This window comes from Shinella sp. (assembly GCF_035998705.1).
GTDB lineage: Bacteria > Pseudomonadota > Alphaproteobacteria > Rhizobiales > Rhizobiaceae > Shinella.
Map to the genome: position 1 here is coordinate 1 of NZ_DASYHH010000014.1, position 172814 is coordinate 172814.

Sequence of the window (172814 nt, forward strand, 5' to 3'; positions counted from 1 at the left end):
TTGTGATGCCGCACGGGGTTGCTCCTCTATCGTGTCCGAGATCGTCGCCAAACGCTCGAATACGAGTAGAATCAACACCGTGCACCTTGTCCATTGAATTTAAACCGGACACCAGTGGCTCAAGCCCGAGCATGACGGAGGGGAGGAGGAGCGCGGGACCTTATTGAACGGTGCGGTATACGGACCGGCCGGCTTGGTCCGCCATCCAATCTTCTTTCGTCATCCTCGGGCTCGACCCGAGGATCCACCCGCAAGCAGCTGCGTCAGCCGCGATACCTGGCAAGCACCAGATGGCCGGGGATGGGCTCGCCTTCCTCCATGCGCACCGTGATGTCGGTCATCTCGACGACGTCGAAGCCGGTGTCGTCGAGGCGCTGGCGGACATAGCCGGCGGCGTGCGCGAAACGCTGGTGCGGGCCGACCATGAAGGGGCGGCCGGCGAAGGTCTCTTCCGGCAGCGTTTCCGAGGAGAAGATGAAATGGCCGCCGGCAACGAGATTTTCGCCGGCGCCGAAGAACAGCGGCTCGAGCGCGCCGAGATAGGGCAGCACGTCGGTCGCGGTGATGAGATCGAAGGGCTCGTCGTCGTTGTCGTCGAGGAAATCGACGGCCTCTCCCACGTAGAGCGTCTCGTAGAGATCCTTTTCGTGCGCGACCTCCACCATGTTCTCCGAAAGGTCGACGCCGGTGATGTCTTCCGCCATGTCGCGCAGCGCCCCGCCGGTGAGCCCCGTGCCGCAGCCGAGGTCGAGCACGCGCTTGAACGGGCCGAGACCGAGCGCCTGGAAACGCTGGCGCACGGTGAGCGGCACGCAATAGCCGAGCTGCTCGACCAGCACATTGTCGAAGACGTCGGCATGCTGGTCGAAGAGGGTGGTGACATAGGCGTCCGGCGCCTTTTCCGGCGTCTCGCCGCGGCCCATCGAGGCAAGCCGCACGGCGGCGCCGCCATGGTCCTCGGGGTCGAGCGCCAGCACGTCGGCATAGGCCTTGGCGGCGGCATCGAAATCGCCGGATTTTTCCAGCGAAAGGGCGCGGTTGTAGGCGTCCGCGAGCGCGTCTTCGTCGATCTTGGTCATGCGCGGTCTCTTACGGTCCGCACAGGACTTTTGCAATGGCGATCGCCCGGCCGCGCGGCTGCGTCAGTGAATGATGAACTCGCCCTTCAGCGCGCGATATTCCGAGGCCGAGATCAGCCGGCGGTGGACGTAGCGCACCGAATGCAGCGGTCCGTCCAGTTTCTCCTGCCAGAATTTGAGAAAACGCTTCATCTCCGGGAAATCCGGGGCGAGATCGTAGTGCTGCCAGATATAGGTCTGCAGGAACTGCTGGTGATCCGGCATGCGGTAGAGGATCTGGGCCGTGGTCATGCCATAGCCCTCGAGCTGCATTGCCATGTCGTTCGTCATAGGGACCTCATTGCGTGGTGAATGATGGTCCCTATGATTGAGCGCTTACAGGGTTAATGAAATATTGATTTTTGATGGATAGGGAGAATTTTTCTTTGAAAACAGGGTCTTGGCAGCTCTCGCCTGTGAGTGCTGCCAAGGGTGTCACCGTTTCAGGTGGCGCGTCAGGCGCAGTTCCAGCCAGGCCCAGAGGTTGCGCAGCAGCTCCACGATCAGAAGATACATAAGTGCCGCCCAGAGATAGGCCTGGTAGTCGAAGGTGCGCGAGAAGGCGCGGCGGGTCTCGCCCATCAGATCGAAGACCGTGACGATGGCGACGATGGCCGAGCCCTTGATCATCAGGATGATCTCGTTGCCATAGGGACGCAGTGCCACGATCAGCGCCTGCGGCAGGATCACCTTGAAGAAGGCGACCTTCTTGGGCAGGCCGAGGGCGGCGGCGCCCTCATGCTGGCCGCGCGCCACGCTCTCGATGGCGCCGCGCAGGATTTCGGCCTGGTAGGCGGCGGTGTTGAGCGTGAAGGTCAGCAGCGCGCAGTTCCAGGCATCGCGGAAGAACCACCAGAGGCCGAGCGACTTCAGTTCGGCCGAGAAGCTGCCGAGGCCGTAATAGACGAGGAAGAGCTGGGTGAGCAGCGGCGTGCCGCGGAAGAAATAGACGTAGCCGTAGGCGATCCACGAGAAGACCGGGTTCTTCGACATGCGCGCGAAGGCGAGCGGTAGCGAGATGAGGCCGCCGAGCACCACCGACAGCGCCACGAGCAGCAGCGTGACGCCGAGGCCGGAGAGGTAGCTCGGGCCGTATTTGGTGAACTTTTCCGGATCCCAGCCGCCGACGATCATCAGGAAGATGCCGACGGTCAGCGCCAGCCAGACGCCCATGAAGATGTTGCCGAAGAAGCGGCCGGCGGTGAAGGTTTTCGGTGGGGCCGGCGGTGGCGCCTGCGGCGGGATGAGGGTGGTGACGTAGCTCATCGTGCGGCCTCCGACCGTTTGGCCCAGCTCTCGATACTGGAGAAGACCAGCGAGGATAGGAAGGCGAGCACCAGGAAGAGCAGGCAGGCGATGGCGTAGAACTGGAAGGCTTCCTTGGTGACGCGCGCCGCGACACTCGTCTGGCGCAGGATATCCGGCAGGCCGATGACGGAGACCAGCGCCGTATCCTTGAGAAGCGCCATCCAGAGATTGCCGAGGCCGGGAAGGGCCACGCGGATCAGCTGCGGCAGGACGATGAGCCGCATGGTGCGGCCCTGGTGCAGGCCGAGCGCATACCCCGCCTCGTACTGGCCGCGCGGGATCGCCTTGAAGGCCGACAGCAGCACTTCCGAACAATAGGCGGAAAAGACCACGCCGAGCGCGATCATGCCGGCGAAGAAGGCGTTGATCTCCACCGCGCCGTCATAGCCGATGGCGGCCATGAGGTTCTGCACGAGGATCTGCAGGCCGTAATAGACGATGAAGAGCGTCAGCAGCTCCGGCAGGCCGCGGAAGAGCGTGGTGTAGATGTTTGCCGAAAGCCGCAGCGAGCGTTCTTCCGACTGTTTGGCCAGCGCGATGAAGAAGCCGAAGAACAGGCCGACGGGCAGGGTCGCGATGGCGAGGCTGGCCGTGACCAGGAAGCCGAGCGCGATCTCGTCGCCCCAGCCGGCGTCGCCGCAGGCGAGCAGCGTATTGCCCGCAAAAAGATTGAAGATGCCGACCGGTCCGCAGAGGGGATCGATGATCCCGAGAAATGCGGATACCGCCTCGACGATGGCGGCGAAAAACCCGCTCATGCCAGAAGAACCCCCGATGCGCGCTTCGCGCTTCTTGTTAAGGCGCCTTTTGCGCCCGTCTTTTCTTTATTTGTAAACTCTCAAACAAAAGGAGCGGGAGAGCAAGCCCTCCCGCCCGTGCATTCTGCTGATGGGGTCAGAAAAAAACCGCATGAAGCAGTGTCTGCCGCGATCAGTCGCCGTAGACGTCGAAGGGGAAGTACTTGGCGTTGATTTCCTGATACTTGCCGTTGGCGCGGATCGCCGCGACCGCAGCCGTGAACTTGTCGGCAAGCGCGGTATCGCCCTTGCGAACGGCAACGCCTGCGCCTTCGCCGTTGATGACCGGGTCGATCGGCAGGGTGCCGAGCAGCTTGCAGCAGGCGCCGTCGTCGGTCTTCAGCCATTCGGACAGCACCACCACGTCGTCGATCACGGCGTCGATGCGGCCGTTGGCGATGTCGAGCTTGTACTCGTCTGCCGTCGGGTAGAGCTTGACCTCGGAATCCTTCATATGCGCTTCGGCATAGTTGGAATGGGTCGTCGAGCCCTGGGCGCCGAGCAGCTTGCCGGCGAGTGCTTCCGGGGTGGCTTCCGTGATCTCGCTATCCTTCGGCACGACGATGGCCGGCGGCGTGTTGTAGTACTTCTTGGAGAAGTCGACCTGCTGCTTGCGCTCTTCGGTGATCGACATGGAGGCGATGATCGCGTCGAACTTCTTGGCGATGAGTGCCGGGATGATGCCGTCCCAGTCCTGCGTCACGAAGGTGCATTCGGCCTTCATTTCCTCGCACATCGCCTTGGCGATATCGACGTCGAAGCCGGTCAGCGTGCCGTCGGATTCGAGATTGTTGAAGGGCGGGTAGGCGCCTTCCGTGCCGATCACGATCTTCTCGCCTTCAGCCATCGCCGAGGAGGCGAAGAGGGCGATGACCGCAGCCGAGGCTGCAAGCGTGAAACGTTTGGAAATACGCATTTTGATCCTCTCTATTAAAGGCTCTCGGGTTCTTCTTGTTGTCCGGGCCTTGATGTGAAGCGGGCAGGGCTGCCCGCTTGGGCTGGATAATCGACCGGTTTTCGCCAAAAAATCAACTGGTTTTCCGCCGTCTTTCCGCCCGGTTTGCCCGACAATTTCACGGCCCCTCCACTGGCCGGGCCGGCGGCGCGACCTATCTCCTGCGTCAGCCGGAGCCGTTCAGGCAGGGTTAAGGCGCCGATGGCTAGGCCTTTGGAAGACCATGAAGGGTTCACCCACCGGCCGAAAGAGCCGGATGCACCCCTCTCGATGCAACAGACGGGACACCGTGAGGACAGAAAAATGAGTTTCCGCTCCAGACTATTTGCAACCGTGGCACTGCCGGTGCTGTCGAGCGCGCTGATCGCCACGCCGACGCTCGCCGATGCGCTGATGAAGCCGTTCGAGGTTGCGCAGGAGAGCACCGACCAGGGCCAGCCGAGTGAGGAAGAACTGCTGCTGCAACAGCAGGAGGCACAGCCCCCGGCCGAAGAAGAACAGCAGGACCAGGCCGACGAACAGAAGGCCGCCGAAGAGGCCGAGCGCGCCGCCGACGAACAGAAGGCTGCCGAAGAGGAAGCCCAGCGCGCGGCTGCGGAAGAGCAGCAGGCCGCAGAGGAGGCTGAGAAGGCCGCTGCCGAGCAGAAGGCCGCCGAGGAAGAAGCCCAACGCGCGGCCGCGGAAGAGCAGCAGGCCGCCGAAGAGGCCGAGAAGGCTGCTTCCGAGCAAAAGGCGGCTGACGAGGAAGCCCAGCGCGCCGCCGCAGAAGAGCAGCAACGCCAGGCCGAGGAGCAGAAAGCGGCTGAAGAAGCCGAGAAGACCGCTTCGGACCAGAAGGCGGCCGAGGACGAGGCCCAGCGCGCGGCTGAGGAAGAACAGCAGCGCCAGGCCGAAGAACAGAAGGCTGCGGAAGAGCAGAAGCCTGCCGAAGACCAGCAGGCCGAGCAGCCGGTGGAACAGCCGGATGGCAGCGCCGCCGAAACGACGACGGGTGAAGAGCAGCCGGCGACCACGACCGGCGAAAGCGAACAGCAGCCGACCGCTGGTGAGGGCGAGCAGCCGGCGGTTGCCGGCGAGGAAAAGCCTGCCGAGACCGGCACGGAGCAGCCGGCGACCGCCGAGACCGGCGAGACGCCCGCGACCGAGCCGGTGCCGGAGGTGGTCGACACGCTGACGGAAGAACAGAAGCAGGAGATCGCCGAAGATCCGGGCAAGAGCGACGAGACCGTCGTGCTGCCGGTCGAGAACGGTGCGGCCGTGCTCGACAGCGACAAGGACGCCGATAATTCCGGCGGCCAGAAGAGCCGCGACCAACGCCGCAAGCAGCGCGAGGAATTGCGCGCCCAGGAAGAGGAGGTTCCGGTTCCCGATTCGGACGTTTCCGCCCAGACGGCGATTTCCGAGGAGGTCCGCGAGGCCGTCTCGGGCAAGATCGAGGCGGGCAACAGGGAAGAGGGCAAGCGCGTCAAGCGCGCGCCGGACTTCGAGGTGCCGGAGACGACGAACATCATCAACAACACCGTGATCAACAACACGGTCATCAACAACAACACGACGATCGACAACAGCGTCACGCAGGTCAACGTCATCGAGCGCGTCGAGAACCGCACGGTGCTGGAGGTCGGCGACCAGCTGATCGTGCGCGGCGACGACCGGCCGCGCCTGCGCCGCGATTCGGAAGAGGTCTATTACGACAACCTCGCCCGTGGCCGCGTGCGCGAGACGATCGTGCGCCCCGGCGGCGTGCAGATCGTGACGATCTACAACCGGTACGGCGATATCATCCAGCGCTCGCGCGTCGGCCGGGACGGGCGGGAATATATCCTCGTCTACGCGCCGGAGCTGGAAGACGATTCGCCGCGTCCGGGCCTCGTCGATGTCGGCTACGAGCTGCCGCCGATGCGCCTGCGCATTCCGGTCAGCGACTATATCATCGACACGTCGAGCAATCCGGATCGTGACTATTACGAGTTCCTCTCCGAGCCGCCGGTGGAGCGCGTCGAGCGCGTCTATACGATCGACGAGGTGAAGCACTCGGCCCGCCTGCGCGACAAGGTGCGGCGCATCGACCTCGACACGATCACCTTCGCCACGGCGAGCGCGGACGTGCCGATGTCCCAGGCCCGCACGCTGCGCAGCGTCGCCGACGCCATGCAGAAGGTGCTGGACAAGGATCCGGGCGAGACCTTCCTGATCGAGGGCCACACCGACGCGGTCGGCTCGGACAAGTCGAACCTCGTGCTCTCCGACGAGCGCGCCGAATCGGTCGCGAGCCTGCTCACGGACGTCTACGGCATTCCGCCGGAAAACCTCCAGACGCAGGGTTATGGCGAGCGATTCCTGAAGGTGAAAACCCAGGTCGCCGAGCAGCAGAACCGCCGCGTCACCATCCGCCGAGTGACCACGCTGGTGCGCCCGATGGCACGGGCGAACTGATCGCGCTTTCAAGCGTTCTTATATGGCCGCCGGTTTTTGCCGGCGGCCATATCGCATTCAGCGTGGATTCATCTGCGATGATTTAGCGTCTTTTTGAACAGTGGCAGCTTGCATTGAAACACAAATCCGCCCCAAACCCTGATGCAAGTGCGCCAAACGGTGGCAAACGAGGAAACGCCAATGGTTAAGAGAACAACGCTTCTGGCAACGGTGGCCCTGCCCATCTTTTCGCTGGTCTGGCAGCCGGTAGAGGCAGCCATGGTCCGGCCGTTGCTGCCGCTCGTCGAGAAATCCGATGTCACGAAGGTTCAGAGCGAGGAAGAGGAAATCATTCGCAAGAAGCGCAAGCGCGAGGATGATGGCGGCGGCCAGAACAGGCGCGAACGCAACCGCGAGGCCGAACAGCAGCAGGACAATCGCCAGGAGCGCCGCAAGAAGCGTGAGGCCGAGGGCGACCAGCAGCAGCAGGAAAACCGCCAGGAACGCCGCAAGAAGCAGCGTGAGGCCGAGGGTGATCAGCAGCAGCAGGAAAACCGTCAGGAGCGCCGCAAGAAGCAGCGTGAAGCCGAAGGTGACCTGCAGCAGCAGGAAAACCGCCAGGAGCGTCGCAAGAAGCAGCGTGAGGCGGAAGCCGACCAGCAGCAGCAGGAAAACCGCCAGGAACGCCGCAAGAAGCAGCGTGAAGCGGATCAGCAGCAGCAGGAGCAAAACCAGGGAACCTGGCGCGCTGAGGACCGCAAGGATCAGCGTGAGAAGGAAGCGGACCGCCAAAAGCAGGAAAACACGCAGAAGACCCGTGAAGAACGGCGCCAGAAACAGCGTGACGCCGAGGCGGATCAGCAGCGCCGGGATGCGGACCAGCAGCGTGCCCGCGAGGAACGCCGCAAGAAGCAGCGTGAGGCGGAATCCAACCAGAAGCAGGACGAGCAGAAGGCACGCCAGGAACGCCGCGAGAAGCAGCGCGAGGCCGAGCGGGAAGGCAAGCGTCCGGACGAGACGGCCGGCCGGCCGCGCCGCGAGCGCGACAAGGACCGCGAGCGCATCGCGCGCGATCCGTCCGGCACGACGGACACGATCGAGCTGCCGTTCACCGACGGTGCCGCCGTGCTCGACAGCGACAAGGACTGGGACAACCGCCGCGACCGCTCGCGCGACGAGCTGCGTCGCGAGCGCAAGGAAAAGCGCCGCGACGTGCGCGTGCGTGTTCCCGAATCCGACCGCGATGCGCAGGTCGGCTGGGAGGATCGCGACCGGGTTCGTTACGAATCGGGTGACCGCGAGCGTGGCGAGCGCCGTGATCGCCGGCCGCGCTACGACGAGCGGGACGGCTGGCGCGTCGAGCGTGAAATCGATGATCGCACCGTGATCAATTTCGACGGCGGCATCATCGTGCGCTCCGACGACGGGCGTCGCCTGTCGCGCCGCGCCACGGAGACCTATTACGAGGATCTGCCGAACGGCCGCATCCGCGAGGTCATCGTGCGGCCGAACGGCGACCGCGTCGTCACCATCCGCAACCGCTACGGCGACATCATCCAGCGCTCGCGCATTGATGGCGGCGGCCGCGAATATGTCATGTATTACGCGCCGGAAATCGACCGCGACAGCCGGCCGACCTTCGTCGACCCCGGCGAACGCCTGCCGCCGATGCGCCTGACGATCCCGGTCGATGAATATATCATCGACACGTCGGCCGAAGACGACACGGACTATCGTGCCTTCCTCGATCGTCCACCGGTCGAGCCGGTCGAGCGCGTCTACACGCTCGACGAGGTGAAATATTCCGCCCGTATCCGCGACAAGGTGCGCCGTATCGACCTCGATACGATCACCTTTGCGACCGGCTCGGCGGATATCTCGATGAACCAGGCCTCGACGCTGAAGCGGGTTGCCGACGCGATGAACGAGATCCTCGACAAGGATCCGGGCGAGACCTTCCTGATCGAGGGCCATACGGATGCCGTCGGTTCGGACGAATCGAACCTCGTGCTCTCCGACGAGCGCGCCGAGGCGGTCGCCAACATCCTGACCGACGTCTACGACATCGCGCCGGAAAACCTGGCGACGCAGGGTTACGGCGAGCGCTTCCTGAAGATCGACACGGATGCTGCGGAACAGCTCAACCGCCGCGTCACCATCCGCCGCGTCACGCCGCTGGTGAAGCCGGTGGCGATGGCCGAATAATCGGTCGAGCGATCGAATGCGGAAGGCCGCGGGAGAAATCCCGCGGCCTTCTTTTTGGCGCGAAAAGTTTTTTCTGGCGCTCGCTGCCGGCTCGTTCGCCGCCTGACGGCGACGGCGTCAGGCTGTCGAGGGCTTTGCGAGGCCCGTCACCGCGACGACGAAATCGGCGATGGCTTTCGTGTCGTCGAGGTCGAAGACCGGGAGCGTGGTGTCGGTGACGGGATGATCGGCGGCGATCGCCGCGATATGCGGGTCTTCCGGCGCCAGCGGGATGCGGTTGGCGGCCTCCAGCCGCCGGGCCTCGATCTTCGGGATCGGCTCGCGCTTGTAGCCTTCGATCAGCACGAGGTCGCACGGGGCGAGGCGGGCGAGGATTTCTTCGAAACTCGGCTCCGGCGTGCCGCGCAACTCGTGCGTGATCGCGTAGCGCGTGCCGGAGACGATGGTCACCTCGTGCGCACCGGCCTGGCGGTGGCGGTAGCTGTCGGCGCCGACCTTGTCGATGTCGAAATCGTGGTGGGCGTGTTTGATCGTCGAGACCAGGTAGCCGCGGGCGACGAGCTCGGTTACCAGGCGCACGGCAAGCCCCGTCTTGCCGGAATTCTTCCATCCGGCAATGCCGAAGATCTTTGGCCGCGTCATCGCTCCAGCACCCAGAGCCAGTTTTCCGCCTCGTCGAGATCGTCCGGCGTGTTGATATTGAAGAACGGGTCGAATTCGCCGCGCGGCGTGTCGATCAGCGGAAAGGTGATATCGCGCGCCTGGTGGCGTTCGAGGTAGCTGCGCACCCGCAACGCCCCGCCGCCGGCCAGCCATTCCGAGAGGTCGGTGGCGAGCGTGACCGGCCAGAGGGCGAAGACGGGATGCAGGCCGCTGACCGAGCGGGCGACGGCCATGCGCTCCGGCGTGTCGACGACACGGGCGAGCCGGGCGACGAGATCGGTCGGGAAGAACGGGCTGTCCGTCGGCACGGTGGCGACATGGGTCGCCTCCGGATGGTGGTGTTTGGCGTAATCGAGGGCGGCGAGCACCCCGCCCAGCGGACCGGCGCGCGCGGCATCGAGATCGGCGAAGACCGGCAGTTCCTCGCCGCGCTCGAACAGCACCGGGCCATTGGCATTGACGGCGACGGCCGAGACCTGCGGGCGCAGCCGCCGGGCGGCGCGATCGATGAGGGCGGCGCCGCCGAGACGGATGCGCGCCTTGTCCTGCCCCATGCGGGAGGAAAGCCCGCCGGCGAGGATCACGCCCAATATCGCTTGTGCCGGTGCCATCTCGCTCCTGTCGGCAGGTTGGTCTCATCCGATCTAGTCGGTGCGGCAGCGCCTCGCAACCCTGTCAGGGCGATTCCGGCTTCGACTCCTGTGCGACGGCCGGCACCTGGCGGCGGTTCTCGCGGTAGAAGGTGTACAGGCCGGACGCCACGATGATCAGAACGCCCACCGTCATCCAGATATCCGGCACCTCGCTGAAGAACAGGAAACCGATGGCGATCGCACAGATGAGGCTCGTGTAGCGGAAGGGGGCGATGAAGGAGATTTCGCCGGTGCGCATGGCGATGATGATCGCCTGGTAGCCGACGAGCAGCAGGACGCTGGCAAAGGCTAGCCGGCTAATGACTTCTCCGGACATCGGCTGCCAGCCGCCCATCGGCACGATCAGTGCGCCGCCGACGACGGTGATCGACGTCGCGGTGATGACGCTGATGAAGAGGGTGGACACATCGGGGTCGATGCGGCGGGTGGAGAGATCGCGCGCCGCAGCACCCACGACCGAGGCGATGACATAGACCGCCGCCATCGAAAACCCTTCCGGGCCGGGGCGGATGACGATGAGCACGCCGGCAAAACCCGCAATGATGGCGAGCCACCGCCGCCAGCCGACCTGTTCGCCGAGGAAGAGCGCGGCGCCCAGCGTGACGGCGAGCGGCAGCGCCTGGAGGATCGAGGCGGTATTGGCGAGCGGCATGGCGCCGAGCGCGGATATATAGGCGAGCGAGGCGAGGATTTCGGCGACGAGCCTCAGCATGACGGCCGGCTGCAGCACGACGCGCCAGGAGCCGAGCGCGCCCATCCGCCAGGCGATCAAGACGACGAGCACCGTCGTCATCAGCCCGCGCACGAACATGATCTGGCCGACATTCATGGCGCCGGTGACGGATTTGACCAGCGCGTCGTTGCAGGTGAAGCCGGCCATGGCGACCACCATGAACAGGGCGCCCTTGGCATTTGCGGAGGAGTTCATGCGGGTGATTCCAGGCGATCGTCCTTCCCTCATAGGCACATTGTCGACCGGGTGCCATCGCTAGATCGACTGGAACAAAAGGGATGGTTGCCGAAGGAAGCGGCGAATGAGCGTGTTTTGGGCAGAAAACCACGACGATTTCGGCGCAACAGCTTGAATTTCTGCCGCTTTGGCGAAGCATTTCATTAAGCTTCCCCACCTATCGTTGCGTCATCCCAATGAACGATCGCATGATGCGACGGGTGAGGGCAGGCCGCCTGGTGGAAGATCGGCCGAATGCCCCGACATGAAGTGCCGGCCGCGCTCCCGATGGTGAGCCGAGCGGCCCCTTCGGCTTTGACGGACACCCGACGGGATCTTGGTCGTCATAAAAACGTCGGGGAACCCATGTCCTTCATTGACCGCCTGCTCCAGCAGCGCCGCATCGTTACAAAGGTGCTGCTGTTCGTCATTCCTCTCGTCGCGCTGATCGCCGGTATCGGCCTTGTCGGTTATTTCACCGCGAGCACGCTGAACGGTCACATGACGGTCACCCGCGAGACGATCAACAGTCTGTCGCATTTCCAGAACCTGCGCACCGGATTGCAGGATTTCGTCGACAAGCCGAGCTCGCAGACGCGGGACGCGCTCTCCGCCCGGATCGACGAGCAGGATGCCGGCATCCACGATCTCGACGCGCTGCTGCCCGATGCGGGCGAAAAGGCGAAGATCGCCTCCGTCGTGGCGCTGGCCGGCACCATGCGCGCCCAGACCGAAACGCTCTGGGCGATCGACCAGGAGCGCAACGCCGTGACCGCGGAGCTGGAAGGCTCGCTTGCGGCGATGGCCAAGGACGGCGCCTTTGCCGAAAAGCAGATCGGCGTCATCCGCAGCGAATCGGGCGAGAAGGAAGCCTTCGCCAAGGCGCTGCTGTTCGATGCCGCCGCCTACCAGGGTCTCGCCGAACGCATCGGCAAGTTCCGCAAGCCCGTCGCGCTGGCGATGAAGCCGGAGGACAAGGTGAAGGCGGCCGAGACCTACCTGCCGCAGCTTCTGAAGCAGCTTGCCGAATCCAAGGCGATCGCCTCGCCGAAGGCGCTGGAACAGATCAAGGTCTTCGAAGCGGAAGTCGCCGCGGTGCAGGCCATCCTTGCAGGCACCGACGACGCGGAGGCCAAGAAGGTGAAGTTCGTGCCGGTGCTTTCCAAGCTGGCAAAATTCGATGCCGATTTCCTGAAGGAAGCCGGCAAGAACTCCGACACCGCCGCCAAGCGCTTCGTCGGCATGGACGCCGAGATCGTGCTGCTCAAGACGCTGATCACGCTGATGGGCGACACGTTCAAGGGCATCGACGAAACCCGCCTGCATATCAGCGAGCTTCACCGCAAGCTCGACCAGCCGAGCCGTGACGCCGTGCTCGCGGATGTGAAGGCCGTAGCCGCGAGTGCCGCCGAACTGGCAAAGCTCGGCACGAAGAATGCGGCGCTGCGCGATCTTTCGGACAAGCTCGCGCCCTCGCTCGCCAAGATCGAGAAGGGCACGCAGGACCTGATTTCCGTCGGCGAAAAATGGCAGGCCGCGCGCGTCGCCGCCTCCGCTTCGGTGGCGGATGCCAGCCAGACCCTCGAACAGTTCGTGTCGAGCGCCCAGGAGGCCGGCAAGAAGGACAGCCAGCGTTCGGCCAATGTCTCGATCATCGCCATGGTCGCCGGCACGCTGCTTGCCATCATCGGCGGCCTGATGCTCGTCGAGACGCTGCGCGGACCGCTCCGGCGCGTCAACGAGGCCATGTCGCGGCTGGCAAGCGGCGATCTCGACATCAGCATCGACGGCCGCAACCGCGGCGACGAGATCGGCGACATGGTGCGCTCCGTCGCCGTCTTCCGCGATGCCGCGCGCGAAAACGTGCGCCTCGAACAGGAAGCGGAAACCCAGCGCCAGCTGACGGCCGAGGAGCAGGCGCGCCGCGCCAGCGAGCAGGCCCGCATCGAAGCCGACCAGACCGAGGCGCTGACCGCGCTTTCCGACGTGCTCGGCCAGCTTGCCGCCGGCAATCTCGAAGAGAGCATGACGGAGGCGCTCGCCGCCGAATATGTCGCCATGGCCCGCACCTACAACAACGCCGTCGAGGCGCTGCGCGTCACACTGTCGGACGTTCGTGCGACGACGGTCGAGATCAACGGCGGCACCGGCAACCTCGCCACCTCCGCCGACGATCTGGCGCGGCGCACCGAACAGCAGGCGGCAGCGCTGGAGGAAAGCTCGCGGGCCCTGCGCCAGCTGACCGAGATCGTCCGCTCCACCGCCGAGAGCGCCCAGAAGACGGCGGTCTCGGTCGACGAGACGCACAGCTATGCCAAGCGTTCCGGCGAGGTCGTGTCCAAGGCCGTCGACGCCATGGACCAGATCAAGAAGTCCTCGGAGAAGATCAGCACGATCATCGGCGTCATCGACGAGATCGCCTTCCAGACCAACCTTTTGGCACTGAATGCCGGGGTGGAAGCGGCGCGCGCCGGCGAGGCGGGCCGTGGCTTTGCGGTCGTCGCGCAGGAAGTGCGCGAGCTTGCCCAGCGTTGCGCGGGTGCGGCCCGCGAGATCAAGGGCCTGATCTCCGACAGCTCGGCGCAGGTCCGCAACGGCGTCTCGCTCGTCACCGAGACCGGCGAGGCGCTGACGGTCATCAACGAGCACATCTCGTCGATCCACACGCTTGTCGGCAAGATCGAGGCCGCCGCCGCCGCGCAGTACGAGGGCATCAACGAGGTGAACCAGGCCGTCCACCAGGTCGAGCTCATCACGCAGCAGAACGCGGCGATGGTGGAGGAGAACACCGCGGAAATCCACGGCCTGCGCCGCCGCGTCGAAAACCTCAACGAGAAGATCGACCACTTCAAGACGCGCGATCTCGACACCCGGGACGGTTTCGGGCGGCAGCACTACGCGGCCTGAGTGTAGGCTCTTTTGGGAATGAAAAGGCCGGGCGAAAGCCCGGCCTTTTTGGGCAGCGCTCAGCCGCCGGTAACGCTCATGTGGCGGGCGACGGCCGGGCGGTTGCGGCGGTCGATGATGAAATCGTGGCCCTTCGGCTTTCGGCCGATCGCCTCGTCGATCGCCTGCGAAAGCAGGGCGTCGTCCTCGGACGCGCGCAGCGGCAGGCGCAGGTCCGCCGCGTCGTTCTGGCCGAGGCACATATAGAGCGTGCCGGTGCAGGTGAGGCGCACGCGATTGCAGCTTTCGCAGAAATTATGCGTCATCGGCGTAATGAAGCCGAGGCGGCCGCCGGTCTCCGTGACGGTGACGTAACGTGCCGGCCCGCCGGTGCGGTAGGCGTTTTCGGTGAGCGTGAACTCGTCCGCAAGCCGCGCGCGCATTTCGGACAGCGGCAGGTAGCGGTCGGTGCGGTCTTCCTCGATCTCGCCCATCGGCATGGTCTCGATGAGCGTGAGGTCCATGCCGCGGCCATGCGCCCAGCGCATCAGCTCGGGGATTTCCCGGTCGTTGAAATCCTTGAGGGCGACGGCGTTGATCTTGATCTTAAGGCCTGCGGCCTGCGCCGCATCGATGCCTTCCATGACCTTCGAAAGCTCGCCCCAGCGGGTGATCGTCTTGAATTTCTGCGGATCGAGCGTGTCGAGCGAGACGTTGATGCGCCGCACGCCGCAATCGGCAAGCTCGGCCGCGTGTTTGGCGAGCTGGGAGCCGTTGGTCGTCAGCGTCAGTTCGTCGAGGCGGCCGTCCTGCACCTGGTGGCCGAGTTCGCGCACGAGATGCATGATGTTCTTGCGCACCAGCGGCTCGCCGCCGGTCAGCCGCAGCTTGCGCACGCCCTTGGCGATGAAGGCGGAACAGAGCCGGGTAAGCTCTTCCAGCGTCAGCAGGTCCTTCTTCGGTAGGAAGGTCATGTTTTCCGCCATGCAATAGGTACAGCGGAAATCGCAGCGGTCCGTCACCGAGACGCGCAGATAGGTGATCGCCCGCCCGAAGGGGTCGATCATCGGTGCGTCGGACTGCGCGATGCGGCCCGCGCCATCCCATGGTCCTGCAAACGAATTCAAAATACAGCCTCCGTTCCCGTTTATGTCGTGCGCGCGAGGCGCAGCGTCAAGCCGGTGCGGTGATTATGACAGCATTTTCCGCCTTGCACATCCCCGGCTTGCGGCATAGTCCTTCGCGCAAAGGCGATGGAAAGGGAATGGCATGAGCGATCTGTGGCCGACGGAACTGCGGGTCTCCAAGGACCGCCAGCGCCTCGTCGTGACGTTCAACGACAATCAGAGTTTCGACCTTTCGGCGGAACTTTTGCGCGTGCTTTCGCCGTCTGCGGAGGTGCAGGGCCATGGGCCGGGCCAGAAGGTGACGGTGCCGGGAAAACGCAACGTCGCGATCATCTCCATGGTCCCGACCGGCAATTATGCCGTGCGCATCGGCTTCGACGACCTTCACGATACTGGTATCTTCACGTGGTCCTATCTGCGCGAACTCGGGGAAAAGGGCGCGGAGCTCTTCGCCGGATACGAACGCGACCTTGCGGAGAAAGGCATGAGCCGCGATATGTCGGAGAAACCGCGGTAACATTTCGGACTGCCTCCACGAAGGTAGCGTCCACCGACAGATTAACGGGAGATGCCCCTTTGGCAGAAGCGAATGCGAATGATCTCACCCAGGTCGTCGTCCTGCTGGCGGCGGGTGTCGCGGCGGTGCCGATCTTCAAGAAGATCGGGCTCGGCTCCGTGCTCGGCTACCTGGCGGCCGGCCTGGCGATCGGCCCCTTCGGGCTCGGCCTCTTCGCCGATCCGCAGGCGATCATCCATGTCGCCGAACTCGGCGTGGTGATGTTCCTGTTCATCATCGGCCTCGAAATGCAGCCCTCGCGGCTCTGGGGCATGCGCAAGGACATCTTTGGGTTGGGCGCCATCCAGGTGATGGGCGCCATGGCGGCGCTGACCTGCATCGGGCTCTCCTTCGGCTTCCCGCTCATTCCCTCCTTCGTCGCCGGCACCGGCTTCGTCCTCACCTCCACCGCCATCGTCATGCAGATGCTGCAGGAGCGCGGCACCCTGTCGACGCTGAAGGGCCAGCGCATCATCGCGATCCTGCTCTTCGAGGATCTCGCCATCGTGCCGCTGCTCGCCATCGTCGTGCTGCTCGGCACGGGCGGTGCTGCCACGGACGCCTCCGATCGCTGGCTTTCGATCGGCATCGCCATCGGCGCCATCGTGGCGCTGGTGCTGGCGGGGCGCTACCTGCTCAACCCGCTGTTTCGCGTGCTGGCAGCGTCCGGCGCGCGCGAGGTGATGACGGCGGCGGCGCTGCTCGTGGTGCTCGGTTCGGCGCTCGCCATGCAGGTCTCCGGCCTGTCGATGGCGATGGGCGCCTTCCTTGCCGGCGTGCTGCTCTCCGAATCGTCGTTCCGCCACCAGCTCGAAGCCGATATCGAGCCGTTCCGCGGCATCCTGCTCGGCCTGTTCTTCCTTGGTGTCGGCATGGCGATCGACCTCTCGGTCATCGCCGCCAACTGGCAGCTCGTGGTGGCGAGCGTCGTCGGCTATATGATCGCCAAGATCCTGATCATCTATCTGGTCGCCCGCATGCTCGGCACCTGCCACGCCGAGAGCCTGGACCGCGCCGTGCTAATGGCGCAGGGCGGCGAATTCGCCTTCGTGCTCTATGCGGCGGCCGTTTCCGCCGGCATTTTCGACGGCGAGGACAATGCCATCCTGACGGCGACCATCATCATCTCGATGGTGCTGACGCCGCTGATGGTCATCCTGCACGACCGCGTCGTGCCGAAGCAGCAGCCTTCCACCGAGGGGCTGACGCTGCCGGAGAATGTCGAGGGCACGGTGCTGATGATCGGTTTCGGCCGCTTCGGCCAGATCGTCAGCCAGCCGCTGCTCGCCCGAGGCTACACGCTCTCGCTGATCGACAAGGATGCGGAATTCGTGCGCGACGCCGCCGAATTCGGCTTCAAGGTCTATTACGGCGACGGCTCGCGCATCGATATCCTGCATGCCGCGGGTGCGGCGACCGCCAAGGCGATCCTCATCTGCGTCGACGACAAGGAGGCGGCGGTGAAGATCGCGCAGATCGTGCACGAGGAGTTTCCGCTGGTGCCGCTTCTGGCGCGCGCATTCGACCGCGGTCATGCGATCGACCTCATCCATGCGGGCGTCGATTACCAGCTCCGCGAGACCTTCGAATCGGCCATCGTCTTCAGCCGCGAGACGCTGAAGGCGCTCGGCGAGGACGAGGATCTCGCCATCGAAGTGGTCGAGGAGTTCCGCGATGTCGACCGCGAGCGCCTGGCGCTCGAAACCGTCGGCGGCATCTATGCCGGTCGCCAGCTCGTGCGCGGCAATGCGCAGCCGGCCGATCTCGTCGCGGCGCGCACCGCCCGCGAGCGCGCGGCCGCGGAGGAGGAGCGCGAGCGCCGCGAAAGGGAACAGCAGGAAGAGGCCGGCTGACGACGGATCGGGCTTGCCTTCGCGCGCCGGTTGGTTTCCCATGGGATCGACGCCGCCCGGCTCGACCACTTGCACATCCTACTTGCACAGGGACCCGCCCGCATGACGGCGAACAACGACGAACGCTTCGCCCATTCCGCTTGTCTGCGTGCCCGGGGAACAGCACAGGAAGGCAAGGTCGGCTTTGCCGAACTGTTCTTCGACCTGGTCTTCGTGCTGACCATCATCCAGCTTTCCCATTCGCTGGCGGCGCATTATTCGGCGCTCGGCCTCGTCGAGGCGGCGATGCTGACGCTCGCGGTCTGGTGGGTGTGGATCTACACGACCTGGGCGACCAACTGGCTCGATCCCGACAAGGCGCCGGTGCGCATCCTGCTCTTCGTGCTGATGTTCCTCGGCCTGATGCTGTCGGTCGCCATTCCGGTCGCCTTTAGCACCGGCGGCCTGCTCTTTGCGCTCACCTATGTCGCCATGCAGGTCGGCCGCTCGGCCTTCACCGCCTATGTGATGCGGCGCGACTGGCCGGAAAACAGCCGCAACTTCATCCGCATCACCGCCTGGTCGGCCTTTGCCGCGGTGTTCTGGATCGCCGGCGCCTTCGTCGAGGAGGAGGCGCGGCTGGCGCTCTGGCTGCTGGCGCTCGGCATCGAATACAGCGCGCCGGCGCTCGGCTTCGTCACGCCCCGCATCGGGCGATCGTCGGTCAGCGACTGGCAGGTCTCCGGCGAGCATATTTCGGAGCGCTGCGCGCTCTTCGTCATCATCTGCCTCGGCGAGACGATCCTCGTCACCGGCCGCACGGTCGCCGGCATGGAGCTGCTCGACGGCTTCACCATCCTCCTGCTCGCCACCGCCTTCTTCTCGACCGCCACCATGTGGTGGATCTACTTCCGCTTCGGCCATGGCGAGGCGGCGCACCTGATCGAGCATTCGGCGACGCCGGGGCGCGTCGCACGGCTTGCCTTCACCTATGCCCATATCCCGATCGTCGGCGGCATCATCCTGTCGGCCGTGGCGGAGGAGTTCGCGCTCGCCCATCCGTTTGGACATGTCGATTTCAAGACGGCGAGCGCCATCCTCGGCGGGCCGATCGTCTTCCTTTCCGGCAATACCTGGTTCAAGCGGGCGGTGCGCGGGCGGGCGCCGCTGTCGCATCTCGCCGGCATCGGCGCGCTTCTCCTGCTCACCGCGGCCGTTCCCTTCGTCGAACCCTACCAGCTCTTCATGGCGGCTTCCGCGGTGCTGTTCGGCGTGGCGCTCTGGGAGTTCCAGTCGCTGAAATCGACGCGGGCGGATGCCGTCGCCAAGGTCTAGGCGTCTTCGGCGACGTCCATCGTCTGGAGGATGCGGATGATGTCCTCCATCGATTCGGCGACCTGAAGGCAGCGGTCTTCCGGCGTCTGCGACAGGATGCGGTCGATCAGGCCGGTCTGGATGATCATCGCCTGTTCGGTGAGGCTGCGGCCGGCCTGCGTCAACGACAGGCGCAGCACGCGCTTGTCCTTCGCGTCGGCCTTGCGCAGGATCAGGTCGCGCTTTTCGAGCTGCGGCAGCAGCATGCTCATGTTCGAGCGGCCGACCAGCAGTTTGCGGGCCAGCTCCTGTTGCGAAATGCCGTCGAAGCGGTAGAGGTTGACCAGGATATCGAGATGCGGCGGCTTGATGCCGAGATCGGCGATCGCCCGCGTCACCGCCTGCTGCATCAGCTGGCAGGCGCGCGCCACGCCGATCCAGCTGCGAAAGCGCGGATGATCCCAGGGGAAGGCTTGATTTTTGTTCATCGTTGTACTTTATTGTTCAGCATTGAACATTTTTATGGATTCCCACTATGGCATCCTTTGGCTTGAAGGTCATCCGGCTGGCGCTCCAGGGTGCCGCCGCCATCTCTCCTGCCGCGGCCGGCCGCGCCGCGTTCCGGCTGTTTGCGACGACGCCCGGCCGCCGGCCGCGCACGGCGAAGGAGAAGGAACTGTTCGCCCGCTCCGAGGGCTGGATGCGGCAGGCCGAGCGCGTGACGCTTGCCTTTGCCGGCGGCACTGCCGTCGCGCACCGCTTTGCCGCACGACCTTGCCAGACCTTTTCCGGCCGGGTGCTGGTGGTGCATGGCTGGGGTTCGCGCGCGGCCTATCTCTCGACGTTGACGGAGGCGCTGGTCGCCGCCGGCCACGAGGTGGTGGCGCTCGACCTGCCGGGCCATGGCGCCTCGCGCGGGCGCACGCTGACGCTGCCCATGGCGGTCCGGGCGATCGACGCGGCCTGGCAGCGGTTCGGCGGCTTCGACTATTTCTGCGGCCATTCCTTCGGCGGCGCGTCGCTTGCCTGCGCGGCGAGCGGCCTCGTGCCGTCGGTTCCCGCGCACCGGCCGCGCCGGCTGGTCACCATCGGCTCGCCCAGCGAAATGACGTGGCTGTTCAAGGATCTCGGCCGGTTCCTGAAGCTCGGGGCCAAGGCCCAGCTGGCGCTGGAAAGCCATGTGGAAAAGATTGCCGGCGCGCCGCTTTCGGCCTTCGATGCGGCGAACGGGGCCGGGCGGTTGAAGGTGCCGATGCTCGTGCTGCATGCGGAAGACGACAAGGAGGTGCCGGCGCTGCATGCCCGGCGTTATGCCGCTTCGGGGCCGAATGTCACCCTCGAATGGGCGAACGGCTTCGGCCACCGCCGCATCGTCTCCGCCGAGCCGGTGATCGACCGCATCGTGCGTTTCCTCGCCGAGGACGGGCAACGCATTGCCGCCTGACGGCCTTTTCGTCATGAACCTGTCATGCGAAGGTGCGATGCGCCGGGAACGGCAAGCAGCACAGGAGGCAAGCATGACCATCGTCACCTCGGTCGACCAGTTGAACACGCTTTACGGCGAACCGGGCGAAGCTTCGCTCGTCAAGGTGACGGATTTCCTGCTGCCGGAATATCGCGTGATGATCGAGGCCTCGCCCTTCATGGCGCTCGCCACCGTCGGGCCGGAAGGGCTCGATTGCTCGCCGCGCGGCGATGCCGGCGCCGTCATCCATATCGAGGACGAGCGCACGCTGATGCTGCCCGACTGGCGCGGCAACAACCGCATCGATTCGCTCTCCAATATCGTGCGCGACCCGCGGGTGGCGCTGATGTTTCTCATTCCCGGTTCCAACACGACCATGCGCCTCAACGGCCGCGCCGTGGTGCGCATCGACCCGGCGCTCACCGGGCGCTTCGTGATGGACGGCAGGCACCCGCGCTCCGTCGTGGTGATCACGATCGAGGAGGTCTATTCGCAATGCGCCCGCGCCGTTCTGCGCGCCGACCTCTGGAACCCGGAGAAGTTCCGCGATACTGCCTGCCTGCCGACCGTGGGCCAGATGCTCGCCTCGGCCAAGAAGGGTTTCGACGGCGCCGCCTATGACCGGGAATGGCCGGGACGCGCCGCCAAGACGATGTGGTGAGCGGCAGCGAATATCCTGCCGCCCCGACCCGTCTTGTTATCGATTGAATGCGGCCACGGCCGACAAGTGGAGTTGGAAATGCGGACAGGAATTTTTGCGGCGGCATTCGCCGCTATGCTTGCGGCTTCGGCCGGAGCGGCCAAGGCGGACGAGCTGATCGAAAGCTACGGCGCCTATATCGGCCAGGACGATCTCTACAACTCCAGCAACGAGCGCCTGACCCAGCCCTGGCAGGTCATCCGGCAGGACCGCGCCAATGTGCACCGTTTTGGCGTGCGCCAGCCCGGCGACGACCTCGACGGCTTCTTCGCCTCGCCGCGCAATCGCGAGCTTGCCGAGCGCATGATCCGCAGCGGCCAGATCAACGGCCAGGCCGCACGCCGGCTGCTCAATGGCGACGTGCAGATCCATGTGGAAATCTGGCGTGGCGGTGGAGGCGATTATATCAACATTTCCGTGGACTAAGCGCGCGCTCGCGGGTGCTGCTCTCTTGGTGCTCGCCGCATCAGCGGCGGGCGCTGCGGAGCCTGATCTTGCGACCCGTCTGAAACTCCTCGTTGCGGCCTATCCCGAGAGCCTTGCCGGCATCGAGGGCAACAGCCTTGTCTTCAAGGACGGTGGGGCGCCGCTCGAAATCGACGACGGCAAGACGAAGGATCACCAGGCCGCGCTCGCCACCGGCGACGTCGAAGACAGCCTTCAGCAGATCTATCCGCTCGGCGCCTGCGATGCGAAACCGGTGGTCGATTTCGATCCCGGCCGCATTCGCAGCGATGCGCTGATGATGCGGCTTTACGGCAAGTCGGCGAAGGCGGTGCAGGCCGATCTCGTGCCGGTCGAATGGTTCGGCGCGACGGTGCGCGTGACCAAGCGGCAGGGCGCTGCGGCAGCACTTGAAAAAGTGCGCGACGAGCTTGCGGCAAAGCCGGCGCTGAAGCGCTACCTGGCGCCGTCGGCCGGCACCTTCAACTGGCGCAAGGTTTCCGGTGCGCCCAACATGTCGGTGCACAGTTTCGGCGCGGCGATCGATCTCAACACCAAGTTTGCCGATTACTGGATCTGGTCCGGCGGCAAGCCGGGCAAGGTGCCGAAATACGCCAACAAGTACCCGCTGGAGATCGTCGATATCTTCGAGCGGCACGGTTTTGTCTGGGGCGGGCGCTGGTATCACTACGACACCATGCATTTCGAATATCGCCCCGACCTTATCGCCATAGCAAAAGCGGCAGGCGCTTCCGCCTGCCGCTGATTGGTTGATCCGGGCCGCCCACCTCTCCTCCGTCATCCTCGGGTCAAGCCCGAGAATGACGGCGGGTGGGGGCGAAGACTTTTAAAAATCAGTCGCGAACGATGACCGTCACGCCCGCCGTGACCTGGGAATAGAGGTGTTCGACGTCTTCGTTCGCCATGCGGATGCAGCCGGAGGACTGCGCCTTGCCGAGCGACGAGGGCTGGTTGGTGCCGTGGATGCGGTAGATGGTCGAGCCGAGATAGATGGCGCGCGAGCCGAGCGGGTTGTCGAGGCCGCCCTTCATCGAGATCGGCAGGATCTTGCCCTTCTTGGCTTCGCGGGCGCGCATGTCTTCCGGCGGCGTCCAGGTCGGCCATTCGGTCTTGCGGGTGACCTTTTCGGCGCCCGTCCAGATGAAACCCTCGCGGCCGACGCTGACGGCGTATTTCATGGCAAGGCCGGAGCCGAGCACGTGGTAGAGGCGGCGCTCGGAATTGTCGACGATGATCGTGCCGGGTGCCACCTTCTCGTGGAAGGCGACGAGTTCGCGGGCGATCGGCGCGCGGGAAACGGCGGCAACCTTCTTTTCCGACTTCACCGGCTTGCCGCCCGACAGCACCTGCAGCCAGCCCGTCTTCTGGGCCGACGAGGAAAGCGAGGCGACCTCGATCGGGTCTACTTCATTGTCGGCGGCGAAGGCCGCACCTGTGGTGGAAAGAAGGCCTGCGAGTAGAGCGATGGCGAGCTTTTTCATTGTCCTGGTCCCTGTTTGCGGCCGTTGGCTTGACGCCCGGCGCTTTGTTCTGATGGGGACTTTTTAGGACAGCAGCGCTCGCCACGATGTTCCGGCGGGAACAGGCCTCCCGCCGGCCTTTTCGAGCCCCTAGAAGGGCTGGATCCAGACGAGGCTGCTCAGCATCAGGGCGGCGATCATCGTCAGTTCGAAAAATCCGGTTTGCATGGCAAGGTCCTCCTTGCCGCAGAAACGCGCGTCCTTGGCCACGGTTCCGCCCGATTTGGCGAAGGAGAAAAAATTTTGCGGCAAACGCAAAACGGCGCCCGAAGGCGCCGTTTCGAAGAGGGTGGAGGCCGCTTACTTGCGGTAGATCAGCCAGCTCTTGGCGAAATCCTTCTTCATGCCGTCCTCGAAGGGCATGGTGCGGTTGCGGCCGCCGTTCTTGGCGCAATAAAGCGCGATGTCGGCCTTGGAGTAGAGTTCACCCGGGCCTTCCGCCCAGGAGGCCATGCAGAAGCCGAGCGAGATGGTGATCGGGCCGTAATTGACGCCGGTCTTGGAATTCTTGAACGGCGTGTGCTCGAGCGCGATGCGGATGCGCTCGGCGATCGCCATCGCCTCTTCCTCGGTGTTGCCCTCGACGATCATCGCGAATTCCTCGCCGCCGGTGCGGGCGACGAGAATGTCCTTGCGCACGTTGGCGCGGATCAGGCTGCCGACGGAGGCGAGGATCTTGTCGCCGACCGGGTGGCCATAGGTGTCGTTGATCTTCTTGAAATGGTCGATATCGGCGAGGATCAGCGCGGTCACGCCGCGCGACATCGTCGAATTGTAGATGGCGGAGAGCTTGTCGTCGAAGGCGCGGCGGTTGGAGAGCTGCGTCAGCGAATCCGTGTTGGCGATGCGCTTGTACTCGTCGAGTTCCTTGCGCACATTGTCCATCTCGATCGACTTCTGCGCGACGTTCTCCACCATCTCCTTGCCCTGGTTGATGGTGTCGCCGGTCGCCTGCGTCAGCACGCCGACGACATTCTTGATGATCTCGACGCTGGTGGCGTTCTTGCCGGTGATGCGCCCGAACGTCTCGTCGAGCAGCTTGTTGTAGCTTTCGAGCGAGGTCTGTTCCTGCTTCAGCAGGCGCAGCAACCCTTCCAGTTCGCCGACGATCTTGGTGTGCGCGCCGTCGATGGCGGTCGCGCCGTGGTGATGGCCGAAATACTTCGCGCCGATCTCGTCCAGCTCTTCCTGGGCGGCCTTGCTGCCGAGGGCGGCGAGTTCGCGGGTCAGCTTGGGATTCGAGCCGATATAGGCTTCGTAGAACAGCTCGTAGTTCCGCGGGATGGGCGCGACACCCATTATGCGCATGGCGTAGGTCACCTGGGCCGCGATATCCGGCACCTGGACCTTCTGCGCAACTGCCGTGTTCATGTCGGCTGCTCCTGAAACTCGTTGATTGGCTCCCGACCCGCAAAATAAAGCGAAAATGCTTTGGGAATGATTAACGCTTGTAAACTCCCCTTACGGAAGGATAGAAGCAAAAAAGGCCGCAAATACAATGATCTGCGGCCTTTTCGAGTGGAATATTCAAAAATTCTATATCAACCCGGCATAATCATTTTTTCCGGGCGTACAACCGCGTCGAATTCTTCGTTCGTCACGTAGCCGCCACCGACGGCCTCTTCTCGAAGCGTCGTCCCATTCTTATGGGCGGTTTTGGCGATCTTGGCGGCATTGTCGTAGCCGATCTTCGGAGCAAGTGCGGTGACGAGCATCAGCGAGCGGTCGAGCGCTGCCTTGATGTTGTCCTCGCGTGCTTCGATGCCGGTGACGCAGTTGTCGGTAAACGAGATCGCCGCATCCGACAGCAGCTGCACGGACTGCAGGAAGTTGTAGGCCATCAGCGGGTTGAAGACGTTGAGTTCGAAATGGCCCTGGCTGCCGGCGAAGGTGAGCGACGCGTGGTTGCCGAAGACCTGGGCGCAGACCTGGGTGAGGGCCTCGCACTGGGTCGGGTTGACCTTGCCGGGCATGATGGACGAACCGGGTTCGTTTTCCGGCAGCGCCAGTTCACCGAGGCCGGAGCGCGGGCCGGAGCCGAGGAAGCGGATGTCGTTGGCGATCTTGAAGAGGGCTGCGGCGGCAGCGTTGATCGCGCCGTGCGAGAAGACCATCGAATCGTGCGCCGCGAGCGCCTCGAACTTGTTCGGCGCGGTCTTGAAGGCGATGCCGGTGATCTCGGCGATGTGCTCGGCGACCTTTTCGGCAAAGCCGACGGGCGCGTTGAGGCCGGTGCCGACGGCGGTGCCGCCCTGGGCGAGTTCGCACAGGCCAGGCAGCGTCAGCTCGATGCGCTTGATCGAGGAGGCGACCTGCGCGGCGTAGCCGGAGAATTCCTGGCCGAGGGTGAGGGGCGTGGCGTCCTGCGTGTGCGTGCGGCCGATCTTGATGATGTGGTCGAAGGCCTTCACCTTCGCTTCGAGGGCGGCGTGCAGATGCTTCAGCGCCGGCAGCAGGTCGTGCACGATGCGTTCGGCGCAGGCGATGTGCATGGCCGTCGGATAGGTGTCGTTCGACGACTGGCTCATGTTGACGTGGTCGTTCGGATGCACCGGCTTCTTCGAGCCCATGACGCCGCCGAGCATTTCGATCGCCCGGTTCGAGATCACCTCATTGGCGTTCATGTTCGACTGGGTGCCGGAGCCCGTCTGCCAGACGACGAGCGGGAAATGGTCGTTGAGCTTGCCGTCGATGACTTCCTGCGCGGCTTCCGCGATGGTCTCGGCCAGCGCCGGGTCGAGGCGGCCGAGCTCCGCATTGGCGCGGGCGGCGGCCTGCTTGACGATGCCGAGCGCGCGCACGACCGAAAGCGGTTGCTTTTCCCAGCCGATCTTGAAATTGCCGAGCGAGCGCTGGGCCTGCGCGCCCCAGTAGCGGCTGTTGTCCACTTCGATGGGGCCGAATGTATCCGTTTCCGTGCGCGTCGATGTCATTGTGCTTCCCGCTTAAAAACCCATGCGCTTCGTCCTGCCGCCGGCGATGCCGCCGCATGGGGCGCGGCAGGCCGGGCGAGCGCGGGCGGCTCCGGGGAGCACCGCGCTGGCGCGAAAAAATCGCGAAAATCTCTGGCCCATCTGCGACCCGGTTGCAAGGGGCGGAAGGGCCGCGCGGGACGAGACTTTCGGTTAAAATCGATTAGGCCGCGGACGGGCGGGACGAGGGCGCGCGGAGCGCCCGCGATGCTGTGCTTTTTCCATCACTATCGTCGGCTGGTTTTTCACGCCTTGCTGACGTTGCAGGTGGAGTTTTCGTTTCCAACGGGAAAATTCGACGCCAATTCAAATTTTTACACCGTCCCATCCGTCTCGCTTGCCGAGGTCTCAAATGACGGTTTCGTGAGGTTTCGCAGGGCTGGCGGGGAGGGGCGTTTCCTTTTCATTCACCATCCTTTCCTATAACTTAGCGGCCTGCTGGTTCGGGCGCCACCAGAGACCGCGACACGCGCGGGTCAATCGGGGAATGGAATACATGAAGCTTACCAAGACTGCCGTGCTGGCCGCCGCGCTGGCTCTCTCCTGCGCCACTGTTTCGCTCAACGCGACGCCCGCCAACGCCCTGACCGTCATGGAATGGCTGAACGGCAAGAAGAAGCAGAAGGCCGAGCCGCTTCCGGGCGTCGACACCGGCTTTGCCGTGCCGGGCGCCAAGGTGAAGCAGGAAGCCAAGCCGCTGCCCCGCGTCACCGGTCCGCGCTACTACACCTACAAGGCCGATGCGCTGAAGCGCGTCGCCGTCGACAAGCTGGCCGATCCCGTCATCACCAGCTCGATTTCCGCCACCGTCCAGCCGGCGGGCGATGCGGGCATCCGCGCCGCCTTCGCCACCGTCGACGTGCGCGCGACGGAAGGCCCTGCCAAGGCGGTCGAGAGTTTTTACGGCCAGCAGAAGAAATTCGTCTGGATCGACGGCACGGGCATCAATGAAAAGGCCAAGACCGCCATCGCGGTGCTGGCCGATGCCGCTTCGGTCGGCCTCGATCCCTGGGACTATGCGGTCAAGATCCCGTCGGACAGCTTCGACAGCGCCGACATGAACAAGCGCTACGGCGAGCTTGCAACCTTCGAGGTGGCACTTTCGGCCGCCGTCGCGACCTATGTGCAGGACGCCGTGCGCGGCCGCATCGATCCGAACAAGATTTCCGGCTACCACGATTTCAAGCGCAAGGACGTCAATCTCGTCGCGGCGCTGAAGAACGTGGCGATGAGCAGCAACGTCAAGGGGTATCTCGAGAGCCGCTCGCCGGCGAGCGCCGACTTCCAGGCGCTGAAGGCCGAACTTGCCAAGCTGAAGGCTGAAACCGCGGGCGATGACCGCGTGGTCATTGCCGATGGCACGCTGTTGAAGCCCGGCCAGAGCAATCCGGAACTCGCCAACATCGTCAAGGGCATCGTCAAGCACGGGTCCGATGCGCTGAAGACCGATCATTCGGTGACGATCGCCACCTATGCCGGTACGCCGGACTATACGCCGGAGCTGGTCGCCCTCGTCGAAGCCTTCCAGAAGGAAAACGGCCTGAAGCCTGACGGCGTCGTCGGCAAGGCCTCGATCCGCAAGATGACGGGCGGCGACAGCGTCGCCGACAAGGTCGCCAAGGTCGAGGTGGCGTTGGAACAGGCGCGCTGGCTGCCGGTCGATCTCGGCGCCCGCCACGTCTTCATCAACCAGCCGGCCTTCCAGGTCTATTATTACGAGGACGGCGCGGAAAAGTTCTCGATGCGCACGGTGGTCGGCTCGAAATCGAACCAGACCTATTTCTTCGAGGACAAGGTGCAGACCGTCGAGGTCAACCCCTATTGGGGCGTGCCGCAGTCGATCATCATCAACGAGATGCTGCCGAAGCTGCGTAACGACCCGAACTATCTCGACCGTATGGGCTACGAGGTCGCCGTCGGCGGCCGCGCCGTGCCGTCGTCGTCGGTCAACTGGTACGGCTCGACCTCGGGCGTCTCCGTGCGCCAGCCGCCGAGCGGCGACAATGCGCTGGGCGAGTTGAAGATCCTGTTCCCGAACAGCCATGCCATCTACATGCACGACACGCCTTCGAAGAGCTTCTTCAAGAAGGACATGCGCGCGCTCAGCCATGGCTGCGTGCGCCTTGCGGAACCGCGCAAGATGGCGGCCGCCGTGCTCGGCGTGAGCGAGGACGAGGTCGGCAAGGAGATCGCCGCCGGCCGCAACAAGGCGCTGCCCGTCAAGGCGGATATCCCGATCTACATCGCCTATTTCACCGCCTGGCCGAACAAGGACGGCGTGGTCGAATTCTTCGACGACGTCTATGGCCGCGACGACTACATGCGCAAGGCGTTTGCCGCGACGCAGAAGGCGCGGCAGGTCGAGGGCTGACCGTTCAACCCCAGGTCAGCGGATCGAGCCGCAGATAGAAGGCGAGGCGCTCCCGGTCGGGCGCCTCGATCCCGAGTGTGGCGAAGAGGATGTCGAAGGCTTTTTCGGCTTCCTCTGCCGTCGTCCAGTTTTCCCCGGCATTGGCGATCATCAGCGTGAGATCGGCGTAACGATCCGCCGTGCCGAGACGGCCGAGATCGATCAGGCCGGTGCAGCGCAATGTCTGCGGGTCCACCATGAAATTCGGCATGCAGGGATCGCCGTGGCAGACCACGCGATCCTGCCGTTCCTGCGCCAGCCGCAGCGGCAGTTCCGCCTCGACGCGCGCGAGCAGCTCTCTCGCCGGCCGTTCCTTGTCCTCATCGGGCAAAAAATCCGGATTGACGGCGTCGCGTGCCACCACATCGGCGGCGTGCGCGAACATGCCGGCAAGGTTTTTCTCGAACGGGCAGTTTTCGATGGGAAGGGCGTGGAACGCGGCGAGCCGTTCGGCCATGGACGGCCAGGCCTTGAGCAGATCGGCGCCCGAAAGCGTCACCGCCGGCACGCCGGCAACGGCGCTCATGACGAGGCACGCGCCGTGTTCGTTCTCGCGCCAGTCCAGAAGGTCCGGGCAGGCCATGCTCTTGCCCGCCAGCCAGCCGAGCCGGTCGCGTTCGCCGGCCAGTTCTGAAGCGCGCGGTCCGGCCGCGAGCTTCGCATAGCTGCGCCCGTCCGGGCTGCGAAAAACCCGGTCGCCGGATTCGCCTTGATGCGCCGGCACCCAGCCGGCGTGGAGATCCAGGAGCGTCTCGGTCCAGTCCATCGGTCGCTCAGCGGGCAATCAGGCGCTCGACGAGGTCGGGCGTCAGTTCGTCGAAATGGGTGATGACATGGGTCGGCTCCAGCTCGGCGACCGGCACGTCGGAATAACCGAAGGGCACGCCGATCGACGGCACGTTCGCATTGCGGGCGACGAGCATGTCGTTGAGGCTGTCGCCGATCATCACGGTGCGCAATGGATCGGCCTCGGCGAGGCGGACCGTGCCGAGCAGGTGTTCGGCATCCGGCTTGCGGACCGCGAATGTGTCGCCGCCGGTGATTGCCGCGAACCGCGCGGTGAGGCCGAGGCCGTCGACGAGGCGGCGGGCGAGGCCTTCCATCTTGTTGGTGCAGACGGCGAGGCGGTAGCCGGCGCCCGAAAGGCGGTCCATCGCCTCGACGAGGCCCGGATAGGGCACCGAGACGCCCGGCATGGCCCCCGCATAGTGGTCGACGAAGACGCCGAGCATGCGGTCGAGCTCCTCCTCGGTGATCTCGCGGCCGCGCAGCGAGAAGGCGCGCTTGATCATCACCGTCCCGCCGTGGCCGACGAGATAGGTGAGGTCGCCATAGGTGATGGGATCGAGCCCTTCCAGGCCGATCGTGTGGTTGAGGCTCGCCACGAGGTCGTGTGCGGTATCGATGAGCGTACCGTCGAGATCGAAGACAACGAGAGATGCGGACATGCGGGAAACCTTGTGAGGTGAGGGAGGGCAGGCTTCTCCGGTATGCGATGGCGCCGGCATTTGCAATCGGCTTGTGTGCCGCGGGGATGCGGCGATTTTGGCTTTCGTTTGCCATTCAGGGCGTGTAAGTGTCTCACCGGAATTCCGGCCGCTTCGGGCGCCGGCTGACGCGTATTCAGGGAGTTTTGGGGCATGGACGCCCGGGAAATGAAGATCAAGGCCGCCGAGGCCGCACTCTCCCATGTGGAAGACGGCATGCGCCTCGGCATCGGCACCGGCTCGACGGCGGAAGAGTTCGTACGGCTTCTGGCGGAGAGGGTCGCAGGCGGCCTGAAGGTCGAGGGCGTGCCCACCTCCGAGCGCACGGCGCGGCTCTGCGTCGAACTCGGCGTGCCGCTGAAGTCGCTCGACGAACTGCCGGAGCTCGACCTCACCATCGACGGCGCCGACGAAGTGGACGGCCGGCTGCGGCTGATCAAGGGCGGCGGCGGTGCGCTGCTGCGCGAAAAGATCGTCGCCAGCGCCTCGGCGCGGCTGATCGTCATTGCCGACGAGAGCAAGGTGGTCGAGACGCTCGGCGCCTTCAAGCTGCCGATCGAGGTCAACCTGTTCGGGCTTGCCGCCACGCGCATCGCCATCGAGAAGGCGGCCGCCCGGCTCGGGCTTTCCGGCGGCATGGTGCTGCGCGCGTCGGGCGACGGCACCTTCATGACCGACGGTGGACACTATATCCTCGACGCATCTTTTGGCCGCATTCCTGATGCAGATGCGCTCGCAAGCAGCCTCAATGACATACCCGGTGTCGTCGAACACGGACTCTTCATCAATATGGCGTCGCTTGCCATCATCGCCGGACCGGCCGGTGCGCGCACGCTGACGGCGAAAGAATAGACAGGAGCACAGACCGATATGATCAAATTTGCTGGTTTCGGCCGGACCCTCGCGGCGACCCTCATCGTTTCGGCAAGCCTTGCCGGTGCCGCCGCGGCGCAGGACGTCACGGACGAACAGATCAAGACTGCCCGCTCTGCCATCGACGCCATCGGCGCGACCAACGGTTTCGACAACATCCTTCCGGGCCTTGCCGTGCGCATCAAGAGCACGCTGGTTCAGGCTTCGCCGAACCACGAGACGGAAATCAACGTGACGGTCGACGAGCAGGCACTGGCTCTGGCACCGCGCCGCGCCGATCTCGAGCGTGAAGCGGCTGCGATCTATGCCAAGACCTTCACGCAGGACGAGCTGAAGGCCATTGCCGACTTCTACAGCTCGCCGGTCGGCAAGAAGCTGCTTTCGGATGGCCCGATCGCCACGCGCGAAGTCATGAAGGCCGCCGAGATCTGGGCCGTCGGCGTCGATCGCGACCTGAGGGCCGAAAGCGCCAAGAAGCTCAACCCGATCCTCGGCAGCGTGCCGGCCACCGATGGTGCGGCCACCGAGGGTGGCGAAGCGCAGCAGCCCCAGCAGTAATCGATTTTCCAAAAAAGGCGGCGTCAGCCGCCTTTTTCTTTTGTGCCGACTGCTCCTATATGTTGCTGGGCTTAGTGGCGGATTCGCGCTGCCGGTCCAGTCAGAACGGCCAGGCTTGCCCGCAGGAGATCTACCCATGGCGACTTTCGACTACGACCTCTTCGTCATCGGCGGAGGTTCCGGCGGCGTGCGCAGCGCGCGGCTGGCTGCCAGCATGGGCAAGAAGGTGGCGATCGCGGAAGAGTTCCGCTTCGGCGGCACATGCGTCATCCGCGGCTGCGTGCCGAAGAAGCTGTATGTCTATGCCTCGCAGTTCCACGAGCATTTCGAGGACGCCGCGGGCTTCGGCTGGCAGGTCGGCGAGACGCGCTTCGACTGGCAGGCGCTCGTCGCCGCCAAGGAGACGGAAATCACCCGCCTCGAAGGGCTCTATCGCAAGGGGCTGGACAATGCCGGCGCGACGATCCTCGCGACGCGCGCCGTGCTGGTCGGGCCGAACACGATCCGCCTGACCGCGACCGACGAACTGGTCACCGCGGAGCGCATACTGATCGCCGTCGGCGGGCATCCGACGCCGCATCCCGACCTTCCCGGCCACGCGCTTTGCATCTCCTCGAACGAGGCGTTCGACCTGCCGGTGCTGCCCAAGGCCATCCTGATTGCCGGCGGCGGCTATATCGCGGTCGAATTCGCCAACATCTTCCATGGCCTCGGCGTCGAGACGACGCTGATCTATCGCGGCAAGCAGATCCTGTCGCGCTTCGACCAGGACATGCGCCACGGCCTGCAATCCGCCATGGTCGCCAAGGGTATTCGCGTGATCTGCGAGGATATCATCACGGACGTGTCCGAGACCGGGGACGGCCGTCGTTCCGTCACGACGAAGACGGGCGAGACGCTTGTCGTCGACCAGGTCATGCTGGCGCTGGGCCGCGTGCCGAACACCGGCAGCCTCGGATTGGAGACGGCCGGCGTGGCGATGAACGAGAAGGGCGCGATCATCGTCGACGATTTTTCGCGCACCAATGTCGAGAGCATTTTCGCGCTCGGCGACGTGACCGACCGCGTGCAGCTGACGCCCGTCGCTATCCATGAGGCGATGTGTTTCATCGAGACGGAGTTTCGCGGCAACCCGGTCTCGCCGGACCATGACATGATCGCCACCGCCGTCTTCTCGCAGCCGGAGATCGGCACCGTGGGCATGAGCGAAGAGGAAGCGGCAAAGGCCTTCGACGATCTCGAAATCTACCGTGCCGAATTCCGCCCGATGAAGGCGACGCTCTCCGGCCGGCAGGAAAAGACCATCATGAAGCTCGTCGTCAATGCGGCCGACCGCAAGGTGCTCGGCGCCCATATCCTCGGCCACGATTCCGGCGAGATGGCGCAGCTTCTCGGCATTTCGCTGAAGGCCGGCGTGACGAAGGACGACTTCGATCGCGCGATGGCGGTGCACCCGACGGCCTCCGAAGAGCTCGTCACCATGTACCAGCCGAGCTATCGCGTGCGCAGCGGCCAGCGGGTCTGAAAGCGCGCTTCCAGGCGTGACGCAAATCGGCCGGCCTCGGCTGGAACTTCGGCTATGCAAGAACCATCTAACGGTTTATAAGCCCGCATCTTCAAAACGGAGCGGCGTTCGCAGGCTTTCGCGGGCGCTTCAGGACAGGTGAGTATCATGGCACAGAATTGGACCCCGACCAGCTGGCGGCAGAAGCCCATCCAGCAGGTTCCGGATTATCCGGATCTCGCCGCATTGGCGGCGACAGAAGAGCGCCTGGCGAAGTTTCCGCCGCTCGTCTTCGCCGGCGAGGCACGCCGCCTGAAGTCGGCGCTGGCCAACGTCTCCGAGGGCAAGGGTTTCCTGCTCCAGGGCGGCGACTGTGCCGAAAGCTTCGCCGAACACGGCGCCGATACGATCCGCGACTTCTTCCGCGCCTTCCTCCAGATGGCCGTGGTGCTGACGTTCGGCGCCCAGCAGCCGGTGGTGAAGGTCGGTCGCATTGCCGGCCAGTTCGCCAAGCCCCGCTCCTCGGGCATCGAGAAGCAGGGTGACGTGTCGCTGCCGTCCTACCGCGGCGACATCATCAACGGCATCGAGTTCACCGAGGAAGAGCGCGTTCCGAACCCGGAACGCCAGCTCATGGCCTATCGCCAGTCGGCCGCCACGCTGAACCTGCTGCGCGCTTTCGCGATGGGCGGCTACGCCAATCTCGAGAACGTCAACCAGTGGATGCTCGGCTTTGTCAAGGACAGCCCGCAGGCCGAGCGCTATCGCAAGCTCGCCGACCGGATTTCCGAGACGATGGACTTCATGAAGGCGATCGGCATCACCTCGGAAAACCATCCGAACCTGCGCGAGACGGATTTCTTCACGAGCCATGAGGCGCTGCTGCTCGGCTACGAGCAGGCGCTGACCCGCGTCGATTCGACGTCGGGCGACTGGTATGCGACGTCGGGCCACATGATCTGGATCGGCGACCGCACGCGCCAGGCCGACCATGCGCATGTCGAATATTGCCGCGGCATCAAGAACCCGCTCGGCCTCAAGTGCGGCCCGACGCTGACCGGCGACGGCCTGCTGGAGCTGATCGACCTCCTGAACCCGGCAAACGAGGCCGGCCGCCTGACGCTGATCTGCCGTTTCGGCCACGACAAGGTTGCCGACAACCTGCCGCGCCTCATCCGCGCCGTGGAGCGGGAAGGCAAGAAGGTCGTCTGGTCCTGCGACCCGATGCACGGCAACACGATCACGCTCAACAACTACAAGACCCGTCCGTTCGAGCGGATCCTGTCGGAAGTCGAAAGCTTCTTCCAGATCCACCGCGCGGAAGGCACGCATCCGGGCGGCATCCATATCGAGATGACCGGCAACGACGTGACGGAATGCACGGGTGGCGCACGCGCGCTGTCGGGCGACGATCTCGCCGACCGCTACCACACCCATTGCGATCCGCGCCTCAATGCCGACCAGGCCCTCGAACTCGCCTTCCTTCTTGCCGAGCGCATGAAGGGTGGTCGCGATGAAAAGCGCATGGTCGTGAACGGCTGATCGCTTTTCGTTCGTGCTTCGTCTCCGTAAATTAGCGGGGCTGATGCATGCATTCAGAAACGTGAATTTGACAGGAACCGGGCCGGCTCGCAAAGCTGGCCCGGTTTTCGTTTGGGAGGAACTATGAGCGAAGAACATACGGGGCATTGCCTGTGCGGCGCGGTGCGCTTCCGCACCCAGGGTCAGCTACGCGAGGTGGTTGCCTGCCATTGCAGCCAATGCCGTCGGCAGACCGGGCATTTTTATGCCGCGACCAATGTGCGTGACGAAGGCCTTGCGATCGAAGGCGGCGAGAACGTCACCTGGTACAGGGCAAGCGACACGGCAAGCCGCGGCTTCTGCCGTGTCTGCGGCTCCGCCCTGTTCTGGAAGGGCGACGGTTCCGACTATACCTCGATCATGGCCGGCGCCTTCGACCAGCCGACCGGGCTCAGGATCGGCGTGCATATCTTCTGCGCCGACAAGGGCGATTATTACGAGATCGACGACGACGCACCGCGCTTCGCCCAGGGGCACTGAGGCGCTACTGGACGAGGGCGGGGCGCTTGCAGGATACGCCGGTGACCCGGATGTCGGCCTCGCCGATCCGGATGCCGGCGACCAACAGCAGGTTGTAGAGCAGCTGGTCGAGCGCCGGCGTCACGGTGCCGAGCGTGGTGGCGAGCGCCGAGGTGAGGATCGAGGCGTTGATCGGCAGGCCGAGCAGCTTGATGTTGATCTCCAGTTCCATTTCCCCCAGCATGGTCTGGATGGTGGAGGAGAGCGTGTCGCGCGTCGATACGGATTTCGTCGTTCCGGCGGCGATTTCGGTCGGCGTATAGGTAAGGCGGGTCTTGGTCAGGTTCATCGCCTCGCCGGGGGCACGCGCATCGACGCTCAGGAGCACCGAATCGATGATGCGGACTTTTTCCACCCGGGGCTTGTCGGAGAAATGCGAGAGCACGGACGGGTCGACCTTGCCGAGCGCGATTTCCGCCACGCCGGCCACCGCATCGACCGCGACATTGGCATTGCTGGCCGAGCCGCCGAGGCAGCGGATATCGGCAAGCTTCGCCTCCGACGCGGCAACCTCGATGTAGAGCGGCAGCTTGATGCGCAGGCCTGCAAGCGCGGCGAGGCCATCGATGTTCACCTCGACGGCAAGCCGTGTCTGGGCGCTGCGCACGGCACTGCCCGGTGCACCGAGCCGGTGCGAGGGCGTTTCCACCGGCGGTTCGCCGATCGCAAGGTCCACGGTAATGGCGCCAAGGCCGGGCACGACCGCGCCGACATCGAGCGCCACCTGGTTCTTGCCGTTCGCGAGTGCCGCTGCGGACGAGACCATCTGCAAGGCGTTGATCGACATCTTCCAGTCGCCGCCGGTCGCAACCGTCAGTCCCTTCTTCGGATCGAGATTGAGGATGCGCGACAGCGGCAGCTTGACCTTGCTGCCGGCCGTCGCCTGCTCGATCAGCCGCAGCGCCGAGCGCACGGGCCCGGAAAGCCCCTCGACCGCGCCCATCGAGGCGAGAAGCTGCGGCATGGTCACGCCGGCGTTCAGCACGTCCTCGTAGGTGCCTGCGGTGAGGTTGAGGTTCGTCGCGATCGCCTTCAAGAACGGCTGCACCGAAATGTCGGTATCGACGAGCGCCCGGTAATCCATGACGTTGAGCGAGAGGTTCGTGCCGAGGAGTTTTCCGAGCAGCGCATTCAGGATGCCGCCATTGAGGCTGGCGAGGCGCGTGCCGATGGAGAAGGACGCCGTCTTGGAGCGGGCAGCCGAACCGGTGGCCGAAAGCAACAGCGATCGCTGCATGAACATTGCGGAGACGAAGAGGTCGGCCGGTCTCGAGAGCACCACGCGGGCGGCGTCCGCGTCCGCAGTGGTGGGCTTGAAGCGCGCTTCCGGTGCGATACCGAGATCGGCGGTATAGCGGCCGCGCTCGACGAGGGCTGTACCCCGCGTCAACTTCGCGTTGCTGGGCGTGATCACCGCGGGGATGATCTTGCCGTCCTTGCCGGTTACGGCGATCGGCAGGTTGTTGAGTGCAAAATAGGTGGCGGCCGATTGCTCGGCATCGCCGACATTCGCGGCGGCGACAATCGCGGCCAAATCCGCTTCCGTCTGCAACTGGCGCTGCTGCAGCGTGAGGTAGCTGTAGTCAACGCCGAATGCGATGGAAAAAATCAGAAGCGGCAGGCTGAGGGCCGCAAGGGTGCCGATGTTGCCGGTGCGGTCCTTGAGGAGTGCTTTCGGCGCCTTCATCGCTAAATCCCCCCTATACGGACGGTGGCGTAGCGCTCGATCTTCTTCCCGGGGAGCGCGAAGGTAAAAAGACCCCAGATCGGCAGATCGCTCGAGTCGTAAGAGATGGCGACGGTGAATTGATCCGAATTTCCGGGATCATCCGAAATCACCACCTGCATCTTTGTGCGATTTACAAAGGAGTAATCAAGGCGCGTTGCTTCGAGATAGTGGTTTACCAGCGAGACCCGTTCAGTCGAATTGATACCCGCTACTGCCGTGCGTGCCGCATCGGCTGCGATCTGCTGCACGGAGTTCGCGACGCTCAGGTATATGCCATAGGCGATGATGGTAAAGAGCACGAGAAAGAAGAGCGGGGCAATGATCGCAAACTCGAGTGCCGAGGTGCCGGCGCGATCCTTGCGAAGGCGGGACAGAGCATACATGACATCTCCTCCTGAGGATTTGACGAGGCTCTCCGCATCCACCAATGGATGCTGATGTCATGATGCACCCCGAGTCTTAAATTCTCCTTTAGATTGCGCATTTTGTTTTTAGGCACTTTTTAATTGCGCGCGATTTAGTTTCGTCCTTCTAATAGGTTGTGCAGGCGCAGCACTTGCCGCTTCAACTCGGCGATCTCCTCAATGAAGTGCGTATCGATCTTGTGGTGCAGCGCGATCAGCTCGATCTCCGCCTTCAGGTTGACCTCGTAATCCTTGGACGCTTCGAAACGGTCGCGTGCGGCCTGCCGGTTCTGCGACATCATGATGATCGGCGCTTGAATTGCCGCGAGCATGGACAGCACGAGGTTCAGGAAGATGAAGGGGTAGGGGTCGAAGGCGTCGCGCGTCAGCAGGATCGTATTGGCGACCGTCCAGACGATCAGGAAGAGGAAAAAGCCGATGATGAAGCCCCATGAGCCGCCGATGCGGGCGATGTCGTCGGCGATGCGTTCGCCGAACGATTGTTTGGCCTCATAGGCGACGTTCCTGTCTTCCGACAGGATGCGGCCTTCGCGGGAGTGGAGCAGCACCTCGCGCTCGGTCTCGTCGAGTTCGCTGGCGGCTTTGCCGAAGAGGATCTGGGCGGCGTCGTCGAAGGGTCTCATGGCTGGGCTCCGGAGAAGGGAATCGGAACCCCAGCCTAGACCCGATTAGAACCCTGCCGCCATCAGTTCCGCATGGGAATTGAAGAAGCGCTCGAGACCGTACTGCTTGCCGAACATGATGTCGTGCTGCAGGAAGCGGAAGTCGCGCACCAGCGGGTCGATCGTCTTCTTGCGCGCCCAGCCGGCCGTGCCGTTGCCCTTGGCGTCGATCAGCATGTAGCGGTCGATGACGCGCAGCTTGTCGTGCACCGCGCCGAGGAAGCCTGTGTAATAGGGATGCTCGAAGCCGGCTTCCTTGAGGATGTAATAGGACAGGAAGGCCGGGCTGATCGTGCCGATCTCCTTTTCCGTGCCGGTCTTGTTCGACCAGATGACGAGCGGGGTCTCGTGCTCCTTCTTCATCTGCTCGGGCGAGCCCTTGCGCGAGGCGGTGATGCCCTGCATGTAGCCGGAACTCTTGTAGACGGTGTTGAGCGGCGGCAGGTGGTCGCCGAAGACGACGATGATCGTCTCGCGGTCGCGCGTCTTCGCCCAGTCCATCAGCATCTTCAGGCTCTGGTCCGCTTCCTTGACGCCCTGTGCATAGCTCGCGAGCATACGGTTCTCGCGGGCGTCGAGCTTGCCGTCCACGGCAATGTCCGTCTTGGCATAGCGCCCGTCGTCATAGGGCCCGTGGCCCTGGAGCGTGACGGTGAAGAAGAAGAACGGGTCCTCCTGCATGTCGGCCTGACGGATGATTTCCTTGGTCAGCGCCTCGTCCGAGGTGAAGTTGCCGCGTTTTGCGAGCGGCGGCATCTTTTCCACGTCCTTGAAGGTCTGGAAGCCGAAGGCCTTGTAGACGCTCGTGCGGTTCCAGAACCAGCCGGAGAACGGATGGATGGCGCGTGCCGTATAGCCTTCCGCCCGGAAGAAGGTGGCAAGCGAGGGGATCGGCTTGCGCACATACTGCTGGTAGGGAATGCTGCCCATCGGCAGGAAGGCGTTGGAGAAGCCGGTCAGCGCCTCGAATTCGACATTGGCGGTGAGCCCGCCGAATTCCGGCGAGAAGACGTTGCCGCTCTGGCTTTCGCGGATCACCGGCATCGGATCGGCCGAAAGTTTGACGCTCTCAAGCCGCGTCGGATCCCACAGCGATTCGCTCATGACGACGATGACGTCGGGTTTGGAGCGGTGCGTGGTGCCGACCGGCAACGGCTTTGACGGGATCTTGTCGATCGCATCGACCATGTAGCCGGACGGGGCCTGGACGTTCGCCATCGGCAGGTTGATGGCGAAGGCCATCATGAAGCCGTTGTGGCGATAGTTTTCCGCCTGGTCCCACATGATCGGGAACACCTTCAGGCGGTCGCGCACCCAGGAGAACTCGTTGTAGTCCATGATGGAAACGAAGCCGGCGATCAGCGGCAGCGCCACGGCAAGCCGCGTCAGGCGCTCCTTCTTCGTCAGCGGCCGGAAGCGGCGCCAGGCGAAGACCCAGAGGCTGATGAGCGCGACGACGGAAGCAACGACGGCAAGCGCAAGCGCGGCGGCCGTCCACGGCCGGTCCTGCACCAGAACCGGCATCAGTTCCATGATCTGGCGGCCGAAGAGCAGGTCGGTCGGATAGAGCGGGTCGGTGAGAAAGACCTGTTTCTGCTGCGAGATGACGCCCATCAAGATGACGAGCGGCGAGACGAGCAGCACGGCCTTGTGCTGCCGGCCGATCAAGGCATCGATGGCGAGGTAGAGCAGGAAGAACACGCCGGTCGTGGTCCAGGCCGGTTGTTCCAGGTTTGTGAAATAGAGCCAGGTCTGGTCGACGGAACCGCGCGTGATAAGCTCGATGGTAACGACGGTCAGGAGTGCCAGCAGCAGGGAGACGGCGAGCGAACGCAGGACGGCCAAGGCCTTGGCATGACGCGCGAAAAAGCCTGCTTCAACGGCAAGTTCTTCGGCGGCTTCGATAGCCACGGCAGTGGGAGTGAACAGGGCCAAGGCCATCTCCAGACTTCATAAAACTTTCGTACCATTGTCATATGGATGTCATCTTGAACAGGAGATGAACGGTTTCTGCAACGTTCATCCAGTGCTTTGGTTCCCCCTGTTGCACTGCGGCAATGCTCGCCGGAACCCGCTGAAAAACCGGCGATTGCGCCAAAAGCGTCCGCAAACCGCGCTGGCCTTCATTCCCAAAGCGCCCGTCATGCTCTAAAGAGCTTGTCGACCGTTCGAGAGTGCGGCAGCGACGCGCGGCCGCAGGATCGGACACCATGAGGAAACGGGTCCGCAGACATGACTTCCGAGACTGAAAAGGCGACGCTGCGCATCGCGGTTGCGCAATTGAACCCGACCGTCGGCGATGTTGCCGGCAATCTCGCCAAGGCACGCGCCGCGCGCGAGGACGCCGCCCGGCAGGGCGCCGACCTGCTGCTTCTGACGGAGCTGTTCATCTCCGGCTATCCGCCGGAAGACCTCGTGCTGAAACCCGCCTTCCTCAAGGCCTGCCGCCGCGCGGTGGACGACCTCGCCAACGACACGGCCGACGGCGGTCCCGGCGTCATCATCGGCTTCCCGCGCCAGGACGAGACAGGGCGCTACAACGCCGTCGCCGTGCTCGATGGCGGCAAGGTGATCGCGGTGCGCGACAAGGTGGACCTGCCGAACTACGGCGAGTTCGACGAGAAGCGCGTCTTCGACCAGGGCGCCATGCCCGGCCCGGTCAATTTCCGCGGCGTGCGCCTCGGAATTCCGATCTGCGAGGACATCTGGGGCGAACTTGGCGTCTGCGAGACCCTTGCCGAAAGCGGTGCCGAAATCCTGCTGTCGCCGAACGGCTCGCCCTATTATCGCGCCAAGGTCGACGTGCGCCACCAGGTGGTGCTGAAGCAGGTCATCGAGACCGGGCTGCCGCTGCTCTATGCCAACCAGCTCGGCGGTCAGGACGAACTGGTGTTCGACGGTGCGAGCTTCGCCTTCAACACCGACAAGACGCTCGCCTTCCAGATGAGCCAGTTCGAGGAGACGATCGCGCTCACGACCTGGAAGAAGCGTGGCGACGGCTGGGTTTGCGACGGCGGGCCGATGTCGCGCATTCCCGAGCACGAGGAGGCGGATTACCGCGCCTGCCTGCTCGGCTTCCGCGACTACGTCAACAAGAACGGCTTCAAGAATGTCGTGCTCGGCCTGTCCGGCGGCATCGATTCGGCAATCTGCGCGGCCATCGCCGTGGATGCGCTGGGCGAGGAGCGGGTGCGCTGCATCATGCTGCCCTACCGCTATACGTCGAAGGATTCGCTGAAGGACGCGGCCGACTGCGCCAGAATGCTCGGCTGCCGCTATGACATCGTGCCGATCGAGGCGCCGGTGACCGGCTTCCTTTCCTCGCTTTCCGAGCTCTTCGAAGGCACGGAAGAGGGCATTACGGAAGAAAACCTGCAGAGCCGCACGCGTGGCACGATCCTGATGGCCGTCTCCAACAAGTTCGGCTCGATGGTCGTCACCACAGGCAACAAGTCGGAAATGTCGGTCGGCTACGCCACGCTCTACGGCGACATGAACGGCGGCTTCAATCCCATCAAGGACCTCTACAAGATGCAGGTCTACGCGCTGTCGCGCTGGCGCAACGCGCACACGCCGCCGGGCGCGCTCGGCCCGACGGGCGAGGTGATCCCGAAGAACATTATCGACAAGGCGCCGTCCGCCGAACTGCGCCCCAACCAGACCGACCAGGATTCGCTGCCGCCCTATCCGGTGCTCGACGACATCCTCGAATGCCTCGTCGAAAAAGAGATGAGCACCGAGGAGATCGTTTCGCGCGGCCATGACGAGGCGACCGTGCATCGCATCGAGCACCTGCTCTACATCGCCGAATACAAACGCCGCCAATCGGCGCCGGGCGTGAAAATCACCAAGAAGAATTTCGGCCGCGACCGCCGTTACCCGATCACCAACCGGTTCCGTGATCGGGGGTAGTGTTGCGTTAACCGCCGCACGCAAAAGGCGGCCCCGGCGATTGCCGAGAGGCCGGCTTTTGCTACTGTTATCGCAGATTTGCGAGAGCGGTGGCCATGACGGAACGAAGAGTTGCGCTTTTCATCGATGCGGAAAACCTGCCGGCATCGGCATCATCCGTCATTGTTGAAGAGGCCATGCGGCAGGGAAAGCTGAGCGAGCGCCGCATATACGGTGATTTTTCCCTGCCGGCTCTTGCACCTTGGCTCGGTGTCCTGCCGCGTCACGCGCTTTCGCCGTTTCAGACGGCGGGTGGTGCAATCGGCAAGAATGGTGCGGATATCGCGCTGGTCATCGACGCTATGGAAATGCTCTGCGATGACAGCGTGGATGTGTTCTGCCTGGCGACGTCCGATGGCGACTTCACACAACTGGCTATGCGCATACGCCAGCGGGGCAAGATTGCCGTGGGGATAGGCCGGGCCGCAGCCTCTGCCCGTTTTCGTGAAGCGTGCGATGTTTTCGAGGCTTTGCCTATCGTAACCGCCGAAAGGAAGCCCGTAACGGTCGCGGCACCGGTGAAAAAGAAACCGGCTACCGGCGCAGCCAAGGTGCCGGGGAAGCTGGAGCCCGTTTTGCTGAAGCGCGCCATGCTCGCCACGGCATCGCCCCAGGGCGGCTGGGTCACATTGCCGACCCTTATGAAGAGTTTGCAAGCATGCGTGCCATCCTTCAGCGTCAAAGCCTATGGACATCGCCAACTCCACAAGCTTCTTGCTTTTTCCGGCGTCGAACTGACAGCGGATCACAAGCAGGCGCGGTTGAAGGCGCCGGCATTGCGGAAGGTGGTCGATAACGGATAGACAAGTCAGAGCCGTCAAAATCCGGAAGCATTTTCCATGCGCAGTTCCGTCGAGATCCACAACATCGTCACAGGCGAAACGCGGATTGTCTGGCAGACGGAGCGGCTTGTCGAGGCGCCGAATTTTTCGCGGGATGGGCGTTTTCTCGTCATCAATGGGGATGGACTGCTCTATCGCCTTTCGCTCGATGGCGGCGAGCCGGTGCGGATCGACACGGGGTTTGCGACGCTCTGCAACAACGACCACGGGCTTTCGCCCGACGGCACATTGCTGGCGCTCAGCGACAAGGTGGAGTTCGGCAAGTCGGCGATCTATGTGTTGCCGGCGGAGGGTGGCACGCCGCGCCTGGTGACGCCGAACCTGCCGTCCTACTGGCACGGATGGTCGCCGGACGGGGCGACACTCTCGTATTGCGGCATTCGCAGCGACCTCTTCGATATCTACACGATCCCGGTCGCGGGCGGCGAGGAGCGGCGGCTGACATTTGGCGAAGGGCGCAATGACGGGCCGGATTATTCGGCGGACGGCGAATGGATCTATTTCAACTCCAGCCGCAGCGGCCGCATGCAGATCTGGCGGGTGCGGCCCGACGGTAGCGCAGCGACGCGCATCACCGACAGCCCCTATGGCGACTGGTTCCCGCATCCGTCGCCCGACGGCCGGCACCTGCTGGTGCTCTCCTATGACGGCGATGTCTTCGACCATCCGCGTGACCTTAACGTGCGCCTGCGCCTGATGGACATGGACGGCGGCAATGCGCGCGTCCTTTTCGAGCTTTTCGGCGGGCAGGGCACGATGAACGTGCCGAACTGGTCGCCGGACGGTGAAAGATTCGCCTTCGTGCGCTACGCGCCGGCCGGCTGATCTCCCCATAGGCGGTGAGCCCAAGTTAAGTTTTCGCTCACCAGCCCGCTTAAGCGATTTTTGCCGTCTTGCCTGTAGCTTTCGTTCAACAAGTCCGGAAAACGGGCGGGGGACAGGCAGGGGCAGAGATGACGGGCAAGGCGGAAGAAAGCCGCGCGACGCGGCGACGCGGTGTTGGTATGGCGATCCGGGCGGCGGCGATGATGATCGTCCTGCTGTTCGGGGCCGCCAACTATCTCGTGCTCGACCACGCGATCGAGCGGGCCGACAGTTTTGTCGTCGAGACGGAGCGCACGCTGGTGCGCAACGAGTTCAGCCACCAGATCGACCAGGTCGTGCAGTACCAGAGCCAGCTTTCCTTCTGGGACAAGAGTTTCAACGAGCTGGCAAACGGCATGCCGGGCGACGCCTTCGTGCGCGACCAGTTGCGCGACTGGATGTGGTCCGACTTCGGTTTCTCCTGGATGATCTTCGCCTCGCCGGACGGCGAGAAGGTGCTCGGCGTCTATCGCGGCGACAAGGTCTCCGAGAGCAAGGCGCGCGAAAAGCTGCATTGGGTGAGCGATCTCACCCGCAAGGCCGAGCGCAAGTACCGCGATGCGCTGTCGCCCGACCGCGGCGGCTGGCAGGTGGCGCGCGCCAAGGAGGACCCCGACCTGCTGACGCCGGCGCTGCCCGAAATCCACGTCACCGGCATGCGCCTCATCGACCGCGTCATGAGCATCGTGGTCGTGCAGGCCGTCATTCCGAAGTCGCTCTATATCCCGGCCCACCGGCTGGAGCCGACGCTGCTCATCACCGTCAAGCCGGTGTCGCACAAAATGCTGGCCAATGCCGAGCGGCGGCTCGGCGTGCACGATCTCGGCTTCACCCCTATCGTAACGCAGGAGCCGGGGCTGGTGATGACGCCGGTCGGCGCGGATGCCTACAATCCGATGGTCGCCTCCTGGCGGCCGAACATGCCGGGCTCCTTCGTCTGGCGCTCGGCTTTGCCGCAGATCGCGATGTTCGTGCTGGTCTTCGCCGGCGTCATGCTCTTCGTCACGCTGCGCTTCTCCGCGCTCGTCAGGGCGCTCCAGCGCAGCGAGGCGAAAAACGCCTTCCTGGCGCAACACGATACGCTGACCGGGCTGAAGAACCGCAGCGGTTTCGACGAAGAGGTGCGCCGCGCCATCCGCAAGGGCGAAAACAAGCCCTTCGCCATCCTCGCGCTCGACCTCGACAAGTTCAAGGCGGTCAACGACCGGCATGGCCATGCGGCCGGCGACGCCGTGCTCCAGGCCGTGGCCCGGCGGTTTTCCGATCGCATCGGCAAAGAGGGCTGCGTCGCGCGGCTCGGCGGCGACGAGTTTTCGGTGCTTCTCACCGGCGAACGGAGCTGCGAGGCGCTGCTGGAGCTTGCCGGCAGCCTCGTGCGCGATACGCAGGTGCCGATCGCCTATGACGGCCAGTTGCTCGTCATCGGCGGCAGCGCCGGCATCGCGCAGTTCCCGCAGCACGGCGGCTCCGTGCACGACGTGATGGTGATGGCGGATGCCGCGCTCTATGCCGCCAAGAACGCCGGCCGCAACCGCGCCGTTCATGCCGATCACGTCAGCCGGGACATCGTCATCGAGGCCGGCGAGGCGCACGCCGCCTAGCTCGTGCGAAAAATGCTTGCGGAACAAGCGGCTGGATGCACTCTCTGAGAGATCGAGTCATATCTTTCCGGGAGGTGCGTAAATGAGCAATGGAGCACGGCTGGACGGCAGGATCGCCGTCGTGACGGGTGGAACGCAGGGGCTGGGCGCGACGATCGCCCGGCTTTTTGCCGATCGGGGTGCGGCGGGGCTGGTCATTTGCGGCCGCAATGCCGCCAAGGGCGAGGCGAAGGCGCTCGAAATTTCCGGCGCAACGGGCGTGAAGACGCTCTATGTGCAGGCGGACCTCGAAAAGGTCGAGGATGCGCGCGCGGTCATCGCAGCCTGCGACAAGGCCTTCGGCCGGATCGACGCGCTGGTGAACGCCGCCGCCATCACCGATCGCGGCACGATCCTCGACACCAGCCCGGAACTCTTCGACCGCATGTTCGCGGTCAATGTGCGAGCGCCCTTCTTCCTGATGCAGGAGGCGATTGCGGTGATGCGGCGCGAGAAGACCGAGGGCACCATCGTCAATATCGGCTCGATGTCCGCCAAGGCCGGCCAGCCCTTCATCTCCGCCTATTGCGCCTCCAAGGGCGCGCTGGAGACGCTGACCAAGAACACGGCCTATGCCGTGCTTCGCAACCGCATCCGCGTCAACGGCCTCAATATCGGCTGGATGGCCTCGGAAGGCGAGGACCGTATCCAGCGCGAATTCCACGGGGCGGCCGACGACTGGCTGGCGAAGGCGGCGGCGAGCCAGCCCTTCGGCCGGCTGGTCGATCCGGCGGAGGTGGCGCGCGCCTGCGCCTATCTGTCTTCGGCAGAGTCCGGCCTGATGACGGGGTCGGTGATCTGCTTCGACCAGTCGATCTGGGGCGCCTATGACGGCTCGCCCCATCCGGTCGCGCCGCTCTGAGGCGCTGACAGGCCGGCATGCGGCGCGGGCAGGCTTGATCGCGCCGCCAAGCCATGCGCATATCGTTTCCGTCAGGTGCCTGCCATTGGCAGGAGAATCGGGAATCCGGTGCGGGCGAGAGCCTCAAGTCCGGAACGTGCCCAGCGCTGTGACGGGGATGGTTTGCATCGTAAAAGCTTGAATCGATTCAAGCTTTTGCCACTGGTTGTTCAACCGGGAAGGCAGGTGCGGATCGCGTGACCCGAAGTCAGAAGACCGGCCTGGCAAGATGGACCGACCCGCGCGGACGGCGGAAGGTTTTGCGCATTGTTGGGGAGATGACGATGCGAGCCGAACCGTGCGACCCTCTGGTCGGGGCGGGCGCCTTTTCCAGCGAGGACAAGGCCGCCGTCTACCATGCCATCGAAACGCGCCGCGACGTGCGCGACCAGTTCCTGCCCGATCCACTGCCGGATGATCTCGTGGGCCGCCTGCTGCACGCCGCCCACAGCGCGCCCTCGGTCGGCTTCATGCAGCCGTGGAATTTTCTGCTGGTGCGCAGCGAGGCGACCCGGCGTGCGGTGCATGCCGCCTTCCTCAAGGCCAATGCCGAGGCGGCGGCGATGTTCGACGGTGAGCGACAGGCGCAATATCGGGCGCTGAAGCTGGAAGGCATCCTCAAGGCGCCGCTGTCGATCTGCGTCACCTGCGACCCGACGCGCGGCGGCACCGTCGTTCTGGGGCGCACGCACAATCCGCGCATGGACGTCTATTCCACGGTCTGCGCCGTGCAAAACCTCTGGCTTGCGGCGCGGGCGGAAGGGGTGGGCGTCGGCTGGGTCAGCATCTTCCATGATAGCGACATCCGCAACATCCTCGGCATTCCCGTGCATGTCGAGATCGTCGCCTGGCTCTGCGTCGGCCTTGTCGACCGGCTTTACGCCGAACCGGAGCTTGCGGTGAAGGGTTGGCGCCAGCGCCTGCCGCTGGAGGACCTTGTGTTCGAGGAGCGCTGGCCGGAGGCAGGCGTCAGTTGACGCCGGCATCGGCCGGGCGGCCGAGGTCGATGGCGGATTCGTTGGCCGGCAGGAAGACCGGGCCGACCGTGCGCACCTTGCTTTTCGCCGGGTCGTAATCGCGATCTTCGACCTTTGCCGGCAGCTTGACCGGCGTCTCGTCCTTCTTCGGCAGGGTGCGGATGGTGGTGATCGAGCCGCCTTGCTCGTCATCATCCCTGCCGGTGCTCGCCGTCTCGCTGCCCTTCAGCGCCTTTTCGCGCTTGATCATCTCCTGGTAATAGGCGGAGAGATTGCAGCCGCAGGCGCCGGGCTTGGAGAGGTCGCGCGTGCGATAGGAGAAGGCATTCGGCATTTCGTAATAGGGCCGGCCGGTGACCGTCGAGGTCATCTGCTCGGTTTCCTGGCCGTTCGTCATCGACTGGTAGAACAGTTCGGTCTGCGTCTCGGGGCACATCATCGCGCAGACCTGCTGGTCGCGGCGGAAATCGAGCGGGGTTGCGCCCGACGAGATCGGAAAGAAGCCGCCATCGCAGGTGCGCACGCAGACGGTGCGCAGGTTGCCATGGCCGAAACCGCCGCCGAGCGAGCGCAGTTGCAGGCGCTCGCTGCCCTCCGGCGCGGTGCCGAGCGGCAGGGTACGTTTTTCATCGAGCGTGCGCAGCGTTTCGGTCGCCGCGATCGGCACCACCTTCGCGTCGTCGTTGCAGCCGTTGTTTGCGAGCCGCGCTATCAGGCGGTTGCGTTTGCCCTGCGACGAGGTGCCGCCGGCATATTCGCGGCGCTTCTTGTCGAGGATGTCGAGGTTGCGCTCCATCTTGCCGATGACCGTCGAGAGCGTGTCGCAGGCCGCCGCATTGGCGCCGCCGACGACGATGATGCTGCCGCCGGAGCAGCCGAGCCGGCGCTGGTCGCTCTTTGCCTTGCGAAGCTGGATGTTCTGGCGGGCGATGGCGCCGGCATATTTGCGGGCGCTCGCCGTATCCACCACCACCTTGGGCAGGTTCGCAAGCTCCGCCTGGATCTGCTCGCACACCGCCGCCGCCGCCGTGCCGCCCGAAAAGAGGAGCGGCAAGCCGGTCGCAACGGCAAACAGAAGGCGGGTCCATCCTTTCAAAATCATCGATCCTGTGAAACTGTCGGGCCGCAATCCGGCCGCCTATGTCTCTCCTATCATAGGCTGCATGAAGGGAAGCGCAACGTGCTCCCGCATTTGTGATTAATGCGCGGGAGAAAATATGAGTTATGTATTCATCTTTTTGCGCACCGCGCGCAATTGATCTCGTCCGGGGCTTGGTGTAGCACTCTCGGCAAATACAACAGCCGATATGCGCCGATCGTCGCGCAGCCGCCCTTGAGCGGAAAACCGGCGCTTCCACAGGCAGGTGAATATGCGGATCTCGTCAGTCTTGCTCAGCCCTTTCTACGCGCTCCAGCTCGCATCCGGCGCAAAATCCTTCGCCGACAATCCCATCATCGGCAGCAAGTGGCTGAACCGGAAGGGCTTGCATGAAAAGCGCGTCTCGCTTGCCATGCGCATGGCCGCCTGGCGCCGCACCAAGCTGGCAAAGCTCGTCGCCCCCGAATACCGCCGGCAATATGCCGAAAACGGCTTCGTGAAGATCGAAGACTTTTTGTCGCCCGAGGTCTTTGCCGCCGTCACCCGCGAGATCGCCGAGCGCGACTTCGAGCGCTACGACATGCTGCAGGGCGAGACCGTCACCCGCCGCGCCATCATCGACGACAGCGATCTCGAAAGCCTGCCGGGCTTCAAGGCGGCGCGCAACGATCCGCGCGTCACCAACCTGCTGCGCTACGTCTCCTCGCATGACGGCAAGCCGCTGCTGGTCGTCCAGATCGTCATGGCGCTGCCGTCGGTCATCACGCAGGGCTCGACGGACCCGCAGACCGCCTTGCACAGCGACACGTTCCAGCCGACCGCCAAGGCCTGGCTGTTCCTGCGCGATGTCGGCGAGGAGGACGGCCCGTTCTCCTACGTGCCGGGCTCGCATGAGATGACGCCGCAGCGCCTCGCCTGGGAGCGCGGCATCAGCGAGAATGCCGATTCCATCGAGAACAAATATTCCGCCCGCGGCTCGCTCCGCGTCATGCCGGATGAACTTCCGGCGCTCGGTTACGGCCAGCCGGTCAAGATGACCGTCAAGGCCAACACGCTGATCGTCGCCGATACGCACGGCTTTCACGCCCGCAGCCCGAGCTACAAGACGACGACGCGCATCGAGATCTACGGGTCGCTGCGCCGCAACCCGTTCCTGCCGTTCACCGGCCTGCACATCGCCTCGCTGCCCTTCATCGCGTCGGGCATGAACCGGCTGATCATCAATGCGATGGGTTTCCGCGCCAAGCTCGGCCTCAAGGGTTCGCCCTGGAAGGATGCCGGTAAGGGCAAGGCCGACGAATGGTCGAAGCGCCTGAAACAGCCTTCGGCCTGATCGTTCGAATAGCCTTGCCTTAGAGTTGTCAGGGAAAAGTGGGAACCGGTTTTCCCGAAAAGACAAACGAAAACAAAAGAAACTGGAGTATGTCTGGTTCAGTCTGAACCAGACATACTCCAGCAGTCAGCCGGACATCGGTTGCTCGGCGTCAGGCGCGGCCGAAGCGTTCGATGACCTCGGCGAGCGGCACATGGCCCTTGAACGCGCCGGAGCCGGCAGGGGTTTTACCGTCTTCCAGGGCCGTGGCAAAGCGTACCGCCGGTTTCGCCTCCAGCTTGCGGCGGACGGCCTCGATGCGTGGCCAGCGGCTTGCCGGCGCCACCTCGTGGTAGTCGAGCCAGCGGGCGACGCCGATCAGCACGCCGTCTGCGAGGGTGGGACGGTCGCCGACGAGGTAGGGCGTGTCGCCGAGCAGGGCTTCGAGCTTGTCGTGCCGCTCGATGACGGCCTTGCGGCCCCATGTCCGCAGCGATTGCTGCAACACCGGGTCCGGCGTCTCCATTTCGAGCGCCGCCCAGAGCGGGCTGAAGGCGCCGGTGAAGCCGGTGTTGAGATAGGCCATCAACTGGTGCATGCGGTCGGCCTCGGGCGAGGTCGGGTCGAAGCTGATGCGTCGTTCCGTATCGCGGGCGGCGAACCAGTGGGCGATCGCCATGGTTTCGGTGACGACGCGGCCGTCGTCGGTGACGAGCGCCGGTGTTTCATGCCGGGCGTTGAGGCGGGCATAGGATGGGTCGCGCATTTCGCCCAGCATGTCGACGCGGCAGAGCCTGTAGGGCTTGCCGAGCCATTCGAGGGCGGCGACGAGGCCCATGGAGCTTCCGGCAGGGAAGCCGTAGATGAGGATCGGTTCCAATGGTGTTCTCCGTGATTTCTGTTGACCACGCTGCGCAGCGACACTGGACCTAAGTGCTCTCCACCCCCATGTAAATTACGCACATTTTTGTCACCACGCCGGAGCCCGTCATGAAGGATCTCGTTTCCCGTTGCCCGATCGAGGAGGTCATGCAGGTGCTGAGCGGCCGCTGGCCGACGCTCTTGATCTACTATCTGAAGGACGGCACGAAGCGCTTCAGCGACCTGCGCCGCGACAATCCCACGGTTTCGCACCGCATCCTGACGCTCGAACTGCGCAAGCTGGAAAAGGCCGGAATCGTCGGGCGCACCGTCTTCGACGGCTATCCGCTGCGCGTCGAATACGACCTGACGCCCGCCGGCCACACGCTGATGCCGCTGGTCGATGCGCTTGGCGACTGGTGGGAGGAGCACGACGCGGCGCGCCCGGCCGCGCAAACGAAAACGGCCGCCCAGGCGGCGGCCGTTTCGTAAAGCGCAAGGATTTCCGATCAGACGGGGTAGGAGGCTTCCACCACGGCAAGTGCTGCCATGTTGACGACGCCGCGCGAGGTGGCGGACGGCGACAGGATATGGGCGGGAAGCGCGGCGCCGAGCAGGATCGGGCCAACATGCAGCGAGTCCGTCATGGTCTTGACCACGCCGAGCGTGATGTTGGCGGCGTCGAGGTTCGGGAAGACGAGCAGGTTGGCTTCGCCGGTCAGCGTCGAATCCGGCATGACGCGCTGGCGCAGAATTTCGGAAATGGCGGCGTCGCCGTGCATTTCGCCGTCCGCTTCCAGCGTCGGGTCCATGTCGCGCACCAGCGCCATGGCTTTGCGCATCTTGAAGGCGCTTTCCGAATCGCGCGACCCGAAATTCGAATGCGAGACGAGGGCGGCGCGCGGCGTGATGCCGAAGCGGCGGATTTCCTGCGCGGCCATCACCGTCATCTGCGCCACTTCAGCGGCGGTCGGCTCGCAGGTGACGTAGGTGTCGGTGAAGAAGGTCGCGCCGCGCTGCGAGATCAGCAGGCTCAGCGCGGAGAAATTCAGCACGCCGCCCTTCTTGCCGATGATCTGGCTGACATCGCGCATGTGGCGGGCATAACGCCCTTCGACGCCGCAGATCAGCGCATCGGCCTCGCCGCGCTTGACGGCAAGCGCACCGATCACCGTCTGGTTCGTGCGCACGATGGTGCGGGCGGCCTCCGGGATGACGCCCTTGCGGCCGACGATGCGGAAATAGTCGTCGACGTAGTCACGGAAGCGCGGATCGTCTTCCGGGTTCACCACCTCGAAATCCACATGCGGGCGCACGCGCAGGCCGTAGCGCTTCAGGCGCGTCTCGATGATGTGCGGGCGGCCGATGAGGATCGGCTTGGCGATCTCCTCCTCCAGCAGCACCTGGGCGGCGCGCAGCACGCGCTCGTCCTCGCCCTCGGCAAAGATCACGCGCTTCTTGGCGGCATTCTTCGCGGCGGTGAAGATCGGCTTCATGATGAAGCCGGAGCGCCAGACGAAGCGGTTGAGCTGGTCGAGATAGGCGTCGAAATCGGTGATCGGGCGCGTCGCGACGCCGGTCTCCGCCGCCGCGCGTGCCACGGCCGGCGCGATGCGCAGGATGAGGCGCTGGTCGAAGGGCGAGGGGATCAGGTAGTTCGGGCCGAAACTCGGCGTGTCGCCGGAATAGGCGCGCGCGGCGACGTCGGACACTTCCTCGCGGGCGAGCGCTGCGATGGCGCGCACGGCGGCCATCTTCATCTCCTCGTTGATTGTGCGCGCGCCGCAATCGAGCGCGCCGCGGAAGATGTAGGGGAAGCAGAGGACGTTGTTGACCTGGTTGGGGAAGTCCGAGCGGCCGGTGCAGATCATGGCGTCAGGCCTTGCGGCGCGCGCCTCTTCCGGCATGATTTCCGGCGTCGGGTTGGCGAGCGCCATGATCAGCGGGCGCTCGGCCATGCGGGCCAGCAGTTCCGGCTTCAGCACGCCGGCGGCCGAAAGGCCGAGGAAAACGTCGGCGCCGTCGATCGATTCGGAGAGCTGGCGCTTGTCGCTCTCCTGTGCGTAGACGGACTTCCACTGGTCCATCAGCGCTTCGCGGCCCTTGTAGACGAGGCCCTCGATGTCGTGCACCCAGATGTTTTCCACCTTCGCGCCGAGCACGACGAGCTGGTTGAGGCAGGCGAGTGCGGCGGCACCGGCACCCGAGGCGACGATCTTCGCCTCATGCAGCGACTTGCCGGCAAGCTCCAGGCCGTTCAGCACCGCGGCCGCGACGATGATCGCCGTGCCGTGCTGGTCGTCGTGGAAGACGGGGATGTCCATCTTCTCGCGCAGCTGGCGCTCGACTTCGAAACATTCCGGCGCCTTGATATCCTCGAGGTTGATGCCGCCGAAGGTCGGCTCAAGTGCTGAAACGACATTGACCATCTCGTCGACGGTCGGCGCGTCGATCTCGATGTCGAAGACGTCGATGCCGGCGAATTTCTTGAAGAGCACCGCCTTGCCCTCCATCACCGGCTTGGAGGCGAGCGGGCCGATATTGCCGAGCCCGAGCACGGCCGTGCCGTTCGAGACGACGGCGACGAGGTTGGCACGGGCCGTATAGTCGGCTGCCGTGCTCGGGTCGTCGCGAATGGCGAGACAGGGGGCGGCGACGCCGGGCGAATAGGCAAGCGCCAGGTCGCGCTGGTTTCCGAGTGGCTTGGTGGGCGTGATCTCGAGCTTGCCGGGGCGGGGATGGCGGTGGAAGAAGAGGGCCTGCTGGTCGATGTCGCCGCTTGCGGGGCCGTCCTGCGTCCTCGATTTATCACCCGTGCTCATGATGCTCCCTGCCATATGCTGTTTTCGTTGCGGCCATACGTGACACAAATCCGCCGCCGCGTGAAGTTTTCGGAACATTCCATAAAGCCGCAATCGACAGCTGGCGCAATGCCTATTTGCGGACCGAAAATGCATAGGTGTGTCATCAATTTGAAACAGGAGTCTGATTTTCAACGGAGCCAAAGCCGTCCGTCATGAAGATGCTCGCGGCGGCCGGCCACCCGGAGAAAAACGCATGACTGCGACCCTCGCCGACCCGAATGTCCGCCACTTCCGCACGCTGTTCATCTCGGATGTGCATCTGGGATCGAAAGCGGCCAAGGCGGATTTTTTGATCGATTTCCTGCGGCACCATGAAGCGGAGACGATCGTGCTCGTCGGCGACATCGTCGACGGCTGGCGCCTCAAGCGCAACTGGTACTGGCCCCAGGCCTTCAATGATGTCACGCAAAAACTCCTGCGCAAGGCGCGCAAGGGCACGCGCATCATCTACATCCCCGGCAACCACGACGAATTCCTCCGCGAATTCCCCGGCACGCATTTCGGCGGCGTCGAGGTCGCCCAGCGCATCATCCATGAAGGCGCAGACGGCAAGCGCTACCTCGTGCTGCATGGCGACGAGTTCGACGTCGTGGTGCGCCATGCCCGCGTCGTCGCCTATCTCGGCGACTGGGCCTATGATGCCGCCATCGCCATCAACGTCGTCTTCGCCGCGGTGCGCCGCAGGCTCGGGCTGCCCTACTGGTCGTTCTCCTCCTGGGCCAAGCAGCAGGTGAAATCGGCGGTCAACTTCATCGGCGAGTTCCAGAAGGTCGTCGTCGAGGAAGCGCGCCGCAACGATGCCGACGGCGTCATCTGCGGCCACATCCACCACGCCGTGATCACCGAGATCGACGGCATCCGCTACATCAACAGCGGCGACTGGGTGGAAAGCTGCACGGCGATCGCCGAGCACCATGATGGCGAGATGGAACTGATCACCTGGCAGAAGATTTCGACCGGGACGGTGCCGGTCGCGCTCGCGACGCGCAGCATCGGCGCCGTCACGACCGCGAGCGCCGAGGCCGCCTAGGACCAATCGACATTCAGCCCATGCCGGCCTGCAAATGGCGATTTTCCCCGCTTCCGGTGCTCACGTACCGAAAGTACGCTGCGCTCCGGATCACGGAAACTCACCATTTTCGGCACGGCCTGGGCTGAATGTCGATTGATCCTAGCGCGGCCCCGGGTCGTGGCCGAATTCGGCGGCGGGGATGTGCGGTAGAAATAGCGGATTGGCGTACGTACATCGGCGTGCTAGAGCCCGGAGCGTCTCCCAACGCAGGTTTCCCGCCAATGACTGCCCCTTCCGGGTTTACCGTGACATCCGGCGCGCCGCCGTTCTTCGCCGCGCGCATCGCCCTCGTTTTCTGCGCGCCGATGATGGTCAACGGCATTGCGCTGCCGTTCTTTCCGGTCTGGCTCGAAACCCTGTCGATGAGCGATTTCCAGATCGGCATCGTGCTGGCCGTGCCGTTGTTCGTGCGCGTCTTCACGGCGCCGGTGGCCGGCATCATCGCGGACCGGATCGGCGAGCGTTCGATCGTGCTGATCTGGTCGGCGCTGCTTTCGCTTGCGACGGCGGTCGCGCTCTTTGCCACCGGCTCCTTCTGGCCGGTGCTGCTCATCTACACGCTGCAAGGTGCCGTCTATTCGCCCTATGTGCCGATCACCGAGGCGATCATGCTGTCCGGGGTGCGGCGCTGGAATTTCGACTATGGCAAGATGCGACTCTGGGGCTCGCTCGCCTTCATCGTCGCCACGATGATCGGCGGCTGGCTTGCCGGCCTCTATGGCGGCGCCATGGTGCTGCCGGCGATGGCGGCGGCTTTCGTGTTGACGGTGCTCGGCGCCGTGATCGCGCCCAGGATCGGCAAGCCGCGCCGGCCGTCGCCCATCACTGCGATTGCCGAAGTGCCGCGAACGAGCACGTTGCGCCAGCGGGACGTGCAGCTCATGCTGATCGGCGTCTCGCTGGTCAATGCCAGCCATGCCATGCTCTTCGCCTTTTCGGCGATCTACTGGCAGAAGCTGGGGTTCAGCGGCGTGGATGTCGGCATCCTGTGGAGCGCCGGCGTGCTGGCCGAGGTGGTTTTCTTCCTCTTTGCCGTCCAGCTGAGGCGACGCTTCAACCTGTGGTCCATGATGATCTTCGGCAGTACGGTCGCCGTCGGGCGCTGGATCCTCTTTCCGATGGAAATGTCCTTCGCCGGCTACTTCATGCTGCAATGTCTGCACGCCTTCACCTATGCGATCATCCATATGAGCGTGCAGAGCCGGCTGGTGGAGCGCGTGGCGGAAGAGCAGGAGGCGGCGGCGCAGGGGCTCTATTTCTTCTACACCGGCATTTTCACGGCGCTTGCCACCTTCCTGTCGGGCTACGCATTCAGTTGGTACGGCGTGCAGGGTTTCTACCTGATGTCGCTCGTCGCCGCCGCCGGCCTCGTCTCGGTCATTGCCGGCCGGCTCGTCGCGCCGCGTATTCAGCCCCAGAGCGTGGCTTCCGGCGGATAGACGGAGGAACCTTCGTAGTGCAGGCCGGGCTCCCGGTCGCGCGCCAGCAGCAGCGGGCCGTCAAGATCGACGAAATCGGCGCCCTGCGCCAGCAAAACGGCCGGCGCCATGCCGAGCGAGGTGCCGACCATGCAGCCGACCATGATCTTGAGGCCATGCCGCTTTGCCGCCTCGCGCAGCGCCAGCGCCTCCGTCAGCCCGCCCGCCTTGTCGAGCTTGATGTTGATCGCGTCATAGCGGTCGACGAGGCTTGCCACGTCCTCGGTGCGGTGCACGCTCTCGTCGGCGCAGACGGGAATGGGGCGGGCGAGGCCGCGGAGCGCCGAATCATCGCCGGCCGGAAGCGGCTGTTCGACGAGGGCGATGCGCGCCTCGGCGCAGATCGAAAAATGATGCGCGAGGTTTGCCGTAGTCCAACCCTCGTTGGCATCGAGGATGATGGCGCTTTCGGGCGCCCCGGCGCGCACGGCGCGGATGCGCGCGGCATCGTCCGCCGTTCCGACCTTCACCTTCAGCAGCGCCCGCCAGGACTGTTCCGCCGCCTGCCGCTGCATCGCTTCCGGCTCGCCAAGCGAGAGCGTATAGGCCGTGACGAGCTTTTGCGGGGCGCTGGTATTGATCACCTGCCAGGTCGGCACGCCGGAGATTTTGGCTTCGAGGTCCCAGAGCGCGCAGTCCAGCGCGTTGCGCGCCGCACCGGCCGGCATGACCCGGGCGAGTTCCTCGCGGCCGATGCCGTCCTCGACGGCGCCGCGCATCTCTTCGATGGCGGCCAGCACGCCGGCGACCGATTCGCCGTAGCGTGCATAGGGCACGCATTCGCCCCGCCCGACGAGGCCCGAGGCGCCGATCGCGCAGGTCACCACCTCGGCCATCGTCTTCGCGCCGCGCGAAATCGTGAAGGTTCCGGCGATCGGGAAGGTTTCCGGGGTGGTGAACAGGGTGCGGTGCATTGTGTCGATCCTGGCATGGTCCCCGAAAAAATCGAGGCGTGGCGCGGCTTTTGCCGGTTCGTTCGGTGACAGAGGGGCGGCGAGCCGGTAAGACAGGCGCATGTTGTCCCCAGCACACGGGAAGATGCAAGAGACTTGACCGCCGCTGCCCGTTCCTCACTCGACATCGCGATCGAAAGCCTGCCCGATAACGGCGGGGAGATCTGGCGTCTCTCCGGCGAATGGGTGAATGTGAGCGCCGTTGCCGCCAGCAAGCGGCTCTCCGAGCTCGGCCGCGGGCAGGGCGGCGCGCTGGAAATCGACCTCAGCGGCGTCGCGGAGATGGATACGGCCGGTGCCTGGCTGCTGCGCCGCGCGATCGCCGAGCGGCAGGCCGGCGGCGCCGACGTGAGCCTCACCGATCGCGAGGGCGCCCACTATGCCGACCTGATCTCTGCCTTGCCAGAAAAGCTCGCCGAGCCCGGCGACGATGAAGGCGAGCGCAAGACGCTGTTCGAGCGCGTTTTCGAACCCGTCGGCCGCATCATGATGGATGTCTGGGACGACACGGTCGCGGCCATGTTCATTCTCGGCTCGGCCGTGCGCGGCGCCCAGCTGAAGCTCGGCCGCCAGAGCGGGCTGTCGCCGGCGGCGATCGTCCACCAGATCGACCGCATGGGCGTTCGCGCCGTGCCGATCATCCTGCTGATGTCCTTCCTGATCGGCGCGATCATCGCGCAGCAGGGCGCCTTCCAGCTTCGTTATTTCGGCGCGGAAGTCTTCGTCGTCGACCTTGTGGGCATTCTCCAGCTGCGCGAAATCGGCGTGCTGCTCACCGCCATCATGATCGCCGGCCGCTCCGGCAGTGCGATCACCGCCGAAATCGGCTCGATGAAGATGCGCGAGGAGATCGATGCGCTGAAGGTCATGGGCCTCAGCCCGATCGGCGTGCTGGTCTTCCCGCGGCTGGTGGCGCTGACGATTGCGCTGCCGCTCCTCACCATCATCGCCAATTTCGCGGCGCTCTTGGGGGCTGCCTTCGTCTCCTGGTCCTATTCGGGCATCACCTTCGATACGTTCCTGTCGCGACTGCGCGAGGCGATCGACCTTTCGACGATCGTTTCCGGCATGATCAAGGCGCCCTTCATGGCGCTGATCATCGGCATCGTGGCCTCCGTGGAAGGCCTGAAGGTCGGCGGCAGTGCCGAATCGCTCGGCCGCCACGTCACCGCCGCCGTTGTTAAGTCCATTTTCGTGGTCATCCTCGTCGACGGCCTCTTCGCCATGTTCTACGCCGCGATCGACTTCTAAGGATGCATATGAATTCGGCTTCGGCAAAACAGGACGACGTTGTGCTCTCGGTCAAGGACCTGACCGTCGGCTTCGGCAGCAATGTCGTGCTCGACGAGCTCAACCTCGATATCTATCGCGGCGAGATCCTCGGCTTCGTCGGCGCATCCGGCACCGGCAAGTCGGTGCTGATGCGCACCGTGCTGCGCCTGCTGCCGCGCCGCTCCGGTGCGATCCGCATCTTCGGCGTGGATTTCGACAAGGCCTCGGAAGAGGAGCGGCTGAGGCTCGACATGAAGCTCGGCGTGCTCTTCCAGCACGGCGCGCTGTTTTCGGCGCTGACGGTCAAGGAAAACATCCAGGTGCCGATGCGCGAATATCTCGACCTGCCGCAGGCGATGATGGATGAGCTGGCGCGGCTGAAGATCGAGCTCGTCGGCCTCGCGCCGGAAGCGGCGAACAAATATCCGTCCGAGCTTTCGGGCGGCATGATCAAGCGTGCGGCGCTGGCGCGCGCTCTGGCGCTCGATCCGGCTCTCGTGTTTCTGGACGAGCCGACATCCGGTCTCGACCCGATCGGGGCGGCGGAATTCGATGAGCTGATCGCCAAACTGCGCGACACCCTCGGCCTCACCGTGTATATGGTGACTCACGATCTCGACAGCCTGTTTTCGGTCTGCGACCGCATCGCTGTTCTCGGGAAGAAGAAAGTCATGGTCGAAGGCACGATCGAGGACATGCTGGCCTTTGACGATCAATGGGTGCAGTCCTATTTCCAGGGCAAACGCGCACGGTCGATCGTCCGGAAGGCGTGAAGGAGTTTCCGGGGCTTTTTACCCCGGTGGATGATATTGCGAGCAGGATAGCCGGAACGCATGGAAACCAAAGCCAACTACGCCCTCGTCGGTTTCTTTACCGTGCTCGTCATGGCCGCCGCCTTCGTCTTCGTCTACTGGATGTCGCAATATGGCCGCGGCGGCGAGATGGCGCAGCTGGCGATCCGCATTCCGGGTTCGGCAAACGGCCTCAGCATCGGCTCTCCGGTGCGCTTCAACGGTATTCCGGTCGGCTCCGTGAGGAGCCTCGCGATCGATGCCGAGGACCCGCGTTTCTCCGTCGCCATGACCGAAGTCTCGACCAGCGCGCCCGTCAAGAAGTCTACGACCGCGGTTCTGGAAGTGCAGGGGCTTACCGGTGCGGCCTATATCGAGCTTTCCGGCGGCGATGGTGGAGATGAAAACATCCTGCGCCAGGCCTTCGATACCGAGGTTCCGGCGGTTCTGAAGGCCGAGCAGTCGAGCGTGACGAACATTCTCTCGACCGCCGACAAGATCCTCAAGCGTGCCGACACCGCGATCACCGACATCCAGGGTTTCGTCGCCGATGCGCGCGGGCCGCTCACCACCACCATCCGCAATGCCGAGCAGTTTTCCGGCTCGCTCGCCCGCAACGGCGAGAAGATCGACGAATTCCTGCAAAGCGTCGGCGGCCTGTCGGAGACCTTCCGCAATCTTTCGGCCCGGCTCGATACGACGCTCGCCTCCGTCGACGACCTGATCAAGGCGGTCGACCCGAAGAAGGTCGAAGACTTCGTCAGCAATGTCGACAAGGTCAGCAAGGACATTGCGGCCGCCTCCGGCGACATCAAGACGACGGTCGAAGGCTTCCGCAAGACGGCCGAGACCTTCGACACGTTCGGCAAGCAGGCAAACGTGACGCTCGACAAGGTCGACGGCCTGATCGCCGCGGTCGATCCGCAGAAGGTCGGCGGCGCGATCGACAATATCTCGGTCGCGACCGCGGATGCGCGCAAGGCGATCGCTTCCGTGACGGGCGTCGCAGACCGTATCGGCGCGCGCGAAGAGGATATCGACCAGATCATCACCGACGTGCAGCAGATGTCGAACAAGCTGAACGCCGCCTCCACACGCGTCGACGGTGTGCTTGCCAAGCTCGACGGCTTCCTGGGCGAGGGCGATTCCGAATCGCTCTTCGCGGAGGCCAAGGCGACGCTGCAATCGATCAAGCAGGCGGCGGACACGCTGAACGGCCGCATCGGCCCGATCGCCGACGGGCTGCAACGCTTCTCCGGCTCCGGCCTGCGCGACGTCGAGGCGCTGGTGCTCGATACGCGGCGCACGATCCAGAATCTCGACAGCGCGATCTCCGGTTTCGAGCGCGATCCGCAGCGCCTGCTCTTCGGTGGCGAGACGGTCAAGCAGTATGACGGCCGCACAAGGCGTTGATTTCGCCCGCAAGTGTGGCCCTATCTCCACAATGGTTAACAGCCGGATGCCGGACGCGATTTTGTCCGCCCTCGCAACCGTGACAGCGTGCCGTGCCCCTGATACAGATTCGGGCATCAGGGTTTGAGGACGACATGACGGTATCGGGTATGGAGTTTCGGAACGGGACCGCGGTGCGCGCCGCGATGATCGCCGTTCTGGCCGCGACGCTTGCCGCCTGCGGCAGCACACAGGCCAAGAACGATACCTACGCGCTCTCGTCCACCGCCTCGGTGGAAGGCCCGTCGGCGAAGAACCGGCAGATCCTCGTGCCGCAGCCGACTGCGCTGAAGGCGCTCGACAGCGGGCAGATCGTCATCCGCCCGTCTCCCTCGGAAATCCAGTATCTCGCCCGCGCACAATGGAGCGACAGCCTGACCAAGATGGTGCAGGCGAAGCTCGTGCAGGCGTTTGAAAATACCGGCCTTGTCGGCGGTGTCGGCAAGCCGGGCGAGGGGCTGGCGATCGACTACCAGGTCGCGACCGACATCCGCACCTTCGAAGTGGAGACCGCAGGTGCCGATACCGCGGTGGTGGAGATTTCCGCAAAGCTGCTCAACGACCGTAACGGCACGGTCCGGGCGCAGAAGGTTTTTCGCGCGGCGGTGCCGGTCGGGGGAACGGGTAACACGGCCTTCGTGAAGGCGCTCGACGCGGCCTTCGCCGCTGTCACCGCCGAGATCGTCGGCTGGACCCTCGCCGCGATCTGATCCGGCATTCAGGAGAATCAAAAAGGCCGTGCGCTGCGGATCGCAGCGCACGGCCTTGTCATATCAGGCGCCCTGCACGCCCTGGATGGCCGAGACCTTCCACTCGGCGCCGTTGCGGCGCACGAAGGTCCAGATCTCGACGGCTTCCGTCAGGTTGTCCGGATCGCCGGAGACGAGCTTGCCGGTCGCGCGGTCGCGCATCACGTCGATGCTCTCGTAGCGCATGGCGACCGTTGCATAGTCGTCCGCGCCTTCGCTCCAGGCCTCCGCAACGTCGCCCTGCACGAGATGGATGTCGCGCACCTCGTTCTTCAGGCCCTGCGTGGCGTTGTCGCCGATCTCCTCGGCGAGATAGGACATGGCCTCCGGCGTGGTGATCTGGCGCAGCGTGCGGAAATCTTCCGCCGCATAGGCCGCCTGCAATTCCTTCAGCAGGCCCTCGAACTGTTCGAGGTCTTCCGGCTTGACGCCGATCTCGTCGCCGCCGGCCTTCTGCTGCACCGCCGCTGCCGACGCCTGGCGATTGCCGCCGCCGATGCGCGGGATTTCGAAGTCCGAACCGCCGGTCTGATAGGCGTTGCGGGCCTGCGCATTGCCGGGCCCGGCATAGGCGGGCGCGTTCTTCTGCGCGAACATGCGGCGCAGAAACAGGAAGACACCCGCGATCAGCAGCACTTGCAGGATGAGGCCGAGGAAGCCGATGCCGCCGCCAAGGCCCTGGCCGAGCAGCATGCCGACGAGACCGCCGAGCATCAGGCCGCCGATGAGCGAGCCGCCGAAGCCGCCGAACAGGCCCGGGCGCTGGCCATTGGCCGTCGTGGTGCGGTTTGCCGAGGGCTGGGCCGATTGCTGGCGCGTCATGGTGCGGTCGATCGGCTGGGCATCCAGCGGTGCGGTGCGCGTTGTCGACGGTGTCTGGAAGGTGCGGGTGCCGCGGCTGCCGAAACCGCTGCCGGCGCGACGCGCTTCGGCAAAATCGACCATCGTCATCATCACCATGATCGCCACCGCGATCGTCGCCAGAAACCGTGCAAAGCCCTGTATCAAGATCATTTCCGTCTCTCTTCCCCATGCGCCGTCCGGCGCGTCGAAATGCATATAGAGGGTAAGAGCGTGGATTTTAAGGGTTTTGGCCGCGAAAAGGCGCAGTGATCGTTCACAAAAACGAGACGGCCGCCCGGAGGCGGCCGTCTCTGTTCGTTTTTTTGTCTTTTAGCTGAAGCGGCCTGCCGCATGTGCCAGCATGGTATAGACCTTGCCGGTGTCGGAGGTGAGGTAGGTCTGCGTCATCACCTTGTCGCGGTCGTTGCGCGCGACGTCGGCGAGCAGCTTTTCGAAATCCGAGATGTAGCGGTCGACCGCGGTGCGGAATTCCGGCTCGCGCTCGTATTTGCGCTTGATCTCGTCGAAGGTCTGCTGGCCCTTCAGCGTGTAGAGGCGACGCGTGAAGACGTCGCGCTCGCCGCGCTGGTAGCGCCGCCACAGGTCGACCGAGGCATCGTGATCGATGGCGCGGGCGATATCGACCGAGAGCGAGTTCAGCGATTCGACGACGTGGCGCGGGTTGCGGGTGTCGGCCGGGCGGGCTGCCTGGGCGTCGCCGCGCGGTTGGGCGAACTGGGCTTCCTCGCGGGAGACAGCACCGCGCAGCAGGTCGCGCATCCAGCCGCCTTCGCCGGCCGTCTTGTTTTCCGCATCAGTGGGGAGCGGCTGGGCGCGCTGCGGCACCGAGGCGGTCGCCGCACGCTCGAGGCCGAGGCTGCCGCGCAGCGGCACGCTCTCCTCGCGGCGCGGTTCTGCGCGGGTTTCCTGCACCGGCTGCTGCACGGCCTTGGCCTGAACGACTGCCGGGCGCGAGACTTCCAGCGCCGAGGAGGACTTGCCGATGATGTCGGACAGGTCCTGCAGCGCCTTGATCTGCTCGCTGACGGCGCGGCGCATCTGGGCGGCGTTTTCCTTGGCTTCTTCCGGCAGGTCGAAGGCACCGCGCTTCAGTTCGCCGCGCGTCTGGTCGAGTTCCTTGCGGATATCGGTGGCGGCGCGGCGGATTTCCTCGGTGGCGCCGGAGAATTTGCCGACAGCCTCCTCGACGGCCTGGCGCAGCGTTTCGCGCATGACGGTCGTGGCGGCGTCGGATTTCTTGCCGGATTCGGTGAGCAGGCGGTCGACATCGGAGAGCGAGGCGCCGACGCTGCCGCGCAGGCGGTTCGCCACTTCCTTGGTCCGCTCCTCGGCACGGCTGAAGGCGCCCTCGACGGACTGGCTTGCTTCCTCGCCGGCCTTCACCATCGAATCGCGCAGCGTGGCGGCTGCGGCCTCGGCGCGCTTTTCGGTCTCGCCGAGAATGCGGCCGACATCTGCGAACGAGCTCTGGATGCCGCCGCGCAGATTGCCGGCGATGAGGCCGGAGCGTTCTTCGGCGCGGCTGAACACGCCCTCGACCATGCCTTCGAGCGACTGCATGGTCTTCTCGATCTCTTCCGAGCGCTGCACGAGGCCGACGGAGAGCGAGCGCAGCGCGTCCTGGCGCTCCTCGAGCGTCGAGACGAGGTTCGACTGGGCGGCGGCGAGCAGGTCGGAGGCCTGCGACAGGATCTTCGAGTGGTCCTCGAAGCGCCCGACGATGCCGCCGATCTGCGACAGCGTGCCGGAGGAGATGTCGGAGAGACGATCGACCTTGCCTTCGAGCAGGCGCGACGTGGTGGAGACCATGTCGGCCGCGCGGTCGGCGGAGGCGGAGAAGCGCTCGGTTGTCGTGGTGAGTTGCTGGTCGACGGCCCCGAGCGTCTCGCTTGCGGCATCGACGAGGCCGGCGATGGCGCCATTGCTCTCCGAAAGGCGGGCGATCAGGCTCAGGACATTCGCCTGCAGGCCGCTTTCGATCTCGCGCATCTGGCCGGCGGCTTCTTCCGTGCGGCTGGAGATGGCCGCGAGCGTATCGGCGGTGCGCGCGGAGATCGCGTTGATCAGCGCGGCGTTCTCGTTGCGCATGCGGTCGGCGCTTTCGCGGGCGACGCCGCTGAGGCGCTCGGCCCCCTCGCGGGTGACACCGCTCAGACGTTCGGCGCTCTCCTGCGCGACGCCGCTCAAGCGCTCGGCGGCCTCGCGGGCGACGCCGGTGATGCTTTCCGCAGCCTCGCGGCCGACGGCGGCATAGTCGTCGATGACCGGGCGGGCTTCCTCGTTGATCAGGCGCGACAGTTCTTCCGTGCGGTTGGCCAGCATGGAGTTGAGTTCGCGCGTGCGCTCGTCGAGCGTCGAGCGGATCGACGCGCCACGGGCTTCCAGCGCCTTCTCGACCTCGCCGAGGCCGGTGCGCAGCGACTGCGCCTGGTCGGCAAGGCGGTTTTCGGTTTCAGCGAAGCGGGCGACGGCGGCCGTGGTGGTTTCGTCCACGGCGCGCGTGAAGGCTTCGTTGCGGGCGGTAAGGTTGCCGGCGAATTCCTCACCCGTGCGGGCGATGGTTTCCGCGGCGCGCTGGGCTTCGGCACCCATGTCCTGTGCCGCGCGGGAAACCGCGCCGCGCAGCGACGAGCTGAGGCTGGCGAATTCCTCGCCGGTCTTGGCGAGCGACTGGGCCGAGCGGACCGCTTCGGCGTCCATGTCCTGGGCAGCCTGCGAGACGGCCTCGCGCAGCGTGTGGGCGAGACCCGCGGCCTTGCCGTCGATCGTGCGGTTGACGCTGTCTAGACCGATGGTGAGCGCCCGGTCCATCGTGCCGAGGCGTTCCTCGATGCGGCCGGTCTTCTCGTCGATGGTGACGCCGATGCGCGTGGCGGCCTCGTCCGTGACGCGCTCGATCTGGCTGGTGCGTTCAGTGAGCGTCCCGTCGAGGCGTTCGGCGGCTTCGCCGACCGTGCGCTCGATCTGGTTTGCGCGGTCGGTGAGGGTCTCGTCGAGGCGGTCTGCGGCTTCGCCGGCGACGCGGGCGATCTGCTCGGCGCGGCTGGCAAGCGTGCCGTCGATACGTTCGGCGGCTTCGCCGGTGACGCGTTCGATATCGGTCAGGCGGCCCGACAGGGCACCTTCGATGCGCGAGGCGGCATCGGCGCTGACGCGCTCGATGTCGGTGACGCGGCCGGCGAGCGTCGCGGCGATGCGCGCCGTCGTCTCGTCGCCGATGCGGTCGACCTCGGCCATCGGGCGGGAGAGGGCGTCGGAGACGCGCAGCGACACGTCGCTTCCCACGCGGTCGAGATCGGACAGGCGTTCCGACAGCGTGTCGGAGATGCGCAGCGCCGCCGTGTCGACGATGCCGGAGACGTTGTCGACGCTGTGTTCGATGCGGGCCTCGAGCTTGCCGAGGTTTTCCTCCAGCCGGCTGCCCGTCGTGTCGAAGCGCGTGGCGACGCTGTCGACGGTCTGTTCCATGCGGTTGCCGAAGGTGACGGCCGCCTCGGCGATCTTCGACGAGCTTTCGATGAGGCGCTCAGCGACGACGCCGGCGCTTTCGCGCACGCGCTGGTCGAGCACGGCGGCGCTGCCGTCGATGGTGCGGCGCAGCGCTTCCTCGTGCTGCTCCATCGTCAGTTCCAGCATGCCGGCGCTGGTGGCGATCGAGGTGCCGATGGTGGTGACCTGGTCGTTCAGGGTTTCCGTGAGGTGGTTGCGGCCCTCGGTGATCGCCAGGTTGATCGCGTTGATGCGGTCGTCGAGCGTCGCGCGGATTTCCTCATGGGTGGAGGTGAGCGAACCGGCGAGCTCGGAGGCGCGGCCGGAAAGCTGCTCCATCGACATTTCCAGCATGCCTGCGCTGGTGGCAATGGAGGTGCCGATCGAGGTGACCTGGTCGTTCAGCGTCTCGTTGAGGTGGTTGCGGCCGTCGGTGATCGCGGCGTTGATCGCATCGATGCGGTCGTCGAGCGTCGCGCGGATCTGGTCGTGGGTGGAGACGAGCGAACCCGTGAGTTCGGAGGCGCGGCCGGAGAGCTGCTCGATCGACATTTCCAGCATGCCGGCGCTGGTGGCGATCGAGGTGCCGATCGACGTGACATGGTCGTTCAGCGTCTCGTTGAGCTGGTTGCGGCCGTCGGTGATGGCAAGGTTGATGGCGTTGATGCGGTCGTCTAGCGTGGCGCGGATCTGCTCCTGGGTGGAGACGAGCGAGCCCGCAAGCTCCGAGGCGCGGCCCGACAGCGCTTCCGCGATGTCGGCGGCGCGGCCGGAAAAGGCTTCGGCGAATTCGGCGGCCTGGCCGTGCAAAACGCCGCCGAGCTGCTGGGTGCCTTCGGACAGCACCGTCTCGACACGGTTCGCAGCCGCGTCGATCGATGTCTGAATGGAACCGGCGCTGTTGGAGAGCACCGAGGCGAGGTTGGCCGTGCGGCCGGTGATGACCTCGTCGATCTGGCGGGCGGCACCGGTCAGCGCATTCTCGACGCGGCTTGCGGCCGAACCGACCGACTGCTCCAGCTGGCTGCCGGTCTCGTTCAGCATGGAGGAGAGGGCGGCGGTGCGCTCGGAAAGCGCGTTGTCGATGCGGCCGTGGCTGGCGGCGATGGTCGAGGTGATCTGGTCGGCGCGCGCACCGAGCGCGTCTTCCATACGGGCCTGGGCGGCCTCGATGTCGGTGGCAATCGCCGTGCCGCGGCTGTCGAGCGCCTGCGTCAGGCGGCGTTCGCTGCTGGAAATGCTTTCGACCAGCGCTTCGGCGCGGGCACCAAGCGCGTTTTCCATGCGGGCCTGGGCGGCCTCGATATCGGTGGCGATGGCCGTGCCGCGGCTGTCGAGCGCTTCCGTAAGGCGGCGCTCGCTGCCCGAGACGCTCTCCGCCAGTGCTTCGGCGCGGGCGCCAAAACCGGTTTCGATGCGGTTCTGCACATCGGCAAGGCCGCCGAGCAGGGCTGCGGACTTTTCGGAGAGCACCGAGCTCATGCGCTCGTGCGCGCCGGTGACGGCATTCGTAATGGCGTCGGCGTGGCCGGTCACGGCGCTCTCGAAGACTTCCTGGCCGGTGCCAAGCGTCGTCGCCAGCGCGAAGGACTGGTCGGTCAGCGTGTTGCCGAGGCGGTCGATGCTGGAGGTGAGGATGCCGTCGATCGCCTCATGGCCGCTGGCGACCGTTTCGTTGATGCGGGCGAGGCTTTCCATCAGCTTGGAATCGAGCGAGCCGGCGCGCTGGTCGAAGGCGGTGGCGAATTCCTCGACGCGCTGGTCGAAGGCGCTGGCGATCTGGCCGACGGTCGCCTGCATGCGCTCGTCGAAGAAGCCGGAGCGCAGGTCGAGATCCATGACCGTGTCGTCGGCGGCGTTCTTCAGGCTCTGGCGGAACTGCGCACCCTTTTCGTCGAGGGCCGCGTTCATCGATTCGAGAACATGGTCGAGGCCGCCGGTGACGGCCTGCTGGCCGATCGACAGGCTTTCGCTGATCTCGCGGGTGCGGGCGATCAGCGTCTCGTTGAGCTGCTTGGCGCGCTCGTTCAGCGCCGCGTTCAGCTTTTCGGTGTTGGTGTCGAGCGAGGTGGCGCGGGTCTCGAACTGGTTCAGCAGGTCCCGGCCGCGCGAATCGAGGCTCTTGGTCAGGTGGTCGAGGCGGGTGTCGAATTCGTGCGCAAGCGCCAGGCCGGAGGAGGAGAGGGAGGACAGCAGGCTGTCGGTGCGGGCCGAAAGCATGGCGCCGATCGTCTGCGTCGCGCTGTCGGACTTTTCCATCAGCATGGCGGCGCGCGTGTCGAGCATGGAGGCGAAGGCCTCGCCCGAGGTCGCAAGGCGGTTCGTAATGCTCTCGCCGGCGCTCGCGAGCTCATCCTTCAACTGCTCGTGCGCGCCGGAAATCGACGAGCGGACGCGCTCTGCATGGCTGACGATCGCCTCGCGTTCGGAGCCGAGCTCCTGCACGAGCGTGCGCACGCGCATTTCATTGTCGGCATAGCTGCGTTCAAGCGCGTTGACCTCGGAATGCACGAGGGTTTCGAGTTCGGTGGCACGCGCGATCGTGCGTTCGATGCCTTCGTTCATGGCCGAGACTTCGCGGCGGACGGCCTGGCCGACGGTCATGATGCGGTCGGTGGCGACGGTTTCCGGCTCGGACAGGCGAAGGGCGACTTCCGCCATGGAACGGGCGGCGCTGCGCAGCTCATGGGCGCGCGAAATCATGATGGCGAAGGCGAAGAACAGCATGATCGGCATGACGATGGCGACCAGCATGCCGATGGCGCCGGGCAGGGCCACGAGGTCGGCGACCGAGCGGATCTGCCAGATCTGCGGTGCATAGAGAAGGTTCGCGACGCCAAGGCCGCCGATGACCCAGAGAACGGACATCAGGATGGCCGTGCGGATCGAGGCGCGGCCCGAGCGCACGTCGAGCGACTTGAGGATGGCGGCGGGCGTCTTGCGCGATCCGTCGTTGGCGGGCTGGAAGGTCGGCGTCTTCGGCGCGGGGTCGGGGGTCAGGCTGCGGGCCGTCTCGCCGGATGCCGGGCGCGTGGCGGGCTTTTCCTGCGTCTTGCTGGGAACGCGGCTTGCCGGGTCGGACACATGGGCCTCCGAAGCGTCCTTCTTCGAGGGCGTCTCCGGCGCTAGATCGTCAAAGTCGATTTTAAGTGCCTCTTCGAGGGCCTGGAAGGCCTTGTCGTCGATCGACTCGGTGGACTTGTTCGTCGCCATGCGGTTACGCCTCGTTACCATGTCCGGGATCGGGCTTCATACGCGCTGCCGCTGCTCAGGCGCATTCGAACCGTCCGGTTGGTGGCCGGTCTTGCTGCCTACCCTCATGGCAAGCAGCGTCCGGGCCGCCGTTCATTCCAAATCGCTCGATAGACCGAAAAGGCGAAGCGGTGTATCTCCGCCCACGGCTTATCCACCGGGACTATCCGGTCGTATCGTAGTGACACATTAGCCTGTATCACACAATTCATTGCCATCTCCCTTAGGCCGAAACTTAACAGGAAGTTAACATTCCACGGTTTTGTATCGCGATGGAATAGTTGTGAAAAAGGCATTTTTTCAGCCGTTAACCATAGTTTGCGATTCATGCCCATTTTGCGCCGCCTTTTAATCGGATAGCCGCGCCGGCCACGCAGAATGATTGTCCCATGTCGCCGCCGGCAGCGGGCACGCGCCCGCACCGCATCGACATCTGCGTGCATCACAACGAAACAAGCGTACGTAGCGTATATAAGGATATTGGCAAATGGCAGCGCTCAACATCGCATTCGAGGCGCCCGACAATGCAGGCGGCATGTCCCATTCCGGTGGACGGCCGATCGATCTGATACACCTTGCGCGCCAGACCATGGGCGACAAGGGCCTCGAACTGGACGTGCTGCAGATGTTTGCGCGGGCCGCCCGCGAGAGCATGAAGGAGCTCGCCGTCTGCGAAGGCGAGGCCCGCGCCGCCGTCGCCCATCGCCTCAAGGGTTCCGCCCAGGCGGTCGGCGCCACCGTCGTCAGCAAGACGGCCGAGGCGCTGGAGGAAAACCCGGCCGATGCGATCGCGCTTGCCGCCGTTACCGCCGCCGTCGTCGAGGCGGAAAATTTCATCCTCAAACTCTGCCGCTGATCGTCGCAGGCCCATTGCGTAAAAAGCCTGGCGCGGTGGGCAAAGCCGATGGCGCACCTGGACCCGCCAGCGCGCCCTCGGGCGCGCGATGTTGACTGGCGAGGGGTTTTGTTGGAAACAACCGCCGGAAAACCGGCGGTTCGACACCGTCCCTCCGCCGGCCAGTCTTTCGCCTCCTCGGCAGCCTACAGGATCCGGACCCATCATGAGCAAACTCACCATCGTCGCCTTCGACGGCACGCGCCACGAACTGGATGTCGCCAACGGCTCCACGGTCATGGAGAATGCCGTGCGCAACTCCGTGCCCGGCATTGAGGCCGAGTGCGGCGGCGCCTGCGCCTGCGCGACCTGTCATGTCTATGTCGACGAGGCCTGGAGCGGCACCGTCGGCCCGCCGGAAGCGATGGAAGAGGACATGCTGGACTTCGCCTACGATGTCCGCCCCACCTCGCGGCTCTCCTGTCAGATCAAGATGTCGGATGCGTTTGACGGGCTCGTGGTGCACGTGCCGGAACGCCAGGCCTGACATCTGCCCTTTTGCCGGAACTGTTTTCGCGCATCTGCCTTCACGGGAGACGGATGGCGCCCGGCTATACGATGTCTTCTCAGCCCATGAAGAAGAGAATCGATTGTTCTCCCGGCGGACAAGAATAGACGAACAAAAAAAGAGCCTCGCCTGTCGATAAGGACGAGCGAGGCCAGGAGGGCGCATCGCAGACAGGAGAGGGAGGAGACAACCTGCTGCTGAGATAAGGACGCGCCAGGAGAACCTGTTACAAACCGTTTCATGCAACTTCGGGACGGAGAATCATCTTCCCGTTCACTGTTGAGATGAAGATACGGTGATTTGCGGATTTGCGCTATCGCTAAAACTAACCATTAATTTCATGCATGCGCAGGCCCCGGGCCTTGACCCGGTCCGAATCCATTAAAGCTCTTTCAAGAAATACATGCGCCGCCGGCTTTTACTCGCCGCGGTTCTTCAGCCGGTGCACCAGGAGGCGCATCATGCGGTCGTTGAAGTTCTTCGATTCGACGCGGTCGAAGCGCGCCTGGTCGGCATCGTGTTTCGTGACGGCATCGGCGGTCACCCGGTCGACGCGGGCCTGCATGCGCTCGCAGTCGCTTTCGGGCCGCAGCTTTTTCAGCGCGCGCTCCAGGTCGCGGGCATGCTGGCGCGCGATCTCGGCATGGCGTTCCTCATGGCGGCGGATGTCGCTTGCCAGCGTATCCCAGATGAGGGCGAGCGAGGCGGTCGTGCGGTTGCGGTTCTTCCAGCGCGGCAGGATGATCTGGGTGGAAAGCGTCACCTTCGCCTCGCCGACCGCGCAGCGGCTGCCGCGGCGCACATAGGTGACCGAGCCGCCCCACTTGATCTTCGTGGCGCCGGGATGGCGCGCGCCGCTGTGTTTCATCATCGGGCCGCGCTTCGACAATTCCGCATCGAGTTCCGCCGCGGTGTGGCCGCCGACGGAGAAATAGGCGAAGGTCTTCGACGTGATCGTCTGGGCGGCGGCCGGCTGAAGAGCGAGGCAGGTGAGGGCGGCAACGGCCATCAGGCGAGCGATGGTCTTCATTCGGTTCCGTATTCCTTTCGCCATCGGGTGTGCCCGATGCAGTGCCGGCGGAAGGCGCCGGTTGAACTTCCCTTAAGCTTGGGGCATAGGCTCGGCAAGCGCAACACACTTTCCCCGGCGCTGGTTAATTGCGGAAGGAAACCCGCCATGTTCTCGCCGTTCGATCCCTTCCGCTGGTCGCTCGCCCATGGCCGGTTTCTGGAGCTCGGCCCGCGCGGCATCCTGATGGCGATCGTCAACGTGACGCCCGATTCCTTTTCCGACGGTGGCAAGTTCGACAGCGCGGACGCGGCGGTGGCGCAGGCGATCCTCTGTCTGGAACAAGGCGCCGACATCGTCGATATCGGCGGCGAATCGACGAGGCCGGGGGCCGCCCCCGTGACCGCCGCCGAGGAGCAGGACCGCATCCTTCCCGTAATCGAAGCACTGGCCGGCGCGACGGACGCCATCCTCTCCGTCGACACCTTTCGCGCCGAAACCGCGCGGCTTGCGGTCGCCGCCGGCGCCCATATCGTCAACGACGTGCACGGCCTGCAACGCGAGCCCGCCATTGCCCGGGTGGCCGCTGAAACCGGCGCGGGGCTCTGCATCATGCATACGGGCCGCGACCGTGAAAAACGGCCGGATGTCGTGGAGGATCAGTATCTCTTCCTCGGCCGCTCGCTGGAGATCGCCCGCGAGGCCGGCGTGGCGCGCGAGGCCATGGTGCTCGATCCGGGCTTCGGTTTTGCCAAGGATACCGACGAAAATCTCGAACTGATGGCGCGTTTCGGCGAGCTTTACGGCTTCGATCTGCCTATCCTCGCCGGCACCTCGCGAAAACGCTTCGTCGGCGCGGTCACGGGGCGCGATGCGGCCGACAGGGATGTCGGCACCGCCGCGACGACGGCGCTGCTGCGGATTGCAGGGGCTGCGGTCTTCAGGGTGCACGATGTCGCAATCAACAGGGATGCGCTCGCCATTGCCGATGCTATGCTCGCCGCAGGGCGCACGGTGAAGGCGCGCGAGGCGCGTGCCGCAGAGCCGGCCAGACAGGAAAGATCATGACCACCACCTATACGATCACGCTCAAGAACTGCGCCTTCTTCGCCCGCCACGGCCTGCACGATGCGGAAGAATTCCTGGGCCAGCGTTTCTTTGTCGATGCGGAGTTGGAAGTGCGGCCGCTGCGTCCGCTTTCCGACGACGCGATCGAATCGACCGTCGACTATGGCGTGGCCTTCCAGGAGATCGAGAAGATCGTCACCGGCCAGCGCCGCTACCTCATCGAGGCCCTGGCGCAGGAGATCGCCACCGTGCTCTGCGCCCGGTTCCCGCAGATTTCGCGCGCCCGCATCACGGTACGCAAGCCGAATGCGCCGGTGCCCGGCGTGCTCGACTATGTGCAGGTCACCGTCGACCATGCCGTCTGACGCGTTCCGCCGGGCCTCGCTCGGCCTCGGCGGCAATATCGGCGATCCGGTGCGGGCGATGGCGCAGGCGCTGCAGGCGCTCGACGCGCGGCCCGATTGCCGTGTCACGGCCGTATCCAGGCTCTATCGCACGCCGCCCTGGGGAAAGACGGACCAGGACTGGTTCTTCAATGCCTGCGCGCTGGTCGAGACGTTGCTTCTCCCCGAGCCGCTGCTCGATACCTGCCTCGGTATCGAGCGCGACATGAAGCGTGAGCGCAAGGAGCGCTGGGGTCCACGCACCATCGATATCGACGTTCTGACTTTTGAGGGTGTCGCGCAGGCTGGAGGGCGGCTGGAATTGCCGCATCCGCGCATGACGGGCCGCGGTTTCGTGCTGATGCCGCTCGCCGACATCGCGCCCACGCTGGAGGTGCAGGGGCGCACGGTCGAATCCTGGCTGACGGATGCGGATGTCGCGGGTATCGAGCCGGCGAGCGCCGGCTCCGACTGGTGGAAGACTACTTGATCGACCCGACGGCGATGTCGTCGAGGTTGCGGTCGAGCGAGACGCCGATGACCGGGATCATCTTGTTTTCGACCTTCACCGAGATGGTGATGTTCAGCTTGTTGTCGCTTTCGAGGCGGGCGATCATCGCGCCGTTCAGCTTCTGGCGGTTGATGCCCATCACGACCTTGTTGCCGTTGACCTGGCCCGAGGTGATGTCGAGGCCCTTGCCGGCGGCGCCGTCGAGGAACTTGCCCTTGTAGCCGCTGCCCGCCTTGCTGATCAGCGCCGACATCGGCTGCTTGAAGACGCCGACGCGGCAGAAGCCGTCGAGCTGGATGCCGGCGCCCTTGGCGGGTGCGGTGTCGCCCGTCAGGTCGCAGGAGAATTTTGTGCCCTTGTACTTGCCGGCGACGATTTCGCCCTTGCCCTGCCAGTTGCCGGTGACCTGTTCAAAAAAGGCCTTGTCGCGCGAGCCGGCGGATGCCGGAACCGCGAAGGTGGTGGCTGCGAGAAAGGCCGCTACGGAGGCGCGGGCGATCAAAGAGGTGCGCGGAAACATGAACGATCCTTGATGGTCGACGGCCATCTGGCCTGCTGTTGTGCGACGAGATTTGCGCGAAAATGGTTAATGGACGGTTTCCGACCGCCTTGCCCTTCGTCATTTGATCGGATCGCACCCCCGGAAAACCGGGGTGTTGCAGCAGGGTCACGCCTCGTCGCGCCGGCTGCCCGAGGTGCCCGGCGTCAGATCGCTTATGAAATCGCCGATGCCGGGCCGCTTCAGCGCGCGGAAGGGCATGGGACGGCAGAGGTCCATCGCGGCAATACCGATTCGCGCGGTCATCAGGCCGTTGATGACGCCTTCGCCGAGCCGGGCGGAGAGTTTTGACGCCAGCCCATGGCCCAGCACCTGCTGCACCAGGCTGTCGCCCATGGCGATGGAACCGGTGACGGCGAGGTGTGCGATGACGTCGCGCATCAGACGCAGCATGCCGATTTTCCCCGGCCTTCCGCCGTAGAGTTCGGCCATGCCGCGCACCAGCCGGCTGCTTTCGTAGATGACGTAGCCGAGATCGACCAGCGCGCGGGGGCTCACCGCCGTGACGATGGAGACGCGCTTGGCGGCGCCGAGGATCAGCGCGCGCGCCTCGCGGTCGAGCGGCGCCATCAGTTCGCGTTCGGCAAGGTCGACGAGATGGGCCGCGTCGATGATCTCGCCCTCCGTCTCGGCAAGCCGCGCCCGCCCGCGTGCCGTCTGCGGGCGGGCGGAGACGAGATGCACGAGGCGGGCGACGATGGCGCGGCCGACCGACGGGGTCGGCGACAGGGCGGCGTCGACGACATCGCGCTTCAGATCCTGCACGGCCGCGAGCCGGCGCAGGCCGATCAGTTCGCGCAGCACGAGGCCGAGCACCGCGAGGACGGCGACGGCCGCGGCGCCGATCGCCAGATAGCCGAGCCAGTCGTTGCGGCTGAAGAGATCGCGGATCAGCGCATCGACCCACAGGCCGATCGCAAGCGAGACGAGCAGGCCGAGCGCGCCGAAGGCGATTCGGCCGAGCGTCAGGCGGCGCCGGCGCGGGGTGGCGATCGGAGGCACAAGCTCGGGTACGTCGGCCGTCGTCGCGATGAAGGGATCCTCGGCATCCGGCGTCAGCCGGACGGCATCGTCGAAGGCGGCGGGCGCACGGGGTTTGGCGCGTTCCGGCGTGGCGTCGGCGGGCAGCGAGAAGGCGGCGGGCTTGCGCGGACGGTCGTTCATGCGAGCCGGTCTCCGATCAGATATTGCAGCGCCCGGTCGAGCCGGATGTGCGGCACGGACAGTTTCAGGCCGCCGCCCGTCTCCTCGATATGCGGCGGGCGGAAGCGCACGAAGTTCAACAGATGCGGTGGTTCGCCTTCGGGGGCCTCGTCGAGCGCCTTGAAAAGCGAATCCGGATTCTCCGGCAGGTCCCCGGGAAATATCGCTGTTTTCCGTTCGCCGTCGAAGACCTCGCCATTGATCCGCTCACCCGCCATCGGCGTGCCGACGATGACCGGCAGCACCTGTCCGTCATGGGGCACGGTCGCCTCGCGGGTGGCGCGCACGGAGGCGAGCGCCATCACCTCGATGCCGGCGCCGCTCATGCCGATGCGCGCGATGGCGCGCTCGACGAGCCGGCGGGTGACCGCCTCCAGCCGCGCATGGCTCTCATGGTGCAGGTGATCGGCCTTGGTGGCGGCAATGACGATGCGGTCGATGCGGCGCGTCACGAATGAGGAAAGAAAATTGTTGGTACCGGCGCGAAAACAGTCGAGCACGTCGCCGAGCGCGCGCTCCAGGTCATGCACGGCCTCGGCGCCGCGGTTGATCGCCTGGAGCGCGTCGATCAGCACGATCTGCCGGTCGAGCCGGGCGAAATGCTCGCGGAAGAACGGCCGCACCACATGCGTCTTGTAGGCCTCGTAGCGTCGTTCCATCATCGCGTGCAGCGAGCCTTTGGCGGGGCTGCCCTTGGGAAGGTTCGCCAGCGGCGCGAAGGTGAGCGCGGGCGAGCCTTCAAGGTCGCCCGGCATCAGGAAGCGGCCGGGCGGCAGCGTCGAAAGCGAACGTTCGTCGGATTTGCAGGCCTTCAGGTACGCGGTGAAGGCGTCGGCGAGCGCGCGGGCGGTTGCTTCCTCTCCGCTTGCAGCAGGGTCGACGGTGGCCGACAGCGCCAGCCAGTCGCGCGCAAGCTCGGCGCGGATGCCGGAGCCGGCGAGCGCCACGGTGTTTTCGCTGAAGGCGCGAAAATCCTGCGCCAGCAGCGGCAGGTCGAGCAGCCATTCGCCGGGATAGTCGACGATGTCGATCGACAGTTTTCCCGGCGAGAACAGCCGGCCCCAGCCGGAGGCGCTCTCATAGTCCAGCGTGATGCGCAGCTGCGATATGGCGCGGGTCGAATCCGGCCAGACGCGATCGGCGACCAGCGCGCGAATATGGTCCTCGTACTGGAAGCGCGGCACCGCGTCGTCCGGCTGCGGCTCCAGCCGGATTTTCGACACGCGCCCCGAACGGCCGGCCTCGAACAGCGGCAGGCGGCCGCCATTCAGCAGATTGTGCACGAGCGAGGAGATGAACACCGTCTTGCCGGCGCGCGACAGGCCCGTCACGCCGAGGCGGATCGACGGGTTGACGAGATTGGTGGCGCGGCCGGTCAAGGCGTCCAGCGCGAGCAGGGCTTCGTCCGTGAGGGTGGTCAGGCTAGGGGGCAAGGTCTCTTTCCAGCATCGAAGGCGATATAGGAAACGAAATCCGGCAGGAAAAGAGGCCGCCCCTTTCGTTCAACGGGCCGGCCGCGGCGTCATGAAGCCGGCAAGGCAGGCTCCGGCATAGTCTTCCTCGCTCGGCCGCTCGTCGAAATCGAGGATGGCGAGGCCCGCCGTCGGGTAGCCGAAGGGGGCGGCAGCCTCCGCGATCTCCTTGCCGACCAGGCGGTGGAAGAATTCCTCGATCATCGGATTGTGGCCGACGATCATCACCGAGTTTTCCTGGCGGCTGGCGAAGGCGAGTTCGGCATAAGCATCGATCGTGCCGGAATAGAGCTGATCGACATGCTCGATCGTCAATTCTTCGCTGACCGTGCGGTGGAACGGCTCGGCGGTCTGCCGGCAGCGCGCCGCGGTGGAGGAGAGGATGAGGGCCGGCCTGTAGCCCTGGTCGGCGGCTTCCTCGGCGATCACCTCGGCTTCGGCGAAGCCGTCGTCGTCGAGCGAGCGGTCGAAATCCGACTGGCCGGGCTCGGCCCAGGCGGCGCGGGCGTGGCGGAGCAGATAGAGCCGGAATGCCGGCGTGCCGAGAGATGCCAAGTCTGTCCTCCATCCGCCTCACGGCCGATGATCCGCGCCGCTTCCGACTTCATGTCTTTCCTCGCCGGAAAGATCAACCGGTTTTGCGAATGAGGCCATTCACGATCGTGTCGGAAACCGCCCGATAGGCGAGCGTGTCTTCCAGCCGCTGCGGCCTTGCGAAGTAATAACCCTGCATCATGCGGCAGCCGAGCGCCCTGAGCGCCACCACCTGCTCATGGGTTTCCATGCCCTCGACGACGCAGACGCAGCCGATATTGCGCGACAGGTCGACGATGGTCTTGACGATGCTGCGGCTGAGTTCGTTCGTCGCGATATCGACGATGAAGCCGCGGTCGATCTTGATCTTGGTGAGCGGCAGCTTGTGCACGTAGCTGAGGCTGGAATGGCCGGTGCCGAAATCGTCGAGGGCAATGCCGATGCCGCGCGCGGCGAGGCGGCGGATGTTTTCGGCGGCGAGCGCGAAATTGCGCATGACGGCGGTTTCGGTCACCTCGATGTCGAGGCGGGCGGGGTCGACGCCGCTTTCGGCGATGATGTCGAGCAGGTTGTCGACGGTCTTGGTGGACACGACGTCGCGGGTCGACAGGTTGACGGAGAGGCGGACGTGGTCCGGCCAGCTCTGCGCCGCCACGAGCGCCTTGCGCATCAGCGTCTCGGTGAGGCTGCCGATGATGCCGGCGCGCTCGGCAGCGCGGATGAAGGTGCCGGGGGCGACGGGGCCGAGGGTGGGGTTCTCCCAGCGGGCGAGCGCCTCATAGGCGGAGATGCCATTGGTATCCGCGTCGACCATCGGCTGGAAGACGAGGTACATTTCGCTCTCGAAGTCTGCGGCGCGCAACGCCTGCTGGATGCGGCCCTGCTCGTTGATCTCCACCTCGTGCTCCGCGGAGAAGACCAGTGCGGTGCCGCGGAAATTCTGCTTGGCGAGGTAGAGGGCGAAATCGGCGCGGTCGAACAGCCGGTCGGCCGTCGTGCCGGCGTCACCGAGGATCGAGATGCCGAGCGAGCCGGAAACGCGCGCCGTCTGGCCGTTGAAGACATAGGGTTCCTGAAGCGCCGCGCAGATCTCGTCGCCGAGCGCATGCAGCCGTACAGGGCAGGGGCTTCCCTCGAAGATGATGCCGAATTCATCGCCGCCGAGCCGGGCGGGGAACACGTGCTCACCGGAAAAGCCGGTGAGCCGGTCGCCGACCTCGATCAGCAGCTTGTCGCCGATGCCGTGGCCGAAGGCGTCGTTGACCGGCTTGAAGCCGTCGAGGTCGATGAGGCCGAGCGCGAGGCCCGTGCCGTTCTTCTCGGCTTCCTCTATCCGCCTTTCGAGTTCGGCGCGGAACTGCCGGCGGTTCGGCAGGTTGGTCAGGCTGTCGAGATTGGCGAGGCGGTGATTTTCGTCGCTCAGCCGCTGGGTTTCCGCCTGGCGCTCGGTCAAATCCTTCTGCGACTGGATGAGCGCGCCGAAATCCCGGTAATAGGTGAACAGGATGAAGATCATGGCGACGGTGACGAGCGCGACGTTGAGCGCCAGCGCGGTGAAGACCGGATTGCCCGTGGTGCCGAAGAATATCGTGAACGGCCCGAGCACGATCGCCGTCAGCGCCAGCGCCGCTGCGCGCAGGTGCATCAGGCAGAAGATGCAGCCGATCACCGTGTTGGCGATGTAGAAGGCGACATGGGACTGCTGGTAGGCATCGCCAAAGGAAAACAGGCTGAGCGACCAGGCGCAGAAACCGGCGCCGAGAAGCGCGGTCAGCCGGTAGGTGGAGCGCAGGCGGGCCGTCGCTTCCTCATGCGTGTAACGCCGGTGGCGGCTGAACCACCAGTGCACCAGCCGGAACAGGCTGACGGCATAAAGCATCGACGGAATATAAAGGGTGAGAAGGGCCGGGGCTGCATGGAAATGCGTGACCGTCAGGGCGACGGTATTGGTGACCAGCATGAAGTAAAGCAGCGGCACCTGCTTCGTAAAAGCGGCAAGCTGCGCCTGTACGAGTTCCGGATTACCGGATTCGATCGTGAGAACGGCCTTTGCCCTGCTGAACATCAATGCTTGCTCCTGCCCTAACGGCAAGAAAAGCACGAGTTGCTAAAATAAATCTGAATCCGCAGGCGAGACAGTTTCGCGAAAGAAAATTCTCCTACCATTCCTCGCATACCGAATACACGTGCCTATATTTGCGGCAGGACGGCATGCCGGCCAGGCCATCGAGGCCCCCAATTGCGGAATGGTTTGCGGGCCTTTCCCGGCCGGTTTTGCCATCCCGTTGTAATCTTGATGAAATATTAGTCTGGCAAGGTTCAAAACAAAGGCAGGCGCGAAAATCCGTGGGTAAGTCCCGGCAGGCTTGAATCACGCAACCCGTGGGGATATACAGCGCGCCTTGAGATGTTCTTCAGGAGAATCGCGTTGAGTGAGAAGATCGATCTTAGCAATCTCGCCCTCGATGAGGACGATGAATTCATGAGTGTAAACCAGCGGGCTTACTTCCGAGCGAAGCTGAACGCCTGGAAAAACGACATCCTGCGCGAAGCGCGAGAAACCCTCGGTCACCTGGCAGAAGAAAGCGCAAACCATCCGGACCTCGCGGACCGGGCGTCTTCCGAAACCGACCGTGCCATCGAACTTCGGGCACGCGACCGCCAGCGCAAGCTGATCTCCAAGATCGATGCGGCGCTGCAACGTCTCGACGAAGGCACCTACGGTTACTGCGAGGAAACGGGCGAACCGATCGGCCTCAAGCGTCTCGACGCCCGACCGATCGCCACGCTTTCGATCGAGGCGCAGGAGCGCCACGAGCGTCGGGAAAAGGTATATCGCGACGAGTAGGCGTTTTCTGCGGGATTTTCGCAGGCGGCGTCGACGGCGATCGAACACCGGAGATCTCCGGTGCCGGCAGGTTTTTTACTGCGCGGTATCGGAAGGGTCAAAAATTGAAGCCGTTGGAAGCATCTCTTCCAACGGCTTTTTTATTGTCACGACGGGCGAGCCGGCTCAGGCCTTGCGGTTGGCGGCGATTTCACCGAGCAGGCGGGCCATTTCGGCTTCGGTTTCTTCGCGGCTCTTGGCGCTCGGCTGTGCGTGCGCCTGTCCGCTCATCGCGGCGGTCTGCGTGGGGTTCGAGGTGGGCTGTGCGCTCGTGCGCGCGGCGCTGCTCGATGCGGCGTTGCTCGCCATTTCGGCTTCGAGGATCTTTTCGAATTCGCTGACGAGGGCCGGATTGTCGGCGATGTTGGTCGTCGGCTTGGCGAGCACCGGCGTCGTCACCGGGCGCTGCACCCCCTGGCCGGTGGTGGCCTGGGCGCTCGTCGTCGTCCCGGATTGCGGGCTCAGCACACGCTGGCGGCTCTGTTCCAGCACGTCCTCGATGCGGCGTTCCGACGAGCGCTGCTCGACATTCGCCTGTTGGTTCGTCGTCATCGGCTGGGTGGCGGTGCGGACCGGCACGGCGCGTGCGGCACCCTCGTCGTCGCCGGCATAGAGCACCCTGGCCATGGCGGAGACGCCTTCCGGCGTCGCGACCGGGCGGCGCTCCACCGCGCCCGCCGTCGTGCTGGCGGCGCTGGACGATGCCGCCGAGCGTGCGGCGACGGCCGTCTCGGCTGCCCTGGCCGGCACTTCCTGCAATACGGGCGCGGGTTCGGCGCGTTCGATCACGGGCTGGATTGCCTTTTCGGCAGGCTGGGCGGTTTCGCCCGAGGCGGTGGCGATGCGGGTCTCGACGACGATGTCGGTCGGGCCGCCGATCATCAGGAGATGCTCCACGTCGTCGCGGCGCACCAGCACGAGGCGGCGGCGCGTGTCGATCGCGGCGGCGTCGAGCACCGCAAGGCGCGGCGTGCGGTTGCGTCCGCCGCGAATGAAGGGCGAGGAGGGACGGCCCCGGATGATCCACAACACCAGCGCGAGGCAGAGCAGGCCGAGCAGCACCACCACGGCGGCGATGACGAACTTCGTGCCGTTCTCTGCGAGAATCTCCTGGAACATGACGCGCTCACTCCTTCGGGGATTTGCCCTTTTTCGGCATATTGCTGTATTTGACGGCTTTTTACGGGGTCGTACAAGCGCTTCGCCGCGCTTGTCCAGCACCGAATGCCGTCGTCATCGTCGCGTAAGTATGGCAGGTTACGAAAATTGCGATGTTTGAGCCGGGAATATTCCCTGTGAATTCGCGGCCTTGCTTCCCCTCGATGGCTTTTTGCGCTTCCCTCGTGCGGATAAACATGATTCTCGCATCGGGTCCCGGCCAAGCGCAAGGCCGGACGGATGCAGACGAGGGATTGATGACGACGATGAAGCGGCCGGGCGAGGACAATCTGCCGATCGTGGACCGCGGCGTGCGGCCGGCGGTGGCGCTTCGCGTCGTGCTGCTGGCGATCGTGCTCGCGGCCTCTGCCGGCGCCTTCATCGTGTTCAAGAACCAGCTCGACAACGAGCTCGTGCTCGGGGTTCTCGGCGTGCTGGCCATGGCCGGCATCTTCTTCGTCGTCTCGGCGCTGATCGGTTTCATCGAGATCATGCCGCAGGCGACGCGCTCCGACGATCTCGCCCGCGGCTTCCTCGATTCGCACCCGGACGGCACCGTCATCACCGATCGCAAGGGCCGCATCGTCTATGCCAACGCCGCCTATGGCGCGCTGACGGGCGCAAACGGCGAGGCGGAGGTGCAGACGCTCGAAACGCTGCTGTCGCGCAACCGCGACGCCACCGAGGCCGTCTACCGCCTGACGAACGGCCTGCACGAGGGCAAGGAGGGGGCGGAGGAATTCCGCGTCCAGAAGCCGCTCAACCCGTCCGCCGCCAGCGGCTCGGGCGCGCAGTGGTATCGCCTCAAGGCGCGCGTTTTGCCGAACCGCGAGAAGGCCAAGCCGCCGCTCTATATCTGGCAGGTCTCCAACATCACCTCCGAGCGCGACGACCAGGAGCGCTTCTTCAAGGAATTGCAGAACGCCATCGACTATCTCGACCATGCGCCCGCCGGCTTCTTCTCCGCCGGCCGCAAGGGCGAGATCGTCTACCTGAACGCCACGCTCGCCGAATGGCTCGGCATCGATCTGGCAAAATTCCATCCGGGCGCGCTGTCGATTGCCGATGTCGTGGCGGGCGAGGGGCTGGCGCTCATCCAGTCCGTGCAGGCGGAACCCGGCCTGAAGCGCACGGAGATGCTCGACCTCGACCTGCGCAAGACGAACGGCCAGAGCCTTCCGGTGCGCATCGTGCACCGCGTCACCTCCATGCGCGACGGGGCGCCCGGCGAAAGCCGCACCATCGTGCTCGCTCGCGAAGAAGGCGGCGAAGGCGACCAGTCCGCCTCGATCGCCTCGATGCGTTTCACGCGCTTCTTCAACAACACGCCGATGGCGATCGCCTCCGTCGATGGCGACGGCCGGATCCTGCGCACCAACGCGCCGTTCCTCAAACTGTTTTCCACCGTCGTCTCGCGCGACGACATCGACCACGGCGCCAAGCTCGAAGCCATCGTGCACGAGACGGACCGGCTGCGCCTGCAATCCGCACTCGACGCGGCGAAGGACCGGCAGGGCGACATCGCGCCGCTCGATTCGCTGCACCCGGCGGACGATACACGGCATTTCCGCTTCTATGTGAATGCCGTCATCGACCAGAGCGACGAGGCGCCGGAAGAGGCGGCGATCGTCTATGCCGTCGAGAGCACCGAGCAGAAGGCGCTCGAAACCCAGATGGCGCAGACGCAGAAGATGAATGCGGTCGGCACGCTCGCCGGCGGCATCGCGCACGATTTCAACAACGTGCTGACGGCGATCCTGCTCTCGTCCGACCACCTGCTGCTCTCGGCCCGCCCGTCGGATGCGAGTTTCGCCGATCTCATGGAGATCAAGCGCAACGCCAACCGCGCCGCCGTGCTGGTGCGCCAGCTGCTCGCCTTCTCGCGCAAGCAGACGATGCGTCCGACCGTGCTGAACCTCACCGATGTCATCGGCGACCTGCGCATGCTCGTCGACCGCATGACCGGCACGAATGTCAAGATCGAGGTGGAATACGGCCGTGACCTCTGGGCGGTGAAGACCGATCTCGGCCAGTTCGAGCAGGTGCTGATCAATCTTGCCGTCAATGCCCGCGACGCTATGCCGGACGGCGGCACGATCACCTTCCGCACGCGCAACGTGGAGGCCGAGGAGGCCGCCGCCCGCAATCTGCGCGACCTGCCGGAGGGCGACTATGTGGAAGTCGAGGTCGCCGACCAGGGCACCGGCATTCCGCCGGAAATCATAGACAAGATCTTCGAGCCCTTCTTCACCACCAAGGAAGTCGGCAAGGGCACCGGCCTCGGCCTTTCCATGGTCTACGGCATCGTCAAACAATCCGGCGGCTACATCTATCTCGATTCCGAAGTCGGCAAGGGCACGACCTTCCGCATCCTCATGCCGCGCCATACCGAGGAAGAACTGCCGGTTGATGCGACCGCCCTGCAAGCCGGCGAAAAGCAGCCGGTCTCAACCGTGCCGGCTGTGGAGAAGGAACCGCGCGACCTCACCGGCGGCTCGGCCGTCGTGCTGCTCGTCGAGGACGAGGAGGCGGTGCGCCGCGGCGGCAAACGCATGCTGGAAACCCGGGGCTATACGGTGCACGAGGCCGGCTCCGGCGTCGAGGCGCTCGACATCATGGAAGAGCTGAACGGCGCCGTCGACATCGTCGTTTCCGACGTGGTGATGCCGGAAATGGACGGCCCGACGCTGCTGCGCGAGTTGCGCAAAGGTTATCCGGACATGAAGTTCATCTTCGTCTCCGGCTACGCCGAAGACGCCTTCGCCCGCAACCTCCCCGCCGACGCCAAATTCGGCTTCCTGCCGAAGCCGTTTTCGTTGAAGCAGCTGGCTGAGGCGGTGCGGGAGATGCTGGACGCGTGATGGCCAGGATCGTGTTTGCGCGTCACGTTCTGTATAAATGCCCCGACAGATCCTTCCACCGCGTCGAATGCGGAGCCGCCGGAAAACCTCATTTCATCGGGTAGACGAGTTCCTTTTCCGCCGTATCGACCACGAAGACCGCGAGCAGCTTGGCGGGGGCCGTCGTGCTGTCGTTGGCGCTGACGCCGTGGCGGTCGCCGGGGAGTTCGGAAAAGTTTTCGCCCGCCTTGTAGACCTTGACCGGGCCGTCATTGACCTGGCTGCGGATCGCGCCTTCGAGCACGGTCGCATAGATGAAGGCCGAGGTCGGGTGGGTGTGGCCTTCGGAAAAGCCGCCCGGCCCATATTCGACAAGGACGCCGCGGATGCTCTTGCCGGGCACGTTCGGCAGCTCGTGTTCGTAGACGAGCGTGACGTTCGCGGCGTCGCTGGCAAGCGACGGGCCGGCGGTCGCGATTGCGGCGGCAAGGGCTGCGAAGAGGAGGGATGTTCTGGTCATGTCGATGCTCCTGATGATGGGAAGGAAACGGCGTGCCGCACCATGGCGCCACCCGGTTACCTGCGCGGGGCGGTGGCGAACCACTGCTTGAAGGTGTTTTTGCCAAGGCGCGGGTTGTCGTCCGAGACGAGCGAGCCGTCTTCGAGCCGCGCGCCGAAATAGCGGGCCTCGGGGTCGGCTGCGACCTTGCGGGGATCGTTCATGGCCTGGAGGTAGAGCGCGACCAGTTCGTGAAGCCGAAAGCGCTCGGGGCCGGCGATTTCAATCGTGCCGTTGATCGGCGCGGCCTGCGCCACGTCGGCCATCGCATCCGCGACGTCGTCCGAGGCGATCGGCTGGACGTAGGCGGCGGAGAGATGGACGGTATCGCCGACCGTTCCCGACTGCGCGATGCCGCTCAGGAACTCCATGAACTGCGTCGAATGCACGATCGTATAGGGAATGCCGGACGCCTTGATCAGCTTTTCCTGCGCGAGCTTGGCGCGGAAGTAGCCGCTTTCCTGCAATCGCTCGGTGCCGACGACGGAGAGCGCGATATGGTGTTTTACACCCGCCACCTTTTCGGCGGCAAGCAGGTTGCGCCCGGAGGTCTCGAAGAACGCCATGACGTCCGCATCGGCGAAAGAGGGCGAGTTTGCGAGGTCGAGCACGACGTCGGCGCCGGCAAGCGCTGCGGCCAAACCTTCGCCGGTGATCGTGTTGACGCCGGTGTTGGGCGAGGCGGCGATGACCTCGTGGCCCTTTTGGCGCAGGCGGTCCACGGTCTTCGAGCCGATGAGGCCGGTGCCGCCGATGATGACGATTTTCATGATGTTTCTCCCTTCGCGGTGCCGGTGGCGCCACGTTTCCAGTGGTCGTGATGACGGCTGCGGATCAGTTGAGGCCGGCCTTGTCGAGGCCGTAGAGCTTGTCGGCCGAGCCCGGCACGGACTTGAAGGCGATGCTGGCGCGGTTCCAGGCGTTGATCGTCATGATCGAGAAGGTGAGGTCGGAAATCTCCTTCTCGGAGAGCTGGCCGCGCACGCGCTCGTAAAGCTCATCCGGAATGCCGCCCTCGGGCAGCTTCGTCAGGGCTTCGGTCCAGGCAAGCGCCGCGCGCTCGCGCGGGATGAACAGGGTCGATTCGCGCCAGATGGCGACGTGGTGGACGCGCAATTCGCTCTCGCCGTGGATCTTGGCTTCCTTCACATGCATGTCGAGGCAGAAGGCGCAGCCATTCATCTGCGAGGCCCGGATGTTCACCAGGTCGCGGATCTTCTGTTCGACGACGCTGCCCGCGAGCGCCATGCTGAGCTCGGAAATCTTCTTGAACAATTCGGGGGATTGCTGGGCGTAGTTCAGGCGTTGGGTCATGTTCGCTTTCCTTAATTAAGGATATTAAGTATCCTTATGGATATAAGATATCCTTAATTGCTGGACTGTAAAGCCGAAACGGCATAAGCTTGGCGCATAAGGCTTATGTCGAAGAGTATGAGGCGGGCGATGGACATCGTATCGGCGTTGCGCACGTTCCTGCGGGTGGCGGAGACCTCTTCATTCTCGGCCGCCGCGCAGGATCTCCACCTGACGCAGCCGGCGGTATCGCGGCAGATTTCCGCCCTGGAGGCGCGCCTCAACGTCCGCCTTCTCCACCGCACGACCAGCGCGCTGGCATTGACGGCCGAGGGGGAGCGCATCATCCCGATGGCGCTGCGCGTGCTGGAAGCCGTGGACGACCTTGGCGACAGCCTCGGTCAGGATGCGGCAACGGCGATGGGGAAAGTGAAGCTGAGCGTCCCGGCGCCGCTCGGGCTTTTTCTCGCCGACAGGGTGGGAAGCCTGCTCGCACGCCATCCCGGGCTTTCGGTCGAGCTGATCTTCAAGGAGGACGCCTCCGATCTGGTGCAGGACGGGATCGATCTCGAGGTGCGGATCGGTCCGGTGGCGGACAATGGCCTGATCTGTCGGCGGATCGGATGGACGACGGCGTTTCTCGTCGCCTCTCCCGCCTATCTTGCGACGTGCCGCCCCCCGACCTTGCTCGAAGACCTCACCGGCCACGCCTGCATCTGCTACCAGCGCGCGGGCGACAGTCGCGCCTGGTCTTTTTCCGATGGGGCGTGCGACGTCGCGGTTCGCATCGCGCCGCGGCTGATCGCGCACAATGCCGTCGCGGTTCATCGCGCGACGGTCGCGGGCGCCGGTCTCTCGGTGCTCTCGCACATTCTCGCCCTGCCGGACATGCAAAGCGGCAGGCTTGTCGAGGTCATGCCCGATTTCCGGCCCACGCGACTGCCGATCAGCGTGGTCTATCCGTCGCGGCGCAACATGCCGCTGCGCACGAAGGCGGTGCTGGAGTTCCTGGCCGAGGCCGTCCAGGACGATCCGCTGATGCGCGCATCGGACGTCTAGGCCTCGCAGCAGGTGTGGCCTGATCGTTTTTGATCGTTTGGAGCGGAATGATCCTCCTTGATGGCCTTAACGGCCCGTATCGCTGTTGATGCGGCGGTATCGATCCGCAAATGTGCGCCTCGAGGAGATCAAATGATCAAGGAACAGCGACATGCGCGGATCATTTCCATGCTGCGCCAGCAGGGCGTCGTCAGCATGGAAGAGCTGCGTCGATCCATGCCGGGCGTTGCCGCGGTAACGCTGCGGCGTGATCTGGCGCAGCTGGATGAACTCGGGGCGATCCGGCGCCGTCACGGCGGAGCGGTGCTGTCCGACGAGACGCTGCTGCGCGCGCGCGGCGCCTTGCCAGGCGCCGAGGCGAGCCCGCTGGCCTCCGATCTCGATTCGCTGGATGCCGTCATCCTGCCGCCGATTTCGGGCCGGGGAAGCGATGTGCTGCGGCGGGAGATCGTCCGCCGGGGTATCCCTTTCATCGCCGAAAGCGCGCCGCAGCAGGGGGGCGCCTATCTCGGCCCCGACAACTTCGTCGCCGGCGTCGAACTCGGCCGGCTGGCGGGGCAGGAGATGGGCGGCAAGCCGGTGTCCATGCTGGTGATCGGTGTGGCCGAGCTGCCCAATACCCGCGAGCGGGTGGCGGGCTTCGAGGCGGGGCTGGCCGAGGCGGGCGTCAAGCCGGCGATGATCCACCGGGTCAACGGCCAGGGCAGCTACAGGATCGGCCTGCGCGTGGCGCATGACGCCTTCGCCGCGGACGAGGCGATCAACCTGGTTTTCGCCGTCAACGATCACGCCGCCATTGCCGGCATCGAGGCCGCCGAGCGCCTCGACAGGCAGGTTGCCGTCTATTCGATGGGCGGCGAAAGCGCAGGCTTCATGGCGCGGCTTGCCGAGGCCGGTCCGCTCCGGGCGGTCGGCGCGCTGTTTCCCGAAGTGGTGGGGCGCCTCGGCATTGATATGGCCGTGTTGGGAATTCTCGGACAATCCCTGCAAGGCACGATCACGCCGCATGCCGTCATCACGCCGGAAAGTCTTGCCGACTATTTCGACGACGCGGCGGGGACCTGGCGGCTCAAGGAGGACGTACTCGAACGGCTGAGCAGCGTCCGGTTGGGCTTCAACACGAAGCTCCTGCGGTCGCGGCGCATCGGCTTCCTGCCGCATTATCCGGCGCACGACTGGTATCGCAGCATGGCAATCGCCATGCAGGACCGCTGCCTCGTCTACGGAGCGACGCTGGTCACCGCGCCGCCGCATCACGGCATTTCGGCCGAGATCGCCCGGCTGCGGCGCGAAATCGCGCAGAGTGCGGCGCAACTGCTGCGGCCGGGCATGGTGGTCGCGCTCAACGAGGGGCAGGTCAACCTCTTCCTGGCGGAGGAGTTGCGCAATCTCGCGGCGCAAAAGTCGGAGCGCCTGCAGGGCGTGACCGTGCTGACCAATTCCTTCGACGTCCTGCACGCGCTTGAGGACACCTCTGCCGTCAAGGTCATCCTGACGGCCGGCGAATACCAGAAGGCCGATCGCTGCCTCGTCGGCCCAAGTCTTGGCGCGATATTCGAGCGGGTTCGTCCGCATCTCGCCTTCATCGCAACGGACGGCGTGACGCCGGGCTTCGGCCTGTCGTCGCTCGACGAGCGGCGGGCGCTCGCCGCGCAGCGCTTCATCAATGCGGCCGAGATCAGCATCGTGCTTGCCGACAGCGTGGCGCTCGGCTCCGACGCCAACCACCGCATTGCCGGCATCTCGCAGGTTCGCTCGGTCCTGACGGACGACGGTGCCCTGCCGGAGGATCGGCAGCGCTTCCGTTCGGTCGGCGTCGACGTGCTGATTGCCGGCGAAGTGCTGCCCGAACCGGCCTTCGAGGCGGACGGGAACTATCGAAATCAATCCTGAAACAATCACATCGCGAGGGAGGAAACCATGAAGCGATCATTTTTGACGACTGTGGCTCTGGGAGTTGGGTTGCTGGCAGCAGCGCCGGTTTTGGCCCAGGAGGTCACGCTGCAATTCTGGGACAACCAGCAGACCGAAAGCGGCCTTTCCGATGTGCAGAAGGCCGCCGTCGAACGGTTCATGACGGAAAACCCCGATATCAAGATCGAGGTGACGACCGTTCCCTATCCGGAATACCAGCAGCGGCTGCTCACCGCCGTGCAGGGTGGCAACGCCCCGGATATCGCGACGCTCGACCAGATCTGGGTCGGCGCCTTCGCCAAGGCGGGCGCGGTCTCCGACCTGACGGCGCAGGCCGGCGCGGCTGGCCTTGCCCGTGACGGCTTCTTCGGCGGCGCGTGGGATTCGGCGGTGCTGGACGGCAAGCTTTACGGCATTCCGTTCAACGTCGATGTCTGGCAGTTCAGCTATTACAACAAGGCGCTGCTCGACGCCGCCAAGATCGATCCGGCGAGCCTTTCGACCTTCGACGGCCTGAAGGCTGCGGCCGAGAAGCTGACGGCGGATGGCAAGTTCGGCGTCGGCCTGTTCGGCCACAAGGGCGAGGACACGGTCGTCGTCGGGGATTCCTTCATTTTCTCCAACGGCGGCAAGATCCTCAACGACGACGGTAGCTGCGCGCTGACGGAGGCGCCCGCCGTCGAGGCGCTGACCTATCTCCAGGGCTTGGCCAAGTTCGCGCCCGCCGGCATTCTCAACGCCTCGTCCGGCGACATGCGCGAGCTCTTCCTCAATGGCTCGCTCGCCATCGAGTTCTGGCCGGCGCTGGAACAGCCGACCTTGCAGAAGAGCAGCCTCAGCTGGGGCTTCGTCAACGGCACGGCACCGGAAGGCAAGACGCCGGTCGGCACCTTCGGCGGCTGGAACCTCGCGGTCTTCGAGACCTCGCAGCACAAGGACGCGGCCTGGAAATTCATCCAGTTCATGGTGCGTGAAGACGTGAACGGCGATGTGGTCGACCTCATCCCCGCCAACAAGAAAGCCGCCGAGGCCTTCCTCGCGAAGAACCGGCAGGACCCGCAGACGATCATGACGCATCTCGACAATGCGAAGGCTCGGCCGCTCTCGCCGCGCTATCTCGAACTGGCGGATGCACAGGTCGCGATGTTCCAGGACATCTATGCGGGCAACGATGTGGCCGCGGCGACGGCGAAGGCCTGCGACACCATCAATTCCCTCAAGTAATTCCAGCGTCTGCCGCATCCCGGAAACGGGGTGCGGCAAGAGGACGAGGCTTTTCCCATGCGCCAAGATCGCCGGCTCCACTGGCTGCTTCTTGCACCCGCTCTCCTTCTGATGGCGGTCATGCTGTATTATCCGATGCTCGGCACGGTCTATGAGAGTTTTCACGAAACGAGCTTTCTGAACCCGGACCCGACATTTGCCGGCCTCGCGCTCTACCGGCGCGTGCTCGCCGACGGCACCTTTACCGAGGTGCTGGTGAATTCGATCGTCTGGACGCTCGGCGTCGTGCTGCTCCAGAACATTCTCGGCTTCCTGACGGCGCTTCTGCTCAACCAGAACCTGCCCATGCAGGGCACGCTGCGCGCCATCGTGCTGCTGCCTTTCATCCTGCCGGGCGTCGTCGCGGCCATCCTGTGGCGCTTCATGTATGATCCGCAGCTCGGCCTCGTGAACTCGCTGCTGCTCCAGGTGGGCCTGATCGAAAACAGCGTCGCCTGGCTTGCCGATAGTCGCATGGCCATGGCCTCTGTCATCGTCGCTGCCGTGTGGAAGGGCTTTCCCTTCTCCATGCTGATCTATCTGGCAGCGCTTCAGAACGTCGATCGCAGCCAGATCGAGGCCGCGACGCTCGACGGCGCGGGGCCGGTTCGCCGGCTCATAGATGTGACCTTGCCGGCGATCCGCGACGTGGTCGTCGTCAATATCGTGCTGACGCTGATCCTGACCTTCAACTATTTCGATATCATCTGGGTCCTGACCAAGGGTGGCCCGCAATCGGCGACCCATATCTTCCCCACCAAGATCTACGAGACCGGATTCGGCCAGTTCCGCTTCGGCGAGGCGGCGACCTACGGCGTGTTCTCGATCCTCGTGCTCGCCGTGCTCGTGGCGCTCTACGCCATCGTCCAGGGCGGCGCCAATCGCCGGAGGGCCGCGGCATGAAACAGACCCGCTCGACCCATCTCGGCCTGATGCTGCTCCAGCTCCTGCTGGCCCTGCTTGTGCTCCTGCCGTTCTTCTGGATGGTCTCCGTCAGCCTGAAGCCGCCGGCAGAACCCTTTGCGATCCCGGCCCGGCTCTGGCCGGACAATCCGACGATCGACAACTACATCACGGCATTCCGGCCGGAGTTCCGCACCTATTTCTTCAATTCGCTGGTGGTTTCGCTGTCGACGGTCGTCATCAGCGTGACGCTCGGCCTGCTCGCCGCCTACAGTTTTACCCGGGCGCAGCTCGGCGTGATCTCGGCGCTGGTGGGCCTGGTGGTTCTGGCGCAGATGTTCCCGCATTCCGCGATCATCATCCCGATCTACAAGATGATGCGCAGCGCCAACCTGCTCAACACCTACTGGTCGCTGATTCTTGCCTATGTCTCGGTGACGCTGCCGGTGGCGATCTGGATGCTGCGGGGCTTCCTGCTGAAACTGCCGGCAGCGCTTGAAGAATCCGCCGCCATCGACGGCGCGACACCGTTGCGCGTGTTCTGGGATATCGTCGTGCCGCTGTCGCGTCCCGGCCTCATCGCCACCTCGGTCTATGTGCTGATCGTCACCTGGCAGGAGTTTCTCTTCGCGCTCTCCTTCACCTCGACGAAAGAGATGCGCACCCTGCCGGTCGGGCTCAACGACTTCATCGGCCAATACGGCATCCGCTACGGCGAACTCATGGCGTCCTCGGTGATGGTCTCGCTGCCGGTCATGGCCGTGTTCTTCTTCCTGCAACGCTATTTCGTCGCCGGCATCACCGCCGGTGCCGTGAAAGGTTAGGCCATGGCGCTGATCGAACCTTCCGATCTCCTACCGGGCATCCGCCAGATCCTGTTCAACCGGCCGGAGAAGCTGAACGCGCTCTCCACGCCCCTGATGCACGAATTCGAAGCCGCACTCGACGCTGCGGCGGCGGACCCTGCCGTCCGTGTTATCGTGCTGCGCGGTGCCGGCGGCAAGGCCTTCGTCGCGGGGGCGGATATCGCCGAATACCAGGGAAACAAACGGGCGGAATTCATCGCCTATCAGCTCAATTCCCGCCGCGTCTTCGACCGGCTGGAACGCATCGGCAAGCCGGTGATCTGCGCGATCGACGGTTTTGCGCTCGGCGGCGGTTTCGAGATCGCGCTCTGCTGCGACATCCTGATCCTGTCGGAGACCGCGCAGCTCGGCCTGCCGGAAGGCCGGCTCGGGCTCAGCCCCGGCGGCGGCGGCACGCAGAGGCTGTTGCGGGCGATCGGCAAATATGCGGCGTCCGACCTGCTTCTGGCGGGCTGGCGGCTATCGGCGGAGCGCGCCTTGGCGCTCGGGATCGCCGCCGATGTCGTGCCGGCGGAGGACATGGACGAGGCGATCCTGCGCCGGGCGCGGGCTTGTCTCAAGATTGCGCCGCTCGCGGCCGCCGAAATGAAGCGGCTGCTGCGCGAAGGACAGGATGCCGGCATCGAGACCGCCAAGAGCCTGGAGCAGGAGGTGCTGTTCCGCCTCTATTCGACGGCCGACGGGCAGGAGGGCATCGATGCCTTCCTGGAAAAGCGCGATCCCCAGTTCAGGATGGAATAATCATGGAATTCGAAGGCAAAGTCATCGTCATAACGGGCGGCGCCAAGGGCATCGGCCGCTCCTGCGTGGAATTGTTTGCGGCACGCGGCGGCCAGGTCGTCTTTTCCGATATCGACGAGGCCAGCGGCGAGGCGCTCGCCGGCACGCTCGGCCAATCCGTCGTGTTCCTGCGCGGCGACGTGCGCAGCCTTGCCGACATGCAGGCCATGGCGGCAATGGCGGAAGCGCGGTTCGGCGGGCTGGACATCATCGTCAACAATGCCGCGGTCGCCCTCAATGGTGTGATCGACGAGATCGACGAGGAACGCTGGACGACGGTGATCGACACGAATCTCACCGGCTTCTGGCGCACCATGAAGGCCTGCGTGCCGCTGCTGCGCAAGCGCGGCGGCGGTGCCGTCGTCAATCTCTCCTCCGTCCAGGGCCTGATTGGCTTCCAGGGCTGGCCGGCTTATGCGGCCGCGAAGGGCGCGATCATTTCGCTGACGCGGCAATGCGCCATCGACCTCGCCAAGGCGGGCATCCGTGTCAATGCGGTGGCGCCCGGCACGATCATGACCCCGATGAACGAGAAGATCTTCGAGGAGACCGACGATGCGGCGGCGCTGATCGACAGCTGGAACCGGGCGCACCCCATCGGCCGTTTCGGCCAACCGATGGAGGTTGCCGAACTCGTCGCCTTCCTCGCCTCGGACCGGGCAAGCTTCATCACCGGCGAGGTCGTGCGCTGCGACGGCGGCCTCGCCATTCGGGGCGAGTGATGCAGGACCTGCTTTCCATAGAGACCGCCTGCGGCGCATTGTTGTTCGACCCCGCGGTCGGCAACATTCCCCGGCTGCGCTTCCATTGGGCGGGCCGCTCGATGGCGCCGCTTTACGCCGCGCCCTGGCGCGACGAGCCGGAGGCTCAGGCGGATGCGAGCCTTTCGCCCGCCGAGCGCCGGCTTGCGGGAGATTTTTTCTGTGCGCCCTTCGCAGCCGCCGTCGATCCCGACGTGCCCGCCCATGGCTGGACGGCCAACAGTCCCTGGCGCCTCGAAGATCGTCGAGCCGGCCGGTTGCGTTTCGGTCTTGTGCGCGACGTGCACGGTGCAAGGATCACCAAGGACCTTGCGCTCGCGGAGGATGCGCCGCTTGTCTACCAGGAGCACCGCATCGAGGGCGGCGAGGGGCTGCTGCCCGTGTCCCACCATCCGATGCTGCATCTCTCGGGGCAGGGGCGCTTCTTCACCTCGAAGAAACGGGCGATCTTCACGCCCGAACAGGTTTTCCAGCCGGGGCGCTCCTGCCTTGCCTATCCTACGCGGGCAACCGAACTCACGCAGGTGGCCGGCGCTAATGGTGCGCCGGTGGACCTGACGCGCTGGCCGATCGGTGTGCGCAACGAGGATTTCGTCACCCTGGTGGAGGCGCCCGGCGCCACGCTCGGCTGGTCCGCCGTGATCCGGGAGGACGAGGACGACATCGTCTTCTTCCTCAAGGACCCGACCGTCCTGCCGATCACCATGCTGTGGTTCTCCAATGGCGGGCGCGACCACGCGCCGTGGAACGGACGTGTTCTCGGCGTTACCGGCATCGAAGACGCTTGCTTCGCTGGGCCTGCCGGCGAGGCTGCGGCACTGCGCGAAAATCCGATTTCGGCCGAGGGCGTGGCGACCGGCCTGCCACTTGGCGAAGGCCGCAGTCACACCGTCCGCCACGTGATGGGCGCCGTGCCGCGGCCCGCGGGCTGGACGGAGATTGCCGGCATATCCGTCGCGGGTGACCGGCTTACCATCTCGGACGGCGCCGGGCGGCAAATGTCGCTGCCGTGGCGCCGAGACTTCCTGAAAGGACTTGAATGACATGGCCGCAATCGAATTGCGCAAACTGACCAAGAGTTTTGGCGCCTATACCGCGCTCGGTGGGCTCGACCTCTCCATCGGCGACGGCGAATTTCTCGTCCTGCTCGGCCCCTCCGGCTGCGGCAAGTCCACCACCATGCGCATCGTCGCGGGCCTCGAAGAGCCCACGTCGGGCGAGATCCTGATCGGCGGGCGCCGGGTCAACGACATTCCGGCCCGCGACCGCGACCTCGCCATGGTGTTCCAGAACTATGCGCTCTACCCGCATATGACCGTCGGCGAGAACATCGCCTATCCGCTGAAGGTCCGCAAAGTGGCAAAGCCCGAGCGGGAGGAACTGGTTCGCGCCGCAGCCCAGCGCGTCGACATGCTGCATCTCCTCACTCGGCGCCCGGCCGAGCTTTCCGGCGGCCAGCGCCAGCGCGTGGCGCTTGCGCGCGCCATCGTGCGCCGCCCGCAGATCTTCCTGATGGACGAGCCTCTTTCCAACCTGGACGCGAAGCTGCGCACGGTGATGCGCGGCGAGTTGAAGAACCTGCAACGGGATCTCGGCGTCACCACCGTCTACGTGACCCACGACCAGGTCGAGGCCATGACGCTCGCCGACCGCATCGTCGTGCTCAACAAGGCGGTAATCCAGCAGATCGGAACGCCGGCCGAAATCTACGCCCGTCCCGCAAACACTTTCGTCGCCGGCTTCATCGGCTCGCCGCCGATGAACCTCTTGCCCGGCCATCTGCGGGATGGATGGTTCGCCAGCGACGGCGGGCGTTTCCCCTTGGCGCAGGCGGCGGGCGACGTGACGCTCGGGGTGCGGCCGGAGCATGTCCGGCTCGCCCCGGAAGGCAGCGGTCATTTCTCCGGCACCGTCTTTTCATCGGAACTGCTCGGCGATTGCACCATCCTGATCGTCAAGGCGGGCGAAGCCCTGATTGCCGCCAAGCTGCCGCCGGAGACGGGGTTTGAAAGGGGCGCGCCCGTCAGCCTCAGCTTCGAGGCGGGGCGCATGCACCTCTTCGATACGGAGAGCGGCGAGCGGCGGGGAGAGGCGTGATGTCGACGCCCATTCTTTCGCCGGACTGTCTGCGGGTGTTCTTCGACGGCATCTGGAGCGAGCCGCGGCTCAGCCATCCGGAGGGCGTCGCCGTCGGGCCGGATGGCTGGATCTGGTGCGGCAATCAGGATGGCGATCTCTGCCGTATTGCGCCGGATGGCAGCCGCATCGAGCGTGTTGCCGGAACCGGCGGCTTCATCCTCGGTCTCGCCTTCGACGGCGACAGGGCGCTCTATGCCTGCGACCTGAAACATGCCTCGGTGTTTCGGCTGGATCTCGGCACCGGCGCGCTCGCGCGGCTCGAAGCGCCGGGACTGCGCATTCCCAACTATCCCATCATCGATCGGCGCCGGGGCCGGCTCCTCGTCTCGGACAGCCACGATTCCGCGCAACCCGGACCCGGCATCTGGTCCTTCGACCTCGCCGGTGGCGAAGGGCGGCTCTGGTGCAAAGCCGATTTCACCTTCGCCAATGGCCTTGCCATGCGGACCGGCGACGAGGCGCTCTATGTCTGCGAGACCTTCGCGCAACGGGTATCGCGGGTCGAGATCGAAGCGGATGGCGGCGCCGGTGCCATCAGCCGGTTCGTTACCGATCTGCCCGGCTATCCGGACGGCCTGGCCTTCGACGGGCAAGGCAATCTGCTGGTCTCCCTCTACGAACCCTCGCGCATCCTGCGCATCGACAGCGCGGGAAACGTCCGCGTGCTCGCCGAAGACCCGACGGCACATGTGCTATGCCATCCCACCAACATCGCCTTTGACGGCACAAGGCTTTTTGCCGCCAATCTCGGCCGCTGGCACATCGCGGCCATCGACTGTGATGTCGGCGCGCCGCCGCTCTGGAGGGCATCGCTATGACCTTCATCGGCCTGACCTGGGACCATCCGCGCGGCTACAATGCGCTCGCCGAGACTGCGCGCCGCGTGAATGCGGGCCGCGCGGCGCCGTTGATCCACTGGAACAAACAACCGCTCGAAGGCTTTGAAAGCGCGTCGATTCGCGAACTCGCCGAAAACAACGATCTTCTGGTGATGGATCATCCGCATATCGGCGAAGCTGTCGCGGAGGGCTGTTTCCTGCCGCTCGAAGACCTCTATCCCGCCGAGCAGTTGCGGGCCTGGCGGCAGGACAGCGTCGGTCCCTCGGCCGAAAGTTATCGCTGGGACGGCAGGACCTGGGCCTTGCCGCTGGATGTCGCGACGCAGGTCATGGCCCGCCGCACCGACCGCATCGCCAACCCTCTCCATGGCTGGGACGAGGTTGCGACACTGGCAAAGCACCTGCCGGTGGCGCAATCGCTCGCCGGCCCTCATGCGGTGCTGAGCCTGATCTCGATGGTGGCGGGCGCCGGCGGCCGCGTCGGCGGGGAGGATTTCCTGTCGGACGCCAAAGGCGGGGCCATGCTTGAAATCATGCACCGCCTTTATGCCCGCCGTCCGCCCGGCAGCGAGGATCTCAATCCCATCGGGCTTCTCGAAACCATGGCCCGAAGCGACGACATCGCGCTCGTGCCGCTGGTCTTCGGCTATGTCACCTATGCAGCACCCGGCCATGCGCCCCACACGATCGGGTTTTCGGACACGATCCGCATGTCGCAGGGCAAGGGCGGCGTGATCGGGGGCACGGGCATCGCCTTCTCACGCCGTTGCCGGCCGACGCCGGAGCTTCTCGCCCATATCGCATCGCTGCTCTCGGTGCCGACGCAGGTCGAAACCTTTCCCGCCTTCGGCGGCCAGCCCTCCGCGCGCGCCGCCTGGCAGGATGCGGCAGTCAACGATGCCTGGGGCGATTTCTATCGCAACACGCTCGCCACCGCGCAAAGCGCGCTGCTGCGCCCTCGCTTTGACGGCTACATCGCCTTCCAGACGGCGGCGGCGGAACGGATCCGTAGCGCGCTGGAGCGGCGGGAAGAGCCGGAAACCACCCTTGCCATCCTTCGCACCCTTTGGTTCCGCGCGCGCCATGCCGCACGCGGACGTCTCGATACCTGAAAGGCTTTTCCCCATGACCGAACCGCAAACCTCCACCCCCGCGGCCCTGGCGGGCATCCGCATCCTCGATTTTTCGCACCTGCTGCAAGGCCCGTTCGCCACGCAGCTTCTGGCGGATATGGGGGCGGATGTCATCAAGATCGAGCGCCCCGGCAAAGGCGATCTCTTCCGCTCGCTCACCTTCCGCAACAAATGGGTCGGCGGCAGCGAGAGCCCGAATTTCCTTGCCTGGAACCGCAACAAGCGCTCGATCGCGCTGAACCTCAAGGCACCGGAGGTGAAGGCGGTTCTCATGGAGATGGCGAAAAGCGCCGACATCGTCGTGCAGAATTTCCGGCCCGGCGTGATGAGGGCGATGGGCTACGGCTACGAGGATTTTCGCGCCGTCAATCCGCGGATCATCTATTGCTCCGGGTCCGGCTACGGCGAAGACGGTCCCTATGCCGATCGGCCGGGCCAGGACATGCTGGTGCAGGGCCTCACCGGCATCATGGCGGCGACCGGGCAGGCCGATGCGCCGCCGACGCCGGTGGGGGCGGGTTTCTCCGACCAGGTCGGCGCGATGAACATGGTCTACGGCATCCTCTCCGCCCTTTACTGGCGCGAAAAGTCGGGGCTCGGGCAGGAGGTCAAGGTGAACCTTCTCGCCGGCATGCTGGCGCACCAGAACCAGGAAATGGTCATGGCGCTGAACTTCAACGAGGATTTCCAGCGCCCCCGCTCGGGCATCGGCCATCCCGGCATGGACGCGCCGTTCGGCACCTATCCGACCAAAGACGGCTGGGTGACGATCGCCATGAGCCCCTACCGCACGCTTGTCGGCGTGCTCGGCAATGACGACCTGCTCGTCTATGACGACCCGCAAAAGCTCTTTGCGCAGCGAGACGAAATCTGGCGCGCGCTTGCCGCGGAGACCGGGAAATGGACGAGTTCGGCGCTGCTGGAGGCCTTGCTCGAGGCCGATATCTGGTGCGGCGAGGTGAAATCCCATCTTCAGGCCGCAGAGGACCCGCAGGTGCGCCACATGGAACTGGTGACGAGCTACGACCATCCGCGCGCCGGCACCGTCAAGGTCATCGCGCCCGCCGTGCGCCATTCGGAAACGCCCGCCACGATCCGCCGACCCGCGCCATTGGTCGGGCAGCATAGCCGCGAAATTCTCAGCGAGTTCGGCTACAGCCGGGATGAGATCGAGGCGTGGCTGGCATCGGGCGTCGTTTATGCTGACGAAGCTTCTACATAATCGTCGCGCTGGGCTTCCTAGCCCTCGACCGGGATGTCCAAACCCACCTTCACGCGATCCATCGCAACGAAGGTGCGGAACCGCTTGACGTTGTTGTTGCCGAAGAACAGGCGGCGGGTCAGGGCTTCGTAATCGGCCATGGCCGGAACGACGACGACGAGGATGAAGTCCGCTTCGCCGGTGACGTAATAACACTGCTGGATTTCCGGCGCGGCGGCGAATTCCCGCTTGGCCGCCTCGATCTGCGCCGCCGTCTCGCTGATCACCTCCACCTCCACGAAGATGGTGATGGATTGCCCGAGGGCGACCGGATCGACGACGGCGACATTCGCCCGGATGACGCGGTCTTCGGTCATGCGCTTGATCCGGCGCTGGACAGCCGGTGCGGAGAGATTGACGGCCTCGCCGATGGTGCGTTGCGGCGTGGTGTTGTCCTTCTGCAGGATCGCGAGGATTTTTCGGTCGAAGGCATCGAGGCGCACGAATGGGTCTCCGGACGAAACAAACTTGCAAATCGGAGGCCGAATATCAGCGCTCATTTCGGTGCGGTTGCAATATCTTTCAGCAACCACAGCGAAAGGGGCCGCCCATGTTTCTCAGGAATTCCCATGCCGACTATCGCGCTCCGCTCGATCCGCGCGATGCCGAGACCCTCGGCATCGACGCCGCGGCCGAGGTCGAGCGCCATCTCTCCTTCCGTGACAACCATGCGGAAACGCCGCTCGTCGCGCTGCCGGGGCTGGCGAAAAAACTCGGCGTCGGCGCGGTCCATATCAAGGACGAGGGGCATCGCCTCGGGCTCGGAAGCTTCAAGGCGCTCGGCGGGGCTTATGCGGTGATCCGGCTTGTTCTGGAAGAGGCGGGCACGCGGCTTGGCCGGATCATCGACATATCCGAGCTTCATGCGCCGGAGGTGAAGGCCGTCGCGGGCAGCATGACGGTCGCCTGTGCGACCGATGGCAACCACGGCCGTTCGGTCGCACAGGGCGCTGCGCTGGTGGGCGCGCGGGCGGCGATCTTCGTGCATTCCGGCGTCAGCGACGAGCGGGTGGCCGCCATCGCCCGCTTCGGGGCGGAGATGATCCGCGTCGACGGCACCTATGACGATTCCGTCCGGGAGGCGGCGCGCGTGGCGGAGGAGCGGGGCTGGACGATCGTCTCGGACACGTCCTGGCCGGGCTACGAGCGCATCCCCGGACTGGTGATGCAGGGCTACACCGCGCTCGTTCGCGAGGCGCTGCGGAAACTGCCGGAGCTTGCGACCCATGTCTTCATCCAGTCGGGCGTGGGCGGCATTGCCGCCGCCGTCGCCGGTCACCTCGCGCTCGAATTCGGCGACGCCCGCCCGGTCTTCACCGTTGTCGATCCGGCGCGGGCCGCCTGCCTGTTCGAGACGGCGCGGGCGGGCCGTCCGGTGACAATTCCGCATGGCGCGCCGACCGTCATGGCCATGCTCGAATGTTACGAGCCGTCGCTCATCGCGTGGCGTATCCTGTCGCGCGTCGCGGATGCCTTCATGGCCGTCGACGAAGAGGACGCGATTGCGGTGATGAAACACCTCGCCAACCCGGTGGATGGCGATCCCGCCATCGTCGCCGGAGAAAGCGGCGGTGTCGGCCTTGCAGGCTTGATGCGCGCGATCGCCGATCCGGCGGTCAAGGCTGCGCTCGGCATCGACACGCGCTCGCGCATCTTTCTCGTCAACACGGAGGGTGCCACGGACCCCGGCAAATACGAGGACATCGTCGGGTTTTCGCCCGCGGCCGTCGCCGCACGCAACAGGAAGGACGCCGCACCATGACCATCGACAGAAAGGCGCTTCACGCCGAAATGACCGACTGGCGGCAGGATCTGCACGGCGAGAGAAAGCGGAAAGCGTTCGTTCGGCGTGATGCACCAGTCGCCGGAATCCAATGGACAAACGCGCTTTGCTCTAGGAAAATGCAGTTTTCCGAGGCGCAGGGCTCCGACAATTGACAAACTATACCCCTCTTCACAACCGCGTTCGCGATCAACTCGAAATACGGTTTGGACAGAATCTGAAGCCTGGAGAACGGATAAACGAGGCCGAGATAGCCGCTGATCTCGGTGTTTCCAGGACGCCTATCCGCACGGTTCTGCGGCAAATGCAGAGCGAAGGCATCGTCGAATACGAGCAGCATCGCGGCTTTCGGCTTGTGAAGTCGACGGAGCGCGTCGCCAAATCCGACACGGACTCGAGCGCCCTGCTCGACGAACGGGTGATGCGGGACATGGCGCTTGGCAAGCTCGGTTCGCCCATCAGCGAACGCGCGCTGATGCAGCGATATTCGGTCGCGCACGGCATCCTCATGTCGACCTTGCGCAGCCTCATGCGGGACCAGCTGGTCGAGCCGACGGCCAGCCGGGGCTGGATATTCGCGGATGTCGGGGCGAATGCGCTGGCGAACGGCTACAGGTTCCGCCAGATCGTCGAGCCGGCCTCGATGCTCGCCGATATCTACGAGGTCGATATCCCGGCCATCGAGGCGCTCGATGCCGAACACCAGAACGCCATTTCCAACATCGAAACGATGGAGCGGCGCCGGCTTTTCGATCTCGACGCCAAGTTTCACCGGCAGGTGGCCCTCGGCGCCAAGAGCACGCATCTCGTCGATGCCATAGAGCGGCAGAACAATATCCGGCGGGTCAACGAATATATCGGTTTTACCCGGCTCGACCGCATCCGCGATTCCATGATGGAGCACCGCAAGATCATGGCTGCCCTGCTCATCGGCGAACGCCAGCTGGCCGCCGCCCTGATGCGGGTTCACCTGCAAATCTCGCGCGCCGAGACCTTCGAGCATATCGACGAAGACCTCGAACTGGTTCGCACAGGCCGCGTCAAGCTCGGCATGGACGACGCCTGATCGCTGCGCCACCAGCGTCAGGCTTTCGGTATTCTTCTTTACAATGCAAAATTTGCCTTGTTCGTGCACCGCGGGAACAAAGAGCTTCCTGCGGACGTTGCCTATAATCTTCCGCATTGCGCATCTGCTGCCTCGGACACCGATCCGGCTTTAAGCCTCGTTCGGTATCTGTCGTAGGTCGCTATAGAGAAATCTCCTGACGCCACCGTTTACAAAAAGCACAGAATACGGATAATAAATATCCTTATTTCGCGGACGGGTTTGATGATCCTCAAGAGCCAAGTCGAATGGGCACTGCACTGTTGTGCCATTCTCGCCGGACTTCCGGACGGGCGTTATCTTTCTACAAAGGCTCTGGCCGAATTCCATGGCCTGCCGAAGGAATATCTCTCCAAGGCGTTGCAGAGCCTGTCCCAGGCGAAGCTGGTCGAATCCACGCTGGGGCCGAGCGGTGGTTATCGCCTTGCCCGGCCGACGGCTGACATCACCTTTCTCGATGTGGTGGAGGCCGTGGAAGGCAAGGAACGGACCTTTGCCTGCAGCAATATCCGCGCCAACAATCCCTGCCGTCCCGAAGGCTATTGCGACGCCGGCCCCTGCGCGGTTGCCCGCGTCATGTGGGATGCCGACGAGGCGTGGCGGGCAAAGCTGCGCAGCGTCAGCCTCGCGACGCTCGTCCGGACCCTGGAGCAGGACATTCCGGCTACGCTTTGGCAGAGCAGTTTCGAGTGGGTATTGAAACGCGCCGGATAGAAGGAATCGACGGCCGGGGTGGACCGGCCGTCTCCAAATCGTCAATCCACCAGCGCCACGGCGATTTCCGCGGCCAGTCGTGCATTGTTCTCCACCAGCGCGATGTTCGTCTTCAGGCTGCGGCCGTCCGTCAGGCGGAAGAGGCTGTCGAGCAGGTAGGGTGTCACGGCCTTGCCGGCGATCTCGTCGCGTTCGGCATTGTCGAGCGCGCGGGCGATGTAGATCTCCATTTCTTCGCGCGCGATTTCGTCGGCTTCCGGCACGGGATTGGCGATCAGCATGCCGCCGTCGACGCCGAGCTGGTCGCGCACCGTCTGGAAATGGGCGATGGCCGCCGGGCTGTTCAGCGTCAGCGGGCTTTTCAGCCCCGAATCGCGCGACCAGAAGGCCGGGAAGATCGGGCTGTCATAGGTGACGACGGGCACGCCGCGGGTCTCCAGCACCTCCAGCGTCTTCGGAATGTCGAGGATCGCCTTGGCGCCGGCGCAGACCACGATGACGCCGGTGCGCGACAATTCGTCGAGATCGGCGGAAATGTCGAAGGTCTCTTCCGCCTTGCGGTGCACGCCGCCGATGCCGCCGGTGGCAAAGACCCGGATGCCGGCACGCGCAGCACCGATCATCGTCGCCGCGACCGTGGTGGCGCCCGTGCGCCGCTCCGCGATCGCGAAGGCGAGGTCGGCCCGCGACAGCTTCATGGCGCCTTCCGTCTTCGCAAGCGTTTCGAGCATCGCATCGTCGAGGCCGATATGCAGCACGCCATCGATCACCGCGATCGTCGCCGGCACGGCGCCTTCCTCGCGGATGATGCGCTCGACGCTGCGGGCCATGTCCAGGTTGCCCGGATAGGGCATGCCATGGGTGATGATCGTCGATTCGAGCGCGACGATCGGCGCGCCGCGGGCCTTGGCGGCGGCGACTTCGTCCGAATATTGCATCGGCAGAAGGGAGGAGGCGGGTCTGGTCATGCTGGGTCCTTGCGGATTTTTGGGCGGAATTTTCGGCAAGAAAGTTTCATGCCATCCATTCGGCCCGCGGCACAAGAGAAAGTGCGGCCGCAAGCGCCGCCTGCGACATTTCTTCAGCCACGGCCAGCGGCGAGCGCACGGTGATCGCGGCCGCCGCCACGCCGTGGCGCAGCGCCTCGCCAAGGTCCCGCCCGGCAAGCCAGGCGCTGACGAAGCCGGACGCCAGCGAATCGCCGGCGCCGGTGACATCGCCGAGCGCCGGGATTTCCGGCGGCGTGACGAGCGCGGCACCTGTCGCATCGAAGGCGATGACGCCGCGCCCGCCGCGTGTCACCACGCCTGCGGCAAGGCCCGCCGCGCGCAACGCCTTCGGCCAGTCGGCCGGGTTTTCAGGCGCCGCACCCGTCAGCGCGCGCGCCTCCGCCTCGTTCATGAACAGGAAGGCGAGGCCGGTGAGGTTCTTCTCGAACCGCACCACCTTGGCCGGCGAGATGGCGATGCCGGCGATCGGGACGCGGGCGTCAGCCGCCGCCTTCGCCATCGCGGCAAGCGTTTCGGCCGGCAGGTTCGCATCGGTGAGGATAAGGCCCGCCGTTGCAATTGCCTCGCGCATCGCCCGCTGCTGCAGGCGCCGCGGCGAAAACAGCCGGTACAGCTCCATGTCGGCCAGCGCGATGACGAGGTTGCCGTCGCGCTCGATGATCGCCGTGTAGCTCGGCGTCGCCCGGTCGAGGAAGGTGAAGGGCGTGTCCTCGATGCCGGCCGCCGCGGCCGCCGCCGCGACGATTTCGCCGTCCGCATCGCCGCCGCGCGGCGAAACGAGCCGCACCGCATGCCCCAGCCGCGAGAGGTTGCGCGCCGCATTGAAGCCACCGCCGCCCGCTTCCACGAACCAGCCGCCGGGGTTGCTCGCACCCGGCGTCGTCTCGCCGGCGATGCGTCCGCGCCTGTCCACATGGGCGCCGCCCATCACCAGTATCGTCTTTCCCGTCATCGTCTTCCTTCACGCTCGCCGATTCGGCCCCGAAGGTCCGGCGGTGGAGCGGATATACCCTTGTTCCTGCGTGGCTTTATCCCACCGAAACGAAAATAGAACACGCCTCCGATTCACAAAAACATTCAAATGGATAAATGCTTCTTGCAAAATGAGAACAAAATGTGTACATAGCTTTCATCGGCGGGTTCGTTGCCTGTCTTGCTTCAATAACCTAAAGGTGGACAGAATGGCACAGAACACTTTGCGGCTCGTAGAGGATAAAGCAGTGGATAAAAGCAAGGCACTCGAGGCGGCACTCTCCCAGATCGAGCGCTCCTTCGGCAAGGGCTCCATCATGAAGCTCGGCGGGAAGGACAGCGTCATCGAGATCGAGACGATTCCCACCGGTTCGCTGAGCCTCGACATCGCGCTCGGCGTCGGCGGCCTGCCCAAGGGCCGCATCATCGAGATCTACGGTCCGGAAAGCTCGGGCAAGACGACGCTGGCCCTGCAGACCATTGCGGAAGCCCAGAAGAAGGGCGGCATCTGCGCCTTCGTCGACGCCGAACACGCGCTCGACCCGGTCTATGCCCGCAAGCTCGGCGTCGATCTGGAAAACCTCCTGATCTCGCAGCCCGACACCGGCGAGCAGGCGCTGGAAATCACCGACACGCTGGTGCGCTCCGGCGCGGTCGACGTGCTGGTGATCGACTCGGTCGCCGCACTCACGCCGCGCGCGGAAATCGAAGGCGAGATGGGCGAGAGCCTGCCCGGCCTCCAGGCCCGCCTGATGAGCCAGGCGCTGCGCAAGCTGACGGCCTCGATCTCCAAGTCGAACACGATGGTGATCTTCATCAACCAGATCCGCATGAAGATCGGCGTCGTCTACGGTTCGCCGGAAGTGACGACGGGCGGCAATGCGCTGAAGTTCTACGCCTCCGTCCGCCTCGACATCCGCCGCATCGGCGCGGTCAAGGAGCGGGACGAGGTCATCGGCAACCAGACCCGCGTCAAGGTCGTCAAGAACAAGATGGCGCCGCCCTTCAAGCAGGTCGAGTTCGACATCATGTACGGCGAGGGCGTCTCCAAGACGGGCGAGCTCATCGACCTCGGCGTCAAGGCCGGCATCGTGGAGAAATCGGGCTCCTGGTTCTCCTATAACAGCCAGCGCCTCGGCCAGGGCCGCGAGAACGCCAAGACCTTCCTGCGCGACAATCCGGATCTTGCCAACGAGATCGAGACGTCGCTGCGCCAGAATGCCGGCCTGATCGCCGACCGCTTCCTGGAAAACGGCGGCCCTGATCCGAACGATTCCAGCGACGACGACGCCGCGGCGATGTAATCGCCGCGCAACGCCCGCCAGAATATCGAAAAACCGGCCTCTTCTTCGTGAAGGGCCGGTTTTTTGATGTCTGGACAGGTGCCGAGGCGGGCGATAAAAGCCTTCAGTTCTCGCGCGCGACCAAGGGTTTCCGGCCTTCCGCAAGACAGGCGGCAGGCGCGCCGTTTCGACGGAATTCGTGGGTGGATGGCCTTCACGGACCTTCCGGGCGGGCACTCGACGGCGTCGCGCGTCAGATATGGCGCGCAGGGGCGCTGTAGCATTTTGAATTTGCTGCCTATTTCCCAAATCGATAGCGGTTTGGAAATGGGCGGCAGCCGGCGAGGCGGTTGCGCTGTCGTTGCGGGACAATTGGGTGGGTAATGCGCCGGTTTTCAGGTGCAGACGGTGCAGAGATGAAGGACGCGATATGAACGGCGTGAATGAAATCCGGTCGACTTTCCTCGACTATTTCCGAAAGAACGGACACGAGGTCGTGCCGTCCAGCCCGCTCGTGCCGCGCAACGACCCGACGCTGATGTTCACCAATGCCGGCATGGTGCAGTTCAAGAACGTCTTCACCGGCCTGGAATCGCGCCCCTATTCGACGGCGGTCTCCGCGCAGAAATGCGTGCGCGCCGGCGGCAAGCACAACGACCTCGACAATGTCGGTTATACCGCGCGCCACCACACCTTCTTCGAGATGCTCGGCAATTTCTCCTTCGGCGACTATTTCAAGGAACGCGCGATCGAGCTCGCCTGGAACCTGATCACCAGGGAATTCGGCATCGACAGGAACCGCCTGCTCGTCACCGTCTACCACACGGACGACCAGGCCTTCGACCTCTGGAAGAAGATCGCCGGCCTTTCCGACGACCGCATCATCCGCATCGCGACCAGCGACAATTTCTGGGCGATGGGCGATACCGGCCCCTGCGGTCCCTGTTCGGAGATTTTTTACGACCACGGCGATCATATCTGGGGCGGCCCGCCCGGCTCGCCGGAAGAGGATGGCGACCGGTTCATCGAGATCTGGAACCTCGTCTTCATGCAGTTCGAGCAGATCACCAAGGAAGAGCGCGTCGACCTGCCGCGCCCGTCGATCGATACCGGCATGGGCCTGGAGCGCGTCGCGGCCCTTCTCCAGGGCAAACACGACAATTACGACATCGACCTGTTCCGCGCGCTGATCGACGCCTCCGTCGAGGCGACCGGCGTCCCGGCCGAGGGCGAGGCGCGCGCCAGCCACCGCGTCATCGCCGATCACCTGCGCTCCTCCGCCTTCCTGATCGCCGACGGCGTGCTGCCGGCAAAGGACGGCCGCGGCTACGTGCTGCGCCGCATCATGCGCCGCGCCATGCGCCACGCGCAGCTGCTCGGCGCCAGGGATCCGCTGATGTGGAAGCTGCTGCCGACGCTGGTCGGCGAGATGGGCCGCGCCTATCCGGAACTCCAGCGCGCCGAAGCGCTGATCTCCGAGACGCTGAAGCTGGAGGAAACCCGTTTCCGCACCACGCTGGAACGCGGCCTGACGCTGCTTTCGGATGCGACCTCGACGCTCCACAAGGGCGACATGCTGGATGGCGAAACCGCCTTCAAGCTCTACGACACCTACGGCTTCCCGCTCGACCTGACGCAGGATGCGCTGCGTGCCCGCGAGATAAACGTCGATCTTTCCGGCTTCACGGATGCGATGGAGCGCCAGAAGGCGGAGGCCCGGTCGCACTGGGCCGGCTCCGGCGACAAGGCGACCGAGACGATCTGGTTCGAACTCAAGGAAAAGTTCGGCGCAACGGAATTCCTCGGCTACGACACAGAGACGGCTGAAGGCGTCGTCCAGGCGATTGTTCGCGACGGCAAGGCGGTCGATGCCGCCTCAGTCGGCGATCAGGTGCAGCTCGTCGTCAACCAGACGCCGTTTTACGGCGAATCCGGCGGCCAGATGGGCGATACCGGCGTCATCGTTGCCGATGGTGCTAAGCTCGACGTGTCGGACACGCACAAGAAGGGCGAGGGCGTCTTTGTCCACGTCGCGACCGTTTCCGAAGGCACGCTGAAGGTCGGCGATGCGGTGGCTCTCTCCGTCGATCACGCCCGCCGCGCCCGCCTGCGCGCCAACCATTCGGCGACGCACCTGCTGCATGAGGCGCTGCGCGAAGTCCTCGGCACGCACGTCGCCCAGAAGGGCTCGCTGGTCGCGCCCGAGCGCCTGCGCTTCGACGTCTCGCACCCCAAGCCGATGTCGGCGGAGGAACTGCGTGTCATCGAGGATATGGCCAACGAGATCATCGTGCAGAATTCGCCGGTCACCACCCGCCTGATGACGGTGGATGACGCGATCGCGGAAGGCGCCATGGCGCTGTTCGGCGAAAAATACGGCGATGAAGTGCGCGTGGTCGCCATGGGCACCGGCATGCGCGGCGCCAAGGCGAACCGGCCCTATTCGGTCGAGCTCTGCGGCGGCACGCATGTCGCGGCCACCGGCGAGATCGGCCTCGTGCGCATCCTCTCGGACAGCGCCGTCGGCTCCGGCATCCGCCGCCTCGAAGCGTTGACGGGGGAGGCCGCCCGCGCCTATCTCGCCGAGCAGGACGAGCGCGTGAAGGCGCTCGCCACGACGCTGAAGGCGCAGCCCGGCGAAGTGCTCGCCCGCGTCGAGGCGCTGGTCGACGAGCGCCGCAAGCTGGAGCGCGAGCTGACCGAGGCGAAGAAGAAGCTGGCGCTTGGCGGCGGCGGCACGAGTGGCGGCGACGATGGCGTGCGCGACGTCGCGGGCGTCAAATATCTCGGCAAGGTCGTCACCGGCGTCGAGCCGAAGGACCTGAAGAGCCTGGCCGACGAGGGCAAGAAGAGCCTTGGTTCCGGCGTCGTCACCTTCGTCGGCGTCTCGGCGGATGGCAAGGCGAGCGCCGTGGTCGCCGTCACGGAAGACCTGACCGGCCGCTTCAGCGCGGTCGATCTGGTGCGCCGCGCCTCCGAAGCGCTCGGCGGCAAGGGCGGCGGCGGGCGCCCCGACATGGCACAGGCCGGCGGCCCGGATGGCGCCAAGGCGGCGGATGCCCTCGAGGCGGTTGCGGGCGCAATCGCCGGCTGATCGGCACATTTTCACGATGGGACGGCGGGCTTTGCCCGCCGTTTTCGTTTGCGAAGTCTTCAACGTTTCCGCCTAGCCTGTCCGCGCGCGGAGTGTTTGTTTTGATTGAAGACATCATCAGCATATCGACCTTGATGATCTGTACCTTCCTGGCGACGACGGTCATCGGGATTTTTCTGCTGCAGATCTGGCTGACCGACCGGCGGCATGCCGCAGCGGCAGGATACTGGTGCCTTTCCATGTGGATCGGCTCGCTCTGCACCCTGCTCTTCGCGCTGCGCCCGATCGGGCCGCCGCTGCTCACCGTCGGTCTCGGCAATGCGCTCGCCGCCTGCGGCTACGCTTTCATGTGGGCCGGTTTTCGCGTTTTCGATCGCCGCCGCGTCTATCCTGCCGTCGTGCTGGCCGGGCCCCTGGCGTGGTCTCTTCTCTATCTGCTGGTGCCGCCGGTGACCGGCGACGTGAACAACCGCATCGTCGTGATCTCGGTGATCATCACCGCCTATTCTTTGTGGATCGGCGCCGATATCTGGCGCGAACGCCGCGCCGAGGCGCTGCCGACGCGCGTGCTCGCGGCGTTCTTCTTCGTGACGCACGGCATCATCTATTCGCTGCGCATCCCGATGGCGATCCTCGCGCCGGCACCCATCGAGCACGGCACCGCCTATTCCGCCTGGTTTGCGATCTTCACGCTCGAACTTTTCGCCCACACGATTCTCGCCGCCGTCGCCATGCTGGTGCTCATCAAGGAGCGCGGCGAGGCGCTCTATCGCCAGGCCTCGCGCACCGATGCGCTGACGGGCATCGCCAATCGCGGCTCCTTCCTCGACGACATGCAGAAGCGCCTGGCCGACCGCTCGCCGGGCACCCTGATGATCTTCGACCTCGATCGCTTCAAGGCGATCAACGACACGCACGGCCATGTCGCGGGCGATATCGTGCTGAAGAAGTTTTCCGCCCGCATTTCCGCCGGGCTGCAGGCGAACATGCTGTTCTGCCGCTTCGGCGGGGAAGAATTCGCGCTCTACGCGCCGGGGCATGACATGGCGCGCGCCGAACAATTCGCCGAAGCGCTGCGGCGCGAGGTCGAGTCACTCGCGATCAGCAACGAGGGCCGCGACATCGCGGTTTCGGTCAGCATCGGGCTTGCCGATGTCGCCACCTTCGGCGCGGATTTCGACCGCCTGCATTCGGCCGCCGATGCCGCGCTCTATGCGGCGAAGGAGGGCGGGCGCAACCGGGTGATGCGCGCCGCACCCTCGACGGGCCTTGCCGACCTTGCGGAGCGCATGCGCGCGCCGGTGATTTCCCCCGTCGGCATCGCCATGGGCTAACGCGCGGCAATCTCGGCCATCGCCGCGTCCACTGTTGCGGTGAAGGTGAGGCGCGGCGGGTGCAGCTCGTGGGCTTCCAGCATGCGGCGCATGTCGGGCTTCAGCCCCGCAATGAACACGCGCACGCCGGCGCGTTCCGCCTTGCGCACGAGGCCTTCGATCACGCTCGCCGCCGTCGAATCCAGCAAGGGCACATCCGTGCAGTCGAGCACGAAGTTGCGGCGCTGGTCGGCGATGCGGTCGAGCACCGCGCCGACGCTCGCGGCCGCGCCGAAGAAGAAGACGCCGCTGATGCGGTAGATCACCGTGTCCGGGTCGTTGCCCGCGACCGGCCGCTCCGGCAGGCCGCCGTCCTCCCCGGCATTCTCGATGGCCCGCACGATCTGCGGCACCGTCTCCTCGCGGATGTTCACTGCCTTGCCCATGCGGTCGATGAAGAGGACCGCGCCGATGAGGAAGCCAACGACGATGCCCTCCGTCAGGTCGCGGAAGACGACGAGCAGGAAGGTGACGGCGAGCACCGCCGCGTCACCCCGCGACGAGCGGAAGAGGGCGGCGATGGCGGGCCGTTCGACCATGTTGAACGCCACAACCGCCAGCACGCCGGCAAGCGCCGCGAGCGGAATGTAGCTTGCGAGCGGTGCGGCGACGAGCATGAAAAGCAGCAGGAAAACCGAATGCAGCATGCCGGAGACCGGGCTGGTGGCGCCGGAGCGCACATTCGTCGCCGTGCGGGCGATGGTGCCCGTCACGCAGATGCCGCCGAACAGGGCCGAGCCGATATTGGCGAAGCCCTGCGCGATGAGCTCCATGCTGGAGCGGTGGCGCCGCCCCGTCATGCCGTCTGCGACGACCGCCGACAGCAGCGATTCGATGGCGCCGAGCAGCGCGAAGGCGACCGCATCGGGCAGCACGGCGATGACCAGATCCGGCGAGAAGGACGGCAGCGCCGGCACCGGCAGGCCGCGCGGGATGCCGCCGAAGCGGGTGCCGATCGTATCGGCCGGCAAGGAGAGGAGGGCGGTTGCGGCGGATGCGACGGCGACGGCGATGAGGAGATTGGGCCAGGCGGGCCGGAAACGGCGCAGCATCAGGATGATGGCGATGGTGACGCCGGCAACGCCGAAGGCGGCGGGGCTGAAGGTCGGCCGTGCCGCCCAGAGTGCCGCGAGCTTTTCGAGGATCGGTCCCGGCTCCTGTCCGCCAAGCTTCAGGCCGAGCAGTTCGCCGATCTGGCTGGCGAAGATGATGACGGCGATGCCGGCGGTGAAGCCGACCGTCACCGGATAGGGAATGAACTTGATGAATTTGCCGAGCCGCAGGTAGCCGGCGAGCGCGAGAATGATGCCGGAGAGAAATGTCGCAAGCAGCAGGCCTTCGACGCCGTGTCGTGCGACGGTGGCAGCGACGAGCACGATGAAGGCGCCGGCCGGCCCGCCCACCTGGAAGCGGCTGCCGCCGAGTGCGGAGACGAGGAAGCCGCCGATGATCGCCGTATAGAGGCCGCGGTCGGGCGTGACGCCGGAGGCGATGGCGATCGCCATGGAGAGCGGCAGCGCGACGATGGCGACGGTGAGGCCGGACAGCACATCCGCCTTCAGTCGCGCCGGCCCGTAACCCTCCGCGAAAACGCTGGCGAGCTTCGGCATCAGGGTATCGGTCATGGCGCGCCTCAGGAGGCCGGTGGAAAGGGGAAAAGCTGGCCGGCGAGGGCATCTCACGCCGAGTCGCCCGTTTTTGCAATGACGGACGTCAAAGCCTTGTGAAAATTGCAAGGCAAGGCAGAAGCGCAGGATTTGTGAAATCGCCGCATGCTTGGTTGAATGCGTCCCGACGAAAGAGGTGCGGCATGGGCGAGAACGAAATCTGGGCGAGCTACGAGAAGCGTCTGTCGCGCGTATCCGCCTATATCTACGATCATCTGGACGAGGATATCGACCTCGACCGGCTGGCGGAGATCGCCTGCCTTTCGGCGCATCACTGGCACCGCGTCTACCGGGCCGTGCACAACGAGACGCTGGCGGCGACCGTCCGCCGGCTTCGCCTGCACCGCGCCGCGGGAGACCTGGTGCGGTCCGACCAAACCGTGCGGGACATCGCCGCGCGATGGGGCTACCCCAATCTCCAGTCGTTCACGCGCACCTTCGCGGCAGCCTATGGCATGCCGCCGACGCGCTACCGGCGGGAGGGGAGCCATCGCGCCTTCGAACCCCAAAGCGGCAAGGAGCCGACCCGCATGTACGACATCACCATCCGCACCCTACCCGAACAGGCGCTGCTCGGCGTTTCCCATGCCGGGTCCTATATGGGCATCGGCAAGGCCTTCGAGGCGCTTTACGGCGCGCTGTTCTCCCGCAACATTTTTCGGCCGGACATGCGCATGGTCGGGGTTTTTCTCGACGATCCGGATCTCGTGGCGGAGGACCAGCTGCGCTCCTTCGCCTGCGTCACGGCGGACGCAGCCGTTCCCGCCGAGGCCCCGCTGGTTCGCCGCACGCTTGCCGGCGGCGATTATGCGGTGCTGCGCCACCAGGGGCCGTACGCCAATATGGGCGCGGCCTACCGCTGGCTCTACGCCACCTGGCTGCCGGCCTCCGGCCGCTCCATCCGCGACGAGGTGATGTTCGAGACCTATCTCAACAATCCGCGCGAGGTGCCGCCAAGTGAACTGCTGACGGAAATCCACCTGCCGCTTCAGCCGGCCTGATGATGAAGGCGGGGCGGGTGAGAGCCCGCACTAGCCGGCCTTCGCCGCGGCAAGCTGGCGGTGCATTTCCTCGTCGTCGATGGCGGTGGCGCGCTTGCTGGCCGGGCGTTCCTTCAGCCGGTCCCAATAGGCCTTGAATTCCGGCCGGGGCTCCAGCGTGCCGAACTGCAGGCCCCAGCTGATATGGGCGCCGACATAGACATCGGCGGCGGTGAAGCTGTCGCCGGTGATGTAGGGATGCTGCGTCACCGCATAGGCGAGGGTGTCCATCACCGATTCGTAGCTACCGCAGCCGATGCTGCGGTGGCGCTCCTTCGGCACCTCCAGCCCGAAGGCCTTGATCGACACCGCCATTTCGAGCGGCCCGGCGGCGAAGAACAGCCAGCGGTAATAGTCGCCGCGCTGGTCGGTCGGCGGTGCGAGGCCGGCCTCCGGAAAGGCATCGGCGAGGTAGGCACAGATCGCAGCGGCTTCCGTCACGATGGTCTTGCCGTGGCGGATGCAGGGCACCTTGCCCATCGGATTGACCGCCAGATAGCGGGGCGACTTCATCGATCCGTCGAAGGTCAGCCATTCCGTGCGATAGGGCGCGCCGACTTCCTCCAGCATCCAGCGGGCAATGCGCGCGCGCGACATGGGATTGGCATAGAAAACCAGGTCCTCGGCCATGCTGTTCTCCTCTCGAATGGTGGACGGGAGGATAGGGCGCTGGGTTGCCGCCGCAAGGGCGGGCAAAGAAAAAGGCCCGGTTGCGGAGCAGCCGGGCCTTTTTCTCTTTGGAAAGCCATTTCAGTCGACAAAGACCTCGCGGCGCAGCATTTCCCAGCTGTCCTTGTCCGGCGCCACCAGCAGGCCGCCTTCGATATGGTGCGGCAGGTAGGGCGAGCCGTCGAAGCGGGCGGCGTAGGCGCCGGCTTCCTGGGCGATCAGCGTGCCGGCCAGGTGATCCCAGGGCATCAGCTTGTTGTACATGAGGTAATGCAGGTGGCCGCCGGCGAAGGTGCGGTATTCGTGCGCCGCGCAGCGATAGTTCGAAACGAAGGCGACCTTGGCAAGGTTCGACAGGATGCGGGCGCGCCGCGCGCGATCGAGGAAGCTGGTGGAGGCCATGCCGGTCATCGCTTCGAGCGGAGCCGCCCCGCGCGTCTTCAGCTTGACGGCCGGGCGGTGATCGCCGGTCTGCCAGGCGCCGCCGCCCTTTTCCGCCATCACGAAATCATCGCCCATCGGGTCGTAGATGATGCCGCCGACGGTCTCGCCGCCGGAGACGATGGCCGCCATGACGCCGAAGAGCGGCACGCCGGAGGCGAAGTTGAAGGTGCCGTCGATCGGATCGACGACGATGGCGGTCTCGGCACGGCCAAGCTTCGACAGCAGCGCCGGATCGGCCGCGACCGATTCTTCACCGACGAAGAGCACGCCCGGGAACTGCGCCGCCACTTCCTTCTTGATGAAGCGTTCGGCCGCTTCGTCGGCCTCCGTCACCAGGTCGTTGGCATCCGCCTTGGTGCGGATGTCGCTCTTGGCAAGGGCGCGAAAGCGCGGGCGGATTTCGGCCTCGGCCGCCTGTGCAAGCACCAGCGCCAGGGCATTGATGTCGATCGTCGTCATTCGTGTCTTACCGTTTCGAGGGAGGAGAAATCGAAAAGTTTCGGGTCGAGAAGATGGGACGGGTTGGTATGGCCAAGCGCCCGCAGCATGGCGTCCTTGCGGCCAGGCATGCGCGTCTCGATATCGGCCAGCATCGCCTTCATCGCATTGCGCTGGAGGCCGTCCTGCGAGCCGCAGAGATCGCAGGGAATGATCGGGAACTGCATGGCGGCCGCGAATTTCGCGAGATCCTCCTCCGCCGCATAGGCGAGCGGGCGCAGCACCATCAGGTCGCCCTCGTCGTTCAGAAGCTTCGGCGGCATGGCGGCGAGCCGGCCGCCATGGAAGAAGTTCATGAAGAAGGTTTCGAGAATGTCTTCCCGGTGATGGCCGAGCACCAGCGCGTCGCAGCCCTCTTCGCGGGCGATACGATAGAGGTTGCCACGCCGGAGCCTTGAGCAGAGCGAACAATAGGTCGCACCGGCCGGCACCTTCTCCTTCACGATGGAATAGGTGTCGCGGTATTCGATACGGTGCTTGATGCCGATCGAGGACAGGTATTCCGGCAGGATGTGTTTTGGAAAATTCGGCTGGCCCTGGTCGAGATTGCAGGCGATGAGCTCCACCGGCAGCAGGCCGCGCCATTGCAGGTCCATCAGCAGGGCCAGCAGGCCATAACTGTCCTTGCCGCCGGAGACGCCGACGAGCCAGCGCTTCTGGCCCTTCAGCATGGAAAAGTCGTCCATCGCCTGGCGCACCTGCCGCAGCAGGCGCTTGCGCAGCTTGTTGAAGGAAACGCTCCTGGGCGCATCCGCAAAGAGCGGATGACGGCCGTCATCCGCTGTGTCGTCTTCCGTGTCTGCAAATGCGAGGGTCATGGGTTTGCAATGCCCCGAACGCGCCGCACAATCAAGCCCCGAAGACCGACCAGCCCGTCCGCGCCGCCAGCATTTCCAGCGCCAGCGAGCCGAGCAACGAGTTGCCGTTGTCGTTGAGCCCGGGCGACCAGACCGCAACGGACGCCTTGCCCGGTGCCACGGCGAGAATGCCGCCGCCGACGCCGCTCTTGCCCGGCAGGCCGACGCGATAGGCGAAATCGCCCGAACCGTCATAGTGGCCGCAGGTCAGCATCAGCGCGTTGATGCGCCGCGCCCGCATATGCGAGACGACCCGGTGTCCGGTCAGCGGATTGGTGCCGCTATTGGCGAGGAACAGCCCCGCCTTGGCGAGCTGCCGGCAGCTCATCGCCAGCGCGCATTGGTGGAAATAGACCCCGAGCACCAGTTCGGCCGCGTGGTCCAGCTTGCCGAAGGAGCGCATGAAATTGGCGAGCGCGAAATTGCGGAAACCCGTCGCCTGCTCGGACCGCGCTACGGCCTGGTCGATGATGATGTCGTCCTCATCCGCGAGGTAGCGCAGGAAGCGCACGATCTCGCCGATCGCCTCCTTCGGCGTATGGCCGGCCAGAACGAGGTCCGTGATGGCGATCGCGCCGGCATTGATGAAGGGATTGCGCGGGATGCCGCCCTCGTGCTCCAGCTGGACGATGGAGTTGAAGGCGGATCCCGATGGCTCGCGCCCGACCCGCTTCCAGATCGCCTCGCCATGTTTGCCGAGCGCCAGCGTCAGGGTGAAAACCTTGGAAATGCTCTGGATCGAGAAGGCTTCTTGCGCGTCACCCGCGAGATAGGTCGTGCCATCGACCGTCGCCACCGCAATGCCGAACTTCTGCGGATCGACATGCGCAAGCTGCGGGATGTAGTTCGCCACCCGTCCTTCGCCGCGCCGTGGCGAGAGCGTCGCATGGATCTCGTCGACGATAGCCTGCAAATCCGTCAATCTGATTTCCCCCAAAGAAAAAGCCGCCAATCTCTTGGCGGCTTTTCCGATTTGCGCAAGGTGTCGAGCGCGATTAACGCGAGTAGAATTCGACGACCAGGTGCGGTTCCATGACGACGGCGTAGGGCACGTCGGAGAGAACCGGAATGCGGACGAAGGTGGCGACCATCTTGTTGTGATCGACTTCGATATAGTCCGGAACGTCGCGTTCAGCGAGGCCGACGGATTCCAGAACCGTGACGAGCTGCTTGGACTTTTCCTTGACTTCGATGACGTCGCCCGGCTTGCAGCGGTAGGAACCGATGTTGACGCGGACGCCGTTGACCTTGACGTGGCCGTGGTTGACGAACTGACGGGCAGCGAAGACCGTCGGAACGAACTTGGCGCGGTAGACGATCGCGTCGAGGCGCGATTCGAGCAGGCCGATCAGGTTTTCCGGGGTGTCGCCCTTGCGGCGTTCGGCTTCAGCGAAGATCGCGCGGAACTGCTTCTCGCGGATATCGCCATAGTAGCCCTTCAGCTTCTGCTTGGCGCGGAGCTGAACACCGAAGTCCGAAAGCTTGGACTTGCGGCGCTGGCCGTGCTGGCCCGGGCCGTATTCGCGGCGGTTGACCGGGGACTTCGGACGGCCCCAGATGTTTTCGCCCATGCGGCGGTCGATTTTGTACTTGGATGCAGCGCGCTTGCTCATCGCATTTCCTTTAGTCTTGTTATCGCCTGCCCGTTGCCGGACCGGCTGAAGGAAACACGCCCTCCTCTGAACCTTTTCGAGGCTCCGACAGGCTTCTCACGATCGCGACCGGAGAATCCACGGGACATGTCAAATGAAACACCGGACATTGCTGCCCGGCGTTGGCGGGTCATTAGGCGGGTTTCACAATTTTGTCAACGCGCGGAAGCCGAGAAATCCGACTATTCCGCCGCATCACGGTGGGAATCCGTCAGGTCCGGCCCGTTGGCGTCACCCGGCTTCGTCTCGCAGCCGAGATCCGGGAAGGCGACGATGCGGTGGCCGGCGAGGTCGCTGTGCACCACGACCAGCCCCTGTTCCTCGAAATAGCCGAGCAAACGCCGTGCACGGCGGGCGGAATGGGTGCCGTAGGCGCGCGCGATCATCGCGTCCGACGGGCAGGCAAGGCCGCGAACGGCGGCTTGCGCGACGAGCAGGAAGACGCCCTGCAGGTCCTCGGTGACGCTGCGCGACAGATCGAGCGCCTTCGCCCAGATCTCCGTTCCCGCCGTCTCGGCATCGACGCCGGAGCGCGCGACCGCCATCTTGCGACGGAAGGCGGGCAGCGAGAGCGGCGCGCCGGGCACGCGGCGGATGCGGCAGCGCACGAGGAAATCCTGGAACAGTTCGGCATCGGCCCGAAACGCCGCATCGGGATGGCCGAGGATTTCGGCGAGCGTGCGGTCGAGCAGGTCTTCGCGCTCCTCGGCGGAGATTTCGGGCGCCGCCGCCTTCGCCGGTTCCGCCACCGGCTCCGGCCGGGCGCGGGACAATTCGGCGAGGATGTCCGTCGTCGGCCGTGGCGCCGGCGGCGCGCGGCGCACCAGCGGGCGTGAAAACTCTTCCGGGTCGGGCGTGAAGATTAGGTCTTCGACATCCTGCGGTGCATCCGGCAGCGGCATCAGCTTGGGGCTGGTCGAGCGCGCCGACGTTTCCACGGCGCCGATCTCCACCGGCAGCGGGCGGCGCGACAGCGCCGGCCCGAGCGCCACGAAGGAGCCGCGCGGCAAATCGCGGAACATTTCCGCCTGCCTTCGGTCGAGGCCGAGCAGGTCGGCGGCGCGCGCCATGTCGATATCGAGGAAGGTGCGGCCCATCAGGAAGTTGGAGGCTTCCGCCGCCACGTTCTTGGCGAGCTTGGCGAGGCGCTGCGTGGCGATGACGCCGGCAAGGCCGCGTTTTCGGCCGCGGCACATCAGGTTGGTCATGGCGCCGAGCGAGAGTTTTCGCGCTTCCTCGGAGACTTCGCCGCTGACGGCCGGTGCAAAGAGTTGCGCCTCGTCGACGACGACGAGCACCGGATACCAGAAGTCGCGGTCCGCATCGAAGAGCGCATTGAGGAAGATGCCGGCGGCGCGCATCTGCTCGTCGGCCTCAAGCCCTTCGAGCGAGAGCACGCAGGAGACGCGGTGCTGGCGGATGCGGGTTGCGATGCCGACGAGCTCGGCTTCCGTACGCTCGCCGTCGACGACGACGTGGCCGAATCGGTCCGACAGCGTGACGAAATCGCCTTCCGGATCGATGATGACCTGCTGCACCCATTGCGCGGATTGTTCGAGCAGGCGTCGCAGCAGATGCGACTTGCCGGAGCCCGAATTGCCCTGCACCAGCAGGCGCGTCGCCAGCAGTTCCTCGATATCGAGCCTGGCCGGTGCGCCGCCCTGCACCGTTCCCATGTCGATGCCGACCTTCATGCTATCCTCGTCTTTTCAAATGATCGATTCGCCCGGCCGCCACCGGGCAACCGGGGAGCCCTAGCACGAAATCCGCGCCCGCGACGCCCGGCGTTCGAAAAACCCACAAGGAAAGCCGCGTCAGACGACGCGCAGCCCGAAACCCTGCATCAGCCGGCGGGTGGAGAAATCGGGGTTGCCGGAGGTGAAGACGGCGATGTCCTCGCCCGGTGCCAGCGTTTCGAGCGGCGGCACGAGCCGGCGGGCCTGCCGGGCGATGGCTTCTGCCGGGTCGAGCCAGTCGACCGGCCACGGGGCGAGCTTGCGGAAGAGGTTCGCCATGAAGGGATAATGCGTGCAGGCCAGCACGACGATATCCGTCTTGCGCCCGTCCTGTTCGATGAAACATTGCGCGATCTCGGCGCGCACCGCGTCGTTGGCGAGCGTTTCGCCGCGGATATAGGCCTCTGCCATGGGCGCAAGCCGTTCCGAGCCGACGAGGCGCACGTCGCATTGGCTGGCGAAGGACTGGATGAGGTCGCGCGTATAGGCGCGCTTGACCGTGCCGGGCGTGGCGAGCACCGAGACGAGGCCGGAGCGTGTGCGCTCGGCGGCCGGCTTGATGGCGGGCACCGTTCCGACGAAGGGCATGGCGGGAAAGGCGGCGCGCAGATCCGCCCCCACCAGCGTGAAGGCGGTGTTGCAGGCGATGACGCAGATTTCCGGGTCGTGCTCGGCGAGCAGCTTGCCGAAGAGCAAGATGACATGCGCCTTCAGCGCCGGCTCCTCCCAGGGACCGTATGGAAAGCCGGCATCGTCCGCGACATAGATGAAATGCCGCTCCGGCATCAGCACGCGGGCCTCGCGCAGCACGGTGAGGCCGCCGATGCCGCTGTCGAAAACGAGGATGGGTTTTGCGCTATTCGTCGTCACTTGGCACCTTGGGCCGGCGGTTGCGCGTACGGTTCGGGTTCACCGCGCCGCGCGGCGATTCCGGGGTGAAACGATCGAGGCAGGAGATGATGCCGCGCAGCACCTGGATCTCCGTGCCGGTAAAGGAGGGACGCGTCAGGATGGCGCGCAGGTTCTCCACCAGTTTGGGCTTTTTTTCGGCAGGCCGGAAATAACCGCGCGCGTCAAGCGTCTCCTCGACATGGTCGAACAGGCCCTGCAACTCTTCCTTCTTGGCCGGGCGCTGCGGCAGCGCGTCGAACGGCGTGTCCTCGACGGAGGCAAGGCCGCTCTTCATCCACTCGTAGCTCATCAGGAGCACGGCCTGCGCGAGATTGAGCGAGGCGAAGGCGGGGTTGACCGGGAAGGTCACCAGTTCGTCGGCAAGCGCGATTTCCTCGTTGGTGAGGCCGGTGCGTTCGCGGCCGAAGAGAATGCCGGTCTTTTCGCCCGCCCGGAAACGTACGCGCAGGTCATCGGCGGCAACGACCGGCGAGCGGACTTCCTTGTAGCCGTAGCGGTCGCGCGCGGTCGTCGCATAGACGAATTCGAGATCGGCGACGGCCGCCTCCAGCGAGGGATAGACCTTGGCCGCCTCGATGACATGGTCGGCCTTGCTGGCGGCGGAGATCGCCTTCTCGCTCGGCCAGCCGTCACGCGGGTTGACCAGGCGCAATTCGGCAAGGCCGAAATTCGCCATGGCGCGCGCCACCATGCCGATATTTTCGCCCAGTTGCGGATGAACGAGGATGATCGCCGGTCCTTCGGCGATCATCGTGCGTTCGCTGTTCGTGCCTGCCATGCCCATGTTTCCCTAAAAAGTCGGGTCTCACTGGCACAAATGCCTGAAAATGAAAAGCGGCAGCCGCCTATTCCGGGTTTTCCTCTGCCGTGCCGCTCCCGCCATTGGCGCCCTCCTGGGCAATCTCCTGCAACTCCTTCTTCAGCGACGCGGCCTCCTCGAAGCTCGGACGCTCGATATCGTCGACGACCGCGCGGCCGTCCTCGTCGATGACCTTGAAGACGAGCTTTTCCGGCTCCCAGTCGGCGGCGCGCTCGCCAAAACAATGGCTGTTGTCGAAGGTCACCGTCACGTCTTCCGCGCCATCCGCGGGCTGGCCTTCCGTCACGGTGATGTCCTTCAGCGCGCAGCCGTCCTGGCCGCCGATGATCGGGTCGTAATCGAAGGGCGAGCCGCCGTCGTCATAGGCGGGGTACTTCGCGGCTTCCTTGTACCTGGCGACGAAATCCTTGCTGTAGAGCCGCGTCAGAAAATCCTCGGAGAAATAATCGGTATAGGGCGGCGGGGTGTCGCTGTCGGTGCCCATATCCTGCCAGTTGGTGGTCGCCGCGGACATGATTTCCGAGACCGGCGCCTTATAGTCGGCCGCCTCAGCGGAAACGGGAAGCAGAAGGACGAGCGCAACGAGACCGAAACGCGACATGACATTCTCCATTGGGTGACGGCAGGCCCGGATGGGCGCCGTGAGCGAACGTTCCTGGAACGGAATTTTGGCGAAACTTATTCCGTTCGCCGGCGAAAATAAACCGCCTCATCCGATCGTTGGCTTTGCCTTGCCGGCCTTGGATGCTATAGGGCCAATCGGTTCTTTCAAGTCCACGATCCGGGGCACGAAGCCCCTACAAAACACGAGGCTCTCCATGGCAAAGATCAAGGTCGCCAACCCCGTCGTCGAGCTCGACGGCGACGAGATGACGCGCATCATCTGGCAGTTCATCAAGGACAAGCTGATCCATCCCTACCTGGACGTCGACCTCGAGTATTACGATCTCGGCATGGAAAACCGCGACGCCACCGACGACCAGGTGACGATCGATGCGGCCAACGCCATCAAGAAGCACGGCGTCGGCGTCAAGTGCGCGACGATCACCCCGGACGAAGCCCGCGTCGAGGAATTCAAGCTGAAGAAGATGTGGAAGTCGCCGAACGGCACGATCCGCAACATCCTCGGCGGCGTGATCTTCCGGGAGCCGATCATCTGCAAGAACGTGCCGCGCCTCGTGCCCGGCTGGACCAAGCCGATCATCGTCGGCCGCCACGCCTTCGGCGACCAGTACCGCGCCACCGATTTCAAGTTCCCCGGCAAGGGCAAGCTGACGATGAAGTTCGTCGGCGAGGACGGCAAGGAAATCGAATATGACGTGTTCGATGCCCCGTCCGCCGGTGTCGCCATGGGCATGTACAACCTCGACGATTCGATCACCGAATTCGCCCGCGCCTCGCTGAACTACGGTTTGCAGCGCAAGGTGCCGGTCTATCTCTCGACCAAGAACACCATCCTGAAAGTCTATGACGGCCGCTTCAAGGACATCTTCCAGGAGGTCTTCGACAAGGAATTCGCCGAAAAATTCAAGGAAGCGAAGATCTGGTACGAACACCGCCTGATCGACGACATGGTTGCCTCGGCGCTGAAATGGTCCGGCGGCTATGTCTGGGCCTGCAAGAACTATGACGGCGACGTGCAGTCGGACATCGTGGCGCAGGGTTTTGGCTCGCTCGGCCTGATGACCTCGGTGCTGATGACGCCGGACGGCCAGACGGTGGAAGCCGAAGCTGCGCACGGCACGGTGACGCGCCACTATCGCCAGCACCAGAAGGGCGAGGAGACCTCGACCAACTCGATCGCCTCGATCTTCGCCTGGACGCGCGGCCTCGCGCACCGCGCCAAGCTGGACAACAATGCCGAGCTCGCACGCTTCGCCGACACTCTGGAAAAGGTCTGCGTCGACACGGTCGAATCCGGCTTCATGACGAAGGACCTGGCCCTTCTCATCGGCCCCGACCAGCCCTGGCTTTCCACCACCGGCTTCCTCGACAAGATCGACGAAAACCTCCGCAAGGCCATGGCGGCCTGAGCCAAACGATCTCCCGAAAGCCCGGCCTCGCGCCGGGCTTTTTTATGAAATAAATAAACCTCCACCTTTGGTGGAGGTCATGACTTTGTCTCCAAACCTCTCCTCCGCCATCCTCGGGTCAAGCCCGACCACGACGACGGAGAGGTATGGAGCGGGCTTCAAACCGCCTTGTTATGCGGCTGGAACAGCTTGCCGTGTTCGGCGATCAGCACGAAGATCAGGCCGATGACCGACAGTATGAAGAAGCCCATGACGAGCGGCAGGGCGGTGCCGTTGAAGGCCTGGCCGATGATTGCGCCGATCAAGGCGCCGCCGGCCGTTCCCATGAAGCCGAGAACGGAGGAAGCCGTGCCGGCGACGTGGCCGAGCGGCTCCATGGCCAGCGAGTTGAAGTTCGAGCCGATCCAGCCGAACTGGAACATGGCGAGCGCGAACAGCACGATGAAGATCGCGAAGGGCACATGCGTCGGCCAGACGAGCGTCAGGCCAAGCCAAAGCGTGTTGACGGCAAGGAAGCCGATGAGCGCGCCATGCGACAGCCGGCGCATGCCGAACCGGCCGACGAGCCGCGCATTGACGAAGGACGACAGCGCCATGAAGGCGGCGACGCCGGCAAAGGCGACCGGGAACCAGACGCCGAGGCCGTAGATGCCGACATAGATCTGCTGCGCGGAGTTGATGAAGCCGAAGAGCGCCCCGAAGATGAAGGTGCTCGCCAGCGTGTAGCAGAGCGCCACGCGGTTGGTCAGGACGATGCGAAAGCCTTGCAGGACCGAGCTCACGGTGAAGGGGCGCACGTCATCGGCATGCAGCGTTTCCGGCAGGCGGAAATACATCCACGCCCAGACGGCGGCAGCCATGACCGCCATGAAGACGAAGATCAGGTGCCAGTCGCCGAACAGCATGACGACCTGGCCGGTGCCCGGCGCCAGCACCGGCACGACCATGAAGACCATCATGATGAGCGACATGACCTCCGCCATCGCGCGGCCGCCGAAAATGTCGCGGACGATCGAGATTGTGATGACGCGCATGGCGGCCGAGCCGATGCCCTGGATGAAGCGCAGCGCCAGCAGGGCCGCAAAACTCGGCACCAGGATCGCGGCAAGCGACGAGACGATGTAGATCGCAAGGCCGAAGAACATGGGAATGCGCCGGCCGAACCGGTCGGAGATCGGGCCATAGGCAAGCTGCGCGAAGGCGAAGCCGATCAGGTAGGCGGAGATGACATATTGCCGGTGGTTCTCGTTCTCGACGCCGAGGCTGGCGCCGATCTCCTGCAGGCCGGGCAGCATGATGTCGATGGCGAGTGCATTGAGCGCCATCAGCAGCGCCATGAGCGCAATGAATTCTATCTTGCCCATGCCTTTGAGGCGCTGGGCCGATTCGGGGGAAAGTCCGGACATACGAATTTATTCCATAAAAGAGAGAAGGCGCCGCGGGGAATGCGGCGCCTTTAATAGCTTGGCCGGCCGGAAGGACCGTGAAGCGTCAGGCAGCGCCCTTGATCGAGATACCCTGTTCCTGAAGATGGGACTGCAATTCGCCCGACTGGAACATCTCGCGAACGATGTCGCAACCGCCGACGAATTCACCCTTCACATAAAGCTGCGGGATGGTCGGCCAGTTGGAATAGTCCTTGATGCCCTGGCGGATGTCGGCGTCGGCGAGCACGTTGATGCCCTTGTAGTCCACACCCACATAGTCGAGGATCTGCACGACCTGACCGGAGAACCCACACTGCGGGAATTCCGGCGTGCCCTTCATGAAGATGACGACGTCGTTGTTCTTTACTTCGTTTGCGATGAAATCGTGGATGCTCATTGCAGTCTTCCTTGGCAAATCGGCTTCAAGGGCCGATGCGATGAACCGTCCGCCCTAGATAACAATCTCGGATGACAATTGCCAGAAGGCCCTCAGAAAAAACGCGAGGACGTGTGCTTCATGCCCAAGTGTGGCGAAGACGATACGCAATCAGCCGATATGCCAAGCCGCCAGACAGCCCGCCGACGACCGCAAAGAAGTTCAAGCTGCTGCCCGGTGATACACCGGAGACTGCCAGCAAGAAGTGATCGACCAACAGCACGGACACCATGCCATCGAGGCCGCCTGCAAGAATGAAAAAGAGCCAACTCCGCAAATCGAATGCGCGAGCAATCAGCACCGTGGCGACAAATCCGGGAAGAGCGCAGACAAATGTGTAAGCGGATCCCATGATAAACATCATGAACAACTGAAAAAGGAACCGCTCATTTCCCGTCGGCAGTCCCACCATGGCAATCACAACGACCGACGCAATCAAAACGGCAACAAGATAGCCGCTGATGACACGAAGGAAACCGGGTTGTGTGTTGGCGCTCGATACGGACGTCGTCGCTTCTGTCACGTCTAACGCCCGTTATCTTTAAGACACAGCCGCAGGCCCGCCGTCAGCGGGCGCGCTGGCGCGAGCGGCTGGCAGCGGTGCGGCGGCGGCTCACCTGCTTGCGCGGGCGCCGGGCCGGCTTCTTCGCCGCCGGCTTCAGCACGGATTCGAGGATGTCGCCAAGAAGTCCGCCGGAGGCGGCCTTCTTGCGCGTCGTCGTCTTGCGTTTCGTGCGCTTGGCTGTTGTCTTGCGCACGCCGGTCTTCTTCAGCACCTCCTTGAGGGCTGCATCGACGACACCGGAGACGAGTTCATCGAGGAGACCGGCCATGGCGGATTACTCCGGAATGGAGGTCTGGAGGGCGAGCGCGTGCAGCACCCCGCCCATATTGCCCTTCAGGGCGTCATAGACCATCTGGTGCTGCTGCACGCGGGTCTTGCCGCGAAACGCTTCCGCGACGACCTCGGCCGCATAGTGGTCGCCATCGCCGGCCAGATCGCGGATGACAACCTTCGCGCCGGGAATGCCGGACTTGATCATGTCTTCGATATCGCCGGGTGACATAGGCATGTGGACTGCTCCCTTAACAATTATTCCGCGGCGGCAGCGGCGTTGCCGTTGCCATCCATGAAGTCAGGGAACCACGATTCATGGGTGTTGCGCAATTGCTCAATGGTGAGCGACAGGCGGCCTTCCACGATGAGCGCTTCGCCGCCGACCGTGCCGAGACGGCGGAACGGCACGCCCGCACCCTCGGCATTGGCGCTGAGGAAGTTGGCGAGATCGGCCGGGACGGCGATCACGTAGCGCGCCTGGTCTTCGCCGAAAAGAAGCGCATGCGCCGGGCCGTTCGAACCCGAAAGATCGATCGTGGCGCCCCTGCCGGAGGACATCGCCATTTCGGCAAGTGCGACCACGAGGCCGCCCGAGGAAATGTCGTGGCAGGCGGTGACCTGGCCGTTGCGGATGGCCGAGCGTACGAAATCGCCGTTGCGGCGTTCGGCGTGCAGGTCGACGTCCGGTGCCGGGCCGTCGACGATGCCGAGCACGTCGCGCAGATAGACGGACTGGCCGAGATGGCTGCCGTCGACGCCGATGAGGATCAGCTGGTCGCCGTCCTTCGCGCCGCCGATCTTGGCCATGGTGGACCAGTCCGGCAGCAGGCCGACGCCGGCAATGGTGGGGGTCGGCAGGATCGCGATGCCGTTCGTCTCGTTGTAGAGCGAGACGTTGCCGGAGACGATCGGGAAATCGAGCGCGCGGCAGGCTTCGCCGATGCCCTGGATGGCCTTGACGAGCTGGCCCATGATTTCCGGCTTTTCCGGGTTGCCGAAGTTCAGGTTGTCCGTCGAGGCAAGGGGCTCGGCGCCGGTTGCCGTGATGTTGCGCCAGCACTCGGCGACGGCCTGCTTGCCGCCTTCGAAGGGATCGGCCTCGACATAACGCGGCGTCACGTCGGAGGAGAAGGCGAGCGCCTTGGTGGCATGGCCTTCGACGCGCACGACGCCGGCATCGCCGCCGGGGATCTGCAAGGAATTGCCCTGGATCAGCGTGTCATACTGCTCGTAGACCCAGCGCCGGCTCGACTGGTTCGGCGAACCGACGAGCGTCAGAACGGCTTCGTTGTAGTCGGTCGGCTCGGCCACCAGATTGGCCGGCAGCGGCGAGGGCTTGCCGGGCTCGCGCCACGGGCGGTCGTATTCCGGCGCCTGGTCGCCCAGGTCCTTGATCGGCAGGTTCGCGACTTCCTCGCCCTGGTGCAGGATGCGGAAGCGCAGATCGTCCGTCGTGTAGCCGACGATGGCGAAGTCGAGGCCCCACTTGACGAAGATCGCCTTGGCGACCTCTTCCTTGGCGGGCTCCAGAACCATGAGCATGCGCTCCTGGCTTTCCGACAGCATCATCTCGTAAGCGGTCATCTGCTCTTCGCGCACCGGCACGAGATCGAGGTTAAGCTCGATGCCGAGGTCGCCCTTGGCGCCCATTTCGACGGCCGAGCAGGTGAGGCCGGCAGCACCCATGTCCTGGATGGCGATGACGGCGCCGGTCTGCATCAGTTCGAGGCAGGCTTCCAAAAGGCACTTTTCGGTGAAGGGGTCGCCGACCTGCACGGTCGGGCGCTTCTCTTCGATCGATTCATCGAACTCGGCCGATGCCATGGTGGCGCCGCCGACGCCGTCACGGCCGGTCTTGGCGCCGAGATAGACGACGGGCAGGCCGACGCCCTTGGCTTCCGACAGGAAGATCGCGTTGGACTTGGCAAGGCCCGCCGCAAAGGCGTTGACGAGGATATTGCCGTTGTAGCGCTCGTCGAACTCGACTTCGCCGCCGACCGTCGGCACGCCGAAGGAATTGCCGTAGCCGCCCACACCGGCGACGACGCCGGACACGAGGTGGCGGGTCTTCGGATGGTCCGGGGCGCCGAAGCGCAGCGCATTCATCGCTGCGACCGGGCGCGCGCCCATGGTGAAGACGTCGCGCAGGATGCCGCCGACGCCGGTCGCAGCACCCTGGTAGGGCTCGATATAGGAGGGGTGGTTGTGGCTCTCCATCTTGAAAACCACGCAGTCGCCGTCGTCGATATCGACCACGCCGGCATTTTCGCCCGGGCCCTGGATGACGCGCGGACCCTTGGTCGGCAGCGTACGTAGCCAGCGCTTGGAGGACTTGTACGAGCAGTGCTCGTTCCACATGGCGGAGAAGATGCCGAGTTCGGTGAAGGTCGGTTCGCGGCCGATCAGCGAGAGGATGCGGTCATATTCATCCGGCTTCAGCCCGTGGGCGGCAATCAGCTCCGGGGTGATCGGGCGGGTGTTCGAAATGGTCATCGTCGCTCGTCTTGTCGGTGGAGGGCAGCTTTGCGGTCTCTTTACCTCATGCTGCTTTGCAGTGCGACAGGAAAATGACCTGCAATCACAGCCGAACGAGGCCGTCAGGCGAGGCTGTCGTAACCGGTCGGGCCATGGACGAGCAGGCGGCGAAGGCGTGTCAGGCCGGACACGACATCCTCACGGTTTTCCGGCGGGGAGAAGCCGATGCGGACGCGGTGAAACGTCTTCTCCGAGCGGCCGGCCTTGAACTCGTCCTCGTCGTCGATGAGGATATCCTCGGCGAACGCGGCCTGGCGGAACGTGCCGGACAGCCAGGGATCGGGCAGCTTCAGCCAGAGGAACGGCACGCGCGGATGGGACGCGAAGTCCAGCCCGGCGAAAATCTCCCGCGCGGTCGCCTCGCGCGCCTGCACCTCATCGGAGACGGCGCTGCGGATGGCATCGGCCGTGCCTGAAAGCACGAGGCGGGCGGCGACTTCGGCCAGCAGGAAGGGCAGGCCACCGCTCACCATCTTGTGGGCGATGCGCACGCGCTGCGCCAGATGCGGCGGGCAGGCGATCCAGCCGCCGCGCACACCGGCAGCCACGCTTTTCGACAGGCCGCCGACGAGGAAGGTCCGGTCCGGTGCGATTTCTGCCAGCAGCGGAATGCCGTTGTCCACGGTGGCGCCGTAGAGATTGTCCTCGATCAGCCAGACATTGTGCCGCTTGGCGATCGCCGCGATGGCGCGGCGGCGGTCCTCCGGCATGGTGGCGAGCGTCGGGTTCTGCGCGGCGCTCATCAGGAAGGCGAGCTTCGGGTGCTGCTGCACGCAGACCCGCTCGAAATCGTCCGGGATCACACCGTAGGCATCCGATTCGACGAGCGCCGTCTGGCGGCCGAGGAGGGCGGTGCCGCGGCTGACCTGGGAATAGGTGAGGTGCTCGAAGACGATGCGGTCGCCGGGCGCGGTGATGACGGAGACGGCCGCGATGATGCCCGCATGCGCGCCGAGCGTCGGCACGATGCTGTCGATGCCGGGCTGCCAGCTGCCGCTGCCGAGCCAGCGCTGGCCGGCCTCCAGCCAGTGGCGCGGGAAGTTGCGCGTGTAGCTCGCAATCTCGTTCGGCTGCTCCCGGCAGATCGCCGCCAGAATATCGGTGACGGCGGCGGATTGCCCGATATCGGTCGCCGCGGTCGTGTCGAAGCGCAGTTTGCCGGGTGGGGCGTTGGCCGCGCGCGTGCCGGCGAGCCTCGCGCTGACCGGATCGACGGCAGGGGAGGGATTGTGCTCCGATGTCCCGAGCACATAGGTGCCGCGCCCGACTTCGCCGCTGACGAGGCCCCGCTCGCGCACCATGCTGTAGGCGCGGCTCACAGTGCCGATGGTGACGCCGATATCATAAGCGAGGTTGCGCTGCGGTGGCAGCTTGCTGCCGGAGGCGAGCGAACCGGTATTGATCGCCTGCTCGATCTGGTCGGCAATACGGACATAGAGCGGCCCGTCGGAGGCCTGGAGATCGGGGAGCCAATTTGTCATGGTGGCAATTCTTATATTGCGCCGCCGACAGAGTCAATTATCTCTTGAATGTATCGATTGCCACTATTGAAGCGGCTTCTCAGGAGAATTGACGATGACAATTGATACAATATTTGCCGAAGCGACCCTCAGGCCTCGAAGGTCCTTGCGGACAATCGCATACCGCGGCTGGCTGGCCTTGCGTGCCCACTTCATCAAGCGGCGCACGCGTCTTGCCTTGCTGAACCTCACCGATGACGAGCTGCTGGATATCGGCATCACCCGCACCGAGGCGCACCGCGAGGTCGGCAAATCGTTCTACTGGGATTGAGCTTTGGTGCTCAGCAGCCCTTGCCGCCGCCGGCCCAGCGGTTGACATCGGTCGCGATGCGCGCACCGACGGCTTCGCCCATCATCGGGCCGAAGGCATCGAGCTTTGCCGGGTTGCCTTCCGCCTGGACGACCAGCAGCGGACGGGATTCCGGCGAATTGCGGTGCACGACGAGGATGCGCGGGCGGCCGGAGAAGGAGTTCAGTTCCGGCGCGAGGCGATAGGCCTTGAAGGCCGGGTCGCCCGACTTGAACCAGCAGCTGTTTGCGGCGAGCGCCACGCGCTCCATGGTCGGCAGCGCGCCGCCATTGACCTTTGGCGCCGGGGTCTTCGTCTGGCAAGCCGCCAGAGCCGCAATAGCGGCGAGCGGCAGGAGAAGCTTGGCGGGGAGAAGAGGGCGCATGAACAACCTTTCGGGAATGGACGTGCGCCCTTGATAACAAGCGTGCGTTAAGCAGCGATTACGTCGAGCACCGATGCGAAGAGGCCGCGGCCGTCCGAGCCGCCATGCGCAGCTTCGATCAGGTTTTCCGGATGCGGCATCAGGCCGAGCACGTTGCCCTTCGCGTTGATGACGCCGGCAATGTCGTTCAGCGAGCCGTTCGGGTTGGTGCCGTCAGCATAGCGGAACACCACCTGGCCATTGCCTTCGATCGCGGCGAGCGTCTCGGCATCGGCAAAGAAGTTGCCGTCGTGGTGGGCGACCGGGCAGCGGATGATCTGGCCCTTGTCATAGGCGCGGGTGAAGTCTGTCTCGGCATTCGCCACTTCCAGCTTCACTTCGCGGCAGACGAATTTCAGCGAGGCATTGCGCATCAGCGCGCCCGGCAAGAGGCCCGCTTCGAGCAGGATCTGGAAGCCGTTGCACACGCCCAGAACCTTCACGCCGGCTTCCGCCTTCGCCTTGATCGCCTGCATGACCGGCATGCGGGCGGCAATCGCGCCGCAGCGCAGGTAATCGCCATAGGAGAAGCCGCCCGGGATGACGATCAGGTCGACATCCGGCAGGTCCGTTTCCGTCTGCCAGACGGTGACCGGTGCTACGCCGGAAATCTTGGTCAGCGCCGCGATCATGTCGCGGTCGCGGTTGAGGCCGGGAAGTTGGACGACGGCGGACTTCATGGGTGTGGTTCAAACCTTGCCTGGGCCTCGGCGAGTTCACGCAGTTCGAGGCGGTTTTCGATACGGTCGAGGCGTTGTTCTATATGTGCAATGGAGCCGCGCATATTGTTGACGTCACCTTGCAGGCTGTGAATCTGACCGCGAATGATGAGGTTGTCGTTGCGCAGGTCGCTGATGGCGTTGTCGATCTTATCGAAACGTGTATGCATCCGGCGCAACAGCTCGTGCAGCAAGTCCTGTGTCACATCCTGCGTCATCTCTATCCCTTTCAACCGTCAGGCGAGGGCGATAGTATAGTTCTCGATTACCGTGTTGGCCAGCAGCTTGTCGCACATCGCCTTGAGGTCGGCTTCGGCCTTGGCGCGGTCGGCGGTGGCGAGTTCCAGGTCGAAAACCTTGCCTTGGCGGATGGCGCCGACGCCCTCGAAGCCGAGGCTGCCGAGCGCGCCTTCGATCGCCTTGCCCTGCGGGTCCAGAACACCGTTCTTGAGCGTCACCGTTACGCGTGCCTTGATCATGTCTTCCTCTTCAAACCAAATATGTTCGGCCGGCCGGTGAAGGGTTACTTCACCAGGACCGGGCCGGTGCCGCGCACGGGCTCGTTCTCGTTGATGATGCCCAGGCGCCGGGCGACTTCCTGATAGGCTTCCAGCAGACCGCCGAGATCGCGGCGGAAACGGTCCTTGTCCATCTTTTCCTGGGTCGCGATGTCCCACAGGCGGCAGCTGTCCGGCGAAATCTCGTCGGCGATGATGATGCGCATCATGTCGCCTTCATAGAGGCGGCCGCATTCGATCTTGAAATCGACGAGCTGGATGCCGACGCCGAGGAAGAGGCCGGAGAGGAAGTCGTTGACGCGGATGGCGAGCGCCATGATGTCGTCGAGTTCCTGGGGGCTCGCCCAGCCGAAGGCGGTGATGTGCTCTTCGGAGACCATCGGGTCCTCGAGCGCATCGGCCTTGAAGTAGAATTCGATGATGGAGCGGGGAAGGACAGTGCCTTCCTCGATGCCGAGGCGCTTGGAGAGCGAGCCGGCGGCGACGTTGCGCACGACCACTTCGAGCGGGATGATCTCGACTTCCTTGATCAGCTGCTCGCGCATGTTGAGGCGGCGGATGAAGTGGGTCGGGATGCCCATCTTGTTGAGCTGCGTGAAGAGGAACTCGGAGATGCGGTTGTTCAGCACGCCCTTTCCGTCGATGACATCGTGTTTCTTCTTGTTGAAGGCGGTCGCATCGTCCTTGAAGAACTGGATCAGCGTGCCTGGCTCGGGGCCTTCATAAAGAATCTTGCCCTTGCCCTCGTAGATACGGCGGCGACGGTTCATGGTTTTTTCTCTGTTGTTGGCGCGCTTGGGGCCGCGCAGGTGTCGTTCGTTTGCGCTCCCATAAACGAAATGCCGCAGATTAACAATCGGCGTCTCATGCGATCCCCCGATTTCCGGCCTTTCCTGGAACTTCCGAAGTCACGAAAGTTCGCGTTGCACTTTTGTCGTCGTTTTGATTTATGGGCGAGGAACCCTACGGGAAAAAGAATCTACGGGAGTCATGAATGACCAACATGCAGGATCGGGAAAAGGCCTTCGAGGCCAAGTTCGCGCTGGACGAGGAACTGCGCTTCAGGGCCGAGGCACGCCGCAACAAGCTCGTCGGCCTCTGGGCTGCCGGCCTGCTCGGCAAGACGGATGCCGACGCGGACAGCTATGCGAGGGACGTCGTCGCCGCCGATTTCGAGGAAGTCGGCCATGAGGACGTCGTGCGCAAGATCAAGGCCGATTTCGACGCTGCCGGCGTTGCCCGCAGCGAAGACGAAATCCGCGTGCAGATGCTCGAGCTTCTCGCCGTCGCCATCGCACAGGTCGAAGCCAGCTGATCGGTTGGTGCAGTGACGCATTTGAAGCCGTCCGGTAATGCTGGGCGGCTTTTTCGTTTCTACCGAATGATCGCCCGGCGGACGTCGTTTTGCAGGTCGCGCGCGGTGCCGGCCTGGCTGCGCCATTCCTGCCGCTGCACGAAATCCGGTATGGCGTCGGCCGGCATGGGGCGGGCGAGCGCATAGCCTTGCAGGATATCGCAGCCGAGATCGCGCATGATGGCGACATGCGCCGGCGTCTCGACGCCCTCGGCCACGACCTCTATATTCAGCGAGCGGCCGATTTCCACGATGGTGGCGACGAGCTTGCGCTGGCCCGGCGAGCGGCTGACGGGCTTGATGAGCTGGCGATCGATTTTCAGGCGCCGCGGCCTCAGCTTCATCAGGCTGACGATCGAGGCGTGGCCGGTGCCGAAATCATCGATCTCGATATCGATGCCGAGCTTGCGCATCTCGGCGAGGTTCTCCAGCACCGTGCGGTCGCAATCGTCGAGGAAGATCGATTCCAGGAGCTCGAACGAGAGCGAATTCGGGCGGATGTCGAGCGTGCGCAGTGAATGGGCAAGCTCGGAATCGTGCAGGCGCTTCGACGAGACATTGGCCGAGATCTTCGCGATGCCGAGGCCGTTCGCCTCCCATCGCGCAAAATCGGCAAGCGCCTTTTCCAGCACGATCCGGTCGATCGTCGCCACACAGTCGAGGTCCTCGGCGATCTTGAGGAAAGTATCGGGCGTGAGGATGCCGCGCGTCGGATGATCCCAGCGGGCGAGCGTTTCGACCCCGACGATATCGAGCGTGCGGGCGCAGAACTGCGGCTGGTAATAGGGCAGGAAGCGGCGCTGCTCGATGCCGGAGAGGATCTCGTCGGCCGTCTGCTTGTTGATGCTGATCTGCGCCTGGAAATCGCTGGTGAAGAATTCGTGCCGGCTGCGGCCACGGTTCTTGGCGCGGTAGAGCGCGAGGTCGGCATTGACGAGCAGCTGCTTGGCGTCGATCGCCGCACCCGACAGGCTGGCAATGCCGACGCTGGCGCCGAAGCGGCAGATATGGCCGTTGAAGGTCACCGGCTTGCGCATGGCGTCGACGATCGCCTCGGCAAGCTTCGCGAGGTTGCGCCCGCCGGAGCCGGTGGAGAGGAATACGAACTCGTCGCCGCCGATGCGCGCGACGAAATCGTCCGGCCCCTTCAGCGCGTTCAGCAATCCTGCGGCATGGACCAGCATCTGGTCGCCGGCAAGATGGCCGAGCGTGTCGTTGATTTCCTTGAAGCGGTCGAGGTCGATATGCAGCACCGCGAGCCGGCTGCCGGTCTCCTGCGCCTCCTTCGCGGCCGCCTGTATGGTCGCGTCGAGATGGCGGCGGTTCGGCAGGCCGGTCAGGTGGTCGTGCAGCGCGGTATATTCGATGCGCGCCCTGGCCGCTTCCAACTCGTCGTTGCGGGCTTCGGCGAGAGTCTTGGCGCGCTTCAGTTCTTCCTGCAGGCGCACGTCTTCGGTGACGTCCCAGTTGGCGCCGATGAGGCGGGGCACGCCGGTCAGGTCGAGATAGGGGGCGGCGCGCCCGCGCACATGGCGGATCTCGCCGTCGCCGCGGATGATTCGGAATTCGTTGACGAAGTCCTGGCCGCGGAAGATGCCGTCGGCGACCGTCATCGTGGCCTTGAGGCGATCGTCAGGATGGAGAGCACGCTCCCAGGTCTCGGAATCCGGGTCTGCGTCAAGGCCGTATATGCCGATCATGCGGTCGTCCCAGCGCACCTCGGACGTCTTGAGATTGATCTCGAAAACGCCGATGCGCGATATATCGAGGGCAAGTTCCAGGCGGCGGGACATCTGTGCGAGCCGCTCTTCCGCCTCCTTGTGCTCGGTGATGTCCGTGTCCGTGCCGGCAATACGGCTCGGCTTGCCGTCCGCGCCGTATTCGACCACCGCGCCACGGCTCTCGATCCAGATCCAGTGTCCATCCTTGTGCCGTTCGCGGTAGCTGAAGACGTTGAAGGATGCCTGGCCGCTTTCCTGCCTGGCGATTTCGGCCAGCACATGCGCCCGGTCGTCCGGATGCACGGTCTGGATCCAGGTGTCGAGCGAGGTGTCGATCGGATCGTCCGGCCGCAGGCCGCGGATGGCGCGCCACTGGCGGGAATAGAAGAGGTCGCCACGCGCGAAATCATGGTCCCAGACGCCCTGGCCGGCGGATTCCAGCGCGTGGTTCCAGCGGCTTTCCCGTTCCGCCAGTTCGAGCGCGTTGCGCTTGCGTTCGTCGACATCGATCGTCTGGACGATCATGGCCGGGCCCAGCGCCTCGCCGGGAAGGGCGGGCGGCTCGATGAAGGAGGCAAGCACCCAGAATTCGCTGCCATCCGGCCGTAGCAGGCGGACCTCCCAGGGCGTTTGTTCGGCGAGATGCGGGCGCATGGCCAAGGCGATGGCCGGGCGATCCTTGGGCGAGACGCAATCCGTGAAAGGTGGGAGATCGGCGACGGACGCGACGCCGAATGCGCGCAGCAGGCTGGCATTCGCATCGATGATGCGGCCGTCGGCATCCAGCGCTGCAAAACCGAAGCCGGAGCGCGCAAAAAGCCGGCGATAAAACGGCTCGGGCTCCGCTTCTCGCACGGCAATGGAGGTCGAACCGAAAGGTTTGGCCATGAAACGCGGCGCCTGCTTGAACTAAACAGCCAGAGCGTGCAGGATTTCTATGAAATTCCTCTTAATGACGAAATACCGCCTTCAGGCTAGCGTCATTCGGGCGCCTTGAGGCGGCTCAGGAACTGGGCGAAGACCATCGTGCCCTCCGGCCATGGGCCGTGGCCGGATTCCGTGTTGATATGCCCGGCTTCGCCGGCATCGAGAAGCAGCGCGCCCCAGGCGGCGGCGATGTCGTCGGCGTGTTCATAGGTGCCGAACGGATCGTTGCGGCTGGCGACCACCAGCGACGGGAAGGTCAGCGGCTCGCGCGGGTAGGGACCGAAGGTCGTCAGGTGTTTCGGGCGGATGTCCTGGTTGGCGACATCCGGCGGCGCGACGAGGAAGGCGCCGGCGACCTTGTTGCCGAGGTGGGGCGCGGCATGGATGGCGGCGGCGACGCCGAGCGAATGGGCGACGAGCACGACGGGCTTCGTCGCGGCCGCCACTTCCTCGACCACGCGTTGCACCCAGTCTTCACGCACCGGCTTTGCCCAGTCCGCCTGCTCGACGCGGCGCGCCGAGCCGAGCTTGTTCTGCCACCGGCTCTGCCAGTGTTCCGGCCCGGAATTGGTGTAGCCGGGAACGATGAGGATTTCCGCTTCTGACGCTTTCATGCGGCCGCATGTGCGTTCACGAAGTCCTGAAGTCAAGAGGGGAGGACAAATCGCCGGCCGGGTGTATAATCCGCCATCTTCGATGCAATGACGGCCGGCCGTACTGGCGGACGATTACCCTCCACACGCGCGCACGCCGTGACGGTTTATAACCGGCAAGGAGGAGTGATCATGGCGACTTTTCATGTGATGGCAGGCCACGACAGCGTGGTGGCGCGCCCGGCGATCCGGCGGATCGGGCTTTCCGACGTCCGGGACGCGCTGGCGCGCGGTTTTGACGATTTTCGCGCAAAACCCTCGCACTATGTCTTCCTCAGCCTGATCTACCCGATTTCGGGCGTTGTGCTGGTCACCTGGAGTTCCGGCGCCAACCTGCTGCCGCTGATCTTTCCGCTGATTGCCGGCTTCGCGCTGCTCGGCCCTTTCTTCGCCATCGGCCTCTACGAGATCAGCCGGCGGCGCGAGCGCGGCATGGATACGTCCTGGCGCCATGCGCTGGATGTGCGCCATTCTCCGGCGCTGCCCTCCATCCTTGCCGTCGGCGCCATGCTGATGGCACTTTTCGTCGCCTGGCTGGTCTTCGCGCAAATCCTCTATACCAGCCTGTTCGGGCCGGAGCCGCCGCAATCGCTCGCGCTGTTCCTCGCCTCCATCTTCAGTTCTGAAAACGGGCTCCTGCTGATGCTTGCGGGCAATGCCATCGGCTTCTGCTTCGCGCTGATCGTGCTGGCGACGACCGTCATCGCCTTTCCGATGCTGCTCGACCGGGATGTCGGCGCCGTCGCCGCGATGGAGACGTCGCTGCGCGCAACGCTGATCAACCCGGTGCCGATCGCCTGCTGGGGCCTGATCGTCGCGGCGCTGCTGATCATCGGCACGGTGCCGCTCTTCGTCGGTCTTGCCGTGGTCATGCCGATCCTCGGCCACGCCACCTGGCATCTCTACCGCAAGATCGTTGTCGACGAACCGCAATAGGAATTTTACGGGTGTAACGCGCGCCAGGAGGAGGGCGCAAGGCCGCCCGTCAGAGGGGGGCGATGGCGCCATTGGCGCCATCGCCGTTTCTGGTCCTCACGTCCTCACTGACGTCAGACGGTGCCGAAGACGCGGCGGAAGATCGTGTCGACGTGCTTGGTGTGGTAGCCGAGGTCGAACTTTTCGCGGATCTGCTCTTCGGACAAGGCGGCGCGCACTTCCGCGTCGGCGAGCAGCTCTTCCAGGAAATCCTTGCCCTGTTCCCAGACCCGCATCGCATTGCGCTGCACGAGGCGGTAGGCGTCCTCGCGCGAAACGCCGGCTTGCGTAAGGGCAAGCAAAACGCGCTGTGAATGAACCAGGCCGCGGAACTTGTTGAGATTCTTCAGCATGTTCTCCGGATAGATCACCAGCTTCTCGATGACGCCGGCAAGCCGGTTCAGCGCGAAGTCGAGCGTCACGGTCGTGTCCGGGCCGATCGCGCGCTCGACGCTGGAGTGCGAAATGTCGCGCTCGTGCCAGAGCGCCACGTTTTCCATCGCCGGCGTCACGGCCATGCGCACGAGGCGGGCGAGGCCGGTGAGGTTTTCCGTCAGCACCGGGTTGCGCTTGTGCGGCATGGCGGACGAGCCCTTCTGGCCCGGCGAGAAGAACTCTTCGGCTTCCAGCACTTCCGTGCGCTGCATATGGCGGATCTCGATCGCGACATTCTCGATCGACGAGGCGATGACGCCGAGCACGGCGAAGAACATGGCATGGCGGTCGCGCGGGATGACCTGCGTGGAGACCGGCTCCGGGGTCAGGCCGAGCTTTTCGCAGACATGCTCTTCGACGCGCGGATCGATATTGGCGAAGGTGCCGACGGCGCCGGAGATCGCGCCGGTGGCGATTTCGGCGCGCGCTGCCACGAGGCGGGCGCGGTTGCGGTCCATCTCGGCGTAGAAGCGGGCGAGCGTCAGGCCCATCGTCGTGGGCTCGGCATGGATGCCGTGGCTGCGGCCGATGCGGATCGTGTCCTTGTGCTCGAAGGCGCGGGCCTTGAGCGCGGCCAGCACGCGGTCCATGTCGGCGAGCAGGATATCGGCGGCGCGCACGAGCTGGATGTTGAAGGTCGTGTCCAGCACGTCGGACGACGTCATGCCCTGGTGCACGAAGCGGCTGTCGGGGCCGACGAATTCGGCGAGATGCGTCAGGAAGGCGATGACGTCATGCTTGGTGACGGCCTCGATCTCGTCGATGCGGGCAACGTCGAATTCGGCCTTGCCGCCCTTTTCCCAGATGGTCTCGGCCGCCGATTTCGGGATGACGCCGAGGTCCGCCAGCGCGTCGCAGGCGTGCGCCTCGATCTCGAACCAGATGCGGAACTTCGTTTCGGGCGACCAGATGGCGACCATGTCCGGTCGGGAATAGCGGGGGATCATCGGCTCAAGACTTTCTCAGGTGGGCGTTGCCGCCGCTTTAGCAAAGATGGCCGGCAAGCTCAACGCATGTGTGAGGGCATGCATCGCGCGAGCCACAGGCTGGCGCCCGCAAGCACGGGCAATCCCACCGGCAGGTAGAGCCCGAGGCCCATGACGAGGAACTGGTAACAGGCGCCGAGCGACGTGAAGACGAACTGATAGGCCCAGATGCGCGTGCCGAAGGGCTGGTGCCATTGCGCATAGAACAGCCGGTAGTCCATGGCGAAGAAGAATGCGGTGAGCGCGATGGTGCCGAGGCCGAGCAGCGCGAAATGCGCGGCGAAACGCGTTTCGACGTTGCGGCGCCGCGTCAGCAGGCGGGCCATCGGCAAAGCGATGAGCCAGGCGGCAAGGCCGCCAGCGGCGTAGATCGAGAGGATCGTATCGAGGTGGAAGGTCTCGGTGCGCCCCTGCATCACGAGCGATACATAGGCGCAGGCGACCATCAGCAGGCCCCAGCCCACGGCGCCGCCGAGATGGAGCGGCAGGGAGGGCAGGATTGGAGTTGGTTCGCGAAACGCTGCGCCCGTCGTGCCCGCCGCGACATCCATGCTCAAGGCCGGAAGGGAACGGCGATCCAGCGGCCGTCGCTGCCCTCGAAGCCGAAGCTGCGCACGAGCACCAGAGCGACATGGACCGGATCGGCGCCGAGCGGGCTGAAGGTCACGGCGCCGGAGATCTGGTAGGAATGCGGGCAATTGCGGCTGTCCGGCACGCGCGTATCCGCGTGGAGCACCTCGTCGGCCGCCGCACCGTCACGCTTGACGAGCGTCAGGCGAAAGCCCTTGCCGCCCTCGATCACGAGGTCGCGGCAGCGGTCTGACACGTCGAGCGGGATGTCGTCGATCGCCAGCGCGAAGCTGCCGCCGGGCGTCGGTTCGATGGCATATTGCAGATATTCGAGGCGCTTGCGATCGACGCCCACTTCGCCGACCGGATTGAAGGCGGCGAGCACGCCGGGATTGGAGAGCACCTTGTGCTGTTCGATAAGGCTTTTCGCCTTGCCGAGGCTTTCGGCGCGCGCCTTGGCGAGGTCCGCCTCCTCGTTATCGATGCGCACGCGGATCGGCGTGCCGGAGAGATAGGAATCCTTCTCCGTGTCGATGAAATAGAGGTTCGAATAGGGAAAGCCGGAGCCGTCCTGGACGCCGAATTCCTCGTAGGCAAAGACCTTTCCGTCCGGCGAGAAGCCGAGCGTCTGGTAGCTCGCGAAGTCGCCGGCCGATGCGCCGGCCGCCGCCAGCAGGGAGGCGAGCAGCGCGACTGCCGCCGCTCTTCCGAAAACCGTCACGCCCGCGCACCCTCCGCATTGCTGCGCAGAGTGTCGATGGTTTTGCGATAGGCGTCAACATGGCCGCCGCCGAAGATGGCCGAGCCCGCGACGAAGACATTGGCGCCGGCGGATGCGGGCAGCGCGATCGTATCGACCGCGATGCCGCCATCGACCTGGATGTCGATCGGCCGGTCGCCGACCATTTTTCGCACGCGGCGCAGCTTCTCCTGCATCAAGGGAATGTATTTCTGGCCGCCGAAACCGGGGTTGACCGTCATGACGAGGATGAGGTCGATCTTGTCGAGCAGATAGTCGAGAATGCTTTCCGAGGTCGCGGGATTGATCGACACGCCGGCGCGTTTGCCCAGCGCCTTGATCGCCTGCAGCGAACGGTCGAGATGCGGGCCGGCCTCGGCGTGCACCGTGATGCTGTCGCAGCCCGCCTTGGCAAAGGCTTCGAGATAGGGGTCGGCGGGCGCGATCATCAGGTGGCAGTCGAAGAAGGCGTCGGTGTGCGGGCGCAGCGCCTTGATGACATCCGGGCCGAAGGAAATGTTCGGCACGAAATGGCCGTCCATGATGTCGAGATGGACCCAGTCCGCCCCGGCCGCGACGACGTCGCGCACTTCCTGGCCGAGTTTCGCGTAGTCGGCGGCGAGGATGGAGGGCGCGATCCGGATGGGAAGGGTCATGTCAGGCTCCCTGGAAAAGGATGTGGGGCAAGGATTTCGGCGTCGCCATACCATCCCCGGCAGGGGGGAACAACGGGCGAATTTACCGCATCGACCAGCTTGGCATGACATCGCCGGGCATCGGAACCGCATCGTGCACGCCGCGGGCGATGGCGCGGGCCATGGTGGAGGCGGCGGCAGCGCAGAGCGTGATGAAATCCTCCGGTGCCGGCGCGCGGCCGCTCCTGCCGGTGGCAAGCGCGAAGACGAGGTCGCCGTCGAGCGGGGTATGCGCCGGCCAGAGCGCGCGGGCAAAGCCGTCATGGGCGGCAATCGCCAGCCGCTTGGCCTCCGCCTTGCTCAGCACGGCATCGGTGGCGATGACGGCGATGGTGGTGTTCTCCACGCCCGTCGGGCGTCGCGACAGTTTGGTGCGCGGCATGCGGGCGTTAGCAGGGAAGGGTGCCGGCAGGCCGAGGCCGCCGAACTCGTCGCCTTCCTCGAAGGGGGCCGCCCAGAAATGTCTCGTGTTGCCGATGGTCGCGGAGCCGAGCGCATTGACGGCCACCAGCGCGCCGACGGTGAAGCCGCTCTCCAGCACGCTGGAGGCCGAGCCGAGGCCGCCCTTGACGGTCGCGGTGAGCGCGCCGGTGCCGGCACCGACGCTGCCCGTCTCGAAATCGGCGGCCGCATCGGCAAGCGCCGCATAGCCGAGCTCGCGATAGGGCGGGTAGCGCCCCCAGTCCTTGTCGCCGCCGTTCATCAGGTCGAAGAGGATGGCGGCGGGCACGATCGGCACGCGAAAGGCCCCGACGGCAAAACCGCGCCCGGCCTCGCGCAGACCCGCCTGCACGCCGGACGCCGCATCGAGCCCGAAGGCCGAGCCGCCGGCAAGCACGATGGCATCGACCGTCTGCACGGTGTTGTGCGGCTCCAGAAGATCGGTCTCGCGCGTTCCCGGCGCGCCGCCGAGCACCTGCACCGCGGCGGTGGCGGGCTCGTCGCAGACGACGACGGTGACGCCGGAGCGCAGGGCATGATCCGTCGCATTGCCGACCTTCAGGCCGGCGACATCGGTGATGCTGTTTTTCGCGCCCGGCTTCATCTATTCGCTTTCCGGCGCTGTGCCGGCCGGCACGAAGGCACCCGCGCGCCAGACGAGCAGGCGATAAGGATTGTCGCCGAGTTCGTGGTCCGCGCCGAAAGCGACCGGGCCGATCGCCGTCGCGAAACTGCCGCTTGCGAGTTTTTCCGCAAGATCGCCGCCCTCGGCGGCTGCCGTTGCAAGCGCGGTTATGGCGGCATGGGCGGGCAACACGTAGCCTTCCGCAAAAATGTCCTTCGCCTTCATCGCCGCCGCGACCGCCTGGCCCTCCGGCAGCGCCGCATAGTCCGGCAGCGCGATCGCCTCGACGCCGTCGGTCATCGGCACGCTCGGGTCGGCACCGAGCAACGCCTCGCCGCCGAGCAGCGCCAGCGACACCTTTTCGGCTTTTGCATCCCGCGCGATCACCGCGATATCGGTGCGGTCGCCGCCGACGAAGACATGGGTGACGCCGGTCTGCGCAAGGCGGCGCACGAGGGTGAGCTGCTGTTCCTGCGCCGGGCGATAGGTGTCGACGAAGACGGCCTTCATGCCGACCTCCTCCAGCCGCAGCCGGATGGCCTCGACCAGCTCGCGGGCATGGATCGTGCCGTCGTCGATGAGGGCGAAGGGTTCGGATTTCCAGTCGCGGGTGATGACCTCGACCGCCTTGTCGGCCTCCGCCTTCGGGCCGGGCGCCAGGCGGAAGAACGGCCATGTCTTCTTCAGCGCGTCTTCCATGAGGATGCCCGAGCGCACGGAGAGCGTGATCGCCGGCACCTTTGCCTCGGCGAGCGCCGGCAGCGAGGCCGCAAGTCCTTCCGTGCAGAGGAAGCCGACGGCGGCAACGGCGTCCGCGGCCAGGATCTGCGTCGCGATCCCGTCGCCGTCGGTCTCGTCGCAGGCTTCCGGGATCTCCACGACCGTGTCGCCATTCGCCTCCGCCGCAAAGCGCGCGCCGTCGCGCACCTGCTGGCCGAGGATCGCGAGCGGCCCATCCGCGGGCGCGACGACGGCGAAGGTGAGGCCGGCGGCCGTCGCCGGCCAGGCCGAAAACACCGAGGCGCCGATGAGGCTGGCGATGAAAAAGGTCTTCATTCTCAATCCATGGATCGCGATGATGCCCTTTGTACGGGCCGGGCCGGCGCGGTCAAAGAAAAATATCGTCACAAATCCGCGCTTGTCTCTGGCAGGACAGGAAAATTCGACTTCAGGGGTTACATTTTTCTTCACTTTCGCCATGTATCTCCTGTGTTGAAGGAGAATGCCGTGTTGGACAGATTGATGCTGGACCCGTCGCTCTACCGTGATGCGATGAGCCGCTATGCCGGCCATGTGCAGATCGTGACGACGGCGCACGAGGGCGAGAAGCGCGGCGTGACGATCACCGCCGCCTGCTCGGTGTCGGACAATCCGGCCATGGTGCTTGCCTGCCTCAACGCCTCCAACCCGAACAATGCGATCTTTTCCAGGAGCGGCCATTTTGCGCTGAATTCGCTTTCCGCCGACCAGGTCGAGCTTGCCAACGCCTTTTCCGGCCGCGATCCCGCGATGACGTCGGAAAAGCGCTTCGCCATGGGCAATTGGGGAGAGCTGGTGACCGGTTCTCCGGTGCTGATGGATGCGCTTGCCGCCTTCGATTGCCGGCTCGTCGAATTGAAGGTCATGGCGACGCACATGATCCTGATCGGTGAGGTGATGGGCATTTCCACCGGCGAGCACAAACCGGCGCTTCTCTATATGGACCGGGGCTACCACACGCTATAAGTTCGACCTTCGGAACGGAGGAGCGGCTTGGTTTACCAGCGCGGACATATCCCGCAATCGATCGATGAAACCGTGGAGATGCTCTCGGCCGGCAATTACCTCGCCGGGCGCTCGCTCGCCACCGTGCTGTTTCTCGCGCTGCGCATGAAGCGGCCGCTGTTCCTCGAAGGCGAGGCCGGCGTCGGCAAGACGGAGATCGCCAAGGTGCTGGCCGCCTCGCTCGACCGCCCGCTGATCCGCCTGCAATGTTACGAAGGCCTCGATATTTCCTCGGCTGTCTACGAGTGGAACTATCCGGCGCAGATGCTGGAAATCCGGCTAGCCGAAGCCTCCGGCACCACCGACCGCGGCCGTATCGAGGCCGATATCTTCTCCGAGCGCTACCTGATCCGCCGCCCGGTGCTCCAGGCGCTTTCCGCGCCGGACGGCCGCGCGCCGATCTTCCTGATCGACGAGCTGGATCGCACCGACGAGGCCTTCGAGGCGTTCCTCCTGGAAGTGCTGTCCGATTTTCAGGTGACGGTGCCGGAGCTCGGCACGATCCGCGCCGCCGAGCCGCCCATCGTCATCATCACGACGAACCGCACGCGCGAGGTGCATGACGCCTTGAAGCGGCGCTGTCTCTATCACTGGGTCGATTATCCGCAGGCGGCCCAGGAACTGGAGATCATCCGCCGCAAGGTGCCCGGCTGCAACGACACGCTGTCGCGCCAGGTTGTCGCCTATGTGCAGAAGCTGCGCATGCTCGATCTCTTCAAGAATCCCGGCGTCGCCGAAACCATCGACTGGGCGACGGCGCTGACCGAACTCGACCGGGTGGCGCTCGATCCCGAAACGGTCGCCGATACGCTCGGCACGCTGCTGAAATACCAGGACGACATCGCGCGCATCGACGGCGCGGAGGGCCGCAAGCTGCTCGACGACGTCAAGGCCGGTCTGGCAGCGGCGGGCTGAGCGATGGTGATGGTGGTGGAAAGCGATGTTTCGAACGCCGTGGATGGGCGGCTTGCCGACAATATCGTGTTTTTCGCCCGCGTGCTGAGGAAGGCCGGCCTGCGCATCGGGCCGGCGGCCGTTACGGACGCCATCGAGGCCGTGCAGGCGATCGGCATCGGCGACCGCGAGGAATTCTATACGGCGCTGCACGCGACACTCGTGAAGCGCCACGAGGACGATGCCGTCTTCGACGAGGCCTTCCGGCTCTTTTGGCGAGCGCGCGACCTTGTGGGGAAAATGATCGCGCTGATGTCGCCCGTCGTCACGCGGCACGAGGAGCGCGAGAAGCGCAAGGCGGGCGAGACCCGCGTTTCCGATGCGCTGTTCGGACGGCAGGAGCAGCGCCTTCGCGACGAGCCGGATATCGAGATCGACGCCCGTTTCACCGCCTCCGGCAGCGAGGTTCTGCGGCGGACGGATTTCGCGCAGATGACGGCAGCGGAGCTTGCCGAAGCCAAGCGCGCCATATCCAATCTCGTGCTGCCGCTGGACGAGGTGCGCACGCGCCGCTTTCGCCGCAGCACCCGACCCGTCGCGATCGATGCGCGCGCCACGATGCGTCATGCCATGCGCACCGGCGGCGCGCTGATCCTGCCGCGCCACCGCGCGCCGAGGACGGTTCATCCGCCGCTCGTCGTGCTCGCCGATATTTCCGGTTCGATGAGCCAGTACACGCGCATTTTTCTCCATTTCCTGCATGCGCTCGGCGACCATCGCCGCCGCATGCATGCCTTTCTGTTCGGCACGCGGCTCAGCAACGTCACCCGCCCGATGCGCCATCGCGATCCCGATCTCGCCGTCGAGGCATGCAGTCAGGCGGTCAGCGACTGGTCCGGCGGCACGCGCATCGGCGAGGCGCTGAAGGAGTTCAACCGGCTATGGTCGCGCCGCGTGCTGGGGCAGGGCGCCGTCGTGCTGCTCATCACCGATGGGCTGGAGCGCGACGGCATCGAACTGCTGGAAACGGAAATGGACCGGCTGCACCGCTCCTGCCGGCGGCTGATCTGGCTCAATCCGCTGCTGCGCTTCGAAGGGTTCGAAGCCCGGGCGCGCGGGGTTCGCGCCATGCTGCCGCATGTCGACGACCTGCGGCCGGTGCACAATCTGGATGCCATGGCGGACCTGGTGGCAGCACTTTCGGGTGCTGCCCCGCGCGGTGCCGGCGACCCGCGGCGTTTTATGCCGGCGGCATGAGGAGATGAAAATGGACGCAACCGCAAACGACGTGCTCGACCCGCTGACCATCGCGGAACGCTGGATGGACGACGGGCGCATGGTGGCGCTCGCCACCGTGGTCGAGACCTGGGGCTCGGCGCCGCGCCCGGTCGGCAGCCATCTGGTCATCGACGGCGAGGGCAATTTCCACGGCTCCGTTTCCGGCGGCTGCGTCGAGGGCGCCGTGATCGGCGAGGCGATGGAGGTCATTTCCGAGGGTGAGCCGCGCATGTTGGAATTCGGCGTCGCCGACGAGACCGCCTGGCGCGTCGGCCTCTCCTGCGGCGGGCGTATCCGCGTCTATGTGGAGCGTATCGGCTGATGGATCCCTACCTGCTGCGCAAGCTGAACGCGGAACGCACGGCGCGGCGCGCCGTCATCCACCTGACGGATCTCGGCGACGGGCGCGACCGCGTGATCCGCGAGGGTGACCCGGTGGCAGGACCGCTCGGCGATGCGATAACAAACGCCCTGCGGTCCGGAAAATCCGGGGTGGTGGAGGCGGACGGCCGCCAATTCTTCCTCAACGTGCATCTGCCGCCGGCACGCATCGTCGTCATCGGCGCGGTCCATATCAGCCAGGCGCTGGCGCAGATGGCGAGGGTGGCGGGCTTCGACATCACCATCATCGATCCGCGCACGGCCTTTGCCACGGAGGAGCGTTTTGCCGATATCGACCTCGTCGCCGACTGGCCGGAGGATGTGCTGAAGGCGCGGCCGCTCGATGCCTATACGGCGCTCGTCGCCGTCACGCATGATCCGAAGATCGACGATTTTCCGCTGTCGCAGGCGCTTGCCATGGGCTGTTTCTACATCGGCGCGCTCGGCAGCCGGAAGACGCATGCCAAGCGTGTCGAGCGCCTGACGGCGCTCGGGCACGGCGAGGCGGCGATCGCGCGCATCTCCGCCCCCATCGGCCTCGATATCGGTGCCGCCAGCCCCGCGGAGATCGCGGTCGCCATCCTGGCGGATATCGTCGCGCATCTGCGTCGCCGGCCTCTGCTCGGGACCACGTCATGATTTTTGGCGAAGTTCCGGTTGCCGAGGCTGTCGGCGCGCGTCTGGCGCATGGCGTGCGCATCGACGGGCTGTCGCTGCACAAGGGGCATGTGGTGACGGCAGAGGATCGCGACGCGCTGGCTGCCGCCGGTGTCGTGACCGTCATCGCCGTGCGGCTCGAGGCCGGCGATATCGGCGAGGACGAGGCGGCATCGCTGATTGCCGCGGCAATCCCTCCGGATCATCTCACCTTCACCCCGCCCGCGACCGGCCGCATCAACCTGCATGCGACGGCGAACGGGCTTTTTGTCGCCGACCGGGCGGCGATCGACCGGTTCAACCGGGTCGATCCGGCAATCACCGTCGCCACCCTGCCGGACCATGCCAGCGTTACGGCCGGCGACATGGTGGCGACGATCAAGATCATCCCGCTTGCCGTTTCCGGCGAACTCGCCCGCAAGGCCGCGGCCGTCATGGCGACCAGCCGGGCGCTGGAGGTCAAACCCTTCGCGGCGCACCGCGTCGGCCTTGTCGCGACCGAACTGCCGACGCTCAAGGTCTCCGTGATGGACAAGACGCGCCGCCTCGTCGAGCAGCGCCTGCAGCCGTCCGGTAGCCGGCTAACGGGCGAGGCGCGGGTGCCGCACCGGGCGGGCGCGCTTGCGCAGGCAATCCACCGGTCGGCCGCGGACAACGACCTCGTCCTCGTCTTCGGCGCCTCCGCCGTCACCGATCAAAACGATGTGATCCCGGCGGCCATCCGCGCCGCGGGCGGCGTGGTCGAGCATGTCGGCATGCCGGTCGATCCGGGCAACCTGCTGGTTCTCGGTCGCGTGGGCGCGGTGCCGGTGATCGGCGCGCCGGGCTGCGCGCGCAGCCCCAAGGAAAACGGCTTCGACTGGATTCTCGCGCGCATCTTCGCCGGAGAGAATCCGGGGCCGATGGAGATAACGGGAATGGGTGTCGGCGGTCTTCTCGCGGAAATTCCCACCCGCCCGCAGCCGCGTGACCTGCGCGGTCAGGAACAACCGTTGTCCGTCGCAGCGCTGGTGCTGGCCGCCGGCCGTGCCAGCCGCATGAACGGCAGCCACAAACTGCTTGCCGCCTTCGACGGCGAGGCGCTGGTGCGCCGCGCGGCGGAGGCAGCGCTTGCGGCAAAGCCCGCTCGCGTGCTGGTCGTCACGGGCCACCGGGCAGACGAGATCGAGGCGGAGCTTGGCGGTTTGAGGCTCGATATCGTGCGCAATCCGGACCACGCGCAGGGCATGTCGACCTCCCTTCGCGCCGGTATTTCCGCGCTCGGGCCGGGTTGCGACGGCGTCGTGGTGATGCTGGCGGACATGCCGCATGTCACCGGCGCCGACGTCCGCCTGCTGCTCGACGCCTTTGCCGCAGCCGGCGGCAATGCCATCGTCCGGGCGGTGTCCGGCGGCAAGCGTGGCAATCCCGTCGTGCTGCCACGCGCGACCTTTGCCGCCATCCGCGCGCTTGAAGGCGATGTCGGTGCGCGGCATATCGTCGAGAGCGCTGGGCTCGACATTGTCGACGTGGAGATCGGCGAGGCGGCGCATATCGATGTCGACACGCCGGAGGCGGTGCTGGCCGCGGGCGGCGTTCTGAAAGGGTAGGACATGGATCGTGATGGCATCGAAGAGATGTTCCAGGCGCTGGGACCGGTGACGATCAAGCGCATGTTCGGCGGCAAGGGCATCTATCACCAGGGCCGCATCCTGGCGCTCGAATTTAAGGGCGAAATCCTTCTGAAGGCCGACGAGGAAAGCGCGCCGGACTTTTCCGCCGCCGGCAGCCGGCAATGGCTTTACGAAGGCAAGAGCGGCAAGCCCGTGAAAATGCCCTATTGGTCCATTCCCGACGAGGCGCTCGACGATCCCGATATCATGGCGATCTGGGTGCGGCGGGCCTATGAGGCGGCCTTGCGCGCCCGCTGAAAAGCGGCCGGAAAACGCCGCAATCAAACTTGACTTATATTGTCATGTTGTCCATTACCGGAGGGTTCGCGCTTGAGTTTGCGCGAACGAAACGTCCGGTGAGGGTTCCATGACATACGATCGTTTTTCCGCGTCGACGCTACTTGCGGGCACGGCCATGGCGCTTGCGCTTCTGGCAACCGCGGGTCCGCTCAAGGCTCAGGATGCGACCGCCACGGACCTCCAGCAGATCGACGTCGAGGGCGACAGCGACGGGGACGGCATCATCGATATCCCGGCGGCAGTCTCGAAGGCCGATCGCGTCAAGATCCAGGAAGATTATGCCGGCGACGTCACGCAGGTGCTGCGCTCGTCGCCCGGCACCTTCACCCGTGAACCGTCGGACCAGCCGGGCATCACCGTCAATATCCGCGGTCTCCAGGGCATGGGCCGCGTCAACAGCATGATCGACGGCGTGCCGCAGACCTTTCGCAACCTGTCCGGTCACGGCGGCACCTTCGACAATATGCTCTATGTCGAGCAGAACATGCTGGTCGGCGTCGATGTGACGCGCGGTGCCGTCTCCGGCGCCGAGGGCATGGGCACGCTGGCGGGTGCCGCCAATTTCCGCACGCTCGATGTCGACGACGTGCTGCTGCCCGGCCGCGATTATGGCGTGATGACCTCGGTGCGTGCCGGCACGAACGGTTTCGACTATTCGCGCCTGCTGACGGGGGCTGCGCGCACCGACACGGGCGAGGGCGAGATCGGCATCGTCGGCGCGCTCAGCGATACGAAGAAGAGCCCCTATGACAACGGCGACGGCGTGTCTTACCCGTTTGCCGGCGACCAGCATCCGAAATCGGGCCTGTTCAAGATCAACCTTTCGCCGGATTCCGATCACAAGCTGGCGCTCGGCGCCATCTGGTACGGCAATGATTTTTTGCCGGGCAGTTCCGGCTACAACTGGCAGATCGAGAACCAGACCTATACGGCGAAATACACCTATCAGCCGGGCAGCGACCTGATCGATCTCAGCATCAACGCCTACCTCAACATCACGGATCTCGAATTCGACGGCAGCAACGGCAATGTCACCACGTTCGACGGCCGCAAGGGCACCAACACAACGACCGGCTTCGACATTTCCAACCGCATGCGTTTCGACCTCAGCGACGAGACCGAACTGAAGCTCACCTATGGCGGCGCCTATAGCCGCGACCGCTACGAGGGCAATGCCAAGCGCGGCGCCAATCCGGATGGAACGCTGGTCAAGGCCGGCGTGTTCAGCGAGGCGACGATCACGCGCGGCATTTTCGACCTGACCGGCGGCCTGCGCTACGATTACTGGTCGCTGGAAGGCATCAGCGGCTATGACGCGCCGGGCACCAATGGCTGTGCGGCCAATGGCGAGCCGTGCGCGATGGAAAAACTGTCGCGCGACGGCGGCGACCTCAACCCGAAGATCACGCTTGCCGCCCGCCCGCTCGACTGGTTGCAGCCCTATATAACCTATGCCCACACGTCGCGCCCGCCGACGGCGGCCGAGATGTTCTATCCGGGCGGCCACAGCTTCGATGGCTCTTCCGACCCGATCAACAACAACCCGAACCTCTCGCCGGAAAAGAGCCGCGGCTGGGATATCGGCGTCAACATGACGACGGACGACCTGCTGACGCCCGGCGATTCCGCCTGGCTGAAGGTCGGCTTCTTCCACAACCGCATCCGCGACTATATCACCTATGACATCGACACGGACGGCGCGGCGCGCTGGGTCAATGTCGATGGCACGACGGTCATGAAGGGGCTGGAACTGGAAGGCGGCTACGATGCCGGCCGGTATTTCGCCGGCTTCTCGCTGACGCTGGCCGATACCAACCAGCCGGAAGGGGCTGCTGCCGGTGTGGGCGGCGATACGGGCCGGCTTCCCGACGATTTCGCGACGATCGACGTCGGCATGCGATTCCTCGAGGAGACGCTCACCGTCGGCGGGCGCATGCGATATGTCGGCAAGAGCAAGCAGGCCTATATCAACCAGGAAATGGCCTTCGAGCTCGACGCCTATACGCTCTTCGACGCGCACGCCTCCTGGCAGATCAACGAGAACGCCAAGATCTTCGTCAATGTCGAGAACGTCTTCGACGAGAGCTACATGAAGGCGAATGCCGGCCTGATGGACAGCTATGGCGGCGTCAAGAACGGCCGCGGCCGCACCTTCATCATCGGCGCGACGGCGCGGTTCTGATCTATCTCTGCAAGGCCTTCACCGTGTCGGCAGCAAAGCGCGACAGCGGCGAGGGCAGGGCATCGAGCGCGAACCAGCCGAATTCCGGCAGCTTTTCCGGTTCCATGACGCGCGGCTCGCCGGCAAAATCCTCCGTCACATAGATGAGCGACAGCCAGTGCTGGCGCTCCTCCACGATGATCTGTTCGGAAATGCACAGGAAGTCGACGGTGCCGATCGTCAGCCCCGATTCCTCCTCGGCCTCGCGGCGGGCGGAATCGACGGCACGTTCCATATGGTCGATCTTGCCGCCGACGATGTTCCACGAGCCGGCTTCCGGCGCGCGAAGGCGCCGGTAGAGCAGGAGCCTGCCCTCACGCAAAATAGCCAGGCCGCAACCGAGGCCTGGCACATCGATGCCTGGAATGGACATGCTAGGAGATCAGGCCTTGCCGGCGATCAGCATGAAGGCGGGGATCTCGTCGCCGAAGCCGAGCGGCGTCGGGCCATCATCGTCGTCGCGGCGGTAGCGGTTGCGACGCTCACGGTTGTCGTCGTTGGCCGGACGCGGCGCGGCATGGTTCGCGGCGCGCGGGTTGCGAGCGGGTTGCTGCGGCCGCCCTTCCGTCTTGCGTTCAGCTTTCACAACTTCCACCTTCTCTTCGGTCTCGCTGGTCTCGGGGCGTGTCTCGGTCACGCGGGCTTCGCCCTTGCGGCCACGGGAGCGGTCACGATCACGACCGCCACGTTCGCGGCCGCCACGGGAGCGCTGTTCACGCTCCTCGCCTTCGGCCTGCGGCGGCAGGGCATCGAGGCCGCCGTTCAGCCATTCGACCTTCCGGTCGATCAGCTTCTCGATGGCGTCGACGAACTTACCGTCGCGCTTGGATACCAGGGTGAAAGCGGCGCCCGAGCGGCCGGCACGGCCGGTGCGGCCGATGCGGTGGACATAGTCCTCGGCATGGATCGGGACGTCGAAGTTGAAGACGTGGCTCACATCCGGAATGTCGAGGCCGCGGGCCGCGACGTCGGATGCCACGAGGAGGGTAAGCTTGTTTTCCTTGAAATTGGCCAGCATCGTGGTGCGGGAGCGCTGGTCCATGTCGCCGTGCAGCGCGCCGACGGAGAAGCCGTGGCGGTCGAGCGAACGGAAGAGGTCGGCAACGTCGACCTTGCGGTTGCAGAAGATGATGGCGTTCTTCAGGTCTTCCTGGGCGCGGATGAGGTCGCGCAGCGTCGCGCGCTTCTCGTAATCCTTGCTGTGCGTCGCCACCAGGCGCTGCGTCACGGTCGTGGCGGTCGAGGAACGGACCGAGACTTCGACGCGCTCGGGGTTCTGCAGGAAGCGGTCGGCCAGCTTCTGGATTTCCGGCGGCATGGTGGCCGAGAAGAACAGCGTCTGGCGCGTGAACGGGATCAGCTTGGCGATGCGCTCGATATCCGGGATGAAGCCCATGTCGAGCATGCGGTCGGCTTCGTCGATGACGAGGATTTCGACGCCGGTCATCAAGAGCTTGCCGCGCTCGCAATGGTCGAGCAGGCGACCGGGCGTGCAGATCAGGACGTCGGCGCCGCGTTCCAGCTTGCGGTCCTGTTCGTCGAAGGAGACGCCGCCGATGAGCAGTGCCACGTTCAGCTTGTGGTTCTTGCCGTATTTTTCGAAGTTTTCCGCGACCTGCGCTGCGAGTTCGCGCGTCGGCTCCAGGATGAGCGTGCGGGGCATGCGCGCCCGGGCACGGCCTTTTTCCAGAAGCGTCAGCATCGGCAGAACGAAGGAGGCCGTCTTGCCGGTGCCCGTCTGGGCGATCCCGAGGATGTCGCGCCGTGCCAGGGCTGGCGGAATGGCGCCCGCCTGGATGGGAGTCGGGATCGTATAGCCCGAATCCGTGACGGCAGAGAGGACTTTCGGGCTCAGGCCAAGATCAGCAAAAGTGGTCAAAGGGAAAACTATTTCCGTTCCGGTTCTTGCGAACGCAATGGGTTTCAGCGGTCGACGCGCCGCTAGGATGCAGCGCAGATATGCCGAAAGTGCCGGAAAGTCAAGGAAATCAGCGAATTTGGTGAATACCCGAGCAATTTGAAGGGTGTGGCGGATGGTTTTGCCATCCGCAGACCATCACTCTTGCGTTACGTCAATCCATATAGGTGGTCAACTTCATGCCGGCGGTGAGGAAGCGCATGGGGTCTATCGCCTTGCCGTCGCGGCGCACTTCGTAGTGCAGGTGGGGGCCGGTGGAGCGGCCCGTCGTGCCCGAAAAGCCGACCGGATCGGCCTCGTCCACATGGTCGCCGACCTTGACGAGAACGCGGGAAAGGTGGGCGTAGCGGGTCGTCAGACCGTCGCCATGGTCGATTTCCACCATGTTGCCGTAGCCGCCGTTGCGGCCGGCGACGACGACGGTGCCCGCACCCGTGGCGTGGATTTCCGTGCCCGTGCGCGCGCGAAAATCAATGCCGGCATGCAGCGCCAGGCGACCGAGAAAGGGATCGGTGCGGTTGCCGAAGCGGCTCGTGATGCTGCTTTGGGGCGAGGGATTGCCGAACGGCAGTTTTCGCGCCGTGCGGCGGGCGCTGTCGAGGCGTTCCAACGCGGTGTCGAGGTCGTTTATGGATTCTTCGAACGGGTCGGTGAACGTATCGGGCTCCACGAACGGGCCGCCAATCGCCAGGTCCGAATCGGTAGCCGGCATCTCAACCGTCTCCCGGGAGACGTCGAAGCCGGTGCGGCGCAAAATGGTCTGGATGGCATCCGCCGTTTCGGAGGCGCCTGCGGTCAGCGACTGGATGCGGTTGATCTGCTCGTGTTCGAGGTCCTTCAGCGAGAGCGTGACCTTGGAAAACAGCCGGTCGGCGCGGTCGGCGACCGATTCGCTGGTGGCGGCATAGGCGAGCTGCGTCGTCTTCTGGGGCACGCTTCCGGTAGAGCCCATGAGGGCATCGATGGCGTCGGCGGCGTTCGCCCGGCGGCCGTCGATCACCGGCGTCTCTTCGGTGACGCCGCTGCTTTCGGCGCGGCTCAAAAGCGCGTCGAGCTTGCCGTGGCGGGCGGAGAGGGCGGATTGCTGCTGCATCAGCTTCTCCACCTTCTCCTCCACGACCTGCTGGTCGAGGAGCTGGCGACTGGTGACGCGGTCGACCTGCGCGCGCAGGGCGGAAATGCGGTCTTCGTAGTCATGTTGCATGCGGGCCTGGCGCGCCATGGTGGCGCCGATCAGGTCGTCGCGCAGCACGAGGTAGGAGGTGGCGGCGAGATAGCCGACGGTGAACATGCCGGCGAAACAGAAGGTGACGGCGGCCATCCAGGGACGGATGGTCATGTGGCGGATCTTGTCGCCGCTCGCGAAGATCACGACGTGCTGCTTCGCGCGCTTTCCGAAGATGCGGTTTTCAGGACGCTCCGCCACAATTTACTCCCCGACCGGTTGTGCAGGTCTCGTGCGGGGAATTACACATTGTTAGGGTTAATAAAGCCTTTCCCGGCGGCGTTTTTGCCTTAAATATCAGCTCTGGCTGACAGAAACGAGCGAGCGGTAGAAGGACGGCGTCAGCCCGGCTTCGGCGCGCGCCACATCGTTGAAGGGCGGCTTCAGCGGCCCGCGAAAATTGGTACGCACCAGCTCCTTGAAGGTGGCCGACGGGTCCTTCTTTTCGCGGGCGCAAAGGAAGCGGAACCATTTCGCGCCGACCGCCACATGGCCTTTCTCGTCGTTGTAGATGATGTCGAGAATATCGGCGCTCGCGTCGTCGCCGGTCTCGCGCATCTTGGCCTGGAGCGTCGGCGTCACGTCGAGGCCGCGCGCCTCCAGGATCAGCGGCACGACGGCGAGGCGGGCCGTCAGGTCGTTGCGGGTGTCATGCGCGGCCTGCCACAGCCCGTCATGCGCCGGCAGGTCGCCGTAATCCGCGCCGAGCTCGCGCAGGCGATCGCGGATGAGGCGGAAATGTTTCGCCTCCTCGAAGGCCACCTGCATCCAGCCGTCGAAGAAGGAATGCGGCACGCGCACGGTGGTGAAGCGGGCGACGATGTCGAGCGCGAGATCGACGGCGTTGAGCTCGATATGGGCGAGCGCATGGAGCAGCGCGATGCGGCCCTTCTGCGTGTGCAGCGAGCGCTTCTTCATGTGCCTGGGCGGAATGAGTTCCGGCTTTTCCGGCCGGCCGGGCCGCGATGGCAGTACCGGATCGCGCGGCGAGCGCATCGAAAGCGTGCGCGCGAACCAGCGCCGCGCCGTCTCCTGCGCGAGCTCCGTCTTCAGGTCGAGATCGGCGGCAGAGATTGCCGCCGTGGTGCCGCCGCGAAGGCTTTCGATATGCGGAAGTTTTATCATTCCAGTGCCTTGAGCGGTGTTTTTAAAGTTTCCTGGCGGCGTCGAGCACGGCCTCGACATGGCCCTTGACCTTCACCTTCGGCCAGATTTCCGCAATCCTGCCTTCCGCGTCCACGAGCACCGTCGTGCGCTCGACGCCCATATAGGTGCGGCCATACATGCTCTTTTCCTTCCACACGCCATAGGCCTGCAGTGTCTCGAGGTTTTCGTCGGAGGCAAGCGGCACGCCGAGTTCGTATTTCTTCACGAACTTGTCGTGTTTCTTCACCGGGTCCGGCGAAAGGCCGATCAGGGCGACGCCGGCGGCCTCGAAATCGGCCTTGGCGGCGGTAAAATCCTTCGCTTCCGTCGTGCAGGCTTCCGTGTCATCCTTGGGGTAGAAGAAGAGGACGACGGGCCGGCCGCGCAATGCGGAGAGCGAGATGCTGCCGCCACCGTCGCGCGGGAGGGTGAAGTCCGGGGCCGCGGCGCCCGGGACGAGTTCTGCCATGGGATTTCCTTTCTTTGGCCGGCTTTTTGAGTCAAGGACCCGGCCTCCCGCATATATAGTGGCAGACAGAATCGTCCAGCGGCCACTGGACGATGCGCACCGATTCCGCAGGAGGGTGCGCGCAGGGGCAAAGGAAACTATCGCGAGATGGGAGATATCCGCGGCGAGAGAGTCGTGTTCCGCAAGCAGGACATCGTTCCGTTGCATGAATTGCCGTCCGCGCAGGCGCACGAACCCATCGTCCTGCATGCGGTGCAGGCCAGCCGCACGGGCATCGCCTGCCGCATCGTCGCGGCGACCGTCGCTCTCGTGCTGTTTCTCGGCGCGGTGCTGATCGGCCTGGTCGAGACAGGGCTTTTCGACAGCACGCTCAATGCCCGCGCCGTCGCCGCCCTCAACCAGGCGCTCGGCCCCCGCTACCGCGCTTCGGTCGATCATACCGTGCTGCGCCTTGCCGGCTTCAACGGCTTTGCGCTGAAGGCGGAAAATGTCCGCATCGTCGAACTCGAATCGGCCAAGGAGCTGGCGACGACCGATTCGATCGGCATCGTGCTCGATCCGCTGGGGCTTGCCTCCGGCCGCCTCGCCGTGTCGCGGCTCGATGTCGACGGCGTCATGTTCAATGCGGCGCTGCTGCCGGAGAGCAAGCCGCTCGATCTGGCGGCGCTGCGCATTTCCGACGTGCCGGACTATCTCGAAACCACGTTCGAGCGGCTCGACGGCGTCAACAGCCTGATCGCCGCCAACGGCATGCAGACCGTCAAAATCTCCGATCTCGGCGCGTCCTTCCAGGGGCCGGACGGCAAGCCGATCACGCTCGCCATCGCCAGCCTGCAATTCGCCCGCGACGGCGACGGCACCATGTCGATCGACGGCCATTTTTCGCTGGATGGTTCGGAGGGCGAGATCGACCTCAGCGCCTCGGGGGCGGAAGGCACGATCCGCACGCTCGACGGCTCCATCCGCAACGTGGCCCTCGGCAAATTCCTGCTCGGCAACGACGTCAACGGCAACACGCATGCCGGCGTCGACACGACGGCGGATGTCTCGGTCACTTCCGTGCGCGAGAGCGCCGGCGCAAAGCCGGTGCTGGGCCTCACCGTCAACGTCGCCGCCGGAAAGGTCTATGGCGACGGCGTTCCGGCGGACCTGCAACCCTCCACCCTCAAGGCCACCTATAATTTCGACAAGGGCTCGATCGAGCTTGCCTCGCCGGATGCCAGCGTCGGCCAGTCGCATTTTCCCTTTACCGGCGGTCTCATCGACCTCGACCGTGTCTCGGACCGGCCGGACAAGGGTTTTGCCATCGATCTCGTCTTCAGCAATGCGGTCAGCCGGCCGGTCGATTCCACCGAGGCGCCGATCCGTTTCGACGCGAAGGTCAACGGCTACTATCTGCCGAAGACGAAGAACCTGCTGTTCGAGCAGATGGCGGTTTCCAGCGAGAAGGGCAATGTGGCCGGCTCGCTTGCCTTGCGCTTCAGTGATCGCGCGCCGGAAGTCAGCTTCGTCATGATCGCGAGCAAACTGGAATCGGCGGCCGTCAAGCAGTTCTGGCCGTTCTGGATGGCGAAGACCGCGCGCAGCTGGGTGATCAAGAACATCTTCGGCGGCACCATCACCAATGGCCGCATCGAGTTCTACCTCGCCGAGGGCCGCGAGCGCCTGCCGGGCGTGCCGATGCATCTCGGCCCCGAAGAATTGAAGATCGACTTCGACATCGAGGGCGCGCGCATGAACGTCGCGGGCGAAATCCCGCCCTTGCGCGACACGTCCGGGAAATTCCGCCTGCGGGGCCCGCGCACCGAAATCCAGATCACCGGCGGTGCGGCCTATTTCCCGTCCGGCCGCTCCGTCGCGCTGACCGGCGGCACCTTCGTTCTGCCGGACAATTATACCAAGCCGCTGATGGCGGACATGGACATCGACGTCGCCGGCAATGCCGATGCGATCGCGGAACTGGTGACCTACCGGCCGATCCGCGCGCTGCCGGCGACCGGTTTTGCGCCGGGGGATTTCGCCGGGCGGGTGAAGGCCAAGGTGAAGGCGCATTTCGGCATCATCGCCGCGCACAATCCGCCGCCGCCGGAATGGACGGCCGCACTCACGCTCGACGGCGTGGATGTCGCCAAGCCCATCGCCGGCCGCCAGGTGACAGGCCTTCACGGCCTGCTGGCGATCGATCCCAAGCAGGCTGACCTCAAGGCCAAGGCCGATATCGACGGCGTGACGCTCGATCTCGAACTGCTCGAGCCCGTCGGCAAGACGAGCCCCGTCAAGCGCAAGACGATCCTCTCGGGCACGCTCGACAACAGGGACCGCCGCAAGCTGCTGCCGGGCCTGGAGGAGGTGCTGGAGGGCGCGATCACCGTGCGGATGGAGCAGGATGGCGACGGGCCGCGCCAGGTGGAGGCGGATCTCGGCGCCGCCGCGGTCTCCATTCCCTGGATCGGCTGGACCAAGGGTGCGGGCATCGGCGGCAAGGTCACGCTGACGGCGGACAGCAAGGACGGCGTCACCCGGGTTTCCGATTTCCGCTTTTCCGGCGACGGGTTCAATGTCGCGGGCGATCTCACCTTCCGCGGCGCAAGGCTGGACGCCGCAAACTTTTCCACCGTCCGGCTTTCGGCCGACGACCGGTTCCGGCTGAAGCTGGAGCGCGGCAAATCCGGCTATTCGGTCGTGGCGGATGGCGAGGCGGCCGACGTGCGCTCGGTGCTGGCGCGCCTCAAGAACGCCGGCAGCGGTGAAGGCGGCGGCGACAAGCAGGGCGTCACCGTGCGGGCCAACCTGTCGCGCGCCGTCGGCTTCAACGGCGAGAGCCTCTCCAATGTCAGCTTGCGCTACGCCACGACGGGCAGCCGCATTTCCGGCGTCGACCTGTCGGCGGTGACGGCCGGCGGCGCGCCCGTGGTGGCGCAGCTGGCCCAGAACGGCGGCTCCGACGCCATCCAGCTCACCAGCGGCGACGCCGGGGCGGTGGCGCGCTTCGCCGATATCTACAGCCACATGCGCGGCGGCCTGCTGAATGTCCGCCTGCGCGAGACCGCCAACAGCGGCTGGCGCGGCTCCGTCGACATCCGGAATTTCTCGCTCGTCGGCGAAGAACGCCTGCGGTCGCTGGTGTCCACGCCGGCCGGTGAGGACGGGCGCAGCCTCAACCAGGCGGTGCGCCGCGAAATCGACGTCAGCGCCGTGCGGTTCTCCCGCGGGTTTGCGCAGGTGCGCACCGGCGGCGGTTCGCTCAGCCTGGAAAACGGCGTGGTGCGCGGCGAGGCGGTGGGCGCTACCTTCCAGGGCACCGTGCGCGACGCCAACGGCCGGATCGACATGACCGGCACCTTCATGCCGGCCTATGGTCTCAACCGGCTCTTCGCCGAATTGCCGCTCATCGGCATCATCCTCGGCAACGGCAACGACCGCGGCCTGATCGGCATCACCTTCAAGCTGGCAGGCCCCTTCGACAAGCCGAAACTCACCATCAACCCGCTGTCGATCATCGCGCCCGGCGTCTTCCGCAACATCTTCGAGTTCCAATGAAAAAGCCGCCCGGAGGCGGCCTTCATCGTCGGTCCTGCGCGGCCGATCAGGCCGGGCGGACGAGGATGTGTTTCTTCTTGCCGAGCGACAGTTTCACGACGCCATCGGCGGAGACGTCCGAGGTGCCGATCATGCGGCGCTCGTCGGACACTGCGGCATCGTTGATGCGCACCGCGCCGCCCTGGACGTGGCGGCGGGCCTCGCCGTTTGAGGCGGCAAGGCCGGCCTTGACGATGAGGTTCAGCAGGCCGATGCCGGCCGCGAGTTCGCTTGCCGTGACGTCGATCGACGGCAGGTTTTCGGCGATCGCGCCTTCCTCGAAAGTCTTGCGTGCGGTCTCTGCGGCCTGTTCGGCGGCCTGGCGGCCGTGCAGCATCGCCGTCACTTCCGTGGCGAGGATCTTCTTCACCTCGTTGATCTCGGCACCGCCAAGGGCTGAAAGGCGGGCGATCTCGTCCATCGGCAGCGTGGTGTAAAGCTTCAGGAAGCGCGAGACGTCGGCGTCTTCCGTGTTGCGCCAGTATTGCCAGAAATCATAGGCCGACAGCATGTCCGGGTTGAGCCAGACGGCGCCGGAGAGCGACTTGCCCATCTTGGCGCCCGACGCGGTCGTCAGCAGCGGCGAGGTCATCGCATAGAGCTGCGGCGTGCCCATGCGGTGGCCGAGGTCGATGCCGTTGATGATGTTGCCCCACTGGTCGGAGCCGCCCATCTGCAGACGCACGTCGTAACGCTTGTTCAGTTCGACGAAATCGTAGGCCTGGAGGATCATGTAGTTGAATTCGAGGAAGGACAGCGACTGCTCGCGGTCGAGGCGCGTCTTCACGCTGTCGAAGGAGAGCATGCGGTTGACGGAAAAATGCCGGCCGACGTCGCGCAGGAATTCGAGATAGTTGATGCCGAGCAGCCAGTCGGCATTGTTGATCATCAGCGCGTCCTTGGGACCTTCGCCGTAAGTCAGGTAGCTCGAAAACACCTTCTTGATGCTGGCAATGTTGCTGTTGATCGTATCAGGCGTCATCAGCTGGCGCGCATCGTCCTTGAAGGACGGGTCGCCGACCATGCCCGTGCCGCCGCCCATCAGCGAGATCGGCCGGTGGCCGGTCTTCTGGAACCAGTGCAGCAGCATGATCTGGATGAGGCCGCCGGCATGCAGGCTCGGCGCCGTCGGGTCGAAGCCGATATAGGCGGTCACGGTTTCCTTGGCGAGAAGGTCGTCGAGGCCGGTTTCATCCGAAATCTGGTGGATGAAGCCGCGCTCTTTCAGCGTGCGAAGGAAATCTGACTTGAATTCGGACATGGCCTGTCTCTCTCGGCGGGAATGCTGTGGACGGGATGTTTTTTGGCCGGACGTAATTTTCCGGCGAACCGCCGGGCGTTTATCACTGTTTCACCGCATAATCACTCCAAAAGTGATTCTGGAGCGCACGAGATGACGGCACTGCGGACGGCAATCGGTCTGATGAGCGGCACGAGCCTGGACGGCATCGACGTCGCGCTGCTGCGCACGGATGGCGAAGCTGTCGTCGAGCGCGGGCCGTCCATGGGGCGCCCCTACGATGCCGCCTTCCGCCGCCGCCTGCAAGGTGCCCTGGAGACCGCCAAGGCGATCGGCAAGCGCGAGGAGCGGCCGGGTGACCTTGCGGAAATCGAGCGTGACCTGACGCTGCGTCACGCCGAGGCCGTCAATGCCTTCCTTGCGGAAAACCGGATGAAGGCAGACGATATCGATGTCATCGGCTTTCATGGCCAGACGGTGCTGCACCGGCCCGATGCGGGCGTGACGGTGCAACTCGGCGACGGCGGGCTTCTGGCACGCGAGACCGGCATCGCCGTCGTCTATGACATGCGGGCCAACGACATGGCGCATGGCGGACAGGGCGCGCCGCTCATTCCCGTCTATCACGCGGCGCTCGCCGCCAGCCTCTCCAGTTCCACCGGCCGGGCTGTCGTTTTCGTCAATATCGGCGGCATTTCCAACATCACCTTCATCGGCAGCGCCGGCGAGATCGTCGCCTTCGACAGCGGCCCCGGCAACACGCTGATCGACCAATGGGTCGAGGCCCATGCCGGCATTCCCTACGACCAGGGCGGCATGATCGCCTCGGAGGGCCGGGTCGATCCCGATCTCGCCAACCGCTACCTCAGCCATGCCTTCTTCACCGCCCCGGTGCGCCGCTCGCTCGACCGCAACGATTTTTCCCCGCCGGAGGGCGTCGATGCCAGCCTCGAAGACGGCGCGCGCACGCTGGCCCATGTCACGGCGGCCGCCATCCTGCGCTCCGCGCGCCACCTGCCTGAGCGGCCGAAACTCTATGTCGTCTGCGGCGGCGGCCGGCTGAACCGGGTGATCATGGGCGATCTCGCGGCACTCGCCGAAGTCGAGGGGGCGGAGGTGGTGGTCGCCGAGGCGGTCGATCTCAACGGCGACAGCATGGAGGCGGAGGCCTGGGCCTATTTCGCCGTTCGGTCGCTGCGCGCCCTGCCGCTCACCTTCCCGGGTACGACCGGCGTCAAGGCACCCGTCAGCGGCGGTCTATTGCAGAAACCGGCCCTTGAAGATTAACGCTTTTTTGGCGGCCGCGCCCTAGCATCGTGCCGGGACCGTTGCGGGGCTTTCTGCACGCGTGGTCGATGTGTCTTGCGTAAGGTTTGCCTATGAGTGGCGCGGGCTTCCTGCTGGCGGTGAATTTCCTCATTGCGCAGTGTTTCTGCATGTTCTTCCTGGCGGTTTCCGCCAGAAGCCGCAATCGTGTTGCCGCCCGCTGGTTCGCCGCCACCTATGCCGTCGCCTCGCTCGCCGCCATTTTCGAATTCCTCGTCGCCTATGTGCCGCCGGCAAAACCATGGGCGATCCTCGCCTTCGCCTCCATGCTCGGCGCCATGTTGATGCTGCGTGTCGGCCTCGGCCAGCTTTATGGGCTCAAGACCAATCGCGCGTGGCTTGTGGCGATCTTTTCCGCCTTCGTGGCGCTCGACTACTTCATCTACGACCTGCCGCGCGGCACGCTCTCCCATGCGCTGCCCTATCAGACGCCGTTTGCGGTGGCGCTCGGCATGAGCGCCTTTGCCGTCTGGCGCGCCCGCCCGCCGAGTTTCGTCGATCGTGCGCTGATCGTGCTGCTGGCGCTGACCAGCGTGCATTTCCTGGCAAAGGCCTTTGCCGCCGTGCTGGCCGGCTCGGGCAACACGGCGCAGGATTATCTCGGCAGCCAGTTTGCGCTCGTTTCGCAGAGCATGGGGGCAGTGCTGATCGTCACCGTCGGGCTGATGCTGCTCTGCGTGCTCGTGCTGGAAATCGTCGCGGACGAGAAGGTCAATGCCGAGGTCGATCCGCTTTCCAGCCTGCTCAATCGCCGCGGCTTCGACAATCGCATCGAGGCGCTGCTGGCGGGCACCGGCCCGCACGGCCTCATCCTCTGCGATATAGACCATTTCAAGAAGGTCAACGACACCTATGGCCACCAGGGCGGCGACGTGGCCATTCGCGCTTTTGGCGAGGCGCTGAGCATCGCCGCTCCGCCAGGCGCGCTGGTCGCGCGCATCGGCGGCGAGGAATTCGCGCTGTTCCTGCCGAACACCGGCAAGGAGGCGACGCTGCTCTTCGCCCATACTCTGCGGGCGACCCGCGCCGTCGCCCCCATTTCGGGCCTGCCGCCGGGTGTGCGCATCACCGCCAGTTTCGGCGTGGCGGAGATGACGCGGGGCGAGCCGCTGCGCCTTGCCATGCGCCGGGCCGACGACGCGCTCTATGCGGCCAAGAATGCCGGGCGCGACCGGGTGCACGAGGCGGAGCCGCCGACCGTCGTGGTCGAGGTCTTCAAACGCGCCAATTGACGGCAAAGAAAAAGCCCGATGGCGGACCATCGGGCTTTTTGATGCGGGTTTTCGGCCGGTCAGCGAATGCGCTTGGCGGCCGGCTCGGGCGTCAGTTCGCCGGCGAGGCGGCGGTCGAGGTAATCCTCGCATTCCGCCATCAGCGTTTCGGTCTGGCCGTTGAAGAAGTGGTTGGCGCCCGGCACCAGGCGGTGCGTGATCAGGATGCCCTTCTGCGTCTTCAGCTTTTCCACCAGGCCGTTGACGTCCTTCTCCGGCGCCACCTTGTCCGCATCGCCATTGATGATGAGGCCGGACGACGGGCAGGGGGCGAGGAACGAGAAGTCGTAAATGTTCGGCTGCGGGGCGATCGACATGAAACCTTCGATCTCCGGCCGGCGCATCAGGAGCTGCATGCCGATCCAGGCGCCGAAGGAATAACCGGCGACCCAGCAGCTCTTCGAATCGGGGTGCAGGCTCTGCACCCAGTCGAGCGCGGAGGCCGCATCGGAGAGTTCACCCGCGCCATGGTCGAACTCGCCCTGGCTGCGGCCGATGCTGCGGAAGTTGAAGCGCAGCGTCGTAAAGCCGCGCTTCTGGAACATGTAGAAGAGCTGGTAGACGATCTGGTTGTTCATCGTGCCGCCGAACTGCGGGTGCGGGTGCAGCACGATGGCGATGGGCGCATTCTTCTGCTTGGACGGCTGGTAACGGCCTTCGAGGCGACCGGCGGGTCCGTTGAAGATGATTTCGGGCATTCTTACTCCGGCAAGTTCAGGTTCGGGAACGGATTCTTGTCAACTGAAGTCTTGACGGAAGCAGTCAGCTTTTCTAGAACCTAGTTTAGAACCATTCGAAACTGTATAGGCGTCTGTGGTACGCCGTGAGTTTGGTGTCATAAGGCAAGCCCGACGGAAATTTCAAGGAAAATGCACGCTGCTTTGCATATGCCGGGCGGGTACGGATAAAGAATGACGAAGACGGAGCGCACATATCTGGACTGGAACGCCACGGCGCCGCTGCTGCCGGCGGCGCGCGAGGCCGTTCTTGCCGCGCTCGATACGGTCGGCAATCCGTCCTCCGTGCATGGCGAGGGCCGCGCGCTGCGCATGCTGGTGGAAGCCGCGCGCCGCGACGTCGCAGCGCTGGTGCATGCCGCGCCCGCGCATGTCACCTTTACGAGTGGTGCGACCGAGGCGGCGAACCTCGTTCTGACGCCCGATTACCGCATGGGCCGCACGCCGCTTGCCATCAGCCACCTCTACCACTGCGAGATCGAACATCCGGCGATCCGCGAGGGTGGACGGTTTTCGCGCGACAAGCTGACATCCATTCCGGTGACGCCGGCCGGTCTTGTCGATCTTGCCGCGCTGGAAACCCTTCTCCAGGGCCACGACAAGGCAAAAGGCCTGCCGATGGTCGCCATCATGCTCGTCAATAATGAAACGGGCGTCGTGCAGCCGGTGAAATCGGCCGCCGAGATCGTGCACCGCCATGGCGGGCTGCTCGTCGTCGATGCGGTGCAGGCCGCCGGTCGCATCCCGGTCGATATCGCGGCGCTCGACGCGGATTTCCTGATCCTCTCCTCGCACAAGCTCGGCGGCCCGAAGGGCGCCGGCGCGCTCGTCTCGCGCGGCGAGGTGCTGATGCCCGTGCCGCTGATCCGCGGCGGCGGGCAGGAGAAGGGGCATCGCTCCGGAACGGAAAACCCGGCAGCCCTTGCCGGCTTTGCCGCGGCCGCGCGCGTTGCCTCTGCCGAATTCGCGGAGCGCAATGCCCGGATCGCCGGCCTGCGGGATGCATTGGAGGCCGGCATGCGGATGGCGACCAACGACGTCATCATTCACGGTGCGGATATCGAGCGTGTCGCCAACACCTCGTTCTTCAGCCTGCCGGGCCTGAAATCGGAAACGGGGCAGATCGCCTTCGATCTCGAAGGCATCGCGCTTTCCGCCGGTTCCGCCTGCTCCTCCGGCAAGGTCGGGCAGAGCCATGTGCTGACGGCCATGGGTTTCGACGCAGCCCTTGGCGCCTTGCGCGTGTCGCTCGGTTCCGGGTCTACGCAGGCCGATGTCGACCGCTTTCTTGCGGCCTTTTCGCGTGTCGTCTCACGGCGGCGCGCGGCCTGAGGGGAATCTTGCGAAAACTCAAGTTTTCGCTTGCCAAAAGGTGGGAAAGTCCGCCTTTGGCGCCTACATAAGCGGCGGGAGGTCCCGCCAGACGTTGACAAACTGCCGGACCTTGTATCCGGCGAGATTGGAGAACGATATGCCTGCGGTGCAGGAAACGATCGATCAGGTCCGTCTTATCGACGTAGACCAATACAAATACGGTTTCGAAACGACGATCGAAATGGAGAAGGCTCCGAAGGGGCTGTCCGAGGAGATCATCCGTTTCATCTCCGCCAAGAAGGGCGAGCCCGACTGGATGCTCGCATGGCGTCTCGAGGCCTATCAGCGCTGGCTGACGCTCGAAGAGCCGACCTGGGCGCGTGTCGACTATCCGAAGATCGACTTCAACGACCTCTATTATTATGCCGCTCCGAAGAACCAGAGCGGCCCGCTGTCGATCGACGAGGTCGATCCCGAACTCCTGAAGATGTACGAGAAGCTCGGCATTCCGCTGCGCGAGCAGGAAATCCTTGCCGGCGTGCAGACCTCGAAGATCGCCGTCGACGCGGTGTTCGACTCGGTCTCGGTCGTGACCACCTTCAAGGAAGAGCTGAAAAAGGCCGGCGTGATTTTCATGTCGATCTCGGAAGCCATCCGCGAGCATCCCGATCTCGTGAAAAAGTATCTCGGCACCGTCGTGCCGACGTCCGACAATTTCTACGCGACGCTGAACTCCGCGGTCTTCACCGACGGTTCCTTCGTCTACGTGCCGAAGGGCGTTCGCTGCCCGATGGAACTGTCGACCTACTTCCGCATCAACGAGAAGAACACCGGCCAGTTCGAGCGCACGCTGATCATCGCGGAAGAGGGCGCCTACGTCTCCTACCTCGAAGGCTGCACCGCGCCGCAGCGCGACGAAAACCAGCTTCACGCTGCCGTCGTCGAACTGGTTGCGCTGGACGACGCCGAGATCAAGTATTCCACCGTCCAGAACTGGTATCCGGGCGACAAGGACGGCAAGGGCGGCATCTACAACTTCGTCACCAAGCGCGGCGATTGCCGGGGCAGGAATTCCAAGATCTCGTGGACGCAGGTCGAGACCGGCTCCGCCATCACTTGGAAGTATCCGTCCTGCATCCTGCGCGGCGATGGCTCGCGCGGCGAGTTCTACTCGATCGCGGTATCGAACGGCCACCAGCAGATCGACAGCGGCACCAAGATGATCCATCTCGGCAAGAACACGTCGAGCCGCATCGTCTCGAAGGGCATATCGGCCGGTTTCTCCAACAACACCTATCGCGGCCAGGTTTCGGCCCACCGCAAGGCGGAGAACGCGCGCAACTTCACCCAGTGCGATTCGCTCCTGATCGGCGACAAGTGCGGCGCGCATACCGTGCCCTATATCGAGGCGAAGAACGCGACCGCGCAGTTCGAGCATGAGGCGACCACCTCGAAGATCTCGGAAGACCAGCTGTTCTACTGCCTCCAGCGCGGCATCCCGACCGAAGCGGCGATCGCGCTGATCGTCAACGGCTTCGTCAAGGAAGTCATCCAGGAACTGCCGATGGAGTTCGCCGTCGAGGCGCAGAAACTGATCGGCATTTCGCTGGAAGGCTCGGTCGGCTGACCGGGTAGGAATGCCCCGGCGGATTTCCGCCGGGTGGCCGGGCGTGCCTTCGATGAAGTTCCCGCGTGATCCGTTATATTAGACGGTGCGGTTCTCATCGGGAGAAGGCGACATGGATCCGGTCAATCTGACGTATTATGCCGTGGTTTGCGGTGGACTGGCAGCGTATGCGCCCAATGTTCGGAATTTGGCGGTACGCACGGTAGTGGGGCTTGGCCTCGGCGGTTTCTCCGCCATGATGCTTCCGGTGGTCCATTTTTTCCTCGGCTTCTGAAACCAAGACGGGAGCGTTTGAGCGCTCCGAACGCAGGACCGAAAAACCATGCTTGAAATCAAGAATCTGCACGCCCGCATCGCCGAAGACGGCACCGAGATCATCCGCGGCCTGAACCTCACCGTGAAGGCCGGCGAAGTCGCCGCCATCATGGGCCCGAACGGATCCGGCAAGTCGACGCTCTCCTACATCCTCGCCGGCCGCGAAGACTACGAAGTCACCGAAGGCGAGATCCTCTACAATGGCGAGAGCATTCTGGAGCTCGACCCGTCCGAGCGCGCCGCCAAGGGCATCTTCCTGGCCTTCCAGTACCCGGTCGAAATTCCGGGCGTCGCCACCATGCAGTTCCTGAAGGTTGCGATGAACGAGCAGCGCAAGGCGCGCGGCGAGGCCGAACTGACGACGCCGGACTTCATGCGCCGCGTCAAGGAATCGGCTGCCGAACTGAAGATCGCGCCGGAAATGCTGCGCCGCCCGCTGAACGTCGGCTTCTCCGGCGGCGAGAAGAAGCGCGCGGAAATCCTGCAGATGTCGCTCTTGGAGCCGAAGCTCTGCGTCCTCGACGAGACGGATTCCGGTCTCGACATCGACGCGCTGAAGATCGTCGCCGATGGCGTCAACGCGCTGCGTTCGCCCGACCGCGCCGTCGTCGTCATCACGCACTACCAGCGTCTGCTCGACTACATCGTTCCGGACACCGTCCACGTGCTCTACAAGGGCCAGGTCATCAAGTCTGGCGACAAGACGCTGGCGCATGACCTGGAAGCAAACGGTTATGCCGACATCATCGATGCTGCTGCCTGATGCATCGTGAAGGAGTAAACTCATGAATATGCAGACAGGCATGAAGTTGTCCGGCGCCGAAACGGCGCTCTGCGAAGCCTATGACCATGCGATCGGCGAACTGCCGGGCGATGGCGCGGTGCTTGCGGCCCGCGACGTGCTGATCAGCGACTTCAAGGATGCCGGCCTTCCGACGCGCCGCGTCGAGGCGTGGCACTATACGGACCTCAAGGCGCTGCTGCGCGCCGTGCCGGCCTTCGATCCGGCCGCATCTGCGGCAAAGATCGGCCCGCTGGTCGAGGGCTCGACGGTGCTTTCGGTCGTCAACGGCCTTGCTGATAGCCGCGCTTCAGCCGACGGCGTGACGCTGCGCACCTTTGCCGGTGCGCTCGCCGACGGCACCGCCGCCGAAGGCCTTGCCGCCCGTGACGGCGACGACACGATCGGCCGCATCAACGGCGCCTTCGTGCGTGACGGTTTCGTGCTCGATTTCCCGGCCGGGACCGAGCTCGAAGCGCCGCTCGAAATCCAGACGATCCAGAATGCCGGACAGACCCATACGCGCTTTCCGGCGACCTTCGGCGCCAACGTCAAGGCGACCGTCATCGAACGCCATGTGGCGATTGGCGAGAACGCCGCCTTCGTCACGACGGTCAGCGATATTTCGCTTTCCGACGGTGCGGAAATCACCTGGATCATCTTCCAGGGGCAGGGCGCTGCCGATACCCATCTCGGCCAGATCCGCATCACGCTCGGCACGGACGCCAAGCTGCGTCTCTACGTGATCAATGCCGGCGGCAAGCTCGTTCGGCAGGAAATCCATGTCGTGGTGGCGGGCGAGGGCTCCGACCTCATCCTGCGCGGCATCAACCTGCTCGGCGGCGAGACGCACAATGACGTGACCTTCACGGTCGGTCACAACGTGCCGAACACGACGTCGTCGGAAGTCATCCGCAATGTGATCTTCGATCGCGCCCGCGGTGTCTTTCAGGGCCAGATCCGCGTGGCGCCCGATGCGCAGAAGACCGACGCGAAGATGTCGTGCAACACGCTGCTCTTGTCGGACGAGGCCGATTTCTCGGCCAAGCCCGAGCTCGAAATCTTCGCCGACGACGTGCAGTGCGGCCATGGTGCGACCGTGATCGACATCGACCACGTCCAGCTCTTCTACCTGATGGCCCGTGGCATTCCGGAGAACAAGGCGCGCGCCATGTTGGTCAACGCCTTCGTCGCCGAGATCGTCGAGGAGCTGGAAGACGAGCCGCTGGTCGAGGCGCTGGAAGGCGTCATCGCCGCCTGGCTGGAAAAGCACGCTTAAAGAGGGACCATCGAGATGGAACACGCTCCCGCGAAGGCCTATGACGTCGAGGCGATCCGCAAGGATTTCCCGATCCTGTCGAAGACGGTCTATGGCAAGCCGCTGGTCTATCTCGACAACGGCGCCTCGGCACAGAAGCCGCAGTCGGTGATCGACGCCATTTCGCATGCCTATTCGAACGAATATGCCAATGTGCATCGCGGCCTGCACTTCCTGTCCAATGCGGCGACGGATGCCTATGAGGCGGCGCGCGAAAAGGTGCGCCGTTTCCTGAATGCCTCCTCGGTCGACGAGATCATTTTTACAAAATCCTCGACCGAGGCGATCAACACGGTCGCTTACGGTTATGGCATGCCGAAGATCGGCGAGGGCGACGAGATCGTGCTGTCGATCATGGAGCACCATTCCAACATTGTGCCGTGGCATTTCATCCGCGAGCGGCAGGGCGCCAAGCTGGTCTGGGCGCCGGTGGATGATGCGGGCGCGTTCCACATCGAAGACTTCGAAAAATGCCTGACGGAGCGCACCAAGCTTATCGCCATTACCCATATGTCGAATGCGCTCGGCACGATCGTTCCGGTCAAGGAAATCTGCCGCATTGCCCGTGAGCGTGGCATTCCGGTGCTGGTCGATGGCTCGCAGGGGGCCGTGCACATGCCGGTCGACGTGCGCGACATCGATTGCGACTGGTACGTGATGACCGGTCACAAGCTCTATGGCCCCTCCGGCATCGGCGTGCTCTATGGCAAGATGGACCGCCTCAAGGAGATGCGCCCCTTCCAGGGCGGCGGCGAGATGATCGTCGACGTCACGGAAGACATCGTCACCTATAACGAGCCGCCGCACCGTTTCGAGGCCGGTACGCCGCCGATCGTGCAGGCGATAGGCCTCGGCCATGCGCTCGACTACATGGAAAAGATCGGCCGCGCCGCCATCTCGACGCATGAGGCGGATCTGCGCGACTATGCGCATGAGCGGCTGTCGGCGATCAATTCGCTCAAGATTTTCGGCACGGCGCCGGGCAAGGGCTCGATCTTTTCCTTCGAACTCGAAGGCATCCACGCGCACGACGTCTCGATGGTCATCGACCGGGCGGGTGTTGCGGTGCGTGCCGGCACCCATTGTGCGCAGCCGCTCTTGAAACGCTTCGGCGTCACCTCCACATGCCGTGCATCGTTCGGCCTGTACAATACGCGCGCCGAGGTGGATGCTCTCGCCGATGCGCTTGATCATGCCCGCAAGTTTTTTGCCTGAGGAGGTGGACCCATGTCCCTCGACGCAACGGAAGACAAGATCGACGTCCGCGACGGCATCGTGCATTCGGCAATCCCGGCCGACGAACTGGCGCGCCTCAGCGATGACGTCATTTCCGCGCTGAAGACGGTCTACGACCCGGAAATCCCGGCCGACATCTTTGAACTCGGCCTGATCTACAAGATCGACATCGAAGACGACCGCATGGTCAAGATCGACATGACGCTGACCGCGCCCGGCTGCCCCGTGGCCGGCGAGATGCCGGGCTGGGTCGAGAATGCCGTTGGTGCCGTCGAGGGCGTGTCCGGCGTCGAGGTCCGCATGACCTTCGATCCGCCGTGGACGCCGGACCGCATGTCGGAAGAGGCGCAGGTTGCTGTCGGCTGGTATTGATCGCTTAACCGCGCAGCACTAGATTTAGATTCGGAAACCGCCGGGCCTTGAACCCGGTCGGCGAAGGAGAAACGGCCAATGGCCTTTGCAGTTATGAAGCTCACCGATGCGGCGGCAGACCGTGTCAAGGCGATCGTCGACAATGCCGGCGCTGACGCCAGGGGCATTCGTGTCGGCATCAAGAAGGGCGGTTGCGCGGGCATGGAATATTCCATCGACCTCGTCACCGAAGCGAACGCCAAGGACGACCTGATCGAGCGCAACGGCGCGCGTGTCTGGGTCGCGCCGGAAGCCGTGCTCTATCTTCTCGGCACCGAGATGGATTTCGAGGTGACGACGCTGCGCTCCGGCTTTACCTTCCACAACCCGAACCAGACATCCGCCTGCGGCTGCGGCGAATCGGTCGAGCTGAAGCCCGCCGACCTTGCGGCCCTTGCCGCCGCCGGCCAACCGACGGTACGCGCCGGCTGAACCCGGAATGCCGCAGGTGCAGGACTGCAAAACCTCACGACTTTCCTTCGCCGCCGGATTTGCCTAGTCTCCCACGCGCGGCACCCGGATCGGGTGCCGGCGGATCGCCAGGGAGGGGAGGCGCGCGATGACCGGCTTTGCCGCGGCACTTTACCAGAACCTGCCCTTTCCGGCCCTGATCGTCGATGCCGAGGCGCGTGTCGTTTCGTTCAATGAGGCGGCTGCGCGCGCTTTCGGCTGGAATCGCGATGGCCGCAAGCCTGCCGACGGAGCCGTCATCGATGGACCGACCCCCGGCGCGATCCTTGCCCGTTACGCTTCGGTCGGGCGCGAGAATGCGCATGCCCTTTCCTTCCGCCACGAGAACGGCGCGCTCTTCGATGCGACCGCGCATGTGATCGCCGTGCCGGACGAGGCTACCGGCGCTTGTTACGCGCTTCTCCTGCGCAGCCTGCTTTCCGGCGGCAGCCATGGCGAGCAGATCCTGCTCGGCCAGCGCTTCGATGCGGCACTCGACACCATGCCGGAAGGTTTTGCCGTCTTCGACCGGGAGGAACGGCTGATGATGTTCAACCGGACTTTCAAGGAGCGTTGCGGCCCTGCGAAGGAGGATGTGCGGGTCGGCGCGAGCCTCGAAAGCATCATTCGCGCGAATATCAGGGCAGGCGTCTACACGGATATCGAGGAGGGCACGCCCGAGGCGGAGGCCCTGGTGGAGGCGCGCCTGCGCGATCACCGTACACCCGATTCGGGCGGCGCGGTCTTCGCCTATGGCGGCGACCGGTGGATGCGCTCGGAAAGCCATGTCACGGAAACCGGCGATATCGTCGCGCTGCGCGTCGACGTCACGGACCTGAAGCGCGCCGAGGCGGCGCTGGAGGAGAAGCGCCGCGACTATCTCTCGCTGTTGCAGATCCTGCCGGACATGATCCTGCGCTTCGACAAGAAGCTCATGGTGCGTTTTGCCAATGACAAATATGCAAGCCACGTCGGCTCGACCACCGATGCCTTGATCGGCCGCTATCTGCCGGACGTCGCCTGCGCGCCGGAGCAGACGGCCGAGCTGATGAACATTGCGAACTATACGCCCGAGCAACCCATCCGGATGCTCGAAATCTGCATCGACAACCATGACGGCCGCGAGATGTGGATGCACTGGACGGCGGTCGCGAGCTTCGACGGAGAGAGCGTCAGCGAGGTGGTCAGCGTCGGCCGCGACATTACCGAGGCGAAGCGCCAGCAGCAGCAGGTGGAGGCGCAGACGAACGAGCTGCGCCTGAAGAACGAGGCGCTCGACCAGTTCACCGCCACGGTCTCGCATGACCTGAAGGCGCCGCTGCGCCATCTTTCCATGTTCGCCGAGATGATTTCCGAAGACCTGCACCGGGGCGAGGTCACCGAGCTGGTGCATTATGCCGATCATGTGCGCAAGAGTGCCGCCCGCATGCGCCGCATCATCGACAGCCTGCTCGAATTCTCGCAGATCGCCTATCGCATCACCGCGCCGAAACCGGTCGCGCTCTCCGATGTGGTGCGCGATGCGCTGGTGCTGCTGGAAGGCCATGTGCAGGAAAGCGGCGGCAGGATCGAGGTCGCGGCCCTGCCGGACATCCAGGGCGATCCGGAGCTTCTGAAGCGGCTGGCGCAGAACCTCATCGGCAATGCGCTGAAATATTGCCGGCCCGGCGAGGCGCCCGTCGTTCGCGTCTATAGCCGGGACAATGACGGCGCGATCGACTTCATCGTGGAGGATGACGGCATCGGCATCGACCCGCAGCACGTGGGGCGGATTTTCGATGTGTTTCAACGGCTTCACCGGGACGAGACGGTCTATCAGGGCACCGGCGTCGGCCTGGCGCTCGCCCGCCGCATCGTCGAGAGCCACAATGGCGTGATTGCGCTTGACACGAGCTACGGTCCGGGCGCACGCTTCATCGTGACGTTTCCACACCCATTAAAATCAAGGGGGAACGATCGTGGCAAGCTCGCCTAGAAAGCTGATCGTCGTCGATGACGACCCCGTGGATGTGCGCTTCGTGATGCGCGCCTTCAGCGATGCCGGCAGCCCCATCGAGATCACCCATGTGGCCGACGCGGAGGTCGCCAGCGACCGGCTCGCCACGGAAGCCTTCGATTACATCCTGCTCGACATCAACATGCCCGGCACCAACGGCATGGACCTGCTCAAGCGGCTGCGCGGGCGCACGCGCACGGCGGTGACGCCGGTCATCATGCTGTCCTCCTCCTCGAATTCCGCCGACGTCAACCGCGCCTACGAAAACGGCGCCAACGCCTATGCCGTCAAACCCTCGACGATCAGCGGCTACCGCGATTTCGCCGAAGGTTTCACCCGCTTCTGGGTCGACGTCGCCGTTTCCCCCTGAGCCTTTCCCTCCCTGCCCGACATGAAAAAGCCCCGGCCGACGGATCGGCCGGGGCTCATCAGGTTGAGGACAAGCCTCGCCCCACCCACCTTCGTCATCCTCGTCCTCGGGTTAAACCCGAGGATTGACCCGAGGATCCACCATCCGCGGCGTGCCAGCGGGATGGATGGTCGGGTCAAGCCCACAGGTGTCCGGTTTAAATTCAGGCCCATTCGAGCACCATCTGGCTGGTGTCTTGCGGCGGGTCTGGTGGTGGCTTCAGCAGGCGGTCTGTTCGGCGGCGATGCATGAGGTTTGCGCGTATGAGGCGGGCGAAAGCGA

The 172814-nt window shown here is 64.8% G+C and carries 157 protein-coding genes and 1 riboswitch; of the genes, 82 read left to right on the plus strand and 75 right to left on the minus strand.

Annotation, left to right across the window (positions count from 1 at the left end):
* Positions 1 to 263: 263 nt before the first annotated feature.
* From VGN93_RS11575 to VGN93_RS11595, 5 genes are all read right to left on the minus strand, one after another.
* Positions 264 to 1079 carry a class I SAM-dependent DNA methyltransferase gene (locus VGN93_RS11575; protein WP_319323191.1) on the minus strand — a complete coding sequence of 272 codons (816 nt, stop codon included), beginning with the start codon at positions 1077 to 1079 and terminating at the stop codon, positions 264 to 266.
* Between the two features lie 63 nt (positions 1080 to 1142).
* A complete protein-coding gene (locus VGN93_RS11580; protein ID WP_319323189.1) occupies positions 1143 to 1409 on the minus strand; it encodes an aspartate-semialdehyde dehydrogenase in 267 nt (88 codons plus the stop codon).
* A gap of 144 nt (positions 1410 to 1553) precedes the next feature.
* Complete coding sequence (locus tag VGN93_RS11585; protein ID WP_256115590.1) at positions 1554 to 2384, minus strand: ABC transporter permease; 831 nt, start codon at positions 2382 to 2384, stop codon at positions 1554 to 1556.
* The gene (locus VGN93_RS11590; protein WP_319323185.1) at positions 2381 to 3184 is read right to left on the minus strand and encodes an ABC transporter permease; all 804 of its coding nucleotides are present in this window, start codon (positions 3182 to 3184) and stop codon (positions 2381 to 2383) included. Before VGN93_RS11590 ends, VGN93_RS11585 begins: the two co-directional genes overlap by 4 nt.
* A 172-nt stretch (positions 3185 to 3356) precedes the next feature.
* The gene (locus tag VGN93_RS11595; protein WP_319323183.1) at positions 3357 to 4139 is read right to left on the minus strand and encodes an ABC transporter substrate-binding protein; all 783 of its coding nucleotides are present in this window, start codon (positions 4137 to 4139) and stop codon (positions 3357 to 3359) included.
* 342 nt (positions 4140 to 4481) lie between these two features.
* On the opposite strand from VGN93_RS11595, the gene VGN93_RS11600 reads away from it, so the two are divergent.
* Both VGN93_RS11600 and VGN93_RS11605 read left to right on the plus strand, forming a co-directional pair.
* A complete protein-coding gene (locus VGN93_RS11600; RefSeq protein WP_327507600.1) occupies positions 4482 to 6614 on the plus strand; it encodes an OmpA family protein in 2133 nt (710 codons plus the stop codon).
* A gap of 180 nt (positions 6615 to 6794) precedes the next feature.
* Positions 6795 to 8798 (plus strand): OmpA family protein, encoded by a 2004-nt coding sequence (locus VGN93_RS11605; RefSeq protein WP_327507601.1) that lies wholly within the window; start codon positions 6795 to 6797, stop codon positions 8796 to 8798.
* A gap of 117 nt (positions 8799 to 8915) precedes the next feature.
* Here the strand turns inward: VGN93_RS11605 and mobB are convergent, their stop codons facing one another.
* The 3 genes from mobB to VGN93_RS11620 all read right to left on the minus strand — a co-directional run bounded on the left by mobB (position 8916) and on the right by VGN93_RS11620 (position 11042).
* Positions 8916 to 9440, minus strand: coding sequence for a molybdopterin-guanine dinucleotide biosynthesis protein B (gene mobB / locus VGN93_RS11610; RefSeq protein WP_327507602.1), 525 nt, complete (start codon positions 9438 to 9440; stop codon positions 8916 to 8918).
* Positions 9437 to 10072 carry a molybdenum cofactor guanylyltransferase MobA gene (gene mobA, locus VGN93_RS11615; protein ID WP_327507603.1) on the minus strand — a complete coding sequence of 212 codons (636 nt, stop codon included), beginning with the start codon at positions 10070 to 10072 and terminating at the stop codon, positions 9437 to 9439. The genes mobB and mobA overlap by 4 nt, the downstream gene beginning before the upstream one ends.
* Before the next feature lie 64 nt (positions 10073 to 10136).
* Positions 10137 to 11042, minus strand: coding sequence for a DMT family transporter (locus tag VGN93_RS11620; RefSeq protein WP_327507604.1), 906 nt, complete (start codon positions 11040 to 11042; stop codon positions 10137 to 10139).
* 387 nt (positions 11043 to 11429) lie between these two features.
* Between VGN93_RS11620 and VGN93_RS11625 the strand changes: the two genes are divergently transcribed.
* Positions 11430 to 13970 (plus strand): methyl-accepting chemotaxis protein, encoded by a 2541-nt coding sequence (locus VGN93_RS11625; protein ID WP_319323167.1) that lies wholly within the window; start codon positions 11430 to 11432, stop codon positions 13968 to 13970.
* 59 nt (positions 13971 to 14029) lie between these two features.
* On the opposite strand, the gene moaA is transcribed toward VGN93_RS11625, so the two are convergent.
* Positions 14030 to 15016, minus strand: a complete 987-nt coding sequence (moaA, locus tag VGN93_RS11630; RefSeq protein WP_327507725.1) for a GTP 3',8-cyclase MoaA — start codon at positions 15014 to 15016, stop codon at positions 14030 to 14032.
* Positions 15017 to 15218: 202 nt separating this feature from the next.
* On the opposite strand from moaA, the gene VGN93_RS11635 reads away from it, so the two are divergent.
* The 3 genes from VGN93_RS11635 to VGN93_RS11645 all read left to right on the plus strand — a co-directional run bounded on the left by VGN93_RS11635 (position 15219) and on the right by VGN93_RS11645 (position 18799).
* Positions 15219 to 15593, plus strand: a complete 375-nt coding sequence (locus tag VGN93_RS11635; protein WP_327507605.1) for a DUF971 domain-containing protein — start codon at positions 15219 to 15221, stop codon at positions 15591 to 15593.
* A 59-nt stretch (positions 15594 to 15652) separates the two neighbouring features.
* Complete coding sequence (locus VGN93_RS11640) at positions 15653 to 17485, plus strand: monovalent cation:proton antiporter-2 (CPA2) family protein (protein ID WP_327507606.1); 1833 nt, start codon at positions 15653 to 15655, stop codon at positions 17483 to 17485.
* Positions 17486 to 17587: 102 nt separating this feature from the next.
* Positions 17588 to 18799, plus strand: a complete 1212-nt coding sequence (locus VGN93_RS11645; RefSeq protein ID WP_327507607.1) for a low temperature requirement protein A — start codon at positions 17588 to 17590, stop codon at positions 18797 to 18799.
* Here VGN93_RS11645 and VGN93_RS11650 read toward each other — a convergent pair.
* A complete protein-coding gene (locus tag VGN93_RS11650; protein ID WP_327507608.1) occupies positions 18796 to 19266 on the minus strand; it encodes a MarR family transcriptional regulator in 471 nt (156 codons plus the stop codon). The two genes, VGN93_RS11645 and VGN93_RS11650, sit on opposite strands and share 4 nt — an antisense overlap.
* 47 nt (positions 19267 to 19313) lie before the next feature.
* Here VGN93_RS11650 and VGN93_RS11655 point away from each other — a divergent pair, with 47 nt between their 5' ends.
* From VGN93_RS11655 to VGN93_RS11670, 4 genes are all read left to right on the plus strand, one after another.
* Positions 19314 to 20222 (plus strand): alpha/beta hydrolase, encoded by a 909-nt coding sequence (locus VGN93_RS11655; RefSeq protein WP_327507609.1) that lies wholly within the window; start codon positions 19314 to 19316, stop codon positions 20220 to 20222.
* Positions 20223 to 20295: 73 nt separating this feature from the next.
* Positions 20296 to 20904 (plus strand): pyridoxamine 5'-phosphate oxidase family protein, encoded by a 609-nt coding sequence (locus VGN93_RS11660; RefSeq protein ID WP_327507610.1) that lies wholly within the window; start codon positions 20296 to 20298, stop codon positions 20902 to 20904.
* Between the two features lie 78 nt (positions 20905 to 20982).
* Positions 20983 to 21369, plus strand: a complete 387-nt coding sequence (locus VGN93_RS11665) for a hypothetical protein (RefSeq protein WP_327507611.1) — start codon at positions 20983 to 20985, stop codon at positions 21367 to 21369.
* 28 nt (positions 21370 to 21397) lie between these two features.
* Positions 21398 to 22153 carry a M15 family metallopeptidase gene (locus VGN93_RS11670; RefSeq protein WP_327507726.1) on the plus strand — a complete coding sequence of 252 codons (756 nt, stop codon included), beginning with the start codon at positions 21398 to 21400 and terminating at the stop codon, positions 22151 to 22153.
* Positions 22154 to 22241: 88 nt separating this feature from the next.
* Here VGN93_RS11670 and VGN93_RS11675 read toward each other — a convergent pair whose 3' ends face one another.
* From VGN93_RS11675 to fumC, 3 genes are all read right to left on the minus strand, one after another.
* The gene (locus tag VGN93_RS11675; RefSeq protein WP_327507612.1) at positions 22242 to 22889 is read right to left on the minus strand and encodes a L,D-transpeptidase; all 648 of its coding nucleotides are present in this window, start codon (positions 22887 to 22889) and stop codon (positions 22242 to 22244) included.
* A gap of 339 nt (positions 22890 to 23228) precedes the next feature.
* Positions 23229 to 24299 carry a GGDEF domain-containing protein gene (locus VGN93_RS11680; RefSeq protein ID WP_319321875.1) on the minus strand — a complete coding sequence of 357 codons (1071 nt, stop codon included), beginning with the start codon at positions 24297 to 24299 and terminating at the stop codon, positions 23229 to 23231.
* Between the two features lie 170 nt (positions 24300 to 24469).
* Complete coding sequence (fumC, locus tag VGN93_RS11685; protein ID WP_327507613.1) at positions 24470 to 25861, minus strand: class II fumarate hydratase; 1392 nt, start codon at positions 25859 to 25861, stop codon at positions 24470 to 24472.
* A gap of 535 nt (positions 25862 to 26396) precedes the next feature.
* Here fumC and VGN93_RS11690 point away from each other — a divergent pair.
* Entirely contained in the window at positions 26397 to 28271 is a 1875-nt protein-coding gene (locus VGN93_RS11690) for a murein L,D-transpeptidase (RefSeq protein ID WP_327507615.1), read from the plus strand.
* Positions 28272 to 28275: 4 nt separating this feature from the next.
* Here the strand turns inward: VGN93_RS11690 and VGN93_RS11695 are convergent, their stop codons facing one another.
* Together VGN93_RS11695 and VGN93_RS11700 are read right to left on the minus strand one after the other, a co-directional pair.
* The gene (locus VGN93_RS11695; protein ID WP_327507616.1) at positions 28276 to 29076 is read right to left on the minus strand and encodes an APH(3'') family aminoglycoside O-phosphotransferase; all 801 of its coding nucleotides are present in this window, start codon (positions 29074 to 29076) and stop codon (positions 28276 to 28278) included.
* Between the two features lie 7 nt (positions 29077 to 29083).
* Positions 29084 to 29758 (minus strand): HAD family hydrolase, encoded by a 675-nt coding sequence (locus VGN93_RS11700; RefSeq protein WP_327507617.1) that lies wholly within the window; start codon positions 29756 to 29758, stop codon positions 29084 to 29086.
* A gap of 192 nt (positions 29759 to 29950) precedes the next feature.
* Between VGN93_RS11700 and rpiA the strand changes: the two genes are divergently transcribed.
* The 5 genes from rpiA (at position 29951) to VGN93_RS11725 (ending at position 34793) form a co-directional block, all read left to right on the plus strand.
* Complete coding sequence (rpiA, locus tag VGN93_RS11705) at positions 29951 to 30649, plus strand: ribose-5-phosphate isomerase RpiA (RefSeq protein ID WP_327507618.1); 699 nt, start codon at positions 29951 to 29953, stop codon at positions 30647 to 30649.
* Positions 30650 to 30667: 18 nt separating this feature from the next.
* Positions 30668 to 31228: a DUF2059 domain-containing protein gene (locus VGN93_RS11710; RefSeq protein WP_327507619.1), complete on the plus strand. Its 561-nt coding sequence runs from the start codon at positions 30668 to 30670 to the stop codon at positions 31226 to 31228.
* Positions 31229 to 31364: 136 nt separating this feature from the next.
* The gene (gor, locus tag VGN93_RS11715) at positions 31365 to 32753 is read left to right on the plus strand and encodes a glutathione-disulfide reductase (RefSeq protein WP_327507620.1); all 1389 of its coding nucleotides are present in this window, start codon (positions 31365 to 31367) and stop codon (positions 32751 to 32753) included.
* A 147-nt stretch (positions 32754 to 32900) separates the two neighbouring features.
* Positions 32901 to 34274, plus strand: a complete 1374-nt coding sequence (locus VGN93_RS11720; protein ID WP_327507622.1) for a class II 3-deoxy-7-phosphoheptulonate synthase — start codon at positions 32901 to 32903, stop codon at positions 34272 to 34274.
* Between the two features lie 123 nt (positions 34275 to 34397).
* The gene (locus tag VGN93_RS11725) at positions 34398 to 34793 is read left to right on the plus strand and encodes a GFA family protein (protein ID WP_327507623.1); all 396 of its coding nucleotides are present in this window, start codon (positions 34398 to 34400) and stop codon (positions 34791 to 34793) included.
* A 4-nt stretch (positions 34794 to 34797) separates the two neighbouring features.
* On the opposite strand, the gene VGN93_RS11730 is transcribed toward VGN93_RS11725, so the two are convergent.
* The 4 genes from VGN93_RS11730 to VGN93_RS11745 all read right to left on the minus strand — a co-directional run bounded on the left by VGN93_RS11730 (position 34798) and on the right by VGN93_RS11745 (position 39589).
* A complete protein-coding gene (locus tag VGN93_RS11730) occupies positions 34798 to 36519 on the minus strand; it encodes a pilus assembly protein TadG-related protein (RefSeq protein ID WP_319321849.1) in 1722 nt (573 codons plus the stop codon).
* A 2-nt stretch (positions 36520 to 36521) separates the two neighbouring features.
* Positions 36522 to 36944 carry a TadE/TadG family type IV pilus assembly protein gene (locus VGN93_RS11735; RefSeq protein WP_327507624.1) on the minus strand — a complete coding sequence of 141 codons (423 nt, stop codon included), beginning with the start codon at positions 36942 to 36944 and terminating at the stop codon, positions 36522 to 36524.
* Between the two features lie 134 nt (positions 36945 to 37078).
* Complete coding sequence (locus VGN93_RS11740; RefSeq protein ID WP_319321846.1) at positions 37079 to 37609, minus strand: DUF1003 domain-containing protein; 531 nt, start codon at positions 37607 to 37609, stop codon at positions 37079 to 37081.
* A 45-nt stretch (positions 37610 to 37654) separates the two neighbouring features.
* Complete coding sequence (locus VGN93_RS11745) at positions 37655 to 39589, minus strand: LTA synthase family protein (RefSeq protein ID WP_413818692.1); 1935 nt, start codon at positions 39587 to 39589, stop codon at positions 37655 to 37657.
* A gap of 291 nt (positions 39590 to 39880) precedes the next feature.
* On the opposite strand from VGN93_RS11745, the gene VGN93_RS11750 reads away from it, so the two are divergent.
* The 6 genes from VGN93_RS11750 (at position 39881) to bluB (ending at position 46823) form a co-directional block, all read left to right on the plus strand.
* Positions 39881 to 41560 (plus strand): NAD+ synthase, encoded by a 1680-nt coding sequence (locus VGN93_RS11750; protein ID WP_319321843.1) that lies wholly within the window; start codon positions 39881 to 39883, stop codon positions 41558 to 41560.
* A 95-nt stretch (positions 41561 to 41655) separates the two neighbouring features.
* Positions 41656 to 42402 carry an NYN domain-containing protein gene (locus VGN93_RS11755; RefSeq protein ID WP_327507626.1) on the plus strand — a complete coding sequence of 249 codons (747 nt, stop codon included), beginning with the start codon at positions 41656 to 41658 and terminating at the stop codon, positions 42400 to 42402.
* A 36-nt stretch (positions 42403 to 42438) separates the two neighbouring features.
* Positions 42439 to 43266, plus strand: a complete 828-nt coding sequence (locus VGN93_RS11760; protein WP_327507627.1) for a hypothetical protein — start codon at positions 42439 to 42441, stop codon at positions 43264 to 43266.
* Between the two features lie 128 nt (positions 43267 to 43394).
* Positions 43395 to 44906, plus strand: coding sequence for a diguanylate cyclase domain-containing protein (locus VGN93_RS11765; RefSeq protein ID WP_327507628.1), 1512 nt, complete (start codon positions 43395 to 43397; stop codon positions 44904 to 44906).
* Positions 44907 to 44988: 82 nt separating this feature from the next.
* Positions 44989 to 45807, plus strand: coding sequence for an SDR family oxidoreductase (locus VGN93_RS11770; protein WP_327507629.1), 819 nt, complete (start codon positions 44989 to 44991; stop codon positions 45805 to 45807).
* 56 nt (positions 45808 to 45863) lie between these two features.
* A riboswitch (cobalamin riboswitch) is annotated at positions 45864 to 46085 on the plus strand.
* A 45-nt stretch (positions 46086 to 46130) separates the two neighbouring features.
* A complete protein-coding gene (gene bluB / locus VGN93_RS11775) occupies positions 46131 to 46823 on the plus strand; it encodes a 5,6-dimethylbenzimidazole synthase (RefSeq protein WP_327507630.1) in 693 nt (230 codons plus the stop codon).
* On the opposite strand, the gene VGN93_RS11780 is transcribed toward bluB, so the two are convergent.
* A complete protein-coding gene (locus tag VGN93_RS11780) occupies positions 46816 to 47919 on the minus strand; it encodes a DUF2865 domain-containing protein (RefSeq protein WP_327507631.1) in 1104 nt (367 codons plus the stop codon). The genes bluB and VGN93_RS11780 overlap by 8 nt on opposite strands.
* 292 nt (positions 47920 to 48211) lie before the next feature.
* On the opposite strand from VGN93_RS11780, the gene VGN93_RS11785 reads away from it, so the two are divergent.
* Positions 48212 to 49255 carry a phytanoyl-CoA dioxygenase family protein gene (locus VGN93_RS11785; protein ID WP_327507632.1) on the plus strand — a complete coding sequence of 348 codons (1044 nt, stop codon included), beginning with the start codon at positions 48212 to 48214 and terminating at the stop codon, positions 49253 to 49255.
* A 151-nt stretch (positions 49256 to 49406) separates the two neighbouring features.
* Here the strand turns inward: VGN93_RS11785 and VGN93_RS11790 are convergent, their stop codons facing one another.
* The gene (locus VGN93_RS11790) at positions 49407 to 50114 is read right to left on the minus strand and encodes a glutathione S-transferase family protein (protein ID WP_327507633.1); all 708 of its coding nucleotides are present in this window, start codon (positions 50112 to 50114) and stop codon (positions 49407 to 49409) included.
* A gap of 110 nt (positions 50115 to 50224) precedes the next feature.
* Here VGN93_RS11790 and VGN93_RS11795 point away from each other — a divergent pair, with 110 nt between their 5' ends.
* Positions 50225 to 50587 carry a helix-turn-helix domain-containing protein gene (locus VGN93_RS11795; RefSeq protein ID WP_327507634.1) on the plus strand — a complete coding sequence of 121 codons (363 nt, stop codon included), beginning with the start codon at positions 50225 to 50227 and terminating at the stop codon, positions 50585 to 50587.
* Positions 50588 to 50604: 17 nt separating this feature from the next.
* On the opposite strand, the gene VGN93_RS11800 is transcribed toward VGN93_RS11795, so the two are convergent.
* On the minus strand, positions 50605 to 52917 hold the full coding sequence (locus VGN93_RS11800) for an NADP-dependent malic enzyme (RefSeq protein ID WP_327507635.1): 2313 nt from the start codon (positions 52915 to 52917) through the stop codon (positions 50605 to 50607).
* Positions 52918 to 53152: 235 nt separating this feature from the next.
* On the opposite strand from VGN93_RS11800, the gene VGN93_RS11805 reads away from it, so the two are divergent.
* Both VGN93_RS11805 and VGN93_RS11810 read left to right on the plus strand, forming a co-directional pair.
* Positions 53153 to 53989 carry a UDP-2,3-diacylglucosamine diphosphatase gene (locus VGN93_RS11805; protein ID WP_327507636.1) on the plus strand — a complete coding sequence of 279 codons (837 nt, stop codon included), beginning with the start codon at positions 53153 to 53155 and terminating at the stop codon, positions 53987 to 53989.
* A 263-nt stretch (positions 53990 to 54252) separates the two neighbouring features.
* The gene (locus VGN93_RS11810; RefSeq protein WP_327507637.1) at positions 54253 to 55470 is read left to right on the plus strand and encodes an MFS transporter; all 1218 of its coding nucleotides are present in this window, start codon (positions 54253 to 54255) and stop codon (positions 55468 to 55470) included.
* Here the strand turns inward: VGN93_RS11810 and dgcA are convergent.
* Entirely contained in the window at positions 55440 to 56423 is a 984-nt protein-coding gene (gene dgcA, locus VGN93_RS11815) for an N-acetyl-D-Glu racemase DgcA (protein ID WP_327507638.1), read from the minus strand. The genes VGN93_RS11810 and dgcA overlap by 31 nt on opposite strands.
* A 135-nt stretch (positions 56424 to 56558) precedes the next feature.
* Between dgcA and VGN93_RS11820 the strand changes: the two genes are divergently transcribed.
* From VGN93_RS11820 to VGN93_RS11835, 4 genes are all read left to right on the plus strand, one after another.
* Positions 56559 to 57713 (plus strand): ABC transporter permease, encoded by a 1155-nt coding sequence (locus VGN93_RS11820; RefSeq protein ID WP_414714085.1) that lies wholly within the window; start codon positions 56559 to 56561, stop codon positions 57711 to 57713.
* 8 nt (positions 57714 to 57721) lie between these two features.
* Complete coding sequence (locus VGN93_RS11825) at positions 57722 to 58507, plus strand: ABC transporter ATP-binding protein (RefSeq protein ID WP_319321802.1); 786 nt, start codon at positions 57722 to 57724, stop codon at positions 58505 to 58507.
* Positions 58508 to 58567: 60 nt separating this feature from the next.
* Positions 58568 to 59938 carry an MlaD family protein gene (locus tag VGN93_RS11830; RefSeq protein ID WP_327507639.1) on the plus strand — a complete coding sequence of 457 codons (1371 nt, stop codon included), beginning with the start codon at positions 58568 to 58570 and terminating at the stop codon, positions 59936 to 59938.
* A 134-nt stretch (positions 59939 to 60072) separates the two neighbouring features.
* Positions 60073 to 60687 carry an ABC-type transport auxiliary lipoprotein family protein gene (locus VGN93_RS11835; protein WP_413818690.1) on the plus strand — a complete coding sequence of 205 codons (615 nt, stop codon included), beginning with the start codon at positions 60073 to 60075 and terminating at the stop codon, positions 60685 to 60687.
* Between the two features lie 63 nt (positions 60688 to 60750).
* Here VGN93_RS11835 and VGN93_RS11840 read toward each other — a convergent pair whose 3' ends face one another.
* Together VGN93_RS11840 and VGN93_RS11845 are read right to left on the minus strand one after the other, a co-directional pair.
* Positions 60751 to 61740: a Tim44 domain-containing protein gene (locus tag VGN93_RS11840; protein ID WP_327507640.1), complete on the minus strand. Its 990-nt coding sequence runs from the start codon at positions 61738 to 61740 to the stop codon at positions 60751 to 60753.
* A gap of 159 nt (positions 61741 to 61899) precedes the next feature.
* Positions 61900 to 68292, minus strand: coding sequence for a kinesin (locus tag VGN93_RS11845; RefSeq protein ID WP_327507642.1), 6393 nt, complete (start codon positions 68290 to 68292; stop codon positions 61900 to 61902).
* A 526-nt stretch (positions 68293 to 68818) separates the two neighbouring features.
* On the opposite strand from VGN93_RS11845, the gene VGN93_RS11850 reads away from it, so the two are divergent.
* Together VGN93_RS11850 and VGN93_RS11855 are read left to right on the plus strand one after the other, a co-directional pair.
* On the plus strand, positions 68819 to 69187 hold the full coding sequence (locus VGN93_RS11850) for an Hpt domain-containing protein (RefSeq protein WP_327507643.1): 369 nt from the start codon (positions 68819 to 68821) through the stop codon (positions 69185 to 69187).
* A 205-nt stretch (positions 69188 to 69392) separates the two neighbouring features.
* Complete coding sequence (locus VGN93_RS11855; RefSeq protein WP_327507644.1) at positions 69393 to 69713, plus strand: 2Fe-2S iron-sulfur cluster-binding protein; 321 nt, start codon at positions 69393 to 69395, stop codon at positions 69711 to 69713.
* Positions 69714 to 70152: 439 nt separating this feature from the next.
* Here VGN93_RS11855 and VGN93_RS11860 read toward each other — a convergent pair whose 3' ends face one another.
* Positions 70153 to 70764, minus strand: a complete 612-nt coding sequence (locus VGN93_RS11860; RefSeq protein ID WP_327507645.1) for a DUF922 domain-containing Zn-dependent protease — start codon at positions 70762 to 70764, stop codon at positions 70153 to 70155.
* Between the two features lie 147 nt (positions 70765 to 70911).
* Between VGN93_RS11860 and folP the strand changes: the two genes are divergently transcribed.
* The 3 genes from folP to folK are packed head-to-tail and all read left to right on the plus strand — an operon-like array spanning position 70912 to position 72684.
* On the plus strand, positions 70912 to 71811 hold the full coding sequence (gene folP / locus VGN93_RS11865) for a dihydropteroate synthase (RefSeq protein WP_327507646.1): 900 nt from the start codon (positions 70912 to 70914) through the stop codon (positions 71809 to 71811).
* The gene (folB, locus tag VGN93_RS11870; protein ID WP_023512200.1) at positions 71808 to 72176 is read left to right on the plus strand and encodes a dihydroneopterin aldolase; all 369 of its coding nucleotides are present in this window, start codon (positions 71808 to 71810) and stop codon (positions 72174 to 72176) included. The genes folP and folB overlap by 4 nt, the downstream gene beginning before the upstream one ends.
* Positions 72166 to 72684, plus strand: coding sequence for a 2-amino-4-hydroxy-6-hydroxymethyldihydropteridine diphosphokinase (gene folK, locus VGN93_RS11875; RefSeq protein WP_327507647.1), 519 nt, complete (start codon positions 72166 to 72168; stop codon positions 72682 to 72684). The genes folB and folK overlap by 11 nt, the downstream gene beginning before the upstream one ends.
* Here the strand turns inward: folK and VGN93_RS11880 are convergent.
* From VGN93_RS11880 to VGN93_RS11900, 5 genes are all read right to left on the minus strand, one after another.
* The gene (locus VGN93_RS11880; protein ID WP_327507649.1) at positions 72677 to 73225 is read right to left on the minus strand and encodes a hypothetical protein; all 549 of its coding nucleotides are present in this window, start codon (positions 73223 to 73225) and stop codon (positions 72677 to 72679) included. The two genes, folK and VGN93_RS11880, sit on opposite strands and share 8 nt — an antisense overlap.
* 147 nt (positions 73226 to 73372) lie before the next feature.
* Entirely contained in the window at positions 73373 to 74428 is a 1056-nt protein-coding gene (locus tag VGN93_RS11885; RefSeq protein ID WP_327507651.1) for a TIGR01620 family protein, read from the minus strand.
* A complete protein-coding gene (locus VGN93_RS11890) occupies positions 74425 to 75900 on the minus strand; it encodes a YcjX family protein (protein ID WP_327507652.1) in 1476 nt (491 codons plus the stop codon). The genes VGN93_RS11885 and VGN93_RS11890 overlap by 4 nt, the downstream gene beginning before the upstream one ends.
* Before the next feature lie 69 nt (positions 75901 to 75969).
* Entirely contained in the window at positions 75970 to 76494 is a 525-nt protein-coding gene (locus tag VGN93_RS11895; protein WP_319321765.1) for a SixA phosphatase family protein, read from the minus strand.
* A 73-nt stretch (positions 76495 to 76567) separates the two neighbouring features.
* Complete coding sequence (locus VGN93_RS11900) at positions 76568 to 78538, minus strand: putative bifunctional diguanylate cyclase/phosphodiesterase (RefSeq protein ID WP_327507654.1); 1971 nt, start codon at positions 78536 to 78538, stop codon at positions 76568 to 76570.
* A gap of 363 nt (positions 78539 to 78901) precedes the next feature.
* Between VGN93_RS11900 and dksA the strand changes: the two genes are divergently transcribed.
* Entirely contained in the window at positions 78902 to 79321 is a 420-nt protein-coding gene (gene dksA / locus VGN93_RS11905) for an RNA polymerase-binding protein DksA (protein ID WP_319321759.1), read from the plus strand.
* 165 nt (positions 79322 to 79486) lie between these two features.
* Here dksA and VGN93_RS11910 read toward each other — a convergent pair whose 3' ends face one another.
* Positions 79487 to 80479 carry a flagellar biosynthetic protein FliO gene (locus VGN93_RS11910; RefSeq protein ID WP_327507655.1) on the minus strand — a complete coding sequence of 331 codons (993 nt, stop codon included), beginning with the start codon at positions 80477 to 80479 and terminating at the stop codon, positions 79487 to 79489.
* A 296-nt stretch (positions 80480 to 80775) separates the two neighbouring features.
* On the opposite strand from VGN93_RS11910, the gene cckA reads away from it, so the two are divergent.
* A complete protein-coding gene (gene cckA, locus VGN93_RS11915) occupies positions 80776 to 83379 on the plus strand; it encodes a cell cycle histidine kinase CckA (protein WP_327507656.1) in 2604 nt (867 codons plus the stop codon).
* An 88-nt stretch (positions 83380 to 83467) separates the two neighbouring features.
* Here cckA and VGN93_RS11920 read toward each other — a convergent pair whose 3' ends face one another.
* From VGN93_RS11920 to VGN93_RS11930, 3 genes are all read right to left on the minus strand, one after another.
* The gene (locus VGN93_RS11920) at positions 83468 to 83878 is read right to left on the minus strand and encodes a cupin domain-containing protein (protein ID WP_327507657.1); all 411 of its coding nucleotides are present in this window, start codon (positions 83876 to 83878) and stop codon (positions 83468 to 83470) included.
* A 56-nt stretch (positions 83879 to 83934) separates the two neighbouring features.
* On the minus strand, positions 83935 to 84687 hold the full coding sequence (locus tag VGN93_RS11925) for an SDR family oxidoreductase (protein WP_327507658.1): 753 nt from the start codon (positions 84685 to 84687) through the stop codon (positions 83935 to 83937).
* Between the two features lie 64 nt (positions 84688 to 84751).
* Positions 84752 to 85231: a carboxymuconolactone decarboxylase family protein gene (locus VGN93_RS11930; protein ID WP_327507659.1), complete on the minus strand. Its 480-nt coding sequence runs from the start codon at positions 85229 to 85231 to the stop codon at positions 84752 to 84754.
* A gap of 129 nt (positions 85232 to 85360) precedes the next feature.
* Between VGN93_RS11930 and VGN93_RS11935 the strand changes: the two genes are divergently transcribed.
* From VGN93_RS11935 to VGN93_RS11990, 12 genes are all read left to right on the plus strand, one after another.
* Entirely contained in the window at positions 85361 to 86269 is a 909-nt protein-coding gene (locus tag VGN93_RS11935; RefSeq protein ID WP_327507660.1) for a LysR family transcriptional regulator, read from the plus strand.
* Positions 86270 to 86401: 132 nt separating this feature from the next.
* The gene (locus VGN93_RS11940; protein ID WP_327507661.1) at positions 86402 to 88162 is read left to right on the plus strand and encodes a substrate-binding domain-containing protein; all 1761 of its coding nucleotides are present in this window, start codon (positions 86402 to 86404) and stop codon (positions 88160 to 88162) included.
* 27 nt (positions 88163 to 88189) lie between these two features.
* Complete coding sequence (locus tag VGN93_RS11945) at positions 88190 to 89407, plus strand: sugar ABC transporter substrate-binding protein (protein ID WP_327507662.1); 1218 nt, start codon at positions 88190 to 88192, stop codon at positions 89405 to 89407.
* A gap of 57 nt (positions 89408 to 89464) precedes the next feature.
* Positions 89465 to 90349, plus strand: coding sequence for a sugar ABC transporter permease (locus VGN93_RS11950; RefSeq protein ID WP_327507663.1), 885 nt, complete (start codon positions 89465 to 89467; stop codon positions 90347 to 90349).
* Positions 90346 to 91173, plus strand: a complete 828-nt coding sequence (locus tag VGN93_RS11955; protein WP_327507664.1) for a carbohydrate ABC transporter permease — start codon at positions 90346 to 90348, stop codon at positions 91171 to 91173. Before VGN93_RS11950 ends, VGN93_RS11955 begins: the two co-directional genes overlap by 4 nt.
* Before the next feature lie 3 nt (positions 91174 to 91176).
* On the plus strand, positions 91177 to 91956 hold the full coding sequence (locus VGN93_RS11960; protein ID WP_327507665.1) for an enoyl-CoA hydratase/isomerase family protein: 780 nt from the start codon (positions 91177 to 91179) through the stop codon (positions 91954 to 91956).
* 2 nt (positions 91957 to 91958) lie between these two features.
* Positions 91959 to 92717, plus strand: coding sequence for an SDR family NAD(P)-dependent oxidoreductase (locus VGN93_RS11965; RefSeq protein WP_327507666.1), 759 nt, complete (start codon positions 91959 to 91961; stop codon positions 92715 to 92717).
* On the plus strand, positions 92717 to 93799 hold the full coding sequence (locus tag VGN93_RS11970; RefSeq protein WP_327507667.1) for a hypothetical protein: 1083 nt from the start codon (positions 92717 to 92719) through the stop codon (positions 93797 to 93799). Before VGN93_RS11965 ends, VGN93_RS11970 begins: the two co-directional genes overlap by 1 nt.
* Before the next feature lies 1 nt (position 93800).
* Positions 93801 to 94853 (plus strand): ABC transporter ATP-binding protein, encoded by a 1053-nt coding sequence (locus VGN93_RS11975; RefSeq protein WP_327507668.1) that lies wholly within the window; start codon positions 93801 to 93803, stop codon positions 94851 to 94853.
* Positions 94853 to 95713: an SMP-30/gluconolactonase/LRE family protein gene (locus VGN93_RS11980; protein WP_327507669.1), complete on the plus strand. Its 861-nt coding sequence runs from the start codon at positions 94853 to 94855 to the stop codon at positions 95711 to 95713. Before VGN93_RS11975 ends, VGN93_RS11980 begins: the two co-directional genes overlap by 1 nt.
* Positions 95710 to 96846, plus strand: coding sequence for an extracellular solute-binding protein (locus VGN93_RS11985; RefSeq protein ID WP_327507670.1), 1137 nt, complete (start codon positions 95710 to 95712; stop codon positions 96844 to 96846). Before VGN93_RS11980 ends, VGN93_RS11985 begins: the two co-directional genes overlap by 4 nt.
* A 13-nt stretch (positions 96847 to 96859) precedes the next feature.
* On the plus strand, positions 96860 to 98089 hold the full coding sequence (locus tag VGN93_RS11990) for a CaiB/BaiF CoA-transferase family protein (protein WP_327507671.1): 1230 nt from the start codon (positions 96860 to 96862) through the stop codon (positions 98087 to 98089).
* A gap of 17 nt (positions 98090 to 98106) precedes the next feature.
* On the opposite strand, the gene VGN93_RS11995 is transcribed toward VGN93_RS11990, so the two are convergent.
* A complete protein-coding gene (locus VGN93_RS11995; RefSeq protein ID WP_327507672.1) occupies positions 98107 to 98571 on the minus strand; it encodes an Lrp/AsnC family transcriptional regulator in 465 nt (154 codons plus the stop codon).
* Positions 98572 to 98678: 107 nt separating this feature from the next.
* Here VGN93_RS11995 and VGN93_RS12000 point away from each other — a divergent pair, with 107 nt between their 5' ends.
* The 4 genes from VGN93_RS12000 (at position 98679) to VGN93_RS12015 (ending at position 101730) form a co-directional block, all read left to right on the plus strand.
* A complete protein-coding gene (locus VGN93_RS12000; RefSeq protein ID WP_327507673.1) occupies positions 98679 to 99890 on the plus strand; it encodes a diaminopropionate ammonia-lyase in 1212 nt (403 codons plus the stop codon).
* Complete coding sequence (locus VGN93_RS12005) at positions 99887 to 100066, plus strand: hypothetical protein (protein WP_327507674.1); 180 nt, start codon at positions 99887 to 99889, stop codon at positions 100064 to 100066. Before VGN93_RS12000 ends, VGN93_RS12005 begins: the two co-directional genes overlap by 4 nt.
* Complete coding sequence (locus VGN93_RS12010) at positions 100063 to 100977, plus strand: GntR family transcriptional regulator (protein ID WP_327507675.1); 915 nt, start codon at positions 100063 to 100065, stop codon at positions 100975 to 100977. The genes VGN93_RS12005 and VGN93_RS12010 overlap by 4 nt, the downstream gene beginning before the upstream one ends.
* A gap of 264 nt (positions 100978 to 101241) precedes the next feature.
* Positions 101242 to 101730 (plus strand): Rrf2 family transcriptional regulator, encoded by a 489-nt coding sequence (locus VGN93_RS12015; protein ID WP_327507676.1) that lies wholly within the window; start codon positions 101242 to 101244, stop codon positions 101728 to 101730.
* A 41-nt stretch (positions 101731 to 101771) separates the two neighbouring features.
* On the opposite strand, the gene VGN93_RS12020 is transcribed toward VGN93_RS12015, so the two are convergent.
* Positions 101772 to 102698: a pseudouridine-5'-phosphate glycosidase gene (locus tag VGN93_RS12020; protein ID WP_327507677.1), complete on the minus strand. Its 927-nt coding sequence runs from the start codon at positions 102696 to 102698 to the stop codon at positions 101772 to 101774.
* Positions 102699 to 102744: 46 nt separating this feature from the next.
* Positions 102745 to 103692, minus strand: a complete 948-nt coding sequence (locus tag VGN93_RS12025; RefSeq protein ID WP_327507678.1) for a carbohydrate kinase family protein — start codon at positions 103690 to 103692, stop codon at positions 102745 to 102747.
* Between the two features lie 229 nt (positions 103693 to 103921).
* Here VGN93_RS12025 and recA point away from each other — a divergent pair, with 229 nt between their 5' ends.
* The 3 genes from recA to VGN93_RS12040 all read left to right on the plus strand — a co-directional run bounded on the left by recA (position 103922) and on the right by VGN93_RS12040 (position 109423).
* Positions 103922 to 105016, plus strand: coding sequence for a recombinase RecA (recA, locus tag VGN93_RS12030; RefSeq protein ID WP_319321687.1), 1095 nt, complete (start codon positions 103922 to 103924; stop codon positions 105014 to 105016).
* A gap of 409 nt (positions 105017 to 105425) precedes the next feature.
* On the plus strand, positions 105426 to 108089 hold the full coding sequence (gene alaS / locus VGN93_RS12035) for an alanine--tRNA ligase (protein WP_327507679.1): 2664 nt from the start codon (positions 105426 to 105428) through the stop codon (positions 108087 to 108089).
* Positions 108090 to 108190: 101 nt separating this feature from the next.
* Positions 108191 to 109423, plus strand: coding sequence for a GGDEF domain-containing protein (locus VGN93_RS12040; protein ID WP_327507680.1), 1233 nt, complete (start codon positions 108191 to 108193; stop codon positions 109421 to 109423).
* On the opposite strand, the gene VGN93_RS12045 is transcribed toward VGN93_RS12040, so the two are convergent.
* Positions 109420 to 111087, minus strand: coding sequence for a SulP family inorganic anion transporter (locus VGN93_RS12045; protein WP_327507681.1), 1668 nt, complete (start codon positions 111085 to 111087; stop codon positions 109420 to 109422). The two genes, VGN93_RS12040 and VGN93_RS12045, sit on opposite strands and share 4 nt — an antisense overlap.
* A gap of 185 nt (positions 111088 to 111272) precedes the next feature.
* Here VGN93_RS12045 and VGN93_RS12050 point away from each other — a divergent pair, with 185 nt between their 5' ends.
* Complete coding sequence (locus VGN93_RS12050; RefSeq protein WP_327507682.1) at positions 111273 to 112130, plus strand: AraC family transcriptional regulator; 858 nt, start codon at positions 111273 to 111275, stop codon at positions 112128 to 112130.
* Positions 112131 to 112160: 30 nt separating this feature from the next.
* On the opposite strand, the gene VGN93_RS12055 is transcribed toward VGN93_RS12050, so the two are convergent.
* The 9 genes from VGN93_RS12055 to VGN93_RS12095 form a co-directional block, all read right to left on the minus strand.
* The gene (locus VGN93_RS12055) at positions 112161 to 112799 is read right to left on the minus strand and encodes a glutathione S-transferase family protein (protein ID WP_327507683.1); all 639 of its coding nucleotides are present in this window, start codon (positions 112797 to 112799) and stop codon (positions 112161 to 112163) included.
* 120 nt (positions 112800 to 112919) lie between these two features.
* Complete coding sequence (locus VGN93_RS12060) at positions 112920 to 113741, minus strand: inositol monophosphatase (RefSeq protein WP_327507684.1); 822 nt, start codon at positions 113739 to 113741, stop codon at positions 112920 to 112922.
* Positions 113738 to 114598 (minus strand): tRNA 2-thiocytidine(32) synthetase TtcA, encoded by an 861-nt coding sequence (gene ttcA, locus VGN93_RS12065; protein ID WP_327507685.1) that lies wholly within the window; start codon positions 114596 to 114598, stop codon positions 113738 to 113740. Before ttcA ends, VGN93_RS12060 begins: the two co-directional genes overlap by 4 nt.
* A gap of 31 nt (positions 114599 to 114629) precedes the next feature.
* Positions 114630 to 115559 carry a glutaminase gene (locus VGN93_RS12070; RefSeq protein ID WP_327507686.1) on the minus strand — a complete coding sequence of 310 codons (930 nt, stop codon included), beginning with the start codon at positions 115557 to 115559 and terminating at the stop codon, positions 114630 to 114632.
* A gap of 73 nt (positions 115560 to 115632) precedes the next feature.
* Positions 115633 to 116250, minus strand: a complete 618-nt coding sequence (gene rpsD, locus VGN93_RS12075; protein WP_069058975.1) for a 30S ribosomal protein S4 — start codon at positions 116248 to 116250, stop codon at positions 115633 to 115635.
* A 221-nt stretch (positions 116251 to 116471) separates the two neighbouring features.
* A complete protein-coding gene (locus VGN93_RS12080) occupies positions 116472 to 117983 on the minus strand; it encodes an ATP-binding protein (RefSeq protein WP_327507687.1) in 1512 nt (503 codons plus the stop codon).
* 120 nt (positions 117984 to 118103) lie between these two features.
* Entirely contained in the window at positions 118104 to 118895 is a 792-nt protein-coding gene (murI, locus tag VGN93_RS12085; RefSeq protein WP_327507688.1) for a glutamate racemase, read from the minus strand.
* Complete coding sequence (locus tag VGN93_RS12090) at positions 118882 to 119715, minus strand: RNA methyltransferase (RefSeq protein ID WP_327507689.1); 834 nt, start codon at positions 119713 to 119715, stop codon at positions 118882 to 118884. The genes murI and VGN93_RS12090 overlap by 14 nt, the downstream gene beginning before the upstream one ends.
* A 67-nt stretch (positions 119716 to 119782) precedes the next feature.
* A complete protein-coding gene (locus tag VGN93_RS12095) occupies positions 119783 to 120358 on the minus strand; it encodes a hypothetical protein (RefSeq protein ID WP_327507690.1) in 576 nt (191 codons plus the stop codon).
* Positions 120359 to 120575: 217 nt separating this feature from the next.
* On the opposite strand from VGN93_RS12095, the gene VGN93_RS12100 reads away from it, so the two are divergent.
* Positions 120576 to 121790 carry an NADP-dependent isocitrate dehydrogenase gene (locus VGN93_RS12100; RefSeq protein ID WP_319321644.1) on the plus strand — a complete coding sequence of 405 codons (1215 nt, stop codon included), beginning with the start codon at positions 120576 to 120578 and terminating at the stop codon, positions 121788 to 121790.
* Positions 121791 to 121948: 158 nt separating this feature from the next.
* On the opposite strand, the gene VGN93_RS12105 is transcribed toward VGN93_RS12100, so the two are convergent.
* The 7 genes from VGN93_RS12105 to VGN93_RS12135 all read right to left on the minus strand — a co-directional run bounded on the left by VGN93_RS12105 (position 121949) and on the right by VGN93_RS12135 (position 128507).
* Complete coding sequence (locus VGN93_RS12105) at positions 121949 to 123154, minus strand: multidrug effflux MFS transporter (protein ID WP_319321893.1); 1206 nt, start codon at positions 123152 to 123154, stop codon at positions 121949 to 121951.
* 127 nt (positions 123155 to 123281) lie between these two features.
* On the minus strand, positions 123282 to 123614 hold the full coding sequence (grxD, locus tag VGN93_RS12110; protein WP_319321642.1) for a Grx4 family monothiol glutaredoxin: 333 nt from the start codon (positions 123612 to 123614) through the stop codon (positions 123282 to 123284).
* A 118-nt stretch (positions 123615 to 123732) separates the two neighbouring features.
* On the minus strand, positions 123733 to 124176 hold the full coding sequence (locus tag VGN93_RS12115) for a hypothetical protein (protein WP_327507691.1): 444 nt from the start codon (positions 124174 to 124176) through the stop codon (positions 123733 to 123735).
* Positions 124177 to 124219: 43 nt separating this feature from the next.
* Complete coding sequence (locus tag VGN93_RS12120; protein ID WP_327507692.1) at positions 124220 to 124486, minus strand: hypothetical protein; 267 nt, start codon at positions 124484 to 124486, stop codon at positions 124220 to 124222.
* A gap of 6 nt (positions 124487 to 124492) precedes the next feature.
* Positions 124493 to 124726 (minus strand): BolA family transcriptional regulator, encoded by a 234-nt coding sequence (locus VGN93_RS12125; RefSeq protein ID WP_256115719.1) that lies wholly within the window; start codon positions 124724 to 124726, stop codon positions 124493 to 124495.
* A 20-nt stretch (positions 124727 to 124746) separates the two neighbouring features.
* Complete coding sequence (gene purL / locus VGN93_RS12130; protein WP_327507693.1) at positions 124747 to 126984, minus strand: phosphoribosylformylglycinamidine synthase subunit PurL; 2238 nt, start codon at positions 126982 to 126984, stop codon at positions 124747 to 124749.
* Positions 126985 to 127088: 104 nt separating this feature from the next.
* Entirely contained in the window at positions 127089 to 128507 is a 1419-nt protein-coding gene (locus tag VGN93_RS12135) for a PLP-dependent aminotransferase family protein (RefSeq protein ID WP_327507694.1), read from the minus strand.
* 145 nt (positions 128508 to 128652) lie between these two features.
* Here VGN93_RS12135 and VGN93_RS12140 point away from each other — a divergent pair, with 145 nt between their 5' ends.
* Entirely contained in the window at positions 128653 to 128817 is a 165-nt protein-coding gene (locus VGN93_RS12140; RefSeq protein WP_414714086.1) for a DUF1127 domain-containing protein, read from the plus strand.
* 10 nt (positions 128818 to 128827) lie between these two features.
* Here the strand turns inward: VGN93_RS12140 and VGN93_RS12145 are convergent, their stop codons facing one another.
* The 5 genes from VGN93_RS12145 to purC are packed head-to-tail and all read right to left on the minus strand — an operon-like array spanning position 128828 to position 131266.
* Entirely contained in the window at positions 128828 to 129220 is a 393-nt protein-coding gene (locus VGN93_RS12145) for a hypothetical protein (protein ID WP_319321623.1), read from the minus strand.
* Between the two features lie 47 nt (positions 129221 to 129267).
* A complete protein-coding gene (gene purQ / locus VGN93_RS12150; protein ID WP_327507696.1) occupies positions 129268 to 129939 on the minus strand; it encodes a phosphoribosylformylglycinamidine synthase subunit PurQ in 672 nt (223 codons plus the stop codon).
* A complete protein-coding gene (locus VGN93_RS12155; protein WP_319321617.1) occupies positions 129936 to 130196 on the minus strand; it encodes a hypothetical protein in 261 nt (86 codons plus the stop codon). The genes purQ and VGN93_RS12155 overlap by 4 nt, the downstream gene beginning before the upstream one ends.
* An 18-nt stretch (positions 130197 to 130214) precedes the next feature.
* Positions 130215 to 130457: a phosphoribosylformylglycinamidine synthase subunit PurS gene (gene purS / locus VGN93_RS12160; RefSeq protein WP_256115726.1), complete on the minus strand. Its 243-nt coding sequence runs from the start codon at positions 130455 to 130457 to the stop codon at positions 130215 to 130217.
* Between the two features lie 44 nt (positions 130458 to 130501).
* Entirely contained in the window at positions 130502 to 131266 is a 765-nt protein-coding gene (gene purC / locus VGN93_RS12165) for a phosphoribosylaminoimidazolesuccinocarboxamide synthase (protein WP_256115728.1), read from the minus strand.
* A gap of 224 nt (positions 131267 to 131490) precedes the next feature.
* On the opposite strand from purC, the gene VGN93_RS12170 reads away from it, so the two are divergent.
* Entirely contained in the window at positions 131491 to 131811 is a 321-nt protein-coding gene (locus VGN93_RS12170; RefSeq protein WP_319321611.1) for a DUF1476 domain-containing protein, read from the plus strand.
* 59 nt (positions 131812 to 131870) lie between these two features.
* Here VGN93_RS12170 and VGN93_RS12175 read toward each other — a convergent pair whose 3' ends face one another.
* Positions 131871 to 134459, minus strand: coding sequence for a sensor domain-containing protein (locus VGN93_RS12175; protein ID WP_327507697.1), 2589 nt, complete (start codon positions 134457 to 134459; stop codon positions 131871 to 131873).
* Between the two features lie 92 nt (positions 134460 to 134551).
* On the minus strand, positions 134552 to 135112 hold the full coding sequence (locus tag VGN93_RS12180; protein ID WP_327507698.1) for an alpha/beta hydrolase: 561 nt from the start codon (positions 135110 to 135112) through the stop codon (positions 134552 to 134554).
* Positions 135113 to 135283: 171 nt separating this feature from the next.
* Here VGN93_RS12180 and VGN93_RS12185 point away from each other — a divergent pair, with 171 nt between their 5' ends.
* Positions 135284 to 136087, plus strand: a complete 804-nt coding sequence (locus VGN93_RS12185) for a DUF2189 domain-containing protein (protein WP_327507699.1) — start codon at positions 135284 to 135286, stop codon at positions 136085 to 136087.
* 113 nt (positions 136088 to 136200) lie between these two features.
* Here VGN93_RS12185 and purB read toward each other — a convergent pair whose 3' ends face one another.
* The 6 genes from purB to VGN93_RS12215 form a co-directional block, all read right to left on the minus strand.
* Positions 136201 to 137508, minus strand: a complete 1308-nt coding sequence (gene purB, locus VGN93_RS12190; RefSeq protein WP_319321600.1) for an adenylosuccinate lyase — start codon at positions 137506 to 137508, stop codon at positions 136201 to 136203.
* A gap of 59 nt (positions 137509 to 137567) precedes the next feature.
* A complete protein-coding gene (locus tag VGN93_RS12195) occupies positions 137568 to 138098 on the minus strand; it encodes a hypothetical protein (protein WP_327507700.1) in 531 nt (176 codons plus the stop codon).
* A 2-nt stretch (positions 138099 to 138100) separates the two neighbouring features.
* The gene (locus VGN93_RS12200; RefSeq protein ID WP_327507701.1) at positions 138101 to 138838 is read right to left on the minus strand and encodes a DUF2259 domain-containing protein; all 738 of its coding nucleotides are present in this window, start codon (positions 138836 to 138838) and stop codon (positions 138101 to 138103) included.
* Positions 138835 to 139512 (minus strand): ribulose-phosphate 3-epimerase, encoded by a 678-nt coding sequence (gene rpe / locus VGN93_RS12205; protein WP_327507702.1) that lies wholly within the window; start codon positions 139510 to 139512, stop codon positions 138835 to 138837. The genes VGN93_RS12200 and rpe overlap by 4 nt, the downstream gene beginning before the upstream one ends.
* A gap of 82 nt (positions 139513 to 139594) precedes the next feature.
* Entirely contained in the window at positions 139595 to 140596 is a 1002-nt protein-coding gene (locus VGN93_RS12210) for a P1 family peptidase (protein WP_327507703.1), read from the minus strand.
* Positions 140597 to 141673, minus strand: coding sequence for an ABC transporter substrate-binding protein (locus VGN93_RS12215; RefSeq protein ID WP_327507704.1), 1077 nt, complete (start codon positions 141671 to 141673; stop codon positions 140597 to 140599). It lies immediately after the preceding gene.
* 186 nt (positions 141674 to 141859) lie between these two features.
* On the opposite strand from VGN93_RS12215, the gene VGN93_RS12220 reads away from it, so the two are divergent.
* The 8 genes from VGN93_RS12220 to VGN93_RS12255 all read left to right on the plus strand — a co-directional run bounded on the left by VGN93_RS12220 (position 141860) and on the right by VGN93_RS12255 (position 149725).
* A complete protein-coding gene (locus VGN93_RS12220; protein ID WP_327507728.1) occupies positions 141860 to 142342 on the plus strand; it encodes a flavin reductase family protein in 483 nt (160 codons plus the stop codon).
* Positions 142343 to 142420: 78 nt separating this feature from the next.
* The gene (locus VGN93_RS12225) at positions 142421 to 143296 is read left to right on the plus strand and encodes a MoxR family ATPase (RefSeq protein ID WP_327507729.1); all 876 of its coding nucleotides are present in this window, start codon (positions 142421 to 142423) and stop codon (positions 143294 to 143296) included.
* A 15-nt stretch (positions 143297 to 143311) separates the two neighbouring features.
* Entirely contained in the window at positions 143312 to 144532 is a 1221-nt protein-coding gene (locus VGN93_RS12230; RefSeq protein ID WP_327507705.1) for a VWA domain-containing protein, read from the plus strand.
* Between the two features lie 10 nt (positions 144533 to 144542).
* Positions 144543 to 144875, plus strand: a complete 333-nt coding sequence (locus tag VGN93_RS12235) for an XdhC family protein (protein ID WP_319321579.1) — start codon at positions 144543 to 144545, stop codon at positions 144873 to 144875.
* Positions 144875 to 145573, plus strand: a complete 699-nt coding sequence (locus VGN93_RS12240) for an XdhC family protein (RefSeq protein ID WP_327507706.1) — start codon at positions 144875 to 144877, stop codon at positions 145571 to 145573. Before VGN93_RS12235 ends, VGN93_RS12240 begins: the two co-directional genes overlap by 1 nt.
* Positions 145570 to 147180, plus strand: a complete 1611-nt coding sequence (locus VGN93_RS12245) for a molybdopterin-binding/glycosyltransferase family 2 protein (RefSeq protein WP_327507707.1) — start codon at positions 145570 to 145572, stop codon at positions 147178 to 147180. The genes VGN93_RS12240 and VGN93_RS12245 overlap by 4 nt, the downstream gene beginning before the upstream one ends.
* A 3-nt stretch (positions 147181 to 147183) precedes the next feature.
* Positions 147184 to 147501: a TfoX/Sxy family protein gene (locus VGN93_RS12250; RefSeq protein ID WP_327507708.1), complete on the plus strand. Its 318-nt coding sequence runs from the start codon at positions 147184 to 147186 to the stop codon at positions 147499 to 147501.
* Between the two features lie 109 nt (positions 147502 to 147610).
* The gene (locus VGN93_RS12255) at positions 147611 to 149725 is read left to right on the plus strand and encodes a TonB-dependent receptor domain-containing protein (protein ID WP_327507709.1); all 2115 of its coding nucleotides are present in this window, start codon (positions 147611 to 147613) and stop codon (positions 149723 to 149725) included.
* A 1-nt stretch (position 149726) separates the two neighbouring features.
* On the opposite strand, the gene VGN93_RS12260 is transcribed toward VGN93_RS12255, so the two are convergent.
* The 5 genes from VGN93_RS12260 to VGN93_RS12280 form a co-directional block, all read right to left on the minus strand.
* The gene (locus VGN93_RS12260) at positions 149727 to 150137 is read right to left on the minus strand and encodes an NUDIX domain-containing protein (RefSeq protein ID WP_327507710.1); all 411 of its coding nucleotides are present in this window, start codon (positions 150135 to 150137) and stop codon (positions 149727 to 149729) included.
* A 9-nt stretch (positions 150138 to 150146) separates the two neighbouring features.
* Positions 150147 to 151643, minus strand: coding sequence for a DEAD/DEAH box helicase (locus VGN93_RS12265; protein ID WP_327507711.1), 1497 nt, complete (start codon positions 151641 to 151643; stop codon positions 150147 to 150149).
* 193 nt (positions 151644 to 151836) lie between these two features.
* On the minus strand, positions 151837 to 153108 hold the full coding sequence (locus VGN93_RS12270; protein ID WP_327507712.1) for a M23 family metallopeptidase: 1272 nt from the start codon (positions 153106 to 153108) through the stop codon (positions 151837 to 151839).
* Positions 153109 to 153204: 96 nt separating this feature from the next.
* Positions 153205 to 154032, minus strand: coding sequence for a ferritin-like domain-containing protein (locus VGN93_RS12275; protein ID WP_327507713.1), 828 nt, complete (start codon positions 154030 to 154032; stop codon positions 153205 to 153207).
* A gap of 22 nt (positions 154033 to 154054) precedes the next feature.
* Positions 154055 to 154522 carry a peroxiredoxin gene (locus VGN93_RS12280; RefSeq protein WP_327507714.1) on the minus strand — a complete coding sequence of 156 codons (468 nt, stop codon included), beginning with the start codon at positions 154520 to 154522 and terminating at the stop codon, positions 154055 to 154057.
* 147 nt (positions 154523 to 154669) lie between these two features.
* Here VGN93_RS12280 and VGN93_RS12285 point away from each other — a divergent pair, with 147 nt between their 5' ends.
* The gene (locus tag VGN93_RS12285) at positions 154670 to 158062 is read left to right on the plus strand and encodes a DUF3971 domain-containing protein (RefSeq protein WP_327507715.1); all 3393 of its coding nucleotides are present in this window, start codon (positions 154670 to 154672) and stop codon (positions 158060 to 158062) included.
* A gap of 46 nt (positions 158063 to 158108) precedes the next feature.
* Here VGN93_RS12285 and tyrS read toward each other — a convergent pair whose 3' ends face one another.
* Complete coding sequence (tyrS, locus tag VGN93_RS12290; protein WP_327507716.1) at positions 158109 to 159362, minus strand: tyrosine--tRNA ligase; 1254 nt, start codon at positions 159360 to 159362, stop codon at positions 158109 to 158111.
* Between the two features lie 132 nt (positions 159363 to 159494).
* Between tyrS and VGN93_RS12295 the strand changes: the two genes are divergently transcribed.
* Together VGN93_RS12295 and VGN93_RS12300 are read left to right on the plus strand one after the other, a co-directional pair.
* Positions 159495 to 160628, plus strand: a complete 1134-nt coding sequence (locus VGN93_RS12295; protein WP_327507717.1) for an anhydro-N-acetylmuramic acid kinase — start codon at positions 159495 to 159497, stop codon at positions 160626 to 160628.
* 92 nt (positions 160629 to 160720) lie between these two features.
* Entirely contained in the window at positions 160721 to 161899 is a 1179-nt protein-coding gene (locus VGN93_RS12300) for a GGDEF domain-containing protein (protein WP_327507718.1), read from the plus strand.
* Between the two features lie 59 nt (positions 161900 to 161958).
* Here the strand turns inward: VGN93_RS12300 and VGN93_RS12305 are convergent, their stop codons facing one another.
* Positions 161959 to 162636, minus strand: a complete 678-nt coding sequence (locus tag VGN93_RS12305; RefSeq protein ID WP_319321538.1) for an alpha/beta hydrolase — start codon at positions 162634 to 162636, stop codon at positions 161959 to 161961.
* A 213-nt stretch (positions 162637 to 162849) separates the two neighbouring features.
* Here VGN93_RS12305 and VGN93_RS12310 point away from each other — a divergent pair, with 213 nt between their 5' ends.
* The 10 genes from VGN93_RS12310 (at position 162850) to VGN93_RS12355 (ending at position 172493) form a co-directional block, all read left to right on the plus strand.
* The gene (locus tag VGN93_RS12310; RefSeq protein ID WP_327507719.1) at positions 162850 to 164007 is read left to right on the plus strand and encodes a cysteine desulfurase family protein; all 1158 of its coding nucleotides are present in this window, start codon (positions 162850 to 162852) and stop codon (positions 164005 to 164007) included.
* A gap of 139 nt (positions 164008 to 164146) precedes the next feature.
* Positions 164147 to 165616, plus strand: coding sequence for a Fe-S cluster assembly protein SufB (gene sufB / locus VGN93_RS12315; RefSeq protein WP_327507720.1), 1470 nt, complete (start codon positions 164147 to 164149; stop codon positions 165614 to 165616).
* A 112-nt stretch (positions 165617 to 165728) separates the two neighbouring features.
* Positions 165729 to 165890, plus strand: coding sequence for a hypothetical protein (locus tag VGN93_RS12320; RefSeq protein WP_256115760.1), 162 nt, complete (start codon positions 165729 to 165731; stop codon positions 165888 to 165890).
* A 48-nt stretch (positions 165891 to 165938) separates the two neighbouring features.
* A complete protein-coding gene (gene sufC / locus VGN93_RS12325; RefSeq protein WP_319321524.1) occupies positions 165939 to 166694 on the plus strand; it encodes a Fe-S cluster assembly ATPase SufC in 756 nt (251 codons plus the stop codon).
* A gap of 22 nt (positions 166695 to 166716) precedes the next feature.
* The gene (gene sufD / locus VGN93_RS12330; RefSeq protein WP_327507721.1) at positions 166717 to 167991 is read left to right on the plus strand and encodes a Fe-S cluster assembly protein SufD; all 1275 of its coding nucleotides are present in this window, start codon (positions 166717 to 166719) and stop codon (positions 167989 to 167991) included.
* A gap of 15 nt (positions 167992 to 168006) precedes the next feature.
* A complete protein-coding gene (locus VGN93_RS12335) occupies positions 168007 to 169245 on the plus strand; it encodes a cysteine desulfurase (protein WP_327507722.1) in 1239 nt (412 codons plus the stop codon).
* Positions 169246 to 169257: 12 nt separating this feature from the next.
* The gene (locus VGN93_RS12340) at positions 169258 to 169638 is read left to right on the plus strand and encodes an SUF system Fe-S cluster assembly protein (protein ID WP_256115767.1); all 381 of its coding nucleotides are present in this window, start codon (positions 169258 to 169260) and stop codon (positions 169636 to 169638) included.
* 78 nt (positions 169639 to 169716) lie between these two features.
* The gene (gene sufA, locus VGN93_RS12345; RefSeq protein ID WP_319321513.1) at positions 169717 to 170109 is read left to right on the plus strand and encodes a Fe-S cluster assembly scaffold SufA; all 393 of its coding nucleotides are present in this window, start codon (positions 169717 to 169719) and stop codon (positions 170107 to 170109) included.
* A gap of 127 nt (positions 170110 to 170236) precedes the next feature.
* Complete coding sequence (locus tag VGN93_RS12350; protein WP_327507723.1) at positions 170237 to 172102, plus strand: ATP-binding protein; 1866 nt, start codon at positions 170237 to 170239, stop codon at positions 172100 to 172102.
* Positions 172086 to 172493, plus strand: coding sequence for a response regulator (locus VGN93_RS12355; protein ID WP_327507724.1), 408 nt, complete (start codon positions 172086 to 172088; stop codon positions 172491 to 172493). The genes VGN93_RS12350 and VGN93_RS12355 overlap by 17 nt, the downstream gene beginning before the upstream one ends.
* The last annotated feature ends 321 nt before the right edge of the window (positions 172494 to 172814 follow it).

Excerpts from the sequence above, each read along its gene's own strand:
- VGN93_RS11575 (WP_319323191.1), bottom strand. The coding sequence starts at position 1,079 with ATGACCAAGATCGACGAAGACGCGCTCGCGGACGCCTACAACCGCGCC.
- VGN93_RS11580 (WP_319323189.1), bottom strand. The coding sequence starts at position 1,409 with ATGACGAACGACATGGCAATGCAGCTCGAGGGCTATGGCATGACCACG.
- VGN93_RS11585 (WP_256115590.1), bottom strand. The coding sequence starts at position 2,384 with ATGAGCTACGTCACCACCCTCATCCCGCCGCAGGCGCCACCGCCGGCC.
- VGN93_RS11590 (WP_319323185.1), bottom strand. The coding sequence starts at position 3,184 with ATGAGCGGGTTTTTCGCCGCCATCGTCGAGGCGGTATCCGCATTTCTC.
- VGN93_RS11595 (WP_319323183.1), bottom strand. The coding sequence starts at position 4,139 with ATGCGTATTTCCAAACGTTTCACGCTTGCAGCCTCGGCTGCGGTCATC.
- VGN93_RS11600 (WP_327507600.1), top strand. The coding sequence starts at position 4,482 with ATGAGTTTCCGCTCCAGACTATTTGCAACCGTGGCACTGCCGGTGCTG.
- VGN93_RS11605 (WP_327507601.1), top strand. The coding sequence starts at position 6,795 with ATGGTTAAGAGAACAACGCTTCTGGCAACGGTGGCCCTGCCCATCTTT.
- mobB (WP_327507602.1), bottom strand. The coding sequence starts at position 9,440 with ATGACGCGGCCAAAGATCTTCGGCATTGCCGGATGGAAGAATTCCGGC.
- mobA (WP_327507603.1), bottom strand. The coding sequence starts at position 10,072 with ATGGCACCGGCACAAGCGATATTGGGCGTGATCCTCGCCGGCGGGCTT.
- VGN93_RS11620 (WP_327507604.1), bottom strand. The coding sequence starts at position 11,042 with ATGAACTCCTCCGCAAATGCCAAGGGCGCCCTGTTCATGGTGGTCGCC.
- VGN93_RS11625 (WP_319323167.1), top strand. The coding sequence starts at position 11,430 with ATGTCCTTCATTGACCGCCTGCTCCAGCAGCGCCGCATCGTTACAAAG.
- moaA (WP_327507725.1), bottom strand. The coding sequence starts at position 15,016 with ATGATCGACCCCTTCGGGCGGGCGATCACCTATCTGCGCGTCTCGGTG.
- VGN93_RS11635 (WP_327507605.1), top strand. The coding sequence starts at position 15,219 with ATGAGCGATCTGTGGCCGACGGAACTGCGGGTCTCCAAGGACCGCCAG.
- VGN93_RS11645 (WP_327507607.1), top strand. The coding sequence starts at position 17,588 with ATGACGGCGAACAACGACGAACGCTTCGCCCATTCCGCTTGTCTGCGT.
- VGN93_RS11650 (WP_327507608.1), bottom strand. The coding sequence starts at position 19,266 with ATGAACAAAAATCAAGCCTTCCCCTGGGATCATCCGCGCTTTCGCAGC.
- VGN93_RS11655 (WP_327507609.1), top strand. The coding sequence starts at position 19,314 with ATGGCATCCTTTGGCTTGAAGGTCATCCGGCTGGCGCTCCAGGGTGCC.
- VGN93_RS11660 (WP_327507610.1), top strand. The coding sequence starts at position 20,296 with ATGACCATCGTCACCTCGGTCGACCAGTTGAACACGCTTTACGGCGAA.
- VGN93_RS11665 (WP_327507611.1), top strand. The coding sequence starts at position 20,983 with ATGCGGACAGGAATTTTTGCGGCGGCATTCGCCGCTATGCTTGCGGCT.
- VGN93_RS11675 (WP_327507612.1), bottom strand. The coding sequence starts at position 22,889 with ATGAAAAAGCTCGCCATCGCTCTACTCGCAGGCCTTCTTTCCACCACA.
- VGN93_RS11680 (WP_319321875.1), bottom strand. The coding sequence starts at position 24,299 with ATGAACACGGCAGTTGCGCAGAAGGTCCAGGTGCCGGATATCGCGGCC.
- fumC (WP_327507613.1), bottom strand. The coding sequence starts at position 25,861 with ATGACATCGACGCGCACGGAAACGGATACATTCGGCCCCATCGAAGTG.
- VGN93_RS11690 (WP_327507615.1), top strand. The coding sequence starts at position 26,397 with ATGAAGCTTACCAAGACTGCCGTGCTGGCCGCCGCGCTGGCTCTCTCC.
- VGN93_RS11695 (WP_327507616.1), bottom strand. The coding sequence starts at position 29,076 with ATGGACTGGACCGAGACGCTCCTGGATCTCCACGCCGGCTGGGTGCCG.
- VGN93_RS11700 (WP_327507617.1), bottom strand. The coding sequence starts at position 29,758 with ATGTCCGCATCTCTCGTTGTCTTCGATCTCGACGGTACGCTCATCGAT.
- rpiA (WP_327507618.1), top strand. The coding sequence starts at position 29,951 with ATGGACGCCCGGGAAATGAAGATCAAGGCCGCCGAGGCCGCACTCTCC.
- VGN93_RS11710 (WP_327507619.1), top strand. The coding sequence starts at position 30,668 with ATGATCAAATTTGCTGGTTTCGGCCGGACCCTCGCGGCGACCCTCATC.
- gor (WP_327507620.1), top strand. The coding sequence starts at position 31,365 with ATGGCGACTTTCGACTACGACCTCTTCGTCATCGGCGGAGGTTCCGGC.
- VGN93_RS11720 (WP_327507622.1), top strand. The coding sequence starts at position 32,901 with ATGGCACAGAATTGGACCCCGACCAGCTGGCGGCAGAAGCCCATCCAG.
- VGN93_RS11725 (WP_327507623.1), top strand. The coding sequence starts at position 34,398 with ATGAGCGAAGAACATACGGGGCATTGCCTGTGCGGCGCGGTGCGCTTC.
- VGN93_RS11730 (WP_319321849.1), bottom strand. The coding sequence starts at position 36,519 with ATGAAGGCGCCGAAAGCACTCCTCAAGGACCGCACCGGCAACATCGGC.
- VGN93_RS11735 (WP_327507624.1), bottom strand. The coding sequence starts at position 36,944 with ATGTATGCTCTGTCCCGCCTTCGCAAGGATCGCGCCGGCACCTCGGCA.
- VGN93_RS11740 (WP_319321846.1), bottom strand. The coding sequence starts at position 37,609 with ATGAGACCCTTCGACGACGCCGCCCAGATCCTCTTCGGCAAAGCCGCC.
- VGN93_RS11745 (WP_413818692.1), bottom strand. The coding sequence starts at position 39,589 with ATGGCCTTGGCCCTGTTCACTCCCACTGCCGTGGCTATCGAAGCCGCC.
- VGN93_RS11750 (WP_319321843.1), top strand. The coding sequence starts at position 39,881 with ATGACTTCCGAGACTGAAAAGGCGACGCTGCGCATCGCGGTTGCGCAA.
- VGN93_RS11755 (WP_327507626.1), top strand. The coding sequence starts at position 41,656 with ATGACGGAACGAAGAGTTGCGCTTTTCATCGATGCGGAAAACCTGCCG.
- VGN93_RS11760 (WP_327507627.1), top strand. The coding sequence starts at position 42,439 with ATGCGCAGTTCCGTCGAGATCCACAACATCGTCACAGGCGAAACGCGG.
- VGN93_RS11765 (WP_327507628.1), top strand. The coding sequence starts at position 43,395 with ATGACGGGCAAGGCGGAAGAAAGCCGCGCGACGCGGCGACGCGGTGTT.
- VGN93_RS11770 (WP_327507629.1), top strand. The coding sequence starts at position 44,989 with ATGAGCAATGGAGCACGGCTGGACGGCAGGATCGCCGTCGTGACGGGT.
- bluB (WP_327507630.1), top strand. The coding sequence starts at position 46,131 with ATGCGAGCCGAACCGTGCGACCCTCTGGTCGGGGCGGGCGCCTTTTCC.
- VGN93_RS11795 (WP_327507634.1), top strand. The coding sequence starts at position 50,225 with ATGAAGGATCTCGTTTCCCGTTGCCCGATCGAGGAGGTCATGCAGGTG.
- VGN93_RS11800 (WP_327507635.1), bottom strand. The coding sequence starts at position 52,917 with ATGAGCACGGGTGATAAATCGAGGACGCAGGACGGCCCCGCAAGCGGC.
- VGN93_RS11805 (WP_327507636.1), top strand. The coding sequence starts at position 53,153 with ATGACTGCGACCCTCGCCGACCCGAATGTCCGCCACTTCCGCACGCTG.
- VGN93_RS11810 (WP_327507637.1), top strand. The coding sequence starts at position 54,253 with ATGACTGCCCCTTCCGGGTTTACCGTGACATCCGGCGCGCCGCCGTTC.
- dgcA (WP_327507638.1), bottom strand. The coding sequence starts at position 56,423 with ATGCACCGCACCCTGTTCACCACCCCGGAAACCTTCCCGATCGCCGGA.
- VGN93_RS11825 (WP_319321802.1), top strand. The coding sequence starts at position 57,722 with ATGAATTCGGCTTCGGCAAAACAGGACGACGTTGTGCTCTCGGTCAAG.
- VGN93_RS11830 (WP_327507639.1), top strand. The coding sequence starts at position 58,568 with ATGGAAACCAAAGCCAACTACGCCCTCGTCGGTTTCTTTACCGTGCTC.
- VGN93_RS11835 (WP_413818690.1), top strand. The coding sequence starts at position 60,073 with ATGACGGTATCGGGTATGGAGTTTCGGAACGGGACCGCGGTGCGCGCC.
- VGN93_RS11840 (WP_327507640.1), bottom strand. The coding sequence starts at position 61,740 with ATGATCTTGATACAGGGCTTTGCACGGTTTCTGGCGACGATCGCGGTG.
- VGN93_RS11845 (WP_327507642.1), bottom strand. The coding sequence starts at position 68,292 with ATGGCGACGAACAAGTCCACCGAGTCGATCGACGACAAGGCCTTCCAG.
- VGN93_RS11850 (WP_327507643.1), top strand. The coding sequence starts at position 68,819 with ATGGCAGCGCTCAACATCGCATTCGAGGCGCCCGACAATGCAGGCGGC.
- VGN93_RS11855 (WP_327507644.1), top strand. The coding sequence starts at position 69,393 with ATGAGCAAACTCACCATCGTCGCCTTCGACGGCACGCGCCACGAACTG.
- VGN93_RS11860 (WP_327507645.1), bottom strand. The coding sequence starts at position 70,764 with ATGAAGACCATCGCTCGCCTGATGGCCGTTGCCGCCCTCACCTGCCTC.
- folP (WP_327507646.1), top strand. The coding sequence starts at position 70,912 with ATGTTCTCGCCGTTCGATCCCTTCCGCTGGTCGCTCGCCCATGGCCGG.
- folB (WP_023512200.1), top strand. The coding sequence starts at position 71,808 with ATGACCACCACCTATACGATCACGCTCAAGAACTGCGCCTTCTTCGCC.
- folK (WP_327507647.1), top strand. The coding sequence starts at position 72,166 with ATGCCGTCTGACGCGTTCCGCCGGGCCTCGCTCGGCCTCGGCGGCAAT.
- VGN93_RS11880 (WP_327507649.1), bottom strand. The coding sequence starts at position 73,225 with ATGTTTCCGCGCACCTCTTTGATCGCCCGCGCCTCCGTAGCGGCCTTT.
- VGN93_RS11885 (WP_327507651.1), bottom strand. The coding sequence starts at position 74,428 with ATGAACGACCGTCCGCGCAAGCCCGCCGCCTTCTCGCTGCCCGCCGAC.
- VGN93_RS11900 (WP_327507654.1), bottom strand. The coding sequence starts at position 78,538 with ATGTTCAGCAGGGCAAAGGCCGTTCTCACGATCGAATCCGGTAATCCG.
- VGN93_RS11910 (WP_327507655.1), bottom strand. The coding sequence starts at position 80,479 with ATGTTCCAGGAGATTCTCGCAGAGAACGGCACGAAGTTCGTCATCGCC.
- cckA (WP_327507656.1), top strand. The coding sequence starts at position 80,776 with ATGACGACGATGAAGCGGCCGGGCGAGGACAATCTGCCGATCGTGGAC.
- VGN93_RS11920 (WP_327507657.1), bottom strand. The coding sequence starts at position 83,878 with ATGACCAGAACATCCCTCCTCTTCGCAGCCCTTGCCGCCGCAATCGCG.
- VGN93_RS11925 (WP_327507658.1), bottom strand. The coding sequence starts at position 84,687 with ATGAAAATCGTCATCATCGGCGGCACCGGCCTCATCGGCTCGAAGACC.
- VGN93_RS11930 (WP_327507659.1), bottom strand. The coding sequence starts at position 85,231 with ATGACCCAACGCCTGAACTACGCCCAGCAATCCCCCGAATTGTTCAAG.
- VGN93_RS11935 (WP_327507660.1), top strand. The coding sequence starts at position 85,361 with ATGGACATCGTATCGGCGTTGCGCACGTTCCTGCGGGTGGCGGAGACC.
- VGN93_RS11940 (WP_327507661.1), top strand. The coding sequence starts at position 86,402 with ATGATCAAGGAACAGCGACATGCGCGGATCATTTCCATGCTGCGCCAG.
- VGN93_RS11945 (WP_327507662.1), top strand. The coding sequence starts at position 88,190 with ATGAAGCGATCATTTTTGACGACTGTGGCTCTGGGAGTTGGGTTGCTG.
- VGN93_RS11950 (WP_327507663.1), top strand. The coding sequence starts at position 89,465 with ATGCGCCAAGATCGCCGGCTCCACTGGCTGCTTCTTGCACCCGCTCTC.
- VGN93_RS11955 (WP_327507664.1), top strand. The coding sequence starts at position 90,346 with ATGAAACAGACCCGCTCGACCCATCTCGGCCTGATGCTGCTCCAGCTC.
- VGN93_RS11960 (WP_327507665.1), top strand. The coding sequence starts at position 91,177 with ATGGCGCTGATCGAACCTTCCGATCTCCTACCGGGCATCCGCCAGATC.
- VGN93_RS11965 (WP_327507666.1), top strand. The coding sequence starts at position 91,959 with ATGGAATTCGAAGGCAAAGTCATCGTCATAACGGGCGGCGCCAAGGGC.
- VGN93_RS11970 (WP_327507667.1), top strand. The coding sequence starts at position 92,717 with ATGCAGGACCTGCTTTCCATAGAGACCGCCTGCGGCGCATTGTTGTTC.
- VGN93_RS11975 (WP_327507668.1), top strand. The coding sequence starts at position 93,801 with ATGGCCGCAATCGAATTGCGCAAACTGACCAAGAGTTTTGGCGCCTAT.
- VGN93_RS11980 (WP_327507669.1), top strand. The coding sequence starts at position 94,853 with ATGTCGACGCCCATTCTTTCGCCGGACTGTCTGCGGGTGTTCTTCGAC.
- VGN93_RS11985 (WP_327507670.1), top strand. The coding sequence starts at position 95,710 with ATGACCTTCATCGGCCTGACCTGGGACCATCCGCGCGGCTACAATGCG.
- VGN93_RS11990 (WP_327507671.1), top strand. The coding sequence starts at position 96,860 with ATGACCGAACCGCAAACCTCCACCCCCGCGGCCCTGGCGGGCATCCGC.
- VGN93_RS12000 (WP_327507673.1), top strand. The coding sequence starts at position 98,679 with ATGTTTCTCAGGAATTCCCATGCCGACTATCGCGCTCCGCTCGATCCG.
- VGN93_RS12005 (WP_327507674.1), top strand. The coding sequence starts at position 99,887 with ATGACCATCGACAGAAAGGCGCTTCACGCCGAAATGACCGACTGGCGG.
- VGN93_RS12015 (WP_327507676.1), top strand. The coding sequence starts at position 101,242 with ATGATCCTCAAGAGCCAAGTCGAATGGGCACTGCACTGTTGTGCCATT.
- VGN93_RS12020 (WP_327507677.1), bottom strand. The coding sequence starts at position 102,698 with ATGACCAGACCCGCCTCCTCCCTTCTGCCGATGCAATATTCGGACGAA.
- VGN93_RS12025 (WP_327507678.1), bottom strand. The coding sequence starts at position 103,692 with ATGACGGGAAAGACGATACTGGTGATGGGCGGCGCCCATGTGGACAGG.
- recA (WP_319321687.1), top strand. The coding sequence starts at position 103,922 with ATGGCACAGAACACTTTGCGGCTCGTAGAGGATAAAGCAGTGGATAAA.
- alaS (WP_327507679.1), top strand. The coding sequence starts at position 105,426 with ATGAACGGCGTGAATGAAATCCGGTCGACTTTCCTCGACTATTTCCGA.
- VGN93_RS12045 (WP_327507681.1), bottom strand. The coding sequence starts at position 111,087 with ATGACCGATACCCTGATGCCGAAGCTCGCCAGCGTTTTCGCGGAGGGT.
- VGN93_RS12050 (WP_327507682.1), top strand. The coding sequence starts at position 111,273 with ATGGGCGAGAACGAAATCTGGGCGAGCTACGAGAAGCGTCTGTCGCGC.
- VGN93_RS12055 (WP_327507683.1), bottom strand. The coding sequence starts at position 112,799 with ATGGCCGAGGACCTGGTTTTCTATGCCAATCCCATGTCGCGCGCGCGC.
- VGN93_RS12060 (WP_327507684.1), bottom strand. The coding sequence starts at position 113,741 with ATGACGACGATCGACATCAATGCCCTGGCGCTGGTGCTTGCACAGGCG.
- ttcA (WP_327507685.1), bottom strand. The coding sequence starts at position 114,598 with ATGACCCTCGCATTTGCAGACACGGAAGACGACACAGCGGATGACGGC.
- rpsD (WP_069058975.1), bottom strand. The coding sequence starts at position 116,250 with ATGAGCAAGCGCGCTGCATCCAAGTACAAAATCGACCGCCGCATGGGC.
- VGN93_RS12080 (WP_327507687.1), bottom strand. The coding sequence starts at position 117,983 with ATGAAGGTCGGCATCGACATGGGAACGGTGCAGGGCGGCGCACCGGCC.
- VGN93_RS12090 (WP_327507689.1), bottom strand. The coding sequence starts at position 119,715 with ATGGCAGGCACGAACAGCGAACGCACGATGATCGCCGAAGGACCGGCG.
- VGN93_RS12095 (WP_327507690.1), bottom strand. The coding sequence starts at position 120,358 with ATGTCGCGTTTCGGTCTCGTTGCGCTCGTCCTTCTGCTTCCCGTTTCC.
- VGN93_RS12100 (WP_319321644.1), top strand. The coding sequence starts at position 120,576 with ATGGCAAAGATCAAGGTCGCCAACCCCGTCGTCGAGCTCGACGGCGAC.
- VGN93_RS12105 (WP_319321893.1), bottom strand. The coding sequence starts at position 123,154 with ATGGGCAAGATAGAATTCATTGCGCTCATGGCGCTGCTGATGGCGCTC.
- grxD (WP_319321642.1), bottom strand. The coding sequence starts at position 123,614 with ATGAGCATCCACGATTTCATCGCAAACGAAGTAAAGAACAACGACGTC.
- VGN93_RS12120 (WP_327507692.1), bottom strand. The coding sequence starts at position 124,486 with ATGGCCGGTCTCCTCGATGAACTCGTCTCCGGTGTCGTCGATGCAGCC.
- VGN93_RS12125 (WP_256115719.1), bottom strand. The coding sequence starts at position 124,726 with ATGCCTATGTCACCCGGCGATATCGAAGACATGATCAAGTCCGGCATT.
- purL (WP_327507693.1), bottom strand. The coding sequence starts at position 126,984 with ATGACCATTTCGAACACCCGCCCGATCACCCCGGAGCTGATTGCCGCC.
- VGN93_RS12135 (WP_327507694.1), bottom strand. The coding sequence starts at position 128,507 with ATGACAAATTGGCTCCCCGATCTCCAGGCCTCCGACGGGCCGCTCTAT.
- VGN93_RS12145 (WP_319321623.1), bottom strand. The coding sequence starts at position 129,220 with ATGCGCCCTCTTCTCCCCGCCAAGCTTCTCCTGCCGCTCGCCGCTATT.
- purQ (WP_327507696.1), bottom strand. The coding sequence starts at position 129,939 with ATGAAGTCCGCCGTCGTCCAACTTCCCGGCCTCAACCGCGACCGCGAC.
- VGN93_RS12155 (WP_319321617.1), bottom strand. The coding sequence starts at position 130,196 with ATGACGCAGGATGTGACACAGGACTTGCTGCACGAGCTGTTGCGCCGG.
- purS (WP_256115726.1), bottom strand. The coding sequence starts at position 130,457 with ATGATCAAGGCACGCGTAACGGTGACGCTCAAGAACGGTGTTCTGGAC.
- purC (WP_256115728.1), bottom strand. The coding sequence starts at position 131,266 with ATGAACCGTCGCCGCCGTATCTACGAGGGCAAGGGCAAGATTCTTTAT.
- VGN93_RS12170 (WP_319321611.1), top strand. The coding sequence starts at position 131,491 with ATGACCAACATGCAGGATCGGGAAAAGGCCTTCGAGGCCAAGTTCGCG.
- VGN93_RS12175 (WP_327507697.1), bottom strand. The coding sequence starts at position 134,459 with ATGGCCAAACCTTTCGGTTCGACCTCCATTGCCGTGCGAGAAGCGGAG.
- VGN93_RS12180 (WP_327507698.1), bottom strand. The coding sequence starts at position 135,112 with ATGAAAGCGTCAGAAGCGGAAATCCTCATCGTTCCCGGCTACACCAAT.
- VGN93_RS12185 (WP_327507699.1), top strand. The coding sequence starts at position 135,284 with ATGGCGACTTTTCATGTGATGGCAGGCCACGACAGCGTGGTGGCGCGC.
- purB (WP_319321600.1), bottom strand. The coding sequence starts at position 137,508 with ATGATCCCCCGCTATTCCCGACCGGACATGGTCGCCATCTGGTCGCCC.
- VGN93_RS12195 (WP_327507700.1), bottom strand. The coding sequence starts at position 138,098 with ATGGATGTCGCGGCGGGCACGACGGGCGCAGCGTTTCGCGAACCAACT.
- rpe (WP_327507702.1), bottom strand. The coding sequence starts at position 139,512 with ATGACCCTTCCCATCCGGATCGCGCCCTCCATCCTCGCCGCCGACTAC.
- VGN93_RS12210 (WP_327507703.1), bottom strand. The coding sequence starts at position 140,596 with ATGAAGCCGGGCGCGAAAAACAGCATCACCGATGTCGCCGGCCTGAAG.
- VGN93_RS12215 (WP_327507704.1), bottom strand. The coding sequence starts at position 141,673 with ATGAAGACCTTTTTCATCGCCAGCCTCATCGGCGCCTCGGTGTTTTCG.
- VGN93_RS12220 (WP_327507728.1), top strand. The coding sequence starts at position 141,860 with ATGCTGGACCCGTCGCTCTACCGTGATGCGATGAGCCGCTATGCCGGC.
- VGN93_RS12225 (WP_327507729.1), top strand. The coding sequence starts at position 142,421 with ATGCTCTCGGCCGGCAATTACCTCGCCGGGCGCTCGCTCGCCACCGTG.
- VGN93_RS12235 (WP_319321579.1), top strand. The coding sequence starts at position 144,543 with ATGGACGCAACCGCAAACGACGTGCTCGACCCGCTGACCATCGCGGAA.
- VGN93_RS12240 (WP_327507706.1), top strand. The coding sequence starts at position 144,875 with ATGGATCCCTACCTGCTGCGCAAGCTGAACGCGGAACGCACGGCGCGG.
- VGN93_RS12245 (WP_327507707.1), top strand. The coding sequence starts at position 145,570 with ATGATTTTTGGCGAAGTTCCGGTTGCCGAGGCTGTCGGCGCGCGTCTG.
- VGN93_RS12250 (WP_327507708.1), top strand. The coding sequence starts at position 147,184 with ATGGATCGTGATGGCATCGAAGAGATGTTCCAGGCGCTGGGACCGGTG.
- VGN93_RS12255 (WP_327507709.1), top strand. The coding sequence starts at position 147,611 with ATGACATACGATCGTTTTTCCGCGTCGACGCTACTTGCGGGCACGGCC.
- VGN93_RS12260 (WP_327507710.1), bottom strand. The coding sequence starts at position 150,137 with ATGTCCATTCCAGGCATCGATGTGCCAGGCCTCGGTTGCGGCCTGGCT.
- VGN93_RS12275 (WP_327507713.1), bottom strand. The coding sequence starts at position 154,032 with ATGATAAAACTTCCGCATATCGAAAGCCTTCGCGGCGGCACCACGGCG.
- VGN93_RS12280 (WP_327507714.1), bottom strand. The coding sequence starts at position 154,522 with ATGGCAGAACTCGTCCCGGGCGCCGCGGCCCCGGACTTCACCCTCCCG.
- VGN93_RS12285 (WP_327507715.1), top strand. The coding sequence starts at position 154,670 with ATGGGAGATATCCGCGGCGAGAGAGTCGTGTTCCGCAAGCAGGACATC.
- tyrS (WP_327507716.1), bottom strand. The coding sequence starts at position 159,362 with ATGTCCGAATTCAAGTCAGATTTCCTTCGCACGCTGAAAGAGCGCGGC.
- VGN93_RS12295 (WP_327507717.1), top strand. The coding sequence starts at position 159,495 with ATGACGGCACTGCGGACGGCAATCGGTCTGATGAGCGGCACGAGCCTG.
- VGN93_RS12300 (WP_327507718.1), top strand. The coding sequence starts at position 160,721 with ATGAGTGGCGCGGGCTTCCTGCTGGCGGTGAATTTCCTCATTGCGCAG.
- VGN93_RS12305 (WP_319321538.1), bottom strand. The coding sequence starts at position 162,636 with ATGCCCGAAATCATCTTCAACGGACCCGCCGGTCGCCTCGAAGGCCGT.
- VGN93_RS12310 (WP_327507719.1), top strand. The coding sequence starts at position 162,850 with ATGACGAAGACGGAGCGCACATATCTGGACTGGAACGCCACGGCGCCG.
- sufB (WP_327507720.1), top strand. The coding sequence starts at position 164,147 with ATGCCTGCGGTGCAGGAAACGATCGATCAGGTCCGTCTTATCGACGTA.
- VGN93_RS12320 (WP_256115760.1), top strand. The coding sequence starts at position 165,729 with ATGGATCCGGTCAATCTGACGTATTATGCCGTGGTTTGCGGTGGACTG.
- sufC (WP_319321524.1), top strand. The coding sequence starts at position 165,939 with ATGCTTGAAATCAAGAATCTGCACGCCCGCATCGCCGAAGACGGCACC.
- sufD (WP_327507721.1), top strand. The coding sequence starts at position 166,717 with ATGAATATGCAGACAGGCATGAAGTTGTCCGGCGCCGAAACGGCGCTC.
- VGN93_RS12335 (WP_327507722.1), top strand. The coding sequence starts at position 168,007 with ATGGAACACGCTCCCGCGAAGGCCTATGACGTCGAGGCGATCCGCAAG.
- VGN93_RS12340 (WP_256115767.1), top strand. The coding sequence starts at position 169,258 with ATGTCCCTCGACGCAACGGAAGACAAGATCGACGTCCGCGACGGCATC.
- sufA (WP_319321513.1), top strand. The coding sequence starts at position 169,717 with ATGGCCTTTGCAGTTATGAAGCTCACCGATGCGGCGGCAGACCGTGTC.
- VGN93_RS12350 (WP_327507723.1), top strand. The coding sequence starts at position 170,237 with ATGACCGGCTTTGCCGCGGCACTTTACCAGAACCTGCCCTTTCCGGCC.